General features: G+C 72.2%; 197 protein-coding genes, 4 tRNA genes, 2 pseudogenes and 1 riboswitch (1 of these 204 cut by a window edge). Of the genes and pseudogenes, 116 read left to right on the top strand and 87 right to left on the bottom strand.

What is annotated here, in order from left to right:
• On the top strand, positions 1-442 hold the 3' end of the coding sequence (locus ABZ911_RS09580; RefSeq protein WP_358053799.1) for an enolase C-terminal domain-like protein. Its footprint begins 563 nt before the window's first position; the window shows 442 of its 1005 coding nt (coding positions 564-1005); the start codon falls outside the window, past its left edge; the stop codon is at positions 440-442.
• A gap of 4 nt (positions 443-446) precedes the next feature.
• Here the strand turns inward: ABZ911_RS09580 and ABZ911_RS09575 are convergent, their stop codons facing one another.
• A complete protein-coding gene (locus tag ABZ911_RS09575; RefSeq protein WP_358053797.1) occupies positions 447-1586 on the bottom strand; it encodes an ROK family transcriptional regulator in 1140 nt (379 codons plus the stop codon).
• A gap of 104 nt (positions 1587-1690) precedes the next feature.
• On the opposite strand from ABZ911_RS09575, the gene ABZ911_RS09570 reads away from it, so the two are divergent.
• From ABZ911_RS09570 to ABZ911_RS09550, 5 genes are read left to right on the top strand one after another with little or no spacing between them, the layout of a single operon-like run.
• A complete protein-coding gene (locus ABZ911_RS09570) occupies positions 1691-2419 on the top strand; it encodes an amino acid ABC transporter ATP-binding protein (protein WP_358053795.1) in 729 nt (242 codons plus the stop codon).
• A 20-nt stretch (positions 2420-2439) separates the two neighbouring features.
• Positions 2440-3357 (top strand): glutamate ABC transporter substrate-binding protein, encoded by a 918-nt coding sequence (locus ABZ911_RS09565; RefSeq protein WP_358053794.1) that lies wholly within the window; start codon positions 2440-2442, stop codon positions 3355-3357.
• On the top strand, positions 3357-4001 hold the full coding sequence (locus tag ABZ911_RS09560; RefSeq protein WP_358053792.1) for an amino acid ABC transporter permease: 645 nt from the start codon (positions 3357-3359) through the stop codon (positions 3999-4001). Before ABZ911_RS09565 ends, ABZ911_RS09560 begins: the two co-directional genes overlap by 1 nt.
• Entirely contained in the window at positions 3998-4786 is a 789-nt protein-coding gene (locus ABZ911_RS09555) for an amino acid ABC transporter permease (RefSeq protein ID WP_358053790.1), read from the top strand. Before ABZ911_RS09560 ends, ABZ911_RS09555 begins: the two co-directional genes overlap by 4 nt.
• Before the next feature lie 12 nt (positions 4787-4798).
• Positions 4799-5743 carry an asparaginase gene (locus ABZ911_RS09550; RefSeq protein WP_358053788.1) on the top strand — a complete coding sequence of 315 codons (945 nt, stop codon included), beginning with the start codon at positions 4799-4801 and terminating at the stop codon, positions 5741-5743.
• On the opposite strand, the gene ABZ911_RS09545 is transcribed toward ABZ911_RS09550, so the two are convergent.
• Positions 5740-7146 (bottom strand): LCP family protein, encoded by a 1407-nt coding sequence (locus ABZ911_RS09545; protein WP_358053786.1) that lies wholly within the window; start codon positions 7144-7146, stop codon positions 5740-5742. The genes ABZ911_RS09550 and ABZ911_RS09545 overlap by 4 nt on opposite strands.
• Before the next feature lie 155 nt (positions 7147-7301).
• On the opposite strand from ABZ911_RS09545, the gene ABZ911_RS09540 reads away from it, so the two are divergent.
• Positions 7302-8225 carry an alpha/beta hydrolase gene (locus ABZ911_RS09540; RefSeq protein WP_358054025.1) on the top strand — a complete coding sequence of 308 codons (924 nt, stop codon included), beginning with the start codon at positions 7302-7304 and terminating at the stop codon, positions 8223-8225.
• On the opposite strand, the gene ABZ911_RS09535 is transcribed toward ABZ911_RS09540, so the two are convergent.
• Positions 8198-9688: a prolyl oligopeptidase family serine peptidase gene (locus ABZ911_RS09535; RefSeq protein WP_358053784.1), complete on the bottom strand. Its 1491-nt coding sequence runs from the start codon at positions 9686-9688 to the stop codon at positions 8198-8200. The two genes, ABZ911_RS09540 and ABZ911_RS09535, sit on opposite strands and share 28 nt — an antisense overlap.
• A 152-nt stretch (positions 9689-9840) precedes the next feature.
• Between ABZ911_RS09535 and ABZ911_RS09530 the strand changes: the two genes are divergently transcribed.
• The 6 genes from ABZ911_RS09530 (at position 9841) to ABZ911_RS09505 (ending at position 17491) form a co-directional block, all read left to right on the top strand.
• Complete coding sequence (locus tag ABZ911_RS09530; protein ID WP_358053782.1) at positions 9841-10965, top strand: exonuclease SbcCD subunit D; 1125 nt, start codon at positions 9841-9843, stop codon at positions 10963-10965.
• Entirely contained in the window at positions 10966-15081 is a 4116-nt protein-coding gene (locus tag ABZ911_RS09525; RefSeq protein WP_358053780.1) for an AAA family ATPase, read from the top strand. It begins immediately after the preceding gene.
• A gap of 62 nt (positions 15082-15143) precedes the next feature.
• Positions 15144-15938 carry an NAD(P)-dependent oxidoreductase gene (locus tag ABZ911_RS09520; protein ID WP_358053778.1) on the top strand — a complete coding sequence of 265 codons (795 nt, stop codon included), beginning with the start codon at positions 15144-15146 and terminating at the stop codon, positions 15936-15938.
• Between the two features lie 40 nt (positions 15939-15978).
• Positions 15979-16350 carry a VOC family protein gene (locus ABZ911_RS09515; RefSeq protein ID WP_358053776.1) on the top strand — a complete coding sequence of 124 codons (372 nt, stop codon included), beginning with the start codon at positions 15979-15981 and terminating at the stop codon, positions 16348-16350.
• A 2-nt stretch (positions 16351-16352) separates the two neighbouring features.
• Entirely contained in the window at positions 16353-16871 is a 519-nt protein-coding gene (locus ABZ911_RS09510) for an MFS transporter (protein WP_358053774.1), read from the top strand.
• On the top strand, positions 16826-17491 hold the full coding sequence (locus ABZ911_RS09505) for an MFS transporter (protein WP_358053772.1): 666 nt from the start codon (positions 16826-16828) through the stop codon (positions 17489-17491). The genes ABZ911_RS09510 and ABZ911_RS09505 overlap by 46 nt, the downstream gene beginning before the upstream one ends.
• On the opposite strand, the gene ABZ911_RS09500 is transcribed toward ABZ911_RS09505, so the two are convergent.
• A complete protein-coding gene (locus ABZ911_RS09500; protein WP_358053770.1) occupies positions 17446-17757 on the bottom strand; it encodes a hypothetical protein in 312 nt (103 codons plus the stop codon). The two genes, ABZ911_RS09505 and ABZ911_RS09500, sit on opposite strands and share 46 nt — an antisense overlap.
• 31 nt (positions 17758-17788) lie before the next feature.
• Here ABZ911_RS09500 and ABZ911_RS09495 point away from each other — a divergent pair, with 31 nt between their 5' ends.
• Positions 17789-17974 carry a citrate/2-methylcitrate synthase gene (locus ABZ911_RS09495; RefSeq protein ID WP_358053768.1) on the top strand — a complete coding sequence of 62 codons (186 nt, stop codon included), beginning with the start codon at positions 17789-17791 and terminating at the stop codon, positions 17972-17974.
• Here ABZ911_RS09495 and ABZ911_RS09490 read toward each other — a convergent pair.
• Genes ABZ911_RS09490 through ABZ911_RS09475 form a run of 4 tightly spaced genes read right to left on the bottom strand, consistent with a single transcriptional unit; the run spans position 17968 to position 24756 of the window.
• Positions 17968-19257 (bottom strand): threonine/serine exporter family protein, encoded by a 1290-nt coding sequence (locus ABZ911_RS09490; RefSeq protein WP_358053766.1) that lies wholly within the window; start codon positions 19255-19257, stop codon positions 17968-17970. The two genes, ABZ911_RS09495 and ABZ911_RS09490, sit on opposite strands and share 7 nt — an antisense overlap.
• 58 nt (positions 19258-19315) lie before the next feature.
• Positions 19316-22291, bottom strand: a complete 2976-nt coding sequence (locus ABZ911_RS09485; protein WP_358053764.1) for a chromosome partitioning protein ParA — start codon at positions 22289-22291, stop codon at positions 19316-19318.
• A gap of 54 nt (positions 22292-22345) precedes the next feature.
• Entirely contained in the window at positions 22346-23563 is a 1218-nt protein-coding gene (locus ABZ911_RS09480) for a hypothetical protein (RefSeq protein ID WP_358053763.1), read from the bottom strand.
• A complete protein-coding gene (locus ABZ911_RS09475) occupies positions 23560-24756 on the bottom strand; it encodes a hypothetical protein (RefSeq protein ID WP_358053761.1) in 1197 nt (398 codons plus the stop codon). Before ABZ911_RS09475 ends, ABZ911_RS09480 begins: the two co-directional genes overlap by 4 nt.
• 141 nt (positions 24757-24897) lie before the next feature.
• Between ABZ911_RS09475 and ABZ911_RS09470 the strand changes: the two genes are divergently transcribed.
• The 5 genes from ABZ911_RS09470 to ABZ911_RS09450 all read left to right on the top strand — a co-directional run bounded on the left by ABZ911_RS09470 (position 24898) and on the right by ABZ911_RS09450 (position 32424).
• Positions 24898-27030, top strand: coding sequence for a hypothetical protein (locus ABZ911_RS09470; protein ID WP_358053759.1), 2133 nt, complete (start codon positions 24898-24900; stop codon positions 27028-27030).
• A gap of 12 nt (positions 27031-27042) precedes the next feature.
• A complete protein-coding gene (locus ABZ911_RS09465) occupies positions 27043-28176 on the top strand; it encodes a MoxR family ATPase (RefSeq protein WP_358053757.1) in 1134 nt (377 codons plus the stop codon).
• The gene (locus ABZ911_RS09460; RefSeq protein WP_358053755.1) at positions 28176-29255 is read left to right on the top strand and encodes a DUF58 domain-containing protein; all 1080 of its coding nucleotides are present in this window, start codon (positions 28176-28178) and stop codon (positions 29253-29255) included. Before ABZ911_RS09465 ends, ABZ911_RS09460 begins: the two co-directional genes overlap by 1 nt.
• Positions 29252-31348 carry a DUF3488 and transglutaminase-like domain-containing protein gene (locus tag ABZ911_RS09455; RefSeq protein ID WP_358053753.1) on the top strand — a complete coding sequence of 699 codons (2097 nt, stop codon included), beginning with the start codon at positions 29252-29254 and terminating at the stop codon, positions 31346-31348. The genes ABZ911_RS09460 and ABZ911_RS09455 overlap by 4 nt, the downstream gene beginning before the upstream one ends.
• Positions 31349-31425: 77 nt before the next feature.
• Entirely contained in the window at positions 31426-32424 is a 999-nt protein-coding gene (locus ABZ911_RS09450) for a winged helix DNA-binding domain-containing protein (RefSeq protein ID WP_358053751.1), read from the top strand.
• A gap of 76 nt (positions 32425-32500) precedes the next feature.
• Here ABZ911_RS09450 and ABZ911_RS09445 read toward each other — a convergent pair whose 3' ends face one another.
• Both ABZ911_RS09445 and ABZ911_RS09440 read right to left on the bottom strand, forming a co-directional pair.
• Positions 32501-34048, bottom strand: coding sequence for a protein kinase (locus tag ABZ911_RS09445; protein ID WP_358053749.1), 1548 nt, complete (start codon positions 34046-34048; stop codon positions 32501-32503).
• A gap of 56 nt (positions 34049-34104) precedes the next feature.
• On the bottom strand, positions 34105-34491 hold the full coding sequence (locus ABZ911_RS09440; protein ID WP_358053747.1) for a nuclear transport factor 2 family protein: 387 nt from the start codon (positions 34489-34491) through the stop codon (positions 34105-34107).
• Positions 34492-34560: 69 nt separating this feature from the next.
• Between ABZ911_RS09440 and ABZ911_RS09435 the strand changes: the two genes are divergently transcribed.
• From ABZ911_RS09435 to ABZ911_RS09420, 4 genes are all read left to right on the top strand, one after another.
• On the top strand, positions 34561-35346 hold the full coding sequence (locus ABZ911_RS09435) for an SDR family NAD(P)-dependent oxidoreductase (protein WP_358053745.1): 786 nt from the start codon (positions 34561-34563) through the stop codon (positions 35344-35346).
• A gap of 70 nt (positions 35347-35416) precedes the next feature.
• Positions 35417-35722, top strand: a complete 306-nt coding sequence (locus ABZ911_RS09430; RefSeq protein WP_358053744.1) for a GMC oxidoreductase — start codon at positions 35417-35419, stop codon at positions 35720-35722.
• 3 nt (positions 35723-35725) lie between these two features.
• Complete coding sequence (locus ABZ911_RS09425; protein ID WP_358053742.1) at positions 35726-37162, top strand: aldehyde dehydrogenase family protein; 1437 nt, start codon at positions 35726-35728, stop codon at positions 37160-37162.
• 65 nt (positions 37163-37227) lie between these two features.
• Entirely contained in the window at positions 37228-37926 is a 699-nt protein-coding gene (locus tag ABZ911_RS09420; RefSeq protein WP_358053740.1) for a GntR family transcriptional regulator, read from the top strand.
• Here the strand turns inward: ABZ911_RS09420 and ABZ911_RS09415 are convergent, their stop codons facing one another.
• Positions 37927-38625, bottom strand: a complete 699-nt coding sequence (locus ABZ911_RS09415) for a M50 family metallopeptidase (RefSeq protein ID WP_358053739.1) — start codon at positions 38623-38625, stop codon at positions 37927-37929. It abuts the gene before it with no gap.
• 57 nt (positions 38626-38682) lie between these two features.
• Between ABZ911_RS09415 and ABZ911_RS09410 the strand changes: the two genes are divergently transcribed.
• The 3 genes from ABZ911_RS09410 to ABZ911_RS09400 are packed head-to-tail and all read left to right on the top strand — an operon-like array spanning position 38683 to position 41174.
• Positions 38683-39555, top strand: a complete 873-nt coding sequence (locus tag ABZ911_RS09410; protein WP_358053737.1) for an amidohydrolase family protein — start codon at positions 38683-38685, stop codon at positions 39553-39555.
• Positions 39556-39573: 18 nt separating this feature from the next.
• Entirely contained in the window at positions 39574-40047 is a 474-nt protein-coding gene (locus ABZ911_RS09405; RefSeq protein ID WP_358053735.1) for a nuclear transport factor 2 family protein, read from the top strand.
• A gap of 8 nt (positions 40048-40055) precedes the next feature.
• Positions 40056-41174, top strand: coding sequence for a magnesium and cobalt transport protein CorA (locus ABZ911_RS09400; protein WP_358053733.1), 1119 nt, complete (start codon positions 40056-40058; stop codon positions 41172-41174).
• Positions 41175-41182: 8 nt separating this feature from the next.
• On the opposite strand, the gene ABZ911_RS09395 is transcribed toward ABZ911_RS09400, so the two are convergent.
• A complete protein-coding gene (locus ABZ911_RS09395; protein WP_358053731.1) occupies positions 41183-43402 on the bottom strand; it encodes a thiamine pyrophosphate-dependent enzyme in 2220 nt (739 codons plus the stop codon).
• 197 nt (positions 43403-43599) lie between these two features.
• On the opposite strand from ABZ911_RS09395, the gene ABZ911_RS09390 reads away from it, so the two are divergent.
• On the top strand, positions 43600-44976 hold the full coding sequence (locus tag ABZ911_RS09390) for a hypothetical protein (protein ID WP_358053729.1): 1377 nt from the start codon (positions 43600-43602) through the stop codon (positions 44974-44976).
• A 57-nt stretch (positions 44977-45033) separates the two neighbouring features.
• Here ABZ911_RS09390 and ABZ911_RS09385 read toward each other — a convergent pair whose 3' ends face one another.
• From ABZ911_RS09385 to ABZ911_RS09370, 4 genes are all read right to left on the bottom strand, one after another.
• Positions 45034-45888 (bottom strand): ABC transporter permease, encoded by an 855-nt coding sequence (locus ABZ911_RS09385; protein WP_358053727.1) that lies wholly within the window; start codon positions 45886-45888, stop codon positions 45034-45036.
• Between the two features lie 3 nt (positions 45889-45891).
• Positions 45892-46860 (bottom strand): ATP-binding cassette domain-containing protein, encoded by a 969-nt coding sequence (locus ABZ911_RS09380; RefSeq protein ID WP_358053725.1) that lies wholly within the window; start codon positions 46858-46860, stop codon positions 45892-45894.
• Positions 46860-47357: a PadR family transcriptional regulator gene (locus ABZ911_RS09375; RefSeq protein ID WP_358053723.1), complete on the bottom strand. Its 498-nt coding sequence runs from the start codon at positions 47355-47357 to the stop codon at positions 46860-46862. Before ABZ911_RS09375 ends, ABZ911_RS09380 begins: the two co-directional genes overlap by 1 nt.
• A gap of 71 nt (positions 47358-47428) precedes the next feature.
• The gene (locus ABZ911_RS09370) at positions 47429-48025 is read right to left on the bottom strand and encodes a helix-turn-helix domain-containing protein (protein ID WP_358053721.1); all 597 of its coding nucleotides are present in this window, start codon (positions 48023-48025) and stop codon (positions 47429-47431) included.
• Between the two features lie 73 nt (positions 48026-48098).
• Here ABZ911_RS09370 and ABZ911_RS09365 point away from each other — a divergent pair, with 73 nt between their 5' ends.
• Genes ABZ911_RS09365 through ABZ911_RS09350 form a run of 4 tightly spaced genes read left to right on the top strand, consistent with a single transcriptional unit; the run spans position 48099 to position 53689 of the window.
• Positions 48099-49667, top strand: coding sequence for a carboxyl transferase domain-containing protein (locus ABZ911_RS09365; protein ID WP_358053719.1), 1569 nt, complete (start codon positions 48099-48101; stop codon positions 49665-49667).
• A gap of 7 nt (positions 49668-49674) precedes the next feature.
• Positions 49675-51621, top strand: a complete 1947-nt coding sequence (locus ABZ911_RS09360) for a biotin carboxylase N-terminal domain-containing protein (protein WP_358053717.1) — start codon at positions 49675-49677, stop codon at positions 51619-51621.
• Complete coding sequence (locus tag ABZ911_RS09355; RefSeq protein WP_358053715.1) at positions 51621-52535, top strand: hydroxymethylglutaryl-CoA lyase; 915 nt, start codon at positions 51621-51623, stop codon at positions 52533-52535. The genes ABZ911_RS09360 and ABZ911_RS09355 overlap by 1 nt, the downstream gene beginning before the upstream one ends.
• A gap of 5 nt (positions 52536-52540) precedes the next feature.
• On the top strand, positions 52541-53689 hold the full coding sequence (locus ABZ911_RS09350; protein ID WP_358053712.1) for an acyl-CoA dehydrogenase family protein: 1149 nt from the start codon (positions 52541-52543) through the stop codon (positions 53687-53689).
• 16 nt (positions 53690-53705) lie between these two features.
• Here the strand turns inward: ABZ911_RS09350 and ABZ911_RS09345 are convergent, their stop codons facing one another.
• From ABZ911_RS09345 to ABZ911_RS09330, 4 genes are read right to left on the bottom strand one after another with little or no spacing between them, the layout of a single operon-like run.
• Entirely contained in the window at positions 53706-54482 is a 777-nt protein-coding gene (locus tag ABZ911_RS09345) for a hypothetical protein (RefSeq protein ID WP_358053709.1), read from the bottom strand.
• Positions 54479-56035 (bottom strand): serine/threonine-protein kinase, encoded by a 1557-nt coding sequence (locus ABZ911_RS09340; RefSeq protein WP_358053706.1) that lies wholly within the window; start codon positions 56033-56035, stop codon positions 54479-54481. The genes ABZ911_RS09345 and ABZ911_RS09340 overlap by 4 nt, the downstream gene beginning before the upstream one ends.
• Positions 56036-56038: 3 nt before the next feature.
• Entirely contained in the window at positions 56039-57628 is a 1590-nt protein-coding gene (locus ABZ911_RS09335) for a protein kinase (protein WP_358053704.1), read from the bottom strand.
• A gap of 5 nt (positions 57629-57633) precedes the next feature.
• Positions 57634-59220 carry a protein kinase gene (locus ABZ911_RS09330; protein WP_358054023.1) on the bottom strand — a complete coding sequence of 529 codons (1587 nt, stop codon included), beginning with the start codon at positions 59218-59220 and terminating at the stop codon, positions 57634-57636.
• Positions 59221-59286: 66 nt separating this feature from the next.
• Between ABZ911_RS09330 and ABZ911_RS09325 the strand changes: the two genes are divergently transcribed.
• Genes ABZ911_RS09325 through ABZ911_RS09315 form a run of 3 tightly spaced genes read left to right on the top strand, consistent with a single transcriptional unit; the run spans position 59287 to position 63527 of the window.
• A complete protein-coding gene (locus ABZ911_RS09325; protein ID WP_358053701.1) occupies positions 59287-60168 on the top strand; it encodes a hypothetical protein in 882 nt (293 codons plus the stop codon).
• A gap of 46 nt (positions 60169-60214) precedes the next feature.
• Positions 60215-60649, top strand: coding sequence for a GNAT family N-acetyltransferase (locus ABZ911_RS09320; RefSeq protein ID WP_358053699.1), 435 nt, complete (start codon positions 60215-60217; stop codon positions 60647-60649).
• A gap of 34 nt (positions 60650-60683) precedes the next feature.
• Positions 60684-63527 carry an AAA family ATPase gene (locus ABZ911_RS09315; RefSeq protein ID WP_358053697.1) on the top strand — a complete coding sequence of 948 codons (2844 nt, stop codon included), beginning with the start codon at positions 60684-60686 and terminating at the stop codon, positions 63525-63527.
• On the opposite strand, the gene ABZ911_RS09310 is transcribed toward ABZ911_RS09315, so the two are convergent.
• The 4 genes from ABZ911_RS09310 to ABZ911_RS09295 form a co-directional block, all read right to left on the bottom strand.
• Positions 63517-65484 carry a hypothetical protein gene (locus ABZ911_RS09310; protein ID WP_358053695.1) on the bottom strand — a complete coding sequence of 656 codons (1968 nt, stop codon included), beginning with the start codon at positions 65482-65484 and terminating at the stop codon, positions 63517-63519. The genes ABZ911_RS09315 and ABZ911_RS09310 overlap by 11 nt on opposite strands.
• 64 nt (positions 65485-65548) lie before the next feature.
• Positions 65549-66478 carry a PfkB family carbohydrate kinase gene (locus ABZ911_RS09305; RefSeq protein ID WP_358053692.1) on the bottom strand — a complete coding sequence of 310 codons (930 nt, stop codon included), beginning with the start codon at positions 66476-66478 and terminating at the stop codon, positions 65549-65551.
• 3 nt (positions 66479-66481) lie between these two features.
• A complete protein-coding gene (locus tag ABZ911_RS09300) occupies positions 66482-67411 on the bottom strand; it encodes a pseudouridine-5'-phosphate glycosidase (RefSeq protein ID WP_358053691.1) in 930 nt (309 codons plus the stop codon).
• Positions 67412-67531: 120 nt separating this feature from the next.
• On the bottom strand, positions 67532-68536 hold the full coding sequence (locus ABZ911_RS09295; RefSeq protein ID WP_358053689.1) for a putative sulfate exporter family transporter: 1005 nt from the start codon (positions 68534-68536) through the stop codon (positions 67532-67534).
• A 70-nt stretch (positions 68537-68606) separates the two neighbouring features.
• Between ABZ911_RS09295 and ABZ911_RS09290 the strand changes: the two genes are divergently transcribed.
• The 7 genes from ABZ911_RS09290 to ABZ911_RS09260 all read left to right on the top strand — a co-directional run bounded on the left by ABZ911_RS09290 (position 68607) and on the right by ABZ911_RS09260 (position 75769).
• Positions 68607-69515 (top strand): LysR family transcriptional regulator, encoded by a 909-nt coding sequence (locus tag ABZ911_RS09290; protein WP_358053686.1) that lies wholly within the window; start codon positions 68607-68609, stop codon positions 69513-69515.
• Between the two features lie 32 nt (positions 69516-69547).
• Complete coding sequence (locus ABZ911_RS09285; RefSeq protein WP_358053684.1) at positions 69548-71050, top strand: NAD(P)/FAD-dependent oxidoreductase; 1503 nt, start codon at positions 69548-69550, stop codon at positions 71048-71050.
• Between the two features lie 58 nt (positions 71051-71108).
• Positions 71109-71807, top strand: a complete 699-nt coding sequence (locus ABZ911_RS09280; RefSeq protein ID WP_358053682.1) for a response regulator transcription factor — start codon at positions 71109-71111, stop codon at positions 71805-71807.
• A complete protein-coding gene (locus ABZ911_RS09275; RefSeq protein WP_358053680.1) occupies positions 71804-73153 on the top strand; it encodes an ATP-binding protein in 1350 nt (449 codons plus the stop codon). The genes ABZ911_RS09280 and ABZ911_RS09275 overlap by 4 nt, the downstream gene beginning before the upstream one ends.
• Before the next feature lie 186 nt (positions 73154-73339).
• Positions 73340-74512, top strand: a complete 1173-nt coding sequence (locus ABZ911_RS09270) for a glycosyltransferase (protein WP_358053678.1) — start codon at positions 73340-73342, stop codon at positions 74510-74512.
• A 75-nt stretch (positions 74513-74587) separates the two neighbouring features.
• Positions 74588-75073, top strand: coding sequence for a TIGR03618 family F420-dependent PPOX class oxidoreductase (locus ABZ911_RS09265; RefSeq protein WP_358053676.1), 486 nt, complete (start codon positions 74588-74590; stop codon positions 75071-75073).
• A 48-nt stretch (positions 75074-75121) separates the two neighbouring features.
• A complete protein-coding gene (locus ABZ911_RS09260; protein ID WP_358053674.1) occupies positions 75122-75769 on the top strand; it encodes a TetR/AcrR family transcriptional regulator in 648 nt (215 codons plus the stop codon).
• Here the strand turns inward: ABZ911_RS09260 and ABZ911_RS09255 are convergent, their stop codons facing one another.
• The 13 genes from ABZ911_RS09255 to ABZ911_RS09195 all read right to left on the bottom strand — a co-directional run bounded on the left by ABZ911_RS09255 (position 75770) and on the right by ABZ911_RS09195 (position 90797).
• Positions 75770-76045 carry a hypothetical protein gene (locus ABZ911_RS09255; RefSeq protein ID WP_358053672.1) on the bottom strand — a complete coding sequence of 92 codons (276 nt, stop codon included), beginning with the start codon at positions 76043-76045 and terminating at the stop codon, positions 75770-75772. It lies immediately after the preceding gene.
• Positions 76046-76117: 72 nt separating this feature from the next.
• Positions 76118-76969, bottom strand: a complete 852-nt coding sequence (locus ABZ911_RS09250) for a helix-turn-helix transcriptional regulator (RefSeq protein ID WP_358053669.1) — start codon at positions 76967-76969, stop codon at positions 76118-76120.
• 252 nt (positions 76970-77221) lie between these two features.
• Positions 77222-77428 carry a hypothetical protein gene (locus ABZ911_RS09245; RefSeq protein ID WP_358053667.1) on the bottom strand — a complete coding sequence of 69 codons (207 nt, stop codon included), beginning with the start codon at positions 77426-77428 and terminating at the stop codon, positions 77222-77224.
• A 58-nt stretch (positions 77429-77486) separates the two neighbouring features.
• Positions 77487-78761: an acyl-CoA dehydrogenase family protein gene (locus ABZ911_RS09240; RefSeq protein WP_358053664.1), complete on the bottom strand. Its 1275-nt coding sequence runs from the start codon at positions 78759-78761 to the stop codon at positions 77487-77489.
• A 9-nt stretch (positions 78762-78770) separates the two neighbouring features.
• Entirely contained in the window at positions 78771-79781 is a 1011-nt protein-coding gene (locus tag ABZ911_RS09235; RefSeq protein WP_358053662.1) for a phosphotransferase family protein, read from the bottom strand.
• Positions 79782-79842: 61 nt separating this feature from the next.
• Positions 79843-80664 (bottom strand): GNAT family N-acetyltransferase, encoded by an 822-nt coding sequence (locus ABZ911_RS09230; RefSeq protein ID WP_358053660.1) that lies wholly within the window; start codon positions 80662-80664, stop codon positions 79843-79845.
• Entirely contained in the window at positions 80639-82417 is a 1779-nt protein-coding gene (locus tag ABZ911_RS09225) for an acyclic terpene utilization AtuA family protein (protein WP_358053657.1), read from the bottom strand. The genes ABZ911_RS09230 and ABZ911_RS09225 overlap by 26 nt, the downstream gene beginning before the upstream one ends.
• Positions 82414-83193 (bottom strand): enoyl-CoA hydratase-related protein, encoded by a 780-nt coding sequence (locus tag ABZ911_RS09220; protein WP_358053655.1) that lies wholly within the window; start codon positions 83191-83193, stop codon positions 82414-82416. The genes ABZ911_RS09225 and ABZ911_RS09220 overlap by 4 nt, the downstream gene beginning before the upstream one ends.
• Positions 83190-85097, bottom strand: coding sequence for a biotin carboxylase N-terminal domain-containing protein (locus tag ABZ911_RS09215; RefSeq protein ID WP_358053653.1), 1908 nt, complete (start codon positions 85095-85097; stop codon positions 83190-83192). Before ABZ911_RS09215 ends, ABZ911_RS09220 begins: the two co-directional genes overlap by 4 nt.
• Positions 85094-86683 carry a carboxyl transferase domain-containing protein gene (locus ABZ911_RS09210; protein ID WP_358053651.1) on the bottom strand — a complete coding sequence of 530 codons (1590 nt, stop codon included), beginning with the start codon at positions 86681-86683 and terminating at the stop codon, positions 85094-85096. Before ABZ911_RS09210 ends, ABZ911_RS09215 begins: the two co-directional genes overlap by 4 nt.
• On the bottom strand, positions 86680-87360 hold the full coding sequence (locus ABZ911_RS09205; protein ID WP_358053649.1) for a TetR/AcrR family transcriptional regulator: 681 nt from the start codon (positions 87358-87360) through the stop codon (positions 86680-86682). The genes ABZ911_RS09210 and ABZ911_RS09205 overlap by 4 nt, the downstream gene beginning before the upstream one ends.
• A 93-nt stretch (positions 87361-87453) precedes the next feature.
• Positions 87454-89352, bottom strand: a complete 1899-nt coding sequence (locus tag ABZ911_RS09200; protein ID WP_358053647.1) for a serine/threonine-protein kinase — start codon at positions 89350-89352, stop codon at positions 87454-87456.
• 104 nt (positions 89353-89456) lie between these two features.
• The gene (locus ABZ911_RS09195) at positions 89457-90797 is read right to left on the bottom strand and encodes an FAD-linked oxidase C-terminal domain-containing protein (RefSeq protein WP_358053645.1); all 1341 of its coding nucleotides are present in this window, start codon (positions 90795-90797) and stop codon (positions 89457-89459) included.
• A 126-nt stretch (positions 90798-90923) separates the two neighbouring features.
• Between ABZ911_RS09195 and ABZ911_RS09190 the strand changes: the two genes are divergently transcribed.
• Complete coding sequence (locus ABZ911_RS09190; protein WP_358053642.1) at positions 90924-91454, top strand: hypothetical protein; 531 nt, start codon at positions 90924-90926, stop codon at positions 91452-91454.
• Here the strand turns inward: ABZ911_RS09190 and ABZ911_RS09185 are convergent.
• Positions 91451-92677, bottom strand: coding sequence for an aminotransferase class I/II-fold pyridoxal phosphate-dependent enzyme (locus tag ABZ911_RS09185; protein WP_358053639.1), 1227 nt, complete (start codon positions 92675-92677; stop codon positions 91451-91453). The two genes, ABZ911_RS09190 and ABZ911_RS09185, sit on opposite strands and share 4 nt — an antisense overlap.
• A gap of 365 nt (positions 92678-93042) precedes the next feature.
• On the opposite strand from ABZ911_RS09185, the gene ctaD reads away from it, so the two are divergent.
• From ctaD to ABZ911_RS09115, 14 genes are all read left to right on the top strand, one after another.
• Positions 93043-94701, top strand: a complete 1659-nt coding sequence (gene ctaD / locus ABZ911_RS09180) for a cytochrome c oxidase subunit I (protein ID WP_358053636.1) — start codon at positions 93043-93045, stop codon at positions 94699-94701.
• Positions 94702-94766: 65 nt separating this feature from the next.
• The gene (locus ABZ911_RS09175; RefSeq protein WP_358053634.1) at positions 94767-95000 is read left to right on the top strand and encodes a hypothetical protein; all 234 of its coding nucleotides are present in this window, start codon (positions 94767-94769) and stop codon (positions 94998-95000) included.
• A 5-nt stretch (positions 95001-95005) separates the two neighbouring features.
• Positions 95006-96739, top strand: a complete 1734-nt coding sequence (gene frdA, locus ABZ911_RS09170) for a fumarate reductase (quinol) flavoprotein subunit (protein ID WP_358053633.1) — start codon at positions 95006-95008, stop codon at positions 96737-96739.
• Between the two features lie 17 nt (positions 96740-96756).
• Positions 96757-97527, top strand: coding sequence for a succinate dehydrogenase iron-sulfur subunit (sdhB, locus tag ABZ911_RS09165; protein WP_358053630.1), 771 nt, complete (start codon positions 96757-96759; stop codon positions 97525-97527).
• Positions 97524-97910, top strand: coding sequence for a hypothetical protein (locus ABZ911_RS09160; protein ID WP_358053628.1), 387 nt, complete (start codon positions 97524-97526; stop codon positions 97908-97910). Before sdhB ends, ABZ911_RS09160 begins: the two co-directional genes overlap by 4 nt.
• Positions 97911-97912: 2 nt before the next feature.
• Entirely contained in the window at positions 97913-98254 is a 342-nt protein-coding gene (frdD, locus tag ABZ911_RS09155) for a fumarate reductase subunit FrdD (protein WP_358053626.1), read from the top strand.
• 71 nt (positions 98255-98325) lie between these two features.
• Positions 98326-101067, top strand: coding sequence for an immune inhibitor A domain-containing protein (locus ABZ911_RS09150; protein ID WP_358053623.1), 2742 nt, complete (start codon positions 98326-98328; stop codon positions 101065-101067).
• A gap of 75 nt (positions 101068-101142) precedes the next feature.
• Positions 101143-102072 (top strand): YegS/Rv2252/BmrU family lipid kinase, encoded by a 930-nt coding sequence (locus ABZ911_RS09145; protein WP_358053622.1) that lies wholly within the window; start codon positions 101143-101145, stop codon positions 102070-102072.
• Between the two features lie 62 nt (positions 102073-102134).
• Complete coding sequence (locus tag ABZ911_RS09140) at positions 102135-102281, top strand: hypothetical protein (RefSeq protein WP_358053619.1); 147 nt, start codon at positions 102135-102137, stop codon at positions 102279-102281.
• A 149-nt stretch (positions 102282-102430) separates the two neighbouring features.
• Positions 102431-103006 (top strand): hypothetical protein, encoded by a 576-nt coding sequence (locus tag ABZ911_RS09135; RefSeq protein ID WP_358053618.1) that lies wholly within the window; start codon positions 102431-102433, stop codon positions 103004-103006.
• 43 nt (positions 103007-103049) lie between these two features.
• Entirely contained in the window at positions 103050-103472 is a 423-nt protein-coding gene (locus tag ABZ911_RS09130) for a protease inhibitor I42 family protein (RefSeq protein ID WP_358053616.1), read from the top strand.
• Positions 103473-103510: 38 nt separating this feature from the next.
• A complete protein-coding gene (locus ABZ911_RS09125; protein WP_358053614.1) occupies positions 103511-104230 on the top strand; it encodes a DUF1838 family protein in 720 nt (239 codons plus the stop codon).
• 41 nt (positions 104231-104271) lie between these two features.
• Entirely contained in the window at positions 104272-104670 is a 399-nt protein-coding gene (locus ABZ911_RS09120) for an HIT family protein (RefSeq protein ID WP_358053611.1), read from the top strand.
• The gene (locus ABZ911_RS09115; protein WP_358053609.1) at positions 104670-105857 is read left to right on the top strand and encodes a histidine kinase; all 1188 of its coding nucleotides are present in this window, start codon (positions 104670-104672) and stop codon (positions 105855-105857) included. Before ABZ911_RS09120 ends, ABZ911_RS09115 begins: the two co-directional genes overlap by 1 nt.
• A gap of 4 nt (positions 105858-105861) precedes the next feature.
• On the opposite strand, the gene ABZ911_RS09110 is transcribed toward ABZ911_RS09115, so the two are convergent.
• Genes ABZ911_RS09110 through ABZ911_RS09095 form a run of 4 tightly spaced genes read right to left on the bottom strand, consistent with a single transcriptional unit; the run spans position 105862 to position 114795 of the window.
• Positions 105862-106830 carry a hypothetical protein gene (locus ABZ911_RS09110; protein ID WP_358053607.1) on the bottom strand — a complete coding sequence of 323 codons (969 nt, stop codon included), beginning with the start codon at positions 106828-106830 and terminating at the stop codon, positions 105862-105864.
• A complete protein-coding gene (locus ABZ911_RS09105; RefSeq protein ID WP_358053605.1) occupies positions 106827-111572 on the bottom strand; it encodes a hypothetical protein in 4746 nt (1581 codons plus the stop codon). The genes ABZ911_RS09110 and ABZ911_RS09105 overlap by 4 nt, the downstream gene beginning before the upstream one ends.
• Positions 111569-113521, bottom strand: coding sequence for a CHAT domain-containing protein (locus ABZ911_RS09100; protein WP_358053604.1), 1953 nt, complete (start codon positions 113519-113521; stop codon positions 111569-111571). The genes ABZ911_RS09105 and ABZ911_RS09100 overlap by 4 nt, the downstream gene beginning before the upstream one ends.
• Positions 113518-114795, bottom strand: coding sequence for a hypothetical protein (locus ABZ911_RS09095; RefSeq protein WP_358053601.1), 1278 nt, complete (start codon positions 114793-114795; stop codon positions 113518-113520). Before ABZ911_RS09095 ends, ABZ911_RS09100 begins: the two co-directional genes overlap by 4 nt.
• 182 nt (positions 114796-114977) lie before the next feature.
• Between ABZ911_RS09095 and ABZ911_RS09090 the strand changes: the two genes are divergently transcribed.
• The 5 genes from ABZ911_RS09090 to ABZ911_RS09070 all read left to right on the top strand — a co-directional run bounded on the left by ABZ911_RS09090 (position 114978) and on the right by ABZ911_RS09070 (position 119719).
• Complete coding sequence (locus tag ABZ911_RS09090) at positions 114978-115727, top strand: LytTR family DNA-binding domain-containing protein (protein ID WP_358053599.1); 750 nt, start codon at positions 114978-114980, stop codon at positions 115725-115727.
• Positions 115724-116137: a hypothetical protein gene (locus ABZ911_RS09085; RefSeq protein WP_358053596.1), complete on the top strand. Its 414-nt coding sequence runs from the start codon at positions 115724-115726 to the stop codon at positions 116135-116137. The genes ABZ911_RS09090 and ABZ911_RS09085 overlap by 4 nt, the downstream gene beginning before the upstream one ends.
• Entirely contained in the window at positions 116134-117621 is a 1488-nt protein-coding gene (locus tag ABZ911_RS09080; protein ID WP_358053594.1) for a cation acetate symporter, read from the top strand. Before ABZ911_RS09085 ends, ABZ911_RS09080 begins: the two co-directional genes overlap by 4 nt.
• 161 nt (positions 117622-117782) lie before the next feature.
• The gene (locus ABZ911_RS09075) at positions 117783-118112 is read left to right on the top strand and encodes a DUF485 domain-containing protein (protein WP_358053591.1); all 330 of its coding nucleotides are present in this window, start codon (positions 117783-117785) and stop codon (positions 118110-118112) included.
• Positions 118109-119719 (top strand): cation acetate symporter, encoded by a 1611-nt coding sequence (locus ABZ911_RS09070; protein WP_358053589.1) that lies wholly within the window; start codon positions 118109-118111, stop codon positions 119717-119719. Before ABZ911_RS09075 ends, ABZ911_RS09070 begins: the two co-directional genes overlap by 4 nt.
• A 45-nt stretch (positions 119720-119764) precedes the next feature.
• Here ABZ911_RS09070 and ABZ911_RS09065 read toward each other — a convergent pair whose 3' ends face one another.
• On the bottom strand, positions 119765-121312 hold the full coding sequence (locus tag ABZ911_RS09065; RefSeq protein ID WP_358053588.1) for an MFS transporter: 1548 nt from the start codon (positions 121310-121312) through the stop codon (positions 119765-119767).
• A gap of 107 nt (positions 121313-121419) precedes the next feature.
• On the bottom strand, positions 121420-121992 hold the full coding sequence (locus ABZ911_RS09060; RefSeq protein ID WP_358053586.1) for a TetR/AcrR family transcriptional regulator: 573 nt from the start codon (positions 121990-121992) through the stop codon (positions 121420-121422).
• Positions 121993-122094: 102 nt separating this feature from the next.
• Here ABZ911_RS09060 and ABZ911_RS09055 point away from each other — a divergent pair, with 102 nt between their 5' ends.
• Positions 122095-122640, top strand: a complete 546-nt coding sequence (locus ABZ911_RS09055; protein ID WP_358053584.1) for a TetR/AcrR family transcriptional regulator — start codon at positions 122095-122097, stop codon at positions 122638-122640.
• A gap of 2 nt (positions 122641-122642) precedes the next feature.
• Here ABZ911_RS09055 and ABZ911_RS09050 read toward each other — a convergent pair whose 3' ends face one another.
• From ABZ911_RS09050 to ABZ911_RS09040, 3 genes are all read right to left on the bottom strand, one after another.
• Complete coding sequence (locus ABZ911_RS09050) at positions 122643-124139, bottom strand: wax ester/triacylglycerol synthase family O-acyltransferase (protein WP_358053582.1); 1497 nt, start codon at positions 124137-124139, stop codon at positions 122643-122645.
• Positions 124140-124290: 151 nt separating this feature from the next.
• Positions 124291-125364 (bottom strand): sulfite oxidase, encoded by a 1074-nt coding sequence (locus ABZ911_RS09045; RefSeq protein WP_358053580.1) that lies wholly within the window; start codon positions 125362-125364, stop codon positions 124291-124293.
• A 113-nt stretch (positions 125365-125477) separates the two neighbouring features.
• On the bottom strand, positions 125478-126812 hold the full coding sequence (locus ABZ911_RS09040; protein ID WP_358053578.1) for a glutamine synthetase family protein: 1335 nt from the start codon (positions 126810-126812) through the stop codon (positions 125478-125480).
• A gap of 84 nt (positions 126813-126896) precedes the next feature.
• On the opposite strand from ABZ911_RS09040, the gene ABZ911_RS09035 reads away from it, so the two are divergent.
• From ABZ911_RS09035 to ABZ911_RS09015, 5 genes are read left to right on the top strand one after another with little or no spacing between them, the layout of a single operon-like run.
• Entirely contained in the window at positions 126897-127706 is an 810-nt protein-coding gene (locus ABZ911_RS09035; RefSeq protein ID WP_358053576.1) for an acetoacetate decarboxylase family protein, read from the top strand.
• A gap of 35 nt (positions 127707-127741) precedes the next feature.
• The gene (locus tag ABZ911_RS09030; protein ID WP_358053574.1) at positions 127742-129181 is read left to right on the top strand and encodes an aldehyde dehydrogenase; all 1440 of its coding nucleotides are present in this window, start codon (positions 127742-127744) and stop codon (positions 129179-129181) included.
• On the top strand, positions 129169-130074 hold the full coding sequence (locus ABZ911_RS09025) for a 3,4-dihydroxyphenylacetate 2,3-dioxygenase (RefSeq protein WP_358053572.1): 906 nt from the start codon (positions 129169-129171) through the stop codon (positions 130072-130074). The genes ABZ911_RS09030 and ABZ911_RS09025 overlap by 13 nt, the downstream gene beginning before the upstream one ends.
• Complete coding sequence (locus ABZ911_RS09020; RefSeq protein ID WP_358053570.1) at positions 130074-130898, top strand: fumarylacetoacetate hydrolase family protein; 825 nt, start codon at positions 130074-130076, stop codon at positions 130896-130898. The genes ABZ911_RS09025 and ABZ911_RS09020 overlap by 1 nt, the downstream gene beginning before the upstream one ends.
• Positions 130898-131827, top strand: coding sequence for a TIGR03619 family F420-dependent LLM class oxidoreductase (locus ABZ911_RS09015; protein WP_358053568.1), 930 nt, complete (start codon positions 130898-130900; stop codon positions 131825-131827). The genes ABZ911_RS09020 and ABZ911_RS09015 overlap by 1 nt, the downstream gene beginning before the upstream one ends.
• An 11-nt stretch (positions 131828-131838) precedes the next feature.
• Here ABZ911_RS09015 and hpaE read toward each other — a convergent pair whose 3' ends face one another.
• From hpaE to ABZ911_RS09000, 3 genes are read right to left on the bottom strand one after another with little or no spacing between them, the layout of a single operon-like run.
• The gene (gene hpaE, locus ABZ911_RS09010; RefSeq protein ID WP_358053565.1) at positions 131839-133305 is read right to left on the bottom strand and encodes a 5-carboxymethyl-2-hydroxymuconate semialdehyde dehydrogenase; all 1467 of its coding nucleotides are present in this window, start codon (positions 133303-133305) and stop codon (positions 131839-131841) included.
• Positions 133302-134216 (bottom strand): 4-hydroxy-tetrahydrodipicolinate synthase, encoded by a 915-nt coding sequence (dapA, locus tag ABZ911_RS09005; protein WP_358053563.1) that lies wholly within the window; start codon positions 134214-134216, stop codon positions 133302-133304. Before dapA ends, hpaE begins: the two co-directional genes overlap by 4 nt.
• Before the next feature lie 34 nt (positions 134217-134250).
• Positions 134251-135768 carry a fumarylacetoacetate hydrolase family protein gene (locus ABZ911_RS09000; RefSeq protein WP_358053561.1) on the bottom strand — a complete coding sequence of 506 codons (1518 nt, stop codon included), beginning with the start codon at positions 135766-135768 and terminating at the stop codon, positions 134251-134253.
• Between the two features lie 125 nt (positions 135769-135893).
• Between ABZ911_RS09000 and hpaD the strand changes: the two genes are divergently transcribed.
• Both hpaD and ABZ911_RS08990 read left to right on the top strand, forming a co-directional pair.
• Positions 135894-136742 carry a 3,4-dihydroxyphenylacetate 2,3-dioxygenase gene (gene hpaD / locus ABZ911_RS08995; protein WP_358053559.1) on the top strand — a complete coding sequence of 283 codons (849 nt, stop codon included), beginning with the start codon at positions 135894-135896 and terminating at the stop codon, positions 136740-136742.
• Between the two features lie 25 nt (positions 136743-136767).
• Positions 136768-137514 (top strand): alpha/beta hydrolase, encoded by a 747-nt coding sequence (locus tag ABZ911_RS08990; protein WP_358053556.1) that lies wholly within the window; start codon positions 136768-136770, stop codon positions 137512-137514.
• Positions 137515-137570: 56 nt separating this feature from the next.
• Here the strand turns inward: ABZ911_RS08990 and ABZ911_RS08985 are convergent, their stop codons facing one another.
• Entirely contained in the window at positions 137571-138293 is a 723-nt protein-coding gene (locus ABZ911_RS08985; RefSeq protein ID WP_358053554.1) for an SDR family NAD(P)-dependent oxidoreductase, read from the bottom strand.
• Positions 138290-139279, bottom strand: coding sequence for a methyltransferase (locus tag ABZ911_RS08980; protein WP_358053552.1), 990 nt, complete (start codon positions 139277-139279; stop codon positions 138290-138292). The genes ABZ911_RS08985 and ABZ911_RS08980 overlap by 4 nt, the downstream gene beginning before the upstream one ends.
• Positions 139280-139354: 75 nt before the next feature.
• Between ABZ911_RS08980 and ABZ911_RS08975 the strand changes: the two genes are divergently transcribed.
• A complete protein-coding gene (locus ABZ911_RS08975) occupies positions 139355-140341 on the top strand; it encodes an aldo/keto reductase (RefSeq protein ID WP_358053549.1) in 987 nt (328 codons plus the stop codon).
• Between the two features lie 16 nt (positions 140342-140357).
• Here ABZ911_RS08975 and ABZ911_RS08970 read toward each other — a convergent pair whose 3' ends face one another.
• Positions 140358-141893: an amidohydrolase family protein gene (locus ABZ911_RS08970; protein WP_358053547.1), complete on the bottom strand. Its 1536-nt coding sequence runs from the start codon at positions 141891-141893 to the stop codon at positions 140358-140360.
• A 78-nt stretch (positions 141894-141971) separates the two neighbouring features.
• Between ABZ911_RS08970 and ABZ911_RS08965 the strand changes: the two genes are divergently transcribed.
• The 7 genes from ABZ911_RS08965 to ABZ911_RS08935 are packed head-to-tail and all read left to right on the top strand — an operon-like array spanning position 141972 to position 149514.
• Positions 141972-142907 (top strand): alpha/beta hydrolase, encoded by a 936-nt coding sequence (locus tag ABZ911_RS08965; RefSeq protein ID WP_358053545.1) that lies wholly within the window; start codon positions 141972-141974, stop codon positions 142905-142907.
• Positions 142907-143635 carry an ABC transporter ATP-binding protein gene (locus ABZ911_RS08960; protein ID WP_358053543.1) on the top strand — a complete coding sequence of 243 codons (729 nt, stop codon included), beginning with the start codon at positions 142907-142909 and terminating at the stop codon, positions 143633-143635. The genes ABZ911_RS08965 and ABZ911_RS08960 overlap by 1 nt, the downstream gene beginning before the upstream one ends.
• The gene (locus ABZ911_RS08955; RefSeq protein ID WP_358053541.1) at positions 143632-145356 is read left to right on the top strand and encodes an ATP-binding cassette domain-containing protein; all 1725 of its coding nucleotides are present in this window, start codon (positions 143632-143634) and stop codon (positions 145354-145356) included. The genes ABZ911_RS08960 and ABZ911_RS08955 overlap by 4 nt, the downstream gene beginning before the upstream one ends.
• 32 nt (positions 145357-145388) lie before the next feature.
• Entirely contained in the window at positions 145389-146543 is a 1155-nt protein-coding gene (locus tag ABZ911_RS08950; protein ID WP_358053539.1) for an ABC transporter substrate-binding protein, read from the top strand.
• A complete protein-coding gene (locus tag ABZ911_RS08945) occupies positions 146543-147415 on the top strand; it encodes a branched-chain amino acid ABC transporter permease (protein WP_358053536.1) in 873 nt (290 codons plus the stop codon). The genes ABZ911_RS08950 and ABZ911_RS08945 overlap by 1 nt, the downstream gene beginning before the upstream one ends.
• A gap of 18 nt (positions 147416-147433) precedes the next feature.
• The gene (locus ABZ911_RS08940; protein ID WP_358053534.1) at positions 147434-148543 is read left to right on the top strand and encodes a zinc-binding dehydrogenase; all 1110 of its coding nucleotides are present in this window, start codon (positions 147434-147436) and stop codon (positions 148541-148543) included.
• Positions 148544-148554: 11 nt separating this feature from the next.
• Complete coding sequence (locus ABZ911_RS08935; RefSeq protein ID WP_358053533.1) at positions 148555-149514, top strand: aldo/keto reductase; 960 nt, start codon at positions 148555-148557, stop codon at positions 149512-149514.
• A 2-nt stretch (positions 149515-149516) separates the two neighbouring features.
• Here ABZ911_RS08935 and ABZ911_RS08930 read toward each other — a convergent pair whose 3' ends face one another.
• Positions 149517-150014 (bottom strand): MarR family winged helix-turn-helix transcriptional regulator, encoded by a 498-nt coding sequence (locus ABZ911_RS08930; protein ID WP_358053531.1) that lies wholly within the window; start codon positions 150012-150014, stop codon positions 149517-149519.
• A 150-nt stretch (positions 150015-150164) separates the two neighbouring features.
• Here ABZ911_RS08930 and ABZ911_RS08925 point away from each other — a divergent pair, with 150 nt between their 5' ends.
• A complete protein-coding gene (locus tag ABZ911_RS08925; protein ID WP_358053529.1) occupies positions 150165-151835 on the top strand; it encodes an amidohydrolase in 1671 nt (556 codons plus the stop codon).
• Here the strand turns inward: ABZ911_RS08925 and ABZ911_RS08920 are convergent.
• Positions 151825-152640, bottom strand: coding sequence for an IclR family transcriptional regulator C-terminal domain-containing protein (locus tag ABZ911_RS08920; protein ID WP_358053526.1), 816 nt, complete (start codon positions 152638-152640; stop codon positions 151825-151827). The two genes, ABZ911_RS08925 and ABZ911_RS08920, sit on opposite strands and share 11 nt — an antisense overlap.
• A 190-nt stretch (positions 152641-152830) precedes the next feature.
• Between ABZ911_RS08920 and ABZ911_RS08915 the strand changes: the two genes are divergently transcribed.
• From ABZ911_RS08915 to ABZ911_RS08885, 7 genes are read left to right on the top strand one after another with little or no spacing between them, the layout of a single operon-like run.
• Positions 152831-154462, top strand: a complete 1632-nt coding sequence (locus tag ABZ911_RS08915; protein WP_358053524.1) for a thiamine pyrophosphate-dependent enzyme — start codon at positions 152831-152833, stop codon at positions 154460-154462.
• 11 nt (positions 154463-154473) lie between these two features.
• Complete coding sequence (locus ABZ911_RS08910) at positions 154474-155931, top strand: benzaldehyde dehydrogenase (protein ID WP_358053522.1); 1458 nt, start codon at positions 154474-154476, stop codon at positions 155929-155931.
• Between the two features lie 8 nt (positions 155932-155939).
• Positions 155940-156950 (top strand): ABC transporter permease, encoded by a 1011-nt coding sequence (locus ABZ911_RS08905; RefSeq protein WP_358053520.1) that lies wholly within the window; start codon positions 155940-155942, stop codon positions 156948-156950.
• Between the two features lie 13 nt (positions 156951-156963).
• The gene (locus ABZ911_RS08900) at positions 156964-158007 is read left to right on the top strand and encodes a substrate-binding domain-containing protein (protein ID WP_358053518.1); all 1044 of its coding nucleotides are present in this window, start codon (positions 156964-156966) and stop codon (positions 158005-158007) included.
• 2 nt (positions 158008-158009) lie between these two features.
• Positions 158010-159551 carry a sugar ABC transporter ATP-binding protein gene (locus ABZ911_RS08895; RefSeq protein WP_358053516.1) on the top strand — a complete coding sequence of 514 codons (1542 nt, stop codon included), beginning with the start codon at positions 158010-158012 and terminating at the stop codon, positions 159549-159551.
• Positions 159544-160296, top strand: coding sequence for an SDR family oxidoreductase (locus ABZ911_RS08890; RefSeq protein ID WP_358053513.1), 753 nt, complete (start codon positions 159544-159546; stop codon positions 160294-160296). Before ABZ911_RS08895 ends, ABZ911_RS08890 begins: the two co-directional genes overlap by 8 nt.
• A 21-nt stretch (positions 160297-160317) precedes the next feature.
• Positions 160318-162039 (top strand): GMC family oxidoreductase, encoded by a 1722-nt coding sequence (locus ABZ911_RS08885; RefSeq protein WP_358053511.1) that lies wholly within the window; start codon positions 160318-160320, stop codon positions 162037-162039.
• Between the two features lie 48 nt (positions 162040-162087).
• Here ABZ911_RS08885 and polX read toward each other — a convergent pair whose 3' ends face one another.
• Entirely contained in the window at positions 162088-163770 is a 1683-nt protein-coding gene (gene polX, locus ABZ911_RS08880) for a DNA polymerase/3'-5' exonuclease PolX (protein WP_358053509.1), read from the bottom strand.
• Between the two features lie 114 nt (positions 163771-163884).
• Here polX and ABZ911_RS08875 point away from each other — a divergent pair, with 114 nt between their 5' ends.
• Together ABZ911_RS08875 and ABZ911_RS08870 are read left to right on the top strand one after the other, a co-directional pair.
• Positions 163885-166458 (top strand): M14 family zinc carboxypeptidase, encoded by a 2574-nt coding sequence (locus tag ABZ911_RS08875; RefSeq protein WP_358053507.1) that lies wholly within the window; start codon positions 163885-163887, stop codon positions 166456-166458.
• A gap of 303 nt (positions 166459-166761) precedes the next feature.
• A pseudogene (locus ABZ911_RS08870) lies at positions 166762-166986 on the top strand (zinc ribbon domain-containing protein); the annotation flags it as partial.
• A gap of 44 nt (positions 166987-167030) precedes the next feature.
• Here ABZ911_RS08870 and ABZ911_RS08865 read toward each other — a convergent pair.
• Positions 167031-168002 carry an aldo/keto reductase gene (locus ABZ911_RS08865; RefSeq protein WP_358053505.1) on the bottom strand — a complete coding sequence of 324 codons (972 nt, stop codon included), beginning with the start codon at positions 168000-168002 and terminating at the stop codon, positions 167031-167033.
• Between the two features lie 91 nt (positions 168003-168093).
• Here ABZ911_RS08865 and ABZ911_RS08860 point away from each other — a divergent pair, with 91 nt between their 5' ends.
• Genes ABZ911_RS08860 through ABZ911_RS08850 form a run of 3 tightly spaced genes read left to right on the top strand, consistent with a single transcriptional unit; the run spans position 168094 to position 172110 of the window.
• The gene (locus ABZ911_RS08860; protein WP_358053503.1) at positions 168094-169152 is read left to right on the top strand and encodes a class I SAM-dependent methyltransferase; all 1059 of its coding nucleotides are present in this window, start codon (positions 168094-168096) and stop codon (positions 169150-169152) included.
• A 55-nt stretch (positions 169153-169207) separates the two neighbouring features.
• Entirely contained in the window at positions 169208-169918 is a 711-nt protein-coding gene (locus tag ABZ911_RS08855; protein WP_358053500.1) for a DUF4407 domain-containing protein, read from the top strand.
• Positions 169915-172110 carry a tetratricopeptide repeat protein gene (locus tag ABZ911_RS08850; RefSeq protein ID WP_358053498.1) on the top strand — a complete coding sequence of 732 codons (2196 nt, stop codon included), beginning with the start codon at positions 169915-169917 and terminating at the stop codon, positions 172108-172110. The genes ABZ911_RS08855 and ABZ911_RS08850 overlap by 4 nt, the downstream gene beginning before the upstream one ends.
• Here ABZ911_RS08850 and ABZ911_RS08845 read toward each other — a convergent pair.
• Positions 172100-173125 carry a zinc-dependent alcohol dehydrogenase family protein gene (locus ABZ911_RS08845; RefSeq protein WP_358053496.1) on the bottom strand — a complete coding sequence of 342 codons (1026 nt, stop codon included), beginning with the start codon at positions 173123-173125 and terminating at the stop codon, positions 172100-172102. The two genes, ABZ911_RS08850 and ABZ911_RS08845, sit on opposite strands and share 11 nt — an antisense overlap.
• 158 nt (positions 173126-173283) lie before the next feature.
• On the opposite strand from ABZ911_RS08845, the gene ABZ911_RS08840 reads away from it, so the two are divergent.
• Together ABZ911_RS08840 and ABZ911_RS08835 are read left to right on the top strand one after the other, a co-directional pair.
• Positions 173284-174708 (top strand): glutamate--cysteine ligase, encoded by a 1425-nt coding sequence (locus tag ABZ911_RS08840; protein ID WP_358053495.1) that lies wholly within the window; start codon positions 173284-173286, stop codon positions 174706-174708.
• A gap of 64 nt (positions 174709-174772) precedes the next feature.
• Positions 174773-175831 carry a hypothetical protein gene (locus ABZ911_RS08835; protein WP_358053493.1) on the top strand — a complete coding sequence of 353 codons (1059 nt, stop codon included), beginning with the start codon at positions 174773-174775 and terminating at the stop codon, positions 175829-175831.
• Here ABZ911_RS08835 and ABZ911_RS08830 read toward each other — a convergent pair.
• On the bottom strand, positions 175821-176546 hold the full coding sequence (locus ABZ911_RS08830) for a PaaX family transcriptional regulator C-terminal domain-containing protein (RefSeq protein WP_358053491.1): 726 nt from the start codon (positions 176544-176546) through the stop codon (positions 175821-175823). The genes ABZ911_RS08835 and ABZ911_RS08830 overlap by 11 nt on opposite strands.
• Positions 176547-176576: 30 nt before the next feature.
• Here ABZ911_RS08830 and ABZ911_RS08825 point away from each other — a divergent pair, with 30 nt between their 5' ends.
• Both ABZ911_RS08825 and ABZ911_RS08820 read left to right on the top strand, forming a co-directional pair.
• Positions 176577-178277, top strand: coding sequence for an acyl-CoA dehydrogenase family protein (locus tag ABZ911_RS08825; protein ID WP_358053488.1), 1701 nt, complete (start codon positions 176577-176579; stop codon positions 178275-178277).
• A gap of 9 nt (positions 178278-178286) precedes the next feature.
• Positions 178287-179036, top strand: a complete 750-nt coding sequence (locus ABZ911_RS08820; protein ID WP_358053486.1) for a crotonase/enoyl-CoA hydratase family protein — start codon at positions 178287-178289, stop codon at positions 179034-179036.
• Between the two features lie 31 nt (positions 179037-179067).
• On the opposite strand, the gene ABZ911_RS08815 is transcribed toward ABZ911_RS08820, so the two are convergent.
• Entirely contained in the window at positions 179068-180474 is a 1407-nt protein-coding gene (locus tag ABZ911_RS08815; RefSeq protein WP_358053484.1) for a hypothetical protein, read from the bottom strand.
• A gap of 58 nt (positions 180475-180532) precedes the next feature.
• Between ABZ911_RS08815 and ABZ911_RS08810 the strand changes: the two genes are divergently transcribed.
• Positions 180533-181096 carry a DUF305 domain-containing protein gene (locus ABZ911_RS08810; RefSeq protein WP_358053481.1) on the top strand — a complete coding sequence of 188 codons (564 nt, stop codon included), beginning with the start codon at positions 180533-180535 and terminating at the stop codon, positions 181094-181096.
• Here the strand turns inward: ABZ911_RS08810 and ABZ911_RS08805 are convergent, their stop codons facing one another.
• Positions 181097-181471, bottom strand: coding sequence for a tetratricopeptide repeat protein (locus ABZ911_RS08805; protein WP_358053478.1), 375 nt, complete (start codon positions 181469-181471; stop codon positions 181097-181099). It lies immediately after the preceding gene.
• Between the two features lie 161 nt (positions 181472-181632).
• Between ABZ911_RS08805 and ligD the strand changes: the two genes are divergently transcribed.
• The 4 genes from ligD (at position 181633) to ABZ911_RS08785 (ending at position 185371) form a co-directional block, all read left to right on the top strand.
• The gene (ligD, locus tag ABZ911_RS08800) at positions 181633-182802 is read left to right on the top strand and encodes a non-homologous end-joining DNA ligase (RefSeq protein WP_358053476.1); all 1170 of its coding nucleotides are present in this window, start codon (positions 181633-181635) and stop codon (positions 182800-182802) included.
• Between the two features lie 547 nt (positions 182803-183349).
• A complete protein-coding gene (locus tag ABZ911_RS08795; RefSeq protein WP_358053474.1) occupies positions 183350-183835 on the top strand; it encodes a proton-conducting transporter membrane subunit in 486 nt (161 codons plus the stop codon).
• A complete protein-coding gene (locus ABZ911_RS08790) occupies positions 183805-184167 on the top strand; it encodes a proton-conducting transporter membrane subunit (protein WP_358053472.1) in 363 nt (120 codons plus the stop codon). The genes ABZ911_RS08795 and ABZ911_RS08790 overlap by 31 nt, the downstream gene beginning before the upstream one ends.
• A 106-nt stretch (positions 184168-184273) precedes the next feature.
• The gene (locus ABZ911_RS08785) at positions 184274-185371 is read left to right on the top strand and encodes a hypothetical protein (protein WP_358053469.1); all 1098 of its coding nucleotides are present in this window, start codon (positions 184274-184276) and stop codon (positions 185369-185371) included.
• Between the two features lie 152 nt (positions 185372-185523).
• Here the strand turns inward: ABZ911_RS08785 and ABZ911_RS08780 are convergent, their stop codons facing one another.
• On the bottom strand, positions 185524-185742 hold the full coding sequence (locus ABZ911_RS08780) for a cold shock domain-containing protein (protein WP_358053467.1): 219 nt from the start codon (positions 185740-185742) through the stop codon (positions 185524-185526).
• Positions 185743-186046: 304 nt separating this feature from the next.
• On the opposite strand from ABZ911_RS08780, the gene ABZ911_RS08775 reads away from it, so the two are divergent.
• Entirely contained in the window at positions 186047-186676 is a 630-nt protein-coding gene (locus ABZ911_RS08775; RefSeq protein ID WP_358053465.1) for a GNAT family protein, read from the top strand.
• Between the two features lie 158 nt (positions 186677-186834).
• On the opposite strand, the gene ABZ911_RS08770 is transcribed toward ABZ911_RS08775, so the two are convergent.
• The 5 genes from ABZ911_RS08770 to ABZ911_RS08750 form a co-directional block, all read right to left on the bottom strand.
• Positions 186835-186909: transfer RNA gene (locus ABZ911_RS08770), tRNA-Val, on the bottom strand.
• A 1-nt stretch (position 186910) separates the two neighbouring features.
• Positions 186911-186985, bottom strand: a tRNA-Gly gene (locus ABZ911_RS08765).
• Between the two features lie 52 nt (positions 186986-187037).
• Positions 187038-187108: transfer RNA gene (locus tag ABZ911_RS08760), tRNA-Cys, on the bottom strand.
• 15 nt (positions 187109-187123) lie between these two features.
• Positions 187124-187195 (bottom strand) — tRNA-Gly (locus tag ABZ911_RS08755).
• 108 nt (positions 187196-187303) lie between these two features.
• A complete protein-coding gene (locus ABZ911_RS08750) occupies positions 187304-189115 on the bottom strand; it encodes an N-acetylmuramoyl-L-alanine amidase (protein ID WP_358053462.1) in 1812 nt (603 codons plus the stop codon).
• A gap of 188 nt (positions 189116-189303) precedes the next feature.
• Between ABZ911_RS08750 and ABZ911_RS08745 the strand changes: the two genes are divergently transcribed.
• Positions 189304-189534, top strand: a complete 231-nt coding sequence (locus ABZ911_RS08745; protein WP_358053460.1) for a hypothetical protein — start codon at positions 189304-189306, stop codon at positions 189532-189534.
• Positions 189535-189544: 10 nt separating this feature from the next.
• Positions 189545-191365: a glutamine--fructose-6-phosphate transaminase (isomerizing) gene (glmS, locus tag ABZ911_RS08740; protein WP_358053458.1), complete on the top strand. Its 1821-nt coding sequence runs from the start codon at positions 189545-189547 to the stop codon at positions 191363-191365.
• Between the two features lie 16 nt (positions 191366-191381).
• On the opposite strand, the gene ABZ911_RS08735 is transcribed toward glmS, so the two are convergent.
• Both ABZ911_RS08735 and ABZ911_RS08730 read right to left on the bottom strand, forming a co-directional pair.
• Positions 191382-192569 carry a cytochrome P450 gene (locus tag ABZ911_RS08735; protein WP_358053456.1) on the bottom strand — a complete coding sequence of 396 codons (1188 nt, stop codon included), beginning with the start codon at positions 192567-192569 and terminating at the stop codon, positions 191382-191384.
• A gap of 53 nt (positions 192570-192622) precedes the next feature.
• Complete coding sequence (locus ABZ911_RS08730) at positions 192623-194035, bottom strand: alpha/beta hydrolase (RefSeq protein WP_358053454.1); 1413 nt, start codon at positions 194033-194035, stop codon at positions 192623-192625.
• A 78-nt stretch (positions 194036-194113) separates the two neighbouring features.
• Here ABZ911_RS08730 and ABZ911_RS08725 point away from each other — a divergent pair, with 78 nt between their 5' ends.
• The 5 genes from ABZ911_RS08725 (at position 194114) to ABZ911_RS08705 (ending at position 200322) form a co-directional block, all read left to right on the top strand.
• Positions 194114-194674: a helix-turn-helix domain-containing protein gene (locus tag ABZ911_RS08725; protein ID WP_358053452.1), complete on the top strand. Its 561-nt coding sequence runs from the start codon at positions 194114-194116 to the stop codon at positions 194672-194674.
• Between the two features lie 70 nt (positions 194675-194744).
• Positions 194745-195692 carry a tripartite tricarboxylate transporter substrate-binding protein gene (locus ABZ911_RS08720; protein ID WP_358053450.1) on the top strand — a complete coding sequence of 316 codons (948 nt, stop codon included), beginning with the start codon at positions 194745-194747 and terminating at the stop codon, positions 195690-195692.
• Between the two features lie 5 nt (positions 195693-195697).
• Positions 195698-195896, top strand: a riboswitch (cobalamin riboswitch).
• A gap of 103 nt (positions 195897-195999) precedes the next feature.
• On the top strand, positions 196000-198162 hold the full coding sequence (locus ABZ911_RS08715; protein ID WP_358053447.1) for a ribonucleoside-diphosphate reductase subunit alpha: 2163 nt from the start codon (positions 196000-196002) through the stop codon (positions 198160-198162).
• Between the two features lie 24 nt (positions 198163-198186).
• Positions 198187-199182 carry a ribonucleotide-diphosphate reductase subunit beta gene (locus ABZ911_RS08710; protein WP_358053444.1) on the top strand — a complete coding sequence of 332 codons (996 nt, stop codon included), beginning with the start codon at positions 198187-198189 and terminating at the stop codon, positions 199180-199182.
• Positions 199183-199200: 18 nt separating this feature from the next.
• Complete coding sequence (locus tag ABZ911_RS08705) at positions 199201-200322, top strand: mechanosensitive ion channel domain-containing protein (RefSeq protein ID WP_358053442.1); 1122 nt, start codon at positions 199201-199203, stop codon at positions 200320-200322.
• Positions 200323-200481: 159 nt separating this feature from the next.
• Here the strand turns inward: ABZ911_RS08705 and ABZ911_RS08700 are convergent, their stop codons facing one another.
• From ABZ911_RS08700 to ABZ911_RS08690, 3 genes are all read right to left on the bottom strand, one after another.
• Positions 200482-201972, bottom strand: coding sequence for a hypothetical protein (locus ABZ911_RS08700; RefSeq protein ID WP_358053440.1), 1491 nt, complete (start codon positions 201970-201972; stop codon positions 200482-200484).
• Positions 201973-202134: 162 nt separating this feature from the next.
• The gene (locus ABZ911_RS08695) at positions 202135-203397 is read right to left on the bottom strand and encodes a hypothetical protein (protein WP_358053438.1); all 1263 of its coding nucleotides are present in this window, start codon (positions 203395-203397) and stop codon (positions 202135-202137) included.
• Positions 203394-206132 carry a glycosyl hydrolase gene (locus ABZ911_RS08690; protein ID WP_358053436.1) on the bottom strand — a complete coding sequence of 913 codons (2739 nt, stop codon included), beginning with the start codon at positions 206130-206132 and terminating at the stop codon, positions 203394-203396. Before ABZ911_RS08690 ends, ABZ911_RS08695 begins: the two co-directional genes overlap by 4 nt.
• Before the next feature lie 426 nt (positions 206133-206558).
• On the opposite strand from ABZ911_RS08690, the gene ABZ911_RS08685 reads away from it, so the two are divergent.
• Positions 206559-207593 (top strand): LacI family DNA-binding transcriptional regulator, encoded by a 1035-nt coding sequence (locus tag ABZ911_RS08685; protein ID WP_358053434.1) that lies wholly within the window; start codon positions 206559-206561, stop codon positions 207591-207593.
• A gap of 112 nt (positions 207594-207705) precedes the next feature.
• On the opposite strand, the gene glgC is transcribed toward ABZ911_RS08685, so the two are convergent.
• Positions 207706-208938: a glucose-1-phosphate adenylyltransferase gene (gene glgC, locus ABZ911_RS08680; protein ID WP_358054021.1), complete on the bottom strand. Its 1233-nt coding sequence runs from the start codon at positions 208936-208938 to the stop codon at positions 207706-207708.
• Between the two features lie 139 nt (positions 208939-209077).
• Between glgC and glgA the strand changes: the two genes are divergently transcribed.
• Positions 209078-210250 carry a glycogen synthase gene (gene glgA, locus ABZ911_RS08675; protein WP_358053432.1) on the top strand — a complete coding sequence of 391 codons (1173 nt, stop codon included), beginning with the start codon at positions 209078-209080 and terminating at the stop codon, positions 210248-210250.
• Here glgA and ABZ911_RS08670 read toward each other — a convergent pair.
• From ABZ911_RS08670 to ABZ911_RS08645, 6 genes are all read right to left on the bottom strand, one after another.
• Complete coding sequence (locus ABZ911_RS08670; protein ID WP_358053430.1) at positions 210247-210609, bottom strand: PH domain-containing protein; 363 nt, start codon at positions 210607-210609, stop codon at positions 210247-210249. The two genes, glgA and ABZ911_RS08670, sit on opposite strands and share 4 nt — an antisense overlap.
• Before the next feature lie 60 nt (positions 210610-210669).
• Positions 210670-211125 (bottom strand): OsmC family protein, encoded by a 456-nt coding sequence (locus tag ABZ911_RS08665; protein ID WP_358053428.1) that lies wholly within the window; start codon positions 211123-211125, stop codon positions 210670-210672.
• 10 nt (positions 211126-211135) lie between these two features.
• Positions 211136-211540 (bottom strand): nitroreductase family deazaflavin-dependent oxidoreductase, encoded by a 405-nt coding sequence (locus ABZ911_RS08660; protein ID WP_358053426.1) that lies wholly within the window; start codon positions 211538-211540, stop codon positions 211136-211138.
• Positions 211541-211629: 89 nt separating this feature from the next.
• Positions 211630-212085, bottom strand: a complete 456-nt coding sequence (locus ABZ911_RS08655; protein WP_358053424.1) for a hypothetical protein — start codon at positions 212083-212085, stop codon at positions 211630-211632.
• Between the two features lie 103 nt (positions 212086-212188).
• Positions 212189-212743: a GNAT family protein gene (locus tag ABZ911_RS08650; RefSeq protein ID WP_358053422.1), complete on the bottom strand. Its 555-nt coding sequence runs from the start codon at positions 212741-212743 to the stop codon at positions 212189-212191.
• Positions 212744-212782: 39 nt separating this feature from the next.
• Positions 212783-213481: a hypothetical protein gene (locus ABZ911_RS08645; protein ID WP_358053420.1), complete on the bottom strand. Its 699-nt coding sequence runs from the start codon at positions 213479-213481 to the stop codon at positions 212783-212785.
• A gap of 289 nt (positions 213482-213770) precedes the next feature.
• On the opposite strand from ABZ911_RS08645, the gene ABZ911_RS08640 reads away from it, so the two are divergent.
• Positions 213771-215060, top strand: a complete 1290-nt coding sequence (locus tag ABZ911_RS08640) for an MFS transporter (RefSeq protein WP_358053418.1) — start codon at positions 213771-213773, stop codon at positions 215058-215060.
• Here the strand turns inward: ABZ911_RS08640 and ABZ911_RS08635 are convergent.
• From ABZ911_RS08635 to ABZ911_RS08610, 6 genes and pseudogenes are all read right to left on the bottom strand, one after another.
• Positions 215040-215735 carry a hypothetical protein gene (locus ABZ911_RS08635; RefSeq protein ID WP_358053416.1) on the bottom strand — a complete coding sequence of 232 codons (696 nt, stop codon included), beginning with the start codon at positions 215733-215735 and terminating at the stop codon, positions 215040-215042. The two genes, ABZ911_RS08640 and ABZ911_RS08635, sit on opposite strands and share 21 nt — an antisense overlap.
• On the bottom strand, positions 215726-217195 hold the full coding sequence (locus ABZ911_RS08630) for a hypothetical protein (RefSeq protein ID WP_358053414.1): 1470 nt from the start codon (positions 217193-217195) through the stop codon (positions 215726-215728). Before ABZ911_RS08630 ends, ABZ911_RS08635 begins: the two co-directional genes overlap by 10 nt.
• Positions 217192-218043 carry an ABC transporter ATP-binding protein gene (locus ABZ911_RS08625; protein WP_358054019.1) on the bottom strand — a complete coding sequence of 284 codons (852 nt, stop codon included), beginning with the start codon at positions 218041-218043 and terminating at the stop codon, positions 217192-217194. Before ABZ911_RS08625 ends, ABZ911_RS08630 begins: the two co-directional genes overlap by 4 nt.
• On the bottom strand, positions 218040-218852 hold the full coding sequence (locus ABZ911_RS08620; protein ID WP_358053411.1) for a zf-HC2 domain-containing protein: 813 nt from the start codon (positions 218850-218852) through the stop codon (positions 218040-218042). The genes ABZ911_RS08625 and ABZ911_RS08620 overlap by 4 nt, the downstream gene beginning before the upstream one ends.
• Positions 218849-219178, bottom strand: a complete 330-nt coding sequence (locus ABZ911_RS08615; protein WP_358053409.1) for a sigma-70 family RNA polymerase sigma factor — start codon at positions 219176-219178, stop codon at positions 218849-218851. The genes ABZ911_RS08620 and ABZ911_RS08615 overlap by 4 nt, the downstream gene beginning before the upstream one ends.
• A 2-nt stretch (positions 219179-219180) precedes the next feature.
• Positions 219181-219345 (bottom strand): annotated as a pseudogene (locus tag ABZ911_RS08610) (sigma factor); the annotation flags it as partial.
• A gap of 211 nt (positions 219346-219556) precedes the next feature.
• On the opposite strand from ABZ911_RS08610, the gene ABZ911_RS08605 reads away from it, so the two are divergent.
• The 4 genes from ABZ911_RS08605 (at position 219557) to ABZ911_RS08590 (ending at position 222611) form a co-directional block, all read left to right on the top strand.
• On the top strand, positions 219557-219919 hold the full coding sequence (locus tag ABZ911_RS08605; RefSeq protein ID WP_358053407.1) for a DUF2203 domain-containing protein: 363 nt from the start codon (positions 219557-219559) through the stop codon (positions 219917-219919).
• Positions 219920-219992: 73 nt separating this feature from the next.
• Positions 219993-220988 carry a hypothetical protein gene (locus ABZ911_RS08600; protein ID WP_358053405.1) on the top strand — a complete coding sequence of 332 codons (996 nt, stop codon included), beginning with the start codon at positions 219993-219995 and terminating at the stop codon, positions 220986-220988.
• Between the two features lie 5 nt (positions 220989-220993).
• Positions 220994-221959, top strand: a complete 966-nt coding sequence (locus ABZ911_RS08595; protein ID WP_358053403.1) for a hypothetical protein — start codon at positions 220994-220996, stop codon at positions 221957-221959.
• 112 nt (positions 221960-222071) lie between these two features.
• Entirely contained in the window at positions 222072-222611 is a 540-nt protein-coding gene (locus tag ABZ911_RS08590) for a CGNR zinc finger domain-containing protein (protein WP_358053401.1), read from the top strand.
• Between the two features lie 38 nt (positions 222612-222649).
• Here ABZ911_RS08590 and ABZ911_RS08585 read toward each other — a convergent pair whose 3' ends face one another.
• Together ABZ911_RS08585 and ABZ911_RS08580 are read right to left on the bottom strand one after the other, a co-directional pair.
• On the bottom strand, positions 222650-223090 hold the full coding sequence (locus tag ABZ911_RS08585; protein WP_358053399.1) for a hypothetical protein: 441 nt from the start codon (positions 223088-223090) through the stop codon (positions 222650-222652).
• A gap of 344 nt (positions 223091-223434) precedes the next feature.
• Positions 223435-224136 carry a hypothetical protein gene (locus ABZ911_RS08580; protein ID WP_358053397.1) on the bottom strand — a complete coding sequence of 234 codons (702 nt, stop codon included), beginning with the start codon at positions 224134-224136 and terminating at the stop codon, positions 223435-223437.
• 307 nt (positions 224137-224443) lie between these two features.
• Between ABZ911_RS08580 and ABZ911_RS08575 the strand changes: the two genes are divergently transcribed.
• Positions 224444-225895, top strand: a complete 1452-nt coding sequence (locus ABZ911_RS08575; protein WP_358053395.1) for a discoidin domain-containing protein — start codon at positions 224444-224446, stop codon at positions 225893-225895.
• A 23-nt stretch (positions 225896-225918) separates the two neighbouring features.
• Positions 225919-226761 (top strand): PHP domain-containing protein, encoded by an 843-nt coding sequence (locus ABZ911_RS08570; protein ID WP_358053393.1) that lies wholly within the window; start codon positions 225919-225921, stop codon positions 226759-226761.
• Positions 226762-226805: the final 44 nt, after the last annotated feature.

The following is a 226805-nucleotide window of genomic DNA, read 5'->3' as shown; positions in this document are numbered from 1 at the left end:
CATCGACGACCCCTACGCCTACGCCGACCTGCAGGACCAGGTGAACGCCGCGGTCGCGGTGGAGGCCAGGTCGGCCGCCGAGCTGGCCGACTACCTCACCCTGCGCGCGGGCCGGGTGCTGCTGCTGCGCCCCGCCTCCTTCGCCTCCCTGAGCGAGGTACGGCGCGCGCACGACCGCGCGGTCGCGGCCGGCTGGGACATCCTGTGCGCCGGTGGGCACGGCGCCGGACTGGCCAGGGCCGCCGCGGTGGCGGTGGCCAGCCTGCCGGGCTGCACGGTGCCGTGCGACGTCACCCAGCCGCCGCGCAACGCCCAGATCGTCACCCCGGCGGTGGGCGCGGCGGGCGGAGTGGTCGCGGTGCCGCTCACCCAGTCCGGCCTCGGCCACACGATCGACGAGACCCGGGTACGACGGCTGGCCAAGGAGTCCTTCCGCGTCTGAGCGGTCAGAGGACGGCGTCGAGGAGGAGGGCGCCGCCGCCGAGGAGGGCGGCGTCCTGGCCGGCGCGGGCCGGGGCGATCTCCAGGTCGCGGGTGGCCAGCGGCAGGCAGCGCTCGTACACGGCCGCGCGGACGGCCGCGATCAGCGGCTCGGCGGCCGACAGGCTGCCGCCGACCGCGATCACGTCCGGGTTGAAGAAGTTGACCAGCACGGTGAGCACCTCGCCGATCAGCCGCCCGGCGTTCCTGACCAGGCTGGTCGCCTCCGGCACCGCGTCGCCGACCAGGCCGACGATGTCGGCGGGCCGCCGGACCGCGATGCCGGCCTCGGCCAGCGCGGCCATCAGCGCGGCGCCGCTGGCGTAGGCCTCCAGGCAGTCGGGGTGGCCGCAGGCGCAGGTGACGGAGGAGTCGGCGCGGATCCGGACGTGGCTGATGTCGCCCGCCGCGCCCCGGCCCCGGTGCAGCCGCCGGTTGACGATCACCCCGCACCCTATGCCGGTGCCCGCCTTGAGCACCATGAGGTTGTCCGCCTCGGGCCAGGAGAGGGCCTCGCCGACGGCCATCAGGTTGGCGTCGTTCTCCACCAGCACGGGCAGGTCGTATCGGCCGCCCAGGTGCTCGGCGACGGGGAAGTTGTTCCAGCCGGGCATCCGCGACGGGCCGACCACGCGGCCGGTCGCCGGGTCGACGGGGCCGGGGATGCCGGTGGCGACGCCGCGCAGCGGCACCCCGGCGGGCGCGTGCGCGGCGAGCAGGTCGTCGAAGGTGGCGGCGATCCAGTCGAGCACCGCCTCGGGGCCGGCCGCGATGTCGCACGGCCGCTCGTCGGCGGCCAGCGGGGCGCCGCTCAGGTCGAGCAGGGCGAACCTGGCGTGGTGGGAACCGAGGTCGGCGACGGCCAGCACGCCCGCGGTGGGCGACAGGCGCAGCCGGCGCGGGCGGCGGCCGCCGCGGGAGGTGCCGGAGCCCTCCTCGACGAGCAGCCGGGCCTCGATCAGCTCCTCCACGCGCAGCGACACGCTGGAGGCGGCCAGGCCTGACAGGCGGGCCAGCTCGGCGCGCGACTCGGCCTGACCGGTCGCGACGAGCCGCAGGAGTTCGCCCTGCGCTCCGGTCACGGGGAGCCGCTCTTTGCCTGACATGACCAGATGAATACCACGGTTGACCTTAATGCGACAACATGTTGACTTCCGGCGAAATCATCCATTACGGTCCGCTTTATCTTCGATATCGAAGGAAGTTGGCGATGATTCGGGTAAGAGGGCTGAACAAGTGGTTCGGCGAGCACCACGCGCTGCGCGACGTCGATCTGGACGTGGCGCGAGGCGAGGTCGTGGTGGTGGTCGGCCCCTCGGGGTCGGGCAAGTCCACGCTGTGCCGCTGCCTCAACCGGCTGGAAGTGGCGCAGTCGGGTGAGATCGTCATCGACGGCGTGCCCGCGCCGCTGGAAGGCAGGGAGCTGGCCAGGCTGCGCGCCGACGTCGGCATGGTCTTCCAGTCGTTCAACCTCTTCCAGCACAAGAGCGTGCTGGAGAACGTCATGCTCGCCCCGGTCAAGGTACGCGGCGCGGCGCGCGCGGAGGCGGAGGCCACGGCGCGCGAACTGCTCGGCCGGGTGGGCATCGCCGAGCAGGCGGGCAAGCTGCCCGCCCAGCTCTCGGGCGGGCAGCAGCAGCGGGCGGCCATCGCCCGCGCCCTGGCCATGCGGCCCAAGGTGATGCTCTTCGACGAGCCCACCTCGGCCCTCGATCCCGAGATGGTCGGCGAGGTGCTCGACGTCATGACGGGGCTCGCCGCCGACGGGATGACCATGGTCGTCGTCACCCACGAGATGGGCTTCGCACGGCGGGCGGCCGACCGCGTCGTGTTCATGGCCGACGGCCAGATCGTCGAGCAGGGCGCGCCGCACGCCTTCTTCGACGCACCCCAGACCGACAGGGCCAGGGACTTCCTGGCCAAGGTCCTCACCCACTGAAAACGCAAGGGATGGTGTCCATGAAGCGGATGGTCGCTGTCGTCGCCGTGTCGCTCCTGGGCCTGGCGGCCTGTTCGAGCACGGACTCCGGGAGCAGCCCGGCCGTACCCGGAGAGGGCAAGCCCGCCGCGAGCGGGCTGCTCGCCGGTGCGCCCGTCGCCGACGCCGCGGAGATCCTGCCCGGCTCGACGATGGAAAAGATCAAGAAGCGCGGCGAGCTCATCGTCGGCGGGTCGCTGGACGCGCCGCTGCTGTCGCAGCAGAACCCGGTCAGCGGCGAGGTCGAGGGCTTCGACGCCGACATGGGCAAGGCGCTGGCGAAGTACATCATCGGCGAGCCGAAGGTGAAGATCGTCAACTCGGCGTCGGAGACCCGTGAGGCACTACTCGCCAACGGCACCGTGGACGTGGTGTTCCAGACGTACACGATCACGCCGGAACGGGCCAAGCAGGTCGCGTTCGCCGGGCCGTACTACACCTCCGGTCTGTCGATCGCGGTGAAGAAGGGCACCACCGGGATCACCAAGCCGGAGGACCTGAACGGCAAGAAGGTCATCGCGGGGGCCAACACCCCGGCCATCCCGGCGATCAAGAAGATCGCGCCGGACGCCGAGATCATCACCTTCGGCAGCGACCCCGAGTCCATGCAGGCGCTCAAGCAGGACCGGGGCGTCGCCTACGTCCAGGACGAGACGCTGCTGGTGGCCAACGCGCAGAAGGACCCGGCGATCCAGGTGATCGGCAACCCGTTCACCGTCGACCCCTACGGCATCGGGCTCAAGCACGGCGACGAGCAGTTCAAGACGTTCGTCAACGGCTGGCTGAAGAAGACCCAGGACGCCGGGCTCTGGCAGCAGGTCTGGAAGAACTCCATCGGCACGGTCGTGCAGGGCGAGGCCCCCGCGCCGCCGCAGATCGGCTCGGTGCCGGGTTCCTGATGTCCGTCATCCTGGACCACCTGCCGGAGTTCTGGCAGGGGCTGATCGTGACGCTCCAGCTCACCGCCGCGTCCTTCGCGGGCGCGGCGGTGGTGGGCGTGCTGATCACCGCCATGCGGGTCAGCCCGGTGGGCGTGCTGCGCGGCCTCGGCACCGCCTACGTGGAGACGTTCCAGAACCTGCCGCTGCTCGTGCTGCTGGTGCTGGCGGTCTTCGGCCTGCCCGAGATCGGGATCCAGGCCGACCTGCTGGTGACCGCGGTCGTGGTCATCGCGCTGTACGAGGCGGCCTACGTCGCCGAGGCGCTGCGCTCGGGCGTGAACGCGGTCGGTCAGGGACAGGGTGAGGCGGCCAGGGCGCTCGGCCTGACCTTCCGCCAGTCGCTGCGGCACGTCATCCTGCCGCAGGCGCTGCGCACGGTGGTCCAGCCGCTCGGCAACGTCTTCATCGCGCTGACCATGAACACCTCGCTCGCCGCGGCCGTCGGCGTCGTCGACCTGACGGCCGCCGCCAACCGGGTGAACCTCCTGGAGGCCCAGCCCATCCCCATCTTCGTGGGCGCCGGACTGGCCTACGCCCTGATCGCCGCCTGCGCCGGATTCGTCACCGGGCGGCTCGAACGACGGCTGGTGATGATCCGATGAGCAGCCTGCTCTTCGACGAGCCCGGCCCGCGCGCCAGGCGGCGGATCAGGATCGCCACCGTCGTCGGCACACTGGCGGCGGTCGCGCTGGCCGCCCTGGCGGTGCGGCAGTTCGCGGCCAACGGGCAGCTCGGCTACGAGCGCTGGCAGCCGTACACGACCTGGCCGATGTGGCGCTACCTGCTGAACGGGCTGGGCGCGACCGCGCTCGCCGCGGTCGTCGCGGCGGCGCTGTCCATGGGGCTCGGGCTGCTGCTCGCGCTCGGGCGGCTGTCGGAGCGGCGCTGGGTGCGCGGGCCCGCGGCCGCCTACGTCGAGGTCGTGCGCACGATCCCCGCGCTGCTGCTGGTCTACGTGGTGCTGTTCGCCCTGCCCCGGTACGGTCTCGACCTGCCGCTGTTCTGGAAGCTCGTGGTGCCGCTGACGGTGTCGAACGCGGCCGCCTTCGCCGAGATCTTCCGCGCCGGCATCCTGTCCGTCGAACGCGGGCAGCGCGAGGCGGGCCTGGCGGTCGGGCTCACCGTCGGCCAGACCATGCGCATGATCCTGCTGCCGCAGGCGGCCCGCCGGGTGCTGCCGTCGATCGTCAGCCAGTCGGTCGGGCTGCTCAAGGACACCTCGCTCGGCTTCGTGGTCAGCTACGCCGAGCTGCTGTACTCGGGCAAGGTACTGGCCACCTACAACGGCCTGCTCATCCAGACCTACATCGTGGTCGCGCTCGTCTACCTGGTCGTCAACGCGTCGCTGTCCAAGCTCGCCCGCGTCCTCGACGCCCGCACAACCTAAGGAGATCCGCTCGTGCCTGAACTCGCCGCCCTCGCCGAGGTCGTGCGCTCGGGGTTCACCGAGAGCGTCCACTACGGCGCCGCCGTGGGCCTGGCGCCCGGCGGCCGGGTGGAGGTCGCGTTCGGCCCCGCCGAGCGGCCGGTCCTGCCGCGCTCGTCGGCCAAGCCGTTCCAGGCGCTGGCCTGCCTGACCTCCGGCGCGCCCCTGACGGGCGCGAGCCTGGCCATCGCCGCGGGCAGCCACACCGGCGAGGACTTCCACGTACGGCTGGTCGCCGCCATGCTCGGCGAGCACGGCCTCGGCCTCGACGCCCTGGCCTGCCCCGAGGACTGGCCCGAGGACGAGACCACCCGCCACCGCCTGATCCGCGAAGGCGCGGGCCGCTCGCGCGAGCGGATGAACTGCTCCGGCAAACACGCCGCCATGCTGGCCGCCTGCGCCGTCTCCGGCTGGGAGACGGGCGCCTACCTCGACCCGGCCCACCCGCTGCAGCGGCGGGTCCGGTCGGCCGTGGAGGAGCTGTCGGGCGAGAAGGCCGCGCACGTCGCCGTCGACGGCTGCGGCGCCCCGCTGTTCGGCCAGTCGCTCACCGGGCTCGCCCGCGCGATCCAGGCGCTGGTCGAGGCCGCGCCGGGCAGCGCGCCCCGGCAGGTCGCCGACGCGATGCGGGACCACCCCGAGTACGTCGGCGGCACCGGCCACCAGAACACCGAGCTGATGCGGGCGCTGCCGGGCGCTCTGGTGAAGGGCGGCGCCGAAGGCGTGCTGGTCGCCGCCCTCGCCTCCGGCCACACCGCCGCGGTCAAGGTCATCGACGGCAGCCCGCGCGCGACCACCGCCATCGCCCTGGCGCTGCTGCGGCGGATGGGCTGCGAGGTGTCGGGCGCCGCGGCCTTCGAGACGGTGGCCGTCCTCGGCGGCGGCGTGCCCGTCGGCGAGGTGCGCCCGGTGTTCTAGGCGCAGCCCTCGCCGAGACCCTTGGGCCTGGCCAGGTCGTCCGGCTTCTTCGTGTCGCCGGGTGAGGGTGAGGGGGTGGCGGTGGCCGCGAGGGGCGCGCGGGCGGCGGAGTCCGCGACGGCCTTGGCGGTGATCGACCGGATCCGGTCCCAGTCGGGGTCGCCGGTGCGGATCAGCGGCGGGACGAACTGCACGCTCGTCACCCGCGCGCTCTTGACCTTCAGCGCCAGCGGCACCAGGTGCTCCAGCATCGGGCGCGGGATGTCGGTCCTGACCAGTTCCTTGGTGGCCAGCGCGATCCGGTCGAACCGGGTCAGCACGGTCGCGGGGTCGGCCTGGCCGAGCAGCGCGCCGAGCACGCAGCGCTGGCGGCGCATGCGGGTGAAGTCATCGCTGAAGGTGCGCGAGCGGGCGTACCACATCGCGTCGGCGCCCTTGAGCCGCCTGGTGCCCGCCTTGACCAGGCCCTCGTTGTACTTGCCGAACACCACGTCCTGCTCGACGGTCAGCGTGATGCCGCCGATCGCGTCGATGAGCCGGGCGAAGCCCCACATGTTGACCAGGGCGTACCAGTCGATCTTCAGGCCGAGGGTGTAGCCGACCGCCTCCATCAGCGTCTTCGCGCCCTGTTTCGTCTTGCCGCCGAAGAGTTCGGGGTGCGCGTCGGCGTACTCCCAGATGCCGAACAGCAGGTCGTCGCGCCCGCCGCCGGGGCCGACCGGCAGGCGGAAGCCGTCGGGGAAGCGGGTGGCCATCGGAGTGCCCGGGGGGAAGCGCACGTGTTCCAGGTTGCGCGGCAGGCTCAGCAGCACCGTGTTGCCGGTGCGCACGTCGATGCTGGCCAGGTTGACGCTGTCGGTGCGCACGCCCGGCCGGTGGTCGTCGGCGTCGCCGCCGAGCAGCAGCAGGTTCACCCGGGTACGGCCCGCCCACGGATCCTCCGGCGCCCCCTCGGCCGGGACCGGCGCGGGAGCGGCGTCGAACACGCGGTCCAGCGTCTTCTGGGAGATCGACACGAGCCGGGTGACGAACCCGAACGGCACGATCACCGCGACCGCGATCAGCCCGGCGAGCACGCCGGTGAGGATCTGGCCGCCCTGCGGGAGCCGGCTGGGCTTCAGCACCACGAAGGAGTGCACGATCAACGCGAACCAGGCGGCGCCCAGCAGCACGGCGGCGATCGTGATCCCGGTCAACCAGGCGTTGGACGTCAGAAGCCCGAGCAGGTCGCCGTCCGCGCTCAGCACCACCAGCAGCAGCCCGAGCAGGGCCGCGGCGTACAGGCTGAGCAGGGTGAGGCCGGTCCTGCGCCAGCCGGCCCGCAGGTGCGCGGCGCCGGGGGCCACCGCCGAGAGCAGTGTCCAGCCCAGAACCGCCCTGGTGCCGACCGGTTTCGATGTCACACTGTCCCCGCTTCCCCGTGCACTGCTTCGTAGACCGACGGGGAGCCTACGGATTACCACCAAATATCAGCTTATCGAGGGGTGAACATCTAGGCCGAGCTATCGGAAAGCATGCCGGACTAGCCGAATTACCCATATGAGCTAGCGTGACCGACATGTACGACGTCACGGTCCTGCCGATGGCTCCCGATTTCGAGGGCGCCGTCGTCGCCACCCTGATCTCCCGGCGCGCCGGGTCCCGCCGCGCGGTCCTCTACCTGCACGGCTTCACCGACTACTTCTTCCAGGACCATCTGGCCGACCACTATGTCGCCCAAGGGGTCGACTTCTACGCCCTCGACCTGCGCAAGTACGGCAGGTCGCTGCTGCCCCACCAGACCAGGGGCCTGATCAGAAGCGTCACCGACTACTTCGCCGAGATCGACGAGGCCGTCCGGATCATCCGCGAGGACCACGACGAGCTGACCGTCAACGCCCACTCCACCGGCGGCCTGGTCGCCGCCCTCTGGGCCGACCGCGTCCGCGGCCAGGGCCTGGTGCAGGGACTCGTCCTCAACAGCCCGTTCCTCGACCTGAACGTCCCAGCCCCGCTACGGGTGGCCGCCGACGTGCTCAAGGGCCCGCTGTCCAGGACCGCCCGCACCCTGCCCGTCGGCGTCTCCACCGTGTACGGCCAGAGCCTGCACCGCGACCACGGCGGCGAATGGGACTACGACCTGGAGTGGAAGCCCCTCGGCGGCTTCCCCGTGCACGGCATGTGGCTGGCCGCGATCCGCCGCGCCCACCGGCGGCTGCACCGCGGCCTCGCCGTGGACGTGCCCGTGCTGGTGCTCACCTCCGCCAAGGGGATGCGGCTGCGCGTCTTCACACCCGAGGCGCGCACCGCCGACCTTGTGCTCGACCCGCGGCAGATCGCCCGCTGGTCCACCTCCATCGGCTCGCACGTCACCTGCGTGCGCATCCCCGAAGGGCTGCACGACCTGGTGCTGTCGGCCGAGCCCGTACGCAAGCAGGTCTTCGACGAGATCGACCGCTGGACCCGCGCCTACATCTACCAGGGGAAGGAGAACAGGCCGTAGTAGGCCGCCGCGACCAGCAGCAACCCTGTGCCGCCCAGCACGCCCGCGATCGCCACATGCTGCCAGCGGGTCGGCCGCAGGCCGTCGCGCAGCGCCGCCAGCAGCGTCGCCACCGCCGTGACCTCCTGCAGCAGCATGAGCAGCGCCAGCACCCGCACCACCAGCCACCCGGACAGCACCGCCGGCCAGGCCCCCGCCTGGTTCACCGAGAACAGCACCAGCAGCATGATGAACGCCACCACCGCCGCAAGCAGGCCCAGGCCCGTCCACGCCATCCGGCGCAGCCGGCGCCTGATCGGCGGCCACAGCCTGGCGTTCGCCTCGGCGGGCGGATTGCGGCCGCGCAGCCGGACCACCAGCTCGGCCACCGGTGCGGCCACGTAGCCGACCGCGGCCAGGCAGATGGTCAGGCCCAGCATGGTGCCCGCGGCGTACCAGGGGGCGGCCGGGACGTCGGCGGCCTGGAACCGCTGCACCGGCGTCTCACCCGCCAGCCGGGGCGCGGGCCGGGCGCTGTCGGGCAGGCCGAGGATCCAGTTGCCCATCGTCTCCAGGTAGCCGGGCGCGAACGGGCCGCCGTTGATCCGCATCGCATGGTCGGCGCGGTCGAGGAAGCGGATCGTGTACGCGTCGTTGCCCGCCTCCGCGAGGGCCTTCGTCAGCGCCTTGGTGCTCTCGACGAACGGGATGGACGGGTCGGTCGTGCCGTACAGCGCCAGGACCGGCTGCCGGACCTGGCGCAGCGCCGGCATCGCGTCGTAGCGCAGGAAGTCGAAGCCGATGCCGCCCATCGCCCTGGTCAGCAGGTCGCGGGCGCCGATCGGCGCGCGCAGCCGCAGCAACTGCTCGTTCAGCGCCCAGGCGACCTGGCGCAGTGGGGAGACATTCGGCGAGGACACCAGGATCGTGAAGGCCACCTCGGCGCTCTTGGCGGCGGCGATCGGCACCACCCAGCCGCCCTCGCTCACCCCCCACAGCCCGGTACGCGCGGGATCCACCTCGGGCAGGGCGCGCAGATACCGCACCATGCGCAGCGCGTCGTCGGCGAGCAGGCCGAAGTCCCGGTCGCGGAAGTCGTAGCCGACCGTCCGCTTGTCGAAGGCCAGCGTCACCACGCCCGCCCTGGCCAGCCACTCCGCCTGCGGGGTGAACTCGGTGCGCGAGCCGTTGCCCGACCCCGACACGAAGACCATCGCCGGATGCGGCCCCGGCGCGGTCGGAATCCTGACCGTGCCCTCCAGCCGCTGCCGCTCCGCCTCCAGCGAGACCTGCTCCTCGCGGAACGACCCGAGCTGGGGCACCGCCCGGTGCTCGGCGGCGGGCTGCGCGGGAAGCGCCTGGAACATCGGGTCGGCGGACAGGGGCGGCGGGTCGAACGCCGGGGGAAGGGCGTAACCGACCGCCGCGAGAGCCACCAGCACCAAGCCGACGGCCACGCTCAGAGTGCCACGGCCGCTGCGCATCGGCCTCCTCAAGAGACTGGACTGCCCGCTGATCTTTCAGCCTACTCCGGGCGTGTCCGCTCACGGGAGGGAGTTTTCTCCCTGTGAACACTGAGGACCGAGCTTCGCGTCGTGCCTGCATTTGTCGGTGGGACCTGTTAGCTTCCTGCGACATGCGCGTCCTGCACACCTCCGACTGGCACCTGGGCCGGTCCTTCCACCGGGAGAGCCTCCTGGAGGGCCAGGCGGCGTTCGTCGACCACCTGGTCGAGACCGTGCGCGCCGAGCGGGTCGACGTGGTGGCGGTGGCGGGCGACGTCTACGACCGAGCCCTGCCGCCGGTCGACGCGGTCGCGCTGTGCAACGAGGCGCTGCGCCGCCTGGCCGCGCTCCGGGTCAGGACCATCGTGATCAGCGGCAACCACGACTCGGCCAAGCGCCTCGGCTTCGGCGCCGACCTCATCGACGCCGCCGGAGTGCACCTGCGCACCGACCCCGCCCGCGCCTGGGAGCCCGTCGTCATCGACGACGTCTCCTTCTACGGCATCCCCTACCTCGAGCCCGAACTCGTCCGCACCCCCTGGGACCTGCCCGAGCGCACCCACACCGCCGCCCTCTCCCACGCCATGTCCCACATCCAGGCCGATCTGGTACGGCGCGGCGGCCGATCCGTGGTCCTCGCCCACGCCTTCGTGACCGGCGGCCAGGCCAGCGACAGCGAGCGCGACATCAGCGTCGGCGGCGTCGAACACGTCCCGCTGACCACCTTCGACGGCATCGACTACGTCGCGCTCGGCCACCTGCACGGCCGCCAGCGGATGACCCCGGCGGCGCGCTACTCCGGCTCCCCGCTCGCCTACTCCTTCTCCGAGACCGGCCAGGTCAAAGGCTCCTGGCTGGTCACCCTCGACGCCTCCGGCCTGGCCGGCGCCGACTTCGTCCCCGCGCCCGTGCCCCGCCCCGTCGGCAGGCTCCGCGGCCACCTCGACGACCTGCTGACCGACGACCGGCACGCCCCGCTCGAAGACCACTGGCTGCAGGTCGTCCTCACCGACCCGGTCCGCCCCAAGTCGGCCATGGACCGGCTGCGCGCCCGCTTTCCCCATACGCTGGCCCTGTCCTTCGAGCCCGAAGGGGCGGCGCCCGCCGCGCCCGCCCAGCGGCTGAGCGGGCGGCCCGAGATCGACGTGGCGCTCGACTTCGTCCGCGAGGTGCGCGGCGAGCCCGCCGACCGGGCCGAGGAGGCGCTGCTCCGGCAGGCGATCGAGGAGTCCAGGATCAAGGAGGCGATGGCGTAGATGCGGCCGCACCGGTTGACGCTCACGGCGTTCGGGTCGTTCCCCGGCACCGAGACCGTCGACTTCGACGCACTGGCCGAAGCGGGCCTCTTCCTCGTGCACGGGCCGACCGGAGCGGGCAAGACCACCCTGCTCGACGCCCTCTGCTTCGCCCTGTACGGCCAGGTGCCCGGCCAGCGCAACAACGCCCGCAGCCTGCGCTGCGACCACGCGCCCGCCGGAGCTGGGCCGCGCGTCACCCTGGAGATCTCGCTGCGCGGCCGTCTCCTCCGTATCGAACGGTCGCCCGCCTGGCAGCGGCCCAAGCTGCGCGGCACCGGCTTCACCGAGGAGAAGGCCAAGGTCGTCGTCCAGGAGGGTCATGCCTCCGGATGGCAGGGGCTCACCACCCGTTTCGACGAGGCCGGTGATCTGATCGGCGGGCTGGTGGGCATGAACGCCGACCAGTTCTGCCAGGTCGCGATGCTGCCTCAGGGAGACTTCGCCCGGTTTCTGCGGGCTGAGGGGGAGGATCGGCGCAAGCTGCTGGAGCGGCTGTTCGCGGTGAAGGTGTTCACACAGGCCGAAGGGTGGCTGGCCGAGCATCGCAAGGCGACGTGGCGCGAGCAGCAGGAGGGGCGGCAGGAGGTGGACTTCGCCGTCAACCGCTTGGAGGAGGCGGCGGGGGAGGACCTGGTGCGGGCGGTCGCGGCGGGAGACGGCCTCGTGCGGGCGGGGGTGGTGGAGGATGGCCTCGTGCGGGCGGGGGTGGTGGAGGACGGCCTCGTGCGGGCCGGGGCGGTGGGTGAAGATCTTGTGCCGGGCGGGGAGGAGCTTGCGCCACGCCCGGATGTCGAGCCCGTGCGATGGGCCGGGCACCTGTTGGCCGCGGCCGAGGCGGTCGCCGCGCGGGCGGCGCGGGCCGGGGCCGTGGGGGAGACGGAGTTGCGGGAGTTGCGGGGGCGGGTGGAGCGGGCGACCGGTCTCGCCGACCGGCAGCGGCGGCACGCCGAGGCCGTGGCGCTTCGCCGTACTCTCGACGAACGTGCGGAGGAACGCTCCGACCTGCAGACGATCCTCGAAGAGGCCGCGCGCGCCGACCGCGTGTTTCCCCTCATCGCCGCCGCCCGGCAGCGAGCCGAAGCGGCGACCAAGGCCAAGTCCCTCTCCGCCGACGCCGTCGCCCGAGCCCGCCCCCTCCTCACCGTCTCCTTCTCGGAAAGCCCCAGGATCCTCGCACCGGAATCCGCCACCCAGGCAGGCGCTCCTGGCGACCCGGCCAGTGAGTGGCTTGCGCGGTTGGAGCGGGAGCGGCTGAGTGAGATCACCAGGGTGTCGGAGATGGTCGAGGACGAGAGCAGGCTCTCCGGCCTGCGCGACGACCACTCGGCGCTCGAACGGAGGATCGCCGCGCTGGCCGCCGAGGAGGCCGGGACGGCGGCCAGGCTGGACGTGCTGCCCGCCGAGCAGAAGGCGGCCGAGCGGGCACTCGCCGAAGCCCGTCTGGAGGCCGCCCGCATCCCGGCCGCGGAAGCGGTGAAGTCCGCGGTCACCACCCGCCTCCACGCGATCGAACGCCGAGACACCCTCGCCACGGCCCTCGCCGACGCCAAGAGCAACGTCTCCACCAAGCTCGCGTCCCTCCCGGACACCCTGCTCTCCGCCCATCAAGCACTCGCACTCCGGCCGGAGGACGCGGGCACACCACCTGCGGCTCAAGGGGAAGACGAGAGTCCAGACGCGCCCCTTTCCCCCTCGCTTGAGGGCGACGGCGGGGTGGTCCGCGCGCCATTGGACGGGCCCGTGCGGTGGCGCGCGGTGCGTGAGTGGGCGGTGGGTAAGGAGCGGGGAGCGCGTGATGATCTCGCGGCCCTGGAGGGGCTGCGGGCGGAGGAAGAGCGGCTGGCCGAGGTGGAGCGGCGGGTCGCGAGGCTCGAAGCCGAGCTGGTGACGCTCACCGGACGCGAGGCCGAGGGGAGGGCGGCGCTGGAGGAGTTGCCCGCGCTGCTCGGTGAGGCGAACGGGCGGCTGGCCGAGGCTCGGGCCGCGGCCGGGCGACTGCCGGTCGTGCGCGCCGCGGGCGAGGCGGCTGCCGCGGTCCTCGACGCCGTACGGCGCCGGGCGGAGCTGTTGGCCGAGCTGGAGGTCGCGAAGGCCGAGCATGAGGCCGCCGTCGATCGGGCCCAGGCGTCGCGGGATCGGCTGCAGGAGGTGCGGCAGGCGCGCATCGACGGCATGGCCGCCGAACTGGCCGCCAAGCTCACTCCCGGCGAGCCGTGCGCGGTCTGCGGCTCGGCCGATCACCCGTCGCCGGCTTCCCCGGCCGAAGCGGTGTACGCCGGTGACGACGAGGCCGCCGCCCAGGCCGCCTACGACACCGCACTCGCCGAACGCCAGGCCGCCGAGGCGGTGCTCACAGGGGTGGTCTCCCGGTTGGAGCAGATCCCCGAAGGACTCGACGCGGCGCGGGCCGAGGGCGACCTGTCCGCCGCCCGGCAGGAGCTGGCGGACCTCTCGGCGGCGGCCGAGCAGGAGCAGGCGCGCGAGGCCGAGGCCCAGCGCCTGGAAGCCGAGCTCGACCGGGTACGCGACCGGACACACGAGGCCGACCGCCTCCTGACCGAGGCCCGTACGACCCTCGCGGCCTCGACGGCCGACCGTGAGCGCGTCCGCGCCCGCCTCGACCAGGCACGCGGCGACGACCCGGACCTCACCGCCCGCCGCGAACGGCTCACCACCGAGATCCGCCTCCTCGCCGACCTGACGACAGCCGCCGAACACGAGGGCGAGGCCCTCACCCGCTTCCTCGACGCCCTCCAATCCCTCGCCCGCCTCACACCCCCCGACACCCCCGCGACGCGGGACTGTGCGCGGGAGGCGCTGGCGGAGGTGGGGCAGGCGGAGGAGGAGCTCGCCAGGCTTCGGGAGGCGGCTCGGAGTGAGCCCGCGCTGGCCGTACGGGCTGGGGAGCTTGAGGCTGAGCGGGCGCGGCTCACCGAGGTGGGGGCCGGGCTTGGGCGGGAGCTTGCCGCGGGCCGTACCAGGCTGGAGGAGACGGGGGCGGAGATCGGGCGGTTGGCGGCGCGGATCGAGGGGGCGCGGGGCGGTGACGTGACGCTGGCGGCCCGGTTGGAGCGGCTGGGGGACGAGGCTGAGCTGCTGCGCGAGGCGTTGGACGCGACGCAGGCGGCCGAGGGCGCCGAGGCCGAACACGCGCGGGCGGTCGCCACGGCGGACGCGGCGGCCGTGGAGGCCGGGTTCGCGGACTGCGACGAGGTGGTGGCGGCCGTGCGCACCCAGCCGGAGCGGGCGGAGAAGGAGGCCAGGCTGCGCGAGCTGGACGCGCGGCACGCGGCGGTCACCCGCACGCTCGCCGACCCCGAGCTCGTGGCCGCCGCCGCGGAGCCCGCACCCGACCTGGCGGCCCTGGAGGCCGAGCGGGACAGGGCCGAGGAGGCGCACACCACGCTGGCGTCGGCGCGCGACCGGGCCGAGAGCCGGGTACGGCGGCTCTCACAGCTGTACGCCGAGCTGGCCGACCGGCTCAAGCGCTGGGAGCCGGCCGCCGAACGCCACCGGATGGCCGAACGGCTGGCGGCACTGGCCAGTGGGACGTCGAGCGACAACCAGTGGAGTACGAGCCTGTCGTCGTTCGTGCTGGGGGAGCGGCTGCGGCAGGTGATCGAGTCGGCCAACGAGCGGCTCGATCACATGTCGGGCGGGCGCTACCAGCTCGAACACGTCATGAGCAAGACGGCGGGCGCCAGGAGCCGGTCCGGCGGCGGGCTCGGGCTGCGCGTGCTCGACGGCTGGACGGGCAACGGGCGCGATCCGGCGACGCTGTCGGGCGGGGAGAGCTTCATCACCTCCCTCGCGCTGGCGCTGGGGCTGGCGGACGTGGTCACCGCCGAGGCGGGCGGGGCGGAGATCGGCATGCTCTTCGTCGACGAGGGGTTCGGCACACTGGACGAGGACACGCTCGACGGGGTGCTCGACATCCTGGACGGGCTGCGCGACGGCGGCCGGGCGGTCGGCATCGTCAGCCATGTCGCCGAGCTGCGTACCCGCATCCCGGCCCAGCTCAAGGTCACCAAGACCCGCACGGGTTCGACGCTGTCCCTCTCCGTCACGGCCTGAGCCCGCACACACCTCGCCCCCGGCGATCAGGCTCGTCGGTGGTGGGTGGCACACTCAGGCACATGACGTTGGAGACGGTTGTTCTCACCGGTGCTGCCGGACGAGTGGGGTCTGTGCTGCGTGAATCGCTGCGGCACCGGGTGCGGCGGCTGATCTCGGTTGATCGGGTGCCGCTGGTCGCCGAAGGGGCCAACGAGGAGGTCCGCCAGGCCGAGCTGTCCGGCGCCGAGGACGTGGCATCGATCATCGAGGGCGCCGACGCGATCGTGCACCTGGCCGGTGTGCCGGACGAGGCGCCGCTCGACAGTCTCCTGGTCGGAAATGTGCTGGGTACGCATGATGTCCTGGAGGCGGCTCGGCGTACAGGGACGAAGCGTGTGGTGCTGGCCAGCAGTAACCGGCTGACCGGCTGCTACCCGGTCAAGCAGATGGTCTCGGTGGAGATGCCGCCACGCCCCGATGGGCTCTACGGCGTCAGCAAGGTCGCTGTCGAGGCTCTCGGCCGCCTGTATGCCGACAAGTTCGGCCTGCAAGTGGTGTGCCTGCGCATCGGCAGTCTCGAACCGGAGCCGAGCGAGCCGCGGCACCTGGCCACCTGGCTGAGCCCGCGCGACTGCGCCGGGTTCGTCTGGGCCGCGCTGACCCGGCCTGACATCACCTTCACCACCGCCTACGCGGTATCGGCCAACACACGCCGGTTCTGGGAGCTGAGCGACGAGATCGGCTACCGGCCCCACGATGACGCCGAGTCCTGGGCGCAACGACTCCTCGAAACAGCGCAGTACTTCACCGGTGACCAACTCCAAGGCGGCGACTACGCCACCGCCGAGTACACCCTCCGCCACGCCCTCGAATGATGACCAACGTGAAAGCCCCCTGCCTGGCAGAATCGTTAGCATGCTGCGGATCGGCCAGATCGTGATCGGTGTCCAGGACATGGAACGCGCCCTCGCGTTCTGGTCGCAGGCGCTCGGCTACACCGTCCGCCGGAGCGGCGACGACGACTGGCACTGGCTGCACCCGGCCGAGGGAACCCACGGCCCCACCCTGGCCCTGGGCCTCAGCGAGTCCCCCGTCGAGCCGCATCCGCGCGTCCACCTCGACCTGTTCGCCGCCGACGCCGCCGAGCAGGCCGCCGAGGTCGAACGGCTGGTCGCGCTCGGCGCCGTCCGCGTCGACTGGGACCTGTACCCGGACGACCCCGACTTCGTGGTCCTCGCCGACACCGAGGGCAACCGCTTCTGCGTCATCGACGTCACCCACGGCTGAGCGTGCGGCAGGGGGCCCGCGTCGCCGCGGCCGGCCTGGTCGGCACGGCGATCGAGTTCTACGACTTCTACATCTACGCCACGGCCGCCGCGCTGGCGTTCGACACCGCCTTCTTCCCCCACCTGGACCGGACCACCGGCACTCTGGCCGCCTTCTCCACCTTCGGGGTGGCGTTCCTGGCACGCCCGCTCGGCTCGGCGCTGTTCGGCCACTGGGGCGACCGCGTCGGCCGCAAGTCGCCGCTGGTCGTCTCGCTGCTGCTGATGGGCCTGTCCACGGTCGCGATCGGCGTGCTGCCCGCCGGGACGCCCGCGGGCGTCGTCCTGCTGGTGCTGCTGCGCTTCGCCCAGGGCATCGGCCTCGGCGGCGAGTGGGGCGGCGCCGCGCTGCTGGCCGCCGAGCACGCCCCGCCGGGCCGCCGCGGCCGGTACGCGATGTTCCCGCAGCTCGGCCCCAGACGCCCGCCTTCCAGACCGTGCTGGACGAGCGGCGCGTCGCCCGGGTGCCGTTCCTCGGCCTGATGCGCCACCAGGGGCGGCGGGTGCTGCTCGGCGCGGGCGCGATGGTCGTCACGTACACGCTGTTCTACACGGCCACGACGTACTGCCTCGCGTACGGCACCGCCACGCCCGGCGTGCCGCGCACCACGATGCTCGGCCTCACCATGCTCGCCGTACTCGTCATGGGTGTCGCCACGGCGCTCTCGGCGGCGGCCTCCGACCGGCTGGGCAGGCGGCGCACGCTGCTGGCGGGCACGGCCGCCGCGGTGGGGTGGGGCCTGGTGATGTTCCCGCTGATGGGCACCGGCTCCGTCCCGCTGGCCGGGGTCGCGCTGGCGGGCGCGCTCGGCCTGATGGGCCTGATCTTCGGGCCGATGGGCGCCTACCTGCCGGAGCTGTTCAGGACGGAGTACCGCTACACCGGGGCGGCCGTCGCCTACAGTCTCGGCGGCGTGCTCGGCGGCGCGGTGCCGCCGCTGGTGGCGACGGCCATGCGGGCGGCCGGGCTCGGCCCGGTGGCGGTCGGCGGGTACGTCGCGGCGATGGCCGTACTCAGCCTGGTCTGCCTGCTCATGCTGCCCGAGACCGCCGAGCGTTACGCGAGAGTGCTGGGGAACAGCGACGCCAGCTCGCGCGGGTAGGCGGCGATCAGGCGCAGCTCGTCGTCGGTCAGCGGCCGTCCGGTCATCGCGTTGCAGAGCTGGACGAGCTGGAAGGACAGCTCCTCGTCGGCCACCTCCACGCCGAGCCCGTCCATGACGTGCCTGAACCCGGCCTTGCCGCCGTACTCCCCGGTCAGACCCGGCTGGCCGCGTCCACGCTGGCGGCCAGGGTCGCCGCCTCCGTCAAGGCCGACCCGTACGCCGTGGTGCTCACCGAGCTCGGCGTGGTGGGCAGGCCGCTGCACGGCGGCGCCTCCTTCGGCGCCGGAACCGAACGTGGACTTCGCGCTCGCCGCCCTCGCCGCGGCCGCCGGCATGATCCCCGGCGCGGGCGAGGCCGTCTTCGCCATCGCCCGTACGGCGGGCTGGCTGGCCCACGCCCTGGAGGAGTACGACCGGGACACCCTCCTCCGCCCCCGAGCCGTCTACACCGGCCCGCCCCCGGGCGGGGAAGGTCAGTAGCCCCGGGTCCGGCGGGACGCCGGGCGGATGCGGAGGGTGCGGGTCTCGAAGGCGCGCAGGATCTCGGCGCCGAGGATCACGCCGGCGCCGATGCCCAGCGCGATCGACAGGGCCCCCACCAGGTGCAGCGCCCCGGTGGACAGCTCGCCGACGCTCATCTCCAGCATCCCCCGGTACAGCAGCGTGCCCGGCAGCAGCGGACCGATCGACGGAATGACGAACACCATCGCCGGGACCTTCACCCACCGCGCGTACGCCGTCCCCAGCAGCCCCACCGCCGCGGCCGCCAGCGTCGTGGCCATCAGCGAGGGCAGCCCCTGCCAGCTCAGGTACACATAGCCGACCCAGATCAGCCCTCCGCCGAACGCCCCGCCGAGCAGATACCGCGGCGGCACCAGCAGCGCCACCGCGAACGTCAGGCTCACCCCCAGCGCCCCCAGGAGCTGTGGCGCCGCCATCGACAGCGGCGCGGTCGGCACGTTGTCCACGCTGATCGGCACGCCCATCCTGACCGCGACGGTGATCGTGGTGCCGATCCCGGAGATGACCGCGGCCACGATGAAGATGATCTCGGTCAGCCGCCCGGTCGCGGTGACGTACTCGCCCGCGATGCCGTCCTGCACGCACGCCACCAGCGGCCGTCCGGGCAACAGCGCGATCACGGCGCCGACCACGACCGCGGACGCCTGCACGGGCACCTCGCGCCAGATGAGCAGCACCGCCACCAGCGAGCCGATCCCCGAGGCGACCGCGAGCTGGAAGAACTCGGCCACCCCGCGCCGCTCCAGCCACGCCCCGGTGCGGTCGCCCAGCACGGTGGCGACGAACGCCGCCGCCGCGACCGTGGGCCCGCCGCCGATGAGCACCGCCGCCGACGCCGCGATCAGCGCGAGCGAGGCGACGACCGCCCAGTTCGGGTACACGCCCACCCGACGGGTGATCTCGCGCAGCCGCTCCTCGGCCTCGCTCAGCGGCGGCACCGCGGCGGTGATCTGCTCGACCAGGGCGTGCACGGCGATCAGCCGGTCGTAGTCCGGCTGCCGCCTGCGCACCCGCCGCTCGGCCGTCGCCGGCGCCCGCCCGTCCTGCGGCACGTGCGACAGCGTGATCGCCGACAGGTTGACGTCCGCCTCGACGTGCCCCACGCCGTACGCCTGGGTGATCCTGCGCATCGTGCCGCCGACGGTCTCGGTGGCCTCGCCGCTGCCGAGCAGCAGTTCGCCCACACGCAGCGCGAGGGCCATCGCGCGATGGCCTTCGGCGTCAGAGGCGGCATATGTCATCTGATGGTGGAAGCTACCGGATTCTTGGCGGCCGGAACAGCCGGACACGGCGACATGGTCAAGAGCTGGGCCTCCGGTCCACGAACGCGGCCAGCGCCCGCACCCGCTCCGCGTGCTCGTCATGCCCGATGATCACCGGCGGCTCGTTGTACGGCATGGCGTCACTCGACCGCCGCAACTTGATGTACTGCCCGCACGCGTCGACCGCGTACGGCTCCATGTCGTCCTGCAGCGCCCCGATCACGGTGATGCCGTAGGTCTCGCCGATCCTGCGGAACAGCGCCACCGCCTCCCGCCGGTGCTCCTTGCCGAGGTTGCGCCCCAGCTCGTCGAGCACCAGGCAGAGGTTCCCGCCGCCGGAGGACGCGATCGCCGCCGCGCACACCAGCTTGACCGCCTTCTCGTCCATCAGCGCGGTGTTGGCCCGCCGGTTGTACGGCACGAACCCCTGCCCCTCACCGCGCCGCCACTTGGGCGTGACCCGCCACTGCCAGCGCTGCTCCGGGTCGGCCGGGGCGGGCGGCACGGGGAACTCCAGCGTCGCGCCGTACCCGCCGTAGGAGGTGTCGAGCTTCTCGAACTCCTCCGCCACCCTGCCCAGTCGCGCCTTGATCGCCGCGCTCAGCGCCGCTCGGTGCACCGAGGTGAGCTGGGCGGCCTCCTCGGCGCCCCGCTCGGCGGCGGCCAGGTCCCGCTGCCTGGTCACGACCTGCGTCTCGATCTGGCGCCGCTGGTGCTTCTCGTACTCCTCCTGCCCGCGCAGGTACGACGCCAGCGACCCGCACACCGCCGCGAACGTCGCCTGCTCGCGCGCGGTCCGGCCCGCCCGCTCGGCCAGCAGGTAGGCCAGCTCCTCGGGCACCTCGTCGTCCTCGCCCGGGAAGGTGTCGCGCTGCGCCTGGTCGAAGAGGCGCTCGGCGGCCCGCCACCACTCCTCCGCGGTGCGCGGACGCTCCTCCTCCGGCAGCGCCCGCAGCCACTCGCGGGCGCCGTCGATCGTGCCGCCCCACTCCCTGGCCAGCTCCTCCAGCCGCAGCGCGGCCCGCTCCTGCCCGACCCTCGCCTCCTGGCCGCGGGCCTGGTCGCGGTCGGCCTCGTGGCGCGCCCTGCGGCCTTCGAGGCGCTCGCTCTCCATGTCGCGGGTGCGCGCCCTGAAGTCCAGCGCGCCCGCCTGCCGCTCGGCCTCGGCGACCTTCGGCGTGAGCTCGGTCAGCGCGCCGGTCAGCTCGGTCAGCCGTGCCCTGCGCTCGGCCAGCCGCCGCTCCAGGTCGGCGAGCCGCACCCCGGCCTGCGCCCCGTCCAGCCGCCGCCCGGCCTCGGCGACCTGCTCCTCGGCGTCGCCCACGGCCTGCGCCGCGTCCTCCTGCGCGTCCTTGGCCCGGTTCAGGCGCTGCTCGGCGGCCTTGATCCTGGCCTCCCGCCCGGTCGCCGTCCCGCCGAACGCGCCGACGACGCTCACCCCGGCCGCGCTCACCAGCACCGAGCCCGGCAGAGCGGCCAGCGCGACGGCGGCGGCGTCGAGCTCGGCGGCGTCGACGATCACCGCGTGTTCGTGCGGCCAGCCCCGCAGCGCGTCCACCTCGACCAGGTCGCGGGCCTGTTCGGCCACGTCGAGGGCGTCGAGCAGGCCCGTCGCGGCGACGCCCGCCGAGGTCAGGGCATTGAGCTGGGCCGCCGCCGGTCCGCCTTCGGCGTCGTCGAGCGCCGCCTGCGCCGAGGCCACCTCCCGGTCGGCGACGCCGAGCGCCTTGAGCGCCTCGTTCAGCCGGAAGCGGGCCGCGGTCAGCTCCCGCTCGGCCGCCGGCACGTCGCGCCCGTCGGCGAACCTGCGCCGGTCCTCCAGCGAGGGGATCTGGCCGCGCAGCTCGTCGGCCGAGTTCTCCGCGACGGCCCGGTCCGCGTCCAGTTTGGCGGCCCTGGCCTGAAGGGTGGCCAGCTCCTTGCGCGCCTCGCCCACCTGCCGGTCCAGCGTGTCGTCCTTGAGCGTGGCGATCTCGGCCTTCACCATCGCGATCGCCTCGCCCGCCGAGGCGGCCGAGGCCTGGTGCCGCTCCAGCTCGGCGGCCAGCGCCTCGTCCCGGTCGGCCGCGTCGGACAGGCGGCGGGCCTGCCGTCCGCGCCAGCAGCGCAGCGCGTCGGCGAGCCTGACCCGGGCCTGGTCGCGGCGGTCGAAGGTGGTCAGCAGCGCCCCGGACTCCGTCTCGAACTCGGCCAGCCGCTCGCCCGCCTGCGCCGCCCGCACCCGCTTGGCGTGCTCGTCGCGCCGCGCCTCCCGCTCCTGCTCCAGCTCGGCGTCCAGGCCGGTCAGGGCGGCGATCGCCTCGAAGACCCGCTCGGGGGAGATCTCGTTGAGCGGCTGGGACAGCAGGTTGGTGGCGACCTTGCTGCGGACCGAGGTGGACAGGAAGGAGACGCAGCGGACGCGGTCGCCGTACAGGACCTTGGTGAGGTCGCGGGCCACCACGTCGCGGCGGCCCGCCGAGCGGGGGAGGGCCGTCCAGAGGGCGTCGGCCCTGGCGACCCGTTCCGCCTCGGAGGCGGCCGAGGCCAGGTGTACGCCCTCGGCCCAGCGGATCTCCAGGTGCGGCGCCTCCTGGTTGACCCGGAGCCACACCGTGATCGCCCCGTCGAGCTCGCCGCCCTCCAGGTGCGCGGCCTGCTCCTCGTTCTCGGCTGCCGCCTTCTCAGGCACCTCGCCCGCGGTCGCCGGTCCGAAGACGCCCACGATGTAGCCGTGGTCGGCGCTGGCCCACTGGCGTCCACCGGCGCCGCTGGCCAGCTCGGCGTTGAACAGCAGCTCGGACACCGCCTTGGCGCCCGAGGCGAACCGCCACTGCTCGTCACCCAGCAGTGCCGTGATCGAGGCGATGAACGAGGACTTGCCCGCCCCGTTGGAGTCCTTCGGTCCCGCCCCGGCCACGACGATCAGCGTGCCGGGGACGGTCGGCACCGGATGGGTCGACAACCGGGAGATGTTGACCGCCTGCACGGCGATCAGCACCCGGTCCCCGACGACGTTCTCGACCTGCGACACCTGTAATCCCGCTACCCTTCGTCATCCGCACGCACAACACACCAGCACCGCGTCCTACTCGGTGGTCCTTCTCGATCGCACGGCCGCCGCGAGCGGCGTGTGCGGCCCCGCCGCCAGGATCAGCTCCTCCTGCAGCCGCCGCCGCACCGCCGGGGTGAGCCGGTGGAACTGCGGCCCCGGGACATAGCCGCCCGCCTCCTCACCGGCTTTCACCTGGGCGAGCAGCCCCGCGTGCCGGAGCCCTCTGAGCGCCGCCTCCAGCTCGCCGATCGGCAGCTGGGTGTGCCGCCGCAGGTCGTCCACCGGCGTCGGATGCGGGGACAGCCAGGTGTCCTCCGGCAGCACGCCCTCGGCCCGGGGAATGGCCACCGAGTGCACCAGCACCAGCGTCAGCACCGCCCGCTCACTCTCCCCGAGCGCCCCGCCGGCCTTCGCCGCCACCGCGTCGTCGTAGCCGGAGGTCCACCGCTCCCGATGCTGGATCAGCGTGCGCCCGCGCCGGGCGAGCATCTCGCCGAGCGTACGGCGCAGCGCCGGATCCCGCAGCGCCCCGAACCTGGCCTCCGGCACCGGCTCGGCCGCGTGCTCGACCACCACGAACGCCGCCACCAGCTCGGCCCTGCGCCGCTCGTCGTAGCCGCCGAGCAGGTCGTCGAACTCGCCTGCCTCCGGCGCGCTCATCGAGGAGGGCACCTCGGCGGGAGCGGCGGCGACGATGTCGGCGTCCGCCACCACCGTGAGGCCGGCGGGCGGCTCGGGCAGGCGGCGGACCAGCTCCTTGAGCTGGGCGTGCGCCTCGACCGGCCAGGTGGCGCAGCGCGGGCCCAGCCGGACCACACCGTCGGACAGGACGATCCACGCCGAGTCGTGCAGGCGGCGCAGCGCGCCGACCGCCCAGTTGCGCATCAGGTCGTCGTTCCTGCCGATCAGCGCCCGGTAGGTGTCGAGGACCAGGTCGGCGGGGGCGGGCTCGCCCGGCCACGGGTCGGCCGACAGGTCGCTCCAGCAGCACTTGAGGCAGGCGGCCAGCACCCTGCGCGTCTCGCCCGCCCGCTCCACGGCGACCGGGTTGATCTGGTGCTCCTCCAGCAGGGACGGCGTCGCCCCGTCGGGCCACACGGGCAGCGCGAGGCCGGTCGAGTCGGCGTGCGAGAGCCGTACCATGCCGGACGGGGCGGGCTCGCTCGGGCCCAGCCTGAGCGGGCCGTGCGAGCGGGCCCGCGCGTGCGCGGCCGGCCCGTCCTCGCCCTTGCGGGTCGTGGGGTCGGTCACGTGCGCTCCAGGAATCCGTGGGACAGCCAGGACAGCTCGTGGTCGGGGTCGGCGGTCAGCTCGTCGGACCAGCGCAGCCGGTACGGCAGCTCGGGCCGCAGGTCCACGCTGGTCAGGTCGGCCAGCAGCCGCCGGGCGGCGGGCCAGTCGGCGCCGAGCACGTCGGCCAGCGCCACCTGGTCGGCCCCGCCCAGGGTCGACTCCGCGAGCTCGGTCAGTCGCGCCACCTGCGCTCCCGGCGACTGGTCCAGCGAGCCCTCGGGACCGGCGTCGGGCAGGTCCGAGCGCGGCGGGGTCGGCTGGGCGGGGGCGGGGCGCGGGCTCTCGTCGACCGCGCGGACGATCGCCGCTGGATCGTGCCAAGGCGCCGGGGCGTCGAACACGAACCCGTCCAGCACCGCCGCCAGCCGCTCCTTCGAGGCCGTCTGGGAGAACGTCCGCCACGTCTCGGTCGGCAGCAGCGTCAGGTTGCGGGTGGTGCCCGCCGAGTCGGCCAGCCGCCCGGCCGCGCGGCGGGAGGCGTCGCTGTAGGAGTAGATGGCGGCGCGCAGGTCGGTGCAGACCCGGTCGAGCGCGGGCCAGCGGGTGAGGATCGTGCCGTGCAGGCTCTGCGCCCGCCGCGCGATCTCCTCGGTGCCCCACAGCTTGGGCGCCTGCTCGCGCAGCTCCTCGATGGTGCCGGTGGTCAGCGTGATCAGCTCCAGCGCCCACAGCCGGAACGCGCGGGCCAGGCTGACCGCGCTCTGCCGGGCCTCCTCCATGGTGGTGCGCGGGTCGGCCACGTTGAGGTCCTCGAGGGCGAGCAGCCGGTGCATCTCGGACTGGCCGCCGTCGTCCATCATCCGCCGGATGAACATCAGCCCGACCACGCTGGTGAACGACGCGCGGTAGCGGAGCTGGTTGGGCTTGGGGAACACCTCGCGGATGGCGCCGAGCCCCCTGAGCACCCGGAGCCGGTTGTCGAACTGGTCGCCCGGGTAGGCGCGGCAGGCGTGGCGCATCTGCTCGTGCGTCAGCCACTCCTCCCCGGCCTCGGCGAACGCGGCGAAGAGCGTCTCGGCGATGTCGACGAGCGCCGGGTCGTCGACGACGGCCCCGCTGTCGCGGGCCAGCGCCGCGAACATGCGGCGGTACGTCGAGAGCACCGCCTCCTCCGAGAGGGCGGCGTCGAGGGTCAGCGGCTGTTCGGGCACGCGAATAAGGTACGGCTTCCCGCCGACACTTTCGGACGCACACCGCCGGAGCCCTGCGCCGCGAACGGGAGCGCGCTAGGGTGAGCCCCGTTACAAGGGGGGCCATATGTAACGTAGTTGTGCATACGGGGTGGATGACGGATGGGGATCCGTGAGCTGAAGAGCGATCGCGCCACGGCGTCGATCGCGGCCGCCGTGGCGGTCGTCCTGGTCACCGCGGCGGCGGTCTACGGTGTGGGCGTCTCCAGCGCCAACCCGAAACTGGCCGACGTGGGCGCCTGGTTGTGGACCAAGGTCAGAGGCAAGGTCGTCCACGTCAACGGCCTGTCGGGCGAGGTCGACGGCTACCTGAACGCCAAGGCGGGCAAGCCGCTCACGGTCGTGCAGGACGGCGGGAACGTGCTGCTGGTCGACGACCGGACGGGGTTCGTCAGCAGGATCGAGCCGAGCCAGCTCAGCGTCGCCCAGACCCGCGACTTCGGCGCGGTCGGGCTGCAACTGGTCGTGAGCGGCACGTCGGCCTACGCCGTCGACCCCGCCGGAAAGGTGCAGCGGATCGACCCCGCCACGCTCAACAGCGTCGGCGCACCGCTCGAACTGCCCGGCCCGCTCGGCCCCGCGCGCATCGACGGCGGCGGGCGGCTCTGGGTGCCGGTGACCGCGACGGGCGAGGTCGTCCCGGTGCGCGCGGGCGTGCGGGAGAAGGCGGTCAAGGTGGGCGAGGCGGGCGAGGAGCTCGCCGTGACCATCGCCGGGGGCCTGCCGGTGATCACCAACACCCGGGCCGCCTCCGCCGTCGTCATCGGCGCCGACGGCGGCGCGGGAGAGATCGCGCTGCCCAAGGAGGTCGCCCAGGCGGAGAAGGGCGGCGTGCTGACCCCGGCCACCACCGAGGGCCCGCTCGTGCCCATCCTCACGCCCGGCCCCGACGGGCTGCTCGTGGTGATCGACACGATGTCGAACACCGTGCTCCACACCAAGCTGAACGCCGCCGACCCGCGCTCGCTCGGCGTCCCGCAGGTGCTCGGCAGCAAGATCTACGTGCCCGACCGCAGCACCGGCGCGCTGGTCGTCTGGGACGCCGCCGCGGGCGGCCACCCGGTGACCATCCAGGTCGCCGACGGTCCCGGGCCCGTCGAGGTGTTCGTCAAGGACGGCCTGCTGTGGGCCAACGACGAGAACGGCGACCGCGCCGTGGTGATCGACCCCGAGGGCCGCAAGCACGCGGTCGACAAGGACGACACCGACGTGCCCGGCCCGACCCGCACCCCGAAGCCACGCCCCACCCCGAAGCCCGTCCCGACGGGTACGGCGAGCGACCCCGACCCCACCGGCACACCCGACCCGGACCCCAAGCCGGCCGACACCGAAGAGCCCGAGGAGCCCGAGCCGACCCGCGAACCCAAGCCCAGCGAAACCCCGGCCCCGACCCGTACGCCGACACCCACCCCCTCACCGACGGCTCCCGGCGCACCCGGCTCGGTGAGCGCCAGGTCCGGCCCCGGCAAGATCGACGTCATGTTCAGCCCGTCGAGCGGCGGCGAGGTCGAGAGGTACACGCTGAAGGTCTCCGGCTCCGGCGGCAGGGTCACCCCCGAGTCGGTACGCGCCGACGGGCCGTTCCAGTTCGAGTTCAGCGGCGAGTGCGGCACGGAGTACTCCTTCACCGTCGTCGCCCACTGGCCGGGCGGCGAGGTCGAGTCGCAGCCGAGCGCCGGGGCGCGCTCGTGCGTCGCGCCCGGGGCGCCGGGGAACTTCAAGGCGCAGGCGAAGAACAAGGGCGCCGAGCTCACCTGGAGCGCCCCGGAGAACGCCAGCGGGGTGACGTACGTGCTGTCGGGCGCGGCGGACCGGAGCGGCATCGACGGGACCTCGTTCACCGTCGAGGGGCTGAAGAACGACGCCAAGCACGAGTTCTCGCTGAAGGCGAAGAACGCGGCGGGGGAGAGCCAGAACGCGGTCACCACCGCGGTGGACCTCGCCTATCCGAAGCAGTCGTACAAGAACGCCAACAACAACAACACGGACTCGCTGATCCAGTGCGGTCCGCAGGGCGGGTGCAAGGTCGGCGAGATCCCGAAGGGGCAGTACATGTCGATCACCGTCATCTGCCAGACCAAGGGCAAGTCGGTGTCGGACGAGGAGAGCGGGAAGAGCAGCGACGTGTGGGACCGGATCGAGTGGAACGGGGGAGTCGCCTACATCAGCGACACCCTGATGGCCACGCCGGACGGCGGCTTCCCCGCCGGGCCACTGTTCGAGTGTGAGAACTGAGAAGGGGACTCAGTGAGCCACTACCAGGGAAACCACGGATACCCGCAGCAGGGCTACGACCCGCTCGACACCGCCCGACCGGCTGAGCCGTACTCGCCGCTGGAGCAGACCGTCCAGGCCTACCCGCAGCAGGCGGCTCCGCCGTACCAGCAGACCCACCAGCAGGTCCCGGCCGGTGTGCCGGGTGGGGACGGCGCTGCGCTGGCGGGGCAGTTCGCGCAGCGGTTCCAGTTGCTGGCCGGGAACATCGAGCGGATCATCCGGGGCAAGCGCGAGGCCGTCGAACTGGCGCTCGTCTGCCTGTTCTCCGAGGGGCACCTGCTGGTCGAGGACGTGCCGGGGACCGGTAAGACCACGCTGGCCCGCTCCATCGCGGCCAGCGTGGACGCCGAGTGGCGCAGGATCCAGTTCACGCCCGACCTGCTGCCCAGCGACATCACCGGCGTGTCGATCTTCAACCAGGCGCACCAGAAGTTCGAGTTCCACCACGGCCCGGTGTTCGCCAACATCGTGCTGGCCGACGAGATCAACCGCGCCTCGCCCAAGACACAGTCGGCGCTGCTGGAGGTCATGGAGGAGCGCAGGGTGACGGTCGACGCCGAGCCGCACCCGGTGCCGCGCCCCTTCCTGGTGGTCGCCACGCAGAACCCGGTCGACATGGACGGCACCTACCCGCTGCCCGAGGCCCAGCTCGACCGCTTCCTCATGAAGATCTCCGTCGGCTACCCCGACCACGCCTCGGAGGTCGAGGTGCTCAAGGGCATGCCGACCGGCCCGCAGATCGAGAACCTGCCCGCCGTCGCCCGCGCCGCCGACGTGGCCGGGATGATCGACTTCGCGACCCGGATCCATGTCGCCGACCCCGTCTACGACTACATCGTGGCGCTGGTGGGGGCCACCCGGATGTCGCGGGAACTGCGCCTGGGCGCCAGCCCTCGCGCCAGCCTGGCGCTGCTACGCGCCTCCAGGGTGCGGGCCGCCGCGGCGGGCCGCCACTACGTCGTCCCCGAGGACGTCAAGGCGCTGGCCGTCCCGGTGATCGCGCACCGGCTGATCCTCACCGCCGACGCCGAACTGCGCGAGCGCACCGCCGCGGACGTGGTCGGCGAGATCCTCGCCGGGATGCCGGTACCCCAGGCGGCCTAGTGCTGACGCCGCTGGGATGGGGCACGCTGGCCGGCTCCCTCGTCCTGTACGCCACCGGGTTCGCCCTCGGCTACCCCGAGCCCGTGGTGCTGGCCACCGGCGGGCTGCTCGCGCTGGCCACCGCCCTGGCTTGGACCGCGCCCAGGCCCAAGCTCGAGGTGCACCGCCAGGTGACGCCCCTCAAGGTGCCGAGGGGCGAGGCCGCCGTGGCCGTCCTCCAGGTACGCAACCTGGGCGGCCTGGCCCTGTCCGGCCTCCGCGCCCGTGACCGCTTCGGCGGGACGGAGCACACCGTGGACGTGCCCCGCCTGCCCAAGGGCGCCACCAGGACCGTGTCGTACCCGCTGCCCACCGACAGGCGCGGCGAGATCCCCGTCGGTCCGCTGCTGCTGATCAGAGCCGACCCGCTGGGCCTGACCCGCAGGGTCCGCGAGTACGGCGAGGCGGCGACGCTCCTGGTCCGCCCGCGCACGATCGCGCTGCCGGTGCCGCCCTCCGGCCGGGCGCACCACCTGGAGGGCCCGACCAGCGACAACGCCCCCAGCGGCACCGTCACCTTCCACACCCTGCGCGAGTACGTCGTCGGCGACGACCTCAGGCACGTGCACTGGCGCTCCAGCGCCCGCACCGGCACGCTCATGGTCCGCCAGCTCATCGACGCCAGCCTGCCCACCACGACTGTCGTGCTCGACACCCGCGACCTGCCCGAACTGGCCGTCGACGCCGCGGCGTCGGTCGCGCTGGCCGCCGCCCGCGCCGGGTTCCCGGTGCGGGTGATCATCGGCGAGGGCCTCCTCGCGGAGACCAGAGCCGACCCCGACCTGGTCCTCGACCGCCTCGCGGTGGTCGAGTCCGGCCAGGGCCGGATCACCGAGACGGTACGGCTGGCGCGCGGCGGCGGCTCCCTCGTCCTGGTCACCGCCGACCCGGCCGAGGCGGGTGCGGCGGCGGGCGTCCGCAAGCGCTTCGACCGGGTGATCTGCGTGTACACCGGAGACCAGGAGGTCAGCGTGCCCGGCGTGACCGTCGCCCGGATCACCGACCTCGACGCCCTCCCTCTCGCCTGGACGACCCGATGACCGCGGTGCCGGCGAGCCGGCGCGACGCCGAGGTGTGGCGGTGGGCCGCCGGGCTGGTCGTGGTCGCGGCCGTCGCCGGGGTCGCCGGGTGGGCGTTCCACCGGGTCTTCCCGCAGGCCGAGCTGCTGCGGGTGATCCTGCCCGCGGCCGTCGTCCCGCCCGTGGTGGCGGCGCTGACCAGGACGCGCCCGCTCTGGCTGGCCCTCGTCCTCGACGTCGTCCTCTGGTTCGCCGCGACCGTCCCGCTGTACGGCGGTCTCGCCCCCGCCCTGGTCGGCGACCTGGCCGACTCCTGGCAGGCCCTGCTCACCACCCTGCTGCCCGCCTCCCCCGACCCGAAGCTGCTCGTGCTGGTCCACACCCTGGTCTGGGCAGCCGCCGTGATCGGCGCCGAGACCCTGACCAGGACCCGCACCAGGCTCGCCCCTGCCCTGCCCGCCCTCGCCGTGTACGGCGCCGCCCTGCTGCTGGGCGTGGACGGCGAGGGCTCCAACCTGCCCGTCGCGGCGGCGATGCTCGTGCTGGCCGGGACGCTCTCGCTGGTCCGCGACGACCGCCCGGCCCGGTGGCTGCTCGCGGGCATCCCCGCCGCGGCCGTGCTCGCCGCGATCGCGCTGCTGGTCGGGCCGCTGCTGCCGGTGGCGGCGGAGCCGTACAACCCGAGAGCCCACGCCGACCTGCCCCCGCCGGTGCGCGTCGACAGCGTCAGCCCGCTCGACCGCGTCTCGGCCTGGCTGCAGATCCCCGACCGCCCCCTGTTCACCGTCAGGGCCGACCAACCGCTCAACTGGCGCCTGGCCGTACTCGACCGGTACGACGGCGTCCGCTGGACCTCCAGCGCCCGCTTCCAGCCGACCGGCGGCCGTGTCCCGGCGGGCGAGTGGACGGGCAGGACCACGCCGGTACGGCAGAGCGTCACGTTCGACGGGCTGCCGGGGACCTGGTTGCCCGCGGCCGAGCGGCCCGCCGAGGTGACCGGCGCGCGGGGGCTCGCCGTCGACCCGGACAGCGGGGCGATGCTGGTCCCGGCCGCGCCCGCGAAGGGCTTCACCTACCAGGTCGAGTCCTTGGTGCCGCGGCCGACCAGGGCCGAACTGCTCGCCGCCGTGCCCGCCGCCGAGCCCGCGCTGACCGCGTTCCCGTCGCTGCCGCAGGAGAGGCTCTTCCGGAAGGTGGCCCAGGAGGCGACCAAGGGGGCGGACGTGCCGATCAGGCAGGCGTACCGGTTGCAGAACTTTCTGCGCACCACGGCCAAGTACGACATCACCGCGCCTCCCGGGCACTCGCTCAAGGGGTTGGAGTTCTTCCTCGACACCACCCACCGGGGGACCTCCGAGCAGTTCGCGTCGTCGTTCGCGCTCATGGCCCGGACGCTCGGGCTGCCGTCGCGCGTGGTGGTCGGCTTCCGCCCCGGCGAGGCCACCGGGGGCGTCTATCGCGTTAAATCCGGACATGTCATGGCGTGGGCGGAGATCAAGTTCGAGAAGCTCGGGTGGCGGCCGTTCTATCCGACGCCGGGGCGCAGTGGGGCCAAGGACGATCACGACGTGGTGTCCTCGGCGATCGAGGAGAGCGAGCGGCTCGAAGGCGAGTTCGGCCAGGGCGGCATCGACAAGCCCAAGAAGTCCAAGCCCGCGGGGGCGCGCAAGACCGCGGGTGACGAGGAGGGCCCGTCCCTCTGGCTGCTGCTCCCGGGCGCCGGGGGCGCGGTCGTGCTCCTGTACGCCGGGGCGGCCCTGCTGCTGCCCTGGTGGCGGCGCCGCAGGAGGCGCGCCGCCCCCGACGCTGAGAGCCGGGTCGCCGGAGCCTGGCGGCAGACCTGCGACGACCTTGGCCTGCGACGAGAGAACACCTTGACGGCGGAGGAGGTGGCAGAACGAGGCGCCCAAACCCACGGCCCCCACGTCTCCACCCACCTAACCCCATTAGCCGACATTTCCAACTTCGTCCGCTACGCCCCCGACCAGGCCGCCCACGCCGCCGCCGAAGAAGCCTGGCGCCGCAGCGACGCCATCCGCAGCCTGCTCCGCCGTTCCACCCCCCTCCCCGTCCGCCTCAAAAATCGCCTCCACCCCCGCACCCTCCGCCCCTGACATCCCTACAGCCACCCTGCTGCGGGCGCTCGGCAGGCGAGGCGGGAGCCGGGTTGTGGCCCGCATAGGATTCGCCTGTGCTGAACCACAGGTGGGCCGCCCAGCTCCTGCACAGGCCGGACGGTCTCGACGCGGGGGAGATCGTCAGGCACCTGCTCGCCGTCCAGGCGCAGGACGTCACGGCGGCGCTGCTCGCCTTCCGGGCGCGGTCGGCGTCCCTGGGCGCCGGGGACGTCCTGGCCGCCTGGCACGGCCGCGAGATCGTCAGAACCTGGGGCCCGCGCGGCACTCTGCACTTCGTCCACGTCGAGGACCTGCCCTGGCTGCTCGCCCTCACCGGCAGGATCGGCCTGGCCGGCAGCCTGCGGCGGCTCGCCCAGGAGGGCGTCAAGGGAGACGACCTGCTCAAGCTGATCGACTACGCGCTGGCGGGCCAGGGTCCTCTCACCAAGGCCGAGTTGCGCACGCGGCTGGCGGGCAGGGCCGACGGACAGGGCATCGTCCACCTGGTCGACCTCGCCGCCGCCCACGGCCTGGCCCTGCTCGGCCCACCCCGCGGCGGCAAGCCCACCTACGTCCACGCGGCCGACTGGCTGGGCGCGCCCATCGCCTTCGAGCCCGACCGGGACCGGGCCCTGGCCGAACTGGCCAGACGCTACCTGCGCGCCCACGCCCCCGCCACGGCCGCCGACCTGGCCGCCTGGACCCGCCTCCCCCTCGGCGACGCCCGCACCGCCTTGCGCCTGATCGCCGACGACCTCGACGAATCCCCCGACGGCACCGTACGCCTCCGCACCGCCCCCACCGAGCGGAAACCCCCCACGGTACGGCTCGCACCGGCGTTCGACGAGTACCTCCTGGGCTGGGCCGACCGCACCCCCATCCTCGACGAGCCGCACCGGCGCGAGGTCCTCCCCGGCGGCGGCATCCTGCGCCCCGTCGTACTGTCCGGCGGCGTCATCAAGGGCACCTGGAGCCGCAAGGGAACCTCGGCCTCCGTACACCTCTTCGAGCCGGTCGACCAGAACCAGATCGAGGCGGAAACCGCTGACGTGTCCCGCTTCCTCACCTCCTGAGCCCCAGCGAGGCGCTCACCGCGAGGATGGCGGGATCAGCCCGCTTGAGCCCCAGCGAGGCGCTCACCGCGCGGGATCAGCCCGCGCCCTCCGCGACCGCGCCTCTGACGCAGTGGGGCTTCGACCAGGCCACCGTGCTCTTCTCCGAGATGCGCAGCGGTACCCCGACCAGGAAGCAGTAGCCGGTGCCCGGCTTGAGGCCCAGGACCTTCGCCGAGGTGGCGCCCGACTCCAGGGTGGTCAGCCGCTGGCCGTCGGCGGGCTCGCGCTGCAGGACCAGCGGGTAGTCGCGGGCCCCGGCGGGCAGCGTCCAGCGCAGGGTGACGATGGAGCCCCGATCGGAGACCGCGCGCAGTCGCCGAGGAGCCAGCGAGGCGACCGTCTTCTCGCCGATCGCCTCCCCGGTCCTGGCCGCCTGCGGCTCCTTCGGTGCCTGCGTGTTCTGCGCCTGAGGGGAGGTCCCCGAGCCTGACAGGGCGACGGCCACCACGGCCCCCGCGACGGCCACAGCCGCGACCGCGCCCCCGACCACCAGCCGGGCCCGCAACCGTGACCCACCTCCGTCCCTGGCGGAGGTCGAGGCACCCGTTCGCCCAGGTGAAGGGTGTACGAGCACAGGGGAGGAAGGCTCGGCAAAAGGCTGGCCGGGGGAGGAAGGAGCAAGAGGAGGGGAGTGAGCCGGAGGGGTGGGAAACGCGCCGGGGGAGAGGTCGCGGACGTGGGGTGTGTGTTCCGAGGTGGGCGAAGACGAGACGTCCGGGCCGCCCGCTTCCTCCCCCACCAGGTCTGTCACCGGCAGCCCCAGCCGTGCCTGCGCCTCCCGCAACCGCTGCGCGAACTCCCGCGCGCTGCCGTACCGATGCTGCGGCGGCTTGGACATCGCCCGCAGCACCACCTCCGCGACAAAGGGGGGCACGTCGGGCCGGGTGATCGGCGGCGGCTCGTGGCTCAGCACCCGGAACAGCAGCGGCGCGATCGACGGATCGGTCGGGCTGTGAAAGGCGGGCTGACCGGCCAGCAGGTGGTACAGCGTCGACCCGAGGGAGTAGATGTCGGTCGACGCGCTGTGCGGCCGGCCGCTGAGCACCTCGGGCGCGGCGTGCAGGGGCGTGAACGAGTACGCCGAGGCGGAGATCTCCGCCGAGTCCACCACCCTGGCCACGCCGAAGTCGGCGATGGCCGGCTCGCCGTACTTCGAGATCAGGATGTTCTGCGGTTTGATGTCCCCGTGCAGCACGCCCGCCTCGTGCACCGCCGCCAGCGCCCCCGCCAGCTTCACCCCCGCGCGCAGCACGTCGGGCAGCGGTAACGGCCCCTGCGCGCGCACGCGATCACGCAGCGAGCCGTTCTCGAAGAACTCCATCGCGATGTACGGCCTGCCCGAGCTGGTCATGCCGGTGTCGAACACCGTCACGACGTTCGGATGCCCGGTCAGCCGGCCGGTGAGCCGCAGTTCCCGCTGGAACCTGCGCATCGTCCGCTGGTCGACCCGGTCGACGGACAGGACCTTGAGCGCCACGATCCTGTCCAGCCGCTCCTGGTAGGCGCGGTAGACGACCCCGAATCCGCCCTCACCGGCCTTGTCGAGCACCCGATAGCCGGGGGCCTGCTCCCCTGACTGCACGTCATCCCCCTTGTCCCGGGTGAGTTTAGTGCGACTTCCCGGGATTTATGGGGGGATCACATGGCGTCGCGCACCAGCGCCGTGTCGGTGAACTGCTCGAACCCGACGGCCACGCCGTCCCGCAGCCGCCACACATGGGTGAAGCGGGCCGTCATGTGGCGGCCCGTCGCCCGGTAGGTGCCGCTGTAGTCGCCGATCACCACGATCGTGTCGCCGCCGTCCACGAAATCCTCGGGCTCGGCCGCGAACCCCTCCCACTCGCCGCCGAGCCTGGCGAACACCCCGGCCAGCACCTCCTCCGCGCCCACGTACGTCCCGGCGTAGGGAAAACCGGCCATCTCGGTCCAGCGCGCGTCGGGGGCGAGGAGTGCGACCATGCCCTTCACGTCTCCGTCGGCCGAGGCCGCATAAGAGGCGCGGACCGCTTCCAGGTTCGTGCTCATGTCTCGTCTCCTCGTCCGGGACAGTTCGTCTAGGAAATCATATATTTTCTGCACGGAAAGGAGAAGGGCATGGAACTGGAGGGAAAGGTCGCGCTGGTCACCGGCGCGGGCACCGGCATCGGCGCGGCGGTCGCCCGCCTGTTCGCCGCCGAGGGCGCCTCGGTGGTGCTCGCCGGACGCAGGATCGAGTTACTGGAACAGGTCGCCGGAAGCCTCGGCGACCGCGCGACCGCGATCCGCGCCGACGTCGCCGACCCCGCCCAGGCACGCGCGGCGGTCCGACTCGCGGTCGAGCGGTACGGCACGCTCGACGTGGTCGTCGCCAACGCGGGCGGCCACGGCGTCGGAACCGTGGGGGAGACCGGTGACGACGAGTGGCAGGCCAGTCTGCGCGCCAACCTCAACACCTGCTTCGTCACCTGCAGGGAGAGCCTGCCCGCGATGTCCGGCGGCGGCTCCATCGTGATCGTCTCCTCCATCGCGGGCCTGGCCGCCGGCCCCGCCGCCGCGGGATACGTCACCACCAAGCACGCCCTGATCGGCCTGACCCGCTCGCTCGCCCGCGACTACGGGCCCACGGGGATCAGGGTGAACTGCCTCTGCCCCGGCTGGGTGCGGACCCCGATGGCCGACGCGGAGATGGACGTGCTGGCCGCCCGCGACGGGATCACCCGCGAGCAGGCGTACACGCTGGCGACCAAGGACGTGCCGCTGCGCCGCCCCGCCACCGCCGCGGAGGTGGCCGACATCTGCCTGTTCCTGGCGGGCCCGAAGAGCTCGATCATGACCGGCTCGGTGGTGGTCGCGGACGGCGGCGCGACCTCGGTCGACCTGCCCACCCTCGCCTTCGGGTAACCGGCCGTGGACAAAGATATGGGAAGTCATACATGATTCCTCAGGGCGAGCGCGGACCTGGGAGCGGGCGATGGAGAGTTTCGACGTGGTCGTCGTCGGCGCCGGATCGGGCGGGCCGGCCAGTTTCGCGGCGGACTACGCGCCGCACCAGGTCGAGCTGCACCCGGGGTCGCGCGCGGACCTGGACGACTATGTCCGCCGGACCCTGGTCACCTACCACCACCAGGTCGGCACCTGCGCGATGCGGGTGCTCGGGATCGAGGGGCTGCGGGTGGCCGACGCCTCGATCATGCCGGCCGTCACGTCTGGAAACACCAACGCCCCCTCGATCATGATCGGGGAGAGATGCGCGGACCTGGTGAGAGAGGAGATCTGACAGATGACCGACCTGCTCATCGGCGGTTCGTGGAGGCCCGCCGCCGACGGCGCCGAGTTCACCACGTTCGACCCGGCCGACGGCTCGGTGCTCGGCACCTGCGCCAAGGCGGGCGCCGCCGACGTGGACCTGGCCGTGGCCGCCGCCCGGACGGCCTTCGACGACCCCGCCTGGGCCGAGATGCCCGCCCACACCCGCGCCCGCCTGCTGTGGCGGGTCGCCGACCTGGTGGAGGAGCACGGCGAGGAACTGGCCGAACTGGAGACCCGCGACAACGGCCAGCCGCTCGCCGTGGCCAGGACCGTCACGGTCCCCGGCACGGCCGAGCACTTCCGCTACTTCGCCGGCTGGTGCACCAAGATCGAAGGATCCGTGCTGCCCGTCGCCTACCCCGACACCCTGCACTACACCAGGCGCGAGCCCGTGGGCGTGTGCGCGCTCATCACGCCGTGGAACTTCCCGCTCATGATCGCAGCCTGGAAGCTCGCCCCCGCCCTGGCCTGCGGCAACACCGTCATCATCAAGCCCGCCGAGCAGACCCCGCTGACCACCGTCAAGCTCGCCCAGCTGATCGGGCGGGCGGGCTTCCCGCCGGGCGTGGTCAACCTGCTCACCGGCGGAGCCGCCACCGGCGCCGCGCTGGCCGAGCACCCGGACGTCGACAAGGTCTCCTTCACCGGCTCCACCGCCGTCGGCCGTACCCTCGTGCACTACAGCGCGGGCAACCTCAAGCGGCTCACGCTGGAGCTCGGCGGTAAGGCGCCCAGCATCATCGCCGCCGACGCCGACATCGACGCGGCCGTCGCGGGCAACGTGCAGGGGGCGCTGTTCAACAGTGGCCAGGTCTGCGCCGCGTACGCCCGCTTCTACGTCGACCGCAAGCGGGCCGACGAGTTCACCTCGAAGATGGCGGCCGCCGCCGCGGCCTTACGCCTCGGGCCCGGACTCGACCCGGACACCCAGCTCGGGCCGCTGATCAGTGAGGAGCACCGCGCCTCCGTCGACGGCCACGTGAGCCTCGCCACCGCCCAGGGCGCCACCCTGGTCACCGGCGGCGACCGGGTGGACCGCCCCGGCTTCTTCTACCGGCCGACCGTCTTCGCCGACGTCACCGACGAGATGTCGATCGCCCAGGACGAGGTGTTCGGCCCGGTCGTCCCGGTGCTCGCCTACGACGACCCCGACGAACTCGTCGCCCGCGCCAACGGCCTGGAGTACGGCCTGGCCGCCTCCATCTGGACCGACGACCTGTCCACCGCGCACCGCCTGGCCGCGCGGATCCGGGCCGGCGCCGTGTTCATCAACATGATCCACGTCCCCGACGCCGCCACCACCTGGGGCGGCTACCGGGCCAGCGGCTGGGGCCGGGAGATGGGCCCGTACGCCATCGACGCCTACACCGAGGTCAAAGGCGTCTGGACGCACCTGGGTAAACCGTGATGGGCGGGCAAGGGTCCGCTCGTGCGAGATGATGGCAGGACGCAGGGAGAGCGAGAGGGGAGCCGGTGAGCCCGAAGAAACCGGTCCAGACCACAGGGCCCAAGGCGGAAGCCGCCGGATCCAAGGCTGAGACCAGCTACACCCTGTTGCGCTCGCGCATCCTGGACGGCACCTACGGCCCCGGATACCGGCTGGTCATGGACCAGCTCGCGCGCGAGACGGGGGTCAGCACCATCCCGCTGCGCGAGGCGGTGCGCCGGCTGCAGTCCGACGGGCTGGTCGAGGTGGTGCGCAACATCGGGGCCCGGGTCGCGGTCTTCGACTCCGAACAGGTCGAGCACACGCTCAACGTCCTGGCCAGGCTCGAAGGGTACGCCACGGCGATCTCCGCGCCACGGATGGCCGCCGCGCAGATCCAGGAGTCACGGGAGATCAACGAGCGGATGAAGGAGGCGCTGCAGGAGTTCGACCCGGCCTCCTTCACCGCGCTCAACCGGGAGTTCCACTTCTCGATGTACCGCCACTGCCCCGACGAGCACCTCAACGCGCTGCTGGAGTCGGAGTGGGCCCGCCTGGACCACATGCGCCGCTCCAGCTTCACCTACGTGCCGGGGCGGGCACGGCGTTCGGTGGAGGAGCACGACCGGCTGCTGGAGCTGATCGAGTCGCGGGCCGACGCGGGGGCGATCGAGGAGGCGGCCAGGGCGCACAAGGTGGCGACCGCCGACGCGCTGCGCCAGGCGAACGTCTCCGGGCCGCGCTGACTACAGCGGTGACATGAGGTAGGCGCCGCCCACCAGGGCGGCGCCCGCCACCGCCAGGAAGAACAGCACGTAGAAGCCGCCCGGCAGGAACGTCAGCCGGGCGAGCTGGTCGGCGTCGGAGTCGGGGGCCTGCCGCCTGCGCCGCTTGCGCTGCAGCTCGATGATCGGGCGCACCCCGCCGAACAGCAGGAACCAGACCGCCACCTGGGCGACGATCTGCTGCACGCTGTCGGGGGCGTACCAGGACAGGGCGAACACCGCGCCGCCGGTGGCCAGCAGGATGAGCGCGCCGTACAGGTTGCGGATCAGCAGCAGCATGCAGACCAGGAACAGCAGCATGGTGGCGATCAGCAGGTGCACGCGGCCCTCGGCGGTCAGCCACGCCGCGGCCAGCCCCAGCAGCGAGGGCGCCACGTATCCGGCGAGCGCGGTCAGCACCATGCCGGGCCCGGTGGGCCTGCCCCTGGTCAGCGTCACGCCCGAGGTGTCGGAGTGCAGCCGGATGCCCTGCAGCTTGCGCCGGGAGAGCAGCGCCATCAGCGCGTGCCCGCCCTCGTGCGCGATGGTGATCAGACCGCGGGAGAGCTGCCACGACGTGCGGAAGGAGACGATCAGCAGGGCGGCCAGAGCCGACAGCGCCATGATCCAGGGCTCGGGGGCGGCCTGCACCTCGACGAGGTGGGCCCAAAGCTTGTTCATCAGGTACAGACCCTAGCCCGGTAAAGTCACGGTGTGGCCGTAGAACATCATTCTGTGTTGACCGCCGACGCCGACGTGCGCGCCTGGTGGCAGGCGCTCGGGCTGCCCGGCCTGATCGACCTGCACGTGCACTTCCTGCCCGAGCGGATGGAGCGCAGGGTCTGGCACCACTTCGACAACGGCGGGCCGCTGATGGGCGACGGCTGGCGCATCGAGTACCGCTGGCCGGTGCGGGAGCGGCTGGCCAGGCTGCGCGAGATGGGCGTGGCCGCCTTCCCCGCCCTGGCCTACGCGCACAAACCCGGCATGGCCGCCGACCTCAACGCCTGGACGCTCGACTTCGCCCGCCGTACCCCGGAGTGCATTCCCTCGGCGACCTTCTTCCCCGAGCCCGGCGTGCTCGACTACGTGACGCGGGCGCTGGCCGACGGGGTGAAGATCTTCAAGGTGCATCTGCAGGTGGGCGCCTTCGACCCGCGCGCGCCCGAGCTCGACGCGGTGTGGGGAACGCTGGCCGAGACCGGCACGCCCGTCGTCGTGCACGCCAGCTCCGTGCCGGTGCCCGGCGGGTGCGTCGGCGTCGAGCCGATCAGCGGGGTGCTGCGCCGGCACCCCAGGCTGCGGGTGGTCGTCGCCCACCTCGGCATGCCGGAGTACGACGACTTCTTCGACCTGGCCAGACGCTACGAACGGGTGGTGCTGGACACCACGATGACCTTCACCGACTTCGCCGAACGCGGCATGCCATTCCCTATCCGTCTAAAGGAGGAATTGCGCGTTCTCGGCTTGGCGGGGAAAGTGGTATTGGGCAGTGATTTCCCCACCATCCCGCACACTTATGCCCACCAGTTGTACGCCCTTGAACGGCTGGGCATGGGCGACGACTGGCTCCGATCGGTGTGCTGGCAGAATGCCCAGGGCATGGTCTGACAGCAGTTGGGGGACAAGATGAACGATCAGCACATCCGCCTGGTCACCACCTTCTTCCAGGCTTTCAGCCGAGGCGACGCGGACGCGATGGCGCAGTGCTACCACCCGGAGGTTAGCTTCGGCGACCCGGTCTTCCTGGAGCTCGAAGGCCGCGACCGGGTGATGACCATGTGGCGGATGATGCTCAGCAGGGGCAGCGGCATGCGGGTGGAATACCGCGACATCACCGCCGACAACTTCACCGGCCGCGCGCACTGGACGGCCCGCTACACGATGAGCAGCACCGGCCGCGCCGTGGTCAACGAGATCGACGCGCTGTTCCGGTTCGACGACGGCCTCATCGTCCGCCACCACGACGAGTTCGACCTCCGGCAGTGGTCCAAGATGGCCCTGGGCAAACCCGCCGGGCTGCTGCTCGGCTGGACTCCGGTGTTCCGCAGGTCCATCCGCGACCGGGCGCACGACGCGCTCGAAAGCTACCGGGCGTCGTAGGGGCCGGCATGGCACGGAAGAAGGGATTCCTGCGCGGAACCTCGGCCCGCCAGGAGGCGCCCGAACTGTCCATGGACCCGCGGGCCGGCGAGCAGCCGCCGTACCGCCCCACCGTCATCGACAACGCCGTCTACCTCGACGGCGAGCGCGTCGACGACCCCAGCTCGCTCGCCGAGGCCTTCGAGCGGCTGAAGAGCACCCCCGGCAGCATGGCGTGGATCGGCCTGTACCGGCCCAAGGAGTGGGAGCTGGCCCGGCTCGCCGAGGAGTTCGGCCTGCACGAGCTGGCGCTGGAGGACGCGATCGTCGGCTCCCAGCGCCCCAAGGCCGACCGGTACGGCGACACGCTGTTCGTGGTGCTGCGCGCCGCGCAGTACCTCGACGACGTGGAAGAGGTCGCCTTCGGCGAGCTGCACGTCTTCGTCGGCCCCAACTTCGTGATCACCGTACGGCACGCCGAGGCCCCCGACCTGTCGGCCGTCCGCAGGCGCATGGAATCCCACCCCGACCTGCTGCGCCAGGGCCCCCAGGCCGTGCTGTACGCCATCCTGGACGCCGTCGTCGACGGCTACGCGCCGGTGGTCGCCGGGCTGCAGAAGGACATCGAGGAGATCGAGGTCCAGGTCTTCGGCGGCGACCCGTCGGTGTCCAGGCGCGTCTACGAGCTGTCCGGCGAGGTCATCGAGTTCCAGCGGGCCACGACCCCGCTGCTCTCCATGATCGAGGGCTTCATCGCGGGCGCCGACAAGTACGGCGTGCACGAGGGCCTGCAGAGCTACCTGCGCGACGTCTCCGACCACGCGATCACCGTGAACGAGCGGGTCGGGTCGTTCCGGCAGACGCTGCAGAACATCCTCATCGTCAACTCCACGCTGGTGACGCAGGCGCAGAACGCGGAGATGGCCAAGATGACCGAGGCGAGCTACGCGCAGAGCGAGGAGGTCAAGAAGATCTCCGCGTGGGCGGCGATCCTGTTCGCGCCCACGCTCGTCGGGACGATCTACGGCATGAACTTCGACTTCATGCCCGAGACGCACTGGACCCTGGGCTACCCGTTCGCCGTCCTGCTCATGGCGGCCGTCTGCGTGACCCTCTACGTCGTCTTCAAACGCCGCAACTGGCTCTGACCCCGGGGTCAGGACAGCAGCTTGCGGGCCGCCTCCTCGATCTCGGTCTCCGACAGCAGGACGTGGTCGGCCGCATCGCCCAGCGGCACGAAGCTGTCGGCCGAGGTCACCCTGGCGATCTGCCCGGAGTAGCCCGCGTCGACCAGTTCGGCGATCAGTCCCTCCGAGACGCCGCCGGAGTGCCGGGTCTCGTCGGCGATCAGCACCTTGCCGGTCAGCTCCGCCGACCGCATCAGGTCCTCCATCGGCAGCGGGGCGAGCCAGCGCAGGTCGAGCACCCGGCAGCTGAACCCCTCCTGGGTCAGCTTGACCGCCGCGCGCAGACTCATCCGCAGCCCGTTGCCGAACGTCACGATCGTCAGGTCGCGGCCGTCGCCGTAGCCGCGCGCCCGGCCGATGGGCACGTGCGTCTCCGCCCAGCGCGAGGGCGGCGCGTACGGCGCCATCCAGCCGCCGTCGCCGTCGTCGAACAGGTCGCGCGTGTTGTACAGCGCGATCGGTTCCAGGAACAGGCAGACCGATTTCTGGGTACGCGCGGCGGCCAGGCAGGTGCGCAGCATGGCCGAGGCGTCGTCGGGACGCGAGGGCGCGGCGATGACGAGGCCGGGGATGTCGCGCAGCGCGGCGATGGCGTTGTCGTTGTGGAAGTGCCCGCCGAACCCCAGCTGGTAGGCGAGGCCGGGCACGCGCACGACCATCGGGTTGGTGAAGGCGCCCTTGGAGAAGAACGACAGGCTGGAGGCCTCGCCGCGGATCTGGTCGAGGGCGTTGTGCAGGTAGGCCAGGTACTGGATCTCCGGCACCGGCAGCATCCCGCTCACCCCGGCGCCCAGCGCCAGGCCAAGGATGGACTGCTCGTCGAGGAGGGTGTCGAACACCCGGGCGGCGCCGAAACGCTTCTGCAGGCCGCGGGTCACGCCGTACACGCCGCCCTTCCGGGCGACGTCCTCGCCGAAGATCATCATCCCTGGGTGGACGGCCAGCGCGTCGGCGAGCGTGCGGTTGATCGCCTGGGAGAGGGTGAGCGCCTTGTCCTCCTCCGGCAGGTTGCCGGCGAAGGTCTTCTCCCTGACCGACGGCTCGGCGGCGACCGGACTGATCTTGGCGATCATGTCGTCGTGCCGCGGCGCGAGCGGTTCGACGACCTCGCGCAGCGAGCCCAGCTTGGGGCCGCGGGTGGCGCCGAGCGCCAGCCGCAGCACGAGCTCGCGCTCGGACTCGTAGCCCTTCAGCAGCGACTCGGGGGTCGCCAGGCCCGCTTCGACCAGCAGCCCGGCCGTACGCAGCAGCGGGTCGCGGTCGAGGTCGGCGCGGATCTCGCGCTGCGTGCGGTAGGAGGACTCCACGTCGGAGCCCGCGTGGCCCATCAGCCGCACCGTCGACAGGTGCAGGAACGCGGGGGCGCGGTTGACGCGCACGTGCTCGGCCGCGCGTGCCGCGGTGTCGTAGGCGTCGGCCAGGTCGCAGCCGTCGGCCTGGAAGTAGGTGATGCCGGGACGCCGCGCCGCCGCCTCGACCCAGCCCTTGGGCGTGCGCACGCTGATGCCCAGCCCGTTGTCCTCGCAGACGAACAGGAGCGGCAGCGCCTGGCCCTGGAAGGTGGCGTAGGAGGCGGTGTTGAAGCCGGACAACGCGGTGGCGTGGTTGATCGAGGCGTCGCCGAAGCTGCACACCGCGATCGCGTCCTGCGGCCAGGCGGAGGTCACGCCGAGCGCGCGGGCCCGCTCGATGGCGAAGGCCACGCCGACCGCGCGGGGCAGGTGGCTGGCGATGGTCGAGGTCTGCGGGATGACGGCGAGGTCCGGGTGGCCGAACACCTTGTGCCGGCCGCCCGCGATCGGCTCGTCGGCCGAGGCGGTCAGCCCGAGCAGCACGTCGCGCATGCCCTCCTCGGCCAGGCGGCCGGCCATCGCCGACCGCGTCAGGTAGAAGGCGCCCGAGCGGTAGTGCAGCAGGGCGGGATCGGTCGGCCTGGTGGCCGCGGCCACGGCCGCGTTGCCCTCGTGCCCGGCCGAGCCGATCGTGTAGAAGCCCTCGCCCTGCTGGCGCAGCCAGCGGGCGGCGATGTCGAGCAGACGGCTGCCGAGCTGCAGGTCGTACAGCGTCCGGCACTGCTCGCCCGTCAGGGAGGTGCCCTCGCGGATCGGATGGGCCGGATCCCGGGGCGTGCCCGCCTTCAGTTCCGCAACCGCCTGGGTGAAATGAGTCTCAACTGTGTCGCGCGCCACAGGCCCGATTATGTCCCGCCGAGGCGGCGTTCGTCTGCCCGTCCGGTGTGTCGAGTTACTGGACCGCTCCATCTGACGACAATATTTGACCACATGTCAGGTTTGCGAACCCTTTGCCTGTCCAAAACGTCTACTTTAGGTACGTGCGTGGCACCCTCATGCCGCGTTTCAACCAAGACGGGAAGGACGGATCCCGCATGTTGCGACGCATCCGAGCCGCAGCCGTCGCGCTCGCGGTGGGAGCGGGAGCACTCGCTCTGGCCCCGCCGGCGACGGCTACAACAGGGGCGGCGGCCCCCGGCATCTCCAACGTGGACATCACGCCCACGCCCATCGTGGTGGCGGACAAGCCGGTCAAGGCGACGTTCACCTTCACCACCAAGGGCGCGGGCAAGGCCGAGCTCCAGCTCAAGGCCCCCGGCGACATCGCCGTCGAGACCCCGGTCAAGCTCACGCCGTCACCGCACGGCGTCGAGACCAAGTGGACGGGCACCAAGTACTTCACCGCCAAGAACGCCGGGAGGTGGACGTTCCTCGCGATCGCCCACGACGGCAAGGGCGGCGAGGACTCGGTCAGGGGCAAGTTCGACGTCGAGGCCAAGAAGGCCGCCGACACCAAGATCGTCGACTTCGGCGCCAGCCCCGACACGGTCGCCAAGGGCGACCGCGTCTCCGTCTCCGGAAAGCTCCTGGTCGACAGGGGCGGCTGGAGCGGGTACGGCGGGCAGAGCGTCGTCATCACCTTCAGGGAGCGCGGTACCGACGCCTACCGGCACATCGCCAAGGTCACCACCGGGCGCGGCGGCTGGTTCGGCACCAAGGTCAAGGTCGAGGCCACCGGCTGGTGGCGGGCCGAGTTCGGCGGGCACGGCCAGGCCTCCGGCTCGGTCAGCGACACCGACCGCGTCGACGTTCGGCAGACCGCCCGCGCCAGCCGCTTCACCGGCTTCGACGCCCAGCCCGAGCCCGTGGACAAGGGCGACCGGCTGACCCTCGAGGGCACCCTGCAGGCGGAGAGCCGCCACGGCTGGCAGGGGCTGCGCGGCGAGGACGTCGTGCTGCTGTTCAAGGCCGAGGACTCGAGCCGCTGGGAGCGGGTCACCGCCACCAGGACCGACCGCGACGGCCGCTTCGAGACCGACGCCGTCGCGCACGCCTCCGGCTGGTGGAAGGCCGCCTACGCCGGAGCGCCCGGAGTCAAGGGCGCCGAGAGCGTCGGCGACTGGGTGCGGGTGAGCACGCCGCCGCCGGCCAAGGCCGACAGCAGGGTCATCTCGTTCAACGCCTCCCCGGAGCCGGTCAAGCGCGGCAGGTACCTGAAGTTCGGGGCCCGGCTGCAGATCGACTCCGACGGCCACTGGGAGGGGTACGAGGACGGCAAGGTCCGGCTGTACTTCAAGGCCAAGGGCTCGCGTCACTGGCAGTACGTGAAGAGCACCTGGTCCCTGGACAACGGCAAGCTGTACACCAGGGCCAAGGCCTGGAAGTCGGGCTACTGGAAGTTCGTCTACCGGGGCGACGAGGACACCAACGGCGACCACAGCCGCCGCGACTACGTCCGCGTCAAGCGCTGACCCCCACCACACAGCGAGGCCCGGGACCGGTAGGCCCCGGGCCTCGCCGTCTCACCCTCAGTCCGCCTTCTTGAACTGTGCGACGGCGGCGCCCAGGAGGAGCAGGCCGAGCGCGGCCACCATGCCGAGTTCGAAGGGGACGGGCACCTGCCACGAACCCCAGCTCACCCCGGGGTTCAGGGTCGCGTTCACCTCGGGTGGCACCGACAGGTGGGAGAAGACCGCCTGCCGCATCGGGTCCACCGCGTACGTCAGCGGGTTCACCGTGGTCAGCACGTGCAGCCACGAGGGCAGGTTGGCCAGCGGGAACATCGCCCCCGACAGGAACATCATCGGCATGATCGCCATCTGCATGAGCCCGAAGAACGTCTGCATGTTCTTCATCCGCGCCGCCAGCAGCACCCCGAACGCCGTGATGGTGAACGCCGCCACGAACATCTCCACCAGCAGCGTCAGCATCAGCCCGGGCGAGTACGGCACGCCCACCAGCCCCGCCATCGCCAGGATGATCACCCCCTGCCCGGTGGCCACGATCGCCCCGCCGAGGCACTTGCCCGCCACGATGGCGCCCCTGCTGACCGGCGCCACGAGCATCTCGCGCATGAACCCGAACTCCCGGTCCCACACGATGGACCCGGCCGAGAACATGCCGGTCATGATGACCGTCATGGAGATCATGCCGGGGTACATGAAGGTGCGGAAGTCGACCCCGGGAATGGACCCCTGCACCAGCGACCCGAGCCCGGTCCCCATCACGAACAGCCACAGCACGGGCTGCAGCAGCATGGACAGCATGCGGGCGCGGTCGCTGAGGAAGCGCAGCATCTCACGGTGCAGCACGACCTTGACCGCCCGCAGGTCGTGCCGTACGCCGCCGGCCGGCATCCGGACGCTCACCACGTCGGTGGCCATCGCCTACCTCCTCGCCATCGCGCGCATCCACGCGTTGCCGTCGGCGCCGGACTCGGCGTCGCGGATCGTGGATCCGGTGTAGGACATGAACACGTCGTCGAGCGAGGGCCGTGAGACGCTCACCGACTTGATGGGCAGCCCGAGCTCGGCGAACAGCCGGGGCACGAACTCCTCCCCGGAGGCCACCGCGAACGTCACCGCCCCCTCGTGCACGGCCGCCTCCAGCCCGAACCGCTCCCGCAGCGCCGCGATGGCCGCGGCGTCGTCACCGGTCTGGATCTGCACCCGGTCCTTGCCGACGCTGGCCTTGAGCGCCTCGGGGGAGTCGATGACGACGATCTCGCCGTGGTCGATGATCGCGATCCGGTCGCAGTACTCGGCCTCGTCCATGTAGTGCGTGGTCATGAAGATGGTGATGTCCTCGCTGAGGCGCAGCTTGTTGATGTAGCCCCAGATGGCCGCGCGGGTCTGCGGGTCGAGGCCGACGGTCGGCTCGTCGAGGAACAGCACGCGCGGCGAGTGCAGCAGGCCGCGGGCGATCTCCAGGCGCCGTTTCATACCGCCGGAGAACGTCATCACCTTGGCGTCCTTGCGGTCCCAGAGCGCGACCATCTCCATGACCTGCCGGATCCGGGGGGCGACGGCCGCTCTGGGCACGCCGTACAGCTCGGCGTGGAAGCGTAGGTTCTGTTCGGCGCTGAGGTAGGAGTCGAGGGTCGGGTCCTGGAAGACCAGCCCGATGTTCCTGCGTACGTCGTCGCGCTGCCTGACCACGTCGTGGCCGGCGACGGCGGCGCTGCCGCCGGTGGGCTCCGCCAGCGTGCACAGCATGCTGATGGTGGTGGTCTTGCCGGCGCCGTTGGGGCCGAGGAACCCGAACACCTCGCCGGGCTCCACCTCGAAGTCGATGCCCTTGACGGCCTCGACCTTTCCGTAGGTCTTCCGCAGACCTCTTACTGATACCGCACTCATCAGTCCTCCGAGAGGATCTTGAAAATGGAGCTGCGCGTCTCCTTGAGCAGGCGTTTGGCCGCCGCCACCTGGCTGTCGCTGGCCGTACAGGTGAGGTGGGTGAAGGCCTCGTTGAGCTGGGCCCAGAGCAGTCGCAGTTCGTGCCGGTCCTCCGGGACCGAGCGGGCCACCTCGTCCCACGGTGACATCGACTCCACCCGCCGCAGGAGTTCGGCGTGGCCCTCGTCGGTGAGCCGGTAGGTCCTGGCGCCGCCGGAGTCCACGCCGGCGAGCAGGCCCTCGTCCTCCAGTTGCTGCAGGGCCGGGTAGACCGAACCCGGGCTGGGCCGCCAGACGCCCCGGCTGCGCTCCTCGATGTCCTGGATCATCTGGTAGCCGTTCTTCGGCTCCTCACCGAGCAGGCTGATCAGCGCCGCCCTGACATCGCCCTTCCTGACTTTCGGGGTGAAGCCCCCGGCGACCGCCGCGGGAGGAAGGGGGCGATCGGTATCGCTCATCGCAGCCTCCAACTATCGAGATAGCTGAAAGATATATCTAGATAGTTGGGGCGACAAGCGCTTTATGCTAGTTAAGAACCATTAACTCCCGCGTGGAGGGCGGCTCTGCCCATGGCGCGCAGTAGCGGGCGCATGGCCGAGGAGGGCAGCTCGCCCGCGCTGTGCGGAGTGGAGTTGAGCAGGCCGAACGCGGCGTGGGTGGCGGCTCGCAGGCGGGCGGGCGGGCACGCGGGGTACAGCTCGCTGAGCACGGTCACCCACTCCTCGAGGTACAGCCGTTGCAGTCTTCTGATCTGCCGTCGCTCCGGCTCGGGCACGTTGCCGAGCTCGCGGTCGTGCACGGTGATCAGCGCGGGCTGCTCGATGGCGAAGGTGATCTGCATGTCGAGCAGGGCGTCGAGCGCCTGCGAGGGGTCGTGGGCGGCGGTGACGACCTCGGCCGCCGAGGCGCGCAGCCGGGAGCTGATGTCCAGCAGCAGCGCCGCGAGCAGCGCCTCCTTGCCGCTGAAGTGCCGGTACAGGGCCGGGCCCGAGACGCCGACGGCGGCGCCGAGCTCCTCGATCGAGACTCCGTGGAAGCCGCGGGCGGCGAAGAGCGTGGCCGCCGCGTCGAGGATCTCGATGCGCCGTGACCCGCGATCGCGGGTAGGGGTCGGAACAGTCGTCACCACTCGATGCTAGACGGTGACGTTAATGATGGCTAACATCAAAGGGGTTAGCGAACATTAACCTGGGGGCTAGATGGTTGAGTGGCCGGTGCTGAAGAGCGCCGCCGACCTGGGCGGCGAGGCGTTCAAACGCAACGCCCAGGCCAACGAGCGGCTGGCCGCCGAGCTGCGCGAGCGCCTGTCCGTCACCGCGCGTGGCGGTCCGGAACGATCGCGGGCACGGCACGTCGAGCGCGGCAAGCTGCTGCCGCGCGACCGCGTCGACGGCCTGCTGGATCCGGGCTCCCGTTTCCTGGAGCTGTCGCCGCTGGCGGCCAACGGCCTGTACGACGACCAGGCGCCCGCCGCCGGGATCATCACCGGGGTCGGCCGGGTCTCGGGCCGCGAGTGCGTGATCGTCGCCAACGACGCCACCGTCAAGGGCGGTACCTACTATCCGATGACGGTCAAGAAGCACCTGCGCGCGCAGGAGGTGGCGCTGCACAACCACCTGCCGTGCGTCTACCTCGTCGACTCCGGCGGCGCCTTCCTGCCCAGGCAGGACGAGGTCTTCCCGGACCGCGAGCACTTCGGCCGCATCTTCTACAACCAGGCGACCATGTCCGCGCGCGGCATCCCGCAGATCGCCGCGGTCCTCGGCTCGTGCACGGCCGGCGGCGCCTACGTCCCGGCGATGAGCGACGAGGCCGTCATCGTCAGGAACCAGGGCACCATCTTCCTCGGCGGCCCGCCCCTGGTGAAGGCCGCCACCGGCGAGGAGGTGACCGCGGAGGAACTGGGCGGCGGCGACCTGCACGCCCGTACCAGCGGCGTCACCGACCATCTGGCCGAGGACGACGCGCACGCGCTGGCCATCGTCCGCGACATCGTCTCGACGCTGGCGCCCAGGACCGAGCGGCCGTGGGACCGCGTCCCCGCCGAGGAACCCGCCCTGGACCCGCGCGACCTGTACGGCATCGTGCCCTCCGACACCCGCACCCCCTACGACGTGCGCGAGCTGATCGCCCGCCTGGTGGACGGCTCCCGCTTCCTGGAGTTCAAGGCGGAGTACGGCCCGACCCTGGTCACCGGCTTCGCCCACCTGCACGGCCACCCGGTCGGGATCATCGCCAACAACGGCATCCTGTTCGCCGAGTCGGCGCTCAAGGGCGCGCACTTCATCGAACTGTGCGACCGCAGGCGCATCCCGCTGGTCTTCCTGCAGAACATCAGCGGGTTCATGGTCGGCAAGGCCTACGAGGCGGGCGGCATCGCCAAGCACGGCGCGAAGATGGTGACCGCGGTCTCGTGCGCGCGGGTGCCCAAGTTCACCGTGGTGGTCGGCGGCTCGTTCGGCGCGGGCAACTACGCCATGGCCGGGCGGGCGTACGCGCCGCGCTTCCTGTGGATGTGGCCGAACGCCCGCATCTCGGTCATGGGCGGCGAGCAGGCGGCGAACGTGCTCGCCACCGTGGGCGACGCCGACGTGGACGCGATCAGGGCGCAGTACGAGCACCAGGGCAATCCCTACTACTCCACCGCCAGGCTCTGGGACGACGGCGTCATCGATCCGCTCGACACGCGCACGGTCCTCGGGCTGGCGCTCTCGGCGGCGGCCAACGCGCCACTCGATCCCATTGGCTACGGCGTCTTCCGGATGTGATGCAGCGATGTTCGACACTGTTCTGATCGCCAACAGGGGCGAGATCGCCGTCCGGATCATTCGCACCTTGCGCGCGATGGGGATCACGGCGGCCACCGTGTACACCGAGGGGGACGCGGGAGCCAAGCATGTTCTTTCCGCTGACATCGCCCTGCAGGTGCCGAAATACCTGGATATAGAGGCGATTATCGGGGCGGCTCGGGAGGCTGGGGCGCAGGCCGTACACCCGGGTTATGGGTTTCTCGCGGAGAACGCCGCGTTCGCGCGGCGGTGCGCCGAGGCGGGGCTGGCGTTCATCGGCCCGCCCGCGGAGGCCATCGACGCGATGGGCGACAAGATCCGGTCCAAGGCCACCGTGTCGGCCGCGGGCGTGCCCGTGGTGCCGGGCGGCGCCGAGCCCGGCGACGACCTGGCCTCCTGGGCGTCCTTCCCCGCGCTGATCAAGCCGTCGGCGGGCGGTGGCGGCAAGGGCATGGTGCTGGTGCGGTCGGCCGCCGAACTGCCCGACGCGCTGGCCTCGGCCAGGCGTACGGCACAGGCCGCCTTCGGCGACGGAACCCTGCTGATCGAGCGGTTCGTCGAGAACCCCCGGCACATCGAGATCCAGATCATGGCCGACGCCCACGGCAACGTCATCCACCTGGGCGAACGCGAGTGCAGCCTGCAGCGCCGGCACCAGAAGATCATCGAGGAGGCGCCGTCCCCGTTCGTCACCCCCGACGCGCGGGCGCGGATGGGCAAGGCGGCGGTGGAGGCGGCCCGCTCGGTCGGGTACGTCGGCGCCGGGACGGTGGAGTTCATCGTCGACGGCGGCACCGGCGAGCACCACTTCATGGAGATGAACACCCGCCTGCAGGTCGAACACCCCGTCACCGAACTCGTCACCGGCCTCGACCTGGTGGAACTCCAGGTCCGGGTGGCGGCGGGCGAACCCCTCCCGCTCACCCAGGACGAGGTACGGCTGCGCGGCCACGCCGCCGAGGCCCGCGTCTACGCCGAGGACCCGTCCAGGGACTTCCTGCCCACCGGCGGCCGCATCCTGGCCCTGCACGAGCCGGACGGGGTACGGGTCGACTCGGGCCTGACGCGCGGCGGAGTGGTCGGCAGCGACTACGACCCGATGCTGTCGAAGGTGATCGCCTGGGCGCCGGATCGGACGGCCGCCCTGCGGGCGCTGGACCGGGCGCTCGGCGAGACGGTGATCCTCGGAGTCACCACCAACATCCCGTTCCTGCGCCGCCTGCTCACCCACCCGGCGGTGATCGGCGGAGAGCTGGACACCGGCCTCGTGGAGCGGATCCTGCCCGAGATCGCGCCCGGTGTCGCGGTGCCGGACGACGTGCTCGCCGCCGCCGCCCTCGTCTTCCACAGCACGCCCGCGGCGCGGGATCCGTGGGACGTCGCCGACGGCTGGCGGGTCGGCGAACAGGCGTGGACGACCTGGCGGCTGGAGTCGCGGGACGGCGTCCACGAGATCGGCGTACGCGGCCTGCCCGGCGCGGGCGCCGAGACGCGCCTGCCGGACCAGGCCGCGGAGAGCCCGGCCAAGGCGATCGTCAGCGGCGATCACCTCGTGGTCACGCTCGGCCGCCGCTCCCTCCGGTACGCGTTCGCCCGCGACGGCGACACCCTCTGGCTCGGCCGCGACGGGCAGGCGTGGACGCTCACCAGGCACCGCATCGGCGACCCCGGCGACCGGGTGGGCGCCGCGGGCGGCGGCGACGGCGTGGTCAGGAGCCCGATGCCCGGCACCGTGCTCGTGGTCAAGACCCAGGTGGGCGAGCTGGTGAGCGAAGGCCAGCCGCTGCTCATCGTGGAGGCGATGAAGATGGAGCACACCGTCACCGCGCCGCACGCCGGCGTGGTCACCGAACTGCCGGCCAGGGCGGGGCGCCCGGTGGACCTGGACGCCGTCCTCGCGGTCGTCACCCTGGCCGAGGGGGAGGAGGCGTGATGCGCGTGCCGTACCCGATGGATGGTCTTCCCGGAAGGGTGACCGTCTACGAGGTCGGGCCGAGGGACGGGCTGCAGAACGAGGCGGCGGTCGTGCCGGTCGAGGTCAAGGCCGAGTTCATCGCCCGGCTGGCCGACGCGGGGCACCGGGTGATCGAGGCGACCAGCTTCGTCCACCCCAAGTGGGTCCCGCAGCTCGCCGACGCCGGGGAGCTGCTCAGCGGGCTCGACCGGGTCGAAGGCGTGCGGTACCCGGTGCTGGTGCCCAACGAGCGCGGCCTGGACCGCGCGCTGGAGCACGGCGTCGAGGAGATCGCGATCTTCGGCAGCGCCACCGAGACCTTCGCCCGGCGAAACCTGAACCGGACGCTCGACTCGCAGTTCGACATGTTCGAGCCGGTCGTCGCCAGGGCGCTGGCGCACGGGCTGCGGGTGCGCGCGTACGTGTCCATGTGCTTCGGCGACCCGTGGGAGGGGCAGACGCCGATCGAGCAGGTGGTGCGCGTCGGCCGCCGGCTCCTCGACCTGGGCTGCTACGAGCTGTCCCTCGGCGACACCGTCGGCGTCGGCACGCCGGGCCACGTCGAGGCGCTGATCGGCGCGTTCGGCGGCCCGGAACGGCTCGCCGTGCACTTCCACGACACCTACGGCCAGGCCCTGGCCAACACCATGGCCGCGCTGCGCGCCGGGGTCACCGTCGTCGACGCCTCCACCGGCGGCATCGGCGGCTGCCCCTACGCGGAGTCGGCGACCGGCAACCTCGCCACCGAGGACCTCGTCTGGATGCTCGAAGGACTGGGCGTCCAGACCGGCCTCGACCTCGACAAGCTGGTCTCCACCAGCACCTGGCTGGCGGGCAGGCTCGGCCGCCCCAGCCCTTCCCGGGTCGTGCAGGCCCTGTCCCCGAAGGAGTAGCGGCAATGCTCAACGACGAGTACGAAGAGCTGCGCAAGACCGTGGAGGCCTTCGCCCACGACGTGGTCGCACCCGTCATCGGCGACCTCTACGAGCGCGAGGAGTTCCCTTACGACATCGTCCGCCAGATGGGCGCGATGGGCCTGTTCGGCCTGCCCATCCCCGAGGAGTACGGCGGCATGGGCGGTGACTACTTCGCCCTCTGCCTGGCCCTGGAGGAACTCGCCCGCGTCGACTCCAGCGTCTCTATCACCCTGGAGGCGGCCGTCTCCCTCGGCGCCATGCCGATCTACCGATTCGGTACGGCCGAGCAGAAGGCCACCTGGCTCCCCGCACTCACCTCCGGCCGGATGCTCGGCGCGTTCGGCCTGACCGAGCCCGGCGGCGGCTCCGACGTGCCCGGCGGCATGCGCACCACGGCCGTGCTCGACGGCGCCGAATGGGTGATCAACGGGACGAAGGCCTTCATCACCAACTCCGGCACCGACATCACCGGCGTCATCGGCGTGGCCGCCATCACCGGGGAACGCGACGGCAAGAAGGAGATCTCCACCATCCTGGTGCCGTCGGACACGCCCGGGTTGACCGTGTCGAAGAAGTACTCCAAGGTCGGCTGGAACGCCTCCGACACCCGTGAGCTGTCCTTCAGCGACTGCCGGGTCCCCGCCGGGAACCTGCTGGGCGAGCGCGGCCGCGGCTACGCGCAGTTCCTGCAGACCCTCGACGAGGGCCGGATCGCGATCGCCGCGCTGAGCGTGGGCCTGGCCCAGGGGTGCGTGGACGAGTCTCTGCGCTACGTCCGCGAGCGCCGGGCCTTCGGCCACCCGATCGGCCACTACCAGGCCATCCAGTTCAAGATCGCCGACATGGAGGTGCGGGCGCACACCGCCCGGCTGGCCTACTACCACGCGGCGGAGCGCATGCTGGCGGGCCTCCCGTTCAAGAAGGAGGCGGCGATCGCCAAGCTGGTCTCCTCCAACGCGGCCATGGACAACGCCCGCGACGCGACCCAGGTGTTCGGCGGCTACGGCTTCATGAACGAGTTCCCGGTGGGACGCTTCTACCGCGACGCCAAGATCCTGGAGATCGGCGAGGGCACCAGCGAGGTCCAGCGCATGCTCATCGCCCGCCAGCTCGGCCTCGGCGACCTCTGAGTCGTCGCGGGGACTCTCAGCCCGCCGACTCCACGGCCTTGGCCACGGCGACGGCGACCTCGGTGGCGCCCCTGGTCAGGCGCCCCGTGGGGTCGGCGGGAACCCGGCGCTGGTACTCGACCTCGATCAGCGCGTTGCTCGTCCTGATGCCGACCGTCGCCGTGGTCGGGCCCTGGTTGGTGCCACCGGTCATGCTGTACAGGGTGGAGTAGGAGGCGTCGCCCACCGGCGGGACGAGGGGGGTGAACGTGCGCGGCAGCAACGAGGCCTCCTGGCGCCTGGCTAGGAACTGCTCGTGCGCCTTACCGACCCCCTCGCCGAAGACCTTCACGTAGACCTTCAGGTTGTGCGTCATGTTGTCGGGCAGCATCACCTTGCCGGTGAGGCTCCACTCGCACTCCTCCTTGTAGATCTGGGACTGCTGGGGGAAGAGCACGAGCTTCTTGGTCAGCTCCTCACCGACCAGCGGGCACGGCTCCACGTCCTTGGTGAACCTGGCCGCGCCGGTGGGCTCGGGCTCCGCCGCCGGCTCCTGCTCACCCGGCGTCGTAGGCTCGCTCGCGGTCTCTGTCTCCACGGGCACGGACGCCTTGGGCGGCGGTACGGCCCGCGCCGGCTCGGCTTCCCGGGTGACCAGGAACAGCACGACGAAGACCATGACCACGACCGCGGCCATGGCTCCGCCGAACAGCGCGGGTGTCACCAGCAGGCCGGGCCGGGTCCCGCCGGAGACGACCGTGGGCGCGGTGTTCCGGGCGGCCGTGGTCGGGATGCTGCCCTGGTTGTCGTTCATGCTCTCTTCCCGAGGTTGTCCACTACCGCGCGAGCGCTGTCCAGCGCGGCCTTCTTCAGCTGGTCGGAAAGCTTCGACGTCTCGAAGTTCGACGCCTCCACCGTGATGATCACGTTGCTGATCCGCAGGTACACGACGCGGCGCACGAAGGTGGGGGTGAGCCAGTCGTAGGTGAACGCCTGGTCGCCCACGCCGGGGACGCTCAGCGTGCGGGTATAGGTGTAGCCGCCCTCGTGCGTCCCCTCCTTCGAGGCCCAGTTGCGGCGCAGGTGGCCGAACGTCCTCTCGGCGTCCTTCGGGCTCGGCCGATGGGCGACCTTGACCTCGACGGAGTCGTCGAAGGAGGCCAGGCCCGCCTTCCACTCGCACAGGTTCGGCCGGCCCAGCGAATCGGGCCGCGCTCCGGGCAGAATCCGCCGCGCCTGCTCAGGGGTGAGCAGGTCGCAGGGCTTGGGGGCTGTCACGAACCTGCCCTCGGCCTGGTCACGGACCGGAGGCGGGGTGTGGGGCGCGGGGGACCGGCCGGCGTCGGGCGTGGGGGACGGGCTGGTGGCGGGAGGCTGGGCGAGGGGGCTGGCCGACGCGGTCGGCTGGGCCTGGGTGTCCGCGCCGTCCAGCAGGACGAAGGCCGTCACCGCGACCGCCGCCGCCGTGGCCAGTGCCGCCAGCAGGAGCGGTGTCCTGCTCCCGCGTCGCCGTACCGGGACGGTGGCGGGCGCGCGGTCCACCGGGAGGCGGCGGGAGGGCAGTGGGACGGCGACGGGGGTGAGGGCGGCGCGGATGCCCGGGGGGCCGGGCCGTACCGCGGGGTCCTTGGCGAGGAGGGCCATCAGCAGGCCGGAGAGCGGGCCCGAGCGGACGGGCGGCGGCGGGGGAACGGTCAGCACCGCGCCGATCGCGGCCATCGGCGTGGACCGGTGGAAGGGCGCCTGGCCCTCGCACGCCGCGTACAGCGTCGCGGCCAGCGACCACAGGTCGGAGGAGGGGCCGGCGCGCTCGCCGCGCAGCAGTTCGGGCGCGATGTAGCCGGGCGAGCCGGAGATCTGTCCCAGCCGGGCGGCCGCCGTCGCGGTCTCGGCGTCGGGGGCGCCCTGCCGGGCGGCGATGCCGAAGTCGGTGAGGACGACCTCGCCGTCGTCGGTGAGGATCACGTTGCCCGGCTTCACATCCCGGTGCAGCAGGCCCCCGGCGTGCGCCGTCTCCAGGGCGTCGAGCACCCGCAGGCCGATGGTGGCCGCGTGGCCGGGGGAGAGCGGGCCGTGCTCGCGCAGCACGTCGGCCAGGGAACGGCCGGCCAGCAGGTCCATGATGATCCACGGCTGGCCGTCCTCGGCGAGCACGTCGTGCACGGTGATGATCGACGGGTGGCTGAGGGCGGCGGCGGCGCGGGCCTCGCGCAGGGTGTCGGCGAGCCGCTGGTCGCCGTCGTCGAGGTGGACCTCCTTGACCGCCACCTCGCGGCGCAGCACCTCGTCCCTGGCGCGCCACACGGTGCCCGCGCCGCCCGCGCCGAGCCGGGAGAGCAGGTGGTAGCGTCCTGCGACGATCCGCATGACTCAGCCCTTTTGGTTCAGGTTCTCGGCGAGCCACTTCGCCGACTGGATGGCCTTCTCCCGCAGCTTGGCGTCCTTGGCCACGTCCCGGGTGAAGCGGATCTCCCCGACGACGTTGCTGACGCTGAAGACCACGTGCACCTCGGTGGAGCGCTTGCCCTGGAAGTTGCTCTTCTCCACCTCCCAGCCGGCGGCCAGGTCACCCGCGCCGGAGATGTCGAAGACCTCGCCGTGCCGTTCCGCGCTGCCGGACCTGCCCGCCTCGCCGTCGGCCTTGGCCTTGGCGCCGAGCACGTGGTCCTTGGCCAGGGTCGTCTCGGAGCCGTCGCCCTGCGGTTCGTACATGTAGAACCTGAAGTACAGGGCGAGCTGCCGGCTGGCGGGCAGGGTGTTGTCGGCGGGGCCCCAGGCGCACTTGGTCGCCGGCTCGGTGGAGGAGGTCAGGTACCTGCCGATCAGCTCGGTGGCCTGCTGGCGGGTGAGGAGTTGGCAGGGGCGGGGCAGGGTGGAGAACTTGCCCGGCGGCAGGGACTCGGCGGGGGAGGGGATCGGAGTCGCGCTGGGGGAGGAAGCCGGGGAGGGGGTGCCGGCCGGTTTCGTGGCGGGGGCCGACGGCGGCGCGGTGGTGGCCGCGACCGGCTCGGCGGCCGAGGCCGGGGTCAGCACCAGGGCAAGCGTCACGGCGACCAGGAACGCCACCACCACACCGGCCGCCGAGCCGACGGCGGCCATCCGCGGCACCACCCAGCCGGGTCTCGGCGTCGCGATCGTCGCCGGAGGGTTACCGGTGACCTGCTGCAGGCTGTGCCGGAGGGCGAGCGCGTCCGGGCGCTGGAACGGGTCCTTGGCCAGCAGCGCCATCAGGACCGGGCCGAGCGCGCCCGCCCGCTGCGGCGGCCTGGCGGGCTCGGTCATCACCGCGCCGAGCACGGCCATGGCGGAGTTGCGCTGGAACGGCGGCACGCCCTCGACCGCGGTGTAGATCGTCGCGCCGAGCGACCACAGGTCGGACGCGGGCCCGGCGGCCCGGCCCGGCTCCTCGGTGAGGCATTCGGGCGCGGTGTACCCGGGCGTGCCCACGGGCGCGCCGGGCGTGGCGCCGCCCGCCTGGGTGGCGATGCCGAAGTCGGACAGCAGGACGCGGCCGTCGTCGGCGATCAGCACGTTGCCCGGCTTGACGTCGCGGTGCAGCAGCCCCTGGGCGTGGGCGGTGTCCAGCGCGGACAGTACGAACAGCCCCACGGAGGCGGCCCACGGGGGCGACATGGGCCCGCCGGACCTGATGATCTGGTCGAGGGAGCGGCCGCGGACCAGCTCCATCACGATCCACGCCTCGCCGCCGTCCTCGATCACGTCGTGGACGGCGACGACCGCGGGGTGCCTGATCCGCGCCGCCGTACGGGCCTCGTGCAGGGTGCGCTCGCGCAGGGCGGCGCGGTGGGCCTCGGACAGGTTCGGCGGGAGGAACACCTCCTTGATCGCGACCTCGCGGCCGATCGTGGTGTCGCGCGCGTGCCAGACGACGCCCATGCCGCCCCGGCCGAGCTGGCCGAGCAACTGGTAACGGCCGCCCACGAGCCGTGGTTGGTTCATTGCCTTCACTCCTGGCGGTTCATCGCTTCGGCGATCTGGCGCGCCGCGTCGCGCACCGTGTCACGGATCCTGGCGTTGTCGCCGATCATGGCGACGTTGACGTAGTCGACGCCGACGACCATGTTGCTGAGCCTGAAGACCACGGAGGCGTACTCGATCCGCCCGTCGGAGTTGAGGTACTCGTAGCGGAACGCCTCGTCGCCCACCCCGCTCAGCTCGGTCGCGGGAGGCCGCCTCTGGGTGATCCTCTTCGTCATGCCGATGTCCGACCACTGCCAGGTGATCTTCGTCTCGGAGCCGTTGGCGTTGAGCTTGTTGGCGAACTCCTCCAGGGCCGCCTCGACACCCGCGTTCCACGGGTCGTCGTCGTCGACGCGTTTGGGGACCACCGACAGACCGTTGCCCTGGGCCGTCCAGGAGCAGCCGTTGTCGGTGGGTTTCCCGGCGGGGGCGGCCTTGGGCACCAGGGTCTTGAGCTGCCTGGCCGTCAGCGTCGCGCAGAAGTCCACCGGCGAGGTGAACCGGGCGCTCTCCGCGGGGGAGGGCGTGGGCGTGGCCGACGGGGTGGCGCTGGGGGTGACGACCGCCGTGGACCGTGGCGCCGTCTGCGGAGGCACGGACGGAGAGCGGGACTGCAGCCACACGACGCCGCCCACCACGGCCAGCAGGGCGGCCAGCCCGCCCGCGGCCAGCAGCGCCACCTTCCCGCCTCCGGACTTTGCCGGAACGGGCGCCAGCGCCGCCTCTCCCCGCGCGACCCGCTGAAGGAGCTGCGCCGCCGCCTGCGCGCCAGGTCTCTGGTACGGCTCCCGCGCCAGCATCGCCATCAGCACCGGCCCCAGATGCCCCGCCCGCTGCGGCGGCCGAGGCGGCAGGGTCAGCGCGTCGCGCAGCACCGCCATGGGGGAGGTGCCCACGTACGGCGCCGTCCCCTCGACCGTGGCGTACAGGGTCGCGGCCAGCGACCACAGGTCCGACTCGGGGCCGCCGCGCTCGCCGCGCAGCCGCTCGGGCGCGATGAACCCGGGCGAGCCGATGAGCAGCCCCGACTCGGTGATCGTGGCCTGGTCCTCCAGCCGGGCGATGCCGAAGTCGGTGAGCACGACGCGGCCGTCGTCGGTGAGGAACACGTTGGCCGGCTTCACGTCACGGTGCTGGATGCCCTGGGCGTGGGCGGCGCTGAGCGCGTCGAGGACGCGCAGGCCGAGCTCCGCCGTCCGCTCGGGCGGCCACGGGCCGTCCTGGGCGACGGCGTCCTTGAGGTCGCGGCCGCGCAGTAACTCCATCACGATCCACGGCAGGCCGTTCACCTGCAGCACGTCGTGGACCTTGAGGATGCCGGGGTGGCGGAGCTGCGCGGCGGCCATCGCCTCGCGCATGGTCCGCTGGCAGGCTTCCGCCCGCTCGGCCTGCGTGAGGGAGGGCGGAAGCTGTACTTCCTTGATGGCGACTTCCCGCTGGAGCAGCTCGTCGTGAGCGAGCCAGACGGTCCCCATGCCCCCTTGGCCGAGCGCGCGCAGCACCCGATAACGGCCTGCGATTGTGGAATCCCCCGGTCCAGGCACGAACGGAACAATAGTGTTGTTGTCCATCATTCGCTAGATTTTTCACCTTGACGTGTGTTTAGTGATCTTCGCCAATGATCCGCCGGAGAAGCCGTGACCCATCCGCATAGCGCCCCGCCGGTGCCCCCTTCGTCGTACTGGCCCGACCGGGGCGGACAGGCGCCCACCTCCTCGAAGCCGCCCGGCTGGGCCATGGCGATCATGGCCGGCACGGCGACGGTCCTGCTGCTCGGCGGGGGGCTCATCGCGGTGCGGAACCTCGGCGGACCGCCCGCGTCACCCCCGGTCGCCCTGCCCACCTACGACCTCCCCACCTCGGACAAGCCCCCGGCCCAGGAACCCACGGAGCCGGCACCGACCGAGCGGCCCGAGGAGACGGCCACCCCGGGCCCCTCCTCCACGTTCGTGCCGCTGACCTCGGTGCCCGAGGTGTGCGACCTGCTGTCGGAGGCGCTCGTCAAGCGCCTGGTGCCCGGCGGCGCCTCCGAGCCCGGCGTCGCCAAGGACGGGTACGGCGCGCTCCGCAAGGACTGCGAATGGCGCCAGCAGGGCTACCACATGAAGAACGGCTACAACGAGCAGAGGTCGATCGGCGTCAAGGTGAACGTCTTCCCGAACGTCGCCGAGGCCAGGGACTCCTACGACTTCTCCTACGGCTCGATGAAGGACATGGGCGGCACCAAGCAGGAGAATCCCGGCCTGAAGTACCTGAGCACCTACGGCCAGGTGAAGGATTTCACCGGGATCGGCGACGAGGCGCACGCCATGTACACCTCGAACCTGAAGGGCACCACCAACGTCTGGCTCTTCCTCATCATGGGGAACACGACGGTCGACCTCCGCTACCGGGGCACCGACAACAAGGGCCGGGAGATCCTGGCCGAGGGCGACGACACCCGGCCGGTCGCCGAGGACGTGCTCATGAAGGGCGCCGAGGAGGTCGCCGAGGAGGTCGTGGCGGCGCTGGCCCAGTAGCCGGCCGATTGGACGGTGGTGGGAGAATCGTCTTATGGTCCAGGTCATGACCACTGACGACCTGCTCATCAGGAAGGCGGACAAGGCCGACGCGGATGAGATCTTCGCGCTGGCCCTCGAGTTCGGGATGACCTTCAGGCCGGAGCGGGTCGCCTTCGACGAGGCCTTCCCGCGGCTGCTGCGGAACGACGACGCCCTGTTGCTCACCGCGGTCGCCGACGGGCGCGTGCACGGCTACCTCCTGGGGTTCGTCCACCTGACGCTGTTCGCCAACGGCCCGGTCGCGTGGGTCGAGGAGGCCATGGTCAAGACCGGGTTCCGCAGGCAGGGCATCGGCAGGGCGCTGCTGGAGGAGTGCGAGCGGTGGGCGCGCGGCCGAGAGGCCCGTTACGTCGCGCTCGCCACCAGGAGGGCGCCGGAGTTCTACCACGCCCTCGGGTACGAAGAATCGGCCAATTTCTACCGCAAGGTGCTCGAGTAACTGATTTGTCGTCCCCGGCTGGCATCCTTGGACCGTGCGTACCCACCTGGTGAGCCCGCTGTTCGTGGGCCGGACCGACGAGCTCGCCTCCCTCGAAACCGCGCTCGCCCAGGCGCGCACGGGCGCGTCGTCCACCGTGCTGGTCGGCGGCGAGGCGGGGGTCGGCAAGACCAGGCTGATCCGCGAGTTCGCCGCCAGGGCGGACGGTGCCCGGGTGCTCGTCGGCGGCTGCCTGGAACTCGGCACCGACGGCCTGCCCTTCGCCCCCTTCACCGCGGTCCTGCGCACGCTCGCCCGCGACCTGGGCCACGAGGGCGTCGCCGCGCTGCTGCCGGGCCGCAGCACGCGCGCGCTGGCCAGGCTGCTGCCGGAGTTCGGCGAGCCCGACTCCGACGGCGCCGAGGCCCGGGCCAGGCTGTTCGAGCAGGTCCTCGGCCTGCTGGAACGGCTGGCCGAGGACGCGCCACTGGTCCTGGTCGTCGAGGACGCCCACTGGGCCGACAGCGCCACCCGTGACCTGCTGTCCTTCCTGGTCCGCTACCAGCGCCCCGACGCGCGCCTGATGATGGTCGTCACCTACCGCGCCGACGAGATGCATCGCACCCACCCGCTCCGGCCGCTGCTGGCCGAGCTGGCCCGCGTCGACCGGGTCACCCGCGTCGAGGTGCGCAGGCTCACCCGCAGGGAGGTGGTCGAGCAGGCGACCGGCATCCTCGACCGCGAGCCGCTCAGCGTCGACCTCGACACCGTCTACGAGCGCAGCGAGGGCAACCCGCTGTTCGTCGAGGCGCTGCTGGACGGCGGCGGGCGGGACGGCCTGCCCGAGTCGCTGCGCGACCTGCTGCTGGCCAGCGTCGAACGGCTGCCGGAGCGGACCCAGGAACTGCTCAGGGTGGCCAGCGCGGGCGGCGCCAGGATCGAGCACGCCCTGCTCGCCGCCGTGGCCGGGCTCCGCGACGGCGACCTCGACCAGGCGCTGCGCCCCGCCGTGGCGGGCAACGTGCTGGTCGTCGACGGGGAGGGCTACTCCTTCAGGCACGCCCTGATCCGCGAAGCCGTACACGACGACCTGCTGCCGGGGGAGCGCACCCGGCTGCACACCCGCTTCGCCGAGGCGCTGGAGGACGATCCGGGCCTGCTGCCCGCGCCGCGCGGCGCGATCGAGCTGGCCCACCACTGGCACGCCGCGCACGACGCCACCTGGGCCCTGGTCAGCGCCTGGCGGGCGGCCGCCGAGGCCCGGAAGTCCACCGCGTACGGCGAGCAGCTCCGGATGCTGGGCAGAGTGCTCGAACTGTGGGAGAAGGTGCCCGACGCGGCCGAGCGCATCGACACCGACCACGTCGGCGTGCTGCGCCAGGCCGTCACCGTGGCCCACCTGTGCGGCGAGTTCGAGCGCGGCATCGCGCTGGCCAAGGCCGCGCTCGCCGAGATCGACGTCGAGGCCGACCCGATCCGCGCCGCCCGCCTGCTGCGGCATCGCGGCATGGTCAGGTACGACCTCGGCCGCGACGGCTACCTCGAAGACCTCAGGACCGCCGTCGGACTGGTGCCCGCCGAGCCGCCGACCTCCCTGCGCGCCCAGGTGCTGGAGAACCTGGCCCGCGTGCTGCACACGCCGGAGCTCTGGGCGGAGAAGGAGGCGCTCGCCGAGGAGGCCAGGCGCATCGCCCACGAGGTCGGCGACCGGGAGACCGAAGCGCAGGCGTTCGTCACGCTCGCCTGGGCCAGGTGCGGCTACTCCGAGCTCGACGTCCAGGTCGAGGCGTTCGCCGAGGCCAGACGGATCGCCGGGCGGGGCGGCACGTACAGCGCGACGATGCGGGCGGCCATCTCCGAGTCCGACACCCTCGAAGGCGCGGGCCTGCACGAGCGGGCGGCCGAGGTCGCCCGCCGGGGCATCGCCGAGGCCGACGAGTACGGCGTGGCCCGCACCTCCGGCGCGTTCCTGGCGATGAACCTGGCCGAGCCGCTGGTCTCGCTCGGCCGCTGGGACGAGGCGCTGGAGGTCGTCGAACACGCCCTCGACCTGGCGCCGCCCCCGCCGTACCGGGCGAGCCTGATGGCCTTCGCCGCCGACATTGCGCTCGCCCGCGGGGACCTCAAGCTGGCCGGGAGGCTGTACGCGTCGGGGCGCTCGCTGCTCGCCCGCGGCGTCTACCGCGACCAGACCGTGCTGCCCAACCTGTGCAGGGAGATCAGGCTGGCGCTCGCCCGAGGGCAGGCGGAGGAGGCGTATGCGGTCGTCGCCAAGGCGCTGCGCGAGCGCGACCTGATGCCCAGTCCGCGCTACGCGTGGCCGCTGCTGGTGGCGGCCGTGCCGGTGGCCGGGCCGCTGCTCGGCGACCTGCGGGCGATCGCGGGCCACCTCGCCGTCCAGGGCGACCTGCAGCGGGCGCACCACCTCACCTTCACCGCGGCGACCGGCCCCGGCCTGGAGGCGTGGGACGCGGCGGCCGCCGCGTGGGCGGCGCTGCGCCAGCCGTACGCGGAGGCGAAAGCCCTGCTGGCGGCGGCGACGGCCGCGGTGGCCGACGGGGGCAGGCAGGCGGCGGGGGAACGCCTGGCCAGGGCGCGGGAGCTGGCCGAGAAGCTGCGGGCGGAGCCGCTGGTGGCCGAGATCGACTCGCTGGCCAGGCGGGCCAGGATCGTCGTCGACGACGGGCCCGCGCCGCAGGGGGCCGGGCTGACCGCGCGCGAGTACGAGGTGCTGGAGCTGGTGGCCGCGGGGCGCAGCAACCGGGAGATCGCCGGTGAGCTGTTCATCTCGGTGAAGACGGTCAGCGTGCACGTCTCCAACATCCTCGGCAAGCTCGGCGCGGCCTCCCGGGGCGAGGCCGCCGCCACCGCCCGCCGCCTGCGGCTGTTCAGCTCGTGAGCTGGGCGTCCAGGCGGTAGCCGTCGACCGTGACGTACACCTGGTCACCCGGCCGGGCGTTCAGGCGCATGAGGACCGGCTGCAGCGAGTCGAAGACCGGCTGGTGGTCGCGCCAGACCAGCACGACCGCGTTGTCCCCGGGGCCGGTGACCGACAGCAGCGTGCCGGGACGCATGCCGAGCTGCGCCGCGTAGCCCTCCGGCACCGCCACGGGACCGCCGCGCAGGTGGTCGGGCGTCACCTCGATGCGCTGCCAGCGGCGCGGGTCGGAGGTGGGGCTCGGCGGCGGGGGCGGCGGCGTCGCGGGCGCCCCGGCCAGCGTGCCCGGCAGCAGCGACGACCGCCCGCCCGACAGCGCCGACAGCGTCGCGAGCGCCGCGCTCGGATCGATCTGCCCCGAGGGCGCCGACGGCACGGGCTGCCCGCCCCGGTGATGGTGCCCGTTCGCCCCGGGCGTCCGCCTCGGCAGCGGCTGCTGTACGGCCGGCGCCGCCTGGGCCGCCGCCAGCGCGGCGTCACTGGGCAGCGCGCCCAGCCACGCCTTGGCCGAGTGCCTCCTGATGCCCAGCTCGGCGAGCAGTTCCTCGACGTCGGCGTCGGCGGGGTTGGCGGCCAGCAACTGCCTGGTCCGCATCTGCAGCCCGCCGAGGTCGCCGACCACCAGCCAGCCGTCCTGCAGCCGCCGGTCGGGCATGAGCGTGACGAGCACCCGCCACAGCGGGGTGCGCAGCGACGGCACCACGATCGGGTGCGCCGGGTCGGCGCCGATGAGCTGCTCCTCGGTGGCGGCGGCGCCGAGCCACTCGGTCAGCCGGAACATGTGCCCGGTGACCGGGGCGGACTCCGACGAGCGCAGCCAGTGCAGCACCCGCTCCTCGGCGGTGCGCTGGGCCTGGGAGAGCGCGTCCCGGTCGACCAGCAGCTTGTGCGCCAGGGTGCGCAGGCTGACCGGGTCGGCGGCGAACAGCCGGTTGACGGCGACCGCGAGCTCCAGCCGGTCGAACCCGCGGAACAGGCCGTCCACGACCCTGACCATGGGGTAGTCGTCGTCGGCGGCGCTTTCCCCGATGGGCGAGACGACCGTCGAAGGCGCGACCGGCGGCGCGCCGATCGGTTCCTGCCCCTGCTGCACGGCGGGCATCTGCCCCGAGACGGGCGACTGCCCGGATACGGGCGGCTGGCCCGGCACAGGAGCGTGTCCGGGGAAGGGGGGCTGGCCCGCCGGGGGAGTCTGGCCGGGGGCGGAGGGCTGGGTCGCCGTCGGCTGGCCCCAGCCAGGGCCGGGCTGGTTCGGGAACGCGCCGAAGGGCTGGCCGGGAGCCTGGGCGGCCGCGGCGGCCGGACGTTGCGGGAGCGGCGGCGTCCCGCCAGGGGCCGGTTGCGCCCCGGAGGGCGGCTGCGCGCCGGGTGCGGCGACCGGGCGCTGCGGCAGCGGAGCGGGCGCCTGCGGCACGGCGGCCCCCTGCTGCGGGAACTGCCCGCTCTGCGCCGGAGGCGGGGCGGCACCGGCCTGGACGCCGCGGTCGGCGTCCGGGACCTCGGTGGGGATCCGGCCGAGGACTTCCCTGAAGACGGAGCTGACCACCGCCTCGGTCGCCGAGGGGGTGGTCAGGTCGCCGGGGCTGAGCCGGCGCAGCGTTCGCCACCCGCCCAGTCCGGTGATCACCGTCCGGGCCGGTTCAGGCCAGCCCGGCAGCGCCGGATCCACCTGGTGCACGTGCAGCGCGGGCAGCAGGTCGGCGAGCGGCAGATGCTCCCATCGGGAGGCGGCCAGCCGGGCCAGCCGCTCGCACACCCAGTCGACACCGGTCGTGCCGAGAGCGCGGGACACGGCCACCGATCCCCACCAGCCGGCGGGCAGTCGCGGATCGGCCAGGACTTCGGCTACCTGCTGCGGACGGCTCCATCGCAGGGCAGGGACCAGGTCGCTCAGGCAGATCGACGACTCGACTTCCATCGGCGGACCGTATCCTCCCCAACGTGACGCGTGTGGCTATTGGTGCAGCCTACGCCGCAAGCTATCAATCAGTGTGAATAGGGTAAAGACGGTTGGACCCCAAACCGTATCGTGGCCGGCCGCCCACGAGGGACACCGCGGCGGCTCCCGCGTCGCAACCCGCCTTCAGCGCTGCGGCGTCGTCCGCGCCCGCCAGCGTGGCCGCCAGGAAACCGGCAGCGAAGGCGTCTCCGGCCCCTGTGGAGTCGATGGGCGCGGCCCGTTCTCCGGGGTGGGCGGCGACCACCGCGCCGTGCCTGGCCAGCAGCGCGCCCGCCGCGCCGAGCTTCACCACCGCCGTGCCGTACCGGTCGCCGAGCAGTTCGGCGGCGCGTTCGGGGGTGGCCGCGCCGGTCAGCAGCAGGGCCTCGTCCCGGTTGGGGATGATCAGGTCGGCGGCGGTCGTCTCACGCATGAAGCGCTCGACGCCGAACTGGCCGAGAGGGCCGGTCGAGGCCGGGTCCACGCTGATCGACACGCCGCGCCCGGTGGCCTCGGCCATCGCCAGCCTGGCCAGGCGCAGGCCCGGCTCGGCGAACAGCAGGTAGCCGGACAGGTGCAGGTGGCGTACCCCGTCGAGCAGGTCGTCGGACCAGTCGGCGACCGAGATGTGGCCGCCCGCGCCGCGGTTGGTCAGCATGGAGCGTTCGCCGGTCACGTCGACCATCGCGATGACGATCGCCGTCGGGTGGTCGGGGTCGACCCGCAGGTGCGGGCGCACGCCGGTCTTGACCAGCTCACCGGCGTGCCACTCGCTGCTGTCGTAGCCGGCCCTGGCCAGCAGCCGGGTGTCGGCGCCCAGGTGGGCGGCCCAGGCGGCGGTGTTCGCCCCGGAGCCGCCCGGCCGCATCACGATGTCGGCGGCCGTGTCGGTGCCCGAGGTCACCGGCGTGCCGTGGATGGCCACCACGTCGGTGACCACGTCCCCGATGACCAGCAAGCCCGTGCCCGCCATCGGTTAGGCCTTCCCGGCCCAGGCGGCGGCGATCTCACTGGCCAGGCGCACGTTGCCGCGCACGGCGGCGAGGTTGGCCTCCAGGGAGGCGCCGTCGGTGCCGCGCACCAGGTACGACAGCAGGAACGGGGTGATGGCCTGGCCGGTCACGCCCGCCTTGGCGGCCTCGGCCAGCGCCTCGGCCAGCACGCGGTCGTGCAGCTCCGGGTCGAGCTGCTCGTCCAGCGGTACCGGGTTGGCCACGATGAGCGCGGTCTCGGGGCCGCCGAGGGCGTCCTGGCCGCGCATCACGGCGGCGGCGTCGGCCGCGGTCTCGATCCGCCAGTCGATCGGCCGGCCCGAGGAGGTCAGGTAGAAGCCGGGGAAGGTGTCGGTGCGGTACCCGGCCACGCTCACGCCGCGCGTCTCCAGGCGCTGCAGGGTGGCGGGCACGTCGAGGATCGACTTCACGCCCGCGCAGACGATGGTGATGCGGGTCCGGGCCAGCGTGTCGAGGTCGGCCGACTCGTCCTGGTCCTCGGTCCAGCCGCGGTGGACGCCGCCGAGCCCGCCGGTCGCGAAGACGCGGATGCCCGCCCTGGCCGCGAGGAACGACGTCGCCGACACCGTGGTGGCGCCGCTGGCGCCGACCGCCGCGGCGATGGGCAGGTCACGCTGCCCCAGCTTGCGCAGGCCCGTCTCGGTCGAGATCCGCACCAGCTCCGCCTCGCTGAGACCGACCCGCGCCACGCCGTCCAGCACGGCGATCGTCGCCGGTACGGCTCCCGCCTTGCGGACGATCTGCTCCAGCTCCCGCGCGACCTCCAGGTTCCGCGGCTGCGGCAGCCCGTGCGAGATGATCGTGGACTCCAAAGCCACGACGGGGGCGCCGCTCGCCAGGGCGTCGGCCACCTCGTCGGACGGGCGCAGGATCGTGTCGGCGGTGCTAGGCATGGGGTGGTTCGAGCTCCTTGTGACGGACCGGGTGAATGCCCTGGTGGAACGGTCTACAAACAGTGCTTTGTTCCAAAAAGAGCACGTTACGGGCCGATTGCCGCCACGTCCACTCCAAGATCAAACCAGTAGCGCGACCCCGCCCAGCGACAGGCCGCCGATGAGCAGCGTGGCCACGCCGCCGAGGGCCAGGGCGCGCCCGCCGCTCCTGGCCAGCGCGCGCACGTCGACCCCGGTGCCCAGCCCGAACAGGGCCGCCGCCAGCAGGATCCCGGTGAGCTGCGGCATGAGATCGGTGACGGCCGCGGGCACCACGCCGGTGCTGCGCAGCGCGGCCATCGCCAGGAACCCGGCCACGAACAGCGGCATGATCGGCGTGCCCGCGCGCCGGGCGGTCCGCCGGTTCCTCAGCGAGGTCAGCGCGACCAGCGGGGCGAGCAGGAGCACCCTGGCCAGCTTCACGGTGACCGCCACGGCGAGGACGGCCGCGCCCGAGGCCGCGCCGATCGCCGCGACCTGGGCGACCTCGTGCACCGAGGCGCCCGCCCAGACGCCGAGCTGCTGCGCGGAGAGCCCGAACCAGGAGGCCAGCAGGGGGAGGAGCAGGATCGCGGCGCTGCCGTACAGGACGACCACGCTCAGCCCGTTCGCCACGTCGTCGTCGTCGCTGTCCGCGCTCTCGTGCATGGCGGCGATCGCGGCGGCGCCGCAGATGGACACGCCCGTGGCGATGAGCAGGGAGGTTCCCTCCGGTACGCCGAGGCGGCGGCCGAGGAGCGGGGTGAGCGCGAACGTCACGCCGGTGGCCAGCGCGACGATCGCCAGCGCCTGCCAGCCGAGGGCGAGCACCTGCGGCAGCGCGATCTGCAGACCCAGCAGCACGATCGCGGTCCTCAGCACCGTGCGCGAGACGAACCGCAGGCCGGGCCTGAGCGAGTCGCGCACCCCGCCGAGGTTGGCCAGCGCCGCTCCGGCGGCCACGGCGACGACCGCAGGGCTGAGCGCCGGGAGGAAGCGGTTCACCACCAGTCCCAGCACGACGGCCACGGCGGCGGCGCCCACTCCCGGCAGGAGAAGGATGATCGCGGGCCTGGCGGGGGTCGTGACCGGGGGTGGGAGAGTCATGCTTCCAGCGTGCAATCGGGAAGAAGATGGCAGTAGGCGTGATCTGTCTGGTAGGTCATAGCCTGTGGCTATGGGTGAGCTTCCTGATCTGGAGTCGCTGAAGCTGCTGGTCGACGTCGGCGACCTGGGCAGCCTCGGGCAGGCCGCCAGGATGGCCGGGATCGCCCAGCCCTCGGCCAGCAAGCGCATCGCCCACCTCGAACGCCGCCTCGGCCTGCCCCTGCTCGAACGCACCCCGCGCGGCTCGATCCTCACCGCCGAGGGCCGGATGGTCGCCGGCTGGGCCACCCAGGTGCTGGCCGCCGCCCAGGTGCTCATGCGCGGCGTCGAGGCGGTACGCCAACGGGAGGCCGCCCACCTGCGGATCGCGGCCAGCATGACGGTCGCCGAGTACCTGCTGCCCCGCTGGCTGGGCGAGCTGCACCACCGCGAGCCCGACGTCCAGGTGGGCCTGGACGTGATGAACTCCGCCGAGGTCATCCGCGTGGTGCTGGCCGGGGCGAACGGCGACGACAAGGCGCACGTGGAGCTGGGCTTCGTTGAGGGGCCGAGTGTGCCGCAGGGGCTGGACAGCGCGGTCGTCGGGACCGATCGGCTGGTCGTGGTGGTGGCGCCGGGGCATCCGTGGGCGCGGCGCCGTACCCCGTTGCGCGGGGTGGAGCTCGCGGCCACGCCGCTGGTCGTGCGGGAGCGGGGGTCGGGCACCAGGGAGACGCTGGACCAGGCCTTCGCGGCGCTGCACCGGGCCAGTCCCCGGCTGGAGCTCGGCTCGAACTCGGCGGTGAAGGGGGCCGCGCAGGCGGCCGTCGGCCCCGCCGTGCTGAGCGGGTACGCGGTGGAGGCGGAGCTGGCCACCGGGCGGCTGGTCGAGGTGCCGTTCGACGGGATCGACCTGGAACGCAGGCTGCACGCGGTGTGGCGGCGCGGGCGCTCGCTGGCGGGTCCCGCGGCGGCCTTGCTGGCCATCGCGAGGGGGTAAGGTCCCGCATAACTCACATTGAAGGACACACCATGCGATATGACGTCGTCGTCGCGGGTGCCGGGCACAACGGCCTGGTCGCCGCCGCCTACCTCGCCCGCGCGGGCCGCCGGGTGCTCGTTCTCGAACGACAGGACCACGTCGGCGGCCTGGCGATCTCCGCCCAGGCGTTCCCCGGCGTCGACGCGCGCCTGTCGCGCTACTCCTACCTGGTCAGCCTGCTGCCCACCAAGATCGTGAAGGACCTCGGGCTGCGGGTGGAGCTGCGCCGCCGCCGGTACGCCTCCTACACGCCGCTCGGCGAGAGCGGCCTGCTGGTCGACAACGGCGACGAGGCCCGCACGGCCGCCTCCTTCCGGGCCGTCACCGGCGGCGACGCCGATTACGCCGCCTGGCGCGACTTCTACGCGATGACCGCGCGGGTGGCCCAGGCGGTCGCGCCGACGATGCTCGAACCGCTGCGCGCCGCGGCCGGGCTGAGGAAGGCCGTCGGCGACCCGGAGGCGTGGCGCGACCTGTTCGAGCGGCCCATCGGTGAAGTGGTGGACGAGCGGTTCGCCGACGACACCGTTCGCGGCGTGGTGCTCACCGACGCGCTGATCGGCACCTTCGCCGACCCGGCCACCGACCTACTGGCCAACCGGTGCTTCCTCTACCACGTCATCGGCGACGGCACCGGCGAGTGGAACGTGCCGGTGGGCGGCATGGGCGCGGTGTCGGGGGCGCTGGAGGCGGCCGCGCGGGAGGCGGGGGCCGAGATCCGTACCGGCGCGGAGATCGTCGGCGTGGATCCGTCGGGTGAGGTGACCTTCCGGGACGCGGCCGGGGAGCACGCGGTCAGCGGTGAGCGGGTGCTGGTCAACCTGCCGCCGGCCGTACTCGACACCTTGATGGGCCGGGAGGCCGCGGCACCCGAGGGGGCGCAGCTCAAGGTCAACATGGTGCTGAGCAGGCTGCCCCGGCTGAAGGACGCCCGCGTCGAGGCGCGCGAGGCGTTCAGCGGGACCTTCCACATCAACGAGGGGCGCGACCAACTCGCACGTGCCTACGAGCAGGCGGCGCGGGGGACCATCCCGGAGCTGCCGCCCGCCGAGGTGTACTGCCACTCGCTGACCGACCCGTCGATCCTCGGCCCCGAGCTGCGCGGCCGAGCGGAGACGATGACCCTGTTCGGCCTGCACATGCCCGCCCGCCTTTTCACGAAAAATCCGGAAAAGGGGAGGAGTGAGGCGTTGGCGGCGACGCTCGCCTCGATCAACTCCGTGCTCGCCGAGCCCCTCGAGGACTGCCTGCTCGCCGCCCCCGACGGCACCCCGTGCATCGAGGTCAAGACCCCCGCCGACCTCGAACACGACGCGGGCCTGCCCGGCGGCCACATCTTCCACCGCGACCTGAGCTGGCCGTACGGCGAGGCGGGCCGCTGGGGCGTCGAGACCGAGCACGAGCGCATCCTGCTGTGCGGCGCCGGAGCGGTACGCGGCGGCGGCGTCAGCGGCATCCCCGGCCACAACGCCGCCATGGCCGTCCTCGGCTGAGCCGGGCCTCAGCGCGGATTCATCGGGTTCTCATGCTCGCCCTCTACCGTAGGTGACCATGAGTGAGGCGGCACGCTTGCTGGTAGTCGACGACGAGCCCGCGCTGCGCGAGGCGCTGCAGTCGAGCCTGGAGTTCGAGGGGTACCGGGTGGTCGCCGTCGCCGACGGCCAGGCGGCGCTGGACGCGCTCGCCGCGGCGGAGTACGACGCGGTCCTGCTCGACGTCATGATGCCCAGGCTGGACGGGCTGACCACCTGCCGCAGGCTGCGCGCCTCCGGCAACCACGTGCCCGTGCTGATGCTGACCGCGCGCGACGCCGTGGGGGACCGGGTGTCCGGGCTCGACGCGGGCGCCGACGACTACCTGGTCAAGCCGTTCGAGCTGGACGAGTTGCTGGCCCGGGTGCGGGCGCTGCTGCGGCGCGGCACGCTGAGCGGGCGCGGCGCGGACTCCGCCGTCCTCGCCTTCGGCGACCTGCGGATGAACCCGGCGACCCGGGAGGTCACCAGGGCGGGCCGGGCACTCGACCTGACCAGGACCGAGTACCTGCTGCTGGAACTGCTGCTCACCCACCCGCGCCAGGTGCTCACCCGCGAGCAGATCCTCGCCTCGGTCTGGGGCTTCGACTTCGAGCCCACCTCCAACTCGCTGGACGTCTACGTGATGTACCTGCGCCGCAAGACCGAGGCGGCCGGCGAGCCGCGCCTGATCCACACCGTCAGAGGCGTCGGCTACGTGCTGCGGGCGCTTCAGTGAGGCGACGCGGGCTGCGCTCGCGGCTGACCCTGCTGGTCACCGTGGCCGTCGCGCTGGCCATCGCGATCAGCGCGGGCGCCTGCTGGTTCCTGGTCCGCGACGAGCTGTACGACCAGGTCGACAGGACCTTCGAGCCGCCCAAGACGCACAGCGAGCAGCTCCGCCAGTTCGGCGGGCTGGAGCACGCCTGCAAACCCGAGCCCCAGCCGCTCAAGCCGTACGGCCCGCGGTCGATCACCCAGGCCATCTACACCGACCTGCCGCCCTGCTACCTGGGCCCGGCCATCAAGATCACCAAGGTGGACCTGTATGTCGCCGCCCATGGCGGCAGGCGCTGGCGCAACGGCGTCACCGCCGACGGCCAACCCGTCCGGATCATGATCGACGGCATCCGCCCCGGCGCGGCCGTCATGGACGCCAGGCCGATCGGCGAGGTGGAGACCAGCCTGCGCACGCTCGCCCTCCTGCTGTCCGGCGTCGCCGCCGTCGGCGTGCTCGGCGCGGCCACCGCCGGCCTGTTCGTCTCCCGTACCGCCCTGCGTCCCGTGACCCGCCTGACCGGCGCGGTCGAGCACATCGCCCGCACCGAGGACCTGAACACCTCCATCCCCGTCGAGGGCACCGACGAGATCGCCCGGCTGAGCGCCTCCTTCAACGCGATGACCGCCGCCCTCGCCGGCTCGCGCGACCGCCAGAGCCGGCTCATCGCCGACGCGGGCCACGAGCTGCGCACCCCGCTCACCAGCCTGCGCACCAACATCGACCTGCTGCTGCGCAGCGAGCACACCGGCCGCGCCATCGACCCCGCCGCCAAGGCGCGGCTGCTGGTCAACCTCAAGGCCCAGTTCGAGGAGCTGTCCACGCTGGTCGGCGACCTGCTGCAGCTCTCCCGCGGCGAGACCGACCACGAGCCGCACGTCGAGCTGGCCTTCCACGACGTGGTCGAGGCCGCCGTGCAGCGGGCCAAGCTGCGCGGCGCCGAGGTGGCCGCCCGCCTGGACCCCTGGTACGTCGAAGGCAACCCCGCCTCCCTCGAACGCGCCGTGCTCAACCTGCTCGACAACGCCGCCAAGTTCAGCCCCGGCCAGGTCGAGGTCGTGCTGCGGGACGGCGAGCTGACCGTGCGCGACCACGGGCCCGGCATCCCCGAGGACGAGCTGCCGCACGTCTTCGACCGCTTCTGGCGCTCGCCGGCCGCCCGCGGCTTGCCCGGTTCGGGGCTCGGGCTGGCCATCGTGGCCCAGGCGGTCACCGAGGCGGGCGGCGAGATCACCCTGGACAACGCCAGGGGCGGCGGCGCGATCGCGCACCTGCGACTGCCCGGAAAGGCGAGACCGAGCCCCTGAGCCGACCTTCGCGCGATTCCGGGATTCCGGGAGCGGGGAGCCGGGAATGACCACAGACTCGACGGGATCAGGCAGAATTGCGCGCGAAGTGAGAATTCCAGGGTCTATCAGTGCGGCTGGTTGCCTCTCTCGGGCGTTGCCGAGCGAATCAGCCTGGTTCAAGACCGGGGGACGACCGTGGATCCCATGAAGACAGCGACCCGCCTGGTCGAGGTGGTCGTCCCGGTCTACAACGAGCAGCGGGCGCTGCCGCCGAGCATCAGACGCCTGCACGCGTACCTGACCGCAAACCTCCCCTACGGCTTTCGCATCACCATCGCCGACAACGCCAGCACCGACGACACCTGGGCGATCGCCGCCGAGCTGGCGGCCGAGCTGCCGGGCGTGCGGGCCGTACACCTGGACGAGAAGGGCCGGGGGCGCGCCCTGCGCCAGGTGTGGGCGGCCAGCGACGCCGACGTGGTCAGTTACATGGACGTCGATCTGTCGACGGATCTGGACGCGTTCCTGCCGCTGGTGGCGCCGCTGCTGTCGGGGCACAGCGACCTGGCGATCGGCACCCGGCTGGCCAAGGCGTCGAACGTGGTGCGCGGGCCCAAGCGCGAGTTCATCTCCCGCGCCTACAACCTGCTGCTCCGCTCGGTCATGGGGGCGCGCTTCTCCGACGCGCAGTGCGGGTTCAAGGCGGCGCGCACCGAGATCGCCCGGGCGCTGCTGCCCGCCGTCGAGGACCAGGAGTGGTTCTTCGACACCGAGCTGCTGCTGCTGGCCGAACGCCACGGGCTGCGCATCCACGAGGTGCCCGTCGACTGGGTGGACGACCCGGACAGCCGCGTCGACATCCTGAAGACCGCCATGGACGACCTGCGCGGGCTGGCCAGGGTGACCCGCAAGACGCTGTCGGGGGCGGCGCGCATCCCGGTGCCCGCCCGCGTGCAGCGGGCCGAACTGCCGAAGGGCATGGGACGGCAGTTGCCCAGGTTCGCGATCGTGGGCGTGGTCAGCACGCTGTCGTACCTGCTGTTGTTCTCGCTGCTGCGCACGATGCTGGTGCCGTTCGCGGCCAACGCGGTGGCGTTGCTGACCACCGCCGTGGCCAACACGGCGGCCAACCGGCGGTTCACCTTCGGCGTGACGGGGGCGGCGGGAGCCGTACGGCACCAGTTCGAGGGGTTGATCGCGTTCTTCGTCGGGCTGTCGCTGACCACCGGCGGTCTCGCCCTGGTGCCCGCGAATGCCTCGCATGCCGTCGAGCTGGCCGTGGTGATCTTCGCCAACGCGCTGGCCACGCTGGTCCGGTTCATGCTGCTGCGCGTGTGGGTGTTCAACCCCGAGCGAAGGCGCCGGCGGGCAAGGTAGGTCCGAACAGGATCGTCTATTACGGAACTATCTGCTACGGTTCTTCCTGTTGTGCTGATCAAGGGAGGAACTTTAATGAGCGCGGAAGAGCGGAAGCCGGTTGCGGGGCCCGCACCTCGGGTTCTCTCGGAGGAAGAGCTGTCGCGGTTGCTGAGCGAGCAGCGGTTCGGGGTGCTGGCCGGTGTCAGGCGAACCGGCCATCCGCACCTGTCCACCGTGCTCTACCACTGGAGCCCAGAGGAGCGCGTCCTGCGGATCTCCACCACGGCCGATCGCCTCAAGGTGCGTCAGCTACGGCGTGATCCGCATGCCGCCCTGCACGTCAACGGCCCGAACGTGTGGTCGTTCGCCGTCGCGGAGGGCGAGGCGAAGGTGTCGGAGCCGACGACCGCGCCCGGCGACGCGATCGGGCGGGAACTGCTGGCCCTGACGCCCGGCTTCGCGGACCCCGCGGACGAGGCGGCCTTCCTCGGGCAACTGGTGGCGGAGCGGCGCGTGGTGATCAGGATCCGGGTGTCCCGCCTGTACGGAACGGCTCTGGACCTCCCCGCCGAGGACTGACCGTCCCGGCCGGGTGGTCGCCGGAGGAGCGCGGGATAAGCTTTGCCGGTGCAAAGTGGGGATCGGGTCCGGGGAAGCCGGGCCGGCCAGGCGGACCAGCGCCGGGCCGAGTTGCTCGACGCCACCCGGCGGGTGGTGCTCGAACGCGGCATGGCCCATACCCGGGTGGCCGACATCGCCAAGTCGGTCAACGTCAGCGGCGGCCTCATCCACTACCACTTCGCCACCAAGGACGAGCTGATCACGGCGATGCTCCGGGCGACGCTGGAGACCGAGCGCGCCCGCCTCGCCGAGCTGATCGCGGGGCCGGGCACGGCAGTGCGGCGGCTCGACCGGGTGCTGCGCTTCAACATCCCGCAGTCCCGCTCCGACCAGGGCTGGCTGCTGTGGATCGACGCCTGGAACACCGCACCCCGGGTGGAGTCGGTGCGCCAGATCGTGCTGGAGCTGGAGACCGTCTGGATCGAGGCGCTGGAGCAGGTCATCCGCGGCGGCGCCGAGTCGGGTGACTTCACCTGCGAGGATCCGGCGGGCGCGGCCGAGCGGATCGACGCGATGCTCGACGGCCTGATCATCCGCTACACCCTGCACCCGAACGTGCTGTCCAGGGCCCGCCTGCTGGAACACGCCCGCACGGCCGCCTCCCGCGAGGTCGGCCTCACCCTCGACGCCTTCGACGAGGACGAGAGCGCCTGATCAGGCGGTCTTCGGGGTCGGCAGCGCGGCCAGGAGGTAGGCGAGCCGGGCGGCCGCGCTCTCCACGTCGTCGGCGTGGCCGAGGCGGTAACCCCACGAGGTGATGAACGCCCCCTCGTCCGAGCACGTCACGGTCTCGGCGAGAGTGAGGGAGAACCGGTTGCGCACCGCGACGTACGCGGGCTCGCGCGACAGCGCGAGGTCCTGGACCGAGAGGTCGGCATGGCGCCCCGCGGCCAAGGCGAACCGCTCCAGGCAGAACATGGTGTCCAGCATCACGTGTCACCTCCGCATCGTCTCGCGACAGAATTGCACGATCTTGTACGGCGGGGCAAGCAATTGCGTGGATTAAAGTGCGGATTGTTTCTCGTAATCGTGCAGGACCCGGATGATGACGGCGCGCCCGCTCTCCCCGAACTCGGCGACCTCGCAGTAGTCCTCGAACGTGCGCGAGTAGAAGGCCAGGTCGTCGGGCTCGCGCATGAGCAGGTCCTTCGTCCTGGTGGCGACCGCGACCAGCGCCTCGTTGTAGATCCAGAAGCCGGTCACCGGCACCGAGGGCAGCTCGTGCTCGTAGGGGATGATGCCGAGGTCCAGGTTGGGCAGCGTGCTCACGGCCAGCAGCCGGTCGAGCTGGCCGCGCATCACCTCGGCCGGCGCCAGCCGGGTGCGCAGCGCCGACTCGGGCATGACGAAGCGGAAGGCGCGCGAGCGGTCGTAGAGGATCTCCTGGCGCTGCATCCGCACCCGGACCGCCGCGTCGATCTGGTCGGGCGCGGAGTAGAGCCTCTTGATCTTGAGGAAGACGTGCCTGGCGTACTCCGTGGTCTGCAGCAGGCCGACCACCAGGCCCGGCTCGAACGCGCGGAACAGCTTGGTCTTGGACTCCAGGTCGCGGATGTCCTCCTGGATGGCGGCCAGGCCGCTGCGCTGCCGCTGGCGCCAGTCGTCCTGGCGTTCGGCCAGCACCAGCGCCTGCCCGATGAGCTGGTCGATGACCTGGGGAGTCGCCTCCACGGCCTGGCCCCACACCACCACGTCGTCCTCGGTCGCGGTCTGGCGGGCGTTCTCCAGTCGGGAGACCTTCGAGGGCTGCCAGCGCAGCCGCTCGGCCAGTTCCTTGCCTGACAGGCGCGCAGCCTCCCTCAGTTGCCGCAACTGCGCTCCGAGGTCCATGCGCGCCTGCTGAAACGAGCTCACGTTTAACCTCCGCGTCCCAAGCCACAGAGGCTAGACCCCGTCACGACGATCATGCCAGAGGAAGTGGCGCAATTGTGACCAAGCCATCGCAGGCGGTGGTCGGCTCGGGAGGGGGGCCCGCGGAGGCATCGCCAGGTCAAGCCGGGGGTGCCGCGCCGGGAATAGTGTCAAAATGACCAAAAGGTCGCCGCGGGAAAAGCGGCGATCCGGCGGCCGTTTCCCCGTGGGCCCGGCGGGTGGCGCCGTGCCTGGTCAGGCGAGGACTCGGCGGGCGATCTCCACCAGCAGCTCGCGCGGGACCTCGACCGCCCCTTCGCCGTCGAGGACATCGCGCAGATCGGCCAGCGCCTCCGGATCGGTCACCTGGAGACCCTGGACGACGATCGTGCCCCGATCGGTCTCGTAGAGAGTCGGACAGGCGCCAGCCTCGGAGGTGGAGCCGAGAAACCGCATACGCATGATGATCCTTCCCCGAACCCTAAGCAATTGCGCGCAATTGTAGGGTCCGTAGGTGATCTTAGTCCCCTATATCGGCATATTTCGTATATGCGGCTTCGATCTTGTCCGGGAGGAACTCGGTCGGCCACGGTCCGGGGGCGGGTGAGTACTCCCTGAGGACTCTGCGGGCGATCGACGCCTGGTGCACCTCGGTGGGGCCGTCCATGATCCCCATCAGCGGAGCCGCCTGCCAGAGCCTGGCCAGCGGCGTCTCGTTGGACACGCCCAGCGCCCCGTGCAGGTGCATCGCCTGGTAGACCACGTCGTGGAAGACCCGCGCCGCCGCCACCTTGCACGCCGCGATCTGCGTGCGCGCCTCCCGCGTCGACGACTGGTCGATCAGCCACGCGGTGTGCAGCACCAGCAGCCTGAACTGCTGGATCTGCAGGTAGGAGTCGGCGATCGCGGCCTGCACGAGTTGCTTGTCGGCCAGCATGCCGTCGTACGTGCGCCGCGACAGCGCCCGCTCGCACATCATGTCGAACGCCTTCTTGACCGCCGCGACGGTCCGCATCGCGTGGTGCACCCGCCCGCCGCCCAGCCTGGCCTGCGCCACCGCGAACGCCCCGCCCTCCTCGCCGAGCAGCGCGTCCTCGCCGACCCGCACGCCGGTGTAGCGGATGTGCGCGTGGTGACCGTGCCCCGGCCGCTCGCCGATCGTGCCGATGTCGCGCAGGATCTCCACCCCGGGCGTGTCGGCGGGCACCAGGAACATCGACATCCGCTTGTACGGGTGGGCGCCGGGGTCGGTCACCGCCATCACGATGAGGAAGGTGGCGGCGGCGGCGTTGGAGGTGAAGTACTTCTCGCCGTCCAGGACCCACGAGGAGCCGTCGCGGACCGCGCGCATGGTGAACATCCGGGGGTCGGAACCGCCCTGCGGCTCGGTCATCGAGTAGGCGGAGAACACCTCGCCGTCCAGCAGGGGCCTGAGGTAGCGGTCCTTCTGCTCCGGCGTGCCGTACATCGCGATGATCTCGGCGTTGCCGGTGTCGGGGGCCTGGCAGCCGAAGATGACGGGGGCCCAGGCCGAGCGGCCGATGAGCTCGTTCATCAGGGCCAGTTTGAGCTGGCCGTACCCCTGGCCGCCGAGGTGTTCGTCGAGGTGGCAGGCCCACAGGCCCCGCTCGCGCACCTGGGCCTTCAGCGGGTCGACGATCTTTCGCAGGCGGCCGTCGGGCTTCTGGTAGGCACGGCCGGGGAAGGCCAGGTCGAGGGGTTCCACCTCCTCCCTGATGAAGGTGTCCATCCAGTCCAGCTTGGCCTGGAAGTCCGGCTCGACGGAGAAGTCCATACGGTTGCCTCACATGTAGGTGCGCGCCCTGGCGAACAGGTTGAGGGTGGTCGCGTGCAGCAGGTCCCCGATGTCCTTGGGCGCCTGTCCGGCGCAGGCGCGCGCGTGCGTGCCCTCCAGGACGATGCCGAGCTTGAAGCAGGCCATCACGGCGTACCAGTCGACGGCGGACAGATCGCGGTCGGACAACTCGGTGTAGTAGGCGACGATCTCCGCGCGGGACGGCAGGCCGTCCACCTGGTGCGGACCGGGGCCGTCGTCGTCGGGCCAGGTGGCCAGCAGCCAGCCGAGGTCGAGCAGCGGGTCGCCGATCGTGCACATCTCCCAGTCGACGATCGCCGCCACGCGCGGCCCGTCCGGCGCGAACATCAGGTTGGCCAGGTGGTAGTCGCCGTGCATGATCCCCGGCGTGAACGCGGCCGGGCGGTTGCGCTCCAGCCAGTCGGCGGTCTCCGCCAGGTGGGGGATGGCCGGGCCGGGGTAGCCGTCGAGCCTGCCGTACGACTCCAGTTCGCTCAGCCAGCGCGGGACCTGGCGTTCCAGGAAGCCCTCGGGGCGGCCGAAGTCCGGCAGGGCGGCGGCGGGCACGCGGCCGAGCGCGGCCAGCGCGGACGTGGCCTCCAGGCCCATGCGGTAGCGGATGGCCGGGTCGGAGGCGTGCGGTTCGGGCAGGCCGGTCGTCGCGTTGAACCCGTCGACCGGCTCCATCAGGTAGAACACCGGCTCGTCGGCCGTCTGCGCGGCCACCAGCGCCGGCGCGGGCACGTCCGTGCCGCGCAGCGCGGCCAGCACCCGCGCCTCGCGGCGCAGCACCTCGTTGCTCCTGGCCCGCGCGTGCAGCGGCGGCCTGCGCAGGATGTACGGCACGCCGCCCCGGCTGAAGCGCACCATGACGTTCTGCGTCCCGCCGAGCACGGGGGCGACCTCGCCGATCGGGCCGCCCGGCAGCCCCTGCCCGTCCATCCACGCCCCGAGCATCTCGAAGTCGATCACATTGACGTCGATGTGCGCAGTGCTCATGACCGCCCTTCGGCAGAACGATGTTCTAGTTGGGAAATCTAGGACGGCCCGCTCGCCCCGGTCAACCCAGCGCCTGCATGAACGGCAGGAACTGCCCGCTCCGGTCGCCCGGCAACTCGCCGCCCCGGGCCATCAGCGAGACCGGCCACGGCCCGCCCACACCGTGCGCCGTCGCCCACTCGACCAGCTCGGTCCTGGACTGGTCGATGTCCATCCGGACGACGCCGCCGTCGTCCAGGGCAAGGTCGCCGATCAGCGCGAAGGCGGTGTCCCGGTCGCGCGCGACGACCGGGCCGATGACGGCGCTGTCGTCGTTGCGCCACACCTGGCCGTAGCCGGTGAGCCGCCCGTCGCGCTCGGCCACCCGCAACCGCTCGCCGAAGTCCGGCATCCTGCGCAGCAGCGCCGACCTGTCGGTACCGAACACCTCGGCGTCCAGATCCAGGATCGCGGGCAGGTCGGCGGCTCCGGCGGTGCGGGTGACGTCCGAGGGGGCGCCGGTGAAGACGCCCTTCTGGATGGCCGCGCGGCCGACGACCCGGAAGCCGAGCTGCTCATAGAGGGGGCGGCCGTTCTCGGTGGCGTGCAGGGAGACGACGCGGTCGCCCGCCTGTTCCAGGAGGTGTTCCATGACGCTGCGGGCCAGGCCGCGCCTGCCGTACCTGGAGGCGGTCAGCACCATCGAGACGACCGCGTGATCGTCGCCGTAGCGGGTCAGCACGCTGGTCGAGGCGAGGCCGTCGCCGTCGGGCGCGTCGAGGCCGTAGACCTCGCCCACCTCGAAGAGCAGCCGCCACTTGCGCTCCTCGGGCGGCCACTCGCGGTCGACGGCCAGCTTCATGCAGGCGGCCAGGTCGTCAAGGGTCAGTCGGCGGATCGTCACGGGCGCCATCCTGCGGGAACCGGCTCGCGGGTCTCAACCGAGTTTCCCGGTCAGCCTGTCCATCTCGGCCCGTGAGCACCGACTCGGGGACCTCGACGAGGCATGCGCGCAGTTCCTCGCCCAGGGCCTTGGCCTGCGGGTCGAGGCGAGGGCTCGCGGCCACGCCCCGGCCGAGCAGGCCGTGGACGACGAAGTTCAGGGCGTTGAGATTGGGCAGCTCGTACCGGTCCACCCGCAGGGCGGCCAGGTGGGGGAGCAGCCCCTTGAGCCGGTCCACGGTCAGGAAGGCGGCCAGCCACGGGTACTGCTCCGCGGCCCGCACCCAGACCCCAAGGTTCGCGTCGCCGCCCTTGTCACCCGAGCGCGCCCCGACGACTCTGCCGAGCGGGGTCTCGGCACCCACATCGAGCGGGATCATCACATCTGGCGGCGCCTCGGCGACCGGAATCTCGGCGGTCGAGCCGAAGCCGGGCTCCGCGGTCGTCCCGGCGTCGAGTTCGCGGCCGTCCAGGAAGACCTTCGGCCGCACCTGGGCCGCGGGGACGAGCGCCGGCCAGTAGACCCCGTACGGCGAGGCGTCCCCCGGCGGTGTGAGGCCGTAGAAGCCCGGATAGCTCGCCAGCCCCGTCTCCACCACCGCCGACGAGAACGCCCGGCCCGCCTTCCGCGCGTCCCGGTCCATCACGGTCACCCGCAGCAGCGGCGAATCGAACGAGACGTCCACCTGGTCGAAGGACTCGCGCGGCACCCGCGCCCAGATCGCCTCCTCCGCCACCCGCGCCTTGGCCGCCGCGTCCAGCCCGGTCAGCACCAGCGTCATCGTGTTCCGGTAGCCGCCCAGGTAGTTGACCGCCACCTTCAAGGTGTCCGGCGGGGGCTCCCCGCGCACCCCCGACACCCGGACCCGGTCCGGCCCGTCGTCCGACAGGGAGATCGTGTCGAAGCGCGCCACCACGTCGGGCCCGAGGTAGCGGGGTGAGGCGATCTCGTACAGCAGCTGGGCCGTCACCGTTCCGACCGACACCAGCCCGCCCGTGCCGGGATGCTTAGTGATCACCGATGAGCCGTCCTCGTACAGCTCGGCGATGGGGAAGCCGCAGTGCGCCAGGTCGGGGACCTCCTCGAAGAAGGCGTAGTTGCCGCCCGTGGCCTGGCAGCCGCACTCGATGACGTGCCCGGCGACCACCGAACCGGCCAGCGCGTCGAGGTCGCCGGGCTGCCAGCCGTACCGCCAGATGCCGGGGCCGGTGACCAGGGCCGCGTCCGTGACGCGGCCGGTCACCACGACGTCGGCGCCCGCCGACAGCGCCGCCGCGATGGGGCGGGCGCCCAGGTAGGCGTTGGCGGTCAGCGGCTGCCCGGTGAGCTTCTCGCCGGTGTCCAGGTTGACCAGGTCGAGGTCGCGGCCGGTGAGGTCGTCGCCGGTGACGTACGCCACGCGGGCGGACAGGCCGAGCCTGGTGGCCAGCTCCGACACCGCCGCGGCGCACCCGGCCGGGTCCAGGCCGCCCGCGTTCGAGACGATCCGGATGCCGCGCTCCAGACAGGTGCCGAGAACCTGTTCCAGTTGTTTGAGGAAGGCGGGGGCGTACCCGGGGCGGCCCTTGAGGCGGTTGCCGGCCAGGATGAGCATGGTCAGCTCGGCCAGCCAGTCGCCGGTCAGCACGTCGATCGGGCCGCCCTCGACCATCTCGCGCGCCGCCGACAGCCGGTCGCCGTAGAAGCCGCCGCAGTTGGCGATGCGCAGGCTCACGTCACCGACCACTTCGGCGGGCGCTTGTCCATGAACGCCGCGATGCCCTCCTGGCCCTCCTCGGAGGTGAAGCGCTGCGCCGACAGCGCGGCCATCTGCCGCAGGCCCTCCTCGAACGACAGCGACGGCACGTCACGGACCAGCCGCTTGGTGATCGCCAGCGACTCGGGGCCGCCCTTGACCAGCATGGCGGCATAGTGGGCGACGGTGGCGTCCAGCTCCTCGGCCGGGACCGCCCGGTTGAGCAGGCCGATCTGCTGGGCGCGGGCGGCGTCGAACACCTCGCCGGTCATCAGGTACTCCGACGCGGCCCGGGGGTCCAGGCGGCGCAGCACCGGGACGGAGATCATCGCGGGGGCGACGCCCAGCCGTACCTCGGAGAACGCGAACGACGCCGTCAGCGGCGCGATCGCGAAGTCGCAGGCCGCCACCAGGCCGAGACCGCCCGCGCGGGCGGTGCCGTTCAGGCGGCAGATCACCGGCTTGGGGCTCTCCCAGATCAGCCCCATGATCTCCGGGAAGGACGCGGTCACCGGAGCCTCGTGCGCGCCGCCCGACGGCTCGACCCGCTGCTCCTTCAGGTCCGCGCCCGAGCAGAACACGTTCCCGGTGGCGGTCAGCACGATGACCCGGGCGGCGGGCTCGGCCAGCGCCCAGTTCAGCCGGTCCTCCAGGTCGCCGAGCAGCCGTACCGACAGCGCGTTGCGGTTGGGCGGGGAGTCCAGGGTGATCGTGGCGATCCCGTCTTCCAGCCGCTTGTGAACCAGACGTGTCATGCTGCACTCTCCTCGATGACCGCGAGCACGGCTCCCGCCTCGACCTGATGGCCCGGCGCGACGTTCACCCGCGTCGCCACACCGTCGGCGGGCGCGGCGATCTGATGCTCCATCTTCATGGCCTCGATCACCAGCACCACCTGACCCTTGGTCACGAGGTCGCCGGATTCGATCTCGACGCGCAGCACGCTACCCGGCATCGGGGCGAGCAGTGAGCCCGGGGTCACGGCATCGGCGGGCTCAGGGAGGCGGGGGAGCGGCGTGAGGCGTACCGAACCCAGCGGGGAGTCGACGTGGATCGCGTCCGGGTAGTGCGCGACGGCGAAGGTGTGCCGGAGGCCGTCGCGTTCGAGCACCACCTGGTACGGCTCGGCGCCGACCAGCGTGACTCCCTCGGGAAGCGGCTGGTAGACCACCTCGGCCTCGGCGAACCTGGCCGTGCCCGGCTGCGAGCGGACGTTCCGCCAGCCGCTCGGCAGCCCCTTGAGCACGCCCGCCCGGCTCCGGTTCCACGCCGCCGCCGCGAGCGCCGCCGCCAGCGCGGACAAGCCGTCAGGCCCTTGGTCCGGGCCCACCGCGTGCTCCTGAAGAAACCCGGTATGCGTCTCACCCGCCTCAAACGCCGGATTTTTCAGGACATCGAGAAGAAAGTCCCTGTTCGTGATGAGGCCGTGGATGCGCGCCCCCCGCAGGGCGGCGGCGAGCCTCCTGACGGCCTCGGTACGGCTCGCGCCCCCCGCGACCACCTTGGCCAGCATCGGGTCGTAGTGGGTGGAGACCACCGAGCCGGACTCGACGCCCGAGTCGGTCCTGACCGTGCCGGGCACCTCGAACAGGTGCAGGCGGCCTGACTGGGGGACGAAGTCGCGGTCCTCGGCGTACAGGCGGACCTCGATCGCGTGCCCGTGCGGCTCGGGGGGCCGGGCGGGCAGGCGGGCGCCCTCGGCGACCTCCAGTTGGAGCCTGACCAGGTCGACGCCGTAGACCAGCTCAGTCACGGGGTGTTCGACCTGGAGGCGGGTGTTCATCTCCAGGAAGGCGATCGTGCCGTCCTGGACCAGGAACTCCACCGTGCCCGCGCCGACATAGCCGATCGTCCGGGCGGCGTCGACGGCGGCGGCCTCCAGGGTGGCGCGCAGCGGCGGGCCGACGGCCGGGGAGGGGCACTCCTCGATCACCTTCTGGTGGCGGCGCTGGATGGAGCATTCGCGCTCGCCCAGCGCCCACACGGTGCCGTGCCGGTCGGCGAGGATCTGTACCTCGATGTGCCGGGCGCGCTCCAGCAGCGGTTCGGCGAACACCGTCCCGTCGCCGAACGCGGCCTCAGCCTCCCGCCTGGCCGAGGCCAGCGCGGCGGGAAGCTCCCCGGCCTCCCGGACCACCCGCATCCCCCGCCCGCCACCACCGGCGGACGCCTTCACCATGAGGGGGTAAGCCCACTCACAGCCTGCATCGGCAAGGGCGGGGGGATCGCATGGGCTCATGAGGCCGGTGTGGATCGTCCAGGACGGTAGTACCGGGACTCCCGCCTCGGACATCAGGCGTTTGGCTTCGATCTTGGAGCCCATCGCGGCGATCGCCTCGGGGGAGGGGCCGATCCAGGTCAGGCCCGCGTCCTGGACGGCGCTGGCGAAGTCGGCGTTCTCCGACAGGAACCCGTAGCCGGGGTGGACGGCGTCGGCGCCCGCCTTCCGGGCCGCCTCCACAATTCGCGATATATCCAGATAAGTCTGGGCGGGGGTCGTGCCGCTCAGCCGTACCGCGAGATCCGCCTCGGTCACGTGCGGGGCGTCGGCGTCCGGATCGGAGAAGACGGCCACCGTCTCGATGCCCAGGTCGCGGCAGGTACGGAAGATCCGGCGGGCGATCTCGCCGCGGTTCGCCACCAGCAGTCGCCTGATCATGGGCGGAACACTCCGAATCCGGCCGCCTCGGGGACGGGCGCGCTGTTGATCGCCGACAGGCACAGCCCGAGCACGGTCCGGGTGTCGCGCGGATCGATCACCCCATCGTCGTACAGCCGTCCGGACAGGAAGAACGGCAGCGACTCCGCCTCGATCTGCGCCTCCACCAGGGCCCGCATCGCCGCGTCGCCCTCCTCGTCGTACACCTGCCCGCGCGCCTGGGCCGCCGCCCGCCCGACGATCGACAGCACCCCGGCGAGCTGCGCGGGCCCCATCACCGCCGACTTCGCGCTCGGCCAGGTGAACAGGAAGCGCGGATCGTAGGCCCTGCCGCACATGCCGTAGTTGCCCGCGCCGTAGGAGGCGCCCATCACCACCGTCAGGTGGGGCACCGTCGAGTTCGACACCGCGTTGATCATCATCGCGCCGTGCTTGATGATGCCGCCCTGCTCGTACTCCTTGCCGACCATGTAGCCCGTCGTGTTCTGCAGGAACAGCAGCGGCGTGCGCGACTGGTTCGCGAGCTGGATGAACTGCGTCGCCTTCTGCGACTCCTGGCTGAACAGCACCCCCTGGGCGTTGGCCAGGATGCCGATCGGGTAGCCGTGCAGGTGCGCCCACCCGGTCACCAGGCTGGTGCCGTACAGCGGTTTGAACTCCCGTAGCTCGCTGCCGTCCACGATCCTGGCGATCACCTCACGCGGGTCGAACGGGATCTTCAGATCCTCGGGCACGATCCCGAGCAACTCCTCGGCCGGATATTCCGGATCCCGTACGGCGAGCGGCTCGGTGCCTTGCTTGCGCCAGTTGAGGGACCTGATGATGTCCCGCCCGATGCGCAGCGCGTCGTACTCGTCCACGGCCAGGTGATCGGCCAGCCCGCTGGTTCGCGCATGCATCTCGGCCCCGCCCAGCGACTCGTCGTCGGACTCCTCGCCGGTCGCCATCTTCACCAGCGGCGGCCCGCCCAGGAACACCTTCGCCCGTTCCCGCACCATCACGACATGATCACTCAGGCCGGGTACGTAGGCGCCCCCGGCCGTCGAGTTGCCGAACACCAGCGCGACCGTGGGAATCCCGGCAGCACTCATCCGCGTCAGATCCCGAAATATCCGTCCCCCCGGGATGAAGATCTCCTTCTGCGTCGGCAGATCGGCCCCACCGCTCTCCACCAGATTGACGTACGGCAGGCGGTTGCGCAGGGCGATGTCGGCGGCGCGCAGCGTCTTCCGCAGCGTCCACGGGTTCGACGCGCCGCCCCTGACCGTGGGGTCGTTCGCGGTGATCACGCACTCCACGCCTTCGATCACCCCGATCCCGGTGACGACACTGGCGCCCACCGGGAACTCACTGCCCCACGCGGCCAGCGGCGACAGCTCGAGAAACGGGGAGTCCGGGTCGAGAAGCAGCTCCACCCGCTCCCTCGCAAGCAGCTTCCCCCGGTCGCGGTGCCGCTTGACATACTTCTCGCCGCCGCCCGCCACCGCCTTGCCGTGCTCGGCGTCGAGCTCGGCCACCTTGCCGAGCATCGTCTCCTTGCGCGTCAGGTACTCGGGGGCGCCGGTGTCAAGCCGGGTCCTGATCATCGATCCTCCTCGCCGCCGACGGATGTCCGGAGGCCGTCGTTCGAGGCCGCCTGCCCGGCGGAACCTGACGTGGGCGTCAAGCCGATGGCTCGTGCCCAGAGGCGGGTCAGGAGGTCGACGGCCGCCTGTTCGTCGGCGTGCTCGCCCAGGTCCAGCCAGACGTGCGCGAAGTGCTCCACCATGCCGCCGAGCATGATCGCGGTGAGCCGCGGGTCGAGGGCGGGGTCGGCGAGGCCCTGGTCCTGGAGGCGCCTGAGGCCCTCGGCGCCGCGTCGTACGAAGACCTCGCGCAGTTCCAGCAGGAGCGCGGCGAAGCGGTCGTCGGTGGTGGCGGCGTGCTCAAGCATGCGCATCAGGCGCGAGTTGGCCGCCCAGGCGCGCAGGTAGAGGCGGTTGGCGGCCTCGATCCGGGCGTACGGGTCGCCGGGAGCGGTGGGGCCGACCACGCTCATCGCGAACATCTCGCCGACCGCGCTCCCCGCCACCTCCCCGAACAGCGACTCCTTGGAGTCGAAGTAGGTGTAGAAGGTGCCGTGGGAGACCCCGGCCCGCCCGCAGACGTCGTCGACGCGCACCGCGTCGTACCCGTGCTCCTCGAACGCCTCCCGGCCCGCCCGCACCAGCGCCGCCCGCGTCCGCCGCCCACGACCGGTCAACTCCTCAGACTTGACGATCACGTCAAGTACGCTACCCCTCCCACTTCCCCAAGAGAAGAGCCCTCTCGCCGGGAGAGGGCCGATCGGCTCCAAGCCTCCGGGGGCTACCGGTCGTCAGCCGCAGTGGCTCCAGCCGCTCTTCCAGCTCAGGGTGCCCCAGGAGCCGCCCCAGATGACGCACTTCTTGGCCGCGGCCAGCCGGACCGGGCCGGCGTAGGCGGTGAACTTGCCAGGGTTGGCGGCGCTGCCGCCGTTCTGGACCTGCAGGGTGGCGTTCATCTGGATCTTGGCGGGGACCAGGTACTTCGACATGGTCACCACGCAGTTCTTCTGGGCGCCCGTGCTGTACAGCAGGTAGATCGTGGCCTTGGTGCCCAGCGCGTGACTGTTGATCACCTTGTAGCCGGTGCCGCACCTCGACACCGGGGTGTACGGGTTCGGCTTCGGCGTGGGTTTCGGTGTGGGTTTCACCGTAGGGTTCACGGTCGGCTTGACCGTGGGCGGGGTGGTGGTGCCCGGTTCCTTCGTCGGCTCGGTGGAGGAGTCGCCCGGTCGCCCGGGCTCGGGCTGGGGTTCGACGATGCCGGTCGGCTTCTTGGTGGGCTTCGGGGACGGCTTGCGGGTCGTCGGCCGTATCGTGGGCTCGTCCGCCGGACGGGGGTTGGTGTCGGGCACCACCACGACCGGTTCCTTGCGCTTCTTCGTCCTGGTCGGCTTGGCCGAGGGCTCGCCCACCACGTCAGGGGTCTCGGCCTCGGAGTCGACCGGCAGGTCCAGCGGCACCTCGGCCGAGGGGACGGGCTCGACGGTGCGCGCCGCGTCGGCGTTGGCGACCAGGTCGACGGTGTCGCTCTTGCCGTTGCCGCCGCTCTGCGCCAGGACGACGGTCCCGCCGAGGATCAACGCTCCGGCGGCCGCCGCGGAGACGGCGATGGCGAGGGTGCGCCGCCGCTTGGCCGAGGCGCCGCCGGCCGCGGGCACGGCACCGGGGCCCCCGGCCGGCGGCCCGCCATAAGGGCCGTGCGGGTACGGCACCTGCCCCGGACGCGGCCCCCCCTGCGGAGGAATCCGGGCCTGCGGAGGCTGGCCGTACGGCGAAGGAACCGGACCGGACGGCGGCCCCGGCTGGGCGGGAACGGCCCCCTGCGCGGGCGTGCCCTGTGGCGGCACCTGCAGGAGACCCAGCGGTACGGCGGGCCCGCTCTGCTGCCCGGTCAGCCGCACGATCAGCTGCTCGGCCGTCGGCCTCTTGGACGGGTCCTTCGACAGGCAGGCCGACACGACCTCGCCGAACATCCCGTCGAGCCCGCCGATCTCCGGCTCCTGATGCAGGATCCGGTTCATCACGACAGGAATGGAATCCGACCCGAACGCGGGCTTCCCCGTGGCCGCGAACACCATCGTGACGCCCCAGGCGAACACGTCGGCCGCCTCGGACACGGGCGCCCCGCTGAGCTGCTCGGGCGCCAGGTAGGCGGGCGTGCCCATCGCCATCCCGGTGGCCGTGGCGCCGGGTGAGTCGAGCGCGCGGGCGATGCCGAAGTCGATGACGACCGGCCCTTCGGGCCCCATCAGCACGTTCGCGGGCTTGAAGTCGCGGTGCAGGATGCCGGCCCGGTGGATGGCGGCCAGGGCGGTCGCCGTACTGATCGCCAGCCGGTCGAGCGCCGCGCCCCGCCGCGGCCCCTCCCGGTCGACGAGCTGCCGCAGCGAGGGGCCGGGGACGTAGTCGGTCACGATGTACGGTCGGCTGCCCTCGAGGTCGGCGTGCAGCACGGGCGCGGTGCAGAACCTGGCCACCCGCTGCGCCACCGCGACCTCGCGCAGGAACCTGATCCGCGCCTCGGCGTCGGCCACCAGGGCGTTGTGCAGCAGCTTGACCGCCACCTGCTCCCCGGAGGGAGAGGTGCCCAGGAAGACGATGCCCTGGCCACCTTCACCGAGGCGGGCGACGATCTCGAACTCCCCCAGCCGCCGCGGGTCGTCCGCTGCCAGCGGCTGGAATTGATTCACGTCGAACCCCCGAAAATCCTCCATAGGTGGGGCAAAACGCTATCAGTGAGACCGCTGTGGCGTCTCACAACCGCGGGATTCCTACGTCAAGTCCGCTGTCGACCTCAGATGGCCTTGCCGGGGTTGAGGATGCCCAGCGGGTCGAAGACCGCCTTGATGCCGTGCTGCAGCTCCTCCGACACCGGCCCCGACTCCAGCGCCAGCCAGCGCTTCTTCAGCAGGCCGACCCCGTGTTCGCCGGTCAGCGTGCCGCCCAGCTTGAGCGCCTCGCGGAACACCTCGTCGGCCGCCGCCCACACGTTCGGGGGAGGCTCGGCCAGGCCGCGCTCGAAGATGAACACCGGGTGCAGGTTGCCGTCCCCGGCGTGCGCGACGGTGCAGATCTGCACCTCGTGGCGGGCCGCGGCGGCCTCCACGGCCGAGATCATGTCGGGCAGCACCGACCGGGGCACGCACACGTCCTCCACCAGGCACGCGCCGAGGCGCTCCTTGGCCTGGTAGGCCATCCGCCTGATGCCGATCAGGTCCTCGGTCTCCTCGGGCGTGGACGACACGGCCACGAAGGAGGCGCCGTTGGCCTCGCACAGCTCCTGCATGCGCTCCGCGACCGCCTGCCCGTCGGCCACGTCGGACTGGCCGATCAGCATCGCCGACGTGGTGTCCTCCAGGCCGATGTTGCGCCAGTCGTCGATGGCCTTCAGCGTCGCCCGGTCCAGCAGCTCCATCAGCGAGGGCTGGCACCCGGCCGCGATGATGGCCGACACCGCCGCCGCCGCGTCGCGCAGCGAGCCGAACTCGGCCGCGAACGTGGCGGGCGGCGCCTGGGGCGCGCGGCGCAGCCGTACCGTCGCGGCGGTGATCACGCCGAGCGTGCCCTCCGAGCCGACGAACAGGCCGGTCAGGTCGTAGCCGGTGACGCCCTTGACCGTACGGCGGCCGGTCTCCAGCACCCGCCCGTCGGCCAGCACCACCTCGAGACCGAGCACGGAGTCCCGGGTCACGCCGTACTTCACGCAGCGCAGCCCGCCCGCGTTCGTCGCCAGGTTGCCGCCGATCGTGGAGATCTCGTACGACGAGGGGTCGGGCGCGTACATCAGGCCGTGCTCGCGCGCCGCCCGGTCCAGGTCCGCGGTGATCACGCCCGGCTCGACCACGGCGAACTCGTCGGCCGGTGACAGCTCGCGGATCGCGGTCATCCTGGCCAGCGACAGCACGACCGCCCCGTCGCCGGCCGTCGCGCCACCGGCCAGGCCGGTGCCCGCGCCCCGCGGCACCACCGGCACCCGGTTCTCGCTCGCCCAGCGCAGCGTGGTCACCACGTCCTCGCGGGAGGCCGCGAGGACGACACCCAGCGCCTTGCCGGGCTCAAGGAACGTGCGATCCCGGGCGTAGGAGTCGATCACGTCGGGGTCGGTCAGTACCCTTCCCTCGGGAAGGCGCGTCACAAGGGTGTTGATAACGGTCACTCTCTGGACTTTAGAGCCCGATTTGCGCCAGCCTTACCTCGGGGCCAGACTGCCCGGATGGATCTCACCTGTCCGGAGTGCGGCCAGGCTGACAGGGTCGCGTCTGTGCCGGGCGTCGTCGCTGACGGCACCACCTTCCACCTTGGCCGGGCCAGCATGCCGAAAGAGCGCGCCGTGGTCGACCTGCCCGCCGCCACCCTGCTGGACACCCGCAAGCACCCGATGAGCAGAACCCAGCTCGCGGTCTGGCTGTCCTTCCCCGCCAGGCACGAGATCCCGCGCACCCGCCACCAGGGGTACATCATGCTCGGCGTCGCCGCGCTCCTGCACGTCGTCGCCGCGCTGACCATCGCCATGAGCGAGCACGCCAACGTGCTGACGGTGCTGCTCGGGCCGTTCTGCCTCACCGGCCTGTTCTGGGGGTTCGGCCTGCTGTTCGTCGGCGGCGCGCACGGAGCACGCAAACGCGACCTGGCCGAGGCCCCCGCCAGGGAGAAGGCGCTGCAGGTCTGGCAGGAGCTCTACTACTGCCCCCGCGACAACGTCGCCTTCGAGCCCGGCGTGGGCCTGCCCTTCCACCCCAGCGAGACCAGGGAGTACATCTTCGGCTTCCGGTACGGCGGCCGCCCGTCCTAGCCGCGCTGCGCGGCCACCAGCCTGACGCAGACCGCCAGCCCCGCGATGGCCTGCTCCAGCTCGTCGAGCGTGGGGAAGGTGGGCGCGATGCGGATGGTCCGGTCGGCGGGGTCGTCGCCGTACGGGTGGGTGGCGCCCGCCGGAGTCAGCGCGATGCCGGCCGCCTTGGCCTTGGCCACCACCTCGCGCGCGCAGCCCTCCGGCACGTCGAGGCTGATGAAGTAGCCGCCCGTGGGGGACGACCAGGTGGCCAGGCCGGTGCCGCCCAGCTCCTTGTTCAGCACCCGGTCCACGGCCTCGAACTTCGGCCAGATCAGCTCGGCGTGCCGGCGCATGTGCGCGGCCAGGCCCTCGGCGTCGCGCAGGAACTCCACGTGCCGGAGCTGGTTGATCTTGTCGGGGCCGATCGTCTGCTTGGCGGAGTTGGCCAGGAACCAGGCCACGTTGGCCGGGGAGGAGCCGAAGAAGGAGATGCCGCTGCCGGCCAGCGTCACCTTCGAGGTGGAGCCGTAGACGAAGGCCCGGTCGGCGTTGCCGTGCTCCGCGCAGAGGGCCAGCAGGTCGGCCAGCTCGGCGGGAGCGTCGGTGAGGTGGTGGACGGCGTAGGCGTTGTCCCAGAAGATCCGGAAGTCGGGCGCGGCGACCGGCATGGCGGCCAGGCGGCGCACGGTCTCGTCGGAGTAGGTGACGCCCGAGGGGTTGCTGTACTTCGGCACGCACCAGATGCCCTTGACCCGGGCGTCCTCGGCGACCAGGCGCTCGACGACGTCCATGTCGGGGCCCTGGTCGTTCATCGGGACGGCGACCATGGTGATGCCGAAGCGCTCGCACAGCGCGAAGTGCCGGTCGTAGCCGGGGACCGGGCAGAGGAAGACGATCTCGGGCTCGTCCGCCCAGCGGCGCTCGCCGCCGGGCACGACGCTGAGCAGCGCGTGCACGATCGAGTCGTGCATCATCGCCAGGCTGGAGTTGCCGCCCACGACGAGCTGCCCGGCCGGCACCTGCAGCAGGCCGGCGAACAGCTCGCGGGTCTCGGCCAGGCCCTGCTGGTTGCCGTAGTTGCGGCCGTCGGTGCCGTCGGCGGCCAGGTGCGTGGACGGCAGCGTCAACATCGCCTCGGACAGGTCGAGCTGGTGCGGAGAGGGCTTGCCCCGGGTGAGGTCGAGCTTGAGGCCCCGCTGGACGAGGGCTTCGTAGTCGCGTACGGCCTGGTCGAGGGTCACGTTTTCCTCCGCAGATGGGTCCTTGCTTGCGACATTGAAGAATAGTCGGCCGCGGCGGCGGCACCGGCGTCACCGAGGTGCCAGGCGCCACACCCGCTCGGGAGTTCAGGAGAAACGGCTCGTCGCGGTGCTCAAACCCGCTGAGCCCGGCCCCAGGCCAGTGACCCGGGTGACGCCGACCGGCCAGCAGAGGAGATCGAGGACGCCGCGCGGGACTTGGCGTCGAGGGCGTCGGCGGGGGCGGCGTCGGCCGCCGACTGGGCGGTGTGACCACGGATGTCTTTGCCATCGGGTTTTCGATCAGCGATTGTAGAGAGTGGATCGGAGTGTGATCGGGGCCACACTCCGCGGTGGAGGGGGGAGTCGTGACGACCGTTCGCGACACGTCGTTCGAACAGGTCAAACGCCGGCGCCTGGGAACTCTGATCGTTTCGTTGCTGACGACGACCGACCACAAAGTGATCGGGTATCTCTACCTGATCACCTCGTTCGGGTTCTTCCTCGCCGCGGGCGTCATGGCGATGATCATCCGGGCCGAGCTGACCCAGCCGGGGCTGCAGGCGGTCTCCCAGCAGGTGTACAACGCGCTGTTCACCATGCACGGCACGATCATGCTGCTGCTCTTCGCGACCCCGCTGTTCGCGGGGTTCGCCAACGTGATCATGCCGCTGCAGATCGGCGCCCCCGACGTCGCCTTCCCCCGGCTGAACGCGGTCGCCTACTGGCTGTTCCTGTTCGGCGGCCTGATCGTGATGGGCGGCTTCGTCACGCCCAGCGGCGCCGCGGACTTCGGCTGGTTCGGCTACACGCCGCTGTCCACCGCGATGTACACGCCGAGCATCGGCGGCGACCTGTGGATCATGGGCCTGGTGCTCAGCGGTCTCGGCACCATCCTCGGCAGCGTCAACTTCATCACCACGATCATCTGCATGCGCGCCCCCGGCATGACGATGTTCCGCATGCCGCTGTTCACCTGGAACACGCTGCTGACCAGCATGCTCGTGCTGATGGCCTTCCCGGTGCTGGCCGCCGCGCTGCTCGTGCTGGAGGCCGACCGCAAACTCGGCACGCACATCTACGCCCCCGAGACCGGCGGGGCCCTGCTGTGGCAGCACCTGTTCTGGTTCTTCGGCCACCCCGAGGTGTACATCATCGCGCTGCCGTTCTTCGGGATCATCACCGAGGTGATCCCGGTGTTCAGCCGCAAGCCGATCTTCGGCTACATGGGCCTGGTCGCGGCCACGATCGCGATCGCCGGTCTCTCGATGGCGGTGTGGGCGCACCACATGTTCGCCACCGGGCAGGTGCTCCTGCCGTTCTTCTCGATCATGACGTTCTTCATCGCGGTGCCGACGGGGGTGAAGTTCTTCAACTGGATCGGCACGATGTGGCGCGGCCATCTCAGCTTCGAGACGCCGATGCTGTTCTCGATCGGCTTCCTCGTCACCTTCCTGCTGGGCGGGCTGACCGGCGTCATCCTGGCCTCGCCGCCGCTGGACTTCCACATCAGCGACACCTACTTCGTCGTCGCCCACTTCCACTACGTGGTCTTCGGCACGGTGGTGTTCGCGATGTTCGCCGGTTTCTACTTCTGGTGGCCGAAGATGACCGGCCGGATGCTCGACGACCGCCTGGGCAAGGTGCACTTCTGGACCCTGTTCGTCGGCTTCCACACCACCTTCCTCGTCCAGCACTGGCTCGGAGCGATCGGCATGCCGCGCCGCTACGCCGACTACAGCCCCGCCGACGGCTTCACCACGCTCAACCTCATCTCCTCGATCGGCGCCTTCCTGCTCGGCGCCTCGACCCTGCCGTTCCTCTACAACGTCTGGAAAACCCGCAAGGCGCCCAAGGTCACCCTCGACGACCCCTGGGGGTACGGCAACAGCCTCGAATGGGCCACCTCCTGCCCGCCGCCCCGGCACAACTTCGTCAGCATCCCGCAGATCCGCTCCGAACGCCCGGCCTTCGACGTGCACTATCCCCGCGAGATCAAGCAGGCGCGGCCCGAAACACCTGACTGACCTTTCCGAAAGCGTCAGCCGGTGCTTGTCTGGAAGTGACCTCCTCCCCTCGAAGGAGATCGTTGATGACAGGCACGCGCTCCCCCTTCGCCCCCGAGACCGCCCCCTGCGGCCAGAAGTCCGGCGGCGAGCGACTGCTCGACGACGACGGCTACGGCCTGCTGATCCGCGACCAGTACTTCGACTGCGGCTGCCGGCGCATCAGGCACGAGTACCACGACGGCAGCATCCACCTCAGCGCCGTGCGCCACGACGGCAAGCGGGTGAAGGACCAGCAGCAAGCCGACCACGGGAGCTGACGTACATGATCGACGTGCTCATCGTCGGAGGAGGCGGGGCGGGTCTGCGGGCGGCCATCGCGGTCGCCGAGACAGACCCGTCGTTAACCGTGGCCGTGGTGTCGAAGGTCTATCCGATGCGCAGCCACACGGTCTCCGCCGAAGGCGGCGCGGCCGGGGTGATCGGCGTCGGCGACTCCCTGGACGAGCACGCCTACGACACGATCTCCGGCGGCGACTGGCTGTGCGACCAGGACGCCGTCGAGGCGTTCGTCGCCGAGGCCCCGCGCGAGCTGATCCAGTTGGAGCACTGGGGCTGCCCGTGGAGCAGGGAGATGGACGGGCGGGTGGCGGTGCGCCCGTTCGGCGGCATGAAGCGGCTGCGCACCTGGTACGCCGCCGACAAGACCGGCTTCCACCTACTTCACACCTTGTTCCAAACAACACTGAAATATCGCGACATAGTGCGATACGACGAGTGGTACGTCACGAAGCTCATCGTCGACGACGGCCGCGTGCACGGCGTCGTCGCCGTCGAGATCAAGACCGGCCGGGTCGAGGCGATCGCCGCCAGGACCGTCATCCTGGCCACCGGCGGCTGCGGCCGGGCCTTCCCCTTCACCACCAACGCCTCCATCAAGACCGGCGACGGCATGGCGCTGGCCTACCGCGCGGGCGCGCCGCTGAAGGACATGGAGTTCGTCCAGTACCACCCCACCGGCCTGCCGTTCACCGGCATCCTGATCACCGAGGCGGCCAGGGCCGAGGGCGGCTGGCTGATCAACAAGGACGGCTACCGCTACCTGCAGGACTACGACCTCGGGCAGCCCACGCCCACGCCGAAGCTGCGCAGCATGGAGCTCGGCCCGCGCGACCGGCTCTCCCAGGCGTTCGTCGGCGAGCAGGCGCGCGGCCGTACCGTGCGGACGCCCTACGGGCCCGTCGTCTACCTCGACCTGCGGCACCTGGGCGAGGCCAAGATCGACGCGCGCATCCCGTTCGTGCGCGAGCTGTGTCGCAGCTACCAGAACCTCGACCCGGCCTTCGACCTGATCCCGGTGCGCCCGGTCGTGCACTACATGATGGGCGGCGTCCACACCGACCTCGACGGCGCCACACCCGTCGCCGGGCTGTACGCCGCGGGGGAGACAGCGTGCGTGAGCATCAACGGCGCCAACCGGCTCGGCTCGAACTCGCTGCCGGAGATCCTCGTCTTCGGCGCCAGGGCCGGGGCCGCCGCCGCCAGGTTCGCCCTGGGGCACCGGCAGGGCGAGGCGCCGGCCGTACGGAGTCAGGGCGGTGACGAGCGGCGCCGGCTGGACGGCGTCCGGGACGGCACCCGCAACGGGCCGCGCATCGCCGACGTGCGCGAGCGCATGCAGGCCACGCTGGAGGAGGCCGCCGGGATCTACCGGACCGGCGACGCGCTCGGCAAGGCCGCCGAGACGCTCGGCGAGCTGCGCGAGCAGGCCGCCGAGCTGCGCGTCGAGGACCACAGCACCGCCTTCAACACCGAGCTGGTCACCGCGCAGGAGCTCGTCGCCATGCTCGACGTCGCCGACACGATCGTGGCGTGCGCGCTGAACCGCACCGAGTCGCGCGGCGCGCACCAGCGCAGCGACCACCCCGAGCGGGACGACGCGCGGTTCCTGGCGCACTCCCTGGTGCACAGGTCGCCCGACGGCACGCCCTCGGTCGGCCTGCTCCCTGTGACGATCACCCGCTGGCCGCCCGGCAAGCGGGTCTACGGACGCGACTGACCGGGACGGGAGAGCACGTGGGCAAGACGCAGGAAGCGGCCGAGCAGGCCACGCGGACGCCGACGATCAGGCTGGAGGTCGCCAGATACCGGCCGGGGGAGGACGCCGAGCCGGTGTACCAGGGCTACGACGTGCCGCTCACCGACGACTGGGCGGTGCTGGACGGGCTCACCTACATCAAGGACAGGCTGGACGGCACGCTGTCGTTCCGCTGGTCGTGCCGGATGGGCATCTGCGGCTCCTGCGGCATGACGGTCAACGGCGAGCCCAGGCTGACCTGCGGCACGTTCCTCACCGAGTTCGGTGAGGGGCCGATCAGGATCGAGCCGCTGAAGGGGTTCCCGGTGATCCGCGACCTGGTCGTGGAGATCGACGACTTCCTGGACAAGCTCGCGCACGTACGGCCGTGGCTGATCAGGGAGGGCGAGGAGTTGCCGCTGACCACGGAGTACGCCCAGACGCCCCGGCAACTGGAGGCCTACAAGCAGTACTCCATGTGCATCAACTGCATGCTGTGCTACTCGGCCTGCCCCGTCTACGTGCTCAACCCCGACTTCCTCGGCCCCGCGGCGATCGCGCTGGCCCAGCGCTACAACCTGGACTCGCGCGACCAGGGGGACCGGCTGGACCTGCTCAACACCGACGAGGGCGTGTGGGGGTGCACGTTCGTCGGCGAGTGCACCAGCGCCTGCCCCAAGCACGTGGACCCGGCCGAGGCGATCCAGCGCTACAAGGTCACCGCCGCGGTCGAGTCGGTCAAGGCCCTGCTGCCGTGGGGGAGGCGATGAGCGGCGGCCAGGTGGCGTACCGGCCGCGCCGGGATCCGCTCTGGTTCGCGCGCAGCCGCGCCTACACGCTCTTCGTGCTGCGCGAGCTGACCAGCGTCCTGGTCGCGTGGACGGTCGCCTACCTGCTGCTGCTGCTCGACGCCGTGCTGGGCGGGGGGTTCGCGGACTTCGCGGCGCTCGCCGCGCGGCCGTGGATGATCGCGCTCAATGTGGTCGCGCTGGTCGCGACCGTGTTCCACGCGGTCACGTTCCTCAATCTGGCGCCCAAGGCCACCGTGGTGCGGCTGGACGGCTGGCGGGTGCCCGCGTTCATGATCCAAGGGGGTAACCATTCGGCGTGGCTGGTGATCTCCGGGATCGTCGCGTATTTCATCCTGAGGTGAGCATGAAACGCACGATCGAGCCCTATCTGTGGTTACTGTTCAGCGGCGGGGGAGTGGTGGCCGCGCTGCTGCTGCCGGTGCTGGTGCTGCTGTTCGGCGTGCTGATGCCGCTGGGCGTGCTCGACTGGCCCGCTCAGGCGGATCTCCGGGCTCTGCTCGACCCGCCGGTGGTACGGCTGGCGCTGATCGTGATCCTGGTGCTCTGCCTGTTTCACGCTGCGCACCGAATCCGATTCACTAGCGAGGAACTGCTCGGAATCGCCAGATTCGACCTGGTCATCGCGGTGCTCTGCTACGGCGGCGCGATTGCGGGCGGTGCGATAGCCGTACTCACCATGTTCTGAAATATCCGGAGATCATCACATTTCAACAACGCGCTTTACCTTCTCTTTACGGTCGGTCTAACGTCCGCTTTGTGTCCAGAAGACAGCGTCTATTAGCCCTGCTTCCCGCGGCCGGTCTGCTCACCGCGGGACTCGCCGGGGTGGCCACCGCCGCCCCCGACCCCGGTGCGCGCTACCTGCCCAGCGCCGCCGATCACTACATCAACTACGCCGCCCCCGCCGAGGGCGACAACCCGGCCGAGCCGGGCCTGCCCGGCAAGAGCGCCAAGCAGAGCCTCGGCAGCAAGATCGAACGGAAGTTCACCAGCGGCAACCCCGCCGCCGCCCGGGTGCTCGCGGCGCGCGAGAACCAGGCCATCAAAACCGGCCGCAACCCGGCCGACTTCATCTTCAAGAAGGCCGGCAGCACCCAGACGGCCAAGCTGCTGACCGTGCTGGTGGAGTTCAACGAGCAGGCCAACGACGACTTCTCCGGCTACAACCGGCTGCGCACCCCGCGCAGCGCCCCGGACGACTGCGTCGTCGAGCCGCCCGGCACGCTGCTGAACGGCCCGCTGCACAACAACCTCCCCGACCCCGCCCTGCTCGGCGGCAAGGACAACTACACCTTCTGGGTGCCCGACTTCAGCCCCGCGCACTTCAACAAGATGCTCTACACCAAGGAGGGCCTCACCACGCGGGTGCGCCAGGACCTCAAGGACCCGCGCGACGGCAAGCCCGGCATCGACATCTCCAAGCACACGCTGAAGAACATGTACGAGGAGATGTCCAAGGGCGCCTACTCGGTCACCGGCTCGGCGGTCGGCTGGATCAAGGTCCCGCACTCCGAGGGCTGGTACGGCGCCGCTCGTTGCGGCCAGCCCTACCAGGACATGTCGGGGCACCCCGACAACCCGCGCGGCAACGCGCAGCTCCCGATCGACGCGGTCAACGCCCTCGCCGCGGCCCAGCCTGACTTCCCGTGGGCCGACTACGACATCGAGGACGTCTCCGACGCCGACGGCGACGGCAACTTCCACGAGCCCGACGGCGTGATCGACCACCTCGTGCTGGTCCACGCGGGCGCGGACAAGTCCGGTGACGGCGGCGCCGAGGGCACCTACGCCATCTGGGCGCACTCCAGCGCGGTCGCCGGCGGCCACCAGGTGCCGGGCACGAACCTGAAGGTGTCCAACTACATCGTGCAGCCCGAGGACGCCGGCGTCGGCGTCTTCGCCCACGAGTACGGCCACGACCTCGGCCTGCCCGACCTCTACGACACCAGCGGCGCCGCCAGCTCGGCCGTCGACTTCTGGGACCTGATGTCGTCCGGTTCGCACAGCGGCCCGATCTTCCAGTCGATGCCCACCCACATGGGCCTGTGGGACAAGTGGGTGCTCGGCTGGGCCAACCCGAAGGTGCTGAACCCGGGTGACGGGACCAAACTGGTCACCGTCGGGCAGTCCTCACGCACGCCGAAGTACACCCAGGACGGTATCCGGGTCAACCTGGCCAGCGAACCACTGGCGATGATCACCCCGCACAGCGGCTCCAAGGCCTGGTGGTCGGGCCTGGACCAGGAGTGGGCCAACGTCAAGGTGACCCGCGACGTCGCCGTGCCCGCCGGCACGGACGTGCGCTTCTGGATGTGGAACAACTACGAGATCGAGGCCGACTGGGACTTCGGTTTCGTCGAGGTGTCCACCGACGGCGGCGCCACCTGGAGCCAGCAGAAGGTCTACAACGAGGCCGGCACCGAGGTCACCACCCCCGACGGCTACCCCGACCCCAACCACAACCTGCAGGCCTTCGGCAACAAGAAGTACGGCCTGACCGGCGAGACCAACGGCTGGCGGCACGACTACGTCAACCTGACGGCCTTCGCCGGCCAGAGCGTCAAGCTGCGCCTGGCCTACAACACCGACGCCGCCTTCAGCCCGCGCGGCTGGCACGCCGACGACTTCTCCCTCACCAACGGCGACGCCACGGTGTGGAGCGACGACGTCGAGTCCGGCACGGCCGGCTGGACGGCCACCGGTGGCACCTTCACCAACACCAGCGGTCAGGGCTGGACGATCAACAACGGCGAGCGCGAGCTCTCCCGCTTCTACCTGGCCGAGTGGCGCAACCTCGACGGCTTCGACAAGGGGCTCGCGCACACCTATGACACCACCTACCTGCGCGACGGGGCGTGGAAGGTGGAGCCGCTGAAGTACAACGCGCCCGGCCTGCTGGTCTGGTACCGGGACTCGACCTACACCAACAACACGCTGCAGCCCAACCTCACGCTGCCGCCGAGCATGGGCACCAAGGGCACCCTGCTCCTGGTGGACTCGCACTTCGAGCCGCTGCGCCGTACCGGGACGGCCAGTGAGCACGACCCGAGTTTGCGCAAGAACCTCGACGGGCGCGTGCAGACCTCCAACGCGGCCTTCTCCTTCAAGAAGACCTACCCGTTCCGGGAGTGCGTCGAGGGCGAGCCGTACGTCGAGTACTGCAACGACCACCCGGCGATGAAGGGCGTGTCCGCCTTCACCGACGCCAAGACGTGGTACCCCGGCATCGAGCTGCTCAACGGCGCTCTGGGCTACCGCGACTTCGACGCCTCGGTGGTCGTCCCCAGCAAGGGCGACCAGCCCTACAGCACCAGGGTGGTGCACGCCGACGGCACCCCGGCGACCGAGCTGTACGGCCAGGACATGGGCAACGGCCATATCCTGGGCACCGGCAACCCGGGTGACGAGGGCAAGGCGCTCGGCGTCCGGTTCAACCTGGTCACGCCGCTGCCGGGCAATCTCGGCGCGATCGTTCAGGTGACCGCCCCCAAGAAGTGATCGTCGGGCCGCCGCGTTCCCCCGCGCGGCGGCCCTACGATGGGCAGCGTCAGCAGCCGAGTGAAGAGGGGCAGCGTGCGTTCCAAGGAAGAGCACACCGAGGCCATCCACCGGGATCGCCGGGTGTGCGTCGTGGTCAACACCCACTCCCGCAGGGGCCGCCGCCACTACGTCGAGGTACTTCACCAACTGCACGAGCTGGGGTTCGAGCCCGTCGGCACGTTCGCCGTGGTCAACACCAAGCGTCTGCGCCAGACCCTGGACAAGGCGCTGGAGGCCAAGCCCGACCTGCTCATCGTGGGCGGCGGCGACGGCACCCTGTCCTCCGCGGTCAGGCATGTGGCGCACCGTGACGTCGCGCTCGGCGTGCTGCCGCTCGGCACCACCAACAACTTCGCCCGCAGCCTCGGCCTGCCGCTCGACCTGGCCGGGGCCATCGGCGTCTTCGGCACCGGCAAGGTCGCCGACATCGACCTGGGCATGGCCGACGACCGGCCGTTCGCCAACCTGGCCAGCTTCGGCGTCTCCGTGGAGGTGGCCGGGACGGTCAAGCCGTGGCTCAAGCGCCTGCTCGGCCGGGCCGCCTACCCGCTGACCGCCATCCGGATCCTGCCCCGCCACCGGCCCTTCCGCGCCTTCATCACCGCCGACGGCAAGCGCCACGAGCTGCTCACCCACCAGCTCAACATCGCCAACGGCCGCTTCCACGGCGGCTGGCAGGTGGCCAAGGACATCAGCATCGACAACGGCATGCTGGTGGCCTACCAGCTCGGCTCGGGCAAGAAGCTGCGGCTGCTGCTGGAGACGATGGCCAGGGCGACCACCGGCCGCTGGCGCAGCCTGGCCGGCGGGCCGTTCGTGACCGGCCGCGAGATGCTGCTGGAGACCGACCCGCCGCTGGCCGCCGACGTCGACGGCGAGGTGCGCCTGCGCACGCCGATCCGGCTGCGCGTGGTCCCGAACGGGGTGCGCGTGATGGTGCCCGCGGAGTTCGAGGATCGCTAGCCGCCCGCGTGCCCCGCATCGGTGGTAGACCTGAAGGGGAGCGGACACGAGGGGAGTCACCGATGCGTCCTCCAGGATCCTGGTGCGAACAGCCTGAGTTGCCCAAGGCGTGGTGCGAGCGTCCCGCCCAACCGGCTCCCGCCTGCGAGCTGCCGCCGTCGTCGCTGCTGAAGGCCGTCGACCTGCTGCTGAAGGTCACCAAGCGCTGACCCGCGGTCACGTTTCGCGCCCGTCCTGCGGGTAGACGCCTCTCCAGCCGGAGGAGGCGGAATCATGGTGCGAACTTTGCCCCGTTTCGCCACGTTCCTCGCCCTGGTCGGTAAGAAACCAGGTGAAGCCTGAAGGAGAGGCGCGAGCGATGACGGAGAGCGGTCACGAACAGCACGCGGGCGACATGGGCGCGCACCGGGCCACCTTGGGTGAGCCCACCGACCCCGAGTCCATCAACGTGGCGCCGACCAGGCCGGGCGCGAAGGAGAACGCGCTGGCCGACGAGACCTCCCGCAGGCCACACGAGGAGTTCGTCCCCGAGGCTCCCATACCGGCCTACTGGTCGGGCGACAACGAGTACGAGGAGCACGACGTGGACCGCAACAGCGAGACCGGGAAGGACCTGGGTGAAGTGAAGGACAAAGCCGAAGAGATGGCCTCGGTCGTCAAGCACAGGACGAGCGAGACCGCGGAGGTCGCCAAGCACAGAGCGAGCGAGACCGCGGCCGCCGCCAGGAACAAGGCCGGCGACGTGGTCACGGTGGCCAAGGACAAGGCGGGCGAGATGGCGGACAAGGTACGCGACGCCACCCCGGACCAGGTCAAGGACGCCGCCGACCAGGTGGCCGGCGAGGCGAAGAAGCGGCCCATGCTGGCCATCGCGGCCGCCGGAGCCGTCGTCCTGCTGATCGCGCGCCGGTTGATGAGGCGGCGCGGGAAGTGACGCCACCGGGAGGGCGGCCGGTCGTCCGGGATACGCTGCCCAGGTGATTCGTCGAACGGCCGCCGTCCTCACGGCTCTGCTCATCGCGGGATGCGGCGCGGGCTCCGCCGTCTATGACTACGGCCAGGTGACCGAAGGCGCCAAGGGCAGGACCGTGAAGGTCGAGATCGGCAAGGGTCAGCGGTTCTCCCTGGAGGTCGACGACAACCCTTCGGTGGGCGACAGCTGGGAGCTGGTCGAGCTTCCCGACCCCAAGGTGGCGTCCTACATCAGCAAGGAGCGCGAAGCGAAGTCCGACCAGCCCGGCGCGTCCGGCGCCAGCCGCTTCGTGTTCAACGCCAAGAGCCCCGGCACCACCACCATCAAACTGTTCGACTGCTGGCGCTGCCCGCGCGACCGGGTGCCGGTCGACGAGCAGAGCAAGCAGAACTCCGGCGAGGCCGTCTTCCAGGTGACCGTCGAATAGCGCTTGCGGGCCGCCGCCCCGCCCGGCAGGCTGCGGGCATGAGCGATCTCAGGGACTTCGTCAGGGTGCGCGCCGCCGCCGACGGCTCCGAGGCCGTCTCCTGGTGGACCGGCGACGTGTACGGCTGGCAGCAGGACGACGGCCCGCACCACCTGTTCGGCTTCGAGGGCGTCAACGTGGCCCGCGCCGTACAGACGGACGGCGGCTGGGAGCTGCTGACCCGCGAGGCCGCGATCTACCTCGACCCGAAGTCCAGGGAGGTCCTCCAGGTCTGGGACAACCCGTTCACCGGCGCCGCCGTCGAGGTCATGCACGTCTTCAACGACCCGGCCAACCAGCGCCTGCGCGGCCCCGGGGTGCCCATCACGCGGCTCGGCGACACCGTGGCGCTCAACGCCGACGTGCTGCTGGCCTACCCGTCGCCGCTGCCGGTGGCCGACTACCCTGACAACTCCGCGAGCGACACCTACCGGGCGATGGAGCTGTTCCAGTTCTTCGCCCCGGCCGCCGCGTTCGACGGGGGCGGTGACTCGGTGCCGTGCGCGTTCTCGTGGTGCCGCGTCTCGCCGTGGCTGCCGTGGATGGCGATGGGGCCCCGGCACGGCGGCCTCGTCTACCACTGCCGGGGCACCAAGCTGGCCTCCTACGCCGAGGTGCCCGAGCGGCTGCGCGCGCACGCGGGAGAGCGCTACGAGCACGCACCCGCCGAGTGGAGCGCCCCCAACGAGAGCAGCTGGACCGCGTTCCGCAGGCGCTGAGCGCGGCGCGGGTGGGTCGGTGACGAAAGTAGGGTCGGGGGATGTGCCTCTTCTGTGAGATCGTCGCGGGGGCGCGGCCCGCCACCATGGTGCACGCCGACGAGGTCGCGCTCGCCTTCCTCGACGCCCGCCCGGTGTTCAAGGGGCACGTCCTGGTCGTGCCCCGCGCGCACGTCGAGACGCTGACCGACCTGACCGAGACCGGCCCGTTCTTCGACCGGGTGCGGCGGATCGCCCGCGCCGTGGAGGAGGGGCTGGAGGCCGGCGGCACGTTCGTCGCGATGAACAACCGCATCAGCCAGAGCGTGCCGCACCTGCACGTACACGTGGTGCCGCGCAACAGCAAGGACGGGCTGCGCGGCTTCTTCTGGCCGCGCAGCAAGTACGCCTCCGCGGAGGAGGCCGAGTCCTACGCCGCCCTGATCCGGAAAGCGCTCTGATGGAGCTGGTGATCGGCGTGGCCGTGGCCGGGGCGCTGGTCGGCGTGCCGTCCCTGGTGCTGTGGCGGGTCATGCGCGGGCGCCGCGAGCTGGGCACCAGCCCGGCGGAGCGGGCCACCTTCGAGACCCTGCACACCGCGTCGCTGGCCGCGCCGCCGCTGCGGGCGGGGCTGACCGCCGAGGGCAGCCTGCGCGCCTCCAAGCACCTGCGCGAGCTGCTCGGCTCGCCGGCCATCGCGATCACCGACGGCGAGCGGCTGCTCGTCTACGACGGGGAGGGCGACCATCACGCCCGGGACGCCTTCGCCAACGCCGCCGCGACCCTGGCCGACGGCCGTACCCAGGTGCTCGGTCTGGACTGCGGCTCGCTGGAGTGCCCGATCAGGCACGCCGTGGTCGTGCCGCTGACCACCGACGAGCGGGTGGTCGGCTCGCTCGCCGCCTACGGCGCGCACGCCTCGGCGGGCCTCGTCCGGGCCGCCCAGGAGGTGGCGAGCTGGGTCGACTCGCAGCTCGAACTCGCCGAGCTCGACCGCTCCCGCACACTGCTGATGGAGGCCGAGGTACGGGCGCTGCGCGCGCAGATCTCGCCGCACTTCATCTACAACTCGCTCACCACGATCGGCTCGTTCGTGCGCACCGACCCGGAGCGGGCCCGCGAACTGCTGCTGGAGTTCGCCGACTTCACCCGCTACTCCTTCAGGCGGCACGGCGAGTTCACCACGCTGGCCGAGGAACTGCGCTCCATCGAGCGCTACCTCATCCTGGAGCGGGCCCGGTTCGGCGACCAGCTCCGGGTCACGCTGCGCATCGCGCCCGAGGTGCTGCCCGTCGCGGTGCCGTTCCTGTGCCTGCAGCCGCTGGTGGAGAACGCGGTCCGGCACGGCCTGGAGTCCAAGCCCGGCGTCGGCCGGATCACCATCCTGGCCGAGGACGCGGGCGCCGAGTGCCGCATCAGCGTCGAGGACGACGGCATCGGCATGGTCCCCGACCGGCTGCGCCGCATCCTGGCGGGCGAGGCGGACGAGCGGTCGGGGGCGGGCGGCGTCGGCCTGGGCAACGTGGACGAGCGGCTGCGCCAGGTGTACGGCGACGACTACGGCCTGGTCGTGGAGACCGGCGAAGGCGCGGGAACCAAGGTGAACGTCCGGGTGCCCAAGTACCACCCCGGCGTCTCGGTCCGCTGACCCCTCACCCGAGCAGCGCGTCCAGGCTGAGGGTCTTGAGCTCGGGGTCGTCCCTGGACGGCAGGCGGTCGCGCAGCTCCCGCTCGGGAACGATGCCCATCGGCCTGGCCAGGTCGATCTCGTCGGCGATCATCTTGGCGACCCGCTTGCCGTCCCGGGGCACCAGGTCCGTCGAGTTCCACGCCCTGATGATCGCCTCCTTGCGTAGGGCCTCCAGCGTGTCCAGGTTGCCCCACAGGGCTGCCTCCGACGCCCGCCTGATCAGATCGGCGAGGACGGGCGTGATCGGGTCGTCGCGCTCCTCCCGGCACTCCACCCGCAGCACGAGGTGGTCGAGCTCGACGGGCTCGCCACCGGCCCGCAGCCGCCCCTCCACGATCTCCAGCGGCCCGGGCGGCTCGGGGGCGTCGATCACCACGAGGTGACCCGGCTGGACCGGCCTGCCGATCCCGCCCGGCGCCACCATGCTCCAGTGCACGCCCAGGATCGGCTGGTTGCCCGTCTCGGCCAGCACCGCCTCGAGGCCGTCGGAGATCTTCCCGGCGATGGCCGCCGCGCCCGCCAGCGGCGGCCCGACCAGCCCCGCCAGCGTGCCCAGCACGCGTACCGCCCCGCCCAGCGGCCCGGTCCGCGACACCTGGTACAGCCCGGCCTCCACGCCGACGATGCCGCCGAGGTAGGGCACCAGCGGCGAGATGTGCTGGTCGAGGTGGACGCCTGGGGTCGACCAGCTCGGGGCGGTCACCGTGCTGAAGGTGACGGGCTCGGTGCCGAGGAAGCTCAGCGTCACCCCGCCGTGCAGGGCGGGGAAGTGCTCGTTGCCCCAGGTCCTGCGCTGGGCGAGGAACCCTTCGGCCAGCCAGACCCGCAGGTAGCCCTCGCGCGGCAGCAGCGGCCGGGAGCCGGGCCCGGGCAGGAACGCCAGGTGGGTGTGCTCGGCCCGCGCGCCGAACCATGCGGACACTCGGCTCATCTGCTCTCCTCGAAGTAGGTTTCCGCCGGTAGGAACATGATCAGATCGAAGGCCGCGCGGTCTCCGCCGTCCGGCTCCTCCGCCTCGGTGACCAGCTCGCGCAGCCGCCGCAGGAGCGCCAGGTGGTTCCGTGTCCCGTGCCTGCTCCGCCAGGTCAGGGCCGCCTCCCTGCACAGGCCGATCGCCGCCCTGGCCGCCGCGTCCGGCAGCGGGGGCACGATGATGACGGATCGCGCGCCTGCCCGCATCAGGTCCCTGGCGAAGCCGACGAACCCCCTGCGGTCCTCGCCCAGCGGCCTGGCCCAGCCGTCGACGGGGTCGGCCTGCAGGACGACGAGGGCGAGGTCGTGCAGGGCCACGTCGCTGTAGCCGATGAGCTCGAATCCGCTGTCGGTACCGACGCGCAGGCGCCAGCCGTCGGCGGTCTCCAGGGGCGTGCCGACGAGGTGCCGGAGCATGCTCCGCAGGAGGGCGGGTCTTCTGCTGGGGAGGGGCGGGTTGAGGTGGGAGGGGCCGAAGTAGTGCTCCGAGCCTTCGGGCGGCTGCGGGAAACCGGGGACCGTGTGGGCGCGCCGGAACCAGATCGGCCAGTCGGGCTGGTCCGGCGGCAGTGCCCGGCCGAGCCACTGCTCCCAGTCCCGGTGTTCGAGGGTCGGTTCGACGTCCAGGCAGACCGCCTTCAGCCTCGGCCTGGGCAGGAGGCGGAGTCTGAGCGTGCCGTCGGGCGACAGCGGTTCCCGGCTGCGGAGCGGCTCCGGGTTCTGGGGTCTGAACAGCGCCAGGGCGTACTCCAGGTATCCGCCCCAGAGGGGTCCCCAGGAGACCATCGAGCTGAGGGGGGTTTCGGTCAGTTCGAGTTCGGCGGTGTCCGTGCGCCTGAGGGTCAGGGTCGCCGCGGTGGTCCTGTGGCGCAGCCGTACCGGGAGGAGCGCGCCCGCCCCGATCGCGGTGACCGCGGCCAGCGTCACGGCGAGCCAGCGCCACATGGGGGCGGTCTCCGGCCGCAAGAGCAGGGAGAGCAGACTCGCGGTGGTCAGCAGCGACAGGACGATCAGCGCGGTGCCGAGGGCGCGGGTCAGGCGGCGCGGCCCCGTGCGGCGGGAGGTCAACCATCGCTCACGCGCGGATCGGCGGGCGGTGTGCAGCTCGGGGGAGTTCCAGCTCGGGGAGAATCCGCCGTTGAAGCCGATGACCCGGTGCCGCCAGCCGCTACCCGACGGCAGCGGGATCGTGGCCGGGCCGGGCTGATCCTCCCAAGGCGTTTCATGCTCTCCGTCGCTCTCCTTGGACAGGGCGGCGGGAACCTCGGCGCGTCGCCGGGCGAGCCCCGCGAGGACCCGGGCCTGCCCGGCGTGGACGAGGTCTTCGGCCACGGCCAGCAGGTCCATCGCCTCCCACAGGACCGCTACCGCCCGCTCGGGGAACCGCAGGGCCAGCACTTCGCCCCAGGCCAGCAGCGCCCGGCCCCGCGTTCCCGGGTGGCGGTCGAGGTCCAGGGCGAGGAGCGCTCCGACGGGCTCGGGCGGCTTCGACCCGGGGAACAGCTCCGCGTACTCGCGCGCGCTCTCCTCGGACAGCGCGGCGGGAATCCCCTCCTCCTCGGCAGGAGGCGGCCAGGAGGGGAGGGCGCTCAGCCGCCGCAGATCCTGGCACTGCCACCAGCCGTACCAGCTCCCCGCCTCCTCGGGATCGGCCGGTCGCAGCCCCTCCACCAGGGTGAGCGTGATCCAGGCCTCCGCCCGCAGCAGCGGCGGGCCGTTCATCGCCAGGTTGAGCGCGGACGGGAGGTGGCGCATGTCGCGGGTCCTGCGGCACAGCCACAGCAGCGCGCGCTGGCACTCCTCCACCACCTCGGACTGGTCCGGGGAGGTCAGCGCGGAGTCGAGCCGGCGCCGGAGGGGGGCCGTCGCCAGATAGGGGTTGCCGCCGACGGCGCACGCCTGCGCCACGACGGTCAGGAGCGGCGGTATCTGGCGGTGGTGCCAGGCGCTCGGGCGCGGCGGGTCGCACCGCTCGATCCAGCGCTCGAGCGCCGCGAGCTCCGGATCGGGAATCGTGCCGCGCCCGTGCAGGTCCCACAGCTGGAGCGCCTGCTGCCGCTCCTGCTCGATGGAGGAGAGATCGGTCACCGCGTGGTCGAGATGGTAGCTGTCGTCCCCCTGCACGCAGGAGACCAGGAGCAGCACGTTGTTGCAGCGGCGCAGGAGATCGCCGGGCGGGATCCAGTCGGCCCACCGGGACGCGGCGGGCGGCTCGGCGTCCTCGGCTGCGAGCGTGTCCAGCAGGGCCCTGATCGCCCAGGGCTTGGCTCGCGGGTCACCCGTGCGCAGGGCGATCAGCGCGGCCTGGAGGAGCAGGTGGACGCGGGCGTCCGCGGCGACGGGAGCCTCCGCCAGTGCCTCGGGTGTGAACCTCCGCCACGAGGCGTCGTCGCCGCCCCGCGCCATCCACCCCTCCACCGCGGCAGCGACGGATCCCCCGGGCACGCCCTCGCACGCGATGATCGAGGGCAGCACCGCAGGGAGGTCGACGCCCTCGTGGTCGCCCGCGGCGGCCCGGCCCAGGATGGCGCGGGCGGCGAGGACGCGCGCGGTCGCGGGCAGCGGATGCCGGTCGGCGAGCCGCTCGACCTGCCGCCACAGCCTCGCCACCCCGCCCCTGCCGGTGTGGATCCTGGCCGCGGCCTGGGTGGCGAGCACGGCCGCCATGACGGACGGCGTGCCCGACTCCGCCCGCGCGCCCTCCTCCCCGCTCACCCGCGAGGCGATCTGCTCGGCCCACCCCCAGGCGTCCTCCTCCACCACCCGCTCCTCCAGGCTCTGCCACAGGTGGGCGGCCTCCTGGGGAGGCAGCAGGCGCACGGCCGTCGTCACGGTCGCCGCGGGCAGGCCGGAGACGGACGGCGCGGCGGCCACCAAGGCGGCGGCGTCGTGCCCGAGCCTGCCGGCGTGCAGCGGGAAGCGGGGGCGGTCGGCGGCGGTCACGGCCCGCAGCCGGTCGCGGAGGTTCTCGTCGACCTCGATCAGCGCCGGCCGCCCTTCGGCCGTCCCGACGACCCGTACCCACTCCTGGTCGGCCAGCCCCTCGAAGGCTCTGCCGGGATCTACGCCGAGCCGCTCGAACTCGGCCCGGACCAGCGCGCGGTCGAAGCGGCCGAGCTCGGCCGCCACGGCGAGGCAGCGGACCACGCCGGGATCGTTGATGCGGGCGACGATGCGGCGCTCGACGTAGGGGTCGCCGGTGGCCGCGGACAGCTCGGCGGGGTCGAAGTCCGGGTCGCCGAGCGCCCAGTCGGTGTAGCAGGCCAGATCGAACGGGGAGTGGCAGGTCTCGGACAGCGACCGCTCCAGCAGCGCCGCACGCAGGCGCACAGGCACGCCCCGGCGCTCCAGGTACTCCTCGGCCTCCGCCCGGGTGAACCCGGTGACCGGCACCACCCGGAGGTAGGGGCGCGGCGCCAGCGCGGGCCCGCCCGGCGCGACTCCGGGCAGCGGGGACATCGGCCGCGGGCCGGCCGGGGTCTCCGCGACGGCCGGCGCCCGCTCGGGCGGCAGGGACAGCGGCCGCCGGCCCGCCAGGATCACCCGTACGGCCGGCGCCCGCTCGTGCAGCATCTCCAGCATCCGGAACGTCATCTCGATCGCCGGAGCGGGCGCCCCCGGCGGATACAGCTTCGCCATCTCCTCGCACGTGTCCAGCACCAGCACCACCGGAGCGGGCAGCTCCTCGACGAACCGGGCGAACGCGGCCACCATCTCCACCAGCAGCGGCTCCTCCTGGTGAGGCAGCCGCGACAGTCCCTCGTGCAGGCGCTCGACGGTGTGCAGGAAACGGCGGTACCGCGCGTCGGCCTCCCGGGTGCCCGCGTGGCCGAGCAGGTCGACGGCCAGCGCCAGCAGCATCTCGCCCGGCCGGTCCTCCGGGTAGCGCGGGTCGATGTGGTCGAAGTCCACCCGGGCGACCGTGGGCTCGCCCGCCTCGCCGCCGCGCGCGAAGCCGCCCGACGACAGGCGGCGGATCAGCATGGTCTTGCCGACGCCGCCGAGCCCCAGCAGGTGGACCGCCCACGTGCCGGACGAGCCGAACAGGACCGAGCGGATCGCCGCCTCGATCTCCGCCCGCGGGTGGTAGTGCCGCAGGAAGTGGACGTCCTCCAGCCTCCGCCCCGCCTGCGCCACCCGCCAGCCCGCCCGCCTGGCCGAGTCGGCGAGATGCCCGCCCACCACCTCGCCCAGCGACTTCACGGTCGCCACCAGCCTGGCCGCGTCCGGCAGCAGGTCGTCGTCCGCGGGGGTCGCGTCCCGGAGCAGGCTCAGCCCCGAAGGGTCGTCGTGGTACTCGGTGGCGGCGCTGAGCCACGCGGGCGACCAGGCGGGCAGGTCCACGCCCTCGGTCAGGTGCTCCCTGAGCCTCCGGAGCTGGGCGTCGAGCACCTCGTGGTGGTGGCGCCGGAGGTAGGAGCCGAGCGAGGACCTGCTGCTCTCCCGGACCCAGAAGGAGATCTCCTCGGTGCCGTCGGCCCGCAGCACCGGCGCGCTCTCGATCAGCTCCAGTTCGCGCAGCCCGGCGAGCAGCTCGGGCAGGCGGCCCGGCGGGCTCAGCGGGAGGCGCAGGGCCAGCGACATCGGCCACTCCGGCAGCAGCGCGAGCCTGGCCAGCTCCTCGGGCGCGAAGGCGCCGAACACGGCGGCGTCCGCGTCCTGGCGGGCCCGCTCCAGCTCGGCGTGGAAGCCCTGCGTCATTCGTGCTTCAGTCCGTGCAGACGGGCGTAGGCCGTCCAGGCGCCCTCGTCGTCCTGCGGGCGGAGCTGCCCGTAGCGGGTGAGGATACGGGCGAGCTTGTACAGCGAGGCGCCGATGAGGGCGGGCCTGCCCTCGAACTCGTCTTTGAACGTCTCGCGCAGCGCGTGCCGGTCGTGGTCGGCGGTGGGCAGGTACACCTCCGGGTGGTCGGGCAGCCACGGGTTCAGCAGGACCCACTGGTAGCCGAGCGCGGCCTCCTCGTCCGACAGCGGCCGCAGCGGCATCAGCCGGTACGTGGACAGCCCCGACTGGTCGGACTCGAAGGCGCGCAGCGGTGCGCAGGCGTCGATCGCGGCCGTGGCGATCAGCGGCGCGGGGCGGGCGGGAGTGCCCAGGCCGCTCGCGGTCAGCAGGTCGAGCAGCCCCGGCGGCTGGATCCAGCCGAGCGCGCCCTCCCACAGGTGCAGGGCCTCGGCCAGGACGGCGACCCTGGTGTGCGCGCCGAAGGGCTCGCCCAGCACCCGCCCCGCGGTCTCGGCCAGGGCGTCCAGGTCGAGGGCCAGCAGCTCGGCGAGCTCGTCGGGCTGCGGCGGGGCCTCCAGCGCGCGGAAGTCCGCGATGGCCCTCAGCAGGGCGGACCGTTCCTCCCCGGTGCCGTCCAGCGTCCGGAGCCGCGGCAGCGGCAGGGCCAGTTGCCGCGCGGTCCGCACCGCCGTACGCAGGACGTCGGCCACGGCCTGGCGCAGCGAGCCGGGCGCGGTCTGGGCCATGATCGGCGCGATGAGCAGCGGCAGGTGACCGGCCTGCAGCAGCCGGAACCCGATCTCGCGCAGCAGCCGGGTCGCGCCGAGCTTGGAGAAGCCGCCCGTGGTCGTGGCGGCCAGCAGCGCCCGCTCGCGAGTGAACAGGGCGTCCACCTCGTCGAAGATGGGGCGGTGGCCGATGAACACCGGCCGCTGCAACAGGGTGAGCTGCTCGCCCATGCGCTTGACGGCGCGGGCGGGCGCCGGATCGAACGGCTGGAAGTCGGCGGTGACCTGGTCGCCGGTGAACACGATCGGCATCGCCCAGTCGAGCCGCTCGCCCGGATCGCTCTCCGCGCGCAGGGCCGCGCGCCGTCCGTGCGCCGCCGCCTCGGCGACGCTGTCGCCGTTGAGCAGGGCCCGCACCAGCCGCTTGGAGAACAGCCGGCAGGCCTGCTCGCCGATCTCGCCCCCCATCGCCACCACGATGGCCACGCCGCGTTCGATGAGCGCCGCGGCCAGCGACGAGTCGTCCACCCCCGCGGTGTGGCACGAACTCAGCACCACCGCGACCGGCCTGCGCTCACCCTCGGCCAGCGCCTCGGCCACCTGGTCGGCGGACTCGGGCCTGCCCGCGAACTGCAGGTACAGCCGCCCCCGGTGGTCGAGGTCGGCGTGCGTGACCAGGTGGACGAGATCCGGCTGCAGCGCCTCGCAGCGCAGCGCGAGCGCGTCCAGGGTGACGTTGTCCGCGATGCGGGCCATCGCCAGCCCCTGGGAGTCGCAGTCGCGGAGCAGCCCGAGGAACATCGCGCCCGCCCTGACCTCCGGGTGGGTGATCTCGGCTCCCGAGGCGAACAGGACGCGCGGGGTACGGCGGACGCGATCGGGCGCCCGCCACGCCGTCGGCAGGACCCGGGTGACGGCGACCAGCACGCCGGGATGGGCGGCGAGAGGGTGCTCGCCGTCGTGCATCGCCTCCCAGGCCCAGCGGTGCAGGTCCACCGGCAGGAGCAGGGCCAGCTCGAAGGCGCTGCGCTCCTGGGTGATCACGGGCCAGGCTTTGGCCAGGAGGGCGTCGAACAGCGCCCGGCCGTACGCGCGCGGGTCGTGGTCCTCGGACGGCAGCGTGCCCAGCGGGTACTCCAGGCCCTCGACGATCACCGTGGAGCCGAACACCCGGACCTCGACGCGGGGAAGGGTCACCGTCCGCCGCCGAGTACGCGCCCGGTCAGCCGCCTGGCCAGGTCCCGCACGGCGGGCTGTGGCGCGCTCGCGCCCAGGGTGCCCTCGCCGCCGCAGCGCGGGAGGTGGCCGACCAGGTTGGCGTGCACCCGCGCCGGATCGGCGGCGTGCCCCGCGACCCCCGCCGCCACCAGCTCCCTGGCCGCCTCGGGCCGGTCCAGCCCGGCGAACAGCGGCACCCCGCGGGCCAGCTGCCCCGCCCAGGCCGAGGCCCGCCCCGCGTCGGGCAGCCCGAGATCACGAAGCGGCCTGCCGCCCAGCGGCAGCCCCAGCAGCGCACGGGCGACGGCGGGGACCTCCGCCAGCCGCCGCTCCTGGGTCCGGCCGGCCCGGGCGAGCAGACCGTCCAGGTCCGGCTGCGCGGGCGCGGGCGCGCCCAGCCGCGCGCACAGCTCCGCCAGCAGCGCCGACCGCACCACGGGCGAGGGGTACGGCCCCGCCGGCCGGAGCATCGCCTCCTCCGGCCCGTGCTGGAGCTCGGCCACGAGCCAGCACGCCGCCGGCCCGATCATGACGGCGGAGTAGGCGTCCGCGAACGCCTCCGCCGCCCAGCCGATCCACTCCTCACCCACCTCCGCCAGCGCCGACCGCACCGCGTACGGCAGGCCGGGGTCGAAGTCGTGGTGGACGTGGTGGCCCGTCTCGTGGGCGCACATCCCCAGCCACCACGACTCCCGCGCCGCCCAGCCGGGCAGGCCGATCACCGGGATGGGCAGCTCGCGGACCAGCTCCTCGACGACGGAGTCCGCCGAAGGGCGCAGCCCCGCCGGAACCGCCGGCCGCGGCGTCGCACTCGCGGCGAAGCGGGCGTCCAGGTACGGCAGCGGCCCCGCCGCCGGGGTGCGCCCCGCGTGCTCGCAGGCGGCCCGCCAGCAGCTTCTGACGACCTCGTCGGCCGCCGCCAGCACCGCGTGCAGCCGGTCGTCCAGCCGCTGGTCGTACTTCTCGCGGTACCAGCCGAACAGCCGCTCGCCGACCAGCAGGCTCTCGTCCAGTTCCCTGCAGCGCTGGTAGGCCGGTCCGGAGTCCGCGGTCTGGAGAACCTTGAGCAGCTCGGACCTGATGGCGTCGAGGAGTTCGGCGAACAGCGTGTCCAGGATCGCGAGTTGTCGGCGGAAGCGCAGGAAGCGGGGGTCGTCACCACGCCCGGCCAGCCAGTGCGCGACCACGTCGCGGAGGGCGTCGGCGGCGGCGAGCGAGCGGTCCACCCTGGCTCGGACCCGTTCGCGCGACACCACAGGAAGATATGCCGCACGGCCCGGCCCGGGCGGGGCAATCGCCACACCTGTGATCGGCCCGTGACGGCACCCGCGAGCGGGCCGGGCGAGCCCGAATCCGCCAACGCGGAGCTGTGACCCGGTCGTGATGGCCTTGACGCCTCTTGTCTGTTTCATCACTCTCGTACGAAGGAGGACGAGTGACCGGTCTGCGTGTCCTGGCGGTGGACGACGAGCTCCCAGCGTTGGAGGATCTGTCGTACCTGCTGCGCGCCGACCCGCGGATCGCCGAGGTGGCCACCGCGCGGGACGGCGCCGCCGCGCTGCGCCTGCTGGACCGGGGCATCGCCGAGGGCAGGCCGATCGACGCGGTCTTCCTGGACATCAGGATGCGCGGGCTCGACGGCGTGGTGCTGGGCCGGCTGCTGTCGCAGTTCGCCAACCCGCCGCGGGTGGTGTTCGTCACCGCCTACGAGGAGCACGCGGTCGACGCCTTCGAGATCAAGGCCGAGGACTACCTGCTCAAGCCGGTACGCCCCGAACGCCTGGCCGAGGCGATCCGGCGGGTCTGCGTCTCGGCGGACGTGCCGGTGGACCCGGGGGAGGGCGACACGATCCCGGTGGAGCTCGGCGGGGTGACCAGGTTCGTCTCCACCGCCGACGTCATCTACGTGGAGGCGCAGGGCGACTACGCCCGCCTGCACACCGCGGGCGGCAGCCACCTGGTCCGCATCCCGCTGGCCACGCTGGAGGAGCGCTGGTCGTCGTCGGGGTTCGTCCGCGTGCACCGCAGCCACCTGGTCGCCGTCAGGCACATCGACGAGCTGCACATCGACTCGGGACGCTGCACGGTCCGGGTGGGCGACACCGAGATCCCGGTCAGCCGCCGCCACACCCGGGAACTGCGCGACCTGCTGGTGCGCAGGGCCAGGCGGGGGCGGCCCGAATGAGCGCCGAACCCCGGCCGGGCCGCAGGCTGCCGCTGGTCCGCGCCGACCAGCCGCGCCGGGTGACGGTCACCAGCCCGCGGACGGCCGCCGCCCGCCGCCCCCGCTACCCGGCCACCCGCGAGATCGACGAGCAGACCCACCTCGGCGAGCTGTACATGCGCTCGCTGGTGCGCACCCAGTTCCGGCTGGCCATGTTCGTCTGCACGGTGATGTTCTGCGTGGTGCTCGGCCTGCCGCTGATGTTCCTGCTCATCCCCGAACTGCGCGAGATCGACCTGCTCGGCGTGCCGCTGCCGTGGGCGGTGCTCGCGGGCCTGATCTACCCCGCCTTCGTCGTCGGCGCCTGGCTCTACGTCCGGCAGGCCGAACGCAACGAGCGCCACTTCGCCGACCTGGTCGAACGCCAATGACGCTGGCCGCCATCGTCGTGGTCATGCTCGCGGCCGTGCTGATCGGCGCGTTCGGCCTGCGCCTGTCGCGCACCACCTCCGACTTCTACGTCGCCTCGCGCACGGTCACCCCGCTGTGGAACGCCTCGGCGATCGGCGGCGAGTACCTGTCGGCCGCGTCGTTCCTGGGCATCGCCGGGCTGATCATGACGTTCGGCGCCGACATGCTGTGGCTGCCGGTCGGCTGGACCGGCGGCTACCTGGTGCTGCTGGTGCTCGTCTCGGCCCCGCTCCGGCGTTCGGGCGCCTACACGCTGCCGGACTTCGCCGAGGCGCGCCTGGAGTCGATGGCGGTCCGGCGCACCGCGAGCGTGCTCGTCGTGCTGATCGGCTGGCTGTACCTGATGCCGCAGTTCCAGAGCGCGGGCCTGGTCCTGCGCGAGGTCACCGGCGCGCCCGGCTGGGTCGGCGGGGCGCTGGTCGCCGCCGTCGTCGCGGTGAACGTGCTGTCCGGCGGCATGCGCTCGATCACCTTCGTCCAGGCCTTCCAGTACTGGCTCAAGCTCACCGCGCTGGCCCTGCCGGTGGTGTTCCTGCTGATGGCGTGGAAGGCGGACGGCGCGCCCGCGCTGTCCGCGCACGACGCGGCCACCTGGCAGCTCCCGCTGGCCAACGGCCGGGAGTACGGCCTCTACTCCACCTACTCGCTGATCCTGGCCACCTTCCTCGGCACCATGGGCCTGCCGCACGTGCTGGTGCGCTTCTACACCAACCCCGACGGGCGGGCCGCGCGCCGTACCACGCTGGTGGTGCTCACCCTGCTCGGCGCCTTCTACCTGCTGCCCGCGATCTACGGCTGGCTGGGCCGGATCTACGCGCCGGACCTGGCCCGCACCGACACCGTGGTGCTGGCGCTTCCCGGGCGGCTGGTCGACGGGCCGTTCGGCGACGTGCTCACCGCGCTGGTGACCGCGGGGGCGTTCGCGGCGTTCCTGTCCACGTCGTCGGGGCTGACCGTCTCGGTGGCGGGGGTGATCGCGCAGGATCTGCTGGGCGGCGGGGTGCGGTCGTTCCGGTGGGCGACGCTGGCGGCGGTGAGCGTGCCGCTGGTGCTCGCGCTGTGGGCCCGCGCGCTGCCGGTGGCCGACGTGGTCGGGCTGGCGTTCGCGGTGGCCGCCTCGTCGTTCTGCCCGCTGCTCGTCCTCGGCATCTGGTGGCGCAGGCTCACCTCGGCGGGGGCGCTGGCCGGGCTGTTCACCGGGGGCGGGCTGGCCAGCGCGGCGGTGCTGGCGACGATCATCGGCGGGCCGTACGACGGGGTGCTGAACGCGCTGCTGGCGCAGCCGGCGGCGTGGACGGTGCCGGTGGCGTTCACCGTCATGATCGTGGTCTCGCTGCTCACGCCGCAGGCGATTCCGGTGGGGGTGGCCAGGACGATGGTCCGGTTGCACACGCCGGAGATCCTCAACCTGGACAGGGGCGATTGGCGGCCGCGTTCGATGTGAGGCGACCACTCGTCGCGCTGAACGGACCTTTCACCGCATGCCGTACCCAACTGAACGCCACGCCGAGGCGGCTCACCGAAGAACCGGACTCGCCCCCTCCACGGCGGGTAGCTTGCGCTCTTACCTTGTGCGTGATCCGCATCACATCCCGTGGAGGTCTCGTGACCACCAAAGAACATGACACATCCGTATACGAAGAGGTTCAGGCCAGCAGCGAGTTCCAGGAGCTGAAGCGGCGGTTCAGGGCGTGGACGTTCCCGATGACGGTGGCGTTCCTGGCGTGGTACCTGCTGTACGTGGTGATGTCCGGCTGGGCGCGAGACTTCATGGGCGCCAAGATCCTGGGCAACATCAACGTCGCGCTGGTCTTCGGGCTGCTCCAGTTCGTGTCCACGTTCTGGATCGCCTGGGCCTACTCCCGGCACGCCGAGAAGAGGATCGACCCCATCGCCGACAAGCTCCGTCATGAGGTCGAGGAGAAGACGCAGTGAAGTCAGAGCTTCTCTCCACGATCCTCTTCCTGCTCTTCGTCGCCCTCACGCTGGGCATCACCGTGTGGGCCAGCAGGCAGACCAAGACCGCCGCCGACTACTACGCGGGCGGGCGCTCCTTCAGCGGCGTGCAGAACGGCCTGGCCATCGGCGGTGACTACATGTCGGCCGCCTCCTTCCTCGGCATCGCCGGCATCATCGCGCTGTCCGGCTACGACGGCTTCCTGTACTCGATCGGGTTCCTGGTCGCCTGGCTCGTCGCCCTCCTGCTGGTCGCCGAGCTGATGCGCAACTCGGGCAAGTTCACCATGGCCGACGTGCTGGCCTTCCGGATGAGCCCGCGGCCCGTCCGCACCGCGGCCGGCGTGTCCACGATCGTGGTCAGCATCTTCTACCTGCTCGCCCAGATGGTCGGCGCGGGCGCCCTGGTCGGTCTGCTGCTCGGCATCACCTCCGACGCGGGCAAGATGTGGACGATCATCGGCGTCGGCGTGCTGATGATCGTCTACGTGGTCGTCGGCGGCATGAAGGGCACCACCTGGGTGCAGATCGTCAAGGCCGTCCTGCTGATGACGGGCGCCGCGCTGATCACCCTGCTGGTGCTCGGCAAGTTCGGTTTCAACCTGTCGGCCCTGCTGGGCGAGGCGGCCGCACAGAGCGGCAAGCCCAAGCAGTTCCTCATCCCCGGCCTGAAGTACGGCACCGAGGCGCAGGGCCTGGCCGGCAAGATCGACCTGATCAGCCTGGGCCTGGCCCTGGTCCTGGGCACGGCGGGCCTGCCGCACATCCTCATCCGCTTCTACACGGTCCCGACCGCCAAGGACGCCCGCAAGTCGGTGCTCTGGGGCATCGGCATCATCGGCATCTTCTACCTGCTCACTCTGGTCCTCGGCTTCGGCGCGGCGGCCCTGGTCGGCAGCGCGAAGATCGCGGCGGCGGACCCGGCGGGCAACACCGCGGCGCCGCTGCTGGCCCAGGCGATCGGTGAGAGCTTCTTCGGCTCGGTCGGCGGCACCATCCTGCTGGCGCTGATCGGCGCGGTCGCCTTCGCCACCATCCTCGCCGTGGTCGCCGGTCTGACGCTGGCCTCCTCCTCCAGCTTCTCGCACGACCTGTACGCCCACGTGTTCAAGCGGGGCAACGTCACCGAGCGCGAGGAGGTGCTGGTGGCCAGGATCTCCGCGTTCGTCATCGGCGCCGTCGCGATCGTGCTCGGCATCCTGGCCCAGAAGCAGAACGTCGCCTTCCTGGTGGCGCTCGCCTTCGCGGTGGCCGCCTCGGGCAACCTGCCGGCGATCCTCTACAGCCTGTTCTGGAAGAGGTTCAACACGGCGGGCGCCGTGTCGGCCATCTACGGCGGCCTGGTCTCCGCCCTGCTGCTGGTGGTCTTCTCGCCGGTGGTGTCGGGGGCGAAGACGTCGCTGCTGAAGGACGTGGACTTCTCCTGGTTCCCGCTGAGCAACCCCGGCATCATCTCGATCCCGCTCGGCTTCCTGGCCGGCTGGATCGGCACGAGGCTCAGCAAGGAGTACAACGCGGCCAAGTACGCCGAGATCGAGGTCCGCTCCCTGACCGGCGTGGGCGCCGAGAAGGCCAGCGAGCACTGACCACCTGAGGGCCCGGCTCCGGCCGGGCCCTCTCGCCGGTGGCCTTCAGTGGTGGCCCTGCGACAGGTCCAGGTCGCGCGGGGTGATCCACCACACCACGACGGCGGCGAGCAGCATCAGGCCCGCGCCCGCCGCGCCGGTGATCGCCAGGGAGTCGCTGAAGGCCGCCTGCGCCTGCCTGGCCAGCTCGGCGCCCGCGGCGCCCGCCTCCTTGGCCACGTCGAGCGCGCCGCCGATGGACTCGCGGACCGCCTCGGTGGCCTCGCCGCTCAGGCCCTCGCCGGTCAGCCGGGACACCGGCAGGTCGGCCCGGTAGACGGCGCCCGCGACGGTGCCGAGCACGGCCACGCCCAGCGCACCGCCGATCTGGTAGCTCGTCTCCTCGATGGCCGCCGCGCTGCCCGCCTTCTCCGCGGGCGCCCCCGCCATGATCACGGCCGAGGCGATGGCCAGCGAGCCCATGCCCACGCCGACCAGCAGCAGCGCCACCGCGACCGGCGGGTAGCCGAGCGGGGCGGGCGCGACGAACAGCATCAGCAGGCCCAGCCCCGACACGACCAGGCCGCCGGCCAGCACCGTACGGGCGCCGATCCGCTCGGCGAGCGCCGGGGCGAGCGGCGAGACGACGAACGCGCCGACCGCGGTGGGCAGCAGGCGCAGCCCCGTCTCCAGCGGCGAGTAGCCCTGGACGAGCTGCATCCACTGCGCCATCAGCAGCATCATCCCGGCCATCGCGGTCTCGGTGGTCAGCGCCGCGATGGTGCCCGCGCTGAAGGACGGGCTGCGCAGCAGCCTGATCTCCAGCAGCGGGTCGGGCCGCCGCAGGCAGCGCAGCACGAACCAGACGAGGGTGACCGCCGCGACCAGGACGGCGGCCAGGGCGACGGGGTCGCCGAGGCCGTGCTTGCCGATCTGCTTGATGGCGTAGACGAGGGCGACCATGCCGGTGATCGACAGCAGCGTGGCGACCACGTCCCAGCGGCCCGGGTTCGGGTTGCGGGACTCGGGCAGCAGGAAGATCGCGGCGATGCCCGCCGCGGCCATCACCGGGACGTTCACCAGGAACGCGGCGTGCCAGGTGAAGTGCTCCAGCAGCAGGCCGCCCAGGATGGGGCCGAGCGCGCCGCCGACCGCGGCCATCGCCGCCCAGACGCCCAGGGCGGTGGCCCGCTCCCTGGCGTCGGAGAACAGCGTGCGGATCATCGACAGCGTGGACGGCATGATCATCGCGCCGCCGACGCCGAGCAGCGCCCGTACCGCGATCACCTCGCCGGGGCTGTCGGCCCACAGCACGGCCGTCGAGGCCAGGCCGAACACGGCGAAGCCGGCGATCAGCATCTTCTTGCGGCCCCACCGGTCGCTCAGCGCGCTGAGCGCGACCAGCAGCCCCGCGACCACCAGCGAGTAGACGTCGACCATCCACAGCAGCGAGACGGCGGTCGGGTGCAGGTCGGCGGAGATGGCCGGAAGCGCCACGTTGAGCACGGTGACGTCCATGACGACGAGCAGCAGGCTCGCCGACAGGACGGCCAGCCCCGCCCAGCGCCGGGGATGCGGCTGGAGGGCGGTGCCTGAGGCGGGGGCGAGTGTCATGGGTTCCTCATGGTGTGAAGTCGTCGTGCGCCCTGCCCACCGGGTTCGGCGAGAGGCGCGGTGATCGCCAGGCAGGGCGTCCCGTGGGGGGAGGCCCGCGGCGGAGGTTATGGGGTGTCTTGGGGGGTGGTGCCGTGGAGGAAGGTGTCGGCGAGGAGGCGGGGGACGTCGCGGCGGGCGACGTCGCCGCTGCGCAGGCTCTCCCGTACGGCGATCAGCAGGCCGTACACCGTGTTGCTCACCCACCGGGCGGGCTGGTCGGCGCGCAGCACCCCGGCGCGCTGGGCCGCCTCGAAGAACGCGACCTCGCGCTCCTCCAGCTCGTCCGAGCGGCGCAGCAGCTCGGGGTGGACGGCCATGGCGTGGTCGGTCAGCGCGAAGCCGTGCTCGTCGGCCGTGTCCACGAGCCCGGTGAGCATCTCGCGCAGGGTGGCGGCGATGCGCGCCGGGTCGGCGGACGCGGTGGCCTCGGTCAGGCCGACGGCCTCCTGGACCTCCGCCCACCGCTCCAGCGCCCGGCGGCCGAGCGCGATCACCAGGTCCTCGCGGCTGGTGAAGTGCCGGTGCAGGGTGGCCCTGCTGACCCCGGCGGCTTCGGCGAGCTGTGCCATGGACGCGGTGGGGTGCTGGTTCAGGTGGTGGATGGCCGCGCCGATGATCTGCTCCCGGCCCCGCGACATGCTACATCCCCGTTTCATTTGCGACAGCAATGTCTCATGCTACACGATGACCTGCCCTTTCCGGCATGGCCACCCCCGGGTGGTGGCGGCTATCGTTCGGCTGTGCCAGACCCCGACTCGCGTACGCGCATCCTGAACGCGGCCGAGGAGCTGTTCGCGTTCGGCGGCTATGCCGCGACCCCGACCGCCGTCATCGCCAAGCTCGCCCAGGTGCCCAAGGGCCTGCTGTTCCACTACTTCCCGCGCAAGATCGACGTGCTCGTCGCCCTGGTGGACGAGCGGACCCTGGTGGAGGAGAGCGGGGAGGTCGACGCGCTGCCCGGCGATCCGGCCGGGACGCTGTCGCGGCTGGCCAGGCGGCTGCCGCTGCGGGCCTCACCGGCGATGCGGCGCATCCTGTTCCGGGAGGCGGACACGCACGGCTCGGTGCGCGAGCGGCTCAAGCGGCTCAACGGCGAGCTGATCGGGCGGGCCCGGTTCGCGCTGGAGCTGGCGCTGCCCGGCGCGCGGGGCGACGCGGCCCGGCTGGAGGTGGCCGCGTCCACGTTCGCCGCGGTGCTGCTCTACCAGGAGAACCTCTGCCAGCTCACCGGCCACCAGATCGACCCCGACGCGGTCGCCGAGCTGATCGCGCACTCCCTGGCCTGACCTCAGCGGGACGCCACGACCTGCGCGTCCGGCCTGGTGGTCTTCGGGCCGGGCGCCGCCGGCGTGGGCAGGCGCAGCAGTTCGTCCATCGCCGCGTGCAGGTGGCCCATCAGGTCCCACCCGTCGCCGACCAAGTCGGGGCAGGTGAGCACGCCGAAGTCGAGGGCACCGTCGTAGGAGAAGCAGGTGATGTTCACCCCGCCGGTGATGTCGCTCAGCACGGAGACGGGATAGTACGACAGCACCCGGCCCCCGCCCAGGTACAGCGGGAACTGCGGTCCGGGCACGTTGCTGACGATCAGGTTGACCGGCGGGAAGGCGAGTGAGGCCAGCCGGAAGACGGCGGGGGTGGCCAGCGCGGTCAGCGGGGCGGGCAGAACCGAGCACAGCTCGTGCAGCCAGCTCGCCGGAGCCGTCGCGAACCGGCGCTTGGCCGCGTGCATCGCCGCGCCCACCGCGCGCAGCCGCTCGGCGGGATCGGCCACGTCGGTGGCGAGCGGCGTGATCATCGCGGAGAGCCGGTTGCCCACCCGATCGTGGGAGCCGGGCGTGCGGACGGCGACCGGGACCGCGGCGATCAGCGGCCGGTCGGGCAGTGCGCCGCGCTCGTCGAGCCAGGCCCGGAGGGCGGAGGCGCAGAGCGCCATGACCACGTCGTTGACGCTGAGGCCGTTCGCCCTGGCGACCTGCTTGACGTCCTTGAGCGGCACCGAGCCGTAGGCGAGACGGCGTTCGGCGGTGATGGGGCCGTCCATCGGCGTGTGCGGGGCGGTCAGCGACGGCAGCTCGGATCTGGGTCTGCGGTCGCCCGTGGCGCGGCGGGCCGCATCCGCGATCAGGCGGGAGCCGGGCAGCGCGGAGACGAGCGGGATGGCGTCCAGGTCGCAGGCCATCCTGGCCAGTGAGCGCAGCGCCCGCGCGGGGTGCGTCGCGGTGTGCACGGCGGCGCCGGCCAGCATGGCCGTCAGTCCGGGCGCCTCCTCGGTCGCGGGGGCGGGCGGCTCCACCGCGCGCGGCTCGGGCGACAGGTCGAGCAGCGTGGCCAGTGTCTCCGCGCCGGACACCCCGTCGATCGCCGCGTGGTGCACCTTGGTGTAGACCGCCACCCGGCCGCCGGACAGCCCCTTGATCAGGTGCATCTCCCACAGCGGGCGGGCCCGGTCGAGGTGCCGCGCGTGCAGCCTGGCCACCTCGTCGGCGAGCTGCCGGTCGCCGCCGGGGGCGGGCAGGGTGGTCTCGAACAGGTGGTGGCCGAGGTCGAAGTCCGGGTCGGGCGTCCAGTACGGGTGGTCGAGGCCGAAGGGGACCTCGGTCAGGCGCATGCTCAGCGCGGGCGACAGGTGCATCCTGGCGCGCAGCAGCGCGGCCAGCGACTCGCGGGTGACCGCACCGGAAGGAGCGCAGCTCGGGTCCAGGACGGCCACGCCCGCCAGGTGGGCGGCGGTCGTCGGGGTCTCGAAATGGAGGAACTGCGCGTCGAGTGCGGTCAGCTGGGACATCGGCCCTCCTTTTCGCCAACCCGGCCATCATCCGGCCGGACTGTTACCGGAACGTTTCCGCGAGAGTCTTTCAGATGAAATGGGTCATACCGTACGGCGACGGCGGCCTGTGGCGTCACGGCGCAGCTCAGGTGGCGGAAGTGACACTTCCCTATCTCCGGCCCTCCGAAACGAGGACCGGATGGCGCACGACCGCGTCGAAGTGGTAGCCGTGCGGATGCCGTTCGGCGCGGTCCGGCTGGGTCGCGCCGGTCTCGTCGGTGGCCCTGGCCAGCAGCAGGTGCGGCCCCTCCCGCAGGGGCGTCCAGCGCACGTGCCACGGCAGCCAGGCCCCGGCCAGGTGCGCGCCGTGGTGCTCGGCGAGCCGCCAGGTGGCGCCGCCGTCCACGCTCACCTCGACCCGGACGATCCGGCCATGGCCCGACCAGGACCGGCCGCGCAGCACGTACGGCCGGCCGGCCGTGAGGGTGGCGTTCCAGTCGAGCTCGAAGGCGCTCTTCACCGGCATCTCGGTGACGTCCGGGTAGAAGATCGTGTTCCACGGCGTCGACAGGGCCGTGGTGGCCACCTCGATCTCGCCGAGCCATTTGATGGAGGCGATGCCCACCCAGCCGGGCACGATGAGCCGGGCGGGGAATCCGTGGTCGGGGGGCAGTGGCTCGTCGTTCATCTCGTAGGCCACCAGGACGTCGTCGACCGCCTTGGCCACCGGCAGCGGCCTGCGCACGTGGCCGAGATCCCGGCCCTCGTGCACGTAGACCGGGTCGAGCCCGGTGGCCAGCACGTCGACGGCGTCCGGCCGCAGGCCCGCGCGTTCCAGCAGGTCGCGCAGCGGCACGCCGCGCCAGCGGGCCACCCCGATCGCGCCGAGACCCCACTGGGCGCCGGGGGCGCGCTCGTGCTGCTGGGTGGCGTAGAGTGCGCGGCCGTTGCCCGCGCACTCCAGGGCGGCGTCGATGGTGCGCGAGGGCAGGGCGAGCAGCTCGTCGTGGGTGAGCGAGAGGGAACGTTCCAGGCCGGGGCCGTGCAGGCGCAGCCGCCAGGTGGCGGCGTCGATGACGGGGGAGGAGGTGTGGTCGCGCACGAAGAACCGGTCGTTGGGCGTGTGGTAGCCCTGCCCGGCCATGGCCGCCCAGCGCGTCTCGGCGCCGGCCTCGTGCAGCGTGAACAGGTGATCGGGTGTGGGCTTGACGATCCCGCCGCGCCCGGTGCCGGCCAGCTTCATGACGCCACCTCCAGATTCCTCTATTTCCTACCAGCTAACCATGTAAACGAGGCGCGGGCACACCGCCCGCCGTGCCCGCGTCCTGTCCATGCTGGGTATATGCCCCGTCGGAGCTAGAGATGGTAGGCGTACTCGCGGAACTCCCAGTCCGTGACGTAGGCCGCGAATCGGTCCACCTCGGCCCGCTTGTAGGCCAGGTAGGCGGCGGTGAACTGCTTGCCCAGCACCTCCGCCAGGCCGGTGTCGGCCTCGAAAGCGTCCAGTGCCGCGCCGAGCGACAGCGGCAGCCGGGCCGACCGGGTGGCGTCGTAGCCGTAGCCCGCTGAGGGGGCGGGCGGTTCGATCCGGTCGCGGATGCCCAGGCAGGCGGCGGCCAGCACGGCGGCGATGCCCAGGTAGGGGTTGGCGGAGGCGTCGCCCAGCCGTACCTCCAGGCGGGTGGCCGGGCCGCGCTCGGGCGGGACGCGGAGCATGGCGGCGCGGTGGTCCAGGCCCCAGTCGGCCAGCCACGGCGCGGCGGTGCCGGGACCGAACCGCTTGTAGGAGTTGACGGTGGGGTTGAGCAGCGCGGCCATCGCGGGCGCGTGCGCGATCACCCCGCCGGTCGCGTGCCGGGCGGCCGGGGACAGCCCGTACGGCGCCGCCGCGTCCTCGAAGGCGTTGCGCCCGGCCCCGTCCAGGCAGGACAGGTGCACGTGGAAACCGGAGCCGCCGCCGTCGTTGAACGGCTTGGCCATGAACGTGGCCCGCAGCCCGTCCGCCCGGGCCAGCTCCTTGATCGAGCTCTTCAGCCGGAAGGCGCGGTCGGCCGCCTCGCCCGCCGCCGAGTGGCGCAGGTTCAGCTCGAACTGGCCGCCGGAGAACTCGTGGTTGCCCATGGTCACGCCGAGGCCCAGATCGCGCAGCGTCCGCAGGGTGCGCAGCAGGTGCGACCCGGCGTCACCCCGGCGACCGGTCGTGTAGACGTTGCCCGCCTCGTCGTCGTACGGCCGCCAGCCGTTCCCGTCCGGCTCCAGCAGGAAGTACTCCAGCTCGGGGCCGACCACCGCGCTCAGCCCCAGCTCGCCCAGCCGGGCGACGGCGGCGGCCAGCACCTGGCGCGGCGACTCGGCGAACGGCTCGCCCGTGGCCGGATCGACGGCGTCGCCCAGGCAGTGCGCCACCCCCGGCTCCCACGGCAGCTCGGCCAGCGTCGACAGGTCGGGCAGCACGCTGATGTCGGGCAGGCCCCGGTCCAGCCCGCCGGGCACGTCGACCGTGTCGCCGCCCGGCGAGGTGTAGTAGACGGCCCGGCAGAACGACAGGCCGTTCGCGGCGACCTCGGGCAGCCGCTCCAGCAGCACGTCCTTGCCGCGCTCGGTGCCCAGGAGGTCGGCGAAGCCGACTCTGACCACGTCGACGCCCCGCCCGGCCAGGCGCTCGACGATCCCCTCCACCGGCTCGCCCACGTCACCACCACCTCATACTTGTTTGGATCCAAACAATATGGCTGAATGGGCACGGCGAACAAGGGACCGTCCGAAGGAGGCGACGTGGCCGTAGTGCGCGGCTTCTATCCACCCAAGACCGCCACGGGCCGCTCCGCGCTGGTGCCGGGCCCGCCGTGGTTCTACTCGGGAGACCTGCTGACCGTCGAGTACCGCACCCACCCGGACAGGGTGGCCGAACTGCTGCCCGAACCGCTGGACCCGGCGCCGGAGGACCCGGGGGCGGTGGCGGTGATCTGGGCCGACTGGCAGTCGTGCGCGCAGGACGGGGAGGAACTGCTCGATCCGGTACGGGCCCAGTACAAGGAGTGCTTCGTGGTGGTGCGCTGCGCCTACCGGGGGCGGACCTACTCCCGCTGCGTCTACATCTGGGTGGACAAGGACTTCGCCGTCGCCCGCGGCGTACACCAGGGGTATCCGAAGAAGCTCGGCTCCATCCACCAGACCCGCCCGCACCCCTACGGCCGCGCCGCCCCGCGCCTCGCGCCCGGCGGCACGTTCGGCGCGACGCTGGCCGCCGCCGACCGCCGCCTCGCCCAGGCCGTGGTACGGCTGCGCGAACCGAGCGAGCACAACGGCTTCGTCAACGCCCACCCGATGGCCCACCACCGCTGGCTGCCCTCCATCGAGCCCGGCGGCGGCCTGGCCCTGGACGAGCTGGTCGCCAGCTCCGGCGCCACCTTCGAGGGGGGCGGGGCCTGGGCGGGCGAGGCGCGCATCGAGCTGTTCGAGGCGCCGACCGAGGAGCTGGCCGCGCTGGAGGTGGAGGAGGTCATCGGCGGCTACTACCGCCAGGTGGGCGTGTCCTGGAACGGCGGCACCCTGCTGGAGTCGGGCACCTCGGGCGCCCGGTGACTTGTTTGGTATCAAATGATTTTCGGAGGACGGGTATGGCTGCACTCGCCGTCGACGGCGGGCACTGGATCGGCGGCGAGCGGATCTCCTCGCCCCGCACCTTCGACGACCTCTCGCCCATCGACGAGAAGGTGATCGCCACGGTCGCCAGAGGCGGGCCCGGCGAGGTGGCCGCCGCCGTGGACGCCGCCGCCAAGGCCTTCCCCTCCTGGGCCCGCACCAGCCGGGAGGAACGGGCCCGGCTGCTGCACGCGATCGCCGACGGCGTGGAACGGCGGCTGACCGAGCTGGCCGAGACCGAGACGCTGGACAACGGCGCGCTGCTCCGCTCCCACCTGCGCGGCGTCATGCCCAGGGTCGCGCACAACTTCCGGTTCTTCGCCGACCGGCTGCTCGGCCTCGGCCACGACGACTTCGAGACGCGCGGCCACCGCAACCACGTGAGCTGGGACCCGGCGGGCGTCTGCGCGCTGATCACCCCCTGGAACGCCCCGCTCATGCTGGCCACCTGGAAGATCGCCCCCGCGCTCGCGGCGGGTGACACGGTGGTGCTCAAACCGGCCGAGTGGACCCCGCTGACCGCCTCGCTGCTGGCCGACGTCACCGCCGAGGCGGGCCTGCCCAACGGGGTGTTCAACATCGTGCAGGGCTTCGGCGAGGAGGCCGGGGCCGCCCTGGTGGCCGACCCGAGGGTACGGCGGATCAGCTTCACCGGCTCCGTCCCGACCGCGCGCGCCATCGCCGCCGCGGCCGCGCTGAACCTGACGCCGCTGTCGCTGGAACTCGGCGGCAAGTCGCCGCTGCTCGTGTTCGCCGACGCCGACCTGGACCTGGCCGTGGACCTGGCGGTGGAGCAGTACGACAACGCCGGGCAGGTCTGCCTGGCCGGGACCAGGCTGCTGGTGGAGGAGGAGCTCGCCGGGGAGTTCACCGCCCGGTTCACGGCCAGGGCCGCCGCGCTCGTCCAGGGCGACCCGCGCGACCCGGCCACCGACGTCGGCCCCAACATCCACCGCGCCCACCTGGAACGGATCGACGGCTTCGTCCGCCGGGCCAGTGCCGAGGGCGCCACCGCCGTCCTCGGCGGCGAGCCCAACGGCGACCTCGGCGGCCTCTACTACCGGCCCACCCTGCTCACCGGCGTCCGCCCGGACAGCGAGATCGTCCGCGAGGAGGTCTTCGGCCCCGTCCTCACCCTGCAGACCTTCCGCGGCGAGGAGGAGGCCGTCGAACTGGCCAACTCCACCCGGTACGGCCTGGCCGCCACCCTCGTCACCGGCTCGCCCGAACGCGCCGGCCGGGTCGCCGCCCGGCTGGTGGCCGGGACCGTCTGGGTCAACTGCTTCTTCGTCCGCGACCTGCGCGCCCCCTTCGGCGGTTCACGGAACTCGGGCGTCGGCCGCGAGGGCGGCGACTGGAGCTTCGACTTCTTCTGCGACCTCAAGAACACGGTGACCGCGCCATGGGCGAGATAGCCGGAGCGGGCCTGCTGGCCCATGTGCCCACCATCGTGCTGCCCGAGGCCACCCGCCGCGAGCTCAACGAGGGCCGGGAGATCACCCTCGTCACCGGGCTCAGGAGGCTGCGCGAGGAGGTCTTCGACACCGTCGAGTACGACGCGGTCGTGGTGCTGGACTCGCACTGGGCCACCACGGTGGAGTTCGTCGTCACCGCGCAGCAGCGGCGGGCCGGGCTGTACACCTCCGAGGAGCTGCCCCGGGGGATGTGCCGCATGCCGTACGACATGCCGGGGGATCCGGAGCTGGCGCGGCTCATCGCGGCGGGGGCCGGGCGGCACGGCACCTGGATCACCGCGATCGACGACCCTTTCCTGCCCGTCTACTACGCCACCGTCAACCTCTGGACCTATCTGGGGGTGCCGGGCAAGCCGTGGCTGTCGATCGGCGTCTGCCAGACCGGTGACACCGAGGACCACCTGCGGCTCGGCCGCGCGCTCGGCGAGGCGGTGCGCGCCTCGGGCCGCAGGGTGCTGCTGATCGCCTCGGGCGCGCTCTCGCACACCTTCTGGCCGCTGCGCGAGCTGCGCGCCCACGAGTCCTCCGACCCCCGGCACCTCCGTACGCCGCAGGCCCGCGCCGCCGACCTGGAGCGCATCGGCTGGTTCAAGGCGGGCGACCACGCCAGGGTCCTCGACACCATGCCGGACTTCCTGCGCTTCAAGCCCGAGGCGCGCTTCGCCCACTACTTGATGATGGCCGGGGCGCTCGGCGAGGGCGACTGCACCGCGCCGGCCCGGCAGTACGGCGAGTACGAGAACTCGATCGGCACCGGCCAGGCGCTGCTCTGGTTCGACCGGCCCGCCGAAGGATTCCCCGCCCCGCACGCCACCCTCCGAAGGAGCCGCTGATGACCGAACACCGCAGGATCCTGCTGGACGGCGCGGCTACCCGGGTCCGCCGGGAGGGCGAGCTGCTGCTCAGCCCGGACGGCAGGACCGTCGCCGCCGACCAGGCCGTGCACCTGCCCCCGTGCGAACCCACCAAGATCATCGCCGTGCACCTGAACCACCGCAGCCGGGTGCGCGAGTTCAAGGCCACGCTGCCGCCCGCCCCCACCTACTTCCACAAGCCCATCTCCTCGCTGAACGCCCACGGCGGGGCAGTGGTGCGGCCGGAACGCTGCCGCTACCTCAACTACGAGGGCGAGGTGGCCATCGTCATCGGCCGCACCGCGCGAGACATCACGCCGGACGAGGCGGCCGGCCACATCGCCGGGTACACGATCGCCAACGACTTCGGCCTGCACGACTTCCGGGACACCGACGCCGGGTCGATGCTCCGGGTGAAGGGCTCCGACACGCTCTGCCCGCTCGGCCCCGGCCTGGTCACCGGCTGGGACTTCCGCGGCAAGACCATCCGCACCCTCGTCAACGGCCAGGTGGCCCAGGAGGGCGACACCGGCGAGATGGCGTGGGACATGCACTACCTCGTCGCCGACATCGCCCGCACCATCACCCTGCGGCCCGGCGACGTGCTGCTGTCCGGCACCCCCGCCGGGTCGCGCCCGGTCGAACCGGGCGACGTGGTCGAGGTGGAGGTGGAGGGACTCGGCACGCTGCGCAACCACGTCGTCGCCGGGCCCGCGCCGATCCGCGACGGCTTCGGCGCGCAGCCCACCGCCTCGGCCGAGGTCGTCTCCACCGCGCTCGGCGGCGACTGGGAGCACCGCTGATGGCCGCGCCCCGGATGCTGCTCATCCTCAGCGAGAACTGGACCATGACCTCCGGCCGCGACCTGGCCGCCCTGGTGCGCTGGTCGCGCGAGGCCGAGGACGCCGGCTTCGACTCCGTCATGATCAGCGAGCACGTCGTGCTCGGCCCCGACGCGGGCACCCTCGGCCTCATGGCCAACCCCCGCGAGTACGCCGCGCCGGGCAACCAGGACCCCGCCACCTCCTGGCCGAGCTCGCTGATGCTGCTGAGCGCGATCGCCGCGGTCACCACCCGGCTGCGGCTGGTGGCCGGGGCGGTGCTCGCGCCGCTGCGCCACCCGCTGCCGCTGGCCAAGGACCTGGCCACGCTGGACCTGCTCAGCCAGGGCCGCCTCGTCGTGCTGCCGACGGTGAGCTGGAGCAGGGACGAGTACGCCGCGCTCGGCGTGCCGTTCGAGCGGCGCGGGCGGCTGCTGGACGAGCACCTGGCCGCCTGGGAGACGCTGTGGCGGGACACCCCGGCGAGCTTCGACGGGCCCGCCTACCCGTTCCGGGACGTCTACCTGGAGCCCAAGCCGTACCGGCCGGGTGGTCCCGAGCTGTGGTTCGGCGGGTCCACGCTGCATCCGGCGCTGCTGCGCCGCATCGTCAGGTACGGCCACGGCTTCAACCCCCTCGGCCGCCCCGCCCCCGCCGAGCTGGACGCGCTCGCCCGCGCCATGCGGGAGGCCGGGCGGGATCCCGCCGAGCTGGAGATGGTCGGCGGCACCCGCGCCGTCTTCCCCGGCCCCGACGCGGTGGCCGACCTCGACCGGGCGCTGGACACCATCCCCGAGCAGATGGCCCAGGGATTCGGCACCTTCTGCGTGAAGCCGTCCCAGTTCACCGACGACCCGTACGACGTGGCCGCCTTCTGCCGCAGGGTGATGTCCCGGGTGTCCCCGCCCTGAGCCGGGCGGGGTCAGACCAGGCCGAAGCGGGGGATCGGCAGGTCGTCGGTGGCCACGTGCACCACGTGCGGCTCGGTGAACACCTCGATGCTGTGCCGGCCGCCCTCCCGGCCCAGGCCGCTGGCCTTCACCCCGCCGAAGGGGGTGCGCAGGTCGCGGACGTTCTGCGAGTTGATCCAGACCATCCCGGCCTCGATCGCCTGGGCCATCCGGTGCGCCCGGCGCAGGTCGCCGGTCCACAGGTAGGCGGCCAGGCCGTACCGGGTGGCGTTGGCGAGCTCCACCGCCTCGGTCTCGGTGGAGAACGGGGAGACGCACACCACCGGGCCGAAGATCTCCTCCTGGAAGATCCGCATGCCCGGCGTCACGTCGGCGAAGACGGTGGCCTCCAGGAAGTTGCCGTGCGGCAGGGACGCCGGGCGGGAGCCGCCGACGGCCAGCCGGGCGCCCTCCTCGACGCCGACCCGGACGTAGTCCAGCACCCGGTCGTAGTGGTCGGGATGGATGAGCGCGCCCAGCTCGGTCGCCGGGTCCTCGGGGGAGCCCACCCTGATCCTGGCCGCCCGCTGGGCCAGCCGCGCCACGAAGGAGTCGTAGACGGTGTCCTGTACGAGCACCCGGGAGCTGGCCGTGCAGCGCTCGCCGTTCAGCGAGAAGACCCCGAAGATCGCGGCGTCCAGCGCCCGGTCCAGGTCGGCGTCGTCGAAGACCACCAGCGGCGACTTGCCGCCCAGCTCCATGGAGAGCGTCTTGAGGTGGTCCGCGGCCGAGCGCATGATGATCCGGCCGGTTCCCGTCTCCCCGGTGAAGGAGATGACCGGCACGTCGGGATGCGCCACCAGCGCCGCGCCCGCCTCCTCGCCGATCCCGTGCACCAGGTTGAACACGCCGGGCGGCAGCCCCGCCTCCTCCATGATCTCCGGCAGCAGGCTCGCCGACAGCGGCGACCACTCCGCGGGCTTCAACACGACCGGGCAGCCCGCCGCCAGCGCGGGCGCCAGCTTCCACGTCTCCAGCATGAACGGGGTGTTCCACGGCGTGATCAGCCCGGCCACCCCGATCGGCTTGCGCACCACGTAGTTGAGCTGCGAGCCGGCCACCCGGTAGACGTCCTCGCCGAGCGTGGTGATCAGGTCGGCGAAAAACCGGAAATTGTGCGCGGCCCGCCGCGACTGCCCCCTCGCCTGGGTGATGGGCAGCCCGGTGTCCCGGCACTCGTGGGTGGCCAGCAGGTCGTCCCGCGACTCGATCGCCGCGGCGATCGCGCGCAGCACGGCCGCCCGCTCCTCACCCGTCATCCGCGGCCACGGCCCGTCGGTGAAAGCCTTGCGCGCCGCCGACACCGCGGCCGCCACGTCCGCGGCGTCACCGGCCGCCACGGTCAAGTACGGCTCGTTGGTCGCCGGCGCCAGCGCGGTGAACGTCTCACCGGACACGCTCGGGACGTGCGCCCCGTCCATGTAGTGCTCAAGATTCATCGCGTGACGTCCTCGCTCAAAGCCAGCAACTCGGTGATCCGGGCGACCCCCGCCTCGGTGGGCGGGATCAGCGGCGGCCGTACCCACCCCGACGAGATCAGCCCGCGCCGCTCCAGCACCCACTTGGCCGGAGCCGGGTTGGGCTCCACGAACAGCAACTCCACCAGCGGGTGCAGGGCGTAGTGCAGGTCCAGCGCGCCCTCCCGGTCACCCTCGGTGAAGGTGGTGTACATCCGCGCCACGGCCGACGGCGCCAGGTTGGCGGCGGCGCTGACGAAGCCCGCCCCGCCGATCGCCAGCAGCGGCAGGCAGAGCGACTCGATCCCGGACCACATGAGGAAGTCGCGCCCGCAGCGGTACAGCACCTGCGAGAAGTGCTCGAAGTCCTTGGTGGTCTCCTTGATGCCCACGATGTTGTCGTGGGCGCGGCGCAGCCTGGCCACCGTGTCGGGGGCGATGTCCACCGCCGTCCGGGACGGCACGTTGTAGATGACGATCGGCAGCGCGGGGAACTCCGCAGCGATCGTGGCGTACCACCGGAACAGCGCCTCCTGCGAGGGGCGCGCGTAGTACGGGGTGATGACCAGGACGGCGTCGGCGCCCAGCCGGTCGGCCTCGGCGGTCAGCAGGAGGGTCTCCTCCAACCGCGCCGAACCGGTCCCCGGCAGGAACGGCACGCGGTCGGCCGTCACCTCGGCCACGGCGGTCATCGCCGCGATCCTCTCCTGCGCCGACTGGGCGCCCGGCTCGCCGGTGGAGCCGCCGATGGAGACGCCGTGCGAGCCCTGGTCGAGCTGCCAGCGCACCAGCGCCCGCAGCGAGTCCAGGTCCAGTGCCCCCTCGGCGGTGAACGGCGTCACCACCGGGGCGATGGACCCGCGGACGGCCGCCGGATCCGAACGGAACTTCATGTGATCCCTCCTTGACGCGATGATGGGCGCGGCGTCACCGGGTGGCCCGCCACCGCTGGTACTCCGCCCGCCAGGTCTGGTTCATCGGGTACAGACCGTCCACGGAGGCGCCCTCGCCGACCCGTTCGCAGATGAAGCGCTCCTCGTCCTCCTGCCGGACGGCGTCCCGCGCGACCTCGGCGGCCAGCGCGGGCGGGATCACCACCACCCCCTCGGCGTCGCCGGCCAGCACGTCGCCGGGCATCACCAGCACGCCGCCGCAGGCGACCGGGAGCTGGGAGTCCATCGGGACGTGACGGCGGCCGAGCACGGCCGCGTGCGGGACGGCGAAGTAGGCGGGCAGGTCGAGTCCGGCGAAGGACGGGCTGTCGCGCAGGCCGCCGTCGGTGACCACACCCGCCGCGCCCCTGCGCAGCGCGCGCAGTGCCAGGATGTCGCCGAGGGTGCCCGCGCCGTGCTCGCCGCGCGCCTCGATCACCAGCACCTCGCCGGGGCGGATCTCCTCCACGGTGCGCTTCTGCGCGTTCATGCCGCCGCCGCGCTCGGCGAAGACGTCCTCGCGCAGGGGGAGGTAGCGCAGCGTCCTGGCCACGCCGACCATGCGCAGGTCGGGACGGGTGGGGCGGACGCCCTCGATGAAGTGGTGGTCGATGCCGCGCTTGCGGAGCTGCGCGGAGAGCGTCGCGGTCGACACCGACTTCAACGCCGCCACAACCTCAACATCCATCCTGTACGGCTCCGCCACCCCCGCCCCCGCCGCGCCCGCCGTGACCACCTCCGTCACGCCCGCCCCTGTCGTACCCGAGCTGTCGGTTTCCGGATTTTTCGTGGTTTGTTGCGATATGCGAGGTGAGCCGTAGGCGGCGGTTCGGGTGGCGGCGTCGATGTGGGGCTGGACGCCCCAGGGCGGCAGGGGAGTGCGGGCGGCGACGATCTCGTTGCGCAAGCGGCCCGCGCCCTCCAGCTCGACCTCCACCACGTCGCCGGGCCGTACCACGGTCGAGCCCGCCGGGGTGCCGGTGAGGACGATGTCGCCGGGGTCCAGCGTCATGAGCCGGGACAGGTCGGCGATCAGCACGTCGAAGCCGAACAGCAGCTCCCCGGTGTCCCCCCGCTGCACCAGCTCGCCGTTGACGTAGGTGCGCAGGCGCAGGTCGGCCGGCTTCACCCCGGTCAGCAGCTCGGGGCCGACCGGCGTGAAGCCGTCCTGCCCCTTGGCCCGAAGGTTGGAGCCGAGGTCGGCGTGCTTGAAGTCGTAGACGCCGAAGTCGTTGGCCGCCGTGTACCCCGCCACGTGCTCCAGGGCCCGTTCGGGGGGCACCCGGTGGGCGGCGGCGCCGATCACGATGGCGATCTCGCCCTCGAAGGCGAGCAGCTCACAGCGGTCCGGACGGACCACGGGGCGTCCCGTCCAGGACAGCGACGAGGTCGGCTTGAGGAAGTAGGAGGGCACGGCCGGGCTGCGGCCACGCTCGGCCGCTCGGCTGCGGTAGTTGAGATGGACCGCGACGATTTTCCCCGGGGCCAGGCCGAGCGGGTGCACCACCGTCATCCTTTCCAAATCATATATGACATCGTCGAGGATAACGGATCGGGGCGCGTTGGAGCTATAGACAAAAATATTTGGATTCGTACATGATTTACCGCACGTGGCCGGAACCCCCAGGGAGGGAAGCGATGGGCGAGATCGTGATGGCCGCCAAGATCACGCATGTGCCGTCGATCTGGCTGTCCCTCCAGCCCGGCAAGCACCACGGCATCCGCCGCCCCGCCGAGAAGGCGCTCACCGAGGTGGGCAGGCGGGCGCGCGAGCGCGGCGCCGACACCTTCCTGGTCGCCGACACCCACTGGATGAACAGCATCGGCTTCCACCTCAACGGCAGGGAACGGCACCGGGCCTCCTACGCCAGCCACGAGCTGCCGCACTTCATCCACGACCTGGAGTACGACTACGCGGGCGACGCCGAGCTGGCCGAACTGGTCCGGCAGGAGATCGTCGCGGGCGGGCAGAAGGCGCTCGTGCACACCTACCGCGACCTGGGCCTGGAGTACGCCACCCTGGTGCCGATGTACTTCATGAACCAGGACTCCGGCATCCGGGTGCTGCCGATCGGCTGCAACATCTACTCCACGATCGACGAGAACCGCCGGATCGGGGAGGCGCTGCTGCGTGCCGTACGGCGGAGCGACCGCAAGGTGGCCTTCCTGGCCAGCGGGTCGCTGTCGCACGCCTTCCCGCCCAACGAGATCGCCGAGACGCTGCTCAACGAGGTGAGCAGCGAGATCAACAAGAAGGTGGACCTCGCCGTCCTGGACATGTGGGCGCAGGGCCGGATCGCGGAGTTCCTGGCCATGCTGCCCGACTACAACGTCAGGTGCACGGGTGAGGGTGCGATGGCCGACACCGCGATGCTGTTCGGCCTGCTGGGCTGGGCGGACTACGCGGGCAGGGGCGAGCTGCTGTGCCCGTACTTCGGGTCCACGGGCACCGGCCAGGTCGTCGTGGACTTCCCCGTGCCCGCCTGAGCCGGACAGTACGATCGGAAATCGTATGCGAAACTATGTGACGGAATGCGCCGGCCTCGCCGTGCGCACGTTCATCCCGCAGGAGCCGGAGACGGCGCCGCCCGTGCTCCTCGTGCACGGGTTCGCCTCCGACGGCCGCGCCGACTGGGAGGAGACCGGCCTGGTCGCCGCCCTCACCGGCGAGGGACGCACGGTGATCGTCCCCGACCTGCCCGGACACGGCGACAGCCCCGCCCCCGGCGACCCCGCCGAGGCGGGCGCGGCCGCGATCGCCACACGCCTGGCCACGGCGGTCGGCGACCGGGAGTACGACGTCGTCGGCTACTCCCTCGGCTCCCGCCTCGCCTGGGAACTGCCCGGCCGGGTACGGCAGGCCGTGCTCGGCGGGCTCAGCCCGTTCGAGCCGTTCGCCCCCGTGGACGTCGAGGCGCTGCGCCTCGCGGTCACCACCGGAGCCGACCCGGCCGACCCGCTGACCGCGATGATCGCGGGCCTGGTCCGCTCCTCCGGCGAGCGCGCGGCCGGCCTGGTGACCTGCGTGGAAGGGCTGCGGGCCACCCCGTTCGAGCCCGGCGCGTGGCCCGGGGAACGGCCGCCCGTCTTCGTCGCCGGCCGCGACGACCCGATGACGACCGGCGTCGAGCGCGTCGCCGGCCTGACCGCCGGAGCCGAACTGGTGACCGTGCCCGGCGACCACCGGGGCGCCCTCGCCGGGGCGGAGTTCCGCGACACCGTCCTGAGAGCCCTCCGGCGGGCCGGGGACGATCGGTGAGCTCCACCAAGGCGTCCCGCGCCTCAGGGTTGCCGTACCCCCGTCTGCCCTGTGGGTCAGACCAGGAGCTGACCCCCGTCCACCTGTACCACCGTCCCCGTGATGTGGCCCGCCTGGGGTGAGGCCAGGAAGAGGACCAGCGGGATGATGTCGCCGGTCGAGGCGATCCGGCCGAGTGGGATGCGCGACTCCCAGGCGGCGCGGGCCCGGGGGTCGTCCATCAGGCCCGCGGTCATCGGGGTGTGCACGGGGCCGGGGGCGACGCCGTTCACCCTGATGCCGTGCCCGGCCAGCTCCAGCGCGGCGGTCCTGGTGAGCGCGTCCACGGCGGCCTTGGTGGCCTCGTAGTGGCCCAGCCCGGCGGTCGGCTGACGGGCGCCGATGGAGCTGATGTTCACCACACTCCCGGCGCGGCCCTCGGCGATCATCCGCCGGGTCACCGCCTGGGTGACCAGGAACGTGCCGCGCAGGTTGACCGCGATCACCCGGTCGAGGATCTCCACCGGCAGCTCGGTCAGCGGGCCGCCGCCCGCCACGATGCCCGCGTTGTTCACCAGCACCTCGACCGGGCCCGCCTCGGCCACGCCCGCGGCGACCTGGGCGGCGTCGGTGATGTCCATCTCGACGGCGGTCGCGCCGAGCCCGGCGGCGACCGCCTTGGCCGCGGCGCCGTCCACGTCGGCGACGACCACCCGGTCGCCCGCCGCCGCGAACGCCTCCGCCGCCGCCCGCCCGATTCCGCTCGCCCCACCCGTGACCAGCACGACCCGCCCGCTCATCGGGCTTCCGCGACGATCACCCGGGGGCTGCCGGGGAGGGTGAGGGTCTCCAGGGGCGTCCAGCCGGCTTCGGTCAGCCAGCCGCGCACCTCGTCCTCGGGGTAGACCACGGTGCCGTCGATGACGAGGTACTCCGCCGCGTGCAGCGCGTCGATGGGCCGCTGGGCGGGGTCGGAGTCGAGGAAGAAGTCCAGCAGGAGCAGCCGGGCACCGGGGTCGGCGGCCTGGCGGGCGCGGCGGGCGATGGCCAGGTTCTGGTCGGGCTGGTAGCGGTGGACGAGGTGTTCCAGCAGCACCAGGTCGAAGCCGGCGGGCACGTCGCCGGTGAGCGGGTCGCCCTCCACGACCTCCACCCGGTCGCCCACCCCCGCCTCGGCCAGCGTCTTCCTGGCGTGCCCGGCCAGGTCCCCGCCGGACAGGAACACGCCGCGCAGGCCGGGCGCCGAGCGCAGCGCCTCGGCCAGGAACGAGCCGGACAGGCCGCCGAGGTCGAGGACGCGCCGGTGGACGGTGAAGTCGTACGCGGTGGCGAGCATGCTCGCGTGCAGCGCGTTGTAGGTCATCACCCCGGTCAGGAACCGGCCCATCCGGTCGCCGCCCAGGTCGAGCGGCGCGGGCCGGGCCGTACGGGCGGTGGTGCCGAAGCCCTGCCAGTGGCCGTAGCTGATGCCGTCCAGGAAGGCGAGGAACGGCCGCAGATCGATGTCGTCGCCGCCGGTGAGATAGCGGGCGGTGGCGGGGGTGTTGGCGTACCGGCCGCCGGTTCTGCTCAGCAGCCCGAGGGAGGACATGGCGTCGGCCAGGATCCTGGCCGTGCGGGCGGGCAGCCCGGTGCGCTCGGCCAGTTCGCCCGCGCTCGCGGGAGCGTCGGCCAGCGCGGCGAACAGGCCGTTCTCGGCCGCCGCGAAGAGCTGTTTGGCGGCCATGTAGCCGATGGCGACGTCCACGATGCGTTCGGGGCCGGAGTTGTCCAGGTGGGGGGACATGGCAACCTCTCCTTAAAGTATGGGGAATAATATACGATTTGTGGTCTCGGTGGCCAGGGAATGGGAGGAACGGCGGTGGACGCAGGTCAGGTGCCCACCCGGCGGCTCGGCGCGAACGGGCCCGAGGTGCCGGTGTTCAGGCTCGGGTCGTGGAACACATGGGACCGTATGACGCCGGAGCGGGCGGCCGAGCTGATCGCGACCGCCGTCGGGCGCGGGATCACCCTGTTCGACGTGGCCCACTACAACTTCGGGCCGCACGCCGAGAACGCCATGACCGACGTGATCTTCGGCAAGGCGGTACGGGAGGCCGGGGTCGCCAGGGAGGACTACCTGCTGTGCGGCAAGCTGTGGCTGTGGGACTATCCGGCCGCCTCCTTCGCCGGGCAGCTGCGCACCTCACTGGACCGGGTCGGGGTCGACCGGGCCGACCTCGTGGTCCTCGGCGACTTCTTCGGGCCGCTCGACCTGCGGGCCGTGGTGGGCGAGGTGGGGGAGCTGATGCGGGACGGATGGTTCGGGGCGTGGGGGGTGAACAACTGGGCGGCGCGTGACGTGTGGCGGGCGCGGGAGATCGCGATCGCCGAGGGGGTGACGCCGCCGTCGTTCGCGCAGCTCAAGTACAGCCTGGCGCGGCGCTCGGTGCCCGAGGGCGAGCCGTACGGGCGGCTCTTCGCCGAAGGCGGGATGGGCCTGCAGGCCTCCGATGTCTTCGAGGGCGGCATCCTCGCCGGGAAGCTCCAGCCCACCCGCAAGATCGGCGCCGACCCGGGCGGCATCCGCGACCGGATCAGGGCCGCCTACCCCCGCGTGGAGGCGGCGGCCCACCGGCTCGGGGCCACTCCGGCACAGCTCGCGGTGGCCTACTGCCTGACACATCCCCCGGTCGCCACCGTCCTGTTCGGCGTGAGCGACCTGGCCCAACTCCAGGACAACCTCGGCGCACTGGACCTGCTCACCCGCCACGGCGACACCCTGCGCGAGGCACTCACCGACCTGTGGCTCGACCGCGACATCGTCCACCCCGACGCCTCCTGGGGCACCGACGGGCCGACGGACTGACTTGACCGCAGGCGGGTCAGGCCTCGTGGATCACGTGTCCGCCGATCATGGTCATCTGGATGGGGAGTTGGGGGATGGCGTCGGGTTCGGTGTCGAGGAGGTCGCCGCCCAGTACGCAGAGGTCGGCTGTCTTGCCCTCCTCCAGGGAGCCCTTCCACGCCTCGGCGCCATCCTGCCAGGCGGGTGCGATCGTGTACGCGCGCAGCGCCTGGGCGACGCTCAGGCGCTGCGCGGGTCCGCGCACCCGCCCGTCCGCGCCCTTGCGGGTGACGGCGGCGGCCAGTCCGGCCCGCCAGTCCGGGCTGAGCACGGGCGCGTCCGAACTCAGGCACAGTACGGCCCGCGCGGCCAGCGTGTCCCGTACCGGCCAGGCGTCCGGCAGCACCCGCTCACCGAGCGCGCCCACCAGCATGTCCTCGGTCGCCACCGCGATCCCCGCCTGCGTGTTCAACCCGATCCCCGCCTCGGCCATGGCCGCCAGCGTCCCGGGACGCAGCACGTCGCCGTGGATGACGTAGTGCCGCGCCCCCCACCGCCCGTCCGCCGCCATGGCGGCCCGCATCGCCTCGACGGCGGCCCGCGTCGCCCGGCCGCCGGTGGCGTGCACCCCGACCTGGTACCCGGCCGCGTGCGCCGCCCGAACCATCAGTGAGAACGCCTTCCCCCGCCGGTCGTCCTCGCCGTCACCCGCACTCTCGCCCACGGCGCCCGCGCTGCGGCGCTCGCCGGTGCCGTACCCAGGGCCGGTGCCGTACCCAGGGCCCGTGCCGTAGCCAGGGCCCGTGCCGTACCCGGGGCTCGGGGCGTCGAGCGGGGCGATCAGGAGGGAGCCGTGGCCGGTGCCGTCGGCGTAGGGTTCGTCGGTCCAGGCGGTGCTCATCGGGGGGATGCCGTCGGCGAAGATCTTGACGCCCGCCACTCTGAACCAGCCCGGCACGTCGCGCGGCGGCTTGAAGTCGCGCAGGCCGTCCAGCAGGGCGTCGAGCGTGCTCGGGCCGTCCAGCTCCCCGAACAGCATCAGCGCGGTGACCCGTGCGGTGAGCAGCCCTTCGGCGGCCAGGTCGGCGTAGTCCCGCAGCGCCCCGGAGGAGAAGCAGCCGCTCGCGCCCGCGTCCTCACCCGGCCCCAGGCCGGGCTCGGTGTAGCTCGTCACCCCCAGCGAGGCCAGCAACTCCTGCGTACGCAGGATCGCGGCCCGCCGCTCGGCACTGCCCTCCAGCCGCGAAGGCCCGGCCGCGCCGGGCTCTGGTCTCCCGTGCCCCGGCGCGGTGAGCTGGTCCATCAGGAGCCGAGGCCACATGGCGCCGAGCCAGACGCCGTGCAGGTGGGAGTCGTTGATCCCCGGTAGCACCGAGGCGCCGGCCAGGTCGACGACGCGGGTGGTCCGGCCGATCAGGGGGGCGACCTCGTCGGCGGTGCCCACCCTGGCGATCCGGCCGTCGCGGATCGCGAGGGCTTCGCGGACGCGGTCGGCGGCGTCGACGGTGTGGACGCGCCCTCCGGTGAGCACGGTGTCCGCGGCGGTCGTCTCGTCCCGGCATTCGTTGCGCAACGTCTACCTCTTCGCTCTGGACACCATCATCCGGATCCACATACCGTACATGGAATCAAATACGATTTTCGAGAGGTCATGATGCCCCTCCATCCCGAGGCGCAGCGGATCATTGAACGCACCCGCGTCGAGGATCCCGCCCAGGCCGCGCCGCTCGACCCGCGGACCATGCGCGAGATGTTCCGCGGCCTCTGGCGGATGCCGGACGACCTCCCGCCGGTGGGCGGGGTGGCCGACACGATCCTCGGCGACGTCCCGGTCCGCGTCTACACCCCTGATGGCGACGGCCCCTTCCCCGCCTTCGTCTGGTTCCACGGCGGCGGCTGGACGATCGGCTCGCTGGACGAGAACGAGGTCGCCTGCCGGGAGGTGTGCGCGCGGGCGGGCGCGGTGGTGGTGTCGGTCGACTACCGGCTGGCACCCGAGAACCCGTACCCGGCCGCCGTGGACGACTGCTACGCCGTGGTCGAGTGGATCGCGGCGCGCGGCGCGGAGCTCGGCGCCGACCCGGCGCGGATCGCGGTCGGCGGCGAGAGCGCGGGCGGCAACCTGGCCGCCGTCGTCGCGCTCAAGGCGCGTGACCTGGGCGGGCCGCCGATCGCGCTGCAGGTGCTGGTCTCTCCGGTGGTCGGCCACTGCGACGACGGCCAGGCCTCCTACCGCGAGTACGCCGACGGCTACTTCCTGTCCAAGGACAGCATGGCGTGGTTCTTCACCCTCTACCCGCGCGGCCCCGAGGACCTCACCGACCCCTACTTACTCCCGCTGCGCGCCACCGACCTGTCGGGCCTGCCCCGCGCGCTGGTCATGGGCGCGGAGTACGACGTGCTGCGCGACGAGGGCGAGGAGTACGCCCGCCGCCTGGAGAAGGCCAGCGTCCCGGTCGAGTTGGTCCGCTACGACGGCCTGATCCACGGCTTCTTCGGCCTGCTGGCCACCGAGCTGGGCGCGGCGAGCGACGCGCACCGGCGTGCCGCCGCCGCCCTGCGCTCGGCCTTCGCCGGAGAACGCTGATGTCCGGCGGGATCCTCCGGCTGAGCGGCGTGGCGGTCAACCGGGGCGAGGTCCCGGTCGTCCAGGACGTCTCGGTGGACGTGGCGGCCGGCGCGGTGACGGTGGTGCTCGGCGCGAACGGCGCGGGCAAGACCACGCTCATGGACGGCATCGCCGGTCTCGCCCCCACCCCGGCGGGGACGATCGAGCTGGACGGCCTCGCCATCCAGCGGCTGCCCACCTACAAGCGCGCCCAGGCCGGGCTCGGGTACGTCGAGCAGTCCCGCACGGTCTTCCGCACCCTCACCGTCGAGCAGAACCTGCTCGTCTCGCAGGCGGGCGACGGCGACCCGGCCACCGTCTACCGGCTCTTCCCCGAACTGGACAACCGCCGCGGGCTCCAGGCCGGGCACCTGTCGGGCGGCGAGCAGCAGATGCTGGTGCTCGGCCGCGCCCTGGTGTCGGACCCGAAGGTGGTGCTGATCGACGAGATGTCGCTCGGCCTCGCCCCGGTCGCGGTGCGCCGCCTGATGAAGGCCGTCGGCGACCTGGTGGGCCTGGGCATCGCGGTCCTGCTCATCGAGCAGTTCGCCGGGCTGGCGCTGGAGCTCGGCAGCCACGCGTACATCCTGCGCAAGGGCCGGGTGGTCTTCGACGGCCCGTGCGCCGAGCTGCGCGGGGACGACGAGCGGCTGCACGAGTGCTACTTCGGCCTGGCGCCCGCCGGGGATGGGAGCGACAGCCGATGAACCTGATCGACCGCCGGGCCGCCGCGCTGGGGGTGGGCGCCGCGGTGGCGGCCTGCGTGGCGCTGCCCGCGGTGCTGCCGCCGTACTGGATCTATCTCGCGGTCGCGGCGATGGTCAGCGCGGTCATCATGCAGAGCTACGGCGTGATCATCGGTAGGGCCGGGATGATGTCGCTCTGCCAGATGTCGTTCGCCGCCATCGGCGCCTGGGTGGTGCTGCGGCTGAACCTGGCCGACGCGCCCGGCGGGCTGCCGCTCTGGCTGCTGCTCGGCGGGCTGGCGGCGGTGCCGGTCGGCGTGGCGATCGGGCTGCCCGCGCTGCGCATCCGCGGCGTGAACCTGGCGGTGGTCACGCTCGGCTTCGCGGTCTCCACCGACATCGTCCTCAACGCCCACCAGTTCCCCGGTACGAGCGAGCTGAAGACGCTGGTCAGGCCGTCGATGTTCGGCACCAACAGCCGCTACTTCGTGCTCACCGTGATCGTCTTCACGCTGATCGCGCTCGGCCTGGCGGTGCTCAACCGGACCAGGCTCGGCATGTCGTGGCTGGAACTGCGCCACTCCGAGCGGGCCGCCGCCGCGCACGGCATCTCGGTGGCGCGCAGCAAGCTGGCCGCGTTCGCGATCAGCGCCTTCATCGCGGGCGTCGGCGGCGGGCTGATGGCCGGGCAGCTCGGCCTGGTGGTCTCCGGCAACTTCGCGATGACGCAGTCGCTGGCGCTGTTCGCGGTGGCCGTCCTGATCGGGCCGCACCACCCCGAGGGCGCGCTGATGGGCGGCGTCTTCGGCGCGGTGATGGCGACCCTGCTGGAGAAGCTCAGGCTGCCGCAGGACCTGGGCGGCATCCTGTTCGGCATCATGGCGATCTTCGCACTGCGCGGCGGGGTCAGCCAGACCGACCTGGTCCGCTCCCACAGACGGGAACGCGCGGCGCGGGCCCTGCTCGCGTCCCGCGACCCGCGGCCCGAGCACGAGCCCGCCCCGGAAGACCCGGCGGGTACGGCGGCGCAGCCGAGCCTCACCGTGCGCGGCCTCACCGTGCGCTACGGCGAGGTCCTCGCCCTCGACGAGATGGACCTGACCGTCCCCGCCGCCTCCGTCGTCGGCCTGATCGGCCCGAACGGCGCGGGCAAGTCCACCTTCATCGCGGCGGTCAGCGGCTTCGTCGCCGATTACCAGGGCACCGTCGCGCTGGCCGGTGACCCGCTGGACGGGCTCAGTCCCAGCGGCAGGGCGCGGCGGGGGCTGCGCCGTACCTTCCAGACCACGCTCATCGCGCCCGAGCTGACCCAGTACGAGTACATGACGATCGGCGCCGGCCGCAGGCTGGCCGCCGAGGAGGCCGACGAGCTGCTGGCCTTCTTCGGCTGCCCGCCGGGCGTGGTGCCGGTCTCGATCCTCGACGCGGGCACCCGCCGCCTGCTCGACGTGGCCGCCGCGGTCGCCGCCAGGCCCCGCGTCGCGCTGCTGGACGAGCCGGGCGCGGGCCAGTCGGCGGCCGAGTCGCTGGCGCTGGGCGCCAGGCTGGCCCAGGTTCCGGCGCGCTTCGGGGTGTCGGTCCTGCTGGTCGAGCACGACTTGGAACTGGTCAGGGCGGCCTGCGAGCAGGTCACCGTCCTCGACTTCGGTCACGTCATCGCCTCGGGCCCGACCGGGGCGGTGCTGGAGGATCCGGCGGTCGTGGCCGCCTACCTCGGCACTGCGGACGTCCCCGTGGCCTGACACCCCCCAACCTCACCGGACGAAGGACACCCATGAAGCGTTCGCACCTGGCCGCGTCGGCGGCGCTCGCGCTCTGCCTGGCCGTCACCGCCTGCGGGGGCGGCGGTGGCGGTCCCGGCGACCCGATCAAGGTCGGTTCGATCAACGGCGTCACCGGCCTGTTCCAGACCCCGGAGGTGCCGCCTGCGGTCAAGGCGGTGTTCGAGGAGGTCAACGCGGCCGGCGGGATCAACGGCCGCAAGATCGAGCTGATCAGCAGGGACGACGCGATGAACCCGCAGCGCTCCACCGAGGCCGCGCTGGAGCTCATCGAGTCGGAGAACGTGGTCGCGCTCGTCGGCTCCTCCAGCGCCGTGGACTGCGGCCTCAACCGGGCCACCTACAGCAATGCCGGGATCGTCTCCATCCCGGCCATCGGCGTCGACCCCGCCTGCTTCACCAGCCCGAACATCGCGCCGGTCAACCCCGGCCCGTTCAAGCTGATCACCGCGATGCTCTACTACGCCTCCGAGACGCTGAAGCGGGACAAGGTCTGCCTCTACTTCACCGTGCTGCCGGGCAGCGGCGGCGGCATCGACAACGCGATCAAGGAGTGGACCGGCCTGACCGGCAAGTCGCTCGCGGTCAAGGACACCTCGGTCGGCCAGGGCGACCCGACGCCGTACCTGGTCAAGGCCAAGAGCTCCGGGTGCCAGGCGATCCTCTACAACGCGCAGGTCGGGCCGTGGTTCGCGCAGGCCAAGACGCAGGGCATGCAGGACGTGGACTTCATCATGGCGGCCAACAGCTACACCGACGCCAACGCCGAGGTCATCCCGGACGGGATGAAGGCGTACGCGGGCACCGAGTGGCAGCCGTACACCGACGAGTCGCTGCCCGGCAACCAGCGCTGGGCACAGGTCATCGACAAGAACAAGATCCAGAAGACCGCGTTCAGCCAGGGCGCGGTGATGGCGGCCGACGTGTTCGTCCAGGTGCTGAAGTCCATCAAGGGCGACATCACCCGTGAATCGGTCACCGCGGCGTTCAAGGGCATGCAGCCGATCGACTACCCGATGGTGGGCACGCCGTGGGTGTTCGGTCCGGGCGAGGCGCACAACCCGATCGAGGGCAGCCGCTTCGTCAAGGTCAACGGCGGCAAGTGGGAGGTCCTGCCCGAGGACTTCATCGTGCCGGGGAGAAAGTGATGCTGAACTCCGTGGTGGCGGGCCTGACCAGCGGCGGTGTGTACGCGCTGCTCGGCCTGTGCGTCGTGCTCACCTACCGGCTGGTCGCCGTGGTCAACTTCGCGATGGCGGCGGTCGGCGCGATGGGCGCCTTCGTCATGGTCACGCTCACCGACGCCGGGCTGCCCGCCTGGCTCGCGCTGCCGCTCGGCGCGGTCGCGGGCGGCGCGCTGTCGGCACTGCTCGGTGCCGCGCTGGCCCGCTGGTTCGGCGAGCACGGCGAGCGCACCAAGGCCGCCGTGACCGTGGCGGTGTACGTCGCGATCATGGCGATCGGGCTGCGCCTGTTCGGCAGTGTGACGACCGGCGCGCGGCGCTTCCCGGCCTGGTTCGACGCGCCCGCCTTCACGGTGGGCGGCGTCGTGGTGCCGCAGTCGGTGCTCGTCTCGCTGGCCTTCGCCGTCCTCATCACCGTCGGCGTCGGCCTGCTGCTCACCAGGACCGCCGTCGGGCTGCGGCTGCAGGCGCTGTCGGAGCGGCCCGCCACGGCCCAGGTGGTCGGCATCGCCGCGCCGCGCCTGGCCGTGGCCGTGTGGGCGGCGATCGGCGCGATCAGCGCGCTGGTCATCGTGCTGGTCGCGCCGCGCCTCGGCGGCGACTTCTCCACCCTCGGCAACCTCATCACCACGGCGCTGGCCGTCGCCATGGTCGGCGGGTTCCGCAGCCTGCCGCTGACCCTGGCGGGCGGGGTGCTCCTCGGCTGCCTGGAGGGGCTGTCGGCCTCGCTGGCCGCCATCCAGCAGTACCGCGGCGTCGTCCCGTTCCTGGTGATCCTCGTGCTGCTGTGGTGGCGCAGCCGCGACGAGGTCTGGGACACCGCCCACACCAGATAGCGCATCGGAGAGGATCACATGCCAGTCCCCACCTCCACCAGGGCCGCGGTGCTGCGCGAACACGCCGGGCCGCTGGCCCTGGAGAAGATCCCGCTACCGGAGGAGTGCGAGGCGGGCGCGGCGGTCGTCGCCGTCCGCTGCGCCACCCTGTGCGCCACCGACGTCCACCTGTGGAGCGGCGCCATGTCGCTGCCCGGCATGCTGCCGATGGTGCTCGGCCACGAGATGGCGGGCGTGGTGGAGGCCGTCGGCCCCGGCACGGTCGACGCGCTGGGCCGCCCGGTCCAGGTGGGCGACCGGATCGGCTGGTCGGAGTCCACCTGCGGGCACTGCTACGGCTGCACGGTGCTGCGCGCCCCGGTGGCCTGCCTCGACCGCGGGTACGGCTTCCGCCAGCGCGCCGACCGCTGGCCGTACTCCACGGCGGGCCTGGCCGAGTACGCCTACGTGACGCCGGGCGCGCAGAAGGTCGTGCTGCCCGGCGACGTGCCCGACACCTGGGCCGCCGCCGCGGGCTGCTCGGTCAAGACCGTGCTGCACGCCTTCGACCGGGCCGGCGGCCTGCGCCCCGGCTCCAGCGTGCTGGTGCAGGGCGCGGGCGCGCTCGGCCTGGTGGCCACCGCGGTGGCCAGGGCGTCGGGCGCCGGCACGGTGATCACCGTCGGCGGTCCCGGCTACCGGCTGGACCTGGCCAGGAGGTTCGGCGCGGACGTCACCGTCGGCCTGGACGGCGAGCCCGCCGACCGGCTGGCCGCCGTGCTGGAGGCCACCGAGGGGCGCGGCGCCGACCTGGTGCTCGACCTGGCGGGGGCGCCCGGCGTGGGCGCGGAGGCGGTGGACGCCGCCGCCTGGGGCGGCACGTTCGTCGTGGTCGGCAGCACCGGGCCGCGCCCCGAGCCGATCCCGCTGGGCACGGTCATGGGCAAGGAGCTCACCGTGCGCGGCTCGCTCAACGGCGACGTCGCCGACTACCACCGGGCGGTCGAGTTCCTGCGCGCCTTCCGGCTCAGATTCCCCTGGGACGATCTGTTCGGCGAGCCCGCCGGGCTGGCGGGCGCCTCCGCGGCGCTCGTCTCGATGTCCCGGCTCCAGCAGGTCAAGGCCGTCATCCATCCCTGGCTTCCGTAACGAGGAGACCGATGTCGAAGATCATCCCGCGTCGCCGGATCGGCACCCGCGGTCCCGACGCCTCCGTCCTGTCGCTGGGCTCCTGGCACATCTACGACAGGATGAACTTCGCCGACTCCGTGGCGATGCTGCAGCGCGCCGTCGACCTGGGCGTCAACCTGTTCGACGTCGGCGTGTACGGCCTGGCCGACCAGCCCCCCGTCTACACCGACGTGCTGTTCTCCGCGATCGTCCGCGCGGCGGGCATCGACCGGGACGACTACCTGCTGTCGGTCAAGTTGTGGCTGGAGCCGTACCCCGAGCAGGCGTTGCGCGACCAGCTCGAACACGCGCTGTTCCGGGTGGGCGCGGAGCGGGCCGACATGGCGGTGCTGGGCGACATCCGCGACGAGGGCCTCGACCTGCGCCGCCTGGCCGCCGACCTGGCCGAGCTGGAGTCCCTCGGGCTGCTGGGCTGCTGGGGGGTGAACAACTGGTCGGCCTCGGCGGTGCACGAGATCAGGCGGCACGCGCTGGCGGCCGGGTCGCCGGGGCCGCAGCTCGCCCAGCTCAAGTACAGCCCGTGCCGCCGGTCGATCCCCGACGGGGCGCCGTTCGCGGCGGTGTTCGCCGAGGGGATCAGCCTGCAGGCCTCCGACGTGCTGGAGGGCGGCCTGCTGGCCGGGCGCAAGTCGCTGACCCGGCAGATCGGCCGGGATCCGGGGCTGGTGCGGGACCGGATCATCGAAGCGGCCGGCGGCATCGGCGCGGTCGCCGCCGACCTGGACGCCACCGCGGCCCAGCTCTGCCTGGCTTTCGCACTCAGCCACCCGTCTGTGTGCACCGTGCTGTTCGGCAGCAGCGGCACCGGCCAGTTGCTGGAGAACGTGGGCGCGCTGGAGTTGCTGGAGCGGGTCGGCGCCGACCGGCTGCGCGGCCTGCTGGAGCCGTTCTGGGTGGACCGGCACGTGATCGACCCCGAGGGGCCCTGAGGCTAGGAGGTCTCCAGATGTCGCACGATCGTGCGCAGCGCGGCGGCGAGCGCCCTGCGCTGCTCGCCGTCCAGGTCCTTGACGACGAACGCCTCCTCGCGGTTGAAGTCGGGGAACAGCGTGCGCATGAGCCGCTCGCCGGGCGGGGTGAGCGCCAGCATGACGCGCCGCCTGTCGGTCGGGTGGGGGGAGCGGCGGACGTAGCGGTAGGACTCCAGCGTCTTGGTCACGCCGGTGAGGGTGCCCTTGGAGATGCCGGCCTCGGCGGCGACATGGCGGGTCTCGCTCTCCCCCCAGATCCACACCACCCACATCACCACGAACCCGGTCCAGGTCAGTCCGGTGTCGCGGAGCACGGTCCGTTCGAAGTGGTTCCGGATCGAGGCCGAGGCCCGGTAGATGTTCGAGACCGCCCACATGGCCTCGAAGTCGATGTTCAGGCCGCCCAGCCGCTGGGTGATGGCGTCCTCGGTGCTCCGCAGGTCGTGGTGTCCCGTCATACCGGCCACGTTAGAGCCGCCGGCGGCGGACGCCGAACACGAGCCGCCCGGCGCCACGCGTTTCATGAGCAGATCGTTTGCTATGAAACGACTTGTTCAGCATGAGGCAGCACTTTATCGTATGGAACCTAACGAAATTGGGAGGCAGGGATGGGCGGTGCCGATCTGCTGCTCGTCAACGCCGACGTCCGCACGATGGACGGCGCACGGCCGCGAGCCCGCGCCATCGCGGTGAAGGACGGGCTGATCGTCCACGTCGGTGACGGGCCCGGCGGGTGGGCCGGGCCGCGGACCGAGGTGGTCGATCTGGCGGGCCGTACCCTGCTGCCGGGGATCAACGACGCGCACGCGCACGCCTGCGGGCACGCGGCGGGGCGTCCGCCGTACGTGATGAGCCTCGTCTATCCCGAGGTGCGGTCGATCGCGGACGTGCTCGCGCGGGTCGCCGAGGCGGTTCGGCGCACGCCCGAGGGGGAGTGGATCAGGGGGACCGGCTGGGACGCGGGCTACCTGGAGGAGGGGCGCCTGCCGCACCGGGCCGACCTGGACGCGGTCGCGCCGTACCATCCCGTGCTGCTGCAGGACTTCTCCGGGCACCGCACCTGGGCCAACTCGCTGGCCTTCGAGCTGGCCGGGATCGACGGGCCGGTGACCGACGGGGTCGTGGTGGACGGGGCGGGGCTGCCGACCGGGCTGCTCGACAACGCGGCGCAGGAACTGCTGCAGCGGGCGGTGCCCCTGCCCACCTTCGCCGAGCGCAGGGAACTGGTCCGGGCCGCGGTCGCCATCATGCACCGGGAGGGCGTCACCAGCTTCACCGAGCCAGGCCTCGGCCCCGGCGGCGAGCGGCTGTTCTTCGGCGCGCTCGGCGAGGCCACCCTCGACGCCTACGCCTCGCTGGCCCGCGAGGGCGAACTGCGGGCCAGGGTGAGCGTGCTCGCGCTGCCCAGCGGCATGTCGGGCGCCTCGGTACCGGACCTGAAGGGGTACCTGTCGGCCCGCGACCCGCTGGAGGACGTGGACCCCCGGCTGCTCAACGTGCTCGGCGTGAAGATCTTCGCCGACGGCATCCCCCCGGCGAGGACCGCCTGGATGCACGAGGAGTACCCGGAGGGCGGCCACGGCGGGCTGTGCGTGCGCGGCGCCTCCGACGCGGCCAGGGGCGAGGAACTGGCCGAGATGGTCAGGCTCGCGCACCAGGCGGGCCTGCAGGTGGGCGTGCACGTGGTCGGCGACAGGGGGATCGACGAGGTGGTGCGGGCGCTGGCCGCCGCCGTCGCGGGCGATCCGCGGCCCGACGCCCGGCACTACGTGATCCACGGGCAGTACGTCTCGCCCGCGGCGCTGACCCGGCTGGCCGCGCTCGGCTTCGGGCTGAACATCCAGCCCCGGCTGCAGGCGCTGGTCGCCGAGCAGACCAGGGAGCTGTTCGGCGACGAGCTGACCGAGCGGGAGTGGCCGGCCGCCTCCGCGCTGGCCGCCGGGGTGAACGTCACCTCCAGCTCCGACTGCCCCGTCACGCCGCCCGACTGGCGGGCCGGGCTGGCCGCGCTGCTGACCCGCCGGGCCGAAGCCAGCGGCCGGGTCGCGGGCGAGGCCGAACGACTGACGCTGGACCAGGCGCTGCGCACCTACACGGTGAACGGGGCCTGGCAGGACTTCGCCGAGTCGTGGAAGGGCAGCCTGACCCCGGGCAAGGTCGCCGACCTGTGCGTGGTCGACGCGGCGCTCGGCGAGGTGCCGCCCGCCGAGGTGGCCGCCGTGCCGGTGGCCATGACCGTGTTCGGCGGCCAGGTCGTGCACACCCGGCTCAGCGGGTGAACGTCCCTCGGTAGGGGGCCACCTGCGTGCCGGTGTCGAGCAGGTCCGCCTCGACCCGCGCGGCGGCGGCCAGCAGGAGCGGCAGGGAGTCACGGCGGGCGACGTCGACGGAGGTACGGCTGGCGTGAAAGGACAGGTTGATCGCGGCCACCACCTGGCCGGACGCGTCGCGCACCGGCGCGGCCATGGACCGCAGGCCCTCCTCGAACTCCTGGTCCACCATGGCCCAGCCGCGCGCCCTGACCCGGTCGATCTCGGCCCGGAACGCGGCGGGGGAGGTGACGGTCCTGGCGGTGTAGGCGGGCAGCTCGGCCCGCTCCAGGTAGGCGGCCAGCCCCTCCGGCGGCAGCCCGGCCAGCAGCACCCGCCCCATGGAGGTGGGGTGGGCGGGGAAGCGGGTGCCGATGTTGATGCTCACCCGCATGATCCGGGAGGTGGCCACCCTCGCGACGTACACCACGTCGTCGCCGTCGAGCACCGCCGCCGACGCCGACTCGTGCACCTCGGCGGCCAGCCGTTCCAGGTGCGGCTGGGCCACCTCGGGCAGCGTCATGCCGGACAGGTAGGCGTAGCCGAGCTCCAGGATCCGGGGCGTGAGCGTGAACAGCCGCCCGTCGGAGCGCACGTAGCCGAGCTCGGCCAGGGTGAACAGGAACCTGCGGGCCGCCGCCCTGGTCAGGCCGGTCGAGCGGGCCACGTCGCTGAGCGTCATTGCCGGATGTTCGGCGTCGAACGCCCGGATCACCATCAGGCCGCGGGCGAGCGACTGGACGTACTCGGCTGCCCGCTCGGGGGGCTGCTCCATCGGCTCCTCCTCGCTTGGGTGGACGTCACTATAGAGTGCCGTTCGCATGGCGAACAGTCGTTCTGTACGCGAACATTGGAGGAAATCATTTGTTACCAAACAGTTGATGAGATGCCCGTTGACGTGACCGATGTCACCACTTAGCGTCTGCGCAACACGCATACAGCGAACGACAGTTCGCCAGACGAACATGGGAGGGCCCTTGCCCACCGTTCGGGACGCAACGTTCTCGGTTCTGCGGCGCCACGGGATGACCACCCTCTACGCCAACCCGGGATCCACCGAGGTCTCCCTCCTCGCCGGGCTGCCCGACGACCTGTCGTTCGTGCTCGCCCTGCACGAGGGGTCCGTGGTGGGCCTGGCCACCGGGCAGGCCATCGCGACCGGGCGGCCCGCGCTGGCCATCCTGCACACCACCGCCGGGCTGGGCAACGCCGTCGGCGCGATCGCCACGGCCCGGGTGAACCGGGCACCGCTGGTCGTCCTCGTCGGCCAGCAGGACCGGCGGCACCTGGCCCTCGAACCCTTCCTCACCGGGCGGCTGACCGGCCTGGCCGGCGACTACCCCGTCTGGACCGACCAGCCGCTCAGGGCGCAGGACGTGCCGGGCGCCATCGCGCGCGCCTGGCACGAGGCCGGCACCGGCCGGGGGCCCGCGCTGGTCGTGGTGCCCATGGACGACTGGGCCGCCGAGATGCCCGCCGGCCAGGTCGTCGCCGCGCCGCTCGCCCTGCACCGGCCCGCCTCGGTGCCGGAGGCCGGGATCGCCGACCTGGTCGCCCTGGTCGCCGGGGCCGCCTCACCCGCGCTGGTCACCGGCGCGGGCGCCGACCACCCGGCCGCCTGGTCGGCGCTGGTGGAGCTGGCCGACCGGCTGCGCTGCCCGGTGTGGCAGGAGTCGTTCGGGGCGCGGGCCGGATTCCCGCAGGACCACCCGCTGTTCGCCGGGGTCCTCCCGGCCGGGCGCGCCCAGCAGCGCGAGGCCCTCGCCGGGCACGACCTGGTGCTGGTCGTGGGGGCGCCGGTGTTCCGGCACTACCCCTACCAGCCGGGGCCGCTGCTGGAGCCGGGCACCAAGATCGCCCTGGTCACCGACGACCCCGCCGAGGCCCACCGCAGCCCCGCCGACCTCGCGGTGCTGGCCGACCTGCCTGCCGTCTGCGAGCGCCTGGTCGCGGCCCTGCCCTCCGACAGGCGCCCGCGGGGGGAGACGGTCCGCGCGCCACGGGTCTCGCGGGAGGGGCCGCCGCCGCCCGCTCCCGGCGAGCCGCTGCGGGCCGCGCACGTGCTGGCCGCACTCGCCGTACGGCTGCCGCCCGACGCCGTCGTCGTCGAGGAGACCCCCTCCTCCCGCCCCGACCTGCACCGCCTGCTGCCCGCCCGCCGCCCCCTCGGCTTCGTCTCGGCCGCCATGGGCGGGCTCGGATTCGCCCTGCCCGCCGCCGTCGGCCTCAGGATGGGCGTCCCGCACCGGCCCGTGGTGGCCGTCGTCGGCGACGGTTCGGCCGTCTACGGCATCCAGGCCCTCTGGAGCGCCGCCCGCTACCGCGCCGGCGTGCTGTTCGTCGTGCTGTCCAACGGCCGCTACGCGGTGATGGACCGCCTGGCCGAGGCGCACGGCGCCGGCAAGGCGCCCTGGCCCGCCTTCGAGGAGGTCAGCCTGAGCGGTCTGGCCACCTCCTTCGGCTGCCCCTCGCTCCGCGTGGACGACCACGACGAGCTGCTCCGCGTCCTGGACGAGGTGATCCCCGGCCTGGCCGCCAGGGACGAACCCCTGCTGCTCGACGTGGCTGTCACCCCCGACCCCGACTTCCGCCCCTGAGAGGCCTCGCGATGACGCTGCTCGACCCCAAGATCTGGAGCGGGTCCCTGTTCACCGGCGGCTGGACCGAGGCGCTCGGCCACCGGGCGGTGACCGAGCCCGCCACCGGAGCCGAACTCGGCAGGGCCGGCATCGCCACCCCCGCCGAGATGGCCGCCGCCTGCGCCCGCGCCGCCGCCGCCCAGCGCGCCTGGGCCGAGATCTCCTTCGAGGAGCGCGCCGCCGTCCTGCGCCGCGCCGGCGCGCTCTTCGAGCGGCACGCCAACGAGATCCAGGACTGGCTCATCAGGGAGGCGGGCTCGATCCGCGGCAAGGCCGGATTCGAGACCCATGTGGCCGCGCAGGAGTGCTTCGAGGCCGCCGCGCTCGCCTCCCACCCCCTCGGCGAGATCCTGCCGACCGCCAAGAAGCGGCTCAGCCTGGCCCGCCGCGTCCCCGCGGGCGTCGTCGGCGTCATCGCCCCGTTCAACGCCCCGCTCATCCTCGGCATCCGCTCCGTCGCCCCCGCCCTGGCGCTCGGCAACGCGGTCGTGCTCAAACCCGACCCCCGCACCGCCGTGTGCGCGGGCGTGGCCATCGCCCGCGTCCTGGAGGAGGCCGGGCTGCCGCGGGACGTCCTGCACGTGCTGCCCGGCTGGGTGGACGCGGGCGAGGCGCTGGTCGCCGACCCGCACGTGCGGGTCATCTCCTTCACCGGCTCCACCGCCGCCGGGCGCCGGGTCGGCGAGGCCACCGCCCGCCACCTCAAGCGCGCCCACCTGGAGCTCGGCGGCAACTCCGCGCTGATCGTGCTGGACGACGCCGACCTGGACCGCGCCGTCTCCGCCGCAGCCTGGGGCTCCTTCTTCCACCAGGGCCAGATCTGCATGACCACCGGCCGCCACCTCGTCCACCGCGACCTGGCCGAGGAGTACGTCGAGCGGCTGGCCGCCAAGGCCGACGCCATGCCGGTGGGGGACCCGTACACCCAGGACGTCGCCCTCGGCCCGATCATCGACGCCGGCCAGCGCGACAAGATCCACGCCTTGGTGACCGCCACCGTCTCCGGCGGCGCCAGGCTCGCCGCCGGGGGCACCTACGAGGAGCTGTTCTACCGGCCGACCGTGCTGGCCGGGGTCGGGCGCGACAGCCCCGCCTACGCCGCGGAGGTCTTCGGCCCGGTCGCGCCCGTCCTGCCGTTCGCGACGCTGGACGAGGCCGCCGCGCTGGCCGCCGACAGCGCGTACGGCCTGTCCCTCGGCATCCTCACCGGCGACGCGATGAAGGGCCTGGACCTGGCCGAACGCATCCCCACCGGCATCGTGCACATCAACGACCAGACCGTCGACGACGAGGCCGTCGCCCCCTTCGGCGGGGTCGGCGCCTCCGGCACCGGCTCCCGCTTCGGCGGCGCCGCCGCTAACGTCGAAGCCTTCACCGAGACCCGCTGGATCACCGTGCAGGGCCCCATCGAGCCCTACCCCTTCTAGGAGTCCCCGTGAACGATCAGGCCGCGGAGGCACCGCCGCCGCCCCCCGCCCGCGGGCTGCTGCGCCGCGTCTTCGGCGTCGACGAGGTGGGCGTCGTCGTGGTGCTCGTCGCGCTGGTGCTCGGCATCGGCGCCTTCCACCCCGACTTCCTCGACCGCGCCCAGCTCATCGACGTGGTACGGCAGGCCGCCTTCGTCGGCGTGCTCGCCTGCGGCATGACGTACCTGCTGGCCATGCGCGAACTGGACCTGTCGGTCGGCTCCACCTACGCCCTCAGCCTCATCGCCGGCGCCATGCTGATGCGCGGCGGCGTCAACCCGTGGCTGGCGGCGCTGGCCGGCATCGGCGTCGGCGCGCTGCTCGGCCTGGTCAACGGGCTGCTCTGCAACGTGCTCAGAATCCCCTCGATCATCGCCACGCTCGGCACCCTGTCGGTCTTCCGCGGCCTCGGGCTCGCGCTCAGCGAGGGCCGCCAGGTCGCCGGGCTGCCCAGGGACGACGGATTCTTCGCCGTCGTCGGCGGCGACCTGCTCGGCGTGCCCACCTCCATCTGGGTGCTGCTGGCCGTCGGCGCCGTCCTCACCGTGGTGTTCAAGGCCACCCCGTTCGGCTTCCGGGTCCGGGCCATCGGCTCCAACCCGGACGCCGCCCGCTTCTCCGGCATCTCCATCCCGCGCGTCCGGCTGCAGGTCCTCGTGCTGTCGGGCGCGCTGGCCGGCGTCGCCGGCGTGCTCACCCTCGGCTTCTTCGCCTCCGGCCAGCCCACCATCGGCCAGGGGTACGAGTTGCAGGCCATCGCCGCCGCCATCATCGGCGGCACCCCGCTGCGCGGCGGCTCCGGAACCGTCTGGGGCTCGCTGCTCGGCACCGTCATCCTCGGCACCGTCGCCAGCGGCCTCGTCTACTTCGGCGTGCCCATCAACTGGAGCCTGTTCGCCACCGGCATCGTCATCCTGCTCGCGGTCGCGCTCGACGCGCTGCTGCGCCGCCGGGGTACGGCCGCCGACTCCACCCTCTGACCTGGAGCAACCCATGAATCGTGCCCTGTCCGGCGCCCTCGCCCTCTGCCTGGCCCTGACGGCCGCCTGCTCCAGCGGAGGAGCGGGCGACGACATCCCCAAGATCGGGTTCTCACTGGCCACCACCGACCTGGACTTCGCCCAGGAGATGGCCGCGGGCGGCAAGTACGCCAACGACGTCGTCGGCGACGTCGACCTGCAGATCAGCGCGCCCAACCAGATCGACCCGCCGGCCCAGGTCAAGCTCTTCGGCGACCTCGGCCGCACCGCCCCCGACGGCATCGCCATCGAGGACCTCGCCCCCGAGCTGTTCGTCCGCCCGCTCGCCGACCTCGCCGCCCGCAACATCCGCCTGGTCGGCGTGGACACCGTGCCCGCCCCCGGCAGCAACGTCGGCCTCTACATCGGCAACGACAACCGGGCGGCCGGCCGCGCCCTCGCCGAGGAGGCGATCAGGCGGCTGCCCGCCGGAGCCACCGGCGAGGTCGTGCTCGGCACCAGCAACCCCGGCGTGCCCGTCCTCGACGAACGCGCCAACGGGATGAAGGACGCCTTCACCGAGAAACTGCCCGGAGTGAAGGTGCTCGGCCCGTTCGAGACCAAGAACGACCCCGCCGTCAACTTCGACATCTGGAACGGCCTGGTCAAGGCCCACCCGAAGGCGCTGGCCTTCCTCGGCACCGGCGACGCCGACTCCTACAACCTGGCCAAGGCCAAGCAGACCAACGGCGGCAGCTACCTCACCGCCGCCTTCGACCTGGACGCCAAGGCGCTGCAGGCGGTCAAGGACGGCACCAACTTCGCCGTCATGTCGCCCGAGCACTACTTCAAGGGGTACGTCGCCATCCGCCTGCTGGCCGAGGCGGCCAAGGCGGGCAAGCCGCTGCCCGAAGGCTGGATCGACCCCGGCCACCTGCTGGTCACCGAGGCGAACATCGACGAGATCACCGCCAGGCAGTCCTCCGAGCAGTCCAAGCGGGACTGGCTCAAGCCCAAGGCGGAGGCGTACTTCGCCGAGATCGAGAGCAAGCTCAGGCCGATCGCCGAGGCGAAGTGACGATGTACGTCGCCACCCGGATCAGCAAGCGCTTCGGCGGCGTGGTCGCGCTCGACGGCGCGTCCCTGACGCTGGAGCCCGGGACCGTGCACGCCCTGCTCGGCGAGAACGGGGCGGGCAAGTCCACGCTGGTCAAGGTGCTGGCCGGGGCGCTCCGGCCGGACGAGGGCACGCTGGAGCTGCGCGGCGAGGCCGTACGGTACGGCTCGACCAGACAGGCGGCCGCGCGCGGGGTCGCGGTCGTCTCCCAGGAGCTCAGCCTCTTCCCCGACCTCGACGTGCTGGCCAACCTCTTCCCCGCCTGCCGCCCCCGGCGGGCCGGGGTGCTGATCGACCGGGCGGCGATGGCGGCCAGGGCGGCGCCGGTGCTGGCCGAGCTGGAGTTCCACCGGCCGGTCGGCACCCGGGTGGCCGAGCTGACCCTGGCCGAACGGCAGCTCGTGGAGATCGCCAGAGCGCTGCTGGAGGACCCGGCGGTGCTGATCCTCGACGAGCCCACCTCCGCGCTGCAGTCGGACGCGGTGGCCCGGCTGCTGCGCATCCTGGCCGCGCTGCGGGCCCGCCAGGTCGGCGTCGTGTACGTGTCGCACCTGCTCGAAGAGGTGCTGCAGCTCTGCGACGCGGTCACGGTGCTGCGCGACGGGCGCAACGTGCTGTCGGGCGCGCCGATCGGCGAGGTGACCATCGACAGCATCGTCCACGCCATGCTCGGCGACCGCACCCCGGCCCCGGAACCGTCCGCCGCTTCGCCGGAGGCCGCCGCGCGGCCCGGCGCGGAGGCCGGGCCCCGGCGGGCCGGGGTGACGCTGCGCGGGGTGACCGTGCCCGGAGTCCTGCGCGGAGTCGATCTCACGGTGGGGCACGGGGAGATCGTCGGGCTGGCCGGGCTCGCCGGGGCCGGGCAGACCGCCGTGCTGGAGGTGGTGTGCGGCCTGCGGAACCCGGCCGAGGGCGAGGTACGGCTGCCCGGCGGCGCTCCCCGGCCGCGCTCGCTGGAGCGGGCCATCTCCGGCGGCGTGGCCGTCGTGCCCAGCGACCGCAAGCGGCTCGGCCTCATGCTCGACAAACCCCTGTGGGAGAACATCGCCCAGGTGCGGGCCGTGGCGCTGGGCCGTACCGGGACCTTGCTGCGGACCGGGGACCTGCGGGCCCGCACCAGCGCTGCGATGCGCAGGCTGGGCATCCGGGCCGCCGGGCCCGACCAGACGGCAGGCCAGCTGTCCGGCGGCAACCAGCAGAAGGTGGTGTTCGCGAAGTGGCTGGAGGCGGGACCGGAGGTCGTCCTGCTCGACGACCCGACCAGAGGCGTCGACGTCGGCGCGAAGGCCGAGATGCACGCCATCGTCCGCGAGCTCGCCGCCGAGGGCCGGGTCGTCCTGCTGACCTCGACCGACCTGGGCGAGCTCGTCCAGCTCTGCGACCGGGTCGTGGTGTTCCGCAAGGGCCGGGTGGCCGCCGAGCTGAGCGGCGCCGAACTGACCGAACAGGAGATCCTGCGCGTCGCGGCGACGGGCCGGAACGGAAACGGGAACACGCATGAGTGACAGGGCCACCACAGGACTGACCCGCCGCGTGGCGGTGGTGACCGGGGCCGCCGACGGCCTCGGGCGGGAGTTCGCCGCCGCGCTGGCCGCCGAGGGGGCCCTGGTCGCCGGGATCGACGTCGCCGACCAGTCCGCCACCGCCGAGCGGATCGGCGGCGCCTTCCTGCCGCTGACCGCCGACGTCTCCGACCCCGCCCAGGTGACGGCCGCGATGGCCGAGGTGGCCGACCGGTTCGGCGGGCTGCACGTGGTGGTGAACAACGCGGGCGTGTACCCGCCGATCCCGTTCGAGCAGACCACGCCCGACGACCTGCGGCGGATGCTGCGGATCAACGTCGAGGGGCCGTTCTACGTGAGTCAGGCGGCGGTGCCGTACCTGCGGGCGGCCGGGTGGGGGCGCATCGTGAACATCGCGTCGGCCGCCGTGTTCGTCGGCCCGCCCGACCTCGTCGCCTACACCACCTCCAAAGCCGCGATCATCGGCCTCACCAGGTCCCTCGCCACCCTCCTCGGCGGGGACGGGATCACCGTGAACACCATCGCCCCCGGGCTGACCAGAACCGCCACCGCCGAGCGCAGCACCGGCGCCGACGGCGGCTTCGCCCGCGTCAGGGCCACCCAGCGGATCCCCCGCACCGGGGAACCCGCCGACCTGATCTCGACCCTCCTGTACGTCTGCGACCCCGGCAGCGGCTTCCTGACCGGCCAGACCCTCAACATCGACGGCGGCTCAGCCCTCCACTGACCGCACCGCAACGGAGGACCGATGGACTTGCTCTGTGAACGCCTGGTTCCCGGTGCGGGCCGGGTCGGGGCGGCCGGGTACCTCGCCCGCACCGCCCGGGACCGCCCCGAGGTGGCCGCCGCCGTGGCCACACTCACCGCCGCCGACGACCTGGCGGCCCTGGCCGGAACCCCCGCCTTCGACCTGGTCCGCGCCCTGGCGGTGGAGGCGTACTACGGCGACTACGCCGCCCCCGGCCACACCGGCCCGACCGGCCACGACGACATCGGCTTCCACCCGCCCCAGGCGGCCCGGCTGCGCAAGGACTGGTCGTTCCTCGACGAGGTTCCCCGGACCGGGGACCTGGGGGACGCCGAGGCCGACGTGGTGGTCGTCGGGTCGGGGGCGGGCGGCGGCCTGATCGCCGCGCAGCTCGGCCGGGCCGGGCTCGACGTACTCGTCCTGGAGGCCGGGCAGCTGCGCACGGCGGCCGCGCACACCCGCTTCGAGCTGGAGGCCAACCACCGCCTGTGGTGGCCCACGCGCTTCGCCGAGATCGAGGGCGAACGCCCGCTGGCCCTGCTGAGCGGACGCTGCGTCGGCGGCACCACCCTGATCAACACCAAGGTCGCCCTACGCGCCGCCGACTTCGACGTGGCCGCCTTCCACGAGCGCACCGGCCTGCTCGGCCCCACCGGCGAGCCGTTCACCCTCGCCGACCTGGAGCCGTACTACCAGCGGGTGGAGGCCGACCTCGGCGTGCGCGTCCGCGCCGACTGGCCGCCCAGCGTGCACACGGTACGGCGCGGCTTCCAAGCCCTCGGCGCCGACCTGGCACCCGTGGACTCCTACACCGACTTCAACTGCAGCAGGTGCGGCTCCTGCCTGCAGGGCTGCCCCACCAACGCCGGGAAGAACGCCCTCAACACCTGGCTGGCCCCCGCCATGGCCAGGGGCGAGATCCGGGTGGCGACCGGGGTGACCGTCCAGCGGGTGCTGGTCGAGGACGGGCGCGTCACCGGCGTCGAGCACGCGGGCGGCACCGTCCGCGCGGCCACGGTCGTGCTCGCCGCCGGAGCGCTGAACACGCCGCAGATCCTGCGCGCCAGCCCCGGCTACGCGGCCATCGACAGCCCGTCCACCCGGCTGGCCGGGCGGACGCTGGGCCTGCACCCGGCCCGCCTGGTCTACGGCCTGTTCGACGAGATCCAGGACTGCCACCAGGTGTACCCGATCACCGCGCACTGCCTGGACTTCCAGCGGGACTTCGTCATGGAGGCGACCACCATCCAGGACCCCGTGGCCTTCGCGGCGAGCCTCGTCGACGAGGCGGGGCTGCCGCTGTGGGGGACCGAGCTGACCGAGGTCGTCCGGGACTACCGCAGGTGGGCGGGCCTGCTGGTGATGGCCACCGACGACAACACCGCCACCGCCGAACCGGGCGACGTCTTCCGCAAGCGGCTGTCCGGCCTCGAACGCCGCCGCCTGTCCGACGGCCTGGCCTTCGCCGCGGACGTCCTGCGCGCGGCCGGAGCCTCCCGCGTCGTCTGGACCGGCCTGACCACCTCCCACGTGCAGGGCAGCGCCCCCATGGGCGACGACCCGGCCCGCTCGGTCGTCGGCGCCGACGGCCAGAGCCACGACGTCACCGGCCTGTACGTCGGCGACGCCTCCCTGATCCCCGCCTCCCTGTCGGTCAACCCGTCGCTCACCATCATGGCCCTGGCCACCAGGGTCGCCGACGCGATCGCGTCCCGGCGGTAAGGCCCCGGCCGCCGACCGCGTCGCCCGGCACAGGAGTCCTCACCACGGTCAACGCCCGATGAAGGCTCGCAGGCGGTCCAGTGGCCAGGTGTTGATCACGTCGTCGGCGGTGAGCCACGCCCGCTGGGCGATGCCGATGCCATAGCGTTGGTTGGCCAGGTGCGGGATGGCGTGCGAGTCGCTGTCGACGGAGAACTTCACCCCGTGGTGCTTGGCCAGCTTGACCAGGTCGGCGGGCAGGTCGGAGCGGTCGGGGTAGGAGTCGATCTCCATGGCGGTGCGGGTGCGGGCGGCGGCCCGGAAGACGGCGTCCCAGTCGGCGTCCACCGGCTCGCGCTTGCCGATCTTGCGGGTGGTGGGGTGGCCGATGATGTCGACATACGGGTTCTCGCAGGCGGCGATGAAGCGGCGGGTCATCTCCTCGCGCGACTGGGTGAAGTGCGAGTGCACCGAGGCCACGCAGACGTCGAACCCTCGCAGGATCTCGCCCGGCCAGTCCACCGAGCCGTCGGGGGCGATGTTGAGCTCGCTCCCGTGCAGCAGCCGCATGTCCGGATACTTCTGTTGAAGCTCCAGCAGGCGCCCGCGCTGCTCCAGGGCCTTGTCCAGCGTCATCCGCTGCATGGCCAGGTCGGGCGCGTGATCGGTGACCGCGTAGTAGGCGTAGCCGCGCGCCGCGCCCGCCGCCACCATGTCCTCCAGCGAGGCGATGCCGTCGGTCAGGTCGGTGTGCGTGTGCAGGTCGCCCTTCAGCTCCGCCAGCGTGACCAGCTCGGGCAGCTCGCCGCGCAGCGCCGCCCGCACCTCGCCGCCGTCCTCGCGCAGCGGCGGCGGCACGAACTGCATGCCGAGCGCGGCGTAGATCTCCTCCTCGGACTCCGAGGCGATCACCCGCTCGCCCTCGAACAGGCCGTACTCCGACAGCTTCCAGCCCTTCTTCACCGCGATCTCCCGGATCGTCACGTTGTGCTCCTTGGAGCCGGTGAAGTACTGCATCGCGGCGCCCCACGACTCACCGGGCACCACCCGCAGGTCTACCTGCACGCCCGAGGTGGTGCGGATCGAGGTCTTCTTGTCGCCCGCCGCGATCACCTCCGCGACATAGGGCTGGGCGCGGAACTCCTCCATGATCGAGACGGGTGCCACGGCGAGGATGTCGATGTCGCCGATCGTGTCCTTCATCCGCCGCAGCGACCCCGCGTAGGCCATGCGCTCGGCGCCGAGCGAGCCCATCACCTTCTCCGCCAGCTCCATCGCCACCCCGATGTGCACCCGGCGGCCGGACTGCTCCAGTTGCTCGACGCCCTTGAGCAGGTTGGCCAGCGTCTTGGCGCCGAGCCCCTTGACGCCCGCCAGCCGCCCGGCCCCGATCGCCTCGGCCAGCGCGGCGGGGGAGTCGATGCCGTAGTCCTCGAACAGCATGATGGCCGTCTTCGGCCCCAGCGAGGGCACGGTGGTCAGCCGCCGCACCCCGTCGGGCACCCGGCCGCGAAGGTCGTCGAGTTGCCGGAAGCTCCCGCGCAGCAGGAACTCCTCCATCTTCTTGGCGATCGCCTCGCCCACCCCCGGCACGCTCCGCACATTGACCTGCGCGATGTCCTCGGGGAAGCCGGCGATCGCCTTGGCCGCCTTCTGGTAGCTGCGGACCCTGAAGGCGTCGCCCCCGGTCAGCGCGAACAGCTCTGCGTACTCCTGGAGGGCGGCGGCCGCCTCGTCGTTTGCCCGTGCCATGGGCCCAGCCTAGAAGGCGCCACCGACAGATCACGGATCGGTACGGGGGCTCGTCACGGGGGCGTCCGGCATGACACTTTGTGATCGCATCAAATCCCTCCAAAGGAGGCATCCTTGCGCAGACGCATCGTCATCCCTCTAATGGCGCTTTTTCTCCTCCCAGCAGGTACGGCCGTCGCCGACCCCGTGACCCCGCCCGAGCGTGCCGTACGAGACTTCGGGAACGGCCCCGAGCGCAACGACGAGGCCTCGACCATCGAGGACCGGGCCGCCGCCGCGGCGCGGCAGGCCGGACCCGGCGAGGTCGCGCCCTTCCGCCACGATCGCACCCGCGGCTACCCGCGCAGGACCCAGCTGCCCATCCCCCCGGAGAACCCCGCCGACGCCTCCGTCAAACTCGGCCTCGTCCCGCACCACGCCATCGCCGGGAAGCTCAACGAGCTGCAGGCCAAGGGCGACCGGGTCAGCGCCGAACTCCTCGGCCGCTCGGCCGGCGGGCGGGACATGTACCTGGTGACCGTGACCGCGCCGGAGAGCTCGTCCCAGGCCAGGGCCCAGGAGCGGATGCGCGAGCGGATCGAGAACGACCCGGCCAGGGCGGCCCGCGACCGGGACGTGCGCAGGAACTACAAGGCGCCGGTCTTCATCAACGACAACATCCACGGCAACGAGTGGGAGGGCACCGACGCCGCGCTGCGCGTCATCGAGGAGCTCGCCACCAGCCCCGCCCCCGAGGTCACAGACCTGCTGGCGCACTCGCGGCTGTACTTCAACATCACCGCCAACCCCGACGGCAGGGTCGCCGGCGTCCGTACCAACGGCAACGGCTTCGACCTCAACCGGGACTTCATCACCGCCTCGCAGCCCGAGGCCAGGGCGATGCGCCAGATCATGATCGACACCCAGCCGGTCGTCATGATCGACCTGCACGGCTACGTGAACGGCACGCTGATCGAGCCGACCACCCCGCCGCACGGCGCCAACTACGAGTACGACCTGTTCATCAAGAACGCCTACGCCAACGCCCTCGGCATGGAGTCGGCGATCAACGCGCTCGGCTACACGCCCGAGAAGGACGGCACCTTCCCGCCGCAGATCCCCTTCCGCGACTCCGCCGAGGGCTGGGACGACTGGCCGCCGATCTTCACCCCGCAGTACGCCCCCTTCCAGGGCGCGGTCGCCTCGCACACCATCGAGTTCCCGATGCGGGTGAACGGCTCCGACTACACCAACCTGCCCGTCACCGAACTGCGCCGCCGCTCGGCGATCAACGTCGACATCGCCGCCGCCGCGATGCGCGCCACCAACACCTTCGTCAGGACCAACCGGGAGAAGCTGGTCGCCGACCAGATCGAGATGTTCAGGCGCGGCGAGGCGGGCGAGCCGTCCAGGACCGTCCCGCTCGGCATCGTGCCCGGCTTCGGCCCCGAGGACGTCTACAACACCACCTTCCCGCGCGCCTACGTCATCCCCGGCGGCGACGGGCAGCGCTCGGCGACCGCGGCGGCCCGCCTGGTCGACCACCTGGTGGCCAACGACGTCAGGGTCGAGCGCGCGACCCGCTCCTTCCGGGCGGGCGGCAAGCACTACCCCGCCGGTTCGTACGTCGTCGACATGCACCAGCCCAAGCGCGGCATCGCCAACGTCATGCTGGAGCCCGGCGCCGACATGAGCCCGCGAGTCGACGCCATGTACGACATCTCCGGCTGGAGCCACGCCCTGCTCTGGGGCGCCACCGTCGACGCCGTCACCGACCGCAGGCTGGACGTGCGCGGCACCCCGGTGAAGGCCGCCGGGCCCACCGGCTCGATCCCCCGGGGCGGCGGCGCGCTGGCGCTGAAGATCACCGACGGCAAGGAGGTCCAGGCCGTCAACGACCTGCTCGGCCAGGGCGTCGCGCTCTCGCTGGCCGCCGACGGCACCGCGCTCGTCCCCGCCTCCGCCCGCACCGCCGCCAGAACCGTCTCCGACCGGTACGGCGTGGCCTTCACCAGGGCGGGCTCGGCCACCGGCACCCCGCTGCCGAAGGTCCGCATCGCGGCGGCCGCCTCGGCCGACGAACTGTTCACGCTCCGCGAGCTGGGCTTCTCGGTCACCCCGGTCTCGACCGCGATCCTCAACGCGGGCTTCGACTGGAGCTCCACCGACGCCCTGTACGTCTCCAGTGGCCTGTCCCACACCGCGCTCAACCCGGCCGCCAAGTCGGCGCTCGACGCCTACCTCGCCAAGGGCGGCGTCGTCACCAGGGGCGGCACCGGCGCGACGTTCAACGCGGCGGCCGGCCTGCTCACCGCCACCCACGTGCCGGGCCGCGGCGACGCCAACGGCGTCGTCAAGGTCACCTCGGCTCCGGGCCCGGTCGGCACGGGCTCGCCCGAGCACGCCTTCGTCTACTCGCCCCGCTGGTTCACCGCGCTGGGCGCCGAGGTGAAGATCGAGCAGTCCTACGCCGCCGACGGCCCGCTGGTCTCCGGCCACTGGCGCCCCAACGCCGACGGCACCGGCGGCCAGGACGCGGCCCGAGGCCAGGCGGCCGTGGTCAGCGGCCGTGACGAGCGAGGTGCCGCCGTGGTCCTGTTCGGCACCGAACCCCTCTTCCGCAACCACCCCAAGGGCCAGTTCCCCCAGGTCGCCCGCGCCCTGTACTGGACCGCCGCCACCGCCGACCAGACCCTGACCACCCCGTAACCTGATCACGATGAGGAGCCGGATTAATCCGGCTCCTCATCGAGGGAATATACAACTGTCCTTATTATAAATACAGTTGTATATTTTCTCGTAGTGCGCCTTGTGTGAAAAAATGCACTTTCGCCCGATAAGGGAAAGTCCTCGAGGCATGACGCGACTCTGCGGTCCTGCTCCATTTCACCGAACACCTACAGCGTGGACTGGCCCGTTTTTCGGGGTGGGGAGGAGGCGCGGTGCTTCGGATCACTGTGTTCTCCTGATTCTGTCGGTGACGTTCGGTAGTTTGTTCGGCAATCCGCGTTCACGTCGCAGATCTGCAATACCTGCGGGCATGTCGCCAGGGAGAGTCGTGAGAGCCAAGCTTTCTTCCTGTGTGTGGCCTGTGGGTGGCGGGACAACGCCGACGTGAACGCGGCCCGCAATGTTCGAGACACTGCCGCAGGGCATGCGGTGGCCGCACGGGGAGGCCCGCCGTTGGGCGAGCCCGAGAACCGTGAACCTCAACACGACCGCCTCCCCGTGGGGTAGTCGCCGTTGGAATCCCCCGCCTTCACTTCAGGCGGTGGAGGATGTCAAATGCGCACCTCGCGGGGCCGGTAGGGCTCGGTGAGGAAGGTGAGTTCCTTGTCGGTCAGGTGGACGGCGGTCGCCGCGACCGCGTCGTCCACGTGGCGGTCCTTGGTCGCGCCGACGATCGGGGCCGTCACCCCGGGCTGCCGCAGGAGCCAGGCCAGGGCGATCTGGGCCGCGGGCAGGTCGCGGTCGCGGGCCACCTGGGCGACCCGGTCCAGGATGGCCTGGTCGTTCTCGGGGTCGTAGAGCGCGCCGATGCGGGCGTCGGTGCCGCTGCGGGCCGTACCCGAGGTGGCGGAGCCGGCGCGGGCCAGGACGCCGCGGGCCAGCGGGCTCCACGGCAGGACGCCCACGCCCTGGTCGGCGCAGAGCGGCAGCATCTCCCGCTCCTCCTCGCGGTAGAGCAGGTTGAGATGGTTCTGCATGGACACGAACCTGGTCCAGCCGTGGGACTCGGCCACGTGCTGGGCCTTGGCGAACTGCCACGCCCACATGGACGAGGCGCCGATGTAGCGGGCCTTGCCCGACCTGACCACCTCGTGGAGCGCCTCCATGGTCTCCTCGATCGGGGTCTCGTCGTCCCAGCGGTGGATCTGGTACAGGTCCACGTGGTCGGTGCCCAGGCGGGTGAGCGAGGCGTCGATCGCGGACAGGATGTGCTTGCGCGACAGGCCCCGGTCGTTGCGGCCCCGGCCCATCGGGAAGTAGACCTTGGTGGCCAGGACGTACTCCTCGCGGCGGGCGAAGAGGCGGCGCAGGACGTTGCCGGTGACGACCTCGCTGGCGCCGTCGCTGTAGACGTCGGCGGTGTCGAAGAAGGTCACGCCGGCGTCCACGGCCCTGCGGATGATCGGCTCCGCCCGGTCCTCGGGGAGCGTCCATTCCATCTTGGCCGGGTCACCGTAGCTCATCATGCCGAGGCAGATCCTCGAGACCGTCAAACCGGTGGTGCCAAGTCGGGTGTAATCCATGTTTCTCAGCCTAGGACAGCCCATGAACCGCAGATGATCGCCGGTGGGGTGGTCGCGTGTCATAGTCGGTGAAGGGGAAAGGGGTGCGGGAATGGTGTCAATCGGAAAACTGGTGTACGGGTCCCGCTATGACCGGGTCCCGTGGGGACAGCGGGTCTACGTGCGCGGGGGCGAGCGGTGGATCCGTGAGGCACAGTGGCGGCTGCGCCTGCGCCGGGCACCGGTGCTCTCACTGGACGACTATCGGGCGAAGGTGCCACTGGGCGGCATCGAGGAGTTCCTGGCCTGCATGATGTGCGGGGAGTCCCGCCAGCAGCCGCTGTTCGAGCCGACCGGGGACAAGGGCTGGCGCTACCGGGTGGTCCGCTGCCCGGCCTGCGGCTTCCTCTACCGCAACCCGAACGTGCGGCCCGAACGGCTCGGCGACCTGTACGCCAACGGCTACAGCGGCTTCCTGACCGGCAAGTACGCCGCCAACCGGCAGCGCCGCTACGCGCTCACCATGGAGGCGTTCGCACCGGTCTTCGACGACGGCGAGGGGCGGCGGCTGCTCGACTTCGGCTCAGGCGCGGGACTGTTCCTGGAACTGGCCGAGGCCAGGGGCTTCGACGCGTGCGGGGTGGACCTCTCTCCCGACTCGGTCGCGCAGGCCAATGCCAGGCTGACCACGGCGAGAGCCTACTTCGGCGCCCCGGATGACGTGCCGGAGATCGCCGGCGGCGGCTTCGACGTCATCACGCTCTGGTCGGTGCTGGCGCACCTGCCCCGGCCGCTGGAGGACTTCGAGCGCTTCCGCCGCCTGCTGGCGCCCGGCGGGGTGCTGCTCATCCTGACCGTCAACGCCCGGTCGCTGCTGCTCAAGGCGTACGGCTCGGCGTGGAGCGGCTTCACCAGGAACCACCTGATGTTCTACTCCGCCGACACGCTGCCGACGCTGCTCGGCCGTACCGGATTCGCCGGGGTCGCCTTCACCCCGCACTTCGGCGACACGATCGAGGCGGGTACGGCCAGGCTGCCCGAGCCCCTGTGCGAGCGGCTGCGCCGCACGGTCAAGAGCACCGACGGCGGCAACATGATGCGCGCCATGGCCTTCGCCGACGACAAGGCGATCGAGCGCTGGGGAGGCAGACTCAAGGTTCACCGGCTCTAGGCGCGATCGCCGTGATCTACTCGGACCAGGTGAACAGGTGCGGGTGAGAGGGCGCATGGGCGGATCGACCTGGGGACGCTGGTTACGCGCGCTGGCGGGCGCGAACGAGGACCTCCTGCGCTGGACGCCGTACGAACGTCCGCGCTACACCCTGCTGGGCGCGGCCTTGCTGAGCGCCGTCGCGGTGTCGTCGGGGTCGACCGGGGTCGCGCTCGGCATGATGGGTGTCCGGCCCGGTTTCCTGGTGCCGTTGGCGCTCGTCTGGGGCATCATGATGCTCATCCTGGACCAGTGGATCCTGCTCACCACCCGGGGGTATGGCGGCTGGACGCGGGTCCGGGTGATGGCGCCGCGGCTGCTGCTGAGCTTCCTGATCGGCCTGACCGTCGCGGAGCCCCTGCTGATGAAGGTCTTCGAGGCCGAGATCGGCCCGCCGGCCGGGGGCGGGCTCCTGGCCCGGACGGAGGCGTTCCAGCGGCTCGTCGACGGCTCGCCGTCGACGCAGGTCGCCGTGTGGCTGGTCAGGCTGCTGTTCGTCCTGCTCGGCAGCCTGCCGCTCTGGCTGCGGCTGATGTTCGGCACCAGCGAGTACGACCGGCTGCTGGACGAGCGGCGCAGCATCTACCAGCCGGGGCAACGGGCCCTGGAACGGGAACTCCAGCACGACGTGGTGCGCCATCGGGCCCCGGGCGGCCCGAGCGACGGCTCGCCGCCGGTCCGGCAGGTGATGCGCGTGCTGGGCCTCGGCGACGGGTCCGCTTCATGACGTCACGAGGCAGGATCGCGCTGGGCGCCGCCCTGCTGTTCCTCCTCGGCGGCGCCAGCGGCGCCCTGTTCGAGGTGAACGAGTTCGCGACCGGGTTCGCCACGCTCGCCGCGGGCGGGGTGCTCGCCTGGTGGCTGGAGCGCAGGGGCGGCGCGGCCCCCGAGCGCCCGGCCGCCGTCACCGCGCCCCCGGGCGCGCCGGGCGAGTCCGTCAACATCCCGGCTCCGGTGCGCACCTTCACCGGCAGGCGGCGGGAGCTGGCCGAGCTCAGGTCGATGGCCTCACCCGGCTCCCGCGTCGTGCTCCGTGGCGTGGGCGGCGTCGGCAAGACCCAGCTCGCCGCCGCGCACGCCGCCACCCGCCGCGGAACCGTGCAGGTGGCCTGGTGGATCCACGCCGGCGACCGGCTGTCGGCGCTCGCGGGGCTGGCCGAACTGGCCGCCCGTCTCGGGCTCGCGGACGAGGACCTGGAACGCTCGGCTCAGCGCGTGATCGACCACCTCGCCCGGCGCCGGCGCTGGCTGCTGGTCTACGATGACGTGCCCGATCCGGCGACGATCGCCGGGATCGTCCCGCCCGCCGGGGGAGAGGTCGTCATCACCTCCCGGCACCACCGCTGGGACACCGTCGCCGCCGTGCTGGAGGTCACCTCCTTCGATGTCAAGGGGGCCGCCAGATACCTGTTGGCACGTACCGGCGACCCCGACGAGCCCGCCGCGCGACGCATCGCCGCCCGGCTCGGCGGCCTGCCGCTCGCCCTGGAGCAGAGCGCCGCCTACTGCGCGAGGACCGGCATCGGCCTGGCCGACTTCCTGGACCGTTTCGAGCACAGCCGCCACATCCTCGCGCACGGCGCGGAGGGAGAGGGTTACCTGTCGGTCGCGGCCACCTTCAAGACCGCCTTCGACCGGGTGGCGGGCGAGAACCCGGCGGCGGCCCAGTTGCTCGGCCTGGCCGCGTTCCTGGCCCCCTCGGGCATCCCGCGCGAGCTGGTCACGGTCCTGCCCCGGGTCCTACCACGCGAGCTGGCCGAGGCCGCCCGCGACCCGCTCCGGCTGGACGAGGTCTACCGGCTGCTCCTCGACACCTCGCTGATCGGCCGGGACCAGGTCGCGGGACGCTTCCAGGTACACCCGCTGGTGCAGGAGGTCACCCGGGACCTCGTCGCCAGGCGCCGCGGGTGGCGGTGGCCTGGACTCTTCCGGGCGAAGGACTTCGACCGCTCGTCGGCCTGGACGAGCGAGCGGTGGACCGTCGCGGCCGTCCGGTTGCTGCACGAGGCTCTGCCGGAGGAGGACGCGCCCGCCTCCCGGGCGATCTTCGCCGCGCTCATGCCGCACGCCCAGCAGGTGCTGGCCCACTTGGAGGGGCAGGTGGACCAGCCGCTCGACGCGGTGTACCTGCGGCACCGGATCGGCCTGCACCTGGACGCCCAGGGCGAGTACGCCGAGGCCCACCGGCATTTCGCCCGCGCCGCCGGCCTGTGCGCAGAGGCGTTCGGCGCGGAGCATCCGGCCACCCTGCGGTCGATCGGCTACCAGGCGTCCGTGCTGCGCCGGCTCGGCGACCTGCGGCAGGCCCGCGAACTGCACTTCAAGGTGCTGGAGATCCGCAGGATCACGCTGGGCCCGCGCAACCCCGAGACGCTCGCCTCCATCGGCAACCTCGCCCTGGTGCTGAAGGAGCTCGGCATGCTGAAGCAGGCGCGGGAGCTCTACGAGGAGGAGGTCGAGGGCTGCGCGCGGACGCTGCCGGACAACCACCCCGGGACGCTGACCGCGATGAACAACCTGGCCCTGCTGCTGCGCGACCTGGGCGAGCACGAGCGGGCCCGCGACCTGCTCACCCGGGTACTCGCCGCCTGGCCGGGCCCCGATCCGCTGAGCCTGACCGCGGCGAACAACCTCGCCTCCGTGCTGACCGCCCTCGGCGAGCGGGACGAGGCGAGGACGCTGTACGCCAGGGTCGCGCTGGATTCCCTGGAGGCGTTCGGCGAGGAGCACCCGCGTACCCTGGCGGCGGTGGGCAACCTGGCGATGTCGGCGGGCCCGAAGGAGGCCGCCGCGCTGCTCGGCTGGGGACTGCGCCGCAGTGAGGCCGCGCTGGGCGAGGAGCACCCGGTCACGCTGGTTCTGCGGGAGGGCTTCACGAGCCTCGGCGAGGCGGGACCGGCCCCCGGCGTCAAGGGATGATCATGGTGACGCCCGGCACGGAGCCCATCGCGGCCAGTGCCTTGCCCGCGTCGGGCAGCCCGATCCGGCGGGTGATGAGCTGGTCGGGGTGCAGGATCCCGGCCCTGATCAGCTCCAGCATCTGCGGGTAGGCGTGCGCGGCCATGCCGTGGCTGCCCAGCACCCGCAGCTCGTAGCCGACCACCCGGTCCATCGGGACCGGGGTCGACCCGCCCGGCAGCAGCCCGACCTGCACGTGCCGGCCGCGGCGGCGCAGGCCGAGCACGGAGGCGGCGCAGGTGGCCGGGCTGCCCAGGGCGTCGAGCGAGACGTGCGCGCCGCCCCTGGTGAGCTCCCTGACCTGGGCGGCGGCGTCGCCCGCCGAGGCGTTCACGAAGTGGGTGGCGCCGGCCCGCTCGGCCAGGTGCAGCGCCTCGGAGCTGACGTCGACGGCCACCACCCGCGCGCCGGTCGCCGCCGCGATCATCACCGCGGACAGGCCCACGCCGCCGCAGCCGTGCACGGCCACCCACTCGCCGGGGCGCGCCCGCCCGACCTGGACGATCGCCCGGAAGGCGGTGGCGAAGCGGCAGCCGAGGCCCGCGGCGGTGCCGAAGGCCATCTCCTCGGGCATCGCGACCAGGTTGACGTCGGCGTGCTCGATCGCCACGTAGTCGGCGAAGGATCCCCAGTGGGTGAAGCCCGGCTGCGTCTGCCGTTCGCAGACCTGCTGGTCGCCGGTGGCGCAGGCGGCACATGTGCCGCAGGCGCAGATGAACGGGACGGTCACCCGTGCGCCGGGCCGCCAGCCGCGCACGTCGGAGCCGACCTCGGCCACGACGCCGGCCAGCTCGTGGCCGGGAACGTGCGGCAGCACCGCTATGTCGGGGTCGTGGCCCTGCCAGCCGTGCCAGTCGCTGCGGCACAAGCCGGTCGCCTCGACCTTGATGACCGCTCCGCCAGGGCTCGGCGTGGGGTCGGGGACCTCGCGAAGGTCCAGGTCCCCACCGAAGATGTCAAAGGCAACCGCGCGCATCTCATGAGCTTAGGGTCAACTCCCGCAACCCGCGCAATGCGAGGGGGGAGGCGGCGCCGGACTTCTTCCCGCAGGACGGCGGGGTTCTCGGCTGGTGAGGTGTGGAATCGGTCTGTCCGGACAGGGAGGGGGTGAAGGTGCAAAAGGGGGAAATCCTGATGGGTCAGGGGATGAAGAAGGAGCGCTTCTCTGAGGCGGACTACCAGCGCTTCGGGGAACTGCTCCACGAGCAACTCGCCAGGCTGCGCGAGCTGCTCGACCGGCCGGGCTTCGGTGAGGGCCCGGTGACGATCGGCGCCGAGCTCGAACTCTTCCTCATCGACGCGCGAGCCAGACCGCTGCGGCGCAACGAGGAACTGCGCGCCGCGATCGGCGACCCCCGCCTCACCCTGGAGCTGGGCCGCTACAACCTGGAGGCCAACCTCACCCCGCTGCCGCTGACCGGTCGCCCCTTCGAGGCGCTCGGCGAGGAGATGCGGGAGGTGCTGGAGCTGGTCGACCGCGCCGCCGCGGCCGACGAGCCCGGCGGCGGCGCGCTGCCGATCGGCATCCTGCCCACGCTCGGCACCGGGGACTTCACCTCCCAGTCGATCAGCGACGAGGCCCGCTACCGGGCGATGGGCCGGGGGATGCGGCGGCTGCGGCTGGAGCCGTACCTGGTCAGGATCGAAGGGACGGGTGGGGCGGAGCTGGAGCTGGAGGTGGAGGACGTGATCCTGGAGAGCGCCAACACCTCCTGGCAGGTCCACCTGCGCACCGCGCCCGCCGACTTCGCCCGCCTGTACAACGCCGCCCAGGTCGCCATCGGCCCCGTGCTCGCCGCCGCCGGCAACTCGCCGCTCTTCCTGGGCAGGGAGCTGTGGGAGGAGACGCGGATCGCGCTGTTCGAGGAGGCGTCCGGCGACCGCGACCTGTTCCGCCTCTACCGCAAGGACGGGCGGGTCGCCTTCGGCTCCGGCTGGGTGACCGAGGGCGCCTACGAGGTGTTCGAGCGCTACGTGCACGACTACGACCCGGTGATGCCGGAGATCGCCGAGGACGCCGGGCCGGACGACCTGCCGGAGCTGCGGCTGCACCAGGGCACGGTGTGGCAGTGGAACCGCCCCGTCTACGACCCGGCCGACGGCGGGCACCTGAGGATCGAGATGCGCGCCCTGCCCGCCGGGCCGACGCCCGCGGACATGGCGGCCAACACGGCGTTCATGCTCGGCCTCACGCTCGCGCTGGCCGAGCGGGACCTGACCGGGTACCCCTTCGGGCAGGCGTACCAGAACTTCTACCGGGCGGCCATGCACGGCCTGGACGCCAAGCTCTCCTGGCCGGGCGTCGACACCGAGCACCCTGCCGCCGACCTGGTGCTGAACCTGCTGCCGGAGGCCAGGGCGGCGCTGCTGAAGGCGGGCGTGGTGCCCGGCGACGCCGACGCCGCGCTCGACGTGATCGCCCAGCGGACGCGGCTGCGCCGTACCGGATCGGTGTGGCAGCGCGAGGCGCTGGCGGCTTGCGGTGGGGATACCGGAGCCATGGTGCGGCGATACCACGAACTTGCCCTGACGGGACAACCGGTGCACATGTGGCGGTAACCATGCGTTGAGGCCTGATTTTCCGCCAAGCTATCCCCAAGAGACGGCAACGAGGGGATGAGGCATGGCTGCCACGGGCATGGTCCCGGCCGACGCGGCTCCGTTCACGCTGAAACGGGTGACCGGAACCGTGGCCGAAGGGGCCGCGAAGCTGGGCAAGGAACTGGGCGCCACGGCGGTGGAGGCGGTGCTCGCGAACGCCAACCGGCGTGCCGTGCGCAGGGGGGCGGCCGGCGCGCTCGGCTCGATGAGGCCGAGACCGCTGGACTGGTACGCCTTCGACGAGAAGGACAACGACACCGTCGACTGGTACCCGCAGGGCCTGACCTGCGGCGCCGACTCCGGCAACGCGGGCGTGCCGGTGTTCGTGGCGAGCTGGTACTTCAAGCCCAAGCCGCCGGTGCCCGAGCGCGGCGTCAGGGTGACGTTCCTGAGCCCGGTGACGCTGAGGTACCAGCACGCGCTGCTGGTCGAGGCCAAGCCGGACGGCTCCTACGGACCGATCAACATCCACGCGGGCGGCGTCGCCTGGTACGAGGACCTGCTGTACGTCGCCGACACCACCCGAGGGCTGCGCGTCTTCGACATGAACCGGATCTACGACCTGCGCACCGCGCAGAAGGACCTCGGTGACCCGGAGAGGATCGGGCGCTCCGGCGGGCGCTTCCACGCCTTCGGCTACCGCTACGTGCTCCCGCAGACCGACTGCTGGCGCCTGGCCGCCTCGGGGCCGCTCTTCTCCTTCGCCGCGATCGACCGCACCCTGTCGCCGCACGCGCTGGTGTCGGGGGAGTACGTTGAGAACGCCCCGATCGGCCGGGTGGCCCGCTGGAACCTCGACGCCGACGGCACCCTGAGCGACAGCGGGGGCGTGGCCGCCGCGCGCGACGCCTTCCAGCTCGCCCAGCCCAAGATCCAGGGCGCGGTGTCGGCCCGCGGCAAGTGGTACCTGAGCCAGGCCGGCGGGCCGTCGGCCAACGGCCGGCTGGTCGTCGACACCGACGGCACCGGCGTGGTCAGGCCGTTCCCGATCGGCCCCGAGGACCTCACGGTGCAGGGCGACCAGCTGTGGAGCGTCACCGAGTTCAAGGACAAGCGGGTGATCTTCGGGGTCAGTCTCTGAGGTGCTTGTCCAGCAGCTCGCGATAGCCGGCGTCGAACTCCTCGTAGCGGGCGCGCAGCTCGTCGCCGGGCCAGGCGGCCGGTAGCAGCGCGGGCGGCAGCAGCGGGTCGGCCAGCAGGTGGCGCAGCACCGCGGCCGACACCAGGAAGCCCTCGGCGAGCTCGCCTGCCGCCTGGAGCCGCGTCATCAGCAGCCTGGCGTGGGCCGCCCAGCCCTCCAGGTCCCACAGCAGGGCCGTCGGGTCGTCGTGCGGGCGGCCCTCGATGAGCGTGCACTGGGCGGTGACGATCTCGGGCCACGCGCGCAGCAGGTTCGCCGGCCGCAGCCAGGTGCCCTCGCGCAGCTCGGCCAGGCGCAGCGCGTTCATCGTGTGCCGCAGCGCGGCCCGGTCGGCGGGCGCGCGCCGTTCCGCGGTGACGATGGCGATCTCCCAGGTGCCGTCCCAGTGGCGGGTGTGCGGGGAGCGGCTCTCGTCCTGCCGGGCCTGGCGCTCCAGCAGCCGCTCGGCCAGCGCGTAGCGGCCGTTGTCCTGCGTCAGGTCGCCCGCGGCGACCATCCGGGACAGCGCCACCCGGACGGTGCCCTCGGCGATGCCGAACAGCTCGCCGATGCGGACCAGGTGGCGCGCGGCCAGGGTCGGGGGGTGGCTGCCCAGCAGCGCGCTCAGCACGGCTGAGCGGGCGGTGAGCGGCTTGTACATGTTACGGTCTTCCATCGCGTGTCGATTATATGTAACACTCCGAGAATGTCGCACTATCTCATCGAACCAGCGGACCGCCTGCCGTTCGGCTCCGAGGACAAGTCCGGGCGCTACGCCACCGAGCGCTACCAGGGGGCGGTCGGGCTCAACTGGTGGACCTGCGATCCCTCGCTCCGGCTGCTGATGCGCCGGCACCTGGGCGAACAGGGGCTCGCCTGGGCGGAGCCGTACCTGGAGGAGGTCGGGGCGCTCATGGGCGGCTCTGTCGCGCGGCACGCCGAGGAGACCGACCGCAACCCGCCGCGGCTGGAGAAGTACGACCGGTGGGGGCGCGACATCAGCCAGGTCGTCATGCCCGCCTCCTTCCTCGCGGCCAGGCGCGACCTGCTGGACAACAGCCTCACCTCGCCGCGGTTCGCCGCCGAGGCGCGGGAGAACGGCGCCGACCCGGTGGCGCTCGGGGCCGCCTGGACCTACCTGCTCGACCAGGCCGACATCGGCATGGCCTGCGCCATGGGCACCGGCGGCGACATGGTGGTGGGCCTGGCCGAGCGGTACGCCCCCGACGACGTCAAGGCGCGCGTCCGCGAGCTGTTCAAGGACGGCTTCTACGCGGGCGAGGCCGCCCAGATGCTCACCGAGCGGACCGGCGGCTCCGACCTCGGCGCGCTGGAGGCCACCGCCGAGCCCGACGGGGAGGCGTGGCGCCTCAGCGGGTACAAGTGGTTCGCCTCCAACGCCAACGGCTCGGCCTTCGTGGTGCTGGCCAAGCCCGTCGGCGCCGACGACGGCGTACGCGGCGTGGCGCCGTTCCTGGTGCTGTGGGACCGGCGCGACGGCTCGCGCAACGGGGTGCGGATCAGGCGGCTCAAGGACAAACTCGGCACCCGCTCGGTCGCCTCGGCCGAGGTGGAGTTCACCGGCGCGGAGGCGTTCCTGCTGGCCGGGCCCGGCTCGGGCGAGGGCTCAGGGCTGTCCACGATGATGCGGCTGACCCAGGGCTCCAGGCTCGGTGTCGCCATGATGGGCGTGGGCGTCGCCCGCCGCGCGCTGGTCGAGTCCCTCTGCTACGCCCGGGTCCGCGAGGCGTTCGGCAAGCCGCTCATCGAACAGCCGCTGATGCGCAGGAAACTCGCCGAGCTGATCGTCGAGGTCGAGGCCGCCCAGGCACTGGTCTTCGACGGCTACTGCGGCCCCCGCCTGCGCCTCGCGCCCGCACTGATCAAGCTGCGCGCCGCCAGGCTCGGCGTCACCGCGGCCAGCGACGCCATCGAGATCCACGGCGGCAACGGCTACATCGAACAGTGGCCGGTCGCCCGCCTCCTCCGCGACGCCCAGGTCAACCCCATCTGGGAAGGAGGAGACAACATCCTCTGCCTGGACGTACGGCGGGCGATGGCCAAGGAGCGGGCCCACCTGCCGTTCCTGGACCGGCTGCGGGCGGCGGCCACCTCGCCGCTGGTCGCCGAGCGGATCGAGGACCTGGCCAAGGCCGTGGAGGCGTGGCAGGCGCTGGACACCGCCACCGCCGAGGCGCGGCTGTACCCGCTGGCCCAGTTCATGGCCGATGTCTACGCCGCCGCCCTACTGGAGGAGCAGGCGACCTGGGGTCTCGACGACGGCCGCAAGGCGCTGGTGGCCAGGCTCTACGCCGAGGCGCACCTGGCCGACCGGGGCCCGCTGCGCGGCCTTGACGCCCCCGCCGCGGACCACTTCGACGCGCTCCTGGCGGGTGCACTCGGGTAGGGATGAGCCATGAGTGTGCGAGTCGAGACCGAAGGCCCCGTCACCACCGTCGTGCTGAGCAGGCCGCAGGCCCGTAATGCCGTGGACCGTGAGACCGCCGACGCGCTGGTGGAGGCGTTCACCGCGTTCGAGGAGTCGGACGCGGCCGTCGCGGTGCTGTGGGGGGAGGGCGGTACCTTCTGCGCGGGTGCCGACCTGAAGCGGCTCGACAACCACGTCGGCGAGGAGGGCGGCGGGCCGATGGGGCCGACCAGGATGCGGCTGTCCAAGCCGGTCGTCGCGGCCGTGGCCGGGCACGCGGTGGCCGGTGGGCTGGAGCTGGCGCTCTGGTGCGACCTGCGGGTGGCCGAGGAGTCGGCCGTGTTCGGCGTCTTCTGCCGCCGCTGGGGGGTGCCGCTGATCGACGGCGGCACCGTACGGCTCCCGCGTCTCATCGGCCTGAGCCGGGCGATGGACCTGATCCTCACCGGCCGCCCGGTCCCCGCCGCCGAGGCGCTCGCCATGGGCCTGGCCAACCGGGTCGTCCCGGACGGCGGCTCGCGGCAGGCGGCCGAGGAGCTGGCCCGGGAGCTGGCCCGCTTCCCGCAGCGGTGCCTGCGCGGCGACCGGCTGTCGGCGCTCGAACAGGAGGGCCTGCCCGAGGCGGAGGCGATCGTCAACGAGCTGCGCCACGGCATGACCTCGCTCGGCGACGCGGTCATCGGCGCGGCCCGGTTCGCCGCGGGCGCGGGCCGGCACGGCGACTTCGGCGGCGTCTAGCTGCGGCGAACCGGGGCGGCTTCGGGAGTGTCTAGCCCGGCTGGGTCTGCGCGTTGAACTCGGTCAGCCGCTGCTCCTCCAGCGGCACGCCGGTCAGCTTCAGTACGTCCAGCCCCTTGTACATGTCGCTGGAGTAGATGTAGCCGTTGTAGAAGTAGGCCGACCAGGAGCCGCCGTACTCGTCCGGGCTGGAGTACGGCGACCGGCCGCGCTCGAAGAAGGCGATCTCCTCGGGCGCGGCCGGGTCGGAGAAGTCGATGACCGAGATCCCGCCCTCGTACCAGCCCTGCACCATGACGTCGCGGTCCTTGACCGGCACCAGCGAGCCGTTGTGCGCGCTGCAGGTCTCCGGCGCCGCCGACTTGCGCGGGATCTTGAAGTAGCCGCGCAGGCGCAGCTTGCCGTCCTTGACGGTGTAGACGCCGTTGCCGCCGAGGGTGTCCCCGGCCTTGGGGTCGCACACCACCGACAGGCCGCCGCCGAACTCGTCGGAGAAGACCACCTTGGTCCCGTCCTCGCTGAACACCGCCGAGTGCCAGTAGCCGAAGTGCTTCTCGTCCTGCAGCCGGTCCAGCACCTTGGGCTTGACCGGGTCGGAGATGTCGAGCAGCAGCCCGTCGCCGCTGCACGCCGCCGCCGCCAGCTTCTTGGCCGGGTACACGGTGACGTCGTGGCAGCCGCCGCTGGAGAAGTTGCCGCGCAGTTCGGTGCCGCCGTCGGGCATCAGCACGGGCGTGCCGGCCAGCTTCGCCGCCGCGGGGTCGGCCAGCGGCACGGTGACGACCGCGAGCCTGCCCTGGTGCCCGACGCATTCGGGGAAGCGCGTACGGCCCGGCGCGGAGGAGACGTAGAGGTGCACCATGTCCGGCGTGGCGGCGGGCACGAGCGTGGCGGTGTGCGACCCGCACGGCGTGGCGACCGCGCCCACGTAGCGGGGGGCGCGCTTGTCCTTGATGTCGAAGATCCGCACCCCCTCCCAGCGCTCCTCGCCCTGCCCCGTGTACGGCGGGCTCTGGCAGCCGGGCCCGAGCGTCGCCGCGTCCACCGACAGGAACAGCAGGTCGCCGCTGACCGTGACGTCGTTCTGGATGCCGGGGCAGTACACCTGGCTGACGATGGACGCCTTCTCCGGCGCGGCGATGTCGTAGATCGTGAAGCCCTCGTAGTTGCCCTCGATCACATGGTCGCCGGTGAAGGCCAGGTCGGTGCCGAGGGCCGCCTCGGTGTTCAGCGGCGCCCGCCTGGCCACGCTGGCCACCAGCCGCAGGTTGTCGCTGTGCCGGGCGGTGCCGTCGTACTCACCGATGTCCTCGGCGGTGATCGGCTTCCCGGTGGGTTCGAGGACGGGCAGTGGTTCCGGCGGCGCGGCGCCCGGAGCCGGCGCCGTACAGGCGGCCAGCGCCAGGCAGAGTAAACCGGCCAGAAGTCCCCGTCGCACAGCTACCCCGTTCGTCGTAGCTTTTCCCCATATGGACCGTAGCGCGATGATCGTCGCCTTGGTAGCTCTGACCCTGTGCGGGTGTACGGCGCAGCCCCCCGAACGCGGCGTGGTGCCCAGCGGCGGCCCCCCGGTGATCGTTCCCGGCGAACCGGGACAGCCCGCGGCCACGGCCACCCCCGGCCGGCGGCTCGGCCGCGAACAGGGCCCCAACGCGGCCGACGTGCGCTTCGCCGAGGCGATGATCACCCATCATCGGGCGGCGCTCGACATGGCTCTGCTGGTGCCGTCCCGGACCACCTCGGCTCCGGTGCGCGCGCTCGCCACCAGGGTCGCGCTCTCGCAGGAGGCGGAGATCACCTGGCTGACGGCCTGGCTCGGACGGCTCGGCCGTACCGCGCCGCACGGGCACGGACACGACATGGGTGCGCTGAAGGCGGCGCGCGGAGAAGCCTTCGACCGGCTCTTCCTGCGGGAGATGATCGTCCATCATGAGGGCGCGCTCGACCTCGCGGCGGCGGTCCTCGACGGCGGGACCGACCCGGCCGTCCGCCGTCTGGCGACGGACATCGACGCCGCGCAGTCCGCCGAGATCGAACGGATGCGCGGCCTGCTGCCCTGACTAGGCGGTCTGCAGGGTCCCGAGGGCCGCCTCGATCGGCGCGACCAGGTCCGGCTCCGAACGGCGAGCCAGGTCGAGGGCGGCCTCGTAGCACTCCTCGGCGCCCGGCTGGTCGTCCGAGTAACGGTGGACGTCACCCAGGTTGATCAGCACGTCGATGGTCTGCCTGTCGGTCTCCGCGGCGTCGAGCGCGCGGTACAGGTACTCGAACGCCTCGCCGTACTCTCCGAGGGCCAGCAGGCCCACTCCGGCGGCGCGTAGCGAGCGGATGTCACCTCCGTGACGTACCTCGGCCACCGCGGTGGCCAGCTTCTCCCTGTCAGAGGGCACCATCCGGAGCCGCTCGTCGTAGGCGATCAGGTCATAGATCTGCACGCGGCATACGGTAGCGCTCCTGACCAGTAGAAGATGCACCGGGCTGGCCTCGACCCCCCGCAGGTCGGGGTGGCGCGCCGTACCGTTATGAAGTCGTTGTGATCCCGGCTGATTTGAGGGGGCGAAGCGTAGATCATCTGGATGAACGTAAGGTGACTTCTATGCCGGACATCGAGGCCGCCGGGCGGAACGTACGGGTCACCAGTCCCGACAAGGTCGTCTTCCCGCGCGGCGGGCACACCAAGCTCGACCTGATCGGCTACTACCGGGCGGTGGCCGAGGGGGCGCTGCGCGGAGTGGCAGGGCGGCCGATGATCCTCAAGCGGTACGTGCACGGGGTGGAGCGGGAGGCGTTCTTCCAGAAGCGCGCGCCCGCCAAGCGCCCCGACTGGATCGAGGTGGCCGAGCTGCGCTACCGCTCCGGCACCAGCGCCGAGGAGGTCGTCGTCGGCGACCTCGCCGCCCTGCTGTGGGTGGTCAACCTGGGCTGCGTCGACCTCAACCCGCACCCCGTGCGGGTCGCCGACCTGGCCAGGCCCGACGAGCTGCGCATCGACCTCGACCCGGTGCCCGGCGTGCCCTGGGGGCAGGTGCTGGAGGTCGCCCAGGTGTCACGCGAGGTGCTGGCCGACCACGGCCTCACCGCCTGGCCGAAGACGTCCGGCTCGCGCGGCTTCCACGTCTACGCGCGCATCGAGCCGCGCTGGAGCTTCGCCGACGTCCGCGCCGCCGCCGAGGCGGTCGCCCGCGAGGTCGAGCGCCGCGCCCCCGGCCTCGCCACCAGCCGCTGGTGGAAGGAGGAACGGCACGGCGTCTTCGTCGACTACAACCAGAACGCCTACGACCACACCGTCGCCTCCGCCTACTCCGTCAGGCCCGTCCCCGACGCCCGCGTCTCCACCCCGCTGACCTGGGACGAGGTCCCCGGCTGCCGGCCCGGGGCGTACACCGTGGACACCGTGCCCGCCCGCTACGCAGCGATCGGCGACCCGTGGGAGGACATGGACCTGTACCCGGGCTCGCTCACCGGGCTCCTCGAACTCGCCGAGTCACAGGAGCCGCCGCCCGAACGGCTGGAGGTGCCGGTCGTCGAGATCGCCCGTACCCAGCACCAGGACGAGGGCCTGGCCGCCCTCGGCCGCTGGAAGGCCGGGCACCCCGAGGTCGTGCCGTACCTGGAGCCCACCGACGTGCTCGTCGACGCCATGCGCGGGCGCAGCTCCACCTGGACCAGGATCAGGGTGAACCTCCAGCACGTCCCCGAACACCTCCGCCCGGACCAGGAACCCCTCGAAGCCGACTACAACCCCTGGACCCAGGCCGCCGACTGACCGACAATCACGTTGATCCTGACCTAGGGAAGCGTGATGACCGCCGTGGAGGAACTGCTTCCGTACGGCGGCGTGGCCCTGCTGCTCGCGGTCCTGCTGTGGGCACTCAACAGCTTCGCTGGCGGCATCGTCGAAGACCTCGGCCGCCGCTCGCTGGACTCGGCCGTCCGCAGGAAGGCCGCGCGCGAGTTCCTCAGCAGACGCCAGCTACGCGGGTACGCCAAGGCGCTGCGAACCGCCCACGCCGCCCACTCGTCCGCCTTCCGGCCCGACGACACGCCCGCCGACGTCCAGGACACCTACATTCCGCGCGCCATGGTGCTGACCTGCCGCGACGAGGTCTACCACGGCGAGCTGTCGCCGCACTTCCAGCGGATCGTGAAGATCGGCGAACTCGACGACACCGCGCTGCGCCTGCTGCTGCGCCGCCGCCTGGGCGCCCAGGAGGAGGTGGAACGGCTGTTCGCCGGGCTCCAGGCCGGCCCGCCGCTGCTGGCGATGGCCAGGAGCCCGCTGCTGCTCGGTCGCCGCCGCGACGCTGCTGGTCGTGGCACTCGCCGCGGGCTGGGCGCGCGGCCACGACCGGGAGACGGAGGTCCACACGCTGCTCCTGCTGGCCGCCCTCGGCACCGTCCTGCTCGCGGGCGCGAACGACCTGCTCGTCCTGGTGGCCGCCGACCTGCTGGCCGGCATCCCCGCCTACGCGCTGGCCGGGTTCGCCAAGGACCGCCACGGCGTCGAGGCCGCGCTGAAGTACTACCTCATGGGCGCCTTCCTCGGCGTGCTCATGCTGTCCGAGGTGACGCTGGCGTACGGCCTGGCCGGGTCCACCTCCTACGAGAGGCTGGGGGAGCGGCTGGCCGTCGCCCCCGCACCCGCCGTCGCCGTGACGGTCGTCGCCCTGCTGGCGGGCCTGCTGTTCAAGGCGGGCGGGGTGCCCGCGCACTTCTGGGTGCCCGACGTGACCCAGGGCTCCTCGCGGGTGGTCGCGGCGCGTTCGCCGTGGTCGTCGCGGCGGGCACGGACTCGCTGACCGGGTACCAGGGGCTGGCCAGGCGGCATCCCGGCCTGGCGGCGAGCCTGGCCGTCTGCCTGCTCGGACTGGTCGGCACGCCGACGGCGGTGTTCGTCGGCAAGCTGCTCGTCTTCGCCGCCGCCTGGGACGGCGGATTCGCCTGGCTGGCCGTGGTCGCCGTGCTCAACACCGTGGCCAGCCTCTTCTACTACCTGAGGTGGCTCAGGCCGCTCTTCGCCACGGGCGAGGGGGTTCAGGCGGCTCCCGGACCCGTCGCCATCGCCTGCGTGGCCGCCGCGCTGTCCCTCCTGCTGGGCATCGCCAGCGGGCTGGTCCTGACCTTCACGTGACGCAGTGCCCTTGGCGATCGCCAAGCTGCGATGTGCTGTTCAATTCGCACCGATCGGCTTCGAAGACCAGGCGATCAGGTCATGGCTTCGCTTATCGTGATCTTTCATGAGGGTCCTCGTCGTGCTCCTTTTGCTGCTCGCGGGATGCGGTGCCGTCGAGCAGGTGCCCGCCCTGCGGGTGGAAGAGGCGAAGGCCACCTGGCGGCTGACGCACACGGGGCGAGGAGCCGATGGGTGGATGGCCGCGACGGGCCCGAAGGAAGCTTGGTCGATAGTCCAACACAAGCCGCTGGCGCCCTCCTGGTCCATCATGCGGTGGGACGGGACCGCCTGGCGGCCCGCCGTACTCCCCAAGGGCTTCAAGTGGGTCTATTCCGCGATGTTCGCCACCTCGCCGACGGGGGACGATCTGTGGCTGTTCGGTGGAGATCGCCCATGGCAACTGGTCAAGGGCCGGTGGGTGGCCCGGCTCTGGCCCAGTCGGTACACGCGGGCCTCGGTCGCCGTGGCGAGCCGGAACGAGGTGTGGATCGCCGAGACCGGTGATCCGGATAGCTATGTGGGTGCCGCCCTCAGCCGCTGGGACGGCGCCTCCTGGCGAAGGGTGCCCAAGCCGGATCCGTTCGACGACTACGCCCTGGTGGAGCACGTCGTCGCGGCCGGTCCCGGAGAGTTGTGGGGGCTCGTCGCGGACCAGGGCATGATCCGGGTGATCCGACGCGTCGGCTCCGGCTGGGCCTTGCTGCCCTCACCCTCGATGCCGGTGCCGTCGTCACCGGCTCGGCGCGGCTGTGAGCACCAGCCGACACCCGCGCTCCGCGTCAAGGCACTCGCGGCCGGCGCCAGAAACGAAGCGTGGGCCCTCGCCGACATCGAGGTCAAGCCATCCGGATCCTGCGGGGGCGTCGCGTCCGCGCGACAGGCGGTCCTGCACTGGAACGGCACGTCCTGGCAGCAGGCGAACCTCCCGCTCGGCTCGACGACGCTCACCTCCATCCGGGCCGACAAGGTGGGCGGCGTGTGGATCGGGGCGAATCCCGACCGCGGCCGGCCCTACGTCCTCAACCTCCGGAAAGGCCGCTGGACCAGATCCATCCTCCCCCGCGGGCACGTGGGGCGCATCGAGCCGATACCGGGCACTACCGGACTGTGGGTCCTGGCCCGAGAGGGGAGCAACACATTTCTGACCTATGAGCTGACATAGGCCGCGATTACCCGCCATGGCGCGGGCCGCCAGACGAATCGGCAACGGCAGTCACCGCCCGAGGATTCCCAGCAGCCATGGGATGAGCGGACCGCGGGGAAATGGTGCGCGGTGCCGTACGAAAGAAAGCATGATTCGGATCGACTACCAGGTCACACCTTACGGACGTCGGTGGCGCAGAAGTCGAAACTGTCCTGCCGTCTTTCCAGCAGGGTGAACTCCACGATGTCCCCGGCGTCCAACACCCGGTAGCCCTCTCCGACGACATCGCTGAAGTGAGCGAAGGCGTCACGCCCCTCAGGAAGCTCAGGCGAGGAGATCGCCCCCCACCCCTTCTCGGCCTTCCAGAACTTCACGATCCCACGCGTCATTCCGCACAGTCTGCCCCACGGCGGCGGGCTTCGGCTCCTGGTTTCCGGGGTCGCGATCACCTGAGGCTGAGATCCCTTCCTGATAGGCGTTTTCCATGACCTCAAGGGCGCGGTCCCAAGCCTCCTCAAGCGAGTTCGGCATCGCCACGGGCGCAGGGCAGAAGGTTCACAGAGCCTTGAGGGCTGAGTGACCGTTCCTGGCCTGGGGAGCTTCGTGGCCGACCCCGAGACGGACGGTCCGCCAGGATCGACAAGGGATTAATCCGGATGCCGTATGGCGGGCGTGCGGGGATAATCACCGGGTATGCGCCACTGGCCTCTATTCGATCTCCGCCTTACCACGCCCCGCCTGGAACTGCGGCTGCCCTCTTTTGCGGACCTGGACGAACTAGCCGACCGGGCACTGGAGGGGGTACATGAGCCCGGCTTCATGCCGTTCCTCCAACCGTGGACCGAGGCACCCGCCGACCAGTTGCCACGCAACACGATCAAGCACTATCTCGGGATGCTTGCCACGTGGCGGCCCGAGGAATGGCGGGCCAACTTCGTCGTCGTGCACGACGGCCAAGTCATCGGCTGCCAAGACATCGGCGCGACGGACTTCGCGACCAGCCGGGAGGTCTCCAGCGGCTCCTGGCTCGGGCGCGCCTGGCAGGGCAAGGGCCTGGGCACCGAGATGCGCGCCGCCATCCTGAATCTCGCCTTCGACGGGCTGGACGCAGAGACGGCCACCTCATCGGCGTTCGTGGACAACCCGGCGTCGTTGGCGGTCTCCCGCAAGCTCGGCTACCAACCGGACGGCATCACCACCCGAGTGGTTCAGGGCGAGCGCCGCATCGATCAGCGGCTCCGCGTGAATCGCCACGATTTCGTTTGCCCGGTCCCTGTCGAAATTCACGGCCTGGACGCCTGCCTGTCCGACTTCGGTCTGTGAAGCGACCTTCATGGGTGGCTGCAGGCTGCCCGTTCCGCTTGCTGGGCGGAAAGGATCATCAGCACCGGTGCTGACAACAACCCGAAATGATCAGAGAAAACAAGAAGCCCCAGGCTCTCGGCTGAGGCCGTGAGCTGGGGCTGGGCTCCGATGGAGCGTGGTGGACGATACAGGGATTGAACCTGTGACCTCTTCCGTGTCAGGGAAGCGCTCTCCCGCTGAGCTAATCGTCCGTGGAGCGGAAGACGGGATTCGAACCCGCGACCCTCACCTTGGCAAGGTGATGCTCTACCACTGAGCCACTTCCGCATGTCGCTTGCACTACTTTAGCGGATCCCTGGGGTTCCGCTGACCCGCAACGAGGTGGAGACGGGATTTGAACCCGTGTACGCGGCTTTGCAGGCCGCTGCCTCGCCTCTCGGCCACTCCACCAGGAGTCGAACTCCGAGCGGAAGACGGGATTCGAACCCGCGACCCTCACCTTGGCAAGGTGATGCTCTACCACTGAGCCACTTCCGCGTGGGCCGTACACCTTGGCCGGCCACGGAGAAAACCCTATCGCCTTCGTGGAGTGCGTGTGTGCAAGGAGCGACGGGCGAGACGGAAGCCGTACGAAATGTCCGAAAATTAGTTGATCACGCTGACGTCCTTGGCACGGACGAACATCATCCGGTGGCCGAGCTGGATCTGGTGGTAGCGGAGCTTGCCCCGGACGGTCACATGCCTGGACGGCCTGAAGGAGCCGGCCGCGTGGTAGGTGCCGTTCAGCGTCAGGCCGGAGGCGTAGGTCTGGCCGGTGCGCAGGGTGTACTGCAGAGGGGAGGGGGGCTGGAAGGTGACGCCCCGGGGGTAGGCGGACTTCTCGGGGTAGGCGCGGCCGTACACGGGGACCTTGTCGTGGAGTGGGGTGATCAGGCGGCCGGTGGCGGTGATCGCGGTGGGGGCGTCCGGCGGGTTGTGGAACCAGGCCCGGTGGCCGAGGTACCAGATGGCGGTCCAGTCGCCCTCGCGGCCGGCCACGGCGTACCGCTGGCCGGTGGAGGCGCGGGCGCTGTGGTCGTAGACGCTGTACGTCGAGGGCGCGCCGACCCGCTTGCCGATGTCGTCCACCAGCGGCGCGTCAGGGCGGGGGGCGGTGTGCAGCCAGACGGTGGAGGCGCCGTGCGCGGGGCAGGCACGCTCGCTCTTGCGGCAGCCGGTGAACGGCTGCGCGTTGTTCTCGTAGTCCGGCTTGATGATCACCGACTCGCCTTCGTCGGCGCCCGTGATCGGGGCGCCCATCAGCTCGAAGTACCGGGCCCAGTCCCAGTACGGGCCGGGATCCTCGTGCATGCCCGGCACCTGCGAGGCCGTGGTGCCGGGCACGTTGTCGTGGCCGATGACGTGCGCCCGGTCGAGCGGGACGTCGAAGCGGGTGGCGAGGTGCTGCACCAGGGCGGCCGACGAGCGGTACATCGCCTCGGTGTACCAGGTGCCGCCCTTGGCCAGGTAGCCCTCGTGCTCGATGCCGATGGAGCGGCTGTTGACGTCCCAGTTGCCGGCGTGCCAGGCGATGTCCCCGGTCCGCACGTGCTGGGCGACGTGCCCGTCGCGGGAGCGGATGGTGTAGTGCCAGCTCACGTACTCGGGGTTGGACACCAGTGAGGGGATGCCCCCGTAGGAGCCCTCGGTGTCGTGGATGACGATGTAGTCGATCCGGCGCGGCCGGTTGAGCCGGTCGTGGTTGCCGTAGTCGCCCTTGCCGAAGCGCTTGTGGGCGGCGGGCATCCACTCGCAGGCCAGGGACTCGGGGCAGTCGGCCCGGCTCGCGGCGCGGCGCAGGGCCGGGACGGGCAGGTCCGCCCGGGGCGGGAGCCGTACCCGGGAGCCGTCGTCGGTGGTGCGCTCGGCGCCCTGCCTGATCACCTCGAAGACCTGCTGCGCGAACCCGGCGGACGAGCCCCCGTACCGGGCGACGGCCGGGTACCAGCGCGCGGGGTCGGCGCTCGCCTCGCCACCGGCCTGCCGCTGGTATTCGGCCAGCAGCGCGGCGCCGCCCCTGATGTTCGCGGCCGGGTCCCGCCGCAGCCGCGCGGGCGGCACCCCGGTCAGCCGCGCGGCCTGCCGCAGGGTCCGCTCCACGGCGGCGGGCGGTACGGCGGGCGCCTCCGTGACCCGCATCGGCCGCTCGGCGTCACCGCGCGGATCCCCCAGATGATGCGCACCCCGCGGCACGGCCACGGCGTCCACCAGGTGCATCGGCCCGAACCCCCCGGCCACGCTCGGCTGCCCCGCGTTGCCGTCCCACCGGGACTGCAGGTACGACACCCCGAGCAGGACGCTCTCCGGCACCCCGTACTCCAGGGCCGCCTGCCGGAAGTCGGCCTGCCGGTCCGGCTGGGGCTGGCCGGGTATGGAGATGGCGCCGGCGATGAGGACGGCGGTGACCCAGATCGGCATGTCAGCTCCCACGTGATCAGAAGTAACTACTAAGAGTAACCAATCAAATCCCTTCTGTAGCAACCCGACTCAAGCGCATATTCCTGCCCGATATCGGGCAAGATGTTGGCGTGTCTCGTTCAGCGTGCGTAGTGTCCTCGACTGTGTCCACGGCACGGCATCCCAATGAGGACCTCATCGTCCATCTCATGAGGACGAGCCCGCTCGGCCCCGGTGAGGCCGAGAGGGTGGTGGCCGACGTGCTGGCGTACTTCTCCGAGCCGGTCGAGGAGTTCGTCCGGCGGCGTCATGGCGAGCTCAAGGCTCGCGGGCTCACCAACGACGAGATCTTCCCCCGGATCGCCGCCGAACTGCCGGCGCGCCGCGTCGCGGCCCCGGAGCTGTCCCTGCGGCAGCTACGCCGGATCGTCTACGGATAGGAGAGCTGGGATGTGCGGAATCGTCGCCTACGTCGGACCCAAGGACGCCGCCCCGATCCTGCTGGAGGGCCTGCAGCGCCTGGAGTACCGAGGGTATGACTCGGCCGGCGTCGTGGTGTCCAACAAGGGTCTGAAGATGCGCAAGGTCAAGGGCAGGGTGGCCGACCTGGCCAAGGTCGTGCCCGCCCGGTTCAAGGGCAACCTCGGCATCGGCCACACCCGCTGGGCCACCCACGGCGTGCCGAGCGACGTGAACGCCCATCCGCACCTGTCGGCCGACGAGCGCGTCGCGGTCGTGCACAACGGCATCATCGAGAACGCCAACGAGTTGCGCGCCAAACTGGAGGCCGACGGTTTCGTCTTCCTCTCGGAGACCGACACCGAGGTCCTGGCGCACCTGATCTCCGCCACGGTCGAGGACACCGACTCGCTGGAGGAGGCGGTCCGCAGGGCCCTCAAGCGGGTCGTCGGCACGTACGGCATCGCGGTCGTCGACGCCCAGCGGCCCGGCGAGATCGTGGTGGCCCGCAACGGCAGCCCGATCGTGCTGGGCATCGGGGAGAAGGAGATGTTCGCCGCCTCCGACGTGGCGGCCCTGGTCCGCTACACCCGCCAGGTCGTGCACCTGGAGGACGGCGAGCTCGCGGTGCTGCGCGCGGACGGCTTCCACACCTTCGCCAGCGACGCCCGCGAGACCGCCAAGGAGCCGCTGACCGTCGACTGGGACGCCGGGCACTACGACACCGGCGGCTACGAGCACTACCTGCTCAAGGAGATCTCCGAGCAGCCCGAGACGATCGCCCGCACCCTGCGCGGCCGCCTGGACGACCGCTTTCACGTCTCCCACCTGGGCGGCCTCAACATGGACGCCCGCGAGACCCGGTCCTTTCGCCGGGTGAAGATCATCGGTTGCGGGTCGGCCTACTACTCGGGACAAATCGGCGCGCAGCTCATCGAGGAGCTCGCGCGCATCCCCGCCGACGCCGAGCCGGCCAGCGAGTTCCGCTACCGCAACCCGGTCGTCGACCCCGACACGCTGTACGTCGCGATCAGCCAGTCGGGGGAGACCTACGACACGCTCGCCGCCGTCCAGGAGCTGAAGCGCAAGGGCGGCCGGGTCATCGGCATCGTCAACGCGGTCGGCAGCGCCATCGCCCGCGAGGTGGACGGCGGTGTCTACCTGCACGCGGGCCCCGAGGTGTCGGTGGCCAGCACCAAGGCGTTCACCTCGACCGCGATCGCCTTCGCGCTGCTCGCACTGCACTTCGGGCGGGTGCACGACCTGTCGCCCGCCGACGGGCGGCGCATCTGCGAGGGGCTGCGCAAGCTGCCCGACCAGGTCGAGCAGATCCTCAAGCAGGGCGACAGGATCGCGGAGCTGGCCCGGAAGTACGCGGAGAATCCCAGCATGATGTTCGTCGGCCGGGTCCGGGGTTACCCGGTCGCCCGCGAGGGCGCGCAGAAGCTCAAGGAGATCTCCTACGTGCACGCCGAGGCGTACCCGGCCAGCGAGCTCAAGCACGGCCCGCTCGCCCTCATCGGCCCCGACCTGCCGACCGTGGCGATCGTGCCCGACGACGAGCTGCTCGACAAGAACCTCACCACGCTCGGCGAGATCCGCGCCCGCGGCGGCCGGGTGCTGATGGTCGGCCACCGCGAGCCGGACGCCAAGCTGGCCGACGACGTGATCGTGGTGCCGAAGAACGAGATCGAGCTCGACCCGATCCTGCTCACCATCCCGCTGCAGCTCCTGGCCTACCACGCGGCGGTCGCGCTGGAGCGCGACGTCGACAAGCCGCGCAACCTGGCCAAGAGCGTCACCGTGGAGTGATCTCCGCGCGCGGCGGTCAGCGCCGCAGCAGCAGGCTCCCGGGGCGGTAGACCAGTTCGCCCGACCAGACGACCTTGTCCGCCTCCTCGGCCAGCCGCAGGCCGGGGAGGCGTTCGGTCAGCACGCCGAGCGCCTCCTGCAGCTCCATCCTGGCCAGGCTCGCCCCCAGGCAGAAGTGCGCGCCGCGGCCGAAGCTGAGGTGCCCGGCCGCGTTCTCCCGGTCCAGGGTGAGGGTGAACGGGTCGGGGAACACCTCGGGGTCGTGGTTGGCGCCGATGAACGAGGCGATGACCGGCTCGCCCTTCCTGATCACGCCCGAGGGCAGTGCCACGTCCTCGGTGGCCACCCTGATCATCGAACCCTCGCCGGGCGCCTCGGAGCGCAGCAGCTCCTCGACGGCGTTCGGGATCACGGCGGGCTCGGCGGCCAGGCGCTCCCAGCCGTCGCGCGGCGCCAGCAGCCGCAGCATCGAGCGGGTCAGCACGGTGCCGGTGGTCTCGTGCCCGGCCAGGAACAGCCCGAGCGTGTTGCGCACCAGCTCCTCGTCGCTGAGCCGGTCGCCCTCGTCGTGCGCGGTGATCAGCGCGGCCAGCACGCCGTCGCCCGGGTCGTCGCGATGGGCGGCGATCAGCTCGGCGATGTACCCGGCGAACTCCAGCGCCGCGTGGATGCGTTCGTCCACGGTCCGTCCCGAGGAGGTGACGAACGCGTCGGTCCAGTCGCGCACCCGCTCGGTGTCGATGCCGTCGACGCCCATCACCTCGCAGATCACCTGCACGGGCAGCGGGAAGGCGAAGGCGGTGACGAAGTCGAACTCCTCCGGCAGCCCGTCCACCAGCTCGTGCGCCAGCGTCCGCACCCGGGGCCGCCACGCCTCGATCCGGCGGGGGGTGAACGCCCCCGACATCAGCCGCCGCAGCCGCGAGTGCCGGGGCGGATCCATGTTGATCATCGAGTCGGGGTCGGTGGACACGTCGAAGCCCGGGTAGATCCTGGGGGCGCCCTGGTAGGTCAGCTCGCGGGTGAAGCGCGAGTCGCCGAACACCATCAGGGCGTCGGCGTGCCGTACGGCCAGGCCGGAGAGGTCGCCGCTCGGCAGCCTGACGGTGCCGAGCGGGTCGTTCTCACGCCTGGCGGCGTACTGGTGGGCAGGGCAGCCGCGGGGACCCGCGGGGAAGGGGTAGTTCTCGATCTGGTCGGCCACAGGTGGAACATAGCCAGCGGGAGCGTGGCCTGGATAGGCCCAAGATCGTATTCTCAGGGGAGCAGCAGGCCCCAGTACAGCGCCCAGGGCAGGAACACCGCGCCCGCCGCGAGTAGGAGGCCGAGCCGTACCTTCTCCGCGCCGGTCGCGCGCCGCCAGGCGGGGACGGTCATCGCCGTGGCGACGACGGCGGCGAGGGCGAGGGCCTGCAGGCCGAGCCAGATGAGCGGCCGGCCGCCCAGGATCGGGCCGGGGGAGGCGAGCTTGCCGCCGTTCATGCACACGACCATCAGGTAGGTGAAGCCGCCGAACACCGCGACCGGTCCGGCCGCGCCGAGCACGCGCGGCGCGCGGGCGGTGAGCACGGGCGAGCGCCCCCGCACCCGCCGGACCACCGCGACCACCGGGTAGGCGGTGAAGGCCACCAGGAACAGCACCAGGGCGGCGGTCTGCGGGAGCGCGGACTCCCACCAGGCCGGCGGCGGCACCGCGACGGTCGGGGCGGCCTGCGCGGGCAGGTCGGCGGGCAGGTCGGCCTCGGGCAGGCGGCCCGAGGTCACGTCGGAGACCCAGGAGCCGACCAGGTCGGCGTAGCCGGGGGCCAGCGCGGGCAGCCGGGTAACGCCGCCGTCGGGGGTCTGGTGGGCGGCGTGGTCGGCGCCCGGGAAGAACCGCATCGTGTAGGCGGTGTTGCCGCCCTCCTTCAGGGCCCGCGCGATCAGCGGCGGGCTCTCCCTCGGGGGCGTCAGCAGGTCGTCGGTGCCCCAGATGCCCAGCAGCGGCTGGCGCATCTGCCGCAGCACCCGCTGCGGCTCGTAGTAGGCCTCGGGGAACAGCCCGCCATCGGCGATCGCCCGGTACAGGGCCGGCTCGGTCCGCTCCACCATCGAGCCGGAGACGCCCGCCTTGCGCAGCCCCGAGGCGACCGCCCAGGTCTGCTGGCGCAGCGGGTGCTGCGCGTTGGCGCCCACCACGACGACGAAGGCGACGTCGGCCGAGCGCGAGGCGGCCAGCGGGACGACCCAGCCGCCCTCGCTCAGCCCCCAGAGGCCGACTTTGGCCGGGTCGACCCCCGGCCTGGCGCGCAGCGCGGCCACGGCGCCGAGCGCGTCGTCGGCGAGCGCGCTGAAGGAGCGGTCGAAGAGCGTGTACCCGACCGTCCGCTTGTCGTAGACGAGGACGGCCAGGCCGCGGCGGGCGAACTCCACCGCCTCGCCGAGCAGCTTGGCGCGCTTGGTGCCCTCGCCCGCGCCGTGCACCAGGACGAGCCCGGCCCGCGGCTCGGCGGAGGGGGCGGCGGGGGACACGACGGTGCCGTGCAGCGCGAGCCCGCCGCCACCGCGGAAGCTGACCTCCGCGGTGACCAGGTCGGCGGGTACGGCGGGCGGCGTGGCCGCCGCGGGGGAGGCGAGGAGCAGCAGGGCCGGGGCGACGGCCAGCAGAAGGAGCACCCGAATTCTCGACATATGCCGAAAGTAGTCTGCAGAGAGTTGTCGGCAAAGGCTTCTCTGCAGATATCGTTCTGCAGGATTAGGGTGTTCATCATGAAGGATGACGATCCCCTCCTCCTCGACCCCGGCAGGCTGAAGGCGCTGGCCCACCCCATGCGCCGCCAGATGCTGCGCCTGCTGGAGGTGCACGGCCCCGCCACCTCCACCACGCTGGGCGAACAACTCGGCGCCAAGACCGGCACCACCAGCTACCACCTGCGCCAACTGGAGAAGTACGGCTTCGTCGAGGAGATCGCCGAGCGGTCGGCGGGCCGGGAGCGCTGGTGGCGCAAGGCGGCGGGCCCGCGCGACTACCGCCTGCCCACCCCCGACCAGCTCGCCCCCGAGGACCGCTCGGTGCTCGCCGAGTTCCACCGCATCGGCATGGAGGAGGAGCGCGACCTGCTCGACCGCTTCCCGGCCGCCTACCGCCGGGACCCCGGCTGGGCCAAGTCCTCGCGCGGGTTCGGCCGGATGACCAAGGAGGAGCTCCACGACTTCCACGAGGAGTACATCGCGCTGCTGCTGAAGTACAGCCATCGGGCCGAGGACGCGCCCCCCGGCGCGAGGCCGCTGTACATCCGCCTGTTCACCCTCCCGGCCGACGAGGAGTGACCCCGGTGTGTGACTTACCGTGATATATCGATAACATAAAGTATCGGGTGGTCGTCGGGAGGGGGGTCCCGTGCGCCGTCGGCAGTTCCTCGCCTGGGGGCTCGGCGCGGCCGCGTGCCTGACGGGCTGCGGCGGCGCCAAGGGCGGCGGCACGCTCGGGCGCGTGTCCGTCGTCCCCGGCGGGGAGACCTGGACGCCTCTCGCGCAGGCGCTGTCCAGGATCCTCGGGCGCGAAGGCGTCGACGTCGCGGGCGCCGGCGCCTTCGCCGGGCCCGGGACCATCACCCGGCTCACCGTGACCGGCCTGCCCGCCCTCGCCGCCGAGATCAACGACGGCGGCGGCCCGCTCGCCGAGGGCACCCCGCTGGCCAGGCTGGTCGGCGAGCCGGAGGTACTCGTCGTGGCCAGGCACTCGCGCCTGACCGGCTTCGAGGACTTCGCCGCCCACCTCGTCGCCGACCCGACGAAGCTGCTGCTCGCCGGCGGGCCGCAGGGCGAGGCCGACCACCTGCTGTTCGGGCTGGTCGCCCAGGGGCTCGGGGCCGACGCGCGGCTGCTCGACTACGCGGGCTACCCTGGTCCGGTCGAGGCGGCCACCGCGCTGCTCGGCGGCCGGGCGGGCGTCGCCGCCGGGCCGCTGTCGGCCTGGCGCGACCGGATCGACCAGGGCAGGGTACGGCCGCTGGCCGTCTCCTCGGCCGCCGGCGTCCCCGGCGTGGACGCGCCCCCGCTGCTGGAGGCGGGCGTGCGCATCGACTTCACCGACTGGTGCGCCGTGCTCGGCCCGCCCCGGATGCGCGAGATCGACAAGACCGCGGCGGTCGAGATGATCGACCGGGTGATCAAGTCGGAGTCGTGGCTGGAGGCGTGCCGTACCCGGGGGTGGAGGCCGTTGCCGCTCACCGGGGACGACTTCGGCGCGTGGCTGGAGTCGGAGACCGGGCGAACCCGCGGCGCACTCCGCGACCTGGGCCTGCTCGACACAACTTGTTGGGGTAGTTGCGGCAACGGCCACTAGATGTAGGATCCTGGACTGTCGCTGGTTCGCCCTCGCGAGAGGGCGGAGCAATAGGGAACCCGGTGTGAGTCCGGGACTGCCCCGCAGCGGTGAGCGGGAACGACCGCCGTCATGAGCACTGGAGAGATCTGGGAAGCGACGGCCACTAGGCGCCATCCGGCGTGCCCGCGAGTCCGAAGACCTGCCGGCGACGTGATCGTTCCATGGGCCTCGAGGGAGGGCCCGGGAGTCGCGCGGCCGGGGGTTCCTTGCGTCGCGGTGCTCTCGCGTGCCCTCACGGGGGAAGAGCTCGCGAGGAGTAGAGCACGTGACGCAGATCGTTGAGGTTGACCGCAGGCAGGCCATCGAGCAGGCCGCGGCCCGGGTGATCGCCGACCCGGAGAACTCCAGGATCGCCGCCGGACTGCTGGCCGAGGAGATCGCCGACGAGGCCGCCACGCACGGCGTGCGCACCTTCTCCGACTCCATCGCCGCCACCCACGCCGCGGGCCTGATCCAGGACGGCCTCGCCGAGTTCGTCGCCGCGCACGCCGCCGAGCTGGACGCGCTGGTCGACACGACCGCTGACGGCCGGTTCGAGTACTTCGGCCTGCGCACGGTCTACGACCGCTACCTGCTGCGCCACCCCGAGACCCGGGCGGTGCTGGAGCGGCCCCAGCACTTCTTCCTGCGCGTGGCCTGCGGCCTGTCCGCCTCGGTGGCGGAGGCGGCCGAGCTGTACGGGCTGATGTCCACGCTGTCCTACCTGCCCTCCTCGCCGACGCTGTTCAACTCCGGCTCGCGCCGGCCGCAGCTGTCCTCGTGCTTCCTGCTGGACTCGCCGCGCGACGAGCTGGAGGGGATCTATGAGCGGTACGGCCAGGTGGCCAGGCTGTCGAAGTACGCCGGCGGCATCGGCATCGCCTGGAGCAGGGTGCGCTCCCGCGGCTCGCTGATCCGCGGCACCAACGGGCACTCCAACGGCATCGTGCCGTGGCTGCGCACGCTCGACTCCTCGGTGGCGGCGGTCAACCAGGGCGGGCGGCGCAAGGGGGCGGCGTGCGTGTACCTGGAGACGTGGCACGCCGACATCGAGGAGTTCCTGGAACTGCGCGACAACACCGGCGAGGACGCCCGCCGTACGCACAACCTGAACCTGGCCAACTGGGTCCCCGACGAGTTCATGCGCCGGGTCGAGGCGGACGAGCTCTGGTCGCTGTTCGACCCCAAGGAGGTCCCGCAGCTCACCGACCTGTACGGCGAGGCCTTCGACCGCGCCTACCGCGAGTGCGAGGCCGCCGGGCGCTACGTCAAGCAGCTCCCCGCCCGGGTGCTCTACGGCCGCATGATGCGCACCCTCGCCCAGACCGGCAACGGCTGGATGACCTTCAAGGACGCGGCCAACCGCACCTCCAACCAGACCGCCCGCCCCGAGAACGTCATCCACCTGTCCAACCTGTGCACCGAGATCCTGGAGGTCACCAGCGACGGCGAGACCGCCGTCTGCAACCTCGGCTCGGTCAACCTGGCCGCCCACCTGCGTGAGGGCTCGATCGACTGGGCGCGGCTGCGCGCCACCGTGCGGACCGCCGTCCGCTTCCTCGACAAGACCATCGACCTGGGCTTCTACCCCACCCCCGAGGCCGAGGCGGCCAACAGGAGGTGGCGGCCGATCGGGCTCGGCGTGATGGGGCTGGCGGACGTGTTCTTCGCGCTGCGCCTGCCGTTCGACGCGCCCGAGGCACTGGCGCTGTCCACCCGGATCGCCGAGGAGATCGCGCTGGCCGCCTACGACACCTCCGCCGACCTGGCCGCCGAGCTGGGCAGGCACCCGTCCTACGCCGAGACCAGGGCCGCGGCCGGGGTGCTGCACCCCGACCACTACGGCCTGGGCGCCTCGCCGTCCTGGACGGCGCTGCGCGAGAAGATCGCCGAGACCGGGCTGCGCAACTCGCTGATGGTCGCGATCGCGCCCACCGCGACGATCGCCTCGATCGCCGGCTGCTACGAGTGCATCGAGCCGCAGGTGTCCAACGTGTTCAAGCGGGAGACCCTGTCGGGCGAGTTCCTCCAGGTCAACCGCTACCTGGTGGCCGACCTTCAGGCGCGCGGGCTGTGGACGCAGGCGCTGCGCGACGACCTCAAGCGGGCCGACGGGTCCGTGCAGGACCTCGCGGCCGTGCCCGCCGACCTGAAGGTGCTCTACCGGACCGCCTGGGAGCTGCCGCAGAAGGCGCTCATCGACCTGGCGGCGGCGCGGCAGCCGTACATCGACCAGTCGCAGTCGCTGAACCTGTTCATGGCCACGCCGACGATCGGGAAGCTGTCGTCGATGTACGCCTACGCGTGGAAGCAGGGGCTGAAGACGACCTACTACCTGCGTTCGCGCCCGGCCACCCGGATCGCCCAGACCACCGTGCAGGCGCTGCCGGTGGAGGAGGCCGTCGCCTGCTCCCTGGAGAACCCCGAGATCTGCGAAGCCTGCCAGTAACCCTTTAGACGGAGATTTCCTGAAATGCTGCTTGACCCTGGGATGGACCTGACCCTCCGGCCGATGCGCTACCCGGACTTCTACGAGAGGTACCGCGCGGCCATCCGCAACACCTGGACGGTCGAGGAGGTGGACCTGCACACCGACCTGGCCGACCTGGCCCGGATGACGCCGCAGGAGCGCCACCTCATCAACCGCCTGGTCGCCTTCTTCGCCACCGGCGACTCCATCGTCGCCAACAACCTCGTGCTCAACCTCTACCAGCACGTCAACGCCCCCGAGGCGCGCCTCTACCTGTCGAGGCAGCTCTTCGAGGAGGCCGTGCACGTGCAGTTCTACCTGACGCTGCTCGACACCTACCTCCCCGACCCCGACGAGCGGGTCAAGGCCTTCGCCGCGATCGAGCACATTCCGTCCATCCGCGACAAGGCGGAGTTCTGCTTCCGCTGGATCGACTCCCTGGGCGGCCTCGACCGGCTGGAGACGGCCGCCGACCGGCGGGCGTTCCTGCTCAACCTGATCTGCTTCGCCGCCTGCATCGAGGGGCTGTTCTTCTACGGCGCCTTCGCCTACGTGTACTGGTTCCGCTCGCGCGGCCTGCTCAGCGGCCTGGCCACCGGGACGAACTGGGTGTTCCGCGACGAGTCCATGCACATGGAGTTCGCCTTCAGCGTGGTGGACACCGTACGGTCGGAGGAACCTTCGCTGTTCGACGACAAGCTCGCCGAGCAGGTCACCCGGATGCTGGAGGAGGCGGTCGAGACCGAGCTGGCCTTCGCCCGCGACCTGTGCGGCGACGGCATGTCCGGGATGAGCGCCGACGAGATGCGCGACTACCTGGAGTACGTCGCCGACCAGCGGCTGCGCCGCCTCGGCATGCCGATCAGGTACGGCACCGCCAACCCGTTCGGCTTCATGGAACTGCAGGACGTCCAGGAGCTGGCGAACTTCTTCGAACGCCGGGTTTCCGCTTACCAGGTGGCGGTTGAGGGAAACGTGAGTTTTGACGAGACATTCTGAAACATTGGGGGAGTGACTGTGTCGCCGTCGAGCTGGCCCGTCCTGATCGTCTCGGTCATCGGGGCGGTCCTCACGGTGGAACTGGCCCGGCGGATCCTGAAACGGGTGGGCCGCAACTGGGAGTTCACCGGGTACGTCGTCAAACGCTGCACCTGGCCCGCGTACACGGTCGCGGCCCTGATCGCCTTCAACACCGTCTTCACCCCGGCGATGGTGGACCCCGTGCTGCGCCGGACCACGCCCGTGCCCGTCTACGTGGACGGGCCGATCGGCAGCATGATCGACCGGATCGCGGGGGTGCTCACCATCGCCTGCGTGACCTGGCTGGTCATCCAGGTCGCCTACGCCGTCACCGACGTCGTCCTCGCCCACCTCATGCAGATCGAGGGCGACCGCAACCGCCGGGCCAGGCGGATCAGGACGCAGATCACCCTGGTCCGCCGGGTCGCCGCCGCGGTCATCGTCGTGGTCGCGATGGGCGCGATGCTGTTCACCTTCCCGCAGGTGCGGGCGCTGGGCGCCGGGCTGCTCGCCTCCGCGGGCATCGCCGGCGCCATCGTCGGCATCGCCGCCCAGTCGACCATCGGCAACCTGCTCGCCGGGCTGCAGCTCGCCTTCAGCGACGCGCTGCGGCTCGACGACGTGGTCGTGGTCAACGACGAGTGGGGCAGGATCGAGGAACTCACCCTGACCTATGTCGTGATCAGGTCGTGGGACGAGCGGCGGCTGGTCTTCCCCGTCTCCTACTTCACCCAGAACCCGTTCGAGAACTGGACCCGGCATGGCAGCCGGGTGATCGCCGCCGTCCTGCTGCGCGTCGACTGGTCCGTGCCCGCGCACGAGCTCCGGGAGGAGTTGCACCGCTTCATCAAGGAGAACCCGCTGTGGGACCAGAAGGACTGGACGCTGCAGGTCACCGACGTGCTGCCGAACGGCCTGGTCGAACTGCGGGCGCTGATGAGCGCGGCCGACTCCGCCTCGGCGTGGGACCTCAAGTGCGATGTGCGCGAGCACCTGGTGGAGTACATCAGGACCAAGCACCCGGAGGCGCTGCCGCGCTTCCGGGTGGATCAGTCGTCGTTCGGCGCCTTTCCTGGCACGGGCGCCCTTTCGTGGCCCAAGGACACCCGCGCCGAGTAATTCTGTGGCACGTGATGGAAAGCCGCCGCTACGGTAGGGAAAAGCGCTGAAAGAGGTGGTTTTCTGTCCGGTGGGAATGGCGCCCCCCGGCTGGATCGCCGCTTCCTCTCCGCCCCGGGCGTGAACTACGCCATTCAGGCCCGGGGTGCATCGCTTTTATCAGGAAACGCCGAACTTGTTCGCGCGGGCGATGGACAGCGAAAGCGTGAGCTGGCTTTCCATCGCGTCGAAGACCGTGTCCATCAGCTCCAGCGCGACGCGCTGGGTCTCACCGGTGAGCGGCTCCGGCGGCGCCCCGGCGGCCGGCGGGCCCGTCACGGGGTCGTGCCGTCCGGCCAGGTAGTCGAGCCGGACGCCGGTTTCCCGCTCGGCGGCCCGGGCGAGCGGGGCGACGTTCGCGAAGAACGCCTCGCCCGTCGACTCCAGCGCCGTCATCAGCCACCAGCGGACCGCCGGGTCGCTGTGGCGCAGCGCCAGCTTGGCGAACTCGATCATGTGCTCCCGGTGCAGGTCCATGTCCCGGTCGAGGAACACGAACTCCAGCGTCTCCCCGGCCGACAGGTTGAGGACGTCGTCGAGCTCCAGCGCGTCCCAGTCGTCGAGGAACAAAGCGCTGTGCCGGCTGAGCCGCTCCGCCCACGCGTTGATCTCCCGCTGCGCGGCGCTCTGCGGATGCGGATAGGTCATCGCGTACTTGTTGAGGTCCCGGTAGCCGAACACGTCCACCAGCCACATCGGGACGAACCGCTGCAGCTTCTGCCTGGCCGGCAGGCCGTTCTCGTCCGCCAGCCACGCGTAGAACGGGTGCGCGGCGGCTCGCGCCTTGCGGGCGTTCAGCCGGTTCCACACCTCGGTGTCCCGGATGTCGGCGGGACGCACCACCGCAGGCGCGGCGGACCAGGAGTCCTCCGCCTGACGCGGCCGGTCATCGGGCCGGACCGGCACCGTGCCGGTCTCCACGTACATGCGCGCGTAGGCGTGGAAGCCGTCGAAGACGCGCTCGAAGATGTCGAACATCCGGCCGCACAGCTCCATGGCCTTCGCCCGGCGGGCCGGATCGAGCTTCGCGGTCTCGAAGACGCCCTCGATGTTCGCGACGTGGCCGGACTCCAAGGTCAGGTGGTGGTCGCCGAAGTAGCGGTACTCCGTGCCGGTGCGCTCCAGGAGCGCGGCGGCGACCCTGGCTGTGTTGCTCAGCATCACGTGCCCGGTGGCCTCCCCGCCCTCGGAGTGGCCGAAGCGGACCAGCGGGTCGTCGTCGTCCTCCACCGCGAGGGCGGTGAACTCGATGCCGCTGCGCCGGAACACCTCCTGGTCCGGCGACAGGAACAGCCACCACAGCATGTCGCTCGCCCGCCAGCCCAGCCGCTTGTCCAGAGCCAGCCGGCGCCACTCCTCCATGAACAGCCGCGAATGCGTCTCGTCCTCGTAGGTGCCGGTGTTGATGACCCAGCGGTACTCGTCGCGGGATTCGGGAAAGCGCAGCACCCAGCGGTTCATGTCGCAGAACTGCATGATGAAGAACGCGCCCATCGGAGCGAACGTCAGGCGCTCCTCCAGCGGGGCGCGGTCGGAATGCAACCATTCGAAGAACGGGTGCCCGGCTATCGCCTGCTGCCGTTCGTCGCGGAGCGCCATAACTTCACGCATGGGAATTCCACATCCTCCGTGGCCGGTTTTTGTAGTGCCGCATGCGAGAGGTACCACAGGGCGATCTTCGTGGGCCGCGCCGAAAACGAGGTGTCGCCCGCCTTGACGGAAATCGGCGGGGTGCCATGGCATTCCGTTTGCCCTGGCCCGGCGGCCCGGTCATTACTTCCGCGGGGACGTCTTCCAGGTCGAGCACCGGCACGCGCGCAGGCCGAAGTTGTGCTCCTTGTCGGCCGGGTCGGAGCCGTCGTTGACCAGGTCGTACCAGTAGACGCGGTGCACGCCGTCGGCCAGCGCCACGGCGTACAGCCTGATCAGGTTGTCGGCCTGCTGTCGTTCGGTGGTGCCGTGGCCGGTGTCGGTGGGCCAGCCCATCTCGCTGAGGTAGATCGGCTTGTCCTGGCCGTTGTTGGCGGCGCGGATGCGCTGGCGCAGCCCGGCCACGGTGTCTCCGGGCCCGCCCAGCCATTCGGGCCCGCCGGGGTAGTGGTAGGGGTGCACGCTGTAGGCGTCGAGGTGGGCCAGGCCGCCGCGGTCGATCAGGTCGGGGGCGAAGCACTTGGTGCCGTCGGCGCGCACGCAGTTCGCCACCCCGATCGTGGCCGGGCCGACGATGTCGGCGCCGGGCACAGCGGCCCTCACCGCCGGGGAGACGCCCCGCAGGACGTCGAGGTAGCAGGCGGCGGTGGTGCCGCAGACGCTGGTGTTGAAGGTGGTGGCGTTGTACTCGTTGAGCACCTCCACGTCGCGTTCGCCGTACCGGCCGAGCAGGGCGGCGGCGAAGTTCCCGAACGCCGCGACGCCCGCGGGGCTGCTCGGGGTGCGGCCGTTGTCGTAGAGCGGGTTGACGCCGTTCGCGATGACCAGCGGGGTGATGTCCAGGGCGCGGGCGCGGTCCATCTCGGCGGTGAAGGCCGGAGGGTAGGTGTAGGCGCCGGGTGTGGTCTCGAAGCGGTGCCAGTAGGCGTCCTCCCTGATGTGGCTGATCCCGATCCTGCGCGCCTCGTCGAGCACCCCGAGAGGCCAGCCTGGACGCCCGATGTGCACGGCCGCGCCGAACGGGGCGTCGCGGGAGGCGGCGGGCACCGGCTCGATCACCGCGTACGAGGTGCGCAGGTCGGTCGGGTTCGCGGCCGAGCCCGCGTGCAGCGACAGCCCGAAGTAGCCGGGGCCGAGGCCCGTGGCGTTGACGGTGGCCTGCCCGGAGGACATCCAGCTCGTGCCGGTCCGCAGGGTGGTGTCCTGCTCGTCGGCGATCCGCCAGCTCACCGACGCGGCTGAGGAGGCGATCCTGATGGACTCCCGGCCGGGCTCGAAGATCAGGCTCGGCGAGGTGACCGCGATCGTGTGCCCGGCGGCCTCCGCCGGGCCCGCCTGTGTGAGCAGGGCGCCCGACAGCAGCAGGACGACCATGGCGAGTCTCATCGGACCACCTGCGCCTGCTGGTAACCGGCCAGCTTCCAGTTGTTGAGCCCGTCACCCCAGCTCTGCCAGCCGCGCAGGCCCAGCGAACGGTAGTTGTCCCGGTCCACGCCGTCGTTCTTGTTGACGGTGAGGGTCAGCGAGAACGCGGGATCCTCAGGTGACAGCGGCGGGATCCGCTCCCAGGGGATCGCCACCAGGTACGTCGTCGTCCGGGCCTGCTCGTCCCTGGCCACCTCGACCTTGGCGCCGTCCATCAGCCCCACCGGGTACGTCCTGGGCAGCGACTCGACGAACACCTTGTTCCCCTCCGCGCTCTGCCCGGCGAAGAGCATGTACCACTCGGCTCCCCAGGCGCCGAGCCCCGCGCCCGGCTTGCCCGGCTGCACTCCGATGCCGAGGCTGTCGCCCGCGGGCAGCCAGAACGCCTTCTTGGCCGGACGGTAGGTCTCCTCCTTCACCACCGCCGAGACGTACAGGTGCCTGTGGTCCCAGGTCGCCCACATGTCCGCGTCGGCGTCGGCCGCGCCGATCGTCTTGTACGCCCCCACGCTCGCCAGGTCGATCACCGGCGCCTTGTCCAGCCCCGTCAGCTTCCCGTTCCTGAGCCGGGGGGTGGCGCGGACGATGGGGCTGAAGGCGAACGCGTCGCCGTCCTGCACGCTCCGGCCGTCCACATCGGCGGTCACCTGGACCGGCTTGACGCTGTAGTAGGGCTGCTCGCCGACCTCGGCGAAGAACGTGCTCGAGGCGAGCGGCGCCACGGCGGCGTCGACCGGCAGCGACCCGCTCCGGTCGCCGTAGGACCAGTCGATACTCCGCACCTGTGCGGCACGATCGGTCGACCGGTTGCTCACGGTGATCTTCAGGCGGTTGGCCCGGTCCCGGCCGATCTCGGGCGTGACGTCGACCTCCACGGGAGCCGCGGTGACCTCGGCCTCGATGGCGGCCAGACCCGCCTGGACCCCGCCGATCACGACCTTCGCCGCCACCGTCCTGGTCCCCGCCACACTCCCGGCGGGAACGTCGACCACCACGCGCCCGGACGCGGCCGGAACCTCGTGCCGCCGCCCCTCGATCTCCACGGACACGGTACGGCGCGGCCCGCCCGAGCCGTCCACCCGCACGGTCACCGGGACCGTGCCGCCGGCGGCGACCCTGTCCGGCGCGGACAGGGTGACCAGCCGCGCCTTCTTGACGCCGTCCACCGAGGCGCGCACGTAGACCGGCTCCCCGGTCAGCGTCAGGTAGACCCAGCCTCCGACAGGGGTGAGCGTGTGCTCCGTACCCAGCATGTCGGCCACCGTGACCGGCTGCCGCGCCCGCAGCTTGACCGGCCTGCCGACCCGGTCGCCGCTCCACAGCGCCGTCACGCCCTCGAACCGGTAGGCGTGCAGGTCCTTGTCCCCGGTGTCGACCTTGCCGACGAACTTCGCGCCGGTCAGCTCCCTGGCCGCCGTCGCGTAGGCGAGGAAGGACGGCTTCGGGTTGAGTGAGGTCGCGTCGGGGCCGGTTTTGCGGAGCATGCCGAAGTTGTGCTCGCTGTTGTCGGGGTTGACCCCGTCGTTGACCAGGTCGTACCAGAAGTACTTCTCGATGCCCGCCGCCTTGGCGGTCAGCAGGGCGCGGGCGACCGACCGCGCCTGGACCTTCTCGCTCACGCCGACGCCCTTGGCGCCCGCGGAGGACCAGCCCTGCTCGGTGATCCAGATGGGCTTGTCCGCGCCGCCGTTGTACTTCCTGATCAGCTTCTTCAGGCCCTCGACGTCCAGTTCCACGCCCTCTGGCGTGCCCGGCGCCCGGTAGGGGTGGATGGAGATCGCGTCCATGTTGTCCAGGCCGCCGAGCTGGAACAGCTCCTCGAACCAGTCCAGCGGCGCCTTGAACGAGGAGGCCCCGACGACGCGGACGCCCGGCGCCTTCGCCTTGATCTTCGGGTAGGCGGCGGCGATCATCTTCGCGTAGCACTTGGCGCTCTGCGAGCAGACGCCGCTGGTGAAGCCGCCGTAGTACTCGTTCCACACCTCCAGCGCGCCGACCTTGCCCTTGTAGTGGTCGGCCACCGCCTCGGCGTACCTGCCGAACGCCTCGTACGCCTCCGGCGTGCTGGGGATGTTGCCGTAGTCGGCGTTGCCCAGCCCCAGGATGAGCAGGGCCTGCTGGCCGCGCTCGGCGAGGTTGCCGACGACGTGCTCGCTGAGCTCGGGGAAGTGGTACTCGCCCTTGGGCTTCTCGATGTTGTTCCACCAGACGGAGTCCACCCGGACGTTCTCGACGCCCGCCTTGGCGGCCAGCGCGGTGGTGTCGTCCCAGGTGAATCCGGAGACCGGGGCTCGGTGGTGGCTGATGCCGAACATCGAGTCCGCGGTCTGGGCCGGGTCGGGGGCGGGGTTCATGACCGCGAAGCCCGCCGTACGGACCACCGTGCCGGCCGTGTGGTCGCTGCCCCGCACCGACAGGGTGTAGTAGCCGTGCGGCAGCACGCCCGCGTCGATCCGTCCCTCCCGGCTGACCGGGTCGACCGGCACCTCGCCGCCGCCCACCTCCCGGCCCGCGTAGTCGCGCGCGCTCCAGCGCACGGTGGCGTCCCTGGCGCTCAGCACGCCGAAGGTCGCCGCGTCGCCCGGGGTGAAGACGTTGCCGAGCGTCGTGACCTTGACCTGGACGTTGTCGGTGGCGAAGGGGGACGGCTTGAGCGCGAAAGCGGACACGCAGACCGGCCGCTGGCTTCCGCCCATGCCGTTCGCCCAGGTGGCTTGAGCGCCGGATCCAGCGTGACGTAGACGTACTGGCTGGGCCTGCCCGGCCCGATCTCCCAGCAGTCCCGCCCGCCGAGGTTCCTGACGTTCACGGCCGGATCGTTGCCGCCGGGGGAGGCGTTGACGGTGGCGGCCTGGGCGGTGAGCGCGGTGCCGAAGGTCACGGTCGCGGACTCCGGCACCGGGTCGGCGTAGGACGGCCCGGCCGGTAATCCCAGGCCGATCATCATGAGCCCGGCCGTCAACGCGGCGGCGAATCTCTTCCTGCGAGCCATGGGGGGTGCTCCTCATCAGGTTGCGCAAACGTTTCCGCAATTGCCGCCGATTGTGATCCTCACTACTGTGCTCGTCTAGAGTTAGATGTGCGGCAACGCTTGCGCAATCACGACCGCTACGATGGGCGGGATGGCCAGCAAAGTCAGTCTGAGCGATGTCGCCGCCGCGGCCGGGGTGTCGATCTCCACCGCCTCCCGGGCCCTGAGCGGGGCCGGTCGCGTCTCCGCCGCCACCCGCGCGCACGTCCTGGCGACGGCCGAGCGGCTGCAGTTCCAGCCCGACGTGCTGGCCAGGTCGTTCGTGACCGGCAAGAGCTTCATCGTCGGCATCCTGGCGGAGAACGCTCCCGGCCTGTTCAGCATGCCGCTGGTGATCGGAGCCAACGACTTCCTCGGGCGGCAGGGCATCGCCTCCCTGACGCTCGACGGGCACGAGACCCCGCAGGTGCTGGTCGAGCACCTCAAGCGCCTCAAGGCGCGCCGGGTCGACGGGCTCCTCGTCATCGGCGACAACCCCGACCTGGCCAACGTGGCCTGGGCGATCGACTTCCCCGCCCCGGTCGTCTACGCCTTCAGCGTGCCGGGCCCCGGCAAGGACATCCTCGTCCTGCCCGACAACCAGGCGGCCGGCGCCATGGCCGGGGAGCACCTCGTACGGCTCGGCCGCCGCCACATCGCGCACATCACCGCCGACCGTGCCTTCCCCGCGGTGGAGCAGCGATGGGCGGGACTGCTGGGGGTCCTGGAGCGCGAGAGGCTGCGACCGGTCCTCGGCGGGCCGCTGCACGGGGACTACAAACGCCACTGGGGCGCCGAGGCCGCCCGCCGCCTCCTCGACTCCGGCGAACCCATGGACGCGATCTTCGCCGCCAACGACGAGATCGCGCTCGGCGCGTACGCCGTCCTGGCCCAGGCGGGCCTGCGCATCCCCGACGACGTCGCCATCGTCGGCTACGACAACTGGCGGGGGCTGACCTCCAGGTGGGAGCGACTGCTGACCACGATCGACCCCTGCCTGGTCGAGGTCGGCCAGGTCGCCGCCGCGCGACTGCTGGAGGCCGTCGCGGGAGAGGGCGAGCACGGCGTCCACCGCGTACCGTGCACGCTGATCGAAGGCAGAACGACTCTCGGGCCCACGTTCGGCCCCTACGAGATGCTGCTGTAGAGATGCCCTGACTGGCAGGGACATCCCAACATATGATCACGGTTGTCCCTCGGGCACGAGGTGCCCGACCTGAACGCCGTCCTGCCGCGCTTCCGTCCCGGAGGCCCGTGACTCAGCGGTCGACGATCTCGTTCTTGCCGATCACCACCACGCCGCCCCGGGTCACCGCGAAGCGGGTCCGGTCGTAGTCCAGGTCGAAGCCGATCCGGGCGCCGTCCGGGATCACCACGTTCTTGTCGATGATGGCCTTGCGCACGATCGCGCCCCGGCCGACCTTCACGTTGTCCATCAGCACCGAGTCCTCCACCAGGGAGTGCGAGTGCAGGACCACCTTGGGCGACAGGATGGAGCGCATCGCCGTACCCCCGGAGACGATCACTCCGGGGGAGACCAGGGAGTCGATCGCGCGGCCCACCCGGTCCCCCTCGTTGTGCACGAACTTGGCGGGCGGCAGCGGCATGTGGCCGGCGTAGATGGGCCAGCGGTCGTTGTACAGGTTGAAGACCGGGTGGGCGGAGATCAGGTCCATGTGCGCGTCGTAGTAGGCGTCCAGCGTTCCCACGTCGCGCCAGTAGCCGCGGTCGCGCTCGGTGGAGCCGGGCACGATGTTGTTCGCGAAGTCGTAGACCTCCGCGCCGCCCGCCTTGACCAGCATCGGGATGATGTTGCCGCCCAGGTCGTGCTTGCTGGTCGGGTCGAGCGCGTCCTCCCGCACGGCGTCGATCATCGCCTGCGTCCTGAACACGTAGTTGCCCATCGAGGCGTACACCTCGTGCGGCGAGTCGGCCAGCCCGACCGCGTCCTTCGGCTTCTCCCGGAACGCCGCGATCCTGCGCCCGGCCGCGTCGGCCTCGATGACGCCGAACTGGTCGGCCAGCGACAGCGGCTGCCGGATCGCCGCCACGGTGACATCCGCGCCCGAGTCGACGTGCTGGGCGACCATCTGCCGGGGGTCCATCCGGTAGATGTGGTCGGCGCCGAACACGATCACGTGGTCGGGCAGCTCGTCGTAGATCAGGTTCAGGTTCTGGAACAGCGCGTCGGCCGACCCGGAGAACCAGCGCGGCCCGAGCCGCTGCTGCGCGGGCACCGGCGTGACGTAGTTGCCGAGCATCGCCGACAGCCGCCAGGTGCTGGAGATGTGCCGGTCGAGGCTGTGGTTCTTGTACTGCGTCAGCACCACGATCTTCAGGTAGTCGCCGTTGGCCAGATTCGACAGGACGAAGTCGATGAGCCGGTACATCCCACCGAACGGCACCGCGGGTTTCGCCCGGTCAGCCGTCAGCGGCATCAGCCTCTTTCCCTCTCCACCGGCGAGCACCACTGCGAGGACCCTGCGCGACATCATGTGCAGAAGTTACCCCGAATCGGAACGACTATCTCAGAGCCCCGCGACTCAACACGAAACGGTGGAAGAGCACGGCCCCACCGCCTGTGCGGGTGGCGGCGTGCCCCAGGCGCCCGGCCGATCGTAGGGTTGGGCCATGCGCGTAGATCTGCTCACCCGCGAGTATCCACCCGAGGTGTACGGCGGGGCGGGGGTGCACGTCGAATACCTCGCCAGGGAGTTGCGGCGGCTGGCCGACGTCCGGGTGCGCTGCTTCGGCGCCCCCCGCGACGAGCCCGGCGTGGCCGCCTACCGGGCGCCCGACGGGCTGCGGACGGCCAACGCCGCGCTGCAGGTGCTCGGCGCCGACCTGGAGATGGCTGCCGCCTGCCAGGGCGCCGACCTGGTACACAGCCACACCTGGTACGCCAACTTCGCCGGCCACGTCGCCAAGATGCTGTACGGCACCCCCCACGTGGTCACCACCCACAGCCTCGAACCGCTGCGCCCGTGGAAGGCCGAACAACTCGGCGGCGGCTACACCCTGTCCTCGTGGGCCGAACGCACCGCCCTCGCCGCGGCCGACGCGGTGATCGCGGTGTCGGCGGGGATGGCCCGCGACGTGCTCGCCGCCTACCCGGAGATCGCGCCCGAACGGGTCACCGTCATCCACAACGGCATCGACACCGCCGAGTACGCCCCCGACCGGGCCGACGACGTCCTGAAACGGCACGGCATCGACCCGCGCCGGCCGTACGTGGTGTTCGTGGGCCGGATCACCCGGCAGAAGGGGCTCGTGCACCTCCTGCGCGCCGCCCGGTCGTTCGACCCGGACGCGCAACTGGTGTTGTGCGCGGGCGCGCCGGACACGCCGGAGATCGCCGCCGAGGTCGCCGGGCTGGTCCAGGGGCTGGACCGGGAGGGCGTGTTCTGGATCTCCGAGATGCTGCCCAAGCCCGAGGTCATCCAGTTGCTCACGCACGCCGCGGTGTTCGTCTGCCCGTCGGTCTACGAGCCGATGGGCATCGTGAACCTGGAGGCGATGGCCTGCGAGACCGCCGTGGTGGCCACCGCGACGGGCGGCATCCCCGAGGTGGTGGCCGACGGGGAGACCGGCCTGCTGGTGCCGATCGACCAGGGCGCCGACGGCGAGCCGTACGATCCGGAACGGTTCGCCGCCGATCTGGCCGAGCGGGTGAACGCCCTGCTGGGGGACCCCGAGCGGGCGCGGCGGCTGGGCGAGGCGGGCCGGGCGCGCGCGGTCGAGCACTTCTCCTGGTCCAGCGTCGCCGCGCGGACGGCCGGCCTCTACGCCTCCCTGCGCGCCTAGGAGATGTAGTGGAGGATCACGTTGTGGACGTGGTGCGCCTTGTTGTCGCCGCGGAACTCCACCTCGTAGGTGTGCGTGCCCACGTGGATGGCGATCGCGCCTGAGGAGAAGAACGTGCCCGCCATCGACTTGTTGCTCACCACGCTCACCGCGGACACCTTGCCGTAGGGGATGCTGGTGATCGCCAGCCGCTTGCCCACGAACGACTTGTCCTGGACGATCACCCGCCGGTTGGTGAGCCCGAGGAAACCGGTGCCCGTGCCGATGGCGTCGTACACCGCGATGATCTGTTCGTCGGGCAGCAGCCCGCTCTGGATCTGCTTGAGCTGCTCTCGCCGGTCATAGGGGATGTCAGCCATGCCAGAAGAACGAACCGGGCGCTCCTCGGGGTTCCGGCAAATGGGCCTTGCCGCCCGGTGTCAGCCGTCCACGTGGACGTCGAAGTTCACCGAGTTGGCGATGAAGCAGAGCCGGTGGGCCTGTTCGTGCAGTTCGGCGGCCTTGTCCGCGAGGGCGGGGTCGGCGAGGGTCACGGCGGGGTGCAGGGTCACCGAGGTGAAGCGGCCGGCGCCGTCCGCGGTCTCCTCCATGACGCCGGTCGCCTCGTCGGTGTAGGCGGTCACGACGATGCCGTTGACCGCGCACAGGTGCAGGAACCACAGCATGTGACACTGCGCCAGCGAGGCGACCAGCAGGTCCTCGGGGCTCCAGCGGGCGGCGTCGCCGCGGAAGGCGGGGTCGGAGGAGCCGGGCAGGGGCGGCTTGTCCCCGGCCGAGACCTCGTGGTCCCGGCTGTAGGCGCGGTAGCCGGCTGTACCCTCGCCGAGGTCGCCGGTCCAGGTGACGGTGGTGCTGTAGTGATGCTCGCGGCTCATCCGCCCATTCTCACGCGGCGCGCTCCAGGACCACCACCGGGATCTCCCGGTCCGTCTTCTGCTGGTACTGGTCGTAGTCGGGCCAGGTGCGGTTCATCAGCTCCCAGAGCCGCGACCGCTCCTCGTCCGTCGCCGTACGCGCCCTCGCCCTGAACCTGTCCCCCTTGACCTGTACCTCGACGTCGGGGTAGGTCCGCAGGTTCAGATACCAGTCCGGGTCGGCAGGAGCGCCACCCTTGGAGGCCACCACCACATGGTTCTCACCGTCGCGCTGGTAGATGAGCGGCGTGGTGTACGGCCTGCCCGACGTCCGCCCCTTCGTGGTCAGGAGCAGGACGGTGGTGTTGTTCCAGTCGTGGCCTTCGGCGCCGTCGGTCTCCTGGTAGCGCCTCACATGTTCCTTGCCATAGAGCATGGGAAACCTCTACCCCCGCGCGTAACGCCACAGTCACCCGCCGGGGGTCTTTGCGGGAAGTTGAACGCTCGCCGGGGTGATACGCGGAGTCAGAGGTAGGCGTGGGTGGCCGAGACGAGGTCGGTGCGGGCGTCCTCGGTGTCGACCGTGAGGGCCGACTCAGGGCTGCGCTCGCGCACGTCCCTGGCTCTGATGGCCATGACGGCGGGGGTGGCGGCGCCGAGGTCGCCGTAGCGGGCGTCCACCGCGGCGCTGATCGCCCTGCGGGCGTCGGCGACCACCTCCCGGGTGGCGTGCTCCGAGCCGGCGGCGGCCAGGAAGCCGACCAGGGCGGCGAAGCGCAGGTCGCCCTGGGCGGGGGCGGCGCCCGGCGGGGTCGGCTGGTCGAGCCAGAAGACCTTGCCGGCCAGGAAGCCGTCGTAGCTCTCCCCGTCGCGGTCGAGGGTGCGGGCGGCGCCGGTGAGCAGTCGTCCGAACTCGGCCAGATCCGCCTCGGGCGGCAGGTCGGTGGTGACCAGAAGCGGCACGATCAACGAGTCGAGCATGAGCGACCATCCCTCCTTAGAGGTGGCTCATGCTAGAGCGCGGCACCGACAATCTCGGCGGGTCCGGGCTCACCTGTGGAAAGGACTTTGCCCGCGCGGCCGGCTACCGGCGCTCGCCCTCCCACTCGTCCTCCAGAGCGGAGTGGACGATCGAGTCGCGCCAGCCGTCCGGGGTCAGCACATGGTGGCGGACGCGGCCCTCCTCGACCATGCCGGCGACGAGCATGGCGAGCTGGGCCGCCGTGTTGGACGGGGAGCGGGCGCCCCAGAGCCGGTGCAGGCCGAGCTCGCGGAACCCGAACGTCAGCAGCAGCCGGATCAGGTCCGTCCCGATGCCCCGCCCCCACAGGTCGGGGCGCAGGCCGAGGCCGATCTCCGCGCTGTGCGGGTGGTCGGCCTCGATGTGCAGCCTGGCCACCCCGATCACCTGGGCGGTGTCGTGGTCGATCACGGCCAGGACGTACAGCCTGCGGGTGGCCGCCTCGGCGGCGGCGATCGCCTCCGCGACGAGCGCCTCGACGTCGTCGCGGCTGCGCGGGCCGTACGGCAGATGCGCGGTCACCGCGGGGTCGCCGTAGATCGCGTGCAGGCTCTCGACGTCGTCCTCCGTGACGTCGCGTAAGCCCAGCCGCTTGCCGGATACCCGCACGTTGCGCATCTGCCGACGGTAACGCGGGCTACTCGATCTCTACAAGCGTCAGGTCGCCAGTTGACTGCCGTAGGCGCGGGCGACGAGTTCGGCCACGGCGCCGTGCGCGCCGAGCGGTTCGGCGTACCCGGCCCCGATGCCGCGTGCCGCCGCCTCGAGGGTGCCGGGCGCGCTCTCGTCCCCGATCAGGCAGGGCGAGATGGCCAGGCGCTGCGCGCCGGCCGCGCGCAGCCGCTCGGCGGCCACGCCCACGCCGGGCTCGCTGTCGAGCGAGGCGGCGACGACGGGGAGCGTCAGCCTGGAGGCCAGGAGTACGGCCGTCGCCTGAGCCTCGTGCACGGCCCGCTCGCCGCCGACGGTGCCCAGGATGACCGCGTCCACGGGATTGGACACGCTGAGCAGCCGCATCCGATCGACCCTGGCCAGCTCCTTTTCGGCCAGCCGGATATGCAGCGCCTCGGCCAGCAGCGGGTGCGGGCCGAGCGACTCGGTCACGGTCGTGCCCTCGGGCACCGTCTGCTGGATCCGCGCCATCACATCGGGGTCGGACCACAGCAGCAGCGGCACCACGATCGCCGGGCGCCCGGCGGGGATGGCCTCGGGAAGCGCCTCCACCGTGGCCAGGCGTACCTCGATCTGCGGGTTGTCCACGCTGACCAGGTTCGCGATCTCGGCGGCCGGGCCCTGGGTCTGGCCGGGGGTGGCTAGGACCAGCACCGGAGCGTCCGGCGGGAGGGACGCTGGCACGGGCCGGCGGTGGCGACCGCCGCCGGGCCGGGGGGAACGTTCACGTACAGGCAGGCTCACAGGCGCGGAGTTTATGGCCATTCACGAAGCCCCGTAAGCGAAAACAGTGGCGATTGGGTCACATCTTGTCAGGCGGGCCAGTCGGAGTCGATCATCGACCCGGATGTGATCGAGATCACATCGTAATGCCATGCGACATTGACGAATAACCGCTAACCGGGACATTTTGGAGCAACTAGAAACGCGTTCTAGAGCGACCTTCCACCGAAGTCCTTCCGCTGGAGGATGGATGAAGCCGTTCTATGTCCGCGAGCTGAACACGTATCCCGTAGGCGCCCGCCGCATCCGCCTGCTGGCGATAGCCGTACTGGCCAGTCTGGTCGCGAACTTCGAGACGACGCTCGCCACGATCCTCCCGCTGCTGCGCGAGGACCTGGGCATGTCGCTGGAGGAGTACGGACTCATCGCGGCGGCGTCGGTGCTGGTGGCGGGGATCTCCGCGGGGTTCGGCGGGATCCTGTCCGACAAGTGGGGGCGGGTCACGCTGCTGGTGCCCACGCTGACCGTCACCGCGGCGTGCAACTTCCTGCTCGCCACCGTGGACAGCGTGGGCGGGCTGTTCGCGGTGCGCTGCCTGATGCTGTTCATCGAGGGCGCGGGCATCACCATCACCGCGTCGCTGGTGCGCGACTTCTCGCCGCGGATGGGCCGGGCGCAGGCGTTCGGCTTCTGGACCTGGGGTCCCGTCGGCGCCTCCTTCCTGGCCTCCGCGATCGCGGGCCTGACGCTGCCGATGTTCGGCAACCGGTGGGAGTCGCAGGCGATCATCATGGGCGTCGTCTCGCTGACGCTGTGCGCGATCATCATCTGGCAGATCGCCGAACCGTCGGCCGCGCTGCGGGCGCAGGTGATGACCTCCGAGGCGGCGGTCAGCGCCGAGGAGAAGATCGACCCGGCCAAGGCGCGCGAACTGCTCAGGTACGGCCACCTGTGGGCGCACGTGCTGGGCAACACCGGCTGGCAGATCCTCTACTGGACCCTGGCGATCTTCGGGCAGACGATCCTGGTCGACTCCTTCGGCCTGCGGGCGGCCGGCGCCAACGGCGTGGTCGCGCTCGGCATCGTGCTCAACGCGCTGGCCGTCATCCTGGTCGGCCGCGTCTCCGACCGGCTGCAACTGCGCAAGCCGTTCACGCTGGCCGGCACGATCCTGACGATCGCCTCCCTCGGCTACTTCGTGACCATCATCGGCCAGCCGGTCTCCACCGCCCACGGCGCGGCCGTGTGGGCGGTGGTCTTCCTCTGCCTGGGCGTCGCGTACGTACCGTGGATGGCCAACTTCTCCGAGGACGCCGAGGACGTCCAGCCCGCCCTGCAGGGCGCCGCCCTCGGCCTGTGGGGGATGGTCGTGCGCGTCATGGTCGTGGTGCTACTGGTGGTGGCGCCGCTGGTGGTCACCGCGGGCGGCTGGAGCGTCTGGATCATGGTCACCATCGGCGGCCAGGCGGTCTTCCTCGTCTCCATGGCGGCCTTCAAGGGCCGCTGGCGTACCACGGCCTCAGCGGACGTCCCGGCCTGAGGCGACCAGCCAGGCCACCGGCACCGGCAGCGCCAGCAGCCAGAACCGGTGCGCCTCGTCCCAGGCGCCGTACCCGCAGGTCGGCGGCCACAGTTGCAGGCCCTCCGGCAGCAGCATGGTGCCCAGCACCAGCGCGAGCTGCACGACGACCGCGGCCAGGGCGGCCTGCCGGCCGGTGGTGAACCGGACGGCGGTCGCCCCCGCGGCCAGCCCGATCGCCAGGCACACCACGGCCTCGACGAGCAGGTCGCCCACCGGGAAGAGCTGCCCCGGCCGCATCCGGGCGACCAGCGAGGCGAACGCGGCGCACCACACCACGACCGCGGCGCCACCCGCGAGCAGGCAGCGCAGGCCCTGCCGTACCCAGCGTGGCAGGGCGGCCGCGTCCACATCCGCCGCCATGGCGTCGACCAGCGCGAACGCCGCCGCGCCGCCCAGCAGAGTGCCGCCGATCCGCATGAGGTCGAGCGCCACCGACGGGTGCAGAACCTGGCCCGCCTCGACCAGCCACACCAGCCCCAGGGTGAAGACGGAGGCGGCGGCCAGGGGCGCCCATTCGATCGCCCGCGCGAGCGGCCCGGCCAGCGCGAGCGCGGCCCGCGCCCGCCGCCCCGAACCCCGCCGAGACGTGGGTACGGCGGGCGCCTCCGGCCCGGCGCGCAAGGTCAGCGGCATGGTGTGACTCCCGGTCGTGAGAGGGGGAACTCCTGCCTCAGTCCGAGCAGCGGCAGCGCCTGCCCGATCGTCGTGGACGGCCCGGTGAGCGTGTCCCAGTGCGCCCACAGCCGCTCCCGCGTGCCCGGGGCGGCGAGCAGCCGCCCGGCGTAGCCGACCTCGGCGGCGCCGTAATCGACCCCGCCCATGGCCATGACCTGGCCGCGCCAGGTGATCCTGTCAGGTTCGGCCACCTTGCCCACCTGTCCGACGAGCCACAGTGCCACCAGGGTGCGCGCCTGGCCGCGCGCGTCGCACTGCCTCCGGAACCGCAGGACTTCGTAGGCGATCTGCTGGGCGGTCCGCTCCCGGTCCGCCTGCTTCCAGGTCATCGGCGGGCGGGCGGCGGGGACCTTCCAGTCCTCGCCGTGGCTCCAGGTCGGGGTGAGCTGTCTGATCGGCGGGATCAGCGCCCGATGCTCCGGCGGGATCGCCCCCGCGAGCGGCCCGGCGACGTCCTTCTCCCACAGCGGGATCCACGAGACGTATTCGGGATAGGCGCAGTAGACGATCCCCGCGCGCCGCTCGCAGCGATGCGCCCGCGGCCCGAAGAAGCGCTCGCGCACGCGCGGATCGACGTCGTCGAGGTCCAACTCGCCCACGCGGGGCAGGTCGACCGGCTCGACCGCCGCCGCGGTGGCCCCCGTGGGCACCGCGACGGCGACGGACGCGACCACCGCCAGCAGGGGCAGCCTCCCGCGCCCGTGCTTCAGCAGCGCGGCCCCCGCCGCCAGCGCGGTCAGTGCCAGCACGTAGACCAGGTGCGGGCCGGACGGCCGCGCCGGCCAGTCGACGGCGTGGCGCTGCATCACCGGCAGCCACCAGCCCATCGAGCCGTTGACCGAGTTCTGGAAGATCAGGAAGCCCAGCGTCGCCATCACCAGCGGTCCCGCGATCAGCCACGGCAGCCAGCGGCCCACCGCCACGCCCAGCACGGCGGCGAAGGCGGTCGCGGCCACCGCCGTCAGCGGCTCCAGCGGGTCGAGCCCGCCCGCCACCGGGCCGGACAGGTAACGGATCGCGAGATAGAGGGCGAGCACCAGGCCCGCGACCAGCCCGCCGACGAGCGGCGTGGCCAGCAGCAGCGCCCTGGTCCGGTGCTCGGCCCCGGACGGCAGCCCGGCCAGGCTCTCCGGCATCCGGTGCCGGCGGTCACGGGACGCCGCCAGGTTCGCCACCAGCAGTGTCATCCCCGCCAGGCACATCGCCGTCCCCGTCGCGGCGATCGGGTCGATGCCCATGTCCGGCTGCTGGTCCCAGCTCAGGTACGTCTGCAGGGCCAGCACCAGCACCGCCATGCCCCACAGCAGCGGGTTGCCCGCCAGACGGCGCGCCTCCAGCAGGAACAGCTCACGCGAGACCCGCCAGGGCGCCGCCACCGGCCGCGTCCGGGCGGCGGCGCGCACCGCGAGCCCGCTCATGCCGCCACCCGCGCACGGTCGCCGAGCAGCAGCAGGTAGCCGTCCTCGACGCCGGGCTCCGCCGCCCCGCCGCCCGCCGGGCGCTCGCCCAGGGTGCGGTAGCGGCCGTCGGCCGTACGCCAGAACAGGCGCGCGGCGTCCGGTGGATCCTCCGACAGCCACACCCGCCCCGCCGCCGTCGCGGCGAGCCCGCCGGGCGTGCCGTCGAACACCGCGCTCCCGCCGTCCATGACCACCACCCGCTCGCAGAGCGCCGCGACGTCCTCGGTCTGGTGCGTGGACAGCAGCACGGTACGGCTTTCGCCCACCTTCGACACCACCGCCCTGAACCGCATGCGCTGCTCCGGATCCAGGCCCACCGTCGGCTCGTCCAGGATCAGCAGATCGGGTCGCCCGAGCAGCGCCTGGGCCAGCGCCAGGCGCTGCCGCATGCCGCCCGACAGCCTGCGCACGCGCACCTTCGCCTGCTCCGACAGGTCCACCTCGGCCAGCACCCGGCGCACCTCCGCGTGCCGCTCGCGCCGGTCGGTGATCTCCTTGAGTATCGCCACGTAGTCGACCAGGTCGAAGGCGGTGAAGTGCGGGTAGTGGCCCGGGTCCTGCGGCAAGTAGCCGAGCCTGCGGCGCAGCTCGGTGCGCTGCACCCGGTCGGCCGGGTTCAGGCCGAGCACGTCCATGGAGCCCCCGTCGGGGGCCAGCGTGGTGGCCAGGCAGCGCAGCAGGGTGGTCTTGCCTGCGCCGTTCGGCCCGAGCAGCCCGGTCACGCCGGGTGTGACGGTGAGGTCGAGGCCGTTCAGGACGTGCTTGCGGCCGAAGCGTTTGGTCAGGCCCTTGACGTGGATGGTCAACGAGGTTCCCCCGGGTCGAGGCGGTCGCGCCGCCGGTAGGCGAGGACGGTGAGCAGGAGCGCGGCGCAGCCGTACAGGATCTGGGCCGCGGGATGGAAGGAGACGCGCCAGTCGCCGGCCGCGCCGGCCGCGGCGGCGACGCCGGTCAGCCACAGCCCCGCGGCGGCGAAGGCTGCCAGCGGCAGCGGCACCCGCGTGGACAGCGCCAGGCAGCCGGAGGTCAGCGCCAGCGCGGGCAGCAGCCAGGCGGCGCTCAGCCAGGGCGGCGCGGGCAGCAGCGGCGAGGCCAGGCCCGCCAGCGCGAACGCTGTGGCCAGCACCGCCGTGGAGCGGGTCAGCAGCAGCCGCGCCCCCGACAGGGGGGTGGCCGCGAGCATCTCGTGGGCGGGGTCGACGCGCGGGCCGTACGCGGCGGCGATGCCCGCCGGCGGCAGCACCGGCGCGAGTACCAGGAACAGCGGCAGCGCCTGGTCGGTCTGTCTGGCCGCGATCACCCCGAACGCCAGCACGGCCACCACGGCGACCAGCCACGCCCTGCTGAGCGTCGGCGTCGCCGTCACCAGCCGCGCCAGATGGCCCGGCAGCCCGGCCCGCAGCAGCAGCCGCTCCGCCGGCCCCGACGCGGGCAGCCCCGCCTCGTCGGCCAGCCGCTGCCAGCCCCCCGCCAGCCACTCCTCCTCGTACGGCACCGCCGCCCGGCAGGCCGCGCAGCCTCCGAGGTGCGCGTCGACCGACATGGCCAGCGCCGGATCCAGCGACCCGGACAGGTAGCGCCCCATCAGGTCGGCGTGGACGTGCCAGGCGTTCATGCGAGTTCCTCCCGCAGCCGCGCCCTCGCTCGCATCGCGCGGGTCTTGACGGTGCCCTCGGGGATGCCGAGGACGTGGGCGGCCTCACGGACGGTGAGGCCGTCGAGCACGGTGGCCTCGATGACCGCGCGCAGTTCGGGGGAGAGCCGCTCCAGCGCCGAGCCGACGTCGCCGTGCTCCACGCCGACCAGTACCAGGTCCTCGGCCGAGGCGACCGAGCCCAGGGCCTCGTCGGCGGGGTCCAGGTCGTGGCCGGCGCCGATCCAGCGCGCTCCCGGCCGCGCAGCGCGGACACCAGCCGGCGCAGCGCGATCGTCCACAGCCACGCGGCCGCGTCCCCGGCGGCGGGCTCGAAGCGCGCCGCCGAGCGCCAGACCGCCATGAAGGTGTCCTGGAGCGCGTCGTCGACCGCGTCCGGGTCGGCGCAGCGGCGGGCCAGCCGCGCCCGCAGCCACGGCGCGTGCCGCCGGTGCAGGACGCGCAGCGCGGCCATGCTCCCGGCGCCGATCGCGGCGATCAGCTCCGCGTCGTCGTCGCCGGGGGTGACCGGCGGGGGAGGGCTCCGTCGCCACGGGGGTAAGAAGCTCACACCACATCTATCGCACGAGCGTGCGGAAAGGGTTCTCCTCGCGGCCACCGTTCGCGAGGAGAACCCGGCGGGCGCGGTGGCAGCCGCCTACCAGCCGAGCCGATAACGTTCGAGGATGGACAGGATCTTCACGCTCGACGAGGCGCGCTCGCTGATCCCGACGATCATGGAGGAGGCCCGCGAGCTGATCGCCGCCCGCGCCGACCTCGCCGAGATCGCCTACGACCGCCAGCAGTCGGGCACCTCCCCGCTCGGCGGGCTGGCCGAGATCAAGGGCATCGAGGCCCGCATCGAGGAGGTCCTGAGCCGCTGGACCGGGGCGGGCATCGAGGTCAAGGGCATCGCGCCGGTCCTCATCGACTTCCCCGCCGTGCTCGACGGCGTCTCCGTGCGCCTGTGCTGGATCGAGGGGGAGACCTCGCTCGGCTGGTACCACCGCACCGAACTCGGCTTCCCGGGACGCCGCCCGCTCCCGTAGCGCTTCGTGTCCGACCTGTGACCAACCCTGACGCTCACCGCGATGTCCAACAGGTGAGCGAAAGGACCACGCCATGAGGCACACCACCACGGCCGCCGCGCTCCTCGCGCTGGCGGTCACGGGCGGGGTGGCGACAGTGCCCGCCACCGCACACGCACGGCAGGCCGACACGGCTCGCGCCGCGTGGATCAAGGCCTGTACCGACAGGCATGACACGGAGTACCCCTGCGGGCCCCTGCGGCTGCTGATGAGCAGCGGGCGCGAGCGCGTCGTCTCCGGCGCCGCCGCCCGGGCCGTGGACCGGAGAGGGCGCACGACCTCGGATCCGGCGAGGTACGCGGTCAGCGCCGACGGACAGTGGCTCGTCTACGAGCGGGCCGGTGACCACCGCCTCGTGCTGCGCCGGGTCTCGGGGAGCCCGGCGCGCGAACTGCCCAGGTCGCTGGTGCCGAAGGGGATCGGCACCAGTGACCTGTGGGTCTCACTCTCCCCCTCGGGGGATCGGGTGCTGGTCGAGTACCTCGAGGACGCCGGCCGCGAGCCGTCCAGGGTGCTCACCCTGGCCACCGGCGCGATCACCAAGCTGCCCGCCCGCGAGGAGAGTCTCCGGTTCAGCGGCGACGGCGACGAGGTGCTGAGCGGGCGCATCCTGTCCGACAACACCACCAGGTACACCGCGCACAGGCTTGACGGCTCGGCGATCAGGCGGGTGCCGCCGCAGGCCGTGGCCAACAGCGGCACGCTCGCGCTGGCCGCCGACGGCCACACCGTGGCCGCGCTCGGCCCCGGCAACGAGCAGACGGGCGCCAAACCGCGCCTGCGCCTGTACGACCTGGCGACCGGCGAGCTGTCGCCCGCCGTCGAGGTCGCGATCTCGCCGACGGTCTCGGTGTACTCCGCGCGATGGAGCGGACCCGACCGGCTCACCGTCAAGACGTACACGGGCGGCGACGGGGAGGCGGTCAAGGTGCGGGTCGTCACCGTCGACGTCACCACGGGCGCGCTCGAACAGGAAGATCGCTACACCATTCGCGCGAGGGTCGGCAGCTGGAACACGGCGGGGGAGTGAAGGACATGAGGATCGCATTCACCATCACGGCGGCGGCGCTCGTCCTGGCGGCCGGACTGCAGGGCACCGCCGCGGCCGGGCCGCACGGCGAACACGTCCGCTACGTCTCCGTCAAGGCGTGCACGGTGCGCGAGGTGAGCACGCCGTGCGGCCCCTGGCGGCTGGTCACCCACAGCGGCGCGATCAAGCCGCTCAAGGACGCCCAGGTCACGGCGCTGTACGCGAACGGCAAACCGTCGGAGGGCACCGCGCCGATCGCGGTGAGCGGCGACGGCGGCACGCTCGCCTACTTCCGCAAGAAGGACGGCAGGCTCGCCATCCGCGACGCGGCGGGGCACGTGAAGCTGATGCCGAAGACGGCACTGCCCAGGCGGACCCACCAGTTCAACGTGACGTTCGAGCTGTCCAACGACGGCCGCAGGCTGGCCGCCATCGTGGCCGGGGAGAAGCGCGCCACGACGCTGCTGTACGACACCGTGTCCGGCATCACGCTCGGCGCGCTGCCGGGCGACGAGAGCTTCACCGGGTTCAGCGGTGACGGCGGCGAGGTGATGACCTCGGTCGGGGCGGAGGAGACCACCACGGAGCTGCGCGTCTACGACGACACCGGCCGGTTCCTGCTGACCCGCGTCCCGCCGCAGATCATCGCCAACAACGGGGTGCAGGCGCTGAGCCCCGACGGGGAGACGGTCGCCGTTCTCGTCGCCAGTCGCAAGCCCCTGCTGGTGCTCTACAACCTGCGCACCGACGAGGTCGTCGCCAAGCACCGGATCAAACTGCCCGCGGGGTACGGCGTCGACCGGGTCGCCTGGACCGGGGAGGAGCAGGTGACCGCGCATCTGACGCACGGGGGGTCCGGGGCCACCAAGATGAGGATCGTGCAGTTCGACGCGGCCAACGGGCACAGCCGGACTCGCGACTCCTACACCGTGCTGCGCGACAGCTACTCCTTCGCGGCCTGCGGGGGATGACCCATGCGTCCGCGACCCGCCTGGACACCGGCCAGGCGGGTCGCGCGGTTGTATGTCGGGCGTGCGGCGTTTTGTAACGCTCCACGGGGCGGTTGAGGGTTACCCTGCGGGCGTGGACGTGTACTCGACCAAGGCCGTCGCGCGCAGGGCCGTGGTGCTCTGCGACGCGCTGCTCCATCAGCAGGCCGGTGTGGAAGGCGTGCGGCGCATCCTGCGCGAGCACGGTGAGAAGGGGCCGTTCGAGCTGGTCGAGAGCGACGTCGAGGAGATGCGCGCCGCGGCGGCCGTCCTGGTCGCCGTCCTCGCCGCCCCCACCCCCGCCGCGGCGGCCCGCCTGCTGAACGACCTGCTGTCACAGAGCACGGGTTCGCCCCGCCTGACCAGCCATGGCGGCACCACCTCCTGGCACCTGCACGTCGACGGCGGCGACGACGCGCCGTGGGCGGAGTGGTTCCTGGCCTCATCGGCGCTGTCGTTCGCGGTGCTGCTCACCGATCACCAGCGCTTCCCGGGCGGGTTGTGCGCGTCCCGCACGTGCCGGCGGCCGTACCTGGACGTGGGCGGGGGCAGCGTCCGCCGCTTCTGCAGCACCCGCTGCGCCACCCGCGAACGGGTGGCCGCCCACCGGGCCTCCCGGCCGCCCTCGGCGTAGGACGCTCGATGGCATCGGCCTCTGGAAAGCGCTGGGCCTCAGGTTGTTCCGTGGGGGCGTGGGCTGAGGGTGATGAACGTCGCGGCGGCGAGGAGTTGCAGGAGCGCGCCCGTCAGGACAGCGGTGGCGGATGAGTGGGAGGTGAGGGGGCCGGCGAGGGCCGCGCCCGCCGCGAAGGAAGTGATCTTCAGGCTGGTGCCCGTGGTGAAGATCTGGCTGCGCAGGGCGGGCGGGGCCTCGCGGTGCCGTACCGCGAACAGGGCCGTGAGTTGCGGACCCTCGCCGGCGCCGACGAGCGCCACCGCCGCCACCAGGGGCGCGAAGGATCCCGCGAACCCTGCCGCCGCCATTCCCGCGGCCATCACCAGGACACTCGCTAACAGCATGCCGTCCGGTGAGCGCGGCAGCCCTCGTACGGCGCGCGACATCTCATCCCCGGTACGCGCCACGACCGAACCGATCAGGTAACGCCTTAACATGCGCGAGACGTTACCAGCGGGCGGCCGTGAAGCTCGCTGCGGGGAGCGCATGGGAAGGGAGGAGGCTGTCTGGCCGTCGATGGGCAGAGGCGTGTGCGTTGACGCCGGGCTTTGGCCGTTGAGGCGGGAGCGTCGCCGGCGAGACGGGAGCGTCGCCGGGTGAGGCGGGGAGCGTCGCCGGGTGAGGCGGGGAGCGTCGCCGGGTGAGGGAGTGGGGATCGCGCTCCGAGGGGGAGGAGCGGCGATTCCGGTACTGGGTGGGGAGGGGCGCGGGGGCGGAGGTGCGGTGGCTCCGCCTCGCTGGTGCGGCTGGGAGGCCCGGGGGTCGCGGGCGGGGTTGGGGGTTAGGCGGCGTGGCCGTGGCGGCGGTTGTAGTTCACCGCACCCTGGTAGGCGTCGACCATGCCCCAGATCCAGAGGCCGAAGGCCACCGGGAACAGGAAGATGCCGATGATGATGAACGAGAGCAGGACGCCGAAGAACAGGCAGGCGATGTACCCGGCCAGGATGCCCACCCCCTTGCCCGTGTCGCCGTTGACCAGCGTGCCCACGCCGGGGAAGAAGAACGACAGCAGCAGCGAGATCGCCGGTTCCTTGCGCGGCACCTGCGGGGCCCCGTACGGCTGGCCGTACGGCGCGACGGGGGCCTGGGAGAACGGGCCGGGCACCTGCTGGCCGTAGGGCACCGGGGCCGCCTGGGCGCCTGACTGCTGCTGCCAGCCGTACGGGTCCTGCACGGCCGACGGCGGCTGCTCGGCGTACCCGGGCTGGCTGTAGGGCTGCTGCGGGTAGCCCGGCTGGCTGTAGGGCTGCTGCGCGTATCCGGGCTGCGCGTATCCGGGCTGCTCCTGCGACGGCTGCCCGTACGCGGGCTGGCCGTAGCCGGGCTGCTCCTGCGCGTATCCGGGCTGCGGGTACCCGGGCTGCTCCTGCGACGGCTGACCGTAGGCGGGCTGGCCGTAGGGCGCCTGCGGGGAGGACGGCTGCTGCTGGCCGTAGGGCGGGGGTTGTTGCTGGCCGTACGGCGGGGGCTGCTGGTCGTACAAGGCGATCCCTAAACGAGAAGTGACGATGACGGGCAGGAGGCATACGCCCCCTTTGGCAGACACTATTGCGCTTCTCAGCGTCTCAGGCCAGCCGTAGGCACCCGGTAGGCAAGGCAACCCGGAGCGACGCGGCACAACAGCCGCCAGCTTCATCCGGCTAAATCAGGATATTTACGACAATAGATAGCGGCTCGGTATCGGGGGCCGCGTCTATTTGAGAGCGGCGGGAAAGGAAGAAGCGCGCGGCGACATGTCTGGCACTAGCCTATGCCCTGGCATGTCGTTACCAGGGGTGAAGTCGGGGGAGATGGTGGGAAGAGAGGCGCTTCGGCGTGCGTACCTCCTGGCGGGGGTCGTCGCGCTGGCGGGAACGCTGATCACCGGCTGCGCGGACGGCCAGTCGCGACAGGGCACGTCGCCCGCGGGCGAGCAGCCGCTGAAGGGCGGCCTGCGCGACCTGATGACCCGGCTGTCCGCCGCGGGCCCCGCCGCCGAGTACCTGGAGTACGGTGACATGGCCCACTGGCGCGCCCTCGGCGCCGTCACCGACCAGGGTCCGGGCAAGGGCCCCTGGCAGTCCGCCGTCCTGTCCGGCTTCGGCGACATCGCGATGCGCGCCGAAGCCCTGGCCGGTCCGACCGGCATCAACGCGTACCTCGCCGACCGGGGTGTGATCATCGGCACCCCGCCCAACACCGCGCTGCGCGTCGAAGGCGGGATCGACGCCGGGGCCGTCCACGACAAGCTGGTCGCCCTGGGCGCCAAGCCGCGGACGATCGGCGGCCAGGAGGGCCTGTCGATGGCCGCCGACCACGCGGTCAGCATGGACGGCCCGCTGACCAGGCTGGGCCTGCTCAACCAGCTCAACCAGGTCGTGGTGACCGGCGAGGTGCTGGCGGCAGGTTCCGCCGCCTCGCCGGTGGCCGCCGCCCTCGGCGGCGACGCGCCGCTGTCCGGCAGCGCCGACCACGCCGCCGTCGCCGAGTGCCTGGGCGACGTCGCCGCCGCCACCATCCTCGCCCCCGCCCAGCCGGGCGGCGTGAAACTGTACGGCGTCGGCCTGCGCAAACCCGCCGCCGCCACCGACCAGCCGGTCAACGTGGTGTGCGTGCTGCCGCGCATCGCCGAGGTGGGCAAGACGTTCACGGAACGCTTCACCGGCGACGCGAAGGTGGGCGCGGGCACGCTGTCGGCGCTGACCGACGCGATCGACCACGACCAGGTCGGCACGGCCTACCGCGCCACCATGAAGCTCAAGCCCGGCGGCTCCGTCATGCTCGCCCACCAGCTGATGATCCGCAACGAACTGGCGGCCCTGGCCGACCCTGCCGCCCCGGGCAACCCCCTCGACCTGCTCAAGCCCACCCCCGTCCTGACGCGCCTGACCCGTCCGGGCCCCCTGGCTCAGCCCATGATTCGCCGCGGCAGCTACTGGGAGAGCCCCTCGTGGTCCTTCCCGCAGCGGCTCACCGTCGATCTCGGCAGCACCCTGGGCGTCAAGCGCCTCGTGCTGCGCCTGCCTCCCGCCATGTCGTGGGCCGCCCGCACGCAGACGCTGTCGGTACGGACCAGCACGGACGGCACGACGTACCGCACCGCCGTGGAGTCCGGGGACCACCCCTTCGACCCCGCGCCCGGCAACAAGGTGACGATCACCCTGCCGGACACGATCGCGGCCAGGTACCTGCGCCTGGACGTCACCGGCAACACCGGCTGGGCCGCCGCCCAGCTCTCGGAGCTGGAGGCCTACAGTTCCTGACCGGCCTCGGCCAGGATGGGACCGTGCGCATCGACCTCCACAGTCACAGTGCCGCCTCCGACGGCACGCAACCGCCCGCCGACGTCGTACGGCGGGCGGTCGCGGCCGGGCTGGACGTCCTGGCCCTGACCGACCACGACACCACCGGGGGCATCGAGGCCGCCGCCGAGGCGCTCGACGGCCACCTGACCCTGGTGCCCGGCATGGAGCTGTCCTGCCGCAGGGACGGCATGAGCATCCACCTGCTGGTCTACCTGGCCGACCACGACGAGCCCGCCCTGGCCGCCGAGTGCGTCCGCATCCGGGAGGCCCGTGACGACCGGGCGTCGGCGATGGTGGCCCACCTGGCCGAGCTGGGTGTGCCCATCACCATGGAGCTTGTGGCCGCGGTCGCCGACGGCGGCGTGGTCGGCCGCCCGCACATCGCCCGCGTCCTGGCCGACCTGGGCGTGGTCGCCCGGCCCGCCGACGCGTTCACCGCCGAGTGGATCGGCACCGGCGGGCGCGCCCACGTCCGCCGCCACGCCCCCGACCCCGCCCACGCCGTACGGCTGGCGCGGGCCGCCGGGGGCGTCGCCGTGCTCGCCCATCCGAAGGCGGCCAGACGCGGCCGGGTCGTGCCCGATGAGTGGATCGCCGAGCTGGCCGGTGCCGGGCTGTCCGGCGTGGAGGCCGATCACCCGGACCACGACGAGGAGGAACGCGCCCACCTACGCGGCCTGGCCGGGGACCTGGGCCTGGTGGCCACCGGGGCGAGCGACGACCACGGCGACCTGACCGGCCACCGCCTCGGCTGCGAGACGACCAGCCCGATCGCCTACGAGGAACTCCTCGCCGGGGCCACGGGAGCCGCCCCGATCAGGTGACCTCTCCGCGACGACCACCGTCCGGCGGCAAGGCGGACCGGCAC

Source organism: Nonomuraea sp. NPDC046570, from assembly GCF_040645915.1.
Taxonomy (GTDB): Bacteria; Actinomycetota; Actinomycetes; order Streptosporangiales; family Streptosporangiaceae; genus Nonomuraea.
The sequence above is the reverse complement of the archived record's forward strand: the minus strand, read 5'-3'. Positions and strand labels throughout refer to the sequence as shown.

Excerpts from the sequence above, each read along its gene's own strand:
- ABZ911_RS09575 (WP_358053797.1), bottom strand. The coding sequence starts at position 1,586 with ATGTCAGGCAAAGAGCGGCTCCCCGTGACCGGAGCGCAGGGCGAACTC.
- ABZ911_RS09570 (WP_358053795.1), top strand. The coding sequence starts at position 1,691 with ATGATTCGGGTAAGAGGGCTGAACAAGTGGTTCGGCGAGCACCACGCG.
- ABZ911_RS09565 (WP_358053794.1), top strand. The coding sequence starts at position 2,440 with ATGAAGCGGATGGTCGCTGTCGTCGCCGTGTCGCTCCTGGGCCTGGCG.
- ABZ911_RS09560 (WP_358053792.1), top strand. The coding sequence starts at position 3,357 with ATGTCCGTCATCCTGGACCACCTGCCGGAGTTCTGGCAGGGGCTGATC.
- ABZ911_RS09555 (WP_358053790.1), top strand. The coding sequence starts at position 3,998 with ATGAGCAGCCTGCTCTTCGACGAGCCCGGCCCGCGCGCCAGGCGGCGG.
- ABZ911_RS09540 (WP_358054025.1), top strand. The coding sequence starts at position 7,302 with ATGTACGACGTCACGGTCCTGCCGATGGCTCCCGATTTCGAGGGCGCC.
- ABZ911_RS09535 (WP_358053784.1), bottom strand. The coding sequence starts at position 9,688 with ATGCGCAGCGGCCGTGGCACTCTGAGCGTGGCCGTCGGCTTGGTGCTG.
- ABZ911_RS09530 (WP_358053782.1), top strand. The coding sequence starts at position 9,841 with ATGCGCGTCCTGCACACCTCCGACTGGCACCTGGGCCGGTCCTTCCAC.
- ABZ911_RS09525 (WP_358053780.1), top strand. The coding sequence starts at position 10,966 with ATGCGGCCGCACCGGTTGACGCTCACGGCGTTCGGGTCGTTCCCCGGC.
- ABZ911_RS09520 (WP_358053778.1), top strand. The coding sequence starts at position 15,144 with ATGACGTTGGAGACGGTTGTTCTCACCGGTGCTGCCGGACGAGTGGGG.
- ABZ911_RS09515 (WP_358053776.1), top strand. The coding sequence starts at position 15,979 with ATGCTGCGGATCGGCCAGATCGTGATCGGTGTCCAGGACATGGAACGC.
- ABZ911_RS09490 (WP_358053766.1), bottom strand. The coding sequence starts at position 19,257 with ATGACATATGCCGCCTCTGACGCCGAAGGCCATCGCGCGATGGCCCTC.
- ABZ911_RS09470 (WP_358053759.1), top strand. The coding sequence starts at position 24,898 with ATGGGGATCCGTGAGCTGAAGAGCGATCGCGCCACGGCGTCGATCGCG.
- ABZ911_RS09455 (WP_358053753.1), top strand. The coding sequence starts at position 29,252 with ATGACCGCGGTGCCGGCGAGCCGGCGCGACGCCGAGGTGTGGCGGTGG.
- ABZ911_RS09440 (WP_358053747.1), bottom strand. The coding sequence starts at position 34,491 with ATGAGCACGAACCTGGAAGCGGTCCGCGCCTCTTATGCGGCCTCGGCC.
- ABZ911_RS09435 (WP_358053745.1), top strand. The coding sequence starts at position 34,561 with ATGGAACTGGAGGGAAAGGTCGCGCTGGTCACCGGCGCGGGCACCGGC.
- ABZ911_RS09430 (WP_358053744.1), top strand. The coding sequence starts at position 35,417 with ATGGAGAGTTTCGACGTGGTCGTCGTCGGCGCCGGATCGGGCGGGCCG.
- ABZ911_RS09425 (WP_358053742.1), top strand. The coding sequence starts at position 35,726 with ATGACCGACCTGCTCATCGGCGGTTCGTGGAGGCCCGCCGCCGACGGC.
- ABZ911_RS09415 (WP_358053739.1), bottom strand. The coding sequence starts at position 38,625 with ATGAACAAGCTTTGGGCCCACCTCGTCGAGGTGCAGGCCGCCCCCGAG.
- ABZ911_RS09405 (WP_358053735.1), top strand. The coding sequence starts at position 39,574 with ATGAACGATCAGCACATCCGCCTGGTCACCACCTTCTTCCAGGCTTTC.
- ABZ911_RS09400 (WP_358053733.1), top strand. The coding sequence starts at position 40,056 with ATGGCACGGAAGAAGGGATTCCTGCGCGGAACCTCGGCCCGCCAGGAG.
- ABZ911_RS09390 (WP_358053729.1), top strand. The coding sequence starts at position 43,600 with ATGTTGCGACGCATCCGAGCCGCAGCCGTCGCGCTCGCGGTGGGAGCG.
- ABZ911_RS09385 (WP_358053727.1), bottom strand. The coding sequence starts at position 45,888 with ATGGCCACCGACGTGGTGAGCGTCCGGATGCCGGCCGGCGGCGTACGG.
- ABZ911_RS09380 (WP_358053725.1), bottom strand. The coding sequence starts at position 46,860 with ATGAGTGCGGTATCAGTAAGAGGTCTGCGGAAGACCTACGGAAAGGTC.
- ABZ911_RS09375 (WP_358053723.1), bottom strand. The coding sequence starts at position 47,357 with ATGAGCGATACCGATCGCCCCCTTCCTCCCGCGGCGGTCGCCGGGGGC.
- ABZ911_RS09365 (WP_358053719.1), top strand. The coding sequence starts at position 48,099 with ATGGTTGAGTGGCCGGTGCTGAAGAGCGCCGCCGACCTGGGCGGCGAG.
- ABZ911_RS09360 (WP_358053717.1), top strand. The coding sequence starts at position 49,675 with ATGTTCGACACTGTTCTGATCGCCAACAGGGGCGAGATCGCCGTCCGG.
- ABZ911_RS09355 (WP_358053715.1), top strand. The coding sequence starts at position 51,621 with ATGCGCGTGCCGTACCCGATGGATGGTCTTCCCGGAAGGGTGACCGTC.
- ABZ911_RS09350 (WP_358053712.1), top strand. The coding sequence starts at position 52,541 with ATGCTCAACGACGAGTACGAAGAGCTGCGCAAGACCGTGGAGGCCTTC.
- ABZ911_RS09345 (WP_358053709.1), bottom strand. The coding sequence starts at position 54,482 with ATGAACGACAACCAGGGCAGCATCCCGACCACGGCCGCCCGGAACACC.
- ABZ911_RS09340 (WP_358053706.1), bottom strand. The coding sequence starts at position 56,035 with ATGCGGATCGTCGCAGGACGCTACCACCTGCTCTCCCGGCTCGGCGCG.
- ABZ911_RS09335 (WP_358053704.1), bottom strand. The coding sequence starts at position 57,628 with ATGAACCAACCACGGCTCGTGGGCGGCCGTTACCAGTTGCTCGGCCAG.
- ABZ911_RS09330 (WP_358054023.1), bottom strand. The coding sequence starts at position 59,220 with ATGGACAACAACACTATTGTTCCGTTCGTGCCTGGACCGGGGGATTCC.
- ABZ911_RS09320 (WP_358053699.1), top strand. The coding sequence starts at position 60,215 with ATGACCACTGACGACCTGCTCATCAGGAAGGCGGACAAGGCCGACGCG.
- ABZ911_RS09310 (WP_358053695.1), bottom strand. The coding sequence starts at position 65,484 with ATGGAAGTCGAGTCGTCGATCTGCCTGAGCGACCTGGTCCCTGCCCTG.
- ABZ911_RS09305 (WP_358053692.1), bottom strand. The coding sequence starts at position 66,478 with ATGGCGGGCACGGGCTTGCTGGTCATCGGGGACGTGGTCACCGACGTG.
- ABZ911_RS09300 (WP_358053691.1), bottom strand. The coding sequence starts at position 67,411 with ATGCCTAGCACCGCCGACACGATCCTGCGCCCGTCCGACGAGGTGGCC.
- ABZ911_RS09295 (WP_358053689.1), bottom strand. The coding sequence starts at position 68,536 with ATGACTCTCCCACCCCCGGTCACGACCCCCGCCAGGCCCGCGATCATC.
- ABZ911_RS09290 (WP_358053686.1), top strand. The coding sequence starts at position 68,607 with ATGGGTGAGCTTCCTGATCTGGAGTCGCTGAAGCTGCTGGTCGACGTC.
- ABZ911_RS09285 (WP_358053684.1), top strand. The coding sequence starts at position 69,548 with ATGCGATATGACGTCGTCGTCGCGGGTGCCGGGCACAACGGCCTGGTC.
- ABZ911_RS09280 (WP_358053682.1), top strand. The coding sequence starts at position 71,109 with ATGAGTGAGGCGGCACGCTTGCTGGTAGTCGACGACGAGCCCGCGCTG.
- ABZ911_RS09270 (WP_358053678.1), top strand. The coding sequence starts at position 73,340 with ATGAAGACAGCGACCCGCCTGGTCGAGGTGGTCGTCCCGGTCTACAAC.
- ABZ911_RS09265 (WP_358053676.1), top strand. The coding sequence starts at position 74,588 with ATGAGCGCGGAAGAGCGGAAGCCGGTTGCGGGGCCCGCACCTCGGGTT.
- ABZ911_RS09255 (WP_358053672.1), bottom strand. The coding sequence starts at position 76,045 with ATGCTGGACACCATGTTCTGCCTGGAGCGGTTCGCCTTGGCCGCGGGG.
- ABZ911_RS09245 (WP_358053667.1), bottom strand. The coding sequence starts at position 77,428 with ATGCGTATGCGGTTTCTCGGCTCCACCTCCGAGGCTGGCGCCTGTCCG.
- ABZ911_RS09240 (WP_358053664.1), bottom strand. The coding sequence starts at position 78,761 with ATGGACTTCTCCGTCGAGCCGGACTTCCAGGCCAAGCTGGACTGGATG.
- ABZ911_RS09235 (WP_358053662.1), bottom strand. The coding sequence starts at position 79,781 with ATGAGCACTGCGCACATCGACGTCAATGTGATCGACTTCGAGATGCTC.
- ABZ911_RS09220 (WP_358053655.1), bottom strand. The coding sequence starts at position 83,193 with ATGACACGTCTGGTTCACAAGCGGCTGGAAGACGGGATCGCCACGATC.
- ABZ911_RS09215 (WP_358053653.1), bottom strand. The coding sequence starts at position 85,097 with ATGATCAGGCGACTGCTGGTGGCGAACCGCGGCGAGATCGCCCGCCGG.
- ABZ911_RS09210 (WP_358053651.1), bottom strand. The coding sequence starts at position 86,683 with ATGATCAGGACCCGGCTTGACACCGGCGCCCCCGAGTACCTGACGCGC.
- ABZ911_RS09175 (WP_358053634.1), top strand. The coding sequence starts at position 94,767 with ATGACAGGCACGCGCTCCCCCTTCGCCCCCGAGACCGCCCCCTGCGGC.
- frdA (WP_358053633.1), top strand. The coding sequence starts at position 95,006 with ATGATCGACGTGCTCATCGTCGGAGGAGGCGGGGCGGGTCTGCGGGCG.
- ABZ911_RS09160 (WP_358053628.1), top strand. The coding sequence starts at position 97,524 with ATGAGCGGCGGCCAGGTGGCGTACCGGCCGCGCCGGGATCCGCTCTGG.
- frdD (WP_358053626.1), top strand. The coding sequence starts at position 97,913 with ATGAAACGCACGATCGAGCCCTATCTGTGGTTACTGTTCAGCGGCGGG.
- ABZ911_RS09140 (WP_358053619.1), top strand. The coding sequence starts at position 102,135 with ATGCGTCCTCCAGGATCCTGGTGCGAACAGCCTGAGTTGCCCAAGGCG.
- ABZ911_RS09135 (WP_358053618.1), top strand. The coding sequence starts at position 102,431 with ATGACGGAGAGCGGTCACGAACAGCACGCGGGCGACATGGGCGCGCAC.
- ABZ911_RS09125 (WP_358053614.1), top strand. The coding sequence starts at position 103,511 with ATGAGCGATCTCAGGGACTTCGTCAGGGTGCGCGCCGCCGCCGACGGC.
- ABZ911_RS09120 (WP_358053611.1), top strand. The coding sequence starts at position 104,272 with ATGTGCCTCTTCTGTGAGATCGTCGCGGGGGCGCGGCCCGCCACCATG.
- ABZ911_RS09115 (WP_358053609.1), top strand. The coding sequence starts at position 104,670 with ATGGAGCTGGTGATCGGCGTGGCCGTGGCCGGGGCGCTGGTCGGCGTG.
- ABZ911_RS09110 (WP_358053607.1), bottom strand. The coding sequence starts at position 106,830 with ATGAGCCGAGTGTCCGCATGGTTCGGCGCGCGGGCCGAGCACACCCAC.
- ABZ911_RS09105 (WP_358053605.1), bottom strand. The coding sequence starts at position 111,572 with ATGACGCAGGGCTTCCACGCCGAGCTGGAGCGGGCCCGCCAGGACGCG.
- ABZ911_RS09085 (WP_358053596.1), top strand. The coding sequence starts at position 115,724 with ATGAGCGCCGAACCCCGGCCGGGCCGCAGGCTGCCGCTGGTCCGCGCC.
- ABZ911_RS09080 (WP_358053594.1), top strand. The coding sequence starts at position 116,134 with ATGACGCTGGCCGCCATCGTCGTGGTCATGCTCGCGGCCGTGCTGATC.
- ABZ911_RS09065 (WP_358053588.1), bottom strand. The coding sequence starts at position 121,312 with ATGACACTCGCCCCCGCCTCAGGCACCGCCCTCCAGCCGCATCCCCGG.
- ABZ911_RS09060 (WP_358053586.1), bottom strand. The coding sequence starts at position 121,992 with ATGTCGCGGGGCCGGGAGCAGATCATCGGCGCGGCCATCCACCACCTG.
- ABZ911_RS09050 (WP_358053582.1), bottom strand. The coding sequence starts at position 124,139 with ATGTCCCAGCTGACCGCACTCGACGCGCAGTTCCTCCATTTCGAGACC.
- ABZ911_RS09045 (WP_358053580.1), bottom strand. The coding sequence starts at position 125,364 with ATGAAGCTGGCCGGCACCGGGCGCGGCGGGATCGTCAAGCCCACACCC.
- ABZ911_RS09030 (WP_358053574.1), top strand. The coding sequence starts at position 127,742 with ATGGCTGCACTCGCCGTCGACGGCGGGCACTGGATCGGCGGCGAGCGG.
- ABZ911_RS09025 (WP_358053572.1), top strand. The coding sequence starts at position 129,169 with ATGGGCGAGATAGCCGGAGCGGGCCTGCTGGCCCATGTGCCCACCATC.
- ABZ911_RS09020 (WP_358053570.1), top strand. The coding sequence starts at position 130,074 with ATGACCGAACACCGCAGGATCCTGCTGGACGGCGCGGCTACCCGGGTC.
- ABZ911_RS09015 (WP_358053568.1), top strand. The coding sequence starts at position 130,898 with ATGGCCGCGCCCCGGATGCTGCTCATCCTCAGCGAGAACTGGACCATG.
- hpaE (WP_358053565.1), bottom strand. The coding sequence starts at position 133,305 with ATGAATCTTGAGCACTACATGGACGGGGCGCACGTCCCGAGCGTGTCC.
- dapA (WP_358053563.1), bottom strand. The coding sequence starts at position 134,216 with ATGAAGTTCCGTTCGGATCCGGCGGCCGTCCGCGGGTCCATCGCCCCG.
- ABZ911_RS09000 (WP_358053561.1), bottom strand. The coding sequence starts at position 135,768 with ATGACGGTGGTGCACCCGCTCGGCCTGGCCCCGGGGAAAATCGTCGCG.
- hpaD (WP_358053559.1), top strand. The coding sequence starts at position 135,894 with ATGGGCGAGATCGTGATGGCCGCCAAGATCACGCATGTGCCGTCGATC.
- ABZ911_RS08990 (WP_358053556.1), top strand. The coding sequence starts at position 136,768 with ATGCGAAACTATGTGACGGAATGCGCCGGCCTCGCCGTGCGCACGTTC.
- ABZ911_RS08985 (WP_358053554.1), bottom strand. The coding sequence starts at position 138,293 with ATGAGCGGGCGGGTCGTGCTGGTCACGGGTGGGGCGAGCGGAATCGGG.
- ABZ911_RS08980 (WP_358053552.1), bottom strand. The coding sequence starts at position 139,279 with ATGTCCCCCCACCTGGACAACTCCGGCCCCGAACGCATCGTGGACGTC.
- ABZ911_RS08965 (WP_358053545.1), top strand. The coding sequence starts at position 141,972 with ATGATGCCCCTCCATCCCGAGGCGCAGCGGATCATTGAACGCACCCGC.
- ABZ911_RS08960 (WP_358053543.1), top strand. The coding sequence starts at position 142,907 with ATGTCCGGCGGGATCCTCCGGCTGAGCGGCGTGGCGGTCAACCGGGGC.
- ABZ911_RS08955 (WP_358053541.1), top strand. The coding sequence starts at position 143,632 with ATGAACCTGATCGACCGCCGGGCCGCCGCGCTGGGGGTGGGCGCCGCG.
- ABZ911_RS08950 (WP_358053539.1), top strand. The coding sequence starts at position 145,389 with ATGAAGCGTTCGCACCTGGCCGCGTCGGCGGCGCTCGCGCTCTGCCTG.
- ABZ911_RS08945 (WP_358053536.1), top strand. The coding sequence starts at position 146,543 with ATGCTGAACTCCGTGGTGGCGGGCCTGACCAGCGGCGGTGTGTACGCG.
- ABZ911_RS08940 (WP_358053534.1), top strand. The coding sequence starts at position 147,434 with ATGCCAGTCCCCACCTCCACCAGGGCCGCGGTGCTGCGCGAACACGCC.
- ABZ911_RS08935 (WP_358053533.1), top strand. The coding sequence starts at position 148,555 with ATGTCGAAGATCATCCCGCGTCGCCGGATCGGCACCCGCGGTCCCGAC.
- ABZ911_RS08930 (WP_358053531.1), bottom strand. The coding sequence starts at position 150,014 with ATGACGGGACACCACGACCTGCGGAGCACCGAGGACGCCATCACCCAG.
- ABZ911_RS08925 (WP_358053529.1), top strand. The coding sequence starts at position 150,165 with ATGGGCGGTGCCGATCTGCTGCTCGTCAACGCCGACGTCCGCACGATG.
- ABZ911_RS08920 (WP_358053526.1), bottom strand. The coding sequence starts at position 152,640 with ATGGAGCAGCCCCCCGAGCGGGCAGCCGAGTACGTCCAGTCGCTCGCC.
- ABZ911_RS08915 (WP_358053524.1), top strand. The coding sequence starts at position 152,831 with ATGGGAGGGCCCTTGCCCACCGTTCGGGACGCAACGTTCTCGGTTCTG.
- ABZ911_RS08910 (WP_358053522.1), top strand. The coding sequence starts at position 154,474 with ATGACGCTGCTCGACCCCAAGATCTGGAGCGGGTCCCTGTTCACCGGC.
- ABZ911_RS08900 (WP_358053518.1), top strand. The coding sequence starts at position 156,964 with ATGAATCGTGCCCTGTCCGGCGCCCTCGCCCTCTGCCTGGCCCTGACG.
- ABZ911_RS08895 (WP_358053516.1), top strand. The coding sequence starts at position 158,010 with ATGTACGTCGCCACCCGGATCAGCAAGCGCTTCGGCGGCGTGGTCGCG.
- ABZ911_RS08890 (WP_358053513.1), top strand. The coding sequence starts at position 159,544 with ATGAGTGACAGGGCCACCACAGGACTGACCCGCCGCGTGGCGGTGGTG.
- ABZ911_RS08885 (WP_358053511.1), top strand. The coding sequence starts at position 160,318 with ATGGACTTGCTCTGTGAACGCCTGGTTCCCGGTGCGGGCCGGGTCGGG.
- polX (WP_358053509.1), bottom strand. The coding sequence starts at position 163,770 with ATGGCACGGGCAAACGACGAGGCGGCCGCCGCCCTCCAGGAGTACGCA.
- ABZ911_RS08865 (WP_358053505.1), bottom strand. The coding sequence starts at position 168,002 with ATGGATTACACCCGACTTGGCACCACCGGTTTGACGGTCTCGAGGATC.
- ABZ911_RS08860 (WP_358053503.1), top strand. The coding sequence starts at position 168,094 with ATGGTGTCAATCGGAAAACTGGTGTACGGGTCCCGCTATGACCGGGTC.
- ABZ911_RS08855 (WP_358053500.1), top strand. The coding sequence starts at position 169,208 with ATGGGCGGATCGACCTGGGGACGCTGGTTACGCGCGCTGGCGGGCGCG.
- ABZ911_RS08850 (WP_358053498.1), top strand. The coding sequence starts at position 169,915 with ATGACGTCACGAGGCAGGATCGCGCTGGGCGCCGCCCTGCTGTTCCTC.
- ABZ911_RS08845 (WP_358053496.1), bottom strand. The coding sequence starts at position 173,125 with ATGCGCGCGGTTGCCTTTGACATCTTCGGTGGGGACCTGGACCTTCGC.
- ABZ911_RS08840 (WP_358053495.1), top strand. The coding sequence starts at position 173,284 with ATGGGTCAGGGGATGAAGAAGGAGCGCTTCTCTGAGGCGGACTACCAG.
- ABZ911_RS08835 (WP_358053493.1), top strand. The coding sequence starts at position 174,773 with ATGGCTGCCACGGGCATGGTCCCGGCCGACGCGGCTCCGTTCACGCTG.
- ABZ911_RS08830 (WP_358053491.1), bottom strand. The coding sequence starts at position 176,546 with ATGGAAGACCGTAACATGTACAAGCCGCTCACCGCCCGCTCAGCCGTG.
- ABZ911_RS08825 (WP_358053488.1), top strand. The coding sequence starts at position 176,577 with ATGTCGCACTATCTCATCGAACCAGCGGACCGCCTGCCGTTCGGCTCC.
- ABZ911_RS08820 (WP_358053486.1), top strand. The coding sequence starts at position 178,287 with ATGAGTGTGCGAGTCGAGACCGAAGGCCCCGTCACCACCGTCGTGCTG.
- ligD (WP_358053476.1), top strand. The coding sequence starts at position 181,633 with ATGCCGGACATCGAGGCCGCCGGGCGGAACGTACGGGTCACCAGTCCC.
- ABZ911_RS08785 (WP_358053469.1), top strand. The coding sequence starts at position 184,274 with ATGAGGGTCCTCGTCGTGCTCCTTTTGCTGCTCGCGGGATGCGGTGCC.
- ABZ911_RS08780 (WP_358053467.1), bottom strand. The coding sequence starts at position 185,742 with ATGACGCGTGGGATCGTGAAGTTCTGGAAGGCCGAGAAGGGGTGGGGG.
- ABZ911_RS08775 (WP_358053465.1), top strand. The coding sequence starts at position 186,047 with ATGCGCCACTGGCCTCTATTCGATCTCCGCCTTACCACGCCCCGCCTG.
- ABZ911_RS08750 (WP_358053462.1), bottom strand. The coding sequence starts at position 189,115 with ATGCCGATCTGGGTCACCGCCGTCCTCATCGCCGGCGCCATCTCCATA.
- ABZ911_RS08745 (WP_358053460.1), top strand. The coding sequence starts at position 189,304 with ATGAGGACGAGCCCGCTCGGCCCCGGTGAGGCCGAGAGGGTGGTGGCC.
- glmS (WP_358053458.1), top strand. The coding sequence starts at position 189,545 with ATGTGCGGAATCGTCGCCTACGTCGGACCCAAGGACGCCGCCCCGATC.
- ABZ911_RS08730 (WP_358053454.1), bottom strand. The coding sequence starts at position 194,035 with ATGTCGAGAATTCGGGTGCTCCTTCTGCTGGCCGTCGCCCCGGCCCTG.
- ABZ911_RS08725 (WP_358053452.1), top strand. The coding sequence starts at position 194,114 with ATGAAGGATGACGATCCCCTCCTCCTCGACCCCGGCAGGCTGAAGGCG.
- ABZ911_RS08710 (WP_358053444.1), top strand. The coding sequence starts at position 198,187 with ATGCTGCTTGACCCTGGGATGGACCTGACCCTCCGGCCGATGCGCTAC.
- ABZ911_RS08700 (WP_358053440.1), bottom strand. The coding sequence starts at position 201,972 with ATGCGTGAAGTTATGGCGCTCCGCGACGAACGGCAGCAGGCGATAGCC.
- ABZ911_RS08695 (WP_358053438.1), bottom strand. The coding sequence starts at position 203,397 with ATGAGACTCGCCATGGTCGTCCTGCTGCTGTCGGGCGCCCTGCTCACA.
- ABZ911_RS08690 (WP_358053436.1), bottom strand. The coding sequence starts at position 206,132 with ATGGGCGGAAGCCAGCGGCCGGTCTGCGTGTCCGCTTTCGCGCTCAAG.
- ABZ911_RS08685 (WP_358053434.1), top strand. The coding sequence starts at position 206,559 with ATGGCCAGCAAAGTCAGTCTGAGCGATGTCGCCGCCGCGGCCGGGGTG.
- glgC (WP_358054021.1), bottom strand. The coding sequence starts at position 208,938 with ATGTCGCGCAGGGTCCTCGCAGTGGTGCTCGCCGGTGGAGAGGGAAAG.
- glgA (WP_358053432.1), top strand. The coding sequence starts at position 209,078 with ATGCGCGTAGATCTGCTCACCCGCGAGTATCCACCCGAGGTGTACGGC.
- ABZ911_RS08670 (WP_358053430.1), bottom strand. The coding sequence starts at position 210,609 with ATGGCTGACATCCCCTATGACCGGCGAGAGCAGCTCAAGCAGATCCAG.
- ABZ911_RS08665 (WP_358053428.1), bottom strand. The coding sequence starts at position 211,125 with ATGAGCCGCGAGCATCACTACAGCACCACCGTCACCTGGACCGGCGAC.
- ABZ911_RS08660 (WP_358053426.1), bottom strand. The coding sequence starts at position 211,540 with ATGCTCTATGGCAAGGAACATGTGAGGCGCTACCAGGAGACCGACGGC.
- ABZ911_RS08655 (WP_358053424.1), bottom strand. The coding sequence starts at position 212,085 with ATGCTCGACTCGTTGATCGTGCCGCTTCTGGTCACCACCGACCTGCCG.
- ABZ911_RS08650 (WP_358053422.1), bottom strand. The coding sequence starts at position 212,743 with ATGCGCAACGTGCGGGTATCCGGCAAGCGGCTGGGCTTACGCGACGTC.
- ABZ911_RS08640 (WP_358053418.1), top strand. The coding sequence starts at position 213,771 with ATGAAGCCGTTCTATGTCCGCGAGCTGAACACGTATCCCGTAGGCGCC.
- ABZ911_RS08635 (WP_358053416.1), bottom strand. The coding sequence starts at position 215,735 with ATGCCGCTGACCTTGCGCGCCGGGCCGGAGGCGCCCGCCGTACCCACG.
- ABZ911_RS08630 (WP_358053414.1), bottom strand. The coding sequence starts at position 217,195 with ATGAGCGGGCTCGCGGTGCGCGCCGCCGCCCGGACGCGGCCGGTGGCG.
- ABZ911_RS08620 (WP_358053411.1), bottom strand. The coding sequence starts at position 218,852 with ATGAACGCCTGGCACGTCCACGCCGACCTGATGGGGCGCTACCTGTCC.
- ABZ911_RS08605 (WP_358053407.1), top strand. The coding sequence starts at position 219,557 with ATGGACAGGATCTTCACGCTCGACGAGGCGCGCTCGCTGATCCCGACG.
- ABZ911_RS08600 (WP_358053405.1), top strand. The coding sequence starts at position 219,993 with ATGAGGCACACCACCACGGCCGCCGCGCTCCTCGCGCTGGCGGTCACG.
- ABZ911_RS08595 (WP_358053403.1), top strand. The coding sequence starts at position 220,994 with ATGAGGATCGCATTCACCATCACGGCGGCGGCGCTCGTCCTGGCGGCC.
- ABZ911_RS08585 (WP_358053399.1), bottom strand. The coding sequence starts at position 223,090 with ATGTTAAGGCGTTACCTGATCGGTTCGGTCGTGGCGCGTACCGGGGAT.
- ABZ911_RS08575 (WP_358053395.1), top strand. The coding sequence starts at position 224,444 with ATGGTGGGAAGAGAGGCGCTTCGGCGTGCGTACCTCCTGGCGGGGGTC.